This is a genomic window from Gemmobacter megaterium (assembly GCF_900156815.1).
Taxonomy (GTDB): Bacteria; Pseudomonadota; Alphaproteobacteria; order Rhodobacterales; family Rhodobacteraceae; genus Wagnerdoeblera; species Wagnerdoeblera megaterium.
Map to the genome: position 1 here is coordinate 57672 of NZ_FTOT01000005.1, position 224956 is coordinate 282627.

Consider the following 224956-nt stretch of genomic DNA (forward strand, 5'->3'; position numbering starts at 1 on the left):
GGCGGCTCAACACCGTCGATCTGGTCGGCGGGGTATCGCAGGCGGGCAGCTACCCGCTGCCGGACCGCAACTTTTCGGTCTTGTCGTTGATCAGCCAGGGCGGTGGCGTCAGCGATGCCCTGCAAAATCCCATCGTGAAACTGGTACGCGGCGGGCGCTCTTACGGAATTTCGGTGTCGCGGCTGTTCGCGCAGCCCGCGCTGGATGTATCGCTGATCGGCGGTGACAAGGTCATCGTCGAAGATGATCCCCGCTATTTCCTGGCTCTTGGCGCCGCTGGCAAGCAAAGCACCATGCCGTTCCCGCAGGACGAGGTTTCCGCCCTGGATGCGGTCAGCATGATCGGCGGCCTGTCCGCCAACCGCGCCAATCCAAGAGGCGTTCTGATTCTGCGGGAATATGCAGGAAATCAGGTGCGGCTGGATGGCCGGGGGCCCGACCGGACGCGCGTTGTGTTCACTGTGGATCTGACCACCGCCGACGGCCTGTTCTCTGCACGCAATTTCCGTATCGCCAATGGCGATCTGGTTCTTGCCACCGAATCGCCCGTCACCAGCACCCGCACGGTGTTTGGGCTTGTCGGGCAAATCTTCGGCCTGTCAGACCAGCTCAATAGCAACTGACGGCGGTCTCACGGCCAGTCGGGGCCGATACAGGCCAGCCATGACGGAAAAGGGCCGCAGCACCAGCTGCGGCCCTTTCTGCATGTCTCGCCTGAAAAATCAGGCCGCGCGCCCCACCAGAACCTCGTCGACTTTCTTCTGGGCCCCCGCCTCGTCCACACCGGACACGGCAGCGACTTCACGGGTCAAACGCTCCAGCGCGGCTTCGTACAACTGACGCTCGGAATAGCTTTGCTCACGCTGATCATCCGCGCGGTGCAGGTCGCGCACCACTTCGGCAATCGCCATCAGATCGCCAGAGTTGATCTTTTGCTCATACTCCTGCGCCCGGCGCGACCACATGGCCCGCTTGACCCTGGCCTTGCCCTTGAGCGTTTCCAGCGCCTTCATCACCACATCGGGCGACGACAGCGAACGCATACCGATCTCGGTTGCGCGATTGGTCGGAACACGCAAGGTCATCTTGTCCTTTTCGAACGAGATGACGAACAGTTCCAGCGACATGCCCGCGATCACCTGTTCCTCGATCGACAGGATCTTGCCGACGCCATGCGCCGGATAGACCACGAAATCGTTGGGGCGGAACTCGGGCTTCTTCGTCTTGGTCATTCAGATGCTTCCTCGCAAGAGCTCTGTCTTCGACGAAAGACCACCTGCCCCAAGGTTTTCCTTGGGCGCACAGGTGGACAATCATCGGAAAACCGCCTTGACTGAGCAGTGCCAAGACGGACGGCAGGCTTTCAGATTCCTTGTTACAGGATCATAACACGAATCAGATGCGATTCCAACTGCGGCAGCGCAGCACAACCGGAAAGCGGGCGCAGAGCTGCGAGCAGCCCCTTGCCAGCCTTAATTCCCTTCGCCCGGAGCCTCGGAGAAATACTTGGAAAGCTTGTCTTTCTCACCATCGCGTTCGGTCGCGTCGGGCAGCGGTTCCTTGCGTACCGTCAACACGGGCCACAGTTCGGCATATTTGCGGTTCATCTCGACCCAGGATTCCATTGCCGGCTCTGTATCGGGCCGAATCGCATCGGCCGGGCATTCCGGCTCGCATACCCCGCAATCAATGCACTCGTCGGGGTGGATCACCAGCATGTTCTCGCCCTCGTAGAAACAGTCGACCGGGCAGACCTCCACGCAGTCGGTGTATTTGCAGGCGATGCAGTTGTCGGTCACGACATAGGTCATGGGCGGCCTCAGGCGTCAGGTTCGGCAGACAGGTAGGACAGAGCGCCGGATCATGCAAGCCGCTGTGGCGCGGAATCCGCTGCATCCAGATCATCATACAGCATCTGCGCCTCTGCCGCAGGCCCGCGGCGCACGCTGGTTCCACAAACCCGCACGACGCGGATCCGCGTCCCTTGGGCAAAGGTCAGAACATCGCCGGGCCGGACAAGGGTGGCGGACTTTGATACCGGCTGGCCGTTGATACGGATCCGCCCGTCTGCGACCTGCGCCGCCGACAGGCTGCGGCTTTTGAAGAACCGCGCCTGCCAGAGCCATTTGTCCAGACGCATTCCGCCCGGAGCCGTCACCCGCGCCTCAGACCTTGCCTTTGAGCGCAAGAAGCGCCGCAAACGGATTGTCCGGGTCTATCTTCTGCTCGCGCGGCGGGCGGGCTTCGTAGTTGCGCGGACCATCGTTGCGTTTGTGATCCGGCTTGCCGCCCTTGCGGTCGCCGCGCGGGCCGTCGGACTTGCCCTGTGGCTTGCCGCCCTTGTTGCGCTCGCCCCGCTCGCCCTCCTTGCGCTCGGGGCGCGGGCCGCGGTCGGCCTGCGGTCGGTCGCCGCCCTGTCCCTGCCCCTGACGTGGCGGGCGCTGCCCCTGCCCCTCACGGCGCGGACCACGGTCGCCACGCGGCATCCCGCCGCGCGGGCGCGGCGCCCAGGTGAACAGATAGTAGTGCTCGGTCTCGACCTCGACCGGCGCTTCGGCCGGCGGCTCCGCCTCGGCAGAGGCGTCGGGCGCGGCAGGCGTCGTCTGGGCCGGCATGTCGTCTGCACCCGCAACATCGGGTGCAGCGGCAGCAGGATCGGTCTCCGGGGTGACGTTGGCCGCCACATCGGCGGCCGGGACTTCGGTCACCGGCTTGGCCTTGGGGCGTTCGGCCTTTTCGCCTTTGTAGCCCAGGCCGCCCATCAGATCGGCGAACTGATCCAGCGTCATGCCGGTGATCGACAACATGTCCGGCGTCGCCTCGAACCCGGCACGGCTGTCCTTGGCGCGCAACAGATCGGCCAGGCGTTCCAGCATGTCGATACGGATGGCACGGTTCCCAGCCGGGCGATAGCCCGCCAAGGTATAGTGCAAGGCAGGCACTTCGGCGATATGCGGAATGGTCACCAGCCCCGGCGGCGGGCTTTCGGGAAACTCTTGCAACCCATCCCAGAGCGACCACAGCACAAGCCGCAGGCGCGTTGGCGCCGGCTTCAGCAACAGCGGCAGGAAAATGGTGTACTGGCCGAACCGCACCCCATGCTTGCGCAGGGCCGAGCGCGATTCCTGATCCAGAGCCTTCACCTCGTCGGCCACAGGCTCGCGCGACAAGACCCCCATCGCCTCGACCAGACGGAAGGCGAAACCGCGTGCAAGGCCAACCATGGCCTCGTCGCGTTGCAGCGTCATCAGCGGCTCGAACAGCGCGGCAACCTTGCGGTCGATGAAGTGCTGAAGACGGCGGCGCACCTTTTCGGCGACATCCGCCCCTGCTTCCTCATCGACGAACACCTCGACCTGCGGGCGCAGCGCCTCGGGCCCCTTGATCAGCTTGCCGACAGCGGTATTTCCCCACATCAGCCCGCCCTGTTCGGTATAGTCGAACTCGGTGTCGGGCGAGTTGTAGAAGCGATCCGAGCGCAGGGAAAACTCGGGCCGCAGCGCCTCATAGGCCGCTTGCCGCAGGGTCTTTGCCTCGTCCGGGCTGCCGGTTCCGTCCTGACGGAAACGGAATCCTTCCAAACGGCCGACGAATTCGCCTTCGACCGTCACTTCGCCCTTGTCGTTCACCTCGGCCACGAGGCTCTCCTTCTGCTTGAGCCGGCGCATGAGCACGCTGGTGCGCCGGTCCACGAAACGCTGGGTCAGGCGCGCGTGCAACGCATCCGACAGGCGGTCTTCTACAGCGCGCGTGTGCTCACGCCAATGGGATTCGTCGGTCAACCACCCCTTGCGCTGCGCGATGTAGGTCCAGGTGCGGATAAAGGCCAGGCGGCGCGAGATGGCATCTATATCGCCATCCGTGCGGTCGATCCGGTCGATATTGCGCTTCATCCAGTCATCCGGCACGGGGCCCGACTTGAGAAAATCGAATATCCGCGCCAACAAACCGGCATGTTCCTGCGCCGAAATGCCACGGAAATCAGGGATTCGGCACACATCCCACAACAGGCGCACCCGCTGGGGTGTCGTGACGACATCGCGGATCTCGGGCATTTCCGCCAAGGTCTTGAGCGCCACCAGGTCGTCGGCGTCGCGCGCGCGGGTCAGCCATTCATTGCCGGTATGTTGCTCCAGGCTGGCAACGAGTCGCGCGGTGGTTCCGAACTCCAGCGTGGAATTGCGCCAATGCAGCTTGCGAACAGGAAGGAATCGATGCGACTCGATGGCCTCGATCGTCTCTTCGTCCAGGGGCCGCGCTTCTCCCGTCACGCCAAAGGTTCCGGGGCTGGTGTGCCGGCCTGCGCGACCCGCGATCTGTGCCAGTTCCCACGGAAACAGCGCGCGCATCCGGCGCCCGTCGAATTTGGCCGTGGCGGAAAAGGCCACATGGTTGATGTCCAGGTTCAGTCCCATCCCGATGGCATCGGTCGCCACCAGGTAATCGACATCTCCGTTCTGATACAGCTCGACCTGCGCATTGCGCGTCCGGGGTGACAGCGCGCCCATCACCACCGCGCATCCGCCTTTGGTCCGCCGGATCAACTCGGCGATGGCATAGACATTTTCAACCGAGAACCCGACGATCGCAGAGCGTTCCGGCATTCTGCTGATCTTTTTCGAACCTGCCCACGTCAGTTGCGACAAACGGGGGCGCGACACGAAGGTTACACCCGGCACAAGCGCCGCAATCGCCGGGCGCATGGTGTCGGAGCCCAGCAGCATCGTTTCCTTCAACCCGCGCGCATTCAGCAACCGCTCGGTGAAGACATGCCCCCGGTCAGGATCGGCACAAAGCTGCACCTCGTCCAGCGCCACGAAATCGGCGCCGATTTCATGGGGCATCGCCTCGGTGGTGCAGACCCAATAGGCCGTGCGCTCTGGAACGATCCGCTCCTCGCCAGTCACCAACGCCACAACCGACGGCCCACGCGCCTTGACGATCCGGTCGTACACCTCTCGCGCCAGCAAACGCAGGGGCAGTCCGATAACCCCCGTGCGATGCGCCAGCATCCGCTCGATGGCGTAATGCGTCTTGCCGGTGTTCGTCGGCCCCAGGACCGCCGTCACCCTCGCGTTCTCGCGCATCAGCGCCCCTTCAGATGTGCTGGCCGGACAGGTCGCGTTCCAGCCGCTCTGCCGCTTCCCTTACCTTTTCGAGATGCGGATGTATAGCAAGCGCCGCCTGATAGGCGGCCAGCGCGGCCTTCTTGTTGCCGGTTTCGGCCAGTATCGTGCCAACACCGGCCAACGCCCCGAAATGATTGGGATTCAACGCCAGAACACGGGACAGCGCGTCCATTGCCGGGCCATGATGACCGGCACGGAACAGCGCCGTCGCCTGCGCATTCCATCCTTCGGCGAAATCGGGGGCGTGATCGGTCAGTGCCGTCAGATGGTCGAGGGCTGCTTGCGCATCATCCTCGCGCAGCGCATCGCGGCCACGCTGCAACAGAAGATCCATCGCCGGAGAGCCGGACCTGGACCATTCCGTCACGACCTGACGCTCGACCCGGCGCCAGCCCGCGTTTTCCGGCTGCGCCAGTTGCGCCAGCAGCTCGGCCAGCCGATCAGGCTCCTGTGCCGCCACAGAAGTTGCCGTTAACGTCAAGATTGCCGCCACGGCACTGTTGAGAATGTCACGAACCCGGACCATCATGGCCCAACTGTAACGCCATCCGCGGCAAACGCAAAAGGGCCGCGCGGTCCAATCAAGGAAATGTGCAAGATGAGCGATGTAATCGAGACCATTGTGGCGGAACTGTCCAGCAAGGACACATCCGGCTTCAGCGGCACGGCGAAATTCGTCATCACGGGCGAGGGCTCGGTCATGATGGATGCCGAAGGTGTTCGTGCGGGCGACGACGAGGCGGATGTCACGCTGAGCGCCGATCTGGACGTCTTTCGCGCCATTTTCGAAGGCGACATGAACCCGACCATGGCCTTCATGTCTGGCAAGCTGAAAATCGACGGGTCGATGGGCAAGGCCATGGCGCTGGCCTCGGTTTTGTCGTGATCCCGGCACCCTGCCTGGAGGATGGCCATGGCGGCGGACAGGCGCTGTGGCTGACCTGCGCAGACGGGGTGCGGATTCGGGTTGTGCTCTGGGCCAATGTGGGCGCGCGCGGCACCGTGCTCATTCTGCCGGGGCGCACCGAACATGCCGAAAAATACGGACCGACCGCAGCCCGGCTTGCCGCGGCGGGATATGCCGCTGCTGCAATCGACTGGCGGGGGCAAGGATTGGCGGATCGCCTGCTGCCGGACCCGCGCAAGGGGCATGTCGGGCGGTTCGCCGACTATCAACTGGATCTGTCGGCGTTTCGCAGGGCCGTAAAGGCGGCAGGGTTGCCCGCACCGCTGTTTCTTCTGGCGCATTCGATGGGCGGCTGCATCGGCCTGCGCGGCCTTGTCCAAGGGCTGGAGGTCGCCGCCGCGGCCTTTTCCGCACCCATGTGGGGCCTGAAGGTGCCCGGCGGCCAGGCGCGGCTGTTGACCGCGGCGTTCACCGGCCTGTCGCGCGCCGGATTGCGCGGCCGCTACGCGCCGCCACCGGCCTCTGGCGCGACCTGCTATCTGGAAACCGGCGCCTTTGCCGACAATACTCTGACCACCGATCGTGGGGAATGGGACTGGATGCAGGGCCAGTTGCGGGCCAACCCCGAACTGGTGATCGCCGGGCCGACCATCGGCTGGCTGGCCGAAGCCCTGGCGGAAATCGCGGCGCTGTCCCGACTGCCATCGCCTGCAGTGCCCTGCATCGCGGCAGTCGGCGGGCATGAACGGATTGTCGATCCGGCTGCCATCGTGGCGCGCATGTCCCGCTGGCCCGGTGGCGACCTGATGGAGATTCCAGGCGCCGAACACGAAATCCTGATGGAAACCGAACACCTGCGCGCGCGTTTCCTGTCAGGGGTCGTCGCAATGTTCGACGCGCAACAGGTCTGACAGCCGCGACCCTGCGTCACAAGCAATTCTGACGTGACGTTACGTTTACGTAAACGTAAGCTTCTCTTGTAGAATTGCCCCGACAACCCACGTGATTCCAGGTCGGGGACCAGAGGATCAGGCGATGCCGAACCAGAAAACGCAGCAAGACCTACTGACCATCCGCGAGATGTGCGAGGCATTCGATGTCACGCCGCGCACTTTGCGGTTCTATGAATCCAAAGAGCTTTTGTTCCCGCTGCGCGATGGCCAGAAACGGCTGTTTACCCGCCGGGATCGCGGCCGCCTGAAGCTGATCCTGCGCGGCAAGCGATTCGGCTTTGCGCTGGAAGAGATCCGGCAGTTGCTCGACCTCTATGATCGGGGCGACCAGCAGGAACAGCAGTTGACACGCACCTATCAGATCGCACGCGAGCGGCTGGCCCAGATGGAACAGCAGCGCGACGAGTTGAATGAGGCGATCGCAGAGTTGAAAAACCAGCTTGAATGGGGGGCCGACGTGATTGCCTCGTTCCGCCGCCCCGCCGCTGAATAACCGCAAGACACACGACCGGCGCCCGCGCGCCAGAGGGAGAGAGACATGCCCACCTATACCGCCCCCGCCAAGGACATGCAGTTCGTTCTGCACGACCTGCTGAAAATCTCCGTGTCTGATGTGCCCGGCTATGCAGATCTTGATCGCGGCTTTACCGGCGCCATCCTTGATGAGGCCGGCAAGCTGGCGAACGAAGTTCTGGCACCGCTGAACGCCATCGGTGACCAGCAGGGATGCGTGTTGGAAAACGGCGTGGTGCGCACCCCCGATGGGTTCAAGGCCGCGTTCGAGCAACTGAAAGAGGGCGGATGGAACGGCCTTGACCTGCCCGAGGACTATGGCGGCCAGAACCTGCCCTATGTCATGGGCACCGCGGTGGGAGAGATGATGGTGTCGGCCAATATGGCCTTCAACATGTATCAGGGCCTGACCCACGGCGCGATCAGTGCGATCCTGGCCGCTGGCACAGACGAACAAAAGGCCAAATGGTTGCCCAAGATGGTCAGCATGGACTGGACCGGCACCATGAACCTGACCGAGCCCCATGCAGGCACCGATCTGGGCATGATCCGCACCAAGGCCGAACCGCAGGACGACGGCAGCTACAGGATCAGCGGACAGAAGATCTTTATTTCCGCCGGTGAACACGACATGGCCGAGAACATCGTCCATCTTGTGCTGGCCAAGGCGCCGGGCGGCGGCGAAGGCACCAAGGGGATTTCGTTGTTCATCGTGCCCAAGTTCCTGGTGAACGAGGATGGCAGCCTTGGCGCACGCAATGGCGTGACCTGCGGCAAGATCGAGGAAAAGATGGGCATTCACGGCAATGCCACCTGCGTGATGAACTATGACGAGGCGACGGGCTGGCTCTTGGGCGACTTGCACAAGGGCATGAAGCACATGTTCGTCATGATGAACGAGGCACGGGTCGGCGTGGGCCTGCAAGGCTATGCCCAGGCCGAAGCCGCCTATCAGAACGCCGTCGCCTATGCCAAGGACCGCCTGCAAGGCCGCGCCGTAACGGGTGCGGAAAACCCGGCTGGCCCCGCCGATCCGCTGATCGTGCACCCGGACATCCGCCGCAACCTGATGGACCAGAAAAGCTTTGTCGAAGGGGCGCGGGCCTTTACCTTCTGGGGCGCGATGCTGATCGACCGCGCGCATCGTCTGGGCGACAAGGAGGCCGAAGGGCTGATCTCGCTGATGACGCCGGTGATCAAGGGCTTTCAGACCGACAAGGGGTTTGACATGGCGGTGCAGGCCCAGCAAATCTATGGCGGGCATGGCTATATCGAGGAATGGGGCATGTCCCAGTTCGCCCGCGACGCCCGGATCGCCATGATCTACGAGGGCGCCAACGGCGTGCAGGCGCTGGATCTGGTGGGCCGCAAACTGGCCTCGGACGGCGGCAAACATGTCATGGCCTTCTTTGAAATGGTCAAGGCCGAGTGCAAGGCGCATGAGGGCGATGACCGCATGAAGGGGTTTGTCGAGCCGCTGAAAGCCGCGTCAAAGCAGCTTCAGCAAGCGGGCATGTTCTTCATGCAGAGCGGGATGAAAAATCCAAACGCGGCGCTCTCTGGCTCGTATGACTTCATGCACCTGATGGGCCATGTCTGCCTGGGTCTGATGTGGACGCGGATGGCCAAGGCAGCGTTCGAGGCGCTGGAGGCCGGGGCATCGGACGCCGCGTTCTACGAGACCAAGATCGCCACGGGGCGCTACTATATGGCACGCCACCTGCCCGCCTGTGCCATGCATCTGGCCCGCATCGAAAGCGGTGCCGAAACGGTGATGGCACTGGAGGAAGAGGCGTTCTGATCTGGTGCAACGCGACAGGCGGGGGCAGACTGACGCCAGCCCCCGCCTGACCCGAGGAAAAGATGCCGAAACGCTTTCGCCTGACACGCCGCTTTCCCGTCGCCATGACCGAAGACGGCTATCGCCGCCTGAAGCGCTTTGCCCAGGAGGCCGGGCTGGACGAGGGCGAGGCGCTGTCGTTCCTGTTCGAGCATTTCGACAGCGTGACCCACAAGGACAACCTGACCCACCGACTGCGGTTGTTCAATTCGGAACTGGACGACCGCAAGCGATAGGAACAGCCTGCCGACGCATCGCCCTCCTGCCCGTCATCGAAAGGACCGCCCCATGACTGCGACGCTCTACTGTTTTGGCGAATCCGGCAACGCCTACAAGGCCGCCCTGACCATGCAACTTGCAGGATATACCTGGGAACCGCGCTATGTCGATTTCTTCAACGGCGAAACCCGCAAGCCAGAGTTTCGCGCGATCAACGAGATGGGTGAGGTGCCCGTTCTGGTAGAGGGCGACCTGACGCTCAGCCAATCGGGCATGATCCAGTTCCATGTGGCGGAGGTGACCGGAAAGCTGCTGGGCCGCGATGCACGCGAGTCGGCAGAGATCCTGCGCTGGGTTCTGTGGGACAATCACAAGCTGTCCGGTCAGGCCGGAATGACCCGGTTCCTGATGAACTTTCTGCCCGAGGACAAGCGTCCGCAGCCGGTGATCACCTTCATGCAAGGGCGGTTGAAGGCGGCCTATGATACGCTGAACCGGCATCTGGACGGCCGGTCCTGGATGGTCGGCGATCGCCCCACGATCGCCGACTGTGCCTGTGCCGGCTATCTGTATTATCCCGAGCCCTTCGGCTTTGACCGCAAGGACTGGCCCCACATCGACGCCTGGCTGACACGGCTGTCGCAAGAGCCGGGCTGGAAACACCCATACGACCTGATGCCCGGCAATCCGTCCGACCGGATCGGGGCGTGATTCAAGGAGGAACCATGGAAGACGCATATATCTATGACGCCGCCCGCACGGTGCGCGGCAAGGGCCGCCCCGACGGCGCCCTGCACGAGGTGACCGCCGCGCGTCTGTCCGCGGTGATCCTGAATGCGATCAAGGACCGCAACAACCTGGACACCACCGCCATCGAGGATCTGATCTGGGGCAATGTCACCCAGGTTGGCGAACAAGGCGCATGTCTGGCCCGCACCGCCGTTCTGGCATCGGACTTTGCCGAAAGCGTGCCGGGTGTGTCGATCAACCGCTTTTGCGCCAGCGGGCTAGAGGCCGTGAACATGGCCGCCAACCAGATCCGCGGCGGCGCCGGTATGGCCTATGTCGCCGGGGGGGTGGAATGCATGAGCCGCGTCCCGATGGGCAGCGACGGCGGCGCCATCGCGGTGGACCCCAAGATCGCCATCGACAACTATTTTGTCCCACAGGGCATTTCGGCCGACATCATCGCCACGGAATACGGCTTTACCCGTGATGCCGCCGATGCGCTGGCGGTCGAGAGCCAGAAGCGCGCCGCCGCCGCCTGGGCCGCTGGCCGGTTCCAAAAATCGGTCGTTCCGGTCACCGACATCAACGGGCTGACCATTCTGGACCATGACGAATACATGCGCCCAGGCACCGACATGCAAAGCCTTGGCAGCCTCAAGCCCAGCTTCAAGGACTGGGGCGAGGTGATGCCCGGCTTCGACAAGATCGCGCTGATGAAATACCCGCATCTGCAAAAGATCAACCACATCCACCATGCCGGCAATTCCAGCGGCATCGTCGATGGCGCGGCGGCTATCCTGATCGGCAACAAGGCCTTTGGCGAGAAATACGGGCTGAAGCCCCGCGCCCGCATCAAGGCCACGGCCAAGATCGGCACCGATCCGACCATCATGCTGACCGGCCCCGTCCCCGTCACCCAGAAAATCCTCAAGGACAGCGGCATGTCGATCAGCGACATCGACCTGTTCGAGGTGAACGAAGCCTTTGCCGCCGTCGTCATGCGGTTCATGCAGGCATTCGAGGTCGATCCTGCGGTCGTCAACGTCAATGGCGGCTCCATCGCCATGGGGCATCCGCTGGGGGCCACCGGAGCCATGATCATCGGCACCCTGCTGGACGAGCTGGAGCGCACGGGCAAAGGCACCGGCCTTGCCACGCTGTGCATCGGCTCTGGCATGGGTGCGGCCACCATCATCGAACGGGTGTGAGGACAGAATGACCGACTTTACCTATGCCGTTGATGCGGACGGCGTCGCCACCATCACCTGGGACGTGCCCGGAAAATCCATGAACGTCATGTCGATGACCGGCTTCATGGAACTGGACGGCATGATCGACCGCGCACTCGCGGACAGCGCCGTCAAGGGCGTGATCATCACCAGCGGCAAGAAGGACTTCGCCGGCGGGATGGATCTGAACATTCTGGCAAAGATGAAATCCGAGGCGGGCGACACCCCGGCCAAGGGCGTCTTTGACGGAATCATGTCCATGCACCACGGCCTGCGCAAGATCGAGCGGGCGGGCATGGACCCCAAGACCCTCAAGGGCGGCAAGCCCATCGTGGCCGCCCTGCCCGGCACCGCGCTGGGGATCGGGCTGGAACTTCCGCTGGCCTGCCACCGGATCATCGCCGCCGACAATCCCAAGGCCAAGATCGGCCTGCCGGAAATCAAGGTCGGCATCTTTCCGGGCGGTGGCGGCACCACCCGCGTGGTGCGCAAGCTGGGCGCCATGATGGCCGCGCCGGTCATCCTGGAAGGCAAGATGTTCGACCCGAAAAAGGCCAAGGCCAACGGGCTGATCGACGAGGTTGTCCCGGCGGACGAATTGCTGAGCCGCGCCAAGGACTGGGTTCTGTCGGCCAAGGATGCCGATATTGTCAAACCCTGGGACCAGAAGGGATACAAGCTGCCCGGCGGGGCGCCCTATAGCCCGCAGGGGTTCCAGACCTTTCTGGGCGCAGCAGCCATGGTACACGGGCAGACCTTCGGCGCCTTCCCGGCGGCCAAGGCGCTGCTCTCGGCAGTGTACGAAGGCGCGATGGTGCCCTTTGACACCGCGCTGAAGATCGAGGCACGCTGGTTCACCCATGTGATCATGAATCCGTCCTCCAGCGCCATGATCCGCAGCCTGTTCATCAACAAAGAGGCGCTGGAAAAGGGCGCGAACCGGCCCAAGGTCGCCGATGAAGCGGTCAAGAAGGTCGGCGTTCTGGGCGCGGGCATGATGGGCGCGGGCATTGCCTATGTCAGCGCCATGGCGGGAATCGAGGTCGTGCTGATCGACGCGGCCCAGGAGGCGGCGGATCGCGGCAAGGCCTATTCCACCGGCCTGCTGGACAAGGCGATCGGCCGCAAGCAATCGACCGAGGAGAAAAAGGCCGAAGTGCTGGGCCGCATCACCGCGACCACCGATTATGCCGCGCTGGCAGGCTGTGACCTGATCGTCGAGGCGGTGTTCGAGGATCCCAAGGTCAAGGCCGAGGTGACCGCCAAGGCCGAAGCCGTGATCCCCGAGGATGCCATCTTTGCCACCAACACCTCGACCCTGCCGATTTCCAGCCTGGCCACGGCCAGCAAACGGCCAGAGCAGTTCATCGGCATCCACTTCTTCAGCCCGGTGGACAAGATGCTGCTGGTCGAGATCATCAAGGGTGCCCAGACGGGCGAACGGGCGGTGGCCAAGGCGCTGGACTATGTGCGCCAGATCCGCAAGACGCCCATCGTGGTGAACGATGCGCGGTTCTTCTACGCCAACCGCTGCATCATCCCCTATATCAACGAGGGGATGCGTCTCGCCGCCGAAGGTGTGCCACTGCCGATGATCGACCATGCCGCGCGGCTGCTGGGCTTCCCGGTGGGGCCGCTGCAACTGGTCGATGAGACCTCGCTGGATCTGGGCGCCAAGATCGCCAAGGCCACCAAGGCCGCCATGGGCAATGATTACCCCGATGACGCCGTGGACGAAGTGGTGTTCTGGATGGTCGATCAGGGTCGCCTTGGCCGCAAATCCAAGTCCGGGTTCTTCAACTATGACGAGGCGGGCAAGCGGCAGGACTATTGGCCCGGTTTCAATGACCGCTACCCGGTCAAGGACGGCGCCGACCTGGATACAGTGCAGAACCGTCTGATGATGGCCCAGGTGCTGGAAGCCGTGCGCGCCTTGGAGGATGGCGTTCTGACCGACATCCGCGAGGGCGATGTGGGCGCGATTCTGGGCTGGGGCTTCGCGCCCTGGTCGGGTGGCCCCTTCGGCTGGCTGGACATCATCGGCGCGGCGAAGGCCGTCGAGATCTGTGAAACGCTGGAAGCCGCCCATGGCGCGCGGTTCACGGCTCCGCAGATGCTGCGCGATATGGCCGCACGGGGCGAAACCTTCTACGGCGACAACGCCCGCAAGGCCGCCTGAGACCCATCCGGCGCGGCCCCCCGCAGGGCCGCGCCGACATCCTCTGCGATCAGGCAGGCGACAAACTCACGCGCCGACGCCAAAGACAGCGGCGCATATCCCGCGCGCGCGGCACCTCTGTCCCCTGCCGCGCCAAAGCCCGGAAGTCCGGTTGCATTGTCCGCCGGGCAATACAGCAGCATGTGCCCGGCCACATAGACCACCTCGTCCACCGGCAGGATCAGGAGCCGCACAGTTTCCTGATGCATCGGCGGCGCGGGCGCGATTCCGCGCCACCCCTCCAGAGCGGCCGCAGGGATCAGGGCAAACGGATCGCCGAACATGTCTTCGGCAAGATCGCTTTCCAGCAACACCGGCTGCCCCGGCAACAGCCGTAGCGGGCCGCGGTTTCCCAGCGCATCGTCTGGCACCACCAGCGGCCAATGGGCCCTGGGCCAGCCAGACCACCCTGCCTCGACAATGGCCGACTGCACCGCGATCACCGTTTGCGGCCCGCCATCAAAGGTCAGCACCCGATCACCGGGAGAGATCTGTTCGACCCTGCGCCAACCTTCGGCGGTTGCGATCAGGGTGCCGTCCAACATGCCTTCGGTGACAAAGGCAAGATCTTTGTCACCGGATGACCAGCCAAGGCTGCCAAGACCATGTCCACGCAATGACCGCACGTCTGATGTTTCCCAGACCATTCCATCAGGGCGAACGCTTGCACGTCAAAATGGCGGAAATACGGCTCTGCTCACCCTTGTGGTGGCAGGGTCGTCTTCAGGCTTGGCCGTTCCGAGACACGCGCATGGAAAGCCGCCAAGGCCGGACGCTCCGCGCGCCAGGTCCGGTCGGCGTGCCGCAGGTCAAGGTAGTCCAGCGCACAGATGATCGAAGCCTGCCCGATATCGAACGGCCCTGCCAGATGCGCAATCCAGCGCGTTTCCAGCGCGTCGAGCGACCGGGCAACCTTGGACCACTGGCCTTCCACCCAGTCCGGCACGCGCTTGTCTTCGGGGCGCACCTTGCTTTCGTAGACCATCAGCACAGCGGCATCCATCATGCCGTCTGCCGTCGCCTCCAGTGTCAGCGCATCCCACAAGGCGGGGCCTGTCGGATACATCTTGCCGCCGGCCAGTTCATCCAGATAGCGACAGATCACGCGGCTGTCATAAATCGCCGGCCCATCCTCGCGTTCCAGCGCGGGCACCTTGCCAAGCGGATTTTGCGCCAGCGGCATCGTGCCCGGCTCGATCGGCGTTCCCGAGGCGCCGGTCAGCTCGACCTTTGGCAACAGGGCGGTTTCGTGCAGGACAATCATCACCTTGCGGACAAAGGGCGATGTCGGGGAATGGAATAGTCGCATACGAGGCTCCGTCTCAGGATCGGCGTGGACGCGCATCCGCACACGCACGCACAGTCTTGCATACTGGTTGATCCATGCAAAGCACCACCGCCCCGCGACGGTCGGGCGGGGGCTTGGCGCCCCCGCTGCCGCTCAGCCGTATTTCGCCACCGGCGTACCCGCCAGGGCGGCCATGTTCAGCAGGCCCCGCGCCGTGATGGTGGGGGTCACGATATGCGCACGGTTGCCCATGCCCATCAGAATGGGGCCGACCTCCAGGCCATTCGCCCGCGTCTTGAGGATGTTGCGCACCCCGCTGGCCGCATCGGTCGAACCGAACACCAGCACGTTCGCAACCCCGTCGAACCGCGAATGGGGGAAAATCCGGTCGCGTAGGTCCGGCTCCAGCGCCAGATCCACGGTCATCTCGCCTTCATAGGCGAAATCGGGCTCGCGCGCATCCAGCAGTTCCAGCGCCGCCCGCATCCGCTGCCCGGAGGATGTGTCAAGATTGCCAAACTGCGAACTGGAACACAGCGCGATCTTTGGCACGATGCCAAAGCGGCGCACATGCCGGGCGGCGCCGATCACCGTTTCGGCCAGTTGCTCGGGCGTCGGCTCTGCGTTGACCTGGGTATCCGCGATGAACAGCGGTCCTTCGGTCTGGATGATCAGGCTCAACGCACCGACAGGATGCAGCCCCCCGCGGGCAAGCACCTGCCGGATATAGTTCAGGTGCCACCGATATTGGCCCACGGTGCCGCAGATCAGGCTGTCTGCCTCGCCCCGATGCACCATGATGGCACCAATGGCCGTAGAGTTGGTGCGCAGCACCGCTTTGGCCACGTCCGGGGTCACGCCCTGTCGTTCCATCAAGCCGTGATAGGTTTCCCAGTAGTCCCGGTAGCGGCTGTCGGATTCGGGGTTCACGATCTCGAAATCGCGGTCAGGACGCATCGGCAGACCCGCGCGTTCACAGCGCATGGCCACCACCTCGGGGCGGCCGATCAAGATCGGCACTTCGGTGGTTTCCTCCATGATCGCATGGGCCGCGCGCAGCACGCGCTCATCTTCGCCTTCGGCAAAGACAAGCCGCCGCGCGGCGGTACGCGCCGCTTCGAACACCGGGCGCATCAGCAACGCGGATTTGAAGACCGATCCGTCCAGCTTCTGCTTGTAGGCATCCAGATCGGCCAGCGGCCGGGTGGCCACGCCAGAGTCCATCGCGGCATTGGCCACCGCGGTGGCCACAACCCCCATCAACCGGGGGTCAAAGGGCTTGGGGATCAGATAGTCGGGGCCAAAGGTCAGCTGTTCGCCCCGATAGGCAGCGGCAGCCTCGGCGCTGGTCGTCACCCGCGCCAGTTGGGCGATGCCTTCGATACAGGCCAACTGCATCGCGTCGTTGATCTCGCTGGCCCCCACATCCAGCGCACCTCGGAAGATGAAGGGAAAACACAGGACGTTGTTCACCTGGTTCGGATAATCCGACCGGCCCGTTGCGATGATCGCATCGGGGGCAACCTTGCGCACCTCGTCAGGCATGATCTCCGGGGTCGGATTGGCCAGTGCAAAGATGATCGGCTTGGGTGCCATGCGCGATACCATCTCTGCGGTCAGCACGCCCGGCCCCGACAGGCCAAGGAACACATCGGCGCCGTCGATCACTTCGGTCAGGGTGCGCTTGTCGCTGACCTGGGTAAAGGCCGCCTTTTGCGGGTTCATGTCGATCTCGCGGCCCTGATGAACCAGACCATGGATATCGCACAGCCAGACGTTCTCGCGCCGCACCCCCAGCTTCAGCAGCATGTTCAGGCAGGCGATGCCCGCCGCCCCGCCGCCGGTCGAAACGATGCGGATATCCTCGAACCGCTTGCCCGCGATCTTGAGCGCATTCGTGGCCGCCGCGCCCACCACAATCGCCGTGCCATGCTGATCATCGTGAAAGACCGGAATGTTCATCCGCTCGCGGCAGATTTTTTCCACGATGAAACAGTCGGGGGCCTTGATGTCCTCCAGATTGATCGCGCCAAAGCTGGGTTCCAGCGCACAAACAATATCGGCCAGCTTGTAGGGGTCGGCCTCGTTCACCTCGATATCGAAGCAGTCGATATTGGCGAACTTCTTGAACAGAACCGCCTTGCCCTCCATCACGGGCTTCGAGGCAAGCGCGCCGATGTTGCCCAGCCCCAGCACCGCTGTGCCGTTCGTCACCACGGCAACCAGATTGCCCCGTGCGGTATATCTTGCGGCATTGGCCGGGTCTGCCTTGATCTCCAGACAGGCCTCGGCGACACCCGGCGAATAGGCGCGCGCCAGATCCCGGCCATTGGCCAACGGCTTGGTTGCACGGATCTCCAGTTTTCCGGGCCGGGGAAATTCATGGTAATCCAGCGCCTGCTGCCGGGCACTTTCCTGTCGAGCCTCGTCCATCATACCCCTCCCGATTATTGTTTAACGTTAAACTAAATCCGCTCCGCTATGTATAAGGCGGAACCGAAGGTGGATTCAAGAAAAACGCGCGGCCTAGGGTTTCCAGCGGTCCAGCGCCGCCTCATCCTCGTGGCGGGCCGCGACCCAGTCCGCACCATCCGCGCGCATTTCCTTTTTCCAGAACGGCGCACGGGATTTCAGATAGTCCATCAGAAATTCAGCCGCCGCAAAGGCATCGGCACGGTGTCGCGCGGCGGTCGCCACCATCATGATGGTCTCGCCCGCATACAGTGGCCCGTGGCGGTGGATGACAAGCGCGTCAGCAAGCCCCCAACGCCGGACAGACTCGTCCCGGATCGCAGCCAGCGCACGCTCTGTCATACCGGGGTAGTGCTCGATCTCCATGGCGACAAGGCCGCCCGGTATGTCGCGCACGAGGCCAGTAAACGTGACGACCGCACCGGCCCCCGCCACCTGTTCGGCAAAACCTGTTGCCTCTGCACCGAAATCAAAGGGCTCTGCCTGAACCCGAATCGTCATCTCAGCCCCCTGTCATGGGCGGAAAGAACGCCACCTCTCGCACATCCGCCAAGGGCGCCTCAAAGGACGAAAGCTCTTGGTCCAGCGCGACCCGCAGCGACGAAAGGTCGGCAAATGCCGCTGCATAGCGGTCTTCGCGCACGGCCAGCTCTGCCACCAGGTCTGCAACCGTTGCGGCAGATGTTTCGATCCGTTCCCTCGGCACGCCGATACGCTCGCGCACCCAGGCGAAGTACAGCACATCCAGCCGCATCACGGCGTATCCTTGAGAAACGGCGCCGCCTTGCGCAGATAGTCCCAGCCGGTCACCGCCGTCAGCCCTGCCGCTGCCCAGATCAGCGCCAGCCCGATCCAGTTTGCCACCGCCGCATGGGAGATGTTGACCGGCACGTCACCTTCGCCCGCCCGCGGCGGACGCCCCGCCTCCAGATAGGCAAGGCCGGTGCCAAGGAACAGCACGGCGATGGCGATCATCTGGGCAGTGGTCTTCCACTTGGCCAGCCGCGTGACTTTCAGGTGGTGCGACTTGTCACCCAGAAACTCGCGCAGCCCCGAGACGAACACCTCGCGGAACAGGATCACGGTGGCGGGCAGAATCAACCATGGATTCATGCCAGAATAGCCCGTGATCACCATGATGGCGATCACCACCATGGCCTTGTCGGCAATCGGATCCAGCATCGCCCCATAGCGGCTTTCCTGTTTCCACAGGCGCGCCAGATACCCATCGAAAAAGTCGGTGATCGCTGCGGTCACAAACAGCGCCAGGGCCAGCCAATCGGCCCAGGGGCGATTGAAATACAGGAACATGACCGCCACGCCGGGCGCGGCGAGCAGGCGCATGGTCGTCAGTATGTTCGGAACCGTCCACCTCATGCGAAAGGCATAGCCCAAGCCGACGGTCTCGGAAAGGGGGCGCAGCGCGTGCGCCCCAGCAATGTCAACGCAGGACGTGCACCCCGCACTGCGCATGACGCACGACCCGCGCCGCAGTCGACCCCAGGAAGTAATCCTGCAAGCCCGGACGGTGCGAGGCGATGACAACGCAGTCGTGCCCGGCCTCTTCGGCCACGTCCAGAATCGTCTGGGCAGCATGGCCGACCTTGACCAGAACACCGACTCCGTCCTGCCCGGCGAATTCGGCGGCCAGTTGGGCTTCGGTCTCGGCCACATTGCGGTCTTGCTGGTCCTGCGGCAGGTATTGCGAGATATAGGACGGGATCGCCTCGATCACGGTCAGAACGGTGATCGTGCCACCCGGTGCCAGCAGCGCGCGCGCCGCCTTCATCGAGTTGCCGATGACTGCGCCATGATCGGGCGCAACGGGGACAAGGATGTTTTTGTACATGACGATCTCCTGTTCAAGCGGGTAGAACCTGCCCGATATGCCGTCATCACACCTTGATCTGGATCATCCCTTCTGCGCAAGGGCCCCGGCAATCTCGGCGGTCAGCGCCGCAGCCTCGCGCGCGGCGGCCGTTGCCCCGGAAAGCTCTTGCGCCGAAAGGCCCAGCCCCATGGCCTCGGCAAATGCGACGCGATAGCCAAGCTGCGCCGTGGCAATACCGGCGTGCAGCTCGGCCGTTGCCGCAGCGATTTCCGCACTCAGGCGCGTGCGGTTCTTCACACGGTTCAGCACGATGGCAACCCGCCGTTTTTCCCGCGCGCACAGGTCCAGCACACCTTCGGTCGCCCACAGATCCAGATGGCTGGCCGCTACGGGCACAATCACCAGATCCGCCGCCCGCAGCGCGGGACGCAGATCGCTGTCCACCTTGGGGGGCGTATCGACGATGACCACATCCGCCATGCGCCGCAGCTTGTCAGTCTCGTAGCCAACGCCCCAGGCCGACGCGGTCGACATTTCCATCCCCGTGTCCACGCCCAGACGGTCGCGCCGGGTCATGAACCAGCGGCCCAGGCTGCCCTGCGGATCCGTATCGAGCAGCGCCACATGCGCCCCCAAGCGGCGGAACCCCACCGCCAGCGTTGCTGCAAGCGTCGTCTTGCCGCTGCCGCCCTTCTGCTGCGCAACGGTGATGACGCCGCCGAACGGTTCCATGAAGCCTCCCCCTTGGGTCGGGCGGATTCGCCCGCACCCATGCTGCACCGCAGCATGTCACAATGCAACCGGAATCCCAGGACCAGTGCGACAGCCCGGTCAGATCCGAAGCTGTTCCGTGCCGATAAGCGCCGCCTGCGTGCGGTTCCTGGCCCCCAACTTGGTGCAGATCGCCCGCATATGCGTCTTGACCGTCACTTCACCAATATCCAGTTCGCGGGCGATTTCCTTGTTTGACAAGCCTTGGCACAGGAATCGCAGCACCCGCGCCTCTTGCGGCGACAACTGCGCCAACCGGGGTGGCAGGGCGACTGGCACGTCGGAATACAGGTTCACCGGCAGATATTTGCGACCAGAGGCCACCTGCCGCATCGCCTCTGCCAGCGCACGGGCAGGCAAGGTTTTGGGAACATAGCCCCGCGCACCGCTTTGCATGGCGCCTTCGACGAAACTGCGCTGAACCGAGCCCGACATCACCACCACGGCACCACCGGCATTGGCGGCAACAACCTTGGCAACACCTGCAAGCCCCTGCATTCCCGGCATGACGACATCCAACAGAACAACGTCGAACACGCCATGCGTGGCAATACGCTCCAGCGTTTCGGACAGGCTGCCCGCCGTCGCCACCTGAAAGTCCGGCTCGCGCCCAAGGAAATGCACCAGCGTCTCGCGCAGGAGCAGATGGTCGTCCGCGACAAGCACTGAAAACATCGCCATGCGGTGGTCCCCGCCAAAAGCTTCGGGCGCATGATAGCGATCCAAAGCCATCGCGCAATCACCGGATCGGGTCATGCCCCGCGCAGGCGGCCCAGCAGCAGCCGTGTCGATCCGTCCTTGCCGCTGTCATCCGCGCCGGGGGTCAGCAGTGGCTCCAGCTTCAGCGCCAGTTCCTTGCCCAGTTCAACCCCCCATTGGTCAAAGCTGTTGATGCCCAGCACAACCCCTTCGACAAACACCCGGTGTTCATACAGCGCCAATATCATGCCAAGCATGAATGGCGTCAGTTGGTGATAGGCCATCGTGACAGAGGGCCGGTTGCCCGCAAAGACCCGATGCCGGGCATGGCGCTCCAGGTCCTCCCCGACCAGCCCCCGCGCTGCCATCAAGGCGCGCGCCCGCTCCAGCGACCGCCCCCTCATCAGGGCCTCGGACTGCGCAAGACAGTTGGAAATCAGCAACTTGTGATGGTGGGCCAGTGCCGGCTCGTGCCCGCGTGCAGCAATCAGGAATTCGCACGGAATCGGCCGGGTGCCTTGGTGGATCATCTGGTAAAAGGCGTGCTGCCCGTTGGTCCCCGGTTCGCCCCAGACCACAGGCCCGGAGTCACGCGGCAGATCGGTGCCATCCATCGCCACGCGCTTGCCATTCGATTCCATCTCCAGTTGCTGAAGATAGGCGGGCAGCCGCGAAAGACGTTGGTCATAGGGCAGCACGGCGCGGGTTGCATGGCCGCAGATCTGCGCGTGCCACACCCCGACCATGGCCAGCAGGACAGGCAGGTTGTCTTCCAGCGGTGCGGTGCGGAAATGACGGTCCATCATCGCGGCCCCGTCCAGAAAGGCGCCGAAATCCTCTGGCCCGACCGCCAGCATCAGCGACAGGCCGACCGGACCCCAGACCGAATAGCGACCCCCGATAAAGTCGCCAAACCCGAACACCCGCTCGGGCGGGATGCCCCACTCTGCCGCACGATCACCGGCCGAGGACACAGCCACCATCTGGGCCGCCGCATCGACGCCCGCCGCCTGCATCCAGTCCCGCACGGTCGCGGCATTGGTCATGGTCTCTATCGTCGTAAAGGTCTTGGACGCGATGATCACCAGCGTCGTCGCCGGGTTCAGCCCCTGCAACGTATCGGCCACATGGGCGCCATCGACATTCGAGATGAAATGGGTGCGCGGGCCATCGTGATAGGGGCGCAGTGCCAGGGTTGCCATGACCGGGCCAAGATCAGAGCCGCCGATGCCGATATTGATCACATCGGTAAACGCCCCGCCCATACCGGCGAATTGGCCTGCGCGAACCCTGCTGGCGAATTCGGCCATGCGGGCACGGGTCTGCTGCGCGTCCCGCACCCATTCCAGGGGCAAGGCAGGATCAGCTTGCCCGCGCAGCATGGTATGCAGCACCGCGCGCCCTTCGGTTTCGTTGATCGGCTGGCCTGCGAACATCGCATCGCGCCGATCCTCGACAGACGCGGCCCGCGCCAGCCCCATCAGCAAGGCAAAGCCCTGATCGTCAAGGTTGGTCTTGGAATAATCCAGCAACAGAAAGCCATCGTCGCCATCGGCGCAGCTCAGACAGGCCGAAAACCGCGCCGCGCGATCCGGGTCGTCGAACAGCGACAGAATGCTGCGATCCCGGACCCGCGCATGATGGTCCTCCAGCAGTTTCCATTTCGCTTCGATCGACATCAAATCACTCCGCCCAATGAACTGTCGCGTTATCCAGCACCGCGCGCACTGGCGCAAGCTCCGGCGGCAAGCCCTGCGCACGTTCCAGCGCCGCGCGCTTGTCGGCGCCCAGAATGACAAGATGCAGGTTCATCGCCCCTTTCAAGACCCCTGCGCTCAGGGTGACACGGGGCTCGGGCGCCGCCGGGGCGGTCATGTCGATCACCGGCGGGGCGTCGGATGCAAGCGCCAGCTCAAGATGATCGGCTTCGGGAAACAGGCTGGCCGTATGCATGTCGGCGCCCATCCCCAGAACGGCAGTGGTCAACGGCAACAGCGCGGAAACGTCTGCCCCCAGTCGCGCGGCCGCTGCCGCAGGGTCCAGCGACGGCACATAAAGCGGCAACAGACGCGCGCCCGCGGCCGCGCCTTGCAGCAAACGGGACCGGATCAGGCGCGCATTGGATCTGGGGTCGGTTTCGGGAACCCATCGCTCGTCTGTGGGCAGAACCGTGACCTGCATCCAGTCGAGATCGACGTCGGACAGCAGGTCCAGCAACGGCCCCGGCGTGCTGCCGCCCGGCAAGGCAATGGTCGCCGTCCCCGCACCACGCAGGGCCTGGCCCAGTTCGCCGGCGATCTGGCTGGCCAATGCCAGAAACAGGGCCTCGGCATCGGGATATTCCCGGAATTCCATCAGCGGATCTCCCTCCAGCGGCGCCCGTCACGGTGCATCAGCATCAACGCCTCTTCGGGACCAGAAGTTCCCGGTTCGTAATCATGGGGTTTCTGGCCATCCCACAGATCTATGACCGGATCGGTCCAGGCCCAGGCCGCCTCCACTTCGTCGCCACGCATGAACAGGGTCTGGTTGCCGCGGATCACATCCATGATCAGGCGTTCATAGGCATCGGGCATATCGGCCCCCTCTGCCCCCAGCGCCTCGGCAAAGGACATGTCCAGCGGCACCTGCACAAGACGCATCCCGCCCGGACCCGGCTCTTTGATCATCACCTTGAGGTTCATCCCCTCGTCCGGTTGCAACCGGATCACCAGCACATTCTCGCGCCAGCCCTGTGCATCGTCAAAGATCGAATGCGGCGGCTCCTTGAAGGTGACAGCAATCTCGGACACACGCGCCCGCAACCGCTTGCCGGTGCGCAGGTAAAAGGGCGTCCCCTTCCAGCGCCAGTTGGAGATATGCGCCTGCAAGGCCACGAAACTTTCGGACTGGCTCTCGGGATTCTCGACATCTTCCAGATATCCCGGCTGACCGGCACCCGGCAGGTACTGGCCACGCACGATATTCTCGGCACGCACAGGATCCAGCGCCCGGATCACCTTGAGCTTTTCATCCCGCACCGCGTCCGGGTCGAAATGATAAGGCGGCTCCATCGCAATCAGGCACAGAAGCTGCATCATGTGGTTCTGAACCATATCGCGCATCGCGCCGGATTTGTCATAATAGGACGCCCGGCCAGCCACACCCACGGTTTCGGCCACCGTGATCTGCACATGATCGACATACTGCGCATTCCAAAGCGGCTCGAACAGAATGTTGGCAAAGCGCACCGCCATCAGGTTCTGCACGGTCTCTTTGCCAAGGTAATGGTCGATCCGGTAGATCTGCGCCTCTTGGAAATGCCGGGCAAGGGTGGCGTTCAGCGCGCGCGCCGTCTCCAGATCCGAGCCGAAGGGCTTTTCCACCACGACACGGCTGGCATCATCCGCGATGGCATGTTGTTTCAGACGTTCGGCCAGCGACCCGAACAATGCGGGGGCCACAGAGAAATAGAAGGCGCGCACCACACCATCGCGCATCAGCGCCGCAAGCTCGCGCCAACCCGTCTGGCCCTCGGCATCAACCGCCACATACTCCAGCCGCGCCAGAAATGCCGCCTCTGCCGCGGCATCGCGCTTGTCATCGGCCACGAATTCGTCAATTGCCTGCGCGGCGAACGCGCGGAACGCGCCGGGCGTCATCGCACTGCGTGCCGCGCCGATCAGACGGCTGCCCTCGGGGATCTGCCCCGCCAGCCAGCGCCGATACAGCCCCGGCAAAATCTTGCGCCGGGCCAGATCGCCCGTTGCCCCGAAAACGACCAGATCGAACGGCTCGACCGGAATAACGCGCGAGACCATGGACCCTCCGCCGGCGCTTGCATCATGGCAGGCGGCACAGGCCACGCTGCAATCGACCCCACCTTAGCACCGTGTCACGACAGCAGAAAGAAAGCGTTCAGCCATCGTCAAGCGCCTCCCACCGGACCCGCGAAAAGCCGGGCTCTGCCGCCAGCCTGTGCACCGCCTGTTCCAGCGTCGCGTCCGTCACCCCTTCGCCTGTGACGGTTGCGGCCAGCGTCACCTGCTGCCCGGCGGTGTCGCGGCTCATCTCGATTTCGCTCAGATGCAGCCCACCCAAGGACAAGGTGCGCAACATCAGACTGCGCGCCCCGCCTTCCATCGGTTCGGGAACAGAGACGGCAACCCGGTATGCCCGCCCCAACGGGACACGCGCCTGAATCCGCCGCTTCATCCATTGCACCAAGGGGCGCAGACCAAAGTTGACGAACACCACCATGCCCGTCGCCACCAGCGCAAAGGGCCAGTGCCCGCCCCCTGCAAGAAGCCCGACCGCCGCCGAACACCACAGCGTGGCCGCCGTGGTCAGCCCGTGCACGTTGAACCCGTCACGAAAGATGATACCGGCGCCCAGAAATCCGATGCCGCTGACCACCTGCGCCGCGATCCGGCTGGGGCTCATATCGCCCTCGACCAGCAATGACAGCACCATATAGGCCGCAGCCCCCAAGGCCACCAGGGCATTGGTCCGCAACCCGGCCTTGCGTTGACGGATCTGGCGCTCGGCACCGATCAGCGCCCCACAGCCAAGCGCAATGCCCATATTCATGGATGCAACGACCAAACTTACTGCCAACAGCACCTCCTCGGGCCAAGGTTGCCAGATCATCCGGCCCGCGCGCCGAATGCCAGAGTTGTAAGGTGCACGATACAGCACAAATTTCAACGTAAGTCATTGAGTCGTATGGACCAGGACGAATCGCCCCGCAAACCGGGGCACGGTAGGGTGGCAACAGGACATCGACGAGGCCCGGACCAGCCGTCTCCCTCGCAGTCGGGGCGCACGAATTCGACCCGTTGCAGCGGCGGTGCCACGCCCTTTGGCACAGAGACCCGGATCAGCGCAAAGGCACCCGTCCCCCCCAGGCCTGCGCCGCCCTGCCGGATCATCACAGGCTGCGCAAACCGTTGCCGGACGGGGGTTGCGCAGGCGGTCAGGGCTGCGGCAAGATCGCCGCAGAACCACGCGGGGGCGACAGGCCGCCGTGACAGGCCGGGGGGCAGCAGAGCGGTGCAAGGTGAGTTCGGGTCTGGCAGGAACCATATCGGGCGCCGTTTCGTACTGGCGGGGCTGCTAGCAGGGGCAGTCGTGCCGGCCTGGGCCAATGCCCCCAGCCACGCACCGCGCCCCAGACCGCGCCCCGGCGTCCCGGCAAGCCCAGCTGCCAGCGCGGCCGGGGTGCGCCCCACCGCCCCTGCCGCTGATGTCCTGATAGACAAGGCCCGGCTGGGGGGGCGTGTCAGCTATGCCGTGCTGGACGGTCGCAGCGGCGCGTTGCTGGAGGGGCATGGCGAGTCGCTCGCACAGCCCCCCGCTTCGGTCGCCAAGGCCATCACCGCACTTTACGCGCTCGCGCGTCTGGGCCAGGAGTTCCGCTTTGTCACCCGCGTGGTCGCAACCGGGCCGGTGCAGGGGGGCGTGGTGCAGGGCGACCTGATCCTGCTGGGCGCCGGCGACCCGACGCTGGACACCGATCAGCTGGGGGATCTTGCGGCCAGCCTTAAGGCAAAGGGAATACGCGGCGTGCGCGGGCGCTTTCTGGTCAATGCCACAGCCCTGCCCGGCATCGACCAGATTGACCCGGACCAACCCGCACATGTGGGCTATAATCCCGCGATCTCGGGGCTCAACCTGAACTTCAATCGCGTGCATTTCGAATGGAAGCGCGGCAAGTCCGGCTGGCAGATCGGCATGGATGCCCGCGGGCAGCGTTTTGCCCCCGCTGTGCGCATGGCGCGCGCCCGGATTGTCGAACGGAACGCCCCGCTGTTCACCTATGACCTCACCGACGGGCAGGAGCGTTGGACCGTCGCCTCGTCCAGCCTCGGCAAGGGGGGCAGCCGGTGGTTGCCGGTGCGTCAACCCGAACGCTATGCTGGCGAAGTGTTCCAGACCCTGTGCGCGGCCCAGGGCATTGCCCTGCCCGATCCGCACCGCGTCGGCGGCGTCTCTGGCGGCACTGTGCTGGCCCATGTTGCCAGTCCGCCCTTGCCCGAAATGCTGCGCGGCATGTTGCGCCACTCTACCAACATTACCGCCGAGGCGATCGGCCTCGCCGCATCAGGGGCCGGAAGCCTGCGCGCCTCTGGCAGGGCCATGTCCGACTGGCTGCAAGCGACGCACGGGGTGGAGGCCAGCTTTGTCGATCATTCGGGGCTGGGGGGAAATTCGCGCATCTCTGCGGCAGGAATGGCCGCTGCGCTTGTGCGCGTGCCGGGCCTTGCCAGTCTGATGCGCCCCTTTCCCACCGGCACCAAGGGCAAGGGGCCGCAGGCCCTGGCCAAGACAGGCACGTTGAATTTCGTCTCGGGGCTGGCAGGCTATGTGTCCGGTGGGCGCCCGCTGGTCTTTGCCATTTTCGCCGCCGACACCGCCCGGCGCGAGCGGCTGAGCGGCGCAGAGCGCGAACGCCCCGCAGGCGGACCGGAATGGACACGCCGCGCCCGCACCCTGCAAGGACAGTTGATCGACCGCTGGGTGACGCTGTATCCGGGCTGATCCGCCCTATTTTTGCCACATTCTGCCCGATAGTGTTGTGCGATCCGGCAACAAGACCGGCCTTGGCATCGAGCAGAAACGGCCAGACACATGGCGACGATCAACACCGGACTGGGTGGCCCCCAAGACGTGGGTGAGGGCAGTTTTCGTGGCTCGCCACTGACTGCGGGCAACTATGATGACGGATCCGTGCGTGTCGACATTACTTCGGTCTTCGGGCCCGAGGGTATCAACTATTTCGGCACCAATTATACCTCGCTGTACATCAACACCAACGGGCTGATCACCTTCGACGGGCCGGTCACAAGCTATACGCCGTCGAACATCGCAGATCTGGGCTATCCGGCAATCGCGCCCTATTGGACCGATATCAACGTGACCTCGGGCACGGCGACCGGAACGAACAACATCTATTGGGATCTCGATCCGTCCACAGGCCGCGTGACCATCACCTGGCTGGGGGTGCGCGCTTATCAGAACCCCAGCAGCCAGGGCACCAACACCTTTCAGGTGGTCTTGCAGCACACGAGCGACGGCAATTTCGAACTGGAATTCATCTATCAACAGATCCAGTGGACCAACGGATACACCGGCGTCGCACAGGTTGGCATGACCGATGGCGGGGCAAATGACTATGTGCTGCCGGGGTCGGGGAATTCCGCCGCGCTGATGCAGTATCCCAACAACGATTTCGCCACCAACGATCCCGACGGGGTGTATTCGATCCGTTTCAACAACGGCACGCCGGTGTGTTTTGCGGCGGGAACGCGGATTGCCACGCCAGCGGGCTGGCGCCTGGTCGAAGACCTGCGGGCAGGCGATCTGGTCGATACGCTTGATGACGGCCCTTGCCGTGTCCTGTGGTGCGGAGGGGCTGCCGCGCTGGCCGTTGGGCCGGCCCAGCCGGTGCGGATTCGCGCCGGTGCGCTGGGAAACGCGCGCGACCTGCTGGTGTCGCGCCAGCATCTGCTGCTGATGGATGGCCCCGACGTGGAGTTGCTGTTCGGTGAGTCGCAGGTGCTTGCCGCCGCAAAGGATCTGCTGAATGGCGCCGACATCGTGCCAGAGATCGGCGCCCGGCTGATCTGCTATCATCACATCCTGCTGGACCGGCACCATGTGCTCAATGCCGAAGGCGCCCAGGCCGAAAGCCTGCACCCCGGCCCGGTCAGTCTGGCGGCGCTGGGGCATACGCTGTCGGCCAGCCTTGCAATGGCGCTGCCGCCGCACCGCCTGACCGCCCTTGCCGTGCAACCCGCCGCCCGCCGGGTTCTGAAGGCGCACGAGGCCGCTGTGCTGGCCGCCATGCGCCTACGCCCTGCGGGGCGCACCGCCCTGGCCGCCTGAACCGGCACAGCGACCCGCCTTGTCCTGATCGGGCAGGTGTGCGGACACACTTGCAGCTTCGCGCATATGAGCCTAGCACTTGCGCATGACCGTGTTAGCCGCCCCCCCCGCCCCCGACGACCGGCTTGCCCGGCGCAATGTCTTCGTTCTGGTCGCTGCGCAGGCGATCCTTGGCGCGCAGATGCCGATGATCTTTACCATCGCAGGGCTTGCCGGCCAGTCGCTGGCGTCAAACCCGTGTTGGGCGACGCTGCCGATTTCCGCCACCGTGCTGGGTTCCATGCTGTCGGCGACGCCGCTTTCCGCATTGATGCAGCGGCACGGGCGGCGGGCCGGATTCGTTGCCGGCGCGGTCGGCGGAATGGTCGGTGCGGCAATCGGGGCGTTTGCGCTGTATATCGGCAACTTCCCGTTGTTCGTGCTCGGCGCCCTGTTCACCGGCATGTATATGAGCGCGCAGGGCTTTTATCGCTTTGCTGCAGCCGATACCGCATCCGAGGATTTCCGGCCAAAGGCGATTTCCTGGGTGATGGCGGGCGGTCTGCTGTCCGCGATCATTGGCCCGCAGTTGGTCAAGATCACGGCCGATGCCTTTGTGTTTCCATTCCTTGGCACCTATCTGGCGGTCATCGCGCTGAACGCGGTCGGCATGTTCCTGTTTGCCGGATTGCGCATTCCTACCCCGCAGCCCCCGTCGGCCGACACGCCACGGGGCCGCACCCGGATGGAATTGCTGCGCACCCCGGTGATCGCCGTCGCGGTGATCTGTGCCACCGTATCCTATGCGCTGATGAACCTCGTGATGACCTCGTCGCCGCTGGCGGTAGTGGGCTGCGGGTTCGAGACCGGCGATGCGGCAAATGTCGTCACTGCGCACGTGCTGGCGATGTATGCCCCGTCGTTCATCACCGGCCACATCATCGCCAGATTCGGCGCCGACAAGGTGGTTGCCATGGGTCTGGCAATTCTGGCCGGTGCAGGCGCAGTAGCCCTGACCGGGGTCGAGCTGGAGAAATTCTTCATCGCCCTGATCCTGCTTGGCGTTGGCTGGAACTTCGGCTTCATCGGGGCCACCACCATGCTTGCCTCCTCCTACGCTCCGCATGAACGTGGGCGGATGCAGGGGCTGAACGACCTGATCGTGTTCGGCGGCGTGACGCTGGCCTCGCTGTCGTCGGGCGGCCTGATGAACTGCTCGGGCGGCTCGGTCCAGTCGGGGTGGGAGGCGGTGAACATCGCCATGGTGCCATTCCTGGTCCTGTCGGGCGGCGCGCTGATCTGGCTGATGGCGCGGCCCAAGGCCGCGTGACGCCCCTGGCGCCGCGCCTTGCGCCGCAGGCAACGGCGGCGGCGCGGGGCAATGCGCAGGGCCGACGCAGGACCGGGCACGGGCGGCCCCGTCCTGCACCACAAGGCGCGGCTTTCCCTTTTGTCAGAACAGGTTGAGCCGCCTGGGCACGCATTCGCCAGCCAGAGCGAAAAATACCTCTGCCCCCTCTTGCCATGCCACGAGGGTTCGGCTAAGTCCCCATCCACGGAGTGCGGGCGTAGCTCAGGGGTAGAGCATAACCTTGCCAAGGTTAGGGTCGGGCGTTCGAATCGCCTCGCCCGCTCCAAATACGAAACGGGCGCCTTCGGGCGCCCGTTCGCATTTCAGCGCCTTTGCAACAATTCCGCAAAGAACCCCCTTGCGCCCTGCGGTGGCTTCGGCTAATTCCCCATCCACGGAGTGCGGGCGTAGCTCAGGGGTAGAGCATAACCTTGCCAAGGTTAGGGTCGGGCGTTCGAATCGCCTCGCCCGCTCCAAATACGAAACGGGCGCCTTCGGGCGCCCGTTCGCGTATCTGGTGGCCTCATCTGCCGTCTGGTCCAGCCCTGGTGCCGCGGGGTGGCCTGCGCAGCCTGCCGACCGCGCAGTGCCGTCCCTGACTGGACCGCTAATCCTTGGGCCGCTCCCGGCTGCGATCCTTGTCGCCTTCCCGGCCATGTTTGCGGGATCGCTCCAGCCGGTCGGCAAAGGCGTGACGCTGCTCTGGCGTCATGGCAAGGATATGCTCGCGGATCAGATGCTCTCCCAGGACCATCCGATCGGTTGCGCGGGCGTTCATTCGGGCCGTGATCGCATCCAGCGCCGCAGCCTCAAAGGGATCCGCCCGCAGCGCGGTCAGCAATGCGTCACGGTCGGCGCGATCCGCACGCCAGTCTGCACGAAAGTCGCGGCCCGTCGCGGCGAAAGCCTCGCGCAGGGCCTTGTAATCCGAACGTTCCAACCCTCCGGCCCAGGGGCCAAAACCGATGCTGCGCGGCGGCGCAGGCAAATCTCCGCCCGCATGGCGCAAGGCGACACCCGCCACGACGCCAACGATCAGAAGGTTCAGCGTCAACGATGCGATCAAAAGCCAACGCAGGCGACGCGACCGGGGCGGGCTGGGGGTTTTCGGGGCAGGTTCGGTCATGGTTCAGCCTTCGGGCACAGTTTCAGGGGCCACCAGATCGGCCCATTGTTCGATATCGGCAGGATAGAGTTCGACGGCCTCGGCCGAAGACAGCGACAAGGCCACCCCCAGATCCACCGGCTGGACAAAGCCGATCCAGATCCCGGCCAGACCCGCCGCCGCCAGACCGGCCACCGCGCCGCGCCCGCCCAGCATCTCCAGCAGCGCCACGACCCAGCCACGGCGCTGCGGGGCCGGCGCCACCGCGCGGGGCGGCATCGCGGGCCGGTGCGCGGCCGCATCGGCCAGAACGCGACGCATCAGCGCATCGGGCACCGGGGGTTCTGCCGCGCGGGCAGCGGCGAACAGGGCAGTCAGCCCGGCATCATCGGCCTCGGAACGGACAGGATCAGTCGTCATGGTCATACCCCAGGGTTTCGCGCTGCCCCGACAGCCGGGCAGCAAGAGCGCGTTTGCCACGCGCAGTCAGGCTTTCGACGGCCTCGACACCGATCCCCATGATCTCGGCAATCTGGGGATTCGACAGACCTTCCAGATGGCGCAGCACCACCGCCTGCCGCTGGCGTTCAGGCAGCGCCGCCAGCGCGGTTTCCAATGCCGCAGCGCGATCGGCCTCGACCATCGCGCTGTAGACCGAAGGTGCCGCGTCCTCTGGCTCTGGCACCGCATCCAGCGCCACGCCACGACGGCGGCGCAGGCGGTCGGTGCACAGATTGGCCACCACCCGCCACAACCAGGTGGATACCTGTGCCTCGCCGGTGCGCCACTCCGGCGCAATGCGCCATAGCCGCAGCATTGCCTCTTGCGCCACATCTTCGGCCTCGTCGCCATCGCCCAGCATCCGGCGCCCATAGGCCAGCATCCGTGGCAGGAATCGCCGCGCCAGTTCCCGCGCGGCCTGGCTGTCGCCATTGGCATACAACCGCAGCAGCGCCTCTTCCGGGGCCTCCGCCAGCGACGAATCGAGGGCCATCATGCGCGCTCCGGGCGGCGGACGACCGACAGGGACAGGGGTTCGGGCATCGTAGGGCACGGTCTACCGGCTGGTTCGGGGACAGGCTAGGCGAGGTGCCGGGCACAGGCAAGCCGCCCCTGCCCGGCACCATGGACGTCAGTCCTGCGGCGCAGGCGACCGGGCGCCCGGCCCCTCGCCGCGCGGGCCCTTGCCCTGCCGTCCTTCGCCATGCGGTCCCTTGCCGCGCGGCCCATCGGCACGCATCTTCTGCATCCGCTCTGCCGCCCGGTCATACTCGGCCTTGCTGATGGCGCCGTCATCGTCGCGGTCCACGCGATCGAACATCCGCTCGATGCCCTGCGACCCGGCCATGCGCCCCGCCAGAGCCTCGGCCGCCGAGATCCGACCGTCCTTGTCGGCATCCAGTGCGGTGAACATCCGTTCCGCCATGGCCTCGGCACGCTGGCGGGCCTGTTCCCCGGCGCGGGTCTTCATTTCGTCCAGCGTGATGAAACCGTCGCTGTCGGGATCCATCGCCTGGATACGCTCCAGCCGCTTTGCCTCGATTTCCTCGCGGGTGATCTTTCCATCGCCATCCACATCCAGATCCTCGAAGGCAGGCATCATCATGCGCGGGCCATTGCCCTGCCCCTGCGCGCGGTCACCATGCGGCCACGCCTGCGCAGCACCTGCGGCCAACGCCAGCGCCAGCACCGAAGCCACGGTCAAAGTTGTCTTGCGGGTCATCGTTGTCTCCTAGCTCATCGGGCATCGGCCCTTTGATGCAGGTTTCACGGGCGACTTGCCTGCTTCCGTCGCATTTCCGGCACGAAACCTGCACATCACGGGCTTGTGTTCCCCGACCGCGACCGGCAAGGCTGCTTGCGGCCCCTTGTCGCAACTGGCCGCACCCCCTTTCTTTAGATGAATCGGGAAGGCATATTCCGGGTTTCAGCCCTTCGGAGCGCATCGACCATGACTTCCACCGCACAGGCCGCCCCCATGGAGATTCTCGACGATGACCGCCCGATGCGGCCGGCGATGCTGCGGGGCTGGCGTCGGCGCTGCCCGGCCTGCGGATCCGGGCCGATGCTCCAGGGCTATCTGAAGGTGCGCGACCATTGCCCGGTCTGTGACGAGGCCTTGCACCACCACCGGGCGGACGACGGCCCCGCCTATCTGACCATCGTGGTGGTCGGAAAACTTCTGACGCCACTGATCTTCTGGGTGTTCACCGCCTTCCGTCCCGAGCCTCTCGTCATGGCAGTGGCATTTTCCATCGCCGCAGTGGCACTTTCGCTCTACCTTCTCCCACGGCTCAAGGGCATGTTGGTGGCGATTCAGTGGTCGCGGCGGATGCATGGGTTCGGACCTTCCGCCGACTGACCGGCGCTTGGGAGGAACCGTATGTCAGACGAAAATCAGCCGATCCGCGACGCGGCCACGGTGATCTTGGCCCGAGAAGGGCGCGAAGGCCCCGAGGTGCTGATGGGACAGCGCGGGGCCAAGGCCGCCTTCATGCCGAACAAATTCGTATTTCCCGGCGGCGGCGTTGACGATGCCGACCGGGATGTTCCGCTCGCCTCGCCTCTGGCCGCGAATTGCGCCCGGCGGCTCGAGGCATTTCCCCAATCCGGCGCCCTGCCCGGCCTCACCGCGCAAACGCTCGCCGTGACCGCGATCCGGGAGTTGTGGGAAGAGACCGGCCTGCCCCTTGCCAAACCCGCCCCCTGGCCCGGCCAACCGGCGGACGACTGGGTGGAACTGGCCGATCGCGGGTTGATGCCGGATCCCGGCCCACTGCGCTATGTGTTCCGCGCGATCACACCGCCCGGACGCACCCGGCGGTTTGACGCCCGGTTCTTTCTGGCGGATGTGACGGGCGTTGTCGGCGATCCCGATGATTTTTCCTTTGCGCAGGACGAACTTGCCCATCTGCAATGGGTTCCGCTGCGCCGCGCCCGCGGCTTCGACCTGCCGTTCATCACCGAAGTTGTCATCGCCGAGGTGGCCCGCCAGATGGAACAGGGCGGCAATGTCGAAAGCGTGCCGTTCTTTGACAACTCCGGCCCCGTGCCGATGTTTCGTCGCATCGACTGATCTTTTTAGCGCCGCAAGACGCGGCGCCCCGGTCACCACCCGGCGCATTCCTGCGGGACGGTCCGGGAGGGCAGACAACCCTCCCCGCCCCAGCCTCGCGCGCATTCAGGCGAGTTCGTCCAGCCAGGCCGGCAGACCGCCGATGTCCCGCAGCACCGCGTCGGCGTGGTCCTGCAACTCGGGCGCCAGGGCAATGCCTGTCAGCACCCCTACCTTACGCATCCGCGCGCGTTCCCCAGCCAGCAGATCGTGCAGGCTGTCCCCGACCATGACCACCCGCTCGGGGTCAAGCGCCACCGCCTCGCAGAACGCCAGCAGCTGGCCAGGCCCCGGCTTTGCACCATAGCCGGAATCACAGCCCGCGACGAAATCGAACAGATCGGCAATATCCGACCGATGCAGATGCGCGCGGGCCGGAGCCTCGGCATCGTTGGTGACCAGCCCCAGCCGGAGCCCCCGGTCGCGCAAGCCGGTCAGCAGCGGGCGCAATGGCACGGCCTCGGCCAATGGCACCTCGGCCGCAAGCAGGTTCATGCGTGCCACCAGGCCGTCCTGCCGCGCCCCCGGCAAATGCGGAACCAACAGCGAGGCAATCTCTGGCGGCGTGCCGGCAATCACCGGGCTGTCCCAGGCGAACTCGCGTGTCGCAAGGTCAAATCCGATTGCTGCGCCCAGACTCTCGGCTCGCTGCATGTCCCCGTTCGCCAGGTCGATCAGCAGGCGTTCGGCCCACGCGGCCCAGGTCGCGCGGAAATCGAACAGCGTTCCGTCCTTGTCAAAGATGATGCCGCCGATCATGCCGTTCCCCCTTTGGCTGCGCGGCTACCCTGCCCGTCGCCGCAGGGTATCGCAAGGGGTCAGGTCCAGTGAGGATGCTGACCACCGGGCAGGGCCGCGCGCGCCTCGGCAACTTCGGCCGGATGCAGCCCCGCCGCCTCGGCAAAGCCGATCACCCAGCGATCTTCCTGCAACAGGAAATCCAGGACTGCCCCCAGGAATGCCGGTTCCGCAGCCTGCGCCCGCACACCTGCCATGTCGGCCCCTGTCGCGGCCAGGAATGCCCCGATCAGATCATCCTCTGCCGCCAGATGCGCCAGCGCCTGCAATCCGACCATTTCCGCCCTGTCTTGCCTCATATGCCCCTCGATCGCCCGGTGTCCCGCGTGCTGCCCCAAGGGAAACCGGGGCGGGCAGAGGCGGCGAAACCATTTATTAACCATTGAGGAGGAAGCTGCTCCAAACAGGAAGAACGCGCAACCCTTCCCCGGATGAGAGGAGTCATCGTGCCATGACGAGCAGGATTCTGATCGTCGATGATGTTCCGACCAACAGGATCATCCTGAAGGTCAAGCTGACTGCCGCCTGCTACGAGGCAACCATGGCCGCAAGCGGGCCAGAGGCGCTGGCCCTGGCCCGACGGTCGCCGCCGGATCTGATCTTGCTGGATTATGCCATGCCCGACATGGACGGGATCGCTGTCTGTGCAGCCTTGCGGGCCGATCCGGCAACATGCCGGATTCCGGTGATCATGTTCACCAATACGGCGGATGAAGCCGCGCGGATCTCTGCGCTGCGCGCTGGCGCGGATGATTTTCTTATCAAGCCGATTGACGACAAGGTTCTCATGGCACGGATCCGCAACCTGATGCGCGCGCGTGATACCACCGGCTTTTCCGCCACGACGGACGCGATCGAGGGGCTGGGCTTCGCCGAACCCGTCGGCGGGTTCGATGAACCCGGACATATCGCGCTGCTGGCTGCCCGGCCGGAAACCGCCCTGCGCTGGCGCAAGGTGCTGGCGCCGCACCTGAACGACCGCTTGAGCGTCATCACACGCGCGGCCGCGCTGGAAGGCGCCGTTCCGGCACCCGACCTGTATATCCTTGGTGCCGAACTCGATCCCGGTATCAGCGGAATGCAGATGATGTCCGATCTGCGGTCGCGGCCTGACAGTTGCCATGCCGCCATTTGCCTGGTGTTGCCGAACGACGCCCATGCCGAGGCCGCAACAGCGCTGGATCTGGGCGCCGATGACGTGCTGCGCGACGATTTTGACGGCGCCGAGGTGGCGGTCCGCGCCCAGGCCCTGATCGCGCGCAAGCGCGAGGCGGATCGGCGGCGCGCGCGGCTTGCCGAAAGCCTGCGCCTGTCGATGACGGATCCGCTGACCGGCCTGCACAATCGCCGCTATGCGCTTCCGGTGCTGGGGCGGATGCTGGCGGGTGCGGTACAGGCCAGAACCAGTTGCGCGGTGATGGTCCTGGATCTTGATCGGTTCAAATTGGTGAACGACCGTCACGGTCATGCCGCAGGCGACACGGTTCTGGTCGAAGTGGCACGGCGCCTGTCCGCCGGCCTGCGCCCCGGCGACCTGATCGCCCGCCTGGGTGGCGAGGAATTTCTGATCGCCATGCCGGGGATTTCTGACCACGAAGCCTTTGAGGCGGCCGAGCGCCTGCGCCGCGCGGTCTCTGCCCGACAGATCCTCCTGCCCTCGGGGGGCGCGCTGTCCATGACCGTCTCGATCGGCCTTGCGCTGTCTGCGACGGGCTATGAAACTCCTGACCGGCTGATCGCGCGGGCCGATGGTGCCTTGCTGGCCGCCAAGGCAGAGGGGCGCAATCAGGTTACGATGGGGGGACGGACAGCCGCCTGATCAAACACTTTGTTAACGGCTGCGGCCTAGACTTGCCGGATCACTGCAAGGACAGGGGCCATGCACGGGCTGATGAACCGCGCGATCCAGGGATTTCTGCGCGATACATATGGTGAGGATCTTTGGGCCCGCATCCTGGGAAGCGTACGCCTGCATCCCGACGGCTTCGAGGCGATGCTGCACTATGACGACGCGGTAACGGAAACCGTTCTGTCGGCTGCCGCTGACCAACTGGGGCGGGCGCGGGATACCATCCTGGAGGATATCGGAACATGGCTGGTATCATCCCGTACCGGCCAACCCTTGCGCCGGCTCTTGCGATTTGGCGGGGTCAGCTTCACCGATTTCCTGCACTCGCTGGAGGATCTGCCAGGGCGCGGGCGCCTTGCCTTGCCCGATCTTGGCCTGCCGGCCTTGACGCTGCATGAACCGCAACCGGGTGTCTATGACCTGACCTGCCAGGGTCTGCCCGGCTTCAGCCATGTGTTGATCGGTGTCTTGCGGGCGATGGCCGATGACTATGGCGCGCTGGTCCTGCTGGACCATTGCGGGGGCGACCACGATGGCGAAACGCTGCGCATCCAGTTGCTCGCAGCCGATTTCACCGAAGGCCGCCGCTTTGACCTTGCCGGAGAGGGCTGAGCCATGGCCGATGCGGCGGTCGAACCTGTCGTCTCCATCGGCGCCGGTGCCCTTGGCCGGGGGATGCCGATGCATCTGTGCCTCGATCCGTCCGGCCTCATCACATCGGCGGGTCCAACACTGGCCAAGATTGCCCCCATGCCCCTGGTCGGCCTCGGCTTTTTCACCAGGTTCGATCTGAAACGGCCCATCGGCATCGCCGACATCGCGGGGTTGCGCGGCTCTGGCCAGCGGCTTCATCTGACATTGCGCGGCGCAGCCGACACCGGCCTGCGCGGTCTGGCGCTGGCCTTGCCCGATGGCGGCGTCTTGCTGAACCTGTCCTTTGGCATCGACCTGCCGGATGCCGTGCGCCAACACCGGCTGAGCGATGCCGATTTCGCCCCCACCGATCTGGCCGTCGAACTTCTGTACCTGATCGAGGTGAAAACCCTCGTCATGGCAGAGTTGCACGATCTTAACCGGCGGTTGCAAGGCGCCAAATCGGTGGCGGAGGAGCAGGCCCAGACAGACACGCTGACCGGCCTGCGCAATCGCCGCGCCATGGACAATCGCCTGGCGGAACTGATCGACGCCGGGGCTCCGTTCGGCCTGATGCATCTGGATCTGGACTGGTTCAAGCAGGTAAACGACACGTTCGGCCACGCAGCAGGGGATCATGTGCTGCAACATGTCGCCCGCGTCCTGACCGGAGAGACCCGTCTGCACGATATCGTGGCCCGCGTCGGGGGGGATGAGTTCGTCATCATCCTGCCGGGGCTGATTGATGCCGCCCGGATGCATGGAATCGCACATCGCATCATCGACCGGCTGAACGAACCGATCCCGTTTGGCGACAAGGTCTGTTCAATCTCGGCCAGTGTGGGAATGGCGATTTCCTCTGCCTATGCACGCCCGCGACCGGACCGGATGCTGTCAGACGCAGATCAGGCGCTCTATGCCTCGAAGCATGCAGGCCGCGGCCGAGCGACGGTACATTCCCCTGACGGCTGACATATTTTCGAAGATTTTCATTGACAGCTTGGCGATTCCTCACAAAACTGAACCGTAAAGTAAAGTTTTAGCTGCATCACCACCCTCCCGCTACCTTCCGGCGCGGATCGGATGCGGCCAGCCGAAAGGAACCGCAATGCTTCAGGAAGTGGTCGAGGGCAAATGGCTGGCCGCGTTCCGGCGCGTACTGGCGCTGAACGGAATCGCCCAGGGCACCCGCGTGGCCATCATTGCCGAAACCCAGTCCCGGCCGGTGCTGATGCAGTTGGCAGGGCTGGCCTGCTTTGATCTTGGGGCCGAATATCACACCATCCTGCTGCCAACCCCGCCGCAATCGGCGCCGGTCCCGGTGAAATCCACCGGCACCTGTGTGGCCATCCAGAACCGGCGCGCCGTGGTCGAGGCGCTGAAGCGGGTCGAGGTTGTCGTCGATGTCACCGTCGAAGGGCTGATCCACGCCGAAGAATGGCCCGAAATCGAAGAGGCCGGCGCGCGCCTGCTGGTCATCTGCAACGAACACCCCGAGATTCTGGAGCGTACCGAACCCCGCGCCGAGCTTGGCCCCAAGGTGGCCCTGGGGATCGAGATGCTGCGCGCCGCCTCGGAAATGCGCGTCACAAGCCGTGCCGGCACCGACCTGCTGATCGACATCCGCGATGCGCCCTGTGGCGGAACCCCCGGTTTCACCACCAAACCCGGCGGCGTCGCGCATTGGCCCGGTGGCCTGTGCCTGTGTTTCCCCGGCCCCGGCACCATCAACGGCCGTATCGTGATGGACGTGGGCGACATGAACCTGACGTTCAAGACCTATCTGGCCAGCCCCATCGACATCACCGTCAAGGACGATTTCGTGACCGACATCCGGGGCGATGGCCTGGATGCCGAGCTGTTCCGCGACTATCTGGCGGCCTGGGGCGATCGCAACGCCTATGGGCTCAGCCATGTCGGCTGGGGGATGAACCCGGCGGCGCACTGGGTGTCCGGCGCGCTCTATGACAAGCGCGACATGCAGGCGACCGAGTTCCGCGCCTGGGCCGGCAACTTCCTGTGGTCGACGGGTGCCAACCAATATGCCGACCGTTTCACCCTTGGCCATTTCGATCTGCCGATGCGCCGCTGCACCATCACGCTCGACGGGGACACCGTCGTCAAGGATGGCGTGCTGCAAGGCGATCTTGCCCTCTGACCCCCCGGAGCCCAGAATGAGCATTTTCCCGCTGCCCACCAGCGACATCGCCGACTACTACGACCTGGCCCGCATCCGCCCCGAGGTGGTAGAAACGCTGCGTCTGGTCAACCGGCTGGGGCAGGAACGGTTTGCCCCCCGCGCCGAGGCGGTGGACATCGACGCCAGCTTTCCGGTCGAAAACTACCGCGATCTGGCCGATCACGGGCTGCTGACGCTGACCGTGCCGCAGGAGTTTGGCGGCATGGGGTTCAGTCTTGGCGAATATGCCATGGTCGGGGCGGAAATCGCCAAGCATTGCGGGGCAACCGCGCTGACCTTCAACATGCACCAGTCGTCGATGATGTGGTCGCGGTTCATGTATGACATGCCGAACCTGACCGATCAGGAAAAGGCCGCCTTTGCCCCCCTGCGCGAACGCCAGTTCCGCCGCGCCGTCAAGGAACAGGGCATCTATTCCCAGCCCATTTCCGAAGGCGGCGCCAACTGGACGTCGAAACCCGCCCAAACCTACTGCGTCAAGGTCGAGGGCGGCTGGCGGATCACGGGGTTCAAGAAATTCGCTTCGCTGGCCGGGTATTGCGACTATTATTCCATCGTCTGCACCGAGCATTTCGAAGGCGTGGAACCGCGCCACGAAGACACGCTGATCTTTGTGGTCCACAAGGACAGCCCCGGCCTGAGCGTCAAGGGCGACTGGAACCCGCTGGGGATGCGCGGCACCAACAGCCGCGACCTGATCCTCAAGGACGTGTTCGTCACCGAGGACGACATGCTGATGCCCAAGGGCATCTTCATCAAGACCATGCCGCATTGGCCGCACCTGATGGCCACGCTGTCGCCGACCTATATGGGCGTGGCGCAGGGCGCCTATGATTTCACCGTGGCCTATCTGCAAGGGCGCATTTCCGGCCTGCCCCCCATCGACCGGCGCATCTATGGCACCAAACGCCATGCCGTCGGGCAGATGTATGTCAAGCTGGCCCAGATGCGCGCGCTCTGGACCAATGCCTTTGCCGAGGCACAGGGCTATCCCAGCAAGGCGCAGGTGATGCGCATGTACGCTGCGCAATATGCCGTGATGGAGGGGGTACAGGACATCACCGCCCTGGCCATCCGCACCTGTGGCGGCCAGTCGATGCTGAAATCCCTGCCGCTGGAACGGATGTATCGCGACAGCCGCTGCGGGGCGCTGATGCTGCCCTATACCTCTGAAATCATGGAGGATTATCTAGCGCTGCTGTCAGTCTATGACATGGCCGAGATCGACAATGTGAAAACCGACACCGACTCGGCCCGCAATTCGCTGTGGCGCGGGGAAACCGGCACCGCCGGGGGCCTGCGCTGATGCCGCGCGACCGCGTGCAGGTCCGGGGCCATCTGGCCGCCGACCCTGCGGCGGTCTGGGCGCTGGCTGGTGATTTTCTGGGGGCCTGGCACCCCGCCATCGACCGGATCGAGGCCGAAACCGGGCCGCATGTCATCCGCCGCTTTACCGTCAAGGGCGAGGATACCGTCTACCGCGAACGGCTGACCTATCGGTCCGACAGCGACCGCGTTCTGGCCTATACCGCGCTTGCAGGAATCGAGGGGGCCGACCGCTATGTCGCCCGCCTGTCGGTGGCCCCAGCCGAGGCAGGCGGCGCCTCGGTTCTGTGGACCGCCGACATCACCGCCCGCGCCGACCGTCTGGCCGCGATCTGTGCCGGGACCGAGGCGGTGTTCCGCGCCGGGTTGCAGGCTCTGGCCACCGCCCGGCCCAAAGCGCCCCCCGCCCCGGCCTCCAAGCCGGGGCCTGCCCCCATCGAGACCCGGCTGCTGGATGGCACCCCCCGGCTGGCCCTGTCCTGCGCGGGCGATGGCCCGCTGGTGCTGTTCCTGCATGGCATAGGTGGCGGGCGCGTGAACTGGCATCGACAGTTGGCGGCGCTGGCCCCCCATGCCCGCGCCGTGGCGATGGATCTGCGCGGCTATGGCGACAGCACCCTGGGCTTTGGCCCCTCGACCATCGACGGCTATATCGAGGACATCCTGCGCGTGGCCGATCATTTCGGCGCGGATCGCCTTGTTCTGGTTGGCCTGTCCTATGGCGCCTGGATCGCCACCTCCTTTGCCATGCGCCATTCCGACCGGCTGGCCGGGCTGGTGGTGTCAGGCGGCTGCACCGGCATGTCCGAGGCTGGCCCCGAGGAACGCGAGGCATTCCGCCTGTCGCGCGAAGTGCCGCTGAACGCCGGTCAGCGCCCCGCCGATTTCGCCCCCGCCGTTGTCAAGGTGCTGGCCGGGCCGGACGCCAGCCCCGAAATCCATGCCGAGTTGCGTGCCTCCATGGCCGCAATCCCTGCGGAAACCTATCGCGATGCGCTGCATTGCTTTACGAATCCGCTGGAAAAATTTGACTTTTCGAACATTTCTTGCCCCATACTCGCCATGACCGGGGCACATGACCGGCTGGCCCCGCCCGCCGAGATCCGCGCTGTTGCAGGTCGTATGCTGGACGCCGCGCCCACCCCCGATATCCGGTTCGAGGTGATCGCGGGCGCCGGACATCTGTGCAATATCGAAAACCCCGCCGCCTACAACCGCCACCTGTCCGCCTTTGTCCGCAGGGTATCGGCATGAGCGACGCCCGCGCCCGCAACCGCGCCATCAAGGAGCGCCGCATCCTGCAAGCGGCGTTCCGGGTGTTCTCGCTGGCGGGCTATGCCGGCGCCTCGATGGATGCGATTGCCGAAGCCGCGCGGGTGTCGAAACCGACGCTCTACCAGTATTTCGGCGCAAAAGAGGCATTGTTCGCCGCCATGATGGACAGCGCCCGCGACATCATGCTGGAACCCTTTGCCGATCAGTCCGGCGACATGGTGGTGCAACTGCACCGCTTTGCCTGGGCCTATGCCGATGTGGTGATGCGCCCGGACCTGCTGGGCCTTGCCCGGTTGGTGATCGGCGAGGCCGCGCGCTTCCCCGAAATCGGTGCCGCCTATCAGACCGCCGGCCCCGACCGCCTGCTGGCCGGGATGATCGACTGGCTCGGGGAACAGCGCAGCGCCGGGCGGCTGGTCTTTGACGATGCCGAACTCGCAGCGCAGGATCTCTGGGCGCTGATCCTGTCCGCGCCCCGGACCCAGGCCTTGCATCGCCCCGATGCGGTGCCGGATCGCGCGCAAATCCGGCGCTATCTGGAAAACGGCCTGCGGGTCTTCCTGCGCGCCTATGCCACCGACCCGCAAGCCGAACTGGCGGCGCTTGCGCGGCTGACCAACGATCCGCCAGACACAGGGACACCATGAAACTTCAGGATCTGCTGGACCAGAACGGCTGTAAATTCGCCACCGTAGCCATGGTCGACACCAACGGCGCCTTGCGCGGCCAGATGGTCTCGCGCCGCTCGCTCGAAGGCATCTTGCGCAACGGCATGGGCATGGCGCCGGTGACGCTGACGCTGGACCCGACGGATCAGGTGCTGACCGTGCCCGGCATCACGGATGACAGCGCCGATTTCCATGACGATCCCCTGATCGTCGATCCCGCCACGGTGCGCCGCATCCCCTGGGCCAGACCGGGGCATGACCTGCTGTTCCTGTCCACCTATGGCGGCGCCACCTCTGCCATCTGCCCCCGCTCGCTGCTGCGCCGGGTTCTGGACCGGGCCGCCGACGCCGGATTTCACCCGAAATACGGGCTGGAGCTGGAATATACCCTGTTCGACGAAACCCCCGAAAGCGCACGCGCCAAGGGCTATCGCGGGCTGAAAACCGCCACCCTGCATCCCAGCCATGACCTCGTGCTGTACCAGACCGTGCAATCCGGCTGGTACGAAGCTGTGGCCGATCTGGCCGAACCGCTGCGTATCGACATTGCCAAGATGCACGAGGAAATCGGCGGCGGCTTCATGGAGGCCTGCATCGACGCAGGCGCAGGTCTGGAACCTGCCGATCAACTCGTGATGCTGAAAACCTTCCTGCGCGCCCTTGCCCTGCGCCAGGGCCGCAGCGTCACCTATATGCCAAGATGGAGCGAAGAGGCCGACAGCCAGTCCATCCATCTTCATATGTCGCTCAAGGATGCCAGCGGCGCCCCGGTGTTCCACGACCCTGCCGCCAACCATGGCATGTCGCGCCGCTTTCGCCACTTCCTGGGCGGATTGCAGAAATACCTCGGAGACATGACGCTGGTGTTCCTGCCCACGGTCAACGCCTATCGCCGCTTTGCTCCGGGCACCTTCGCGCCACCCGGCCTGACCTGGGGCTATGAAAACCGCACGACGGCCCTGCGGGTCGTCGGGCATGATGCGGGCTCCCTCCGGGTGGAAAATCGCCTGCCCGGTTCCGACACCAACCCTTATCTGACCGTCGCGGCCACGCTGGCCGCCGGGATCGCCGGAATTCTGGAAGAAATCGAACCTGCATCCGAAGTTCAGGGCAATGGCTACACCCAGACGCCGACCCACGACTTTCACCGCTCCATGCCAGAGGCGATCACAGCCCTGCGTGGCTCGGACTTTGCCCGCGACTGGCTGGGAGAGCCGTTCGTGACCACCTTCGCGGCCAGTCGTGAAAGCCAGCTTAACCAGTTCCGCGCCAAGGTTCCCGATGTGGAACTGATGCGCTACTTCGACCTTGGCTGAACCGGGCGCCCTTTCATCTTGCCCCAAATACCCTGGGGAGCGCGAGGGGCAGCGCCCCTCGCCAGACCGACGGAGCCGATCCATGACCACCCCCGATCTGCGCACCCAATTCCTCGAAGGCATGAGCCGCGCCGCAGCCTCGGTCCATGTGATCACCACCGACGGCCCCGGCGGACGGGCGGGGCTCACCGCGTCGGCAGTCACATCGGTGTCTGTCGATACGCCGAAACCATCGCTTCTGGTCTGCCTGAACCGCTCCAGCCGCTCGGCCGTGGCGATCCTGGAAAACGGCGTGTTCTGCGTGAACCTGCTCGGGGCCGAGCAAACCGCCCTGGCAGAGGCCTTTGCCGGTCGCACCGAAGGCGACAGGTTCGGCACCGGCGCCTGGATCACCGGCCCGACCGGATCTCCGGTGCTGGCCGATGCGCTTGTGGCCTGGGATTGCCGGATCACCCGGTCCGAACTGGTCGGCAGCCACCATGTTCTGATTGGCGAGGCCGAACAGATCTGGCTGAACGCACCGCGCCTGCCCCTGATCTACGCCAATCGCCAATGGCTGGGCGCACCCGGCGCCTAGCCCGCGTGGGTGCTGGGCATGTCCAGCGCCGAAAACCCGTAGTGCCGCAGCCAGCGCAGGTCCGATTCAAAGAACGCGCGCAGGTCGGGAATGCCGTATTTCAGCATCGCCATGCGGTCGATCCCCATGCCGAAGGCAAAGCCCTGCCACTGGCTCGGGTCCACCCCCGCCGCAGTCAGCACCTTGGGATGGACCATGCCCGATCCCAGCACCTCCAGCCAGCCGTCGCCCTCGCCCACCTTCAGGGTGCCGCCGACCCAGCTGCACTGGATGTCCACCTCTGCCGAAGGTTCGGTAAAGGGGAAGTGGCTGGCGCGGAACCGGGTTTTCACCTTGGTGCCGAAATAGGCGCTGAAGAATTCTTCCAGCACCCATTTCAGATTGGCCATCGAAATGTCGCGGTCGATGGCCAGACCTTCGATCTGGTGGAACATCGGCGTATGGGTCTGGTCCATGTCCATGCGGTAGACGCGGCCCGGCGCAATCACCCGGATGGGTGCGCCCTGCGCCTGCATGGCGCGGATCTGCACCGGGCTGGTATGGGTCCGCAGCACATGGGGCGGGCGGTTGTCGCCGGCCGCGCGGTGCATGAAGAACGTATCGTGTTCCTGCCGCGCCGGATGTTCGGGGGCGATGTTCAGCGCGTCAAAGTTGAACCAGTCCGTCTCGATCTGCGGGCCTTCGGCCACGGCGAATCCCATATCGGCAAAGATCGCCGTGCATTCCTCGGTCACCTGGCTGACCGGATGGATGGTGCCCATGCGGCGCGGGCGCGCGGGCAGCGTCACGTCCAGCCATTCGGCGCGCAGCCGCTCTTCCAGCGCCGCATCGCCCAGCGAGGCCTTGCGCGCGCGCAGCGCCACGTCCAGCTCGTCCTTCAACTCGTTCAGCGCCTTGCCGATGGTCTGCCGCTCTTCGGGGCTCATCTTGCCCAGTTCGCGCATCAGCAAGGCAACCTCGCCCTTCTTGCCAAGGGCGGCCAGCCGAAGATCTTCCAGCGCGGCCTCGTCCGAGGCTGCAAGGATGCCGTCCAGATAACGGGCGCGCAGGCTGTCAAGCGGGATCATCGGAACCTCTTTGGCGAAGGACGCCCCCTGCTAGCCGCCGCGCCGCGGTTTGTCCAGAACCGCGCGGCCGTTCAGGCGCGGCGCAGGCTGGTGGTGACATAGTTCACCGACAGATCCCGGTCCGACAGCGACCATGACCAGCCCAGCGGGTTGAACACCATGCCCTTGCGGTCAACCGGATCCAGCCCCGCCCGGCGCAGCAGATCATAAAGCTCGTCGGGCGTGATGAACTTCGACCATTCATGCGTGCCGCGCGGCAACCAGCGCATGATCTGCTCGGCACCGACGATCGCCATCATGTAGCTTTTCAGATTGCGGTTCAGCGTGGAACACACCATCAGCCCGCCGGGTTTCAGCAGGTCATGGCAGGCGGTCAGATAGCCCAGCGGATCGGCCACATGTTCCACCACTTCCATGTTCAGCACCACATCGAACCGTTCGCCTGCGGCGGCCAGCGCCTCGGCCGTGGTATGGCGGTACTCTATGGGCAGGCCCGACTGTTCGGCATGAATGCGCGCCACGGGAATGTTGCGTTCCGCCGCATCCGCCCCCACCACATCGGCGCCCAGCCGCGCCATCGGTTCAGCCAACAGCCCCCCGCCGCAGCCGATGTCCAGAAGCCGCAACCCGGCAAGGGGGCGGTCGGCCCGCAGGTCACGCCCGAATTCGGCGGCGATCTGGGTGCAGATGTAATCCAGCCGGCAGGGATTGAGCATATGCAGCGGCTTGAACTTGCCCGAAGGATCCCACCATTCGGCGGCCATCGCCTCGAACTTGGCGACTTCGGCGGGATCGACGGTATTGACGGTGCTCATGCGTTCCTCCTTGCGGCGGCGGCTGCGACGGGGCAGGCTGCCCCTGCTATACAGGGCCGGGAATGGACAGAACAGACGGACACAGGCGCGCAGCCGATTACCTGTACCCGCCGATCGAACCCTTCGACCGGCGCATGATCGACATGGGCGACGGTCACAGGGTATATGTCGAGCAATGTGGCAACCCGCAAGGGCGGCCCGCTCTGGTCGTGCATGGCGGCCCCGGTGGCGGATGCAGCCCGGTCATGCGGCGATTCTTCGATCCGCAGACCTACCGGATCGTGCTGTTCGACCAGCGCGGCTGCGGTCGGTCGCGGCCCATGGCGGCGGTGGCGGCCAACACCACGTGGCACCTTGTGGCCGACATCGAGGCCATCCGCACCACGCTGGGCATCGACCGCTGGATCCTGTTCGGCGGCAGTTGGGGCGCCACGCTGTCGCTGATCTATGCGATCACCCATCCGGGGCATGTGGATCACCTTATCCTGCGCGGCGTGTTCCTGATGACTCGCGCCGAACTCGACTGGTTCTACGGCGGCGGCGCGGGGCGATTCTTTCCCGAGGAATGGCGCCGGTTTTCCGAGGCGATCCCCGAGGCAGAGCGCGACAACCTGATCGCCGCCTATCATCGCCGCCTGTTTTCGGGCGACATGGTCAACGAGGTCAGGTTCGGGCGTCTGTGGGCAGGTTGGGAAAACGCGCTGGCCTCTATCGGCGCCGAAAGCACGGGCATGGAGGCGCCGCCCGACTATGCCCGCGCCTTCGCGCGGCTGGAATGCCATTATTTCCACAATGACGGGTTTCTGGACCAGGACGGCTGGATCATGGCCAACCGCCACCGGATCGAACATCTGCCCGCCACCATTGTGCAAGGGCGCTATGACATGATCTGCCCGCCCGCATCTGCCCATGCACTGGCGCAGGGATGGGCTGCGGCACGGTTGCACATGGTGCCGCTGGCAGGGCACGCCCTGTCGGAACCCGGAATCGCCGCCGAACTTGTGCGCGCAACCTTTGCCTTGCGCTGAACCACCGGGAGGAACCATGTATACCAAGGGCACTGTGCACTACGATCCTTTGCCGCTGCCCGACAGGGTGCGCCTGTCCGACGATCAGGCGCTTGCGGCCGCGCAGACCTTTCGCGCCGATCTGGCCCGGCGCCATTCGGTCCGCGATTTTGCCCCTGATCCGGTGCCGCAGGCCGTGCTGACCGAGTGTATCGCCGCGGCCGGGCTGGCGCCTTCGGGGGCCAACCACCAGCCATGGCACTTCTGCCTGATCGGGGATCCGGCGATGAAGGCCCGCATCCGCGACGCCGCCGAGGAGGAGGAGCGCAGCTTTTACGCCGGGGGGGCGGGCGACGAATGGCTCGCCGCGCTGGAACCCATCGGGACCGGCGTGTCCAAGCCCCATCTGACGACGGCGCCGTGGCTGATCGTGATCTTTGCCCAGCGCTATGGCGTGACCGACGATGGCACCCGCTACAAGAATTACTACGTACCCGAGAGTGTCGGAATCGCGACCGGCTTTCTGATTGCCGCGCTGCACCGTGCCGGGCTGGTGTGTCTGACCCATACACCGAACCCGATGAAGTTCCTCAATACCCTGTGCGGGCGGCCAGAGTCGGAAAAGCCGGTGATGATCCTGCCCGTGGGCCACCCGGCGCCCGACGCAACCGTTCCCGCCGTCGCCAAGCGCAAGAAACCGCTGGACCAGATCCTGACAGCCTTCCCCTGAGGCAGCGGCCATTGGCGGCCAATATGTCAGGTGCGGATCGTATCGCCGGGGTGCAGGACCGGCGAAAGCTCCAACACCTCGCCGCCGATCACGCCACCGGGGCGCTTGCCCGCGATGATCTCGGCCGCAAGTCGCCCGATTTCACGGCGACAACTGTCCACCGTGGCCAGACGGCGCGGCAGTCCCTGCAACAGCTCGACCCCATTGAACCCCGCCAGGCCCAGCTTTCCCGGTACGTCGATACCGTTTTCCAGGCACCACAGCAGCCCCCCTGCCCCGATCATATCATTGGAATAATACAGGAAATCCAGGTGGGGGGATCGGCGCAGGATCGCTTCGGTCATCTCGCGCCCTTTCAGCAGGGCCGATCCGCCAGCATAGAATTCGCGGTCCTCCAGCACCAGGCCAGCCTCGGCCAGCGCCGCCTCGAACCCTTCCATCCGTTTGCGGGCGCGGTGATCGTCGGGCATCTTGGTGCCCAGAAACCCGATGCGACGATAGCCTGCGGCAAGGATCGCCGCAGCCGTCTGCCGCCCGGCCTTGCGATGCGAGATGCCGACGGCGCTATCCACCGGGGGGCCATCGGTATCCATGATTTCAACCACCGGAACCCCCGCCGCATCCAGCATGGCGCGGGCGCCGCCGGAATGTTCCAGACCCGCGATCACAATGCCGGACGGACGCCACGAGAGCATCTCGTACAGGACCGACTCTTCGCGCTCGGGCGAATAATGCGTCACGCCGACTACGGGTTGCAGGCCCGTGTCCTCCAGCACTTCCGATATGCCGGCCAGCACTTCGGGGAACACCATGTTCGACAATGACGGGATGATCACGCCGACAAGGTTGACCCTCTGGCTGGCCAGCGCGCCCGCGATCTTGTTGGGCACATACCCGATGTCGCGCGCGGCGGTCAGCACCTTTTCCCGCGTCGCCTCGGACACATCGCCCCGATTGCGCAGCACGCGGCTGACCGTCATCTCGGAGACGCCCGACAACTCCGAGACGTCACGCAGCGTCAGGGCACGGCGCGGCGGCGCCTTGGGCCCCGGCTTGGCCGGCGGTCTGGTCATCGCGTCCTCCTCGGGCAATTTTCTCAGTGTTAGCGCCAATGACCTCGGGCGGCCAAGCCCCAACACATGTTGCATCGGCCGGATTTTGCGGGCATCACCACATTGCGTGGCTCCGTAGCTCAGGGGATAGAGCGGCCGCCTCCTAAGCGGCAGGTCGATGGTTCGAATCCATCCGGGGTCACCACTATTCCTTTAGTGCGGCACCAATGGAACGCAACCCTGCGTCGGCAACAGCAGTCGGTCAACCATGCGGCCTGGAATGTGGTCCTGCCTCATCCCGCGCAGCGTCGCGCCGGTTCACGAGACTGCGCCTTGTGCCCCAACCGGGCAAGGCGGCAAATCGTTGATCGGCGGGAACCGTATCGACAGATTGTCGTTGACCCTGCGGCTCGCGCTTCCGCAGCCTCGGGACCAGGATGCAGGACGCCATGACGCCGATTTCGACAGGACATTTCGATCTGGCGCAGGCGCGCGTGGCGCTGATTGCCAACGGCAAGGCGGGGCGGCAAGATACCCGCGACCGGATCGACTACATCCGCGCGCGCCTGTCCCCGATCGTGCGCGATCTTACTGTAGTGCCGGTCCGCAAGGGCAAAGACCTTGCACGGGTCGCGCATGAGGCGGTGGCGGCGGGGAACACTGCAATCCTGGCTCTGGGGGGCGACGGCACGCAAAGCGCAGTGGCCGGCGCCCTCGCAGGCAGCGCGGCGGTCATGGGTGTTCTGCCCGGCGGCACGTTCAACTACTTTGCCCGCGAACTGGGCACCGAGACACTGGATGCCGCGCTGGATGCGGTTGCCGCAGGCATTGTCCGTACGCGGGATCTGGGCCGCATCAATGACCGCATTTTCATCAACAACGCCAGTTTCGGGCTGTACCCGCAGATCCTGGCCCGGCGCGAGGATATATATCGCAGATGGGGTCGCAGCCGGATTGCCGCCTATTGGTCGGTGCTGGTCGCGGTGCGCAATGTCTCTGATCCGATGCACCTTTCGGTGACGCTGGATCAACGGCAGGTCGAGATACAAACGCCATTGGCCTTTGTCGCCCGCAGCGCCTATCAACTCGACAGCCTTGCGCTGGACGGCGCCGAGGCCGTGCGCAACGGGCAGTTTGCGCTGTTCGTCGCCAAGGGCCGGACCCGCAGGGCCCTGATCGGGGCGGCGCTGCGGCTGGCGTTGGGTCAGTCGGTGCGCGGCGAGGATTTCGAACTTCTGGTGGCGCAGGACATGCGGATCGAAAGCCGGACGGCCCGCAAACTGGTTGCGCTTGACGGCGAGAAAGAGCGTATGGCCGCCCCGTTCCACCTGAGCGTGCTGCGCGATGCGCTGAGGGTCTTTGCCCCGGCCGATCCGGCCACGGCTGGTCCTGCGGCATGACACGGATCGTTCATCTGACGGATTTGCATTTCGGCATGGAGCGCCCCGAACTGGTCGCGCCTCTGGCACAGGCCATCACAGCGACCGCGCCGGATATCGTGGTGGTCACCGGCGATCTGTCCCATCGCGCGCGTGCGCCGCAGTTCAGGGCCGCAATGACATTCCTTCAGGGGCTGGGGGTGCCGGTGCTTGCCACACCCGGCAACCACGACATTCCGCTGTTCAATGTGGTCGCACGGATGCTGGGCCCGTTCCGGGGCTGGCGCCGCAATGTCGGCGCCGATCTTGCGCCCGGTGCAACGCTGGACCGGGTGCGCATCCTGTCGGCCAATACCGCCGACCCGTTCCGCTGGCGACGGGGGATCCTGCGGCAGGACGATCTGCGCCGGATTGCGGCCAGTCTGGAACCCGGCGACGGCCGGATCAACATTCTGGCCTGCCACCACCCGCTGGTGGAACCGCCGGGGTTCGAGCGGGGCGAAACGCGCGGTGGCACCGCAGCCTTGCCCTCGTTGATCCGGTCCGGCGTGCATGTGGTCCTGTCGGGCCATCTGCACCATTGGACCATCGGCCTTGGCATCGCGCAGGACCGGCCCCAGCCGCTGATGCTCGTACAGACCGGCACGGCGCTGTGCGGGCGCGCGGGTGAAACGGACCATGGGTTCTGCGTGCTGGACCTGGCGGGACCGGACCTGGCCATCACCGCGTGGCTCGCGGATGCGACGACCGGGCATTTCGTGGCACAGGCGCCCAGGCGGTTTCACCGCGACAATGGCGCCTGGCATCTGGGCGGATGACAACCGGCGGACTTGAAATCCGGCTTAATTCGAAACATATAAAGTTACTTGAAATGGTTCTTCGCCTGCAACCCGTGCACCGGAGCTGCTGGCCGGGTGCCGTTGTGGTCGGATTAAGGAGCAGATCATGCAGGATGTGATCATCGTCGGAGGCGGATATGCCGGTATGGCCGCCGCATTGCAGTTGGTACGGGCGCGCAGGCGGGTGCTGGTGATCGACGCCGGTCAACGGCGCAACCGTTTCGCCAGCCATTCCTATGGGTTTCTGGGACAGGACGGCGCGGATCCCGCAAGGATCGCTGCCACTGCGCGGGACCAGTTGCAAACCTATCCGACGCTGACATGGGTCGAGGGTCAGGTGATTGACGCAGGCGGCGACAAGGACGCGTTCCATGTCACCCTGGACTCCGGCGACCGCCATCCTGGCAGGCGGCTGGTGTTCGCCACCGGGCTGGCCGACCAGTTGCCCCCGATTGCCGGACTGGCCGAGCGTTGGGGTCAGACGGTGTTTCACTGTCCGTATTGCCATGGCTATGAACTGAACCAGGGACAGATCGGCGTGATTGCCACCGGACCAATGTCCCTGCATCAGGCGCAGTTGCTGCCCGAATGGGGCCAGGTGACGCTGTTCACCAACGGCGTTCTGACCTTGGAGGGGGCTGACCGGGCAGATCTGGCGCAGCGTGGCGTGACCATCGAGGAAACGCCGCTGGCGCAGATCGAAGGGCAGGCCACAGTCGCACTGGCCGATGGGCGGCGCCAGGACTTCGCCGGCCTGTTTACCGCCGCGCGCAGCGTTCCGGCCAGCCCGGTGGCAGAGCAGATGGGCTGTGCCCTGATGGAAACGCCGATGGGAGTACAGATCCAGACCTCCCAGCGCAAAGAGACAAGCATTCCGGGCGCCTATGCCTGTGGCGATGTCGCGCGCGCGCCGCATTCGCTGTCTCTGGCCGTGGCGGATGGCGCCTGGGCGGGCGCGCAGTTGCACCATTCGCTGGTCTGGCCTCAGGGCTGAAGGCACGCGCGATGCTGCGAGGCTATGGCAGGCCCAACGCAATTCTATGGCCCAGCCCCATGGCCGGGGCGGGTGACTGGCCCTACACTTGGCCCAGCCCGCCCCAGCACAGGCCGCAGCCATGGACATTCCTGCCGATCATATCGTCGAAAGCGTGCATCGCGCCGCGCAGTTCGTGTCCTGCTTTCACCCTTCGGATCATGTGCGCCACCTGGCATCTGCGTGGCGCCGCGAACAAAGCCCCGCCGCCCGCGCGGCCATCGGACAGATCCTGATCAACAGCCGCATGGCCGCCTATGGCCGTCGCCCGATCTGTCAGGACACCGGCATGATCGTGGTGTTCCTGCGGCTGGGCATGGACAGCCGCATCCGCTCGACCCTGCCCATCGAGGCGTTGGTGAACGAGGGCGTCCGCCGCGCCTGGGCCGACGAGCGCAACCCGCTGCGCGCCTCGATGGTGGCCGATGCGCTGTTCGACCGGCGCAACACCCGCGACAACACCCCGGCGACCACGCATGTCGAACTGATGCCGGGACCGGGGCTGGAGATTACCCTGTCGGCCAAAGGCGGCGGGTCAGAAAACAAGGCACGGTTCACCGTGCTGAACCCGGCCGCCTCGGTCGAGGATTGGGTCGTCCAGACCATGGAGGGGCTGGGCGCGGGCTGGTGCCCGCCAGGTCTGATCGGGCTGGGCATCGGGGGCGGGGCGGAAATGGCGATGCTGCTGGCCAAGCAGGCGCTGAACGCCCCTATCGACATGCTGGATCTGCTGGCCCGCGGCCCCCGCGACCGGATGGAGGAGTTCCGCATCAATCTTTACACCCGCATCAACGCGCTGGGGATCGGGGCACAGGGGCTGGGCGGCATGACCTCGGTTCTTGACGTCAAGGTGGCCACAACGGCCAGCCATGCGGCCTCCAAGCCGGTGGCCCTGATGCCGCAATGCGCTGCCAACCGGCATGTGCATTTTCGGCTGGACGGCAGCGGTCCGGCCGATTTCGCCCCCCCGCCACTGTCGGACTGGCCCGATCTGGGGCCAGAGGCCGCAGCCACCGGGCGGCGCGTACAGATCGACGGGCTGACCCGCGCCCAAGCCGCCCAGTGGCAGGCCGGGGAAACGCTGCTGCTGTCCGGGCGCATTCTGACCGGCCGTGATGCCGCCCACAAGCGATTGGCCGAAATGCAGGCGCGGGGCGAAACCTTCCCCGTCGATTTCGCCGGGCGGCTGATCTATTACGTCGGCCCTGTCGATCCCGTCGCGGGCGAGGCGGTCGGCCCCGCAGGCCCCACCACCTCCACCCGGATGGATGCCTTTACCCCGATGATGCTGGACACCGGACTTGTGGGCATGATCGGCAAGGCCGAACGCGGCCCTGCAACGGTTCAGGCCATCGCACAGCATGGCGCCGTCTATCTGGCGGCGACCGGGGGGGCCGCCTATCTGATCGCACGCTCGATCCGCGCGGCGCGCGTGGTCGCCTTTGCCGATCTGGGGATGGAGGCGATCTATGAGATGGATGTCGAGGATCTGCCCGTGACCGTCGCCGTCGATGCGCGCGGGACCGCGATTCACCGGACCGGACCGGCAGAATGGCGGCAGCGGATCGGCCTTGCCTAGCAAGGCGCGATCAGCGGCGCACCCACACTTGGCGAAACCCAAAGCCCGCTCCCACCCCGCAAGGCGCCTGTTGCCCGGCCAACGCGCCACGCCCTGCGATCTTGCGCACAGGGGGCGCCGACCGCGCCCTACCCCGCCGTGGCCTGCATCGTCATTCCGCCAGTCCGGTCCAGCACCCACAACTGCGCGCCTGTCCCCTCTGCCGCCCCGTTCACGCGGAACACCGCGCCATCGAACAGCGGCGAGGTGCCACGAAAGCGGAACCGCCGCGGCAGACGGTTGCCATTCATCTGCATGGCCATCCGCAGCAGATAGGTGGCCTGCAACGGGCCGTGCACGATCAGGCCGGGGTAATTCTCCTCGGTCCGGCAATACTCGCGGTCATAGTGGATGCGGTGGCCGTTGAAGGTGACAGCGGAATAGCGCGCCAGCAGCACCGCCGTCGCCTCGACCTCCAGCCGCTGATCGGCATCGGCGCGGGGCGGCGCGGGTGGCGTGCCGCCGGTCGGCGCATCGACCCCGCGATACACGATGTCATGGCGTTCCGTCAGCACCAACCCGCGCGGCCCATGATAAGCGTGATGCACCGCGACAAAGCACAGCGTGCCGGTGCGCCCGGATTTCGCGGTCACATCGCCCACCCGCGACACCCGGCGGATCGCATCGCCCACGCGGAACTCTCCGGTGAACTCCAACTCTCCGCCTGCCCACATCCGGCGCGGCAGGGGGACGGGCGGCAGGAAATCGCCCCGCGCCGGATGGCCATCAGGACCAAGGCGATGCATGGGGGCAATCTCGGGCGACAGGCACCACTGGATGCCGGCGGGTGCCGGATCGCCCGGCGCCAGCGTCGGGTCTTCGTCCAGCACGGCCGCCAGCGAATTGGCCAGCCGGGGCGAGATTTCATCATGGCTTTCGCGGGTTGCCCCGATCCAGCCACGCAGATGGTCGATGTCCAGATCCATCCCGCCCCCCTAGAACGACCGTGGCAGGCCAAGGATATGTTCGGCCACATAGGACAGGATCAGGTTCGTCGAGATCGGAGCCACCTGATACAGCCGCGTTTCGCGGAACTTGCGTTCGACGTCATATTCACAGGCAAAGCCGAAACCGCCGTGGAACTGGATGCAGGCGTTCGCCGCCTCCCAGCTTGCCTTGGCGGCAAGGTATTTCGACATGTTCGCCTCGGCCCCGCAGGGCAGCCCCGCGTCGAACTTGCGGCACGCCTCATAGCGCATCAGATTGGCGGCGGCGATTTCCACATAGGCCTCGGCAATCGGGAACTGCACACCCTGATTCTGGCCGATGGGTCGGCCAAAGACCATGCGGTTCTTGGTATAGTCGACCACCTTGTCAGTGAACCAGAACCCGTCGCCGATACATTCCGCCGCGATCAGCACCCGTTCGGCATTGAGCCCGGTCAGGATGTACTTGAACCCCTGCCCTTCCTCGCCGATCAGATTTTCCGCCGGAATTTCCAGATCGTCAAAGAACAACTCGTTGGTTTCGTGGTTCACCATGTTCAGAATGGGCCGCACGGTCATGCCCTTGGCCATGGCCGCCTTGATGTCGACAAGAAAGATCGACAGCCCCTCGGATTTCTTTTTCACCTGATCCAGCGGTGTGGTGCGGGCCAGCAGGATCATCAGGTCGGAATGCTGCACCCGGCTGATCCAGACCTTCTGCCCGTTGATCACATAGCGGTCGCCCTTGCGCACCGCCGTTGTCTTGAGGCTTGTGGTATCGGTGCCCGTCGTCGGCTCTGTCACGCCCATGGATTGCAGGCGCAACTCGCCGGTGGCCAGCTTGGGCAGATAGCGGCGGCGCTGTTCTTCGGACCCATGCCGGACCAGCGTGTTCATATTGTACATCTGGCCATGGCAGGCGCCCGAATTACCGCCAGCGCGGTTGATCTCCTCCATGATCACCGAGGCTTCGGCCAGACCAAGGCCGGAACCGCCATATTCCTCGGGGATCAGCGCCGCCATCCATCCGGCGCGGGTCAGCGCCTCGACAAACGCTTCGGGGTAGCCGCGCGCCTCGTCGATCTTGCGGTGATATTCGGGCGGAAACTCGGCGCACAGCGCGCGGACACCTTCGCGGATGTCGGTGAATTGGTCGTGGAACGGGTCTATATCGGTCACGAGAGCGGTCTTTCTAAAGATAGCCGCGCAGGTCGGCGGCTCTGGTCAGGCCGCGCAGCCGCGCCAGCAGCGCATCGGTGCCATGGTTCAGAACCGGCCCGGCAAGGGCGCGGAACTTGGCCTCGGCGGCGTCGGGGGTGGGGAAGGTGTCAGGCTCTCCTGACGGGTCGGGAATGCGCAGGGCATGGTCACGCCCCGCCGCCCGCAGGTTCAGCGTGGCCCCGAACGGATGGCGCAGCCCCTCAAGGCTTTCGTCGCGCCTGACCTCGACCCGGTCGGCCAGTGCATCGGCGCGCGGATCGCCCAGCAGGTCGTAGTCATCCCAGCCGAACCTGCCCCGGATCAGCGCCACCGCCGCAGCAAAGGGCATCGAGAACTGGCCATCGACAATGCTGCGCGCCCTGCGCTTGGCGGGCAACGGGTCGCCCACCAGAGTGATGCCGTTGCGGTGCAGGCCCACGGTGATTGCCTGCACCTCTTCGGGGGCAAAGCCATGTTCGGCCTGCAAGGCCAACAGCCCGTCTACCGCCGCATGGGTGTAGCGGCAGGCCGGATAGGGTTTGACACCAATGCGCAGCGTTTCCCACACCTGCCCAAGGCCCGCCACCGCAAGTGCCGGATCGGCGCCATCGCTGTAGCCCCCCAGAAAGCCATGCTTGCCGTCGATCGCATCGGCCGCACCGACAAACCCCTCAGAGGCCAATGTCGCGGCCATCAGCCCCTTCATCGCGGCCTCACCGACCTGATACCGCTTGTTCCAGGCACCATTGACCAGAAACTGCAACGACCCCGACGCCTGGCTGGCCGCCACGCCAAAGGCCGAGGCCATACGATCCGCATCCAGCCCCAGCAACCGACCTGCCGCCGCCGCCGCGCCAAAGGTGCCCGCCGTCGCCGTCGGATGAAACCCGCGCGCGTAATGTGCCGCCGGATCCAGCGCCATGCCCAGACGGCAACACACCTCGAACCCCACGACCACCGCTGCCAGCAGATCGGCCCCCGAGGCCCCCGTCATCTCGGCGGCGGCCAGTGCCGCAGGCACCACCGGCGCGCTGGGATGGAGCGAGCTGTCGGAATGCGTGTCGTCGAAGTCCAGCGAGTGGCCGAACGTGCCGTTCAGCAGCGCGGCCGCCGCCGGGCCATAGCGGCGATTGAGGCCAAAGACCGTGCAGGGCCCATCGCCCTCCATCCCCAGCAGGCCCAGCATCGCCAGCACCGACGGCGTCGAATCCGCCTCTTGTGCCGCGCGCACCGCAGACCCGGCAAGGTCGGTCAACAGCGCAAGCGCGCGCGCCGTCACATCGGGGGGAATGGCATCGCCCGGCAAATCGGCGGCAAAGCGTGCCAGAACTGCGGTTGTGGTCATGCGTCCTCCTGCCCCGCACGTTGCCGGATTTGCCGGGCGCGGGCGATCACCGGGGCATCCACCATGGCCCCCTCCACCGTCAAGGCGGCATCGCCCGAGGCCGCAGCCGCCAGAACACGCCCGGCCCAGTCCAGTTCCGCCGCTGTCGGGGCAAACCCTGCGCGCGCCGGGGCAACCTGCGCCGGATGGATCAACAGCTTGCCGCCAAAGCCCATCTCGACCGCATGGGCACAATCGGTGGCCATCGCCTGCGCGTCCCGAATGGCCGTTGTCACACCGTCGATCGGCGCGGGCCGCCCTGCCAGCCGCGAGGCCAGAACAAGGCGCGCACGCGCCATCAACAGCGACTCGCGCGTGTGGCCCATGGCCAGATCGGCCGCATAATCTATGGACCCGAATGCAAGGCGCATGGCCGCCTCTGCCAGCGCCTCGGCCCTGTGAAGGCCAAGGGCGGATTCCACCAATGCGATGACCGGCTTGCCTGTCACCTCTGCAACGCGCAGCACATCCTGCGGCGCCTCGGCCTTGGGCAGCAGGATCGCGCACAGCGGCAGGTCGCGCATCGCGGCCAGATCGTCCCTGTGCCAGTCCGTGCCTGCGGCATTGATGCGGACCAACAGAGGCACATGCGGCGGCATGGCCGCTATCGCATCGGCCAGCCCGGCCCGCGCACCGGCCTTGGACTGTGGGGCGACCGCATCCTCAAGATCGAGGATCACCGCATCAGGGCCAGCCGCCTGCGCCTTGCCGAACCGTTCGGGCCGGTCTCCGGGCACGAACAGCGGCAGCATGATCGTGGCAATATCCTGTGACATCCGATCCGGTCCGATCTGTTTGGGCCACAATGAAAGCCGCAGGGCGATAATGGAAATATATCTTTGTTGCCGTAGCTATACCCATAGGCGATAGCCCGGCCCTGGATCGCGGCCATAGAATTGCGGTATGGCGCCCCCAGAAACCTGTTATTTGAAGTGATGCCCCCTTTGGGCAATCCTCGCCGGCAAGCGAACCAAAGGAAGGCGGCCAATGCGATCGAAGGATCTGGAGGGCATTCTGGTGGTGTCCGTCGAACAGGCGGTCGCCGCGCCCTATCTCTCGTCCCGCTTGGCCGAAGCCGGGGCCAGGGTGATCAAGATCGAGCGGCCCGAAGGCGACTTCGCCCGCGGCTATGACCGGCTGGTCCATGGTGAAAGCGCCTATTTCGTATGGTTGAACCGGGGCAAGGAATCCGTCTGCCTGGACCTGCGCGAGGCCGCTGCCCGCGATGTGCTGCACGCCATGATCGCCAGGGCCGATGTGTTCATCCAGAACCTTGCCCCCGGTGCCATCGACCGGCTGGGCTTTGCCCCCGCTGACTTGCGGGCGGCCCATCCCCGGCTGATCACGGTGTCGATTTCCGGCTATGGCGACGAGGGGCCGTTTCGGCATCTCAAGGCCTATGACCTTCTGGTGCAGGCGGAAACCGGGTTGTCGTCCATCACCGGAACCCCCGAAGGCATGGCGCGCGTAGGCGTGTCGGTCTGCGACATCTCGGCCGGGATGACAGCGCATCAGGCAGTGCTGCAAGCGTTGTTCGCCCGCGAACGGACCGGCGAGGGGCGGCACATCGCGGTGTCGCTGTTCCACGCGCTGGCCGACTGGATGAACGTGCCCTATCTGCAATATGTGTATGGCGGCAAGGCCGCCCCGCGCAGTGGCCTGCTGCACCCGACCATCGCCCCCTACGGCGCCTATACCTGCGGTGATGGCAAGGCGGTGCTGTTTTCCATCCAGAGCGAACGGGAATGGCACCAGTTCTGCACGCAGGTCCTGTCGCAACCCGATCTGCCGGCCGACGCGCGGTTCCGCGACAACACCGCCCGTGTCGCCAACCGACCGGAGCTGGACAGGATCATCGCCGCAGCGTTTCAGACCCAGACGCGCGAAGTGATGGCCGACCGGCTGGAGGCGGCCCGGATCGCCTATGGCCGGGTCTCCTCGCTGGAGGATCTGGCGCGGCACCCCCAGATCCGACTGGTCGAGGTGGCAACGCCCAGCGGCCCCGTCACCATGCTGGCGCCGGGTGTGCTGGTGGATGGCGCGCAGGCAGAGCTGGGCCCCGTGCCGGATCTTGGCGCGCATACGGCCGCCGTGATGGCAGAGTTCGCCCCCCGGACATGACCTCCACCGCGCCCGCCTGCGCCCGCATGGTGGCGACCGAGACCAATACCCTGCTTGCCGCGACGTTTGACCCGGCCGGGGCGCGGCGCCTGCTGGATGTCGGCTGCGGCTATGGCGAAACCACCGCGCATTTGGCCGGGATCGGCTTCGATGTTCTGGGCATCGACCCCTCGCCTGCCGCGATCTCGCAGGCCCGGCTGCGCCATCCGGGCCTGCGCTTTGCCGTGGCATCTGCCGAGGATCTGCCCGACGACCTGGGCAGGTTCGACGGCGCGCTGTGCGTGAACGCGCTGCACCACGTCGCCCCGCAGGCGATGCAGCCCGCGCTGCGGCGCGTTCTGGCGCGGCTGGATCCGCCTGCGCCGCTTCTGGTGATCGAACCGCTGCCCGAAGGCAGCTTTTTCCATGCAATGCTGCCGGTCGAGGATGAGACGCATATCCGCGATCTTGCCGCCCGCGCCATTGCCGGCCTGGTGGATGATGGCGATGCCCGGCTGGTCGATCTGCTGCGCTGGGACAGGATCAGCCTGTTTTCAGGGCTGGATGCCTTTCTGGATCGCCTCGTGGCGGTGGACCCCGACCGCGCCGCGACGCTGGACCGCAATCGTCCCGCCATCGAAGCGGCCTGGTCGCGCCATGCCCAGCCAACGGAGCACGGTTTCCGGCTGGTGCAGCCGATTGTTGGCTGGCATCTTGCCCCGCCAGGTTGAAGCCTGCTTGCAACGACACCCTGCAACGGCAAACATGCCGCCAGGTCTGCGCCGGGAGGGGCCATGGACGTTCGCCAGATGCGCTATTTCGTTGCCATTGTCGAACAGGGCTCGTTCTCGCGCGCTGCCGCGCATCTGCATGTGGCCCAGCCTGCCCTGTCGCTGCATGTCCGCAACATGGAGCAGGATCTGGGAACGGCGCTGCTGTTCCGCAGCCCCAAGGGCGTTGTACCGACCGAGGCAGGCGCCATCCTGCTGCGCCATGCCCGCGTGATCCTGGATCAGTTCACCATCGCCGAAGAGGAAATCCGCGGCCACGAAAGCGAACCGGCAGGCGAGGTGCGCCTTGGCCTGCCCGGCACCATTTCCGAAATCCTTTCGGTGCCGCTGATCACCGCCGTGCACCAGCGATACCCGAAAATCCGCCTGCGCATCGCCGAAGCGATGAGTGGGTTCGTACTGGAATGGATGCGCGCGGCGCGCATTGATCTGGCCGTCGTCTACCGCGAGATCTCGGACGAAGGCTTGGCGACAACCCATCTGCTTGACGAGGAGCTGGTGTTCTTTGGCCCCACCGGCGCGGGTGCCATGGCCGACCTGCCCGATCCCGGCGAATGCCTGCCGCTGGAACGGATCGCCTCGATCCCCCTGGTTGTCCCCGGCGAGGCGCACGGCCTGCGCGAATTGCTCGATCAGCAAGCGCGGAATTCGGGCATCCCCCTGACCATCGGCATGGAGGTGGACGCCTATTCCAACATCAAGGAACTGGTCGCAGGCGGATTTGGCCATTCCATCCTGCCCCTGAATGCCATCCGCCGCGAGACCGCAGCCGGGCGCCTGCGCTATTGGCATCTTTCCGCGCCGATGATCCGCCGTCCTGTCCACCTGGCCTCGTCCGTGGAACGCCCCATGACCAATGCGACCAAGGCGGTGCTGATGCTTGTGCAAGAGGTGCTGCGCGATCTGGTGCATAACGACGGCTGGCTGGGCGCAACCCTGCATCTGCCCGACCAGCCCCCGCCCAAGGAGCGGCGCTGATATAAGGAATTCGACCCGCGCGGCGCCCGGCCATATCGCGCCGCTATGGGGGCGAGCGTATTTCTGAATTTGCCATTCCGACACCCCGGTCCGCACTATGCCCCATCAGCGGTGATGCCGCCGGGACAAGGGCGATCCGCCAGTCGCGCCATCGGTGCGGCCTGTCCCGTGGCCCCTGCCGCATCCGCAATCGCAAAGGGACGTCCATATGAGCCTTGATTATCCCCGCAGCGCCCCAGTGCTGGGCGCACAGGGGTGCTTCATCAACAACCGCTGGGAACCCGCCGCCTCGGGGCGCGCGATCCCGGTGGTCGCCCCGGCCGAAGGCGTGGTGTTCGCCGAAATCGCCGCCGGGGGGGCCGAGGATGTGGCCCGCGCCGTCGCCGCCGCCCGTGCCGCGTTCGAGACTGGCCCATGGTCGCGCCTGACCGCCACCGAACGCGGGCGCCTGCTGACACGGCTGGGGGCGCTGATCCTTGAAAACTTCGACGAACTCGCCGCGCTGGAGGCGCGCGATTGCGGCAAGCCGATGAAAACCGCCCGCGCCGATATCGAGGCTGCGGCGCGGTATTTCGAATTCTACGGCGGCGCCGCCGACAAGGTGCATGGCGAACAGATCCCGTTCCTGAACGGCTATTACGTCACCGGCGAGCGCGAGCCGCTGGGGGTGACGGGGCATATCATCCCGTGGAACTATCCCGCCCAGATGATCGGGCGCACGCTTGGGCCCGCGCTGGCCATGGGCAATGCCACTGTGCTGAAACCCGCCGAAGATGCCTGCCTGACGCCCCTGCGCATTGCCGAACTGGCGGCAGAGGCCGGGTTCCCGCCGGGTGCGATCAACGTGATCCCCGGTCTGGGGGCCGAGGCGGGGGCGGCGCTGTCCGAACATCCGGGCATCGACTTCCTGGCCTTTACCGGCTCGCCCCAGGTGGGCGTGATGGTCCAGCAGGCAGCGGCGTGCAACCATATCGGCTGTGTGCTGGAACTGGGCGGCAAAAGCCCGCAGATCGTGTTCGACGATGCCGATCTGGATGCGGCGGTGCCGGTGATCGTGGCCGCGATCATCCAGAACGCTGGCCAGACCTGTTCGGCAGGCGCGCGCCTTCTGGTGCAGCGTTCGGCCTGGGACCGGGTGATCCCGCGCGTTGCCGAACGCTTTGCCGCGTTGCGGGCCGGCCTGCCCGAGACCAACCCCGATCTTGGCCCGATCATCAGTGAACGCCAGCAGCGCCGCGTGCTGTCCTTTCTCGATCAGGCGGCCGCCGATGGCGTGCCGGTCATCGCCCAGGGCGCGCGCGCGGCGGATGCCCCCGAAGGCGGATTCTACGTTCCCCCGACAGTGTTCGGCCCGGTGCCGCGCGACAATGCGCTGGCCTGCGACGAGGTGTTCGGCCCCGTGCTGGCCGCCATTCCGTTCGAGGACGAGGCCGATGCGATCCAGTTGGCCAATGCCACCGACTATGGCCTTGTCGCCGGGGTCTGGACCACCAACACCAGCCGCGCGGTCCGCGTGGCGCGCAAGGTGCGGGCCGGACAGGTCTATATCAACGCCTATGGCGCGGGCGGGGGCATCGAGCTTCCCTTCGGCGGCGTCAAGAAATCCGGCCATGGCCGGGAAAAGGGCTTCGAGGCGCTGTACGAATTCTCGGCGCTGAAAACCATCGTCATCAAACACGACTGAGGCAGACCATGACCACAACCAAGGGCCGCATGGACGGCAAGATCGCCATCGTGACCGGCGCAGGCGGCGGCTTTGGCGAAGGTATCGCCAAGCTGTTCGCGGCAGAGGGCGCGCGCGTCGGCGTGCTGGATCTGCGCGCCGATGCCGCCGAACGGGTGGCCGCCGAAATCGGCGCCAATGCCGTGGCGCTGGCCGCCGATGTCACCTCGCGCCCCCAGATGGAGGCGGCGGTGGCCAAGGTGTCCGAGACCTTTGGCGCGCCGAATGTGCTGGTGAACAACGCGGGCTGGACCCACCGCAACAAACCCATGCTGGAGGTGACAGAGGACGAATTCGACCGCGTCTATGCGATCAACGTCAAGTCGATCTACATCGCCAGCCAGATCATCGTGCCCATCATGCGCGGGCTTGGCGGCGGGGCGATCGTCAACATCGGGTCGGTGGCAGGCATCCGGCCCCGGCCGGGTCTGACCTGGTACAACTCCACCAAGGGCGCGGTGAACATCATGTCGCAATCCATGGCGGTCGAACTGGCGCCCGACAACATCCGCGTCAACGCCATCTGCCCGGTGATGGGCGAAACCGGGTTGCTGGAGGCGTTCATGGGCGTGCCCGATACACCTGAAAACCGCGCCCGCTTTGTCGCCACCATCCCCATGGGCCGGATGTCGCGGCCCGAGGATATCGCGCGCGCCACGCTCTATCTGGCGTCGGATGATGCCGAATTCATCACCGGGGTCTTGTTCCCGGTCGATGGCGGACGCACCATCTGACCCGGACCCGCAAGGGAGGAGGAGACCCCATGAAGACCCGCGCCGCCATCCTGAAACATTCGCCGGTTTCGGCCCCCTTTGCCGAAACCCGCCCCCTGTCGATCGAGGAGGTGGACCTGGACCCGCCCGGCCCCGAAGAGGTGCTGGTCAGGATCGGCGCGGCGGGGCTGTGCCATTCCGATCTGTCGGTGATCAACGGCAACCGGCCGCGTCCCACGCCGATGGTGCTGGGCCACGAAGCGGCGGGCGAGGTGGTCGAGGTCGGCGCCGCGATCCGCGACCTGAAGCCGGGGGACCGGGTGGTCATGACCTTTCAGCCCAGTTGCGGCCAGTGCCTGCCCTGCGCCGAAGGCCGCGCCGCCCTGTGCATTCCGGGGGCCGAGGCGAATGGCAAGGGCGTGCTGATGTCGGGCGAAATCCGGCTGCACGACCATGACCATCACCACGAGATCTATCATCATTGCGGGGTGTCGGGCTTTGCCGAATATGCCGTGATCTCGCGCCATTCGCTGGTGAAGGTCGAGGCCGACGACATCCCGTTCTCGCATCTGGCGCTGTTCGGCTGCGCCGTACAGACCGGGGTGGGGGCGGTCCTGAACACCTGCCGCGTGCAACCGGGGCAAAGCGTGGCCATCGTGGGCCTGGGCGGCGTGGGACTGGCGGCCTTGCTGGGCGCCGTGGCTGCCGGCGCGACAGAGATTGTGGCGGTGGATCTGTCCGAGGACAAGCTGGCCCATGCCCGCGATCTGGGGGCGACCCGCACCTACAATGCCGCAGAACCCGGCGTAATCGACAGGATCCGGGCCGAAACCGGCGGCGGGGTGGATCATGCGGTGGAACTGGCCGGGGCGGTGCCGGCCTTTGAACTGGCCTACAAGATCACCCGCCGCGGTGGCCAGACGGTGACGGCGGGCCTTGCCTCGCCCACATCCGAATTCCGCATTCCGGCGGTGAACATCGTGGCGGATGAACGCACGGTCAAGGGCAGCTACATGGGTTCGTGCGTGCCGAAACGGGACATTCCCCGCTTCATCAACCTGTTCCGCGCGGGCAAATTGCCGGTGGACAGGCTGCTGACAGGTACGCTGACGCTGGACCAGATCAACGAAGGCTTCGACAGGCTGGACCGGGGCGAGGCGATCCGGCAGGTGATCACCTTCGATCACGGCTAAGCCCCGAGCATCCTGCGCCACTCCCCAACTGGCCGCGCCCGTCCTGGGCGCGGTTTTTCTATGGCGCATCGGTCAATTCCATATCTTTTCCGTATGGCTGGCCTCTTAATTCTGTCTTTGCCTTATCGTGTGCAATTCCTGAACCTGACTGCGGCCCGCAAGGGTCCGACACGGGAGGAAAAGCAATGAAAATGGTACGGATCTTTCGCTCCGTCCTGGGCGCGGGCGCGCTTGCAGGGCTAGCCGCAGGTGCGGCGCTGGCAGACAAACCGGCCGATCTGAAGATCGGCATCACCACGTACAGCTCCGGTCCGGCGTCGGTGTTCGGCGTTCCGGCCCGACAAGGCGCCGAAATGATGGCCGAGGCGCTGAACGCGCGCGGCGGCATTCTGGGCGTGCCGGTCTCGCTCTATTTCATCGACGAAGGCGCAGGCATGGAAACGCTGCGCACGGAATACCGCCGCCTCGTCGATGATGTGAATGTCGATGTCATGTTCGCCTCCATCTCGTCGGGGGTTTGCAACAATATCGCGCCCTTTGCCGAGGATCTGGAGATCCTGAACTTCATGTGGGACTGCGGCACCCAGCGCATCTTCGAAGAAGACGATTACGACTGGGTCTATCGCACCCAGGCCAATGCCACGCCGGAGATTCTGGCGACATTCCTGTACCTGCTCAAGCAGAAGCCCGATTTCAAGACCATCGCGGTGGTCAACCAGGACTATGCCTGGGGCCGCGAAAGCTGGGCCATCTTCAAGACCGCGCTGGAAACGCTGAAACCCGATGTCGAGGTGGTGGCCGAACTGTTCCCCGCCTTTGGCGCACCGGATTTCTCGACCGAGATTTCGCGTCTTCAGGGTCTGAAGCCCGATGTGATCCTGTCCACCTCCTGGGGCGGCGATCTGGATACCTTCGTGCGTCAGGCCAATCAGCGCGGGCTGTTCGAGGATTCGCTGTTCGTGCTGCCGCTGGCGGAATCGTCGCTGGAACGTCTGGGCGCCGACCTGCCCGAAGGCGTGATCGTCGGCGGCCGTGGCGACCATTACTTCATGCATCCCGAATACAAGGATGATGCTGATTTCAAAGGCTTCATGGAAGCGTTCAAGGCCAAGAACGGCACCTGGCCGATCTATCCGGTGTTCCACATGTCGCAGGCTTTTGCTGCGCTCGAGGCGGCCTATGTGCGCGCCGCGGAAACCACCGGCAGCGACTTCCCAGAGCGCGAGGACGTGCGCGCGGCAATGGACGGGCTGGAGTTCAAGGGGCTCGGCCGTCCGGTGAAAATCCGCGAGGACAATCAGGGGCTGGAATCGCAGATGCTGGGCGTGACACGCAGTTCGCCGGACCACCCGTTCAAGGTGATCGGTGACATCGTGATCTTTGACCCGGAGCCGATCACCGCGCCCGTGGGTCAGGAAACCCTGTCCTGGATCAAGACGCTGGATGCAGGCTTTCTGGCCATCGAAGGCAAATCCTTCGACTGATCCACCGCGCCGGACCGGCACCGCCGGGCAAGGGCACGCCCCCTGCCCGGCCACTGCAGCGCCTCGGGCCTGCACCCAGACCCCGCCTGCGGGCGGCTTTCACTTCGGGTTCACATGACGACGACACTCGCGCTCATCGCCCTGCTCGACGGGATTTCCTATGCCTCGCTGCTGTTTCTGGTGGCGGTCGGCCTGACACTGATCTTCGGTGTGCTTGGCGTGCTGAATGTCGCGCACGGCAGCCTCTATGCCATCGGCGCCTATATGGCCGCCACCCTGGGCGGCTGGCTGACGGCCCAGGGGTACAATCCCTGGCTGACCTTCCCCGCCTTGATGGCCGCCGCGATCCTGACCGGGGTTGTGGTCGGCGGGCTGATGGAACGCTTTCTGCTGCGCCAGATCTATGAAAAAGACCCCACGCTGCAACTGTTGATCACCTTTGCCGTGTTCATGGTGCTGGAGAATGTGCAGCGCATGGTCTGGGGCGTGCAGCCCTATTTCATGTCCGAACCCTTGCGGGCGCTTGGCAATATCGAACTGCTGGGCATCCGCTACACCGCCTATCAGATCGTGTTCCTTCCGGTCATGGCGATCCTGACCATGGTGGGGCTGCGCTATTTCCTGCGCCACACCCTGGCCGGGGCCAAGATCGTGGCCGTGACCGAGGACCGCGAGGCCGCGACCTCCATCGGCATCGACGCGCGCAAGGTTTATTTCGTCACCTTCGTCATCGGCGCCTGCCTTGCGGCCATGGGCGGGGCGCTGGCAACCCCAACCACATCCGTGCTGCCCGGCATGGGGGCGAACATGATCGTGCTCAGCTTTGCCGTCGCCGCCACCGCCGGACTTGGCAATATCGAAGGCGCGCTGCTGGCCGCACTGCTGATCGGCGTGGCGCGGTCGTTCGCCGTCTACATCATGCCCGAAACAGAGGTTCTGATGCCCTATCTCATCATGGTGCTGATCCTGCTGTGGCGGCCGATGGGTCTGTTCGGCGCGGTTCAGGCAAGGAAGATCTGACATGCAACGACTGATCCTTGCCGCGTTGCTGATCGCGCTGTTCACCCTGCCGTTCACCTTTGCCAGCTCTGTCACGATCGCAACGCTGATCTTTGCCAAGGCGCTGGCCGTGCTGGGTATCTTTGTCCTGCTGCAAGCGGGCCAGGTCTCTTTCGGCCATGGCATGTTCTTTGCCGCCGGCGCCTATGCCGCGGCCTATTTCGGCGTCGTATGGCGGGCGCCCGACCTGCTGGTGCTGACGGTGGCCGTCATCGCCATCAGCGGTGTCTCGGGGTTGATCATCGGGCTTTTCGTTTCGCGGTATCGCCTGATCTTCTTCTCGATGTTGAACCTTGCGTTTTCCATGGTGCTTTTCGCGCTGCTGGAAAAGCTGTTCCACTACACCGGCGGCACCGACGGAATGCGCATCCGCCGCCCCTCGCTCATGGGATATACGTTCAGCCGGTCGGATTTCGACATGGCCATGTTCTACTATGCGCTGATCCTGATGGTGCTGTGCACCGGATTGGTCTGGCTGTACCTGCGTTCCCCGCTGGGACAGGCGTTGAAGGCGGTCAAGGTGAACGAAACCCGGCTGGAATATATCGGCCTGTCGGCCAACCACACGCTGCTGGTTGCCTATGTGTTCTCGGCCGTTCTTGCGGGGCTGGGCGGGCTGGCCTTCGGTCTGGTGCAGGGGCTGGCGACGCCGGACCTGACGTTCTGGACCCGTTCGGGCGAATTCGTCTTCATCGCGGTGCTGGGCGGGATCGGATCGGTGTTCGGGGTTTTCGCGGGGACGGCGGTCTACGAGATCGTGCGCTTCTACGCCGCGGCCTTGCTGGATGACAGCTGGCAGCTCATCCTGGGCATCACGCTGATCGCGGTGATCCTGACGGTGCCTTCGGGGCTGATCGGCCTGCCCGCCCGCCTGCGCGCCGCATTCGGCGGTGCCCGGACCAATGGAAAGGACAAGGCATGACCGCGCCACTTCTGTCTGCCCGTGGCATCCAGATCCGCTTTGGCGGCGTGATTGCGGCCGATGGCATCGACCTGGATATCTTTGACCGGGAAAACCTTGCGATCATCGGCCCCAACGGGGCGGGCAAGACGACCTTTCTCAACATCACCACCGGCTATCTCAAGCCGCAGGGGGGGTCGGTCACGCTGAACGGCCGGGAAATTCTGGGCACGCCCCCCCGGCGCATCACCCGCATGGGCGTGGCGCGGGCGTTCCAGATTCCGCAGTTGTTCACCGAACATACCGTGCTGGAAAACATGCTGCTGTCGGCCGCCGTGCGCGAGCGTATCTGGAACCCGCTGCGCCCACTGTCGCGCATCCGGCAACGGGCCGAGATGCTGGACCTGCTGGACCTGGTCGGTTGCGCGGACATCGCCGATCGCCTCGCCTCGGAACTGCCAGAGGGGCAACGCAAGCTGGTGGATATCGCCATCGCGCTGGCACAGCGGCCAAAGCTGCTGCTGATGGACGAACCCACTTCGGGCGTGGCAACCGCCGACAAGTTCGGCATCATGGAAATCCTGATCAAGGCACTGCGCGAGGCCCAGGTCGCCTCTGTCTTTGTCGAACACGACATGGAAATGGTCTCGCGCTATGCCAGCCGTGTCGCCGTATGGTCGCAGGGCAAGATCCAGATGACCGGAACCCCGGATGTCGTGATGAAGGATCCCGACGTCATCCGCACCGTGATCGGAGGCTGAAATGCTGGAACTGCAATCTGTCCATGTCTCGATCAGCGGCATTTCCATCCTGCGCGACATCAGCTTTCGTGCAGGACAATCGGAAACCATCGCCTTGGTGGGGCACAACGGGGCGGGCAAGACGACAACCCTGCGCACCATCATGGGATTCACCCAGACGCGCGGCAGCGTAACATTCGAGGGGCGCGACCTGATCAAGGTCGCCCCCCATGATCGCCCCGGTCTTGGCATCGGCTATGCCCCCGAGGATCGGCGCCTGTTTTCCGGCTTTACCGTCGAGGAAAACATTCTGCTGCCGGCCCGCATCGCAGGCTTGTCGCCCTCAGAGACGGCCAAGCGCCGTGATCGGGCCTACAGCGTGCTGCCAGAACTGAAAACGCTGGCCCCTCGCCCGGCAGGGTCGGTCTCGGGCGGTCAGGGCAAGATGGTTGCGTTGGGGCGTGCGCTGATGTCGGCGACGCGCCTGCTGTTGCTGGACGAGCCGTTTCAGGGCCTGGCCCCGGTGCTGGCCAACACCTATGCCGCCGCCTTGCGCCGCCTGCACGAACTGGCGCCAGAGATCTCGGTGATCATCACCGAGTCAAACCCCGAGCTGCTTGAACGGTTTGCCAACCGTGTGATCACAATGGAACGCGGCGCCATCGCCTCGGACCGGATCGTGCAACAGGGCGCAGCGCAAACGCCCGCCTGACACAGGCAGCCCCGGCAGGACACACCCCGAAGGCGCCATGCCTGCGGGGGGTGTCCTGTAACGCCCGATTCAAGCATAATATATTGATATTACTTGCAAAACAAATCGGTATTTGTGCGATGGCAAGGCCGGTTCCATCCTTTCGCAGGGCCCCGTCGCGGGGCCTTAACGGGAGGAACCACGATGAAAGAAAAACTGTCGCTCAGCCGCAGGGGCTTTCTGCGGACCGGCAGCCTGTTCGCTGCCGCGCCGCTTGCCGCCCCCTTCGTGTCCGCCGGTCTGATCCCGGCGGCGGCCCAGGCCCAGACCGTAACGCCCGCCCTCAGCCAGCCCAGTTGGTACCGCTTTGCCATCGGGGAGTATGAGGCCACCATCCTGTCGGATGGCTTGCTGGATCTGGGCTCCGCAGCCGACCAGTTCCCCAAGGCCGATCCAGCCGAAGTCCAGAAGATCATGGACGAAGAATTCCTGCCCATGGCGCCGATGATGCTGGAACAGAACTGTCTGATCCTGAAAACCGCCGACCGGCTGGTGCTGTTTGACAGCGGCATGGGATCGACCAAGCTGTTCGGTGACGATTCCGGCAAGCTGCTGGCCAACATCAAGGCGGCGGGGTTCGATCCGGCAACGATCACCGATATCGTGCTGACCCACGCCCATTGCGACCATTGCTGGGGGATCATGGCCGATGACGGAACGCCGAACTTCCCCAATGCCGACATCCACATCTCGCAAGCCGATTTCGACTTCTGGACCGACGAGGGCAAGCTGACGGCAGGCGGCTTTGTGCAGACCTTTGTCGAAGGGGCACGCAAGAACCTGCTCCCCCGGCGCGAACGGGTGTTCTTCTTTGACGATGGCAAGGAAGTCCTGCCCGGCATTCAGGCCGTGTCCACACCTGGCCACACCATCGGGCATACGTCCTTTGTGATCACATCGGGCGGGCAGAACTTCCTGAACGTGGGCGATGTGGTGCATCACTATGCGTTGCTGTTCAAGAACCCGCAGTGGGAATTCGCCTTTGACAGCGATCCGGCTCAGGCAGCCAAGACCCGCGTCAAACTGTACGAGATGGCCGTTTCCGAACGCTTGCCGATGATCGGCTATCACTTCCCCTTTCCCGGCATCGGCAACATCCGGCGCGATGGCACTGCCTTCCGCTATGTTCCGGCGCATTACCATCACGGATAGGCAACGCCCGGCGCCTGCGGGCGCCGGGCTATGGCATGGCAGATCGAAAAAGGCGCCCCACGGGGCGCCTGTCATGTCAGCGGCTGGGCCGGGATCAGCGGCGCTTGCGGACGGCGGCTTCTGCGCGGACCGGGATCAGCGCGTCATGCTGGCGCAGGCCGCCCTGCGGCGGGTCGTCGCGTTCCGCCATCGCCATCACGGCAATGCCGAACTGCACCCCTGCAAAGATCGTGCCGGAGAACATGAAGATCATCACCCCCGCCAGCCAGCCCATCTGCGACCCCAGGATCAGATGGCGCAATCCCGCCACATCCAACCCGAGCAGTACGCCAAGGAACACCGCCGACAGCCCAAAGCCGATGGCCACGTTGACGATATACAGGCGAACGAGCTTCGGCATGATGATTCTCCGTGCTGCACTTGCATCAAGGTAGCGCAGAATCGCGTCGCGTCCAGTGCCAGCTTGACGCAGGCGCCAAACCGGCGCCGCACCGCGCGGCGCCCTGGCTACTGGCCGAATGCCTCGGGCTTGGCCTCGCGCGCCATATGATCCAGCACGGCGTTCACGAACTTTGGCTCCTTGCGGTCGGGAAAGAACGCCTTGGCCACATCGACGAATTCGGTGATCACCACTTTGGGCGGTGTGCCGGGCGACAGCAATTCCGCCCCCGCCGCACGGAACAGCGCCCGCAGCACCGGGTCGATGCGGTCGATGGGCCAGGCCGCAACCAGCGCGCGATCCGTCATCTGGTCGATTCTGGCCTGCCAGTTCACCGCACCATCCAGCAGCAGCCGGAAGTGACCCGAGTCGGCATCGGAAAATTCCACGCCGTCAACCACCATGCCGAAGCGGTGGGATTCGAATTCGCGCGCCACCCGTTCCATGGTCTGGCCGGATTGCTCCATCTGATACAGAGCCTGGACCGCATAAAGCCGCGCGGCCGATTTCTGCTGGCGCTTTTCAGCGGTGGCGGCCTTGCGTTTTTCTTCGGGCGTCATGCGCGGAATGCTCCTTCGTCGGCGCGAAAACCGATGCCCTTGGTCGCGCCAGACCATCTGCGGGCCAGCGCGATCAGGTGCAGCGCAGCCATGGCGGCCCCGCCGCCCTTGTTCTGATCCGCCGGATCGGCACGCACGGCAGCCTGCTGATGGGTCTCCACCGTCAGGATACCGTTTCCGATGCAGGCCCCTTGCAGGCCCAGCAGCGTGATGGCGCGCGAACTGTCGTTGCACACCGTATCGTAATGCGTCGTCTCGCCGCGGATCACGCACCCAAGCGCGACATAGCCGTCATAGTTGGACAACCGCTCCGCCATGGCGATGGCCGAGGGAATTTCCAGCGCGCCGGGGACTTCGACCAGATCGCAGGTTGCGCCCACCTGCTCCGCCGCGCCACGTGCGCCCGCGATCAGGTTGTCGGCGATGTCCTTGTAATACGGCGCCACCACGATCAGCAGCTTGACCGGCTTGTCAAAGACCGGCGCCGGCAGGGTGTAATGCGAGGATCCGGCCATGGCTTACTCCTTGGGAATGGGGCGGGTGCCGGTGATTTCAAGATCGTAGGCCTCAAGGCCCACCACCTTGGGCTTGGCCGAGTTCGTCACCAGTTCGATCCGCCGCAGGCCAAGCGCCGACAGGATCTGCGCCCCCAGCCCATACTGGCGCAGCGTCTGCGGCGAATGTTCGCCCTCCATCACCAGTTTCATCGTGGTATCGCGCAGCAGCACCACAACGCCCCGGCCTTCCGTCGCAATCAGGCGCATCGAGGCCTGCATCTCGCCTGAGCGGCCAGGATTGATGCCCAGCACATCCTCCAGCGGATCAAGCGCATGGATCCGCACCAGCACCGGCGCGTCGGTGGTCAGGTCGCCCTTGGTCAGCACGATATGTTCGGCGCCCTGCGTCTCGTCGGCAAAGACCCGCATCAGCCAGTCGCCGCCATAGGCCGAGGTCACACGCTTGACCGCTTTTTCATTCACCAGATTGTCATGGCGGCGGCGATAGGCGATCAGGTCCGAAATCGTCCCCACCTTGAGCCCGTGCCGCTGGGCAAAGGCGATCAGGTCGGGCAGCCGCGCCATGGTGCCGTCATCATTCATGATCTCGCAGATCACGCCCGACGGATTCAGCCCGGCCAGACGGCTGATATCCACCGCCGCCTCGGTATGGCCGGCACGCACCAGCACGCCACCATCGCGGGCGCGCAGCGGGAACACATGGCCCGGCGTCGCAATATCGGCCGCGCCCTTGGTCGGGTCGATGGCCACCGAAATGGTGCGCGCCCGGTCATGGGCAGAGATCCCGGTTGTCACCCCTTCGCGCGCCTCGATCGACAGCGTGAAGGCCGTTTCGTGACGCGACGAGTTCTTGGGGCTCATCAGCGGCAGGCCCAGTTGCTCGATCCGCCGCGCCGGCATGGCCAGGCAGATCAGCCCGCGCCCATGCGTCGCCATGAAGTTGATCGCGGCAGGCGTGCACATCTGCGCGGGGATCACCAGATCGCCTTCGTTCTCGCGGTCTTCGTGATCGACCAGAATGAACATGCGCCCGTTGCGCGCATCCTCGATGATGTCCTCGATGGGCGAAATGGCAGCGCCCCAGTCGCGCTCCACCGGCCCCGGATTGTCGTAGCTTTCGGCCATGGGCAGCCCCCCTGATCGCATTCTCTCTGGCAGATAGCGCAGGCGGCGCCGGGTGGCCAGTGCCTATCGGCTTGACCTTGCTGCACAGTGGGGTCACCTCTCATGCACCGAAGCGAAAGGCGCCCCGCAATGACCAGCGCAGAGATGACCCGCGACAACCTGCGCGGCGGGCTGCTGATGGTGGCGGCCATGGCTGCCTTTGCTGTCGAGGACATGATGGTCAAGATCGTTGCCGGAACGATTCCGGCCGGGCAGATCATTCTGGCGATCGGCCTGGGGTCTACGCTGGTCCTGACCGTCATCGCGTTGCGCCAGCGTCATCCGCTGATCACCCCTGCGGTGCTGCATCCGCTGGTGATCCTGCGCAACCTGGCAGAGATGTCCGGCACCGCCGGGTTCATCACGGCACTGACCTTGATGCCGCTGGGGACGGCATCGGCGTTGCACCAGACCATGCCACTGGCCATGACGCTGGGGGCCGCGGTCTTTCTGGGCGAAAAGGTCGGCTGGCGGCGCTGGATGGCGGTTGCCCTAGGGTTCGCCGGTGTGCTGGTGATCCTGCGCCCCACCGGCGACGGCCTGTCCGCCACCGCTGCGGCAGCCTCGATGACGGCGGTGTTCAGCCTGGCGGTGCGCGATCTGGCCACGCGCAAGGTGGTGGGCGCGGTCTCGTCGCTGTCGCTTGCGCTGTGGGGGTCGGCCTCGTTCATTCCCACCGGCCTGATCCTGATGACGGTCTCGGGCGCAACCTGGGTCATGCCGCTGGGGGTGGACTGGCTGCTGCTGGCCGGAGTCGCGGGCATGGGGGTGACGGGATACTGGCTGATGGTGGTGGCCACACGGGTGGGCGAGGTTTCGGCCATCATGCCCTATCGCTATTCGCGTCTGGTGTTTGCCATGATCCTTGGCTTTCTCGCCTTCCGCGAGACGCCCGATGCCCTGATGCTGGTGGGAAGCGCCATGATCGTGGGCTCGGGGCTCTATACCTTCCTGCGCGAGCGCTACCATGCTTTCCATAAGTGACGCGGCGGGGTAAAGGGGCGGCAAGTTCACCCGAAGGGATTGCCCCATGACCACGATCATCGACATCCACGCCCGCGAGATCCTCGACAGCCGCGGCAATCCCACCATCGAGGTGGACGTGACGCTGGAAGACGGCGAGACGGGCCGCGCCGCCGTGCCCTCGGGGGCCTCGACCGGCGCGCATGAGGCGGTGGAAAAACGCGACGGCGACACGTCGCGCTATCTGGGCAAGGGCGTGCAAGAGGCCGTCGCCGCCGTCAACGGCGAAATCGCCGAGGCGCTGGTGGGCTTCGATGCCATTGAACAGATCGCCATCGACCGGGCGCTGATCGAAATGGACGGCACCGCCAACAAGTCGCGTCTGGGCGCCAATGCCATTCTGGGCGTGTCGCTGGCCACCGCCAAAGCTGCGGCCATGGCCACCGGCCAGCCGCTGTTCCGCTATGTCGGCGGCACCGGCGCCCGGCTGCTGCCGGTGCCGATGATGAACATCATCAACGGCGGCCAGCACGCCGACAATCCGATCGACATTCAGGAATTCATGATCATGCCCGTCTCGGCCACCAGCATCCGCGATGCGGTGCGGATGGGGGCAGAGGTGTTCCATGTGCTGAAAAAGGAACTGAAGTCGGCAGGCCACAACACCAATGTCGGTGACGAGGGCGGCTTTGCCCCGAACCTCGGTTCGGCGCGCGAGGCGCTGAACTTCATCCTGCGCTCGGTCGAAATCGCCGGGTACACGCCGGGCGAGGACATCATGCTGGCGCTGGACTGTGCCTCGACCGAATATTTCCGCGATGGCCGCTATGCGATGACCGGCGAAGGGCTGAACCTGACCGCCGAACAGAACGTCGATTTCCTTGCCAGCCTGTGCGCCGACTATCCGATCCTGTCGATCGAGGATGGCTGCGCCGAGGATGACTGGGACGGCTGGCAGATGCTGACCGACCGGCTGGGCGGTGCCGTCCAGCTGGTGGGCGACGATCTGTTCGTCACCAACCCCGAGCGTCTGGCCGAAGGGATCGAGCGGGGCTGCGCCAACAGCCTGCTGGTCAAGGTCAACCAGATCGGCACCCTGACCGAAACGCTGGATGCCGTGCGCATGGCCGACCGGGCAGGCTATACCTCGGTCATGTCGCATCGCTCGGGCGAAACCGAGGACAGCACCATTGCCGATCTGGCGGTCGCCACCAACTGCGGCCAGATCAAGACCGGCTCGCTGGCCCGTTCGGACCGGCTGGCAAAATACAACCAGTTGATCCGCATCGAGGAAATGCTGGGCGATATTGCCGAATATGCCGGAATGAGCATCCTGCGGACCTGAGACCGCCTGTATCGGCGGTGGGGGAGGGGCACCGGCAGGGCCCGAACGGGACTGTCTGCCCCTTTGCCCCAAGGATATTTCGCCAAAGCGATGCCGCATTAAAGATCTGTTAATCACGACCCACGCATGGTTTTGCCATGCGTGGGTTTGTCATTTTCGTCCTGATGATCTTCGGCGCCGTGGCAGGCCGGGCCGGGCCATGGCCGCGTGAGGTGGACCGTACCTTCATCGCCCTGGCGATGACCGGGCAGACCGCCAGCCTGTGGGCCGAACGCGGCCTTGGCCGGGGCCGATGGCTGGCGCTGGACGGCTGGTACAACGCCGGTTCGGCGGAATGGCTGGTGGGCGTGACCTATCACAGGGCGATGCGCGACCGGGCGGGCTGGGCCATGGCCTGGTCCGCCGGAGTGACGGTCGGAATGCCCCAGACCGACATCACCCTTGAGGTGCCGGTGATCCGCTATCCCTCGACATGGCAAGCCGTGGTGAAACTCCGCCCGATCCTCTCTGCCCGGTTGGGGATGAGCCTGGGGCGGCCGCTGGTGCGGCCCTGGCCCGGATGGGTTGCGCTGGATCTGCGGGTGGATGCCAACACGCTGGACCAGAGGGTCAAGGCAGATGCAACAGTCGGCTATCGCCCGCGCCCGCGATGGGCGGTGATCGGGCAGATGCAGACCGAACTTGCCAAGGGAACGCGGCCACAGCTCCACCTTGCCTCGTCGGTCGTCTGGAAGGCCAGCGACAAGGTCAGCCTGGAGCTTGGCCTGCGCCACGGGCTGCATGATCGCAAGACGCAGATCAAACTGGGCAACTGGGTTGAGTTCTAGGGCGGCCAGGCGCGCGGCGCTCCGATGGCCCGTCCCGGCCTGCGTGCAGCGGCACGAGGGCCGGTATCCGCAGGCCGGACCCTGGGAACGGGCCTCCTATCGCCTGTCGGACCCGCGCGTTTCGCCGGGGGGGTCGCCCGGCGCCCCGGCGATGCCGGACAGAATGGCGCATTGCGGCCCGGCATCGCCCGGACAGGCCGCCACCATGGTTGCAAGTGCGGCGCGCATCGCCTCGAGCTGGGCGATGCGGTCGTCGATACCATCCAGGTGATGCTGGGCGATGCGCTTTACATCGGCGCTGGCCCGATGCGGATCCGCGCGGAGCGACAGCAGGGCGCGGCAATCCTCGATCGTGAACCCCAGCGCGCGTGCACGCGCCAGAAAATCCAGCCGGTCCAGATCGGCGGGGGCAAAGCGGCGATAGCCATTGGCCAGCCGCCGGGGCGTGATCAGGCCGATCTCCTCGTAATACCGGATCGTCTTGGCGGGCAGGCCGGTGAGGGTGGAAGCTTCCTTGATGTTCATGCGTTCTCCCCGATCCGATGACCCGCCCGGCGCAGGCGGAGCGCGTTGGTCAGCACGAATACCGATGACAGCGCCATCGCACCTGCGGCCAGCATGGGCGACAGCATAAGCCCGAAGGCCGGGTAGAACACCCCCGCCGCCACCGGGATCAGCGCGGCATTATAGGCAAAGGCCCAGAACAGGTTCTGCCGGATGTTGCGCAGCGTGGCGCGGGCCAGGGTGATCGCCGTGGCAACCGCCCGCGGATCGCCCGAGGTCAGGATCACATCTGCGGCCTCGATGGCCACATCGGTGCCCTGCCCCATGGCCAACCCGACCTCTGCCGCCGCCAGAACCGGTGCGTCGTTGATCCCGTCCCCGACAAAGGCCACCTGCCCCAGACCTGCAAGGGCCTGCACCTTGCCTTCGGGCAGAACACCGGCCACGACCGTGCCGATGCCGATCTCTGCCGCCACGGCCCGCGCGGTGGCAGGGGCATCGCCCGAGACCATGGCAACCGTCAGCCCCATCGCCCGGAGCGCCGCGACACCCGGCGCAGCACCCGGCTTGACCGGATCCGCCACCGCCAGCAGGGCAGCGGGCCGACCGCCGATCGCCGCGAACAGAACGGTGCGCCCTCGGCCGGAAAGTTCGGCCTCTCCGGCTGCCAGAGCGCCGATATCGATGCCATTGGCCTGCATGATACGGGCATTGCCCAGCACCACATGCAGCCCGTCGACTGTGCCGACAACGCCCTGCCCCGGAACCGCCTGCACATCGGTCGCCACGGTCCCTGCGGCACCGCGCGCCTCGGCGCCCCGGCGGATCGCCAGCGCGACGGGATGTTCCGACTGCGCCTCGACCGCTGCGGCCAGCGACAGGACGTGGTCTTCGGCCATGCCATCGGCCAGCAGGATATCGGTCAGTTCGGGGCGCCCTTCGGTCAGGGTTCCGGTCTTGTCGAAGGCAACGCCCGTGACAGCGGACAGGCGTTGCAAGGCTTCGCCCTTGCGGAACAGCACCCCCAGTTCGGCGGCCCGTCCGGTGCCGACCAGGATAGAGGTGGGCGTGGCCAATCCCATGGCGCAGGGGCAAGCCACGATCAGCACCGACACCCCCGCCACCAGCGCCTGCGTGACCGGGGCACCCAATATCAGCCACCCCACCACGGCCAGCACGGCAATGCCCATGACCACCGGCACAAAGACCGCCGTCACCCGGTCGACCAGCGCCTGGATCGGCAGCTTGCCTGCCTGGGCTTCGCCCACCATGCGCACGATCTGTTGCAACCGCGTATCGGCGCCCACCCGCGTCACCTGCACCCGCAATGCGCCGGTGCCGTTCACGGTGCCCCCGGTCACTTCGGCACCTTCGGCCTTGGCAACCGGCACGGGTTCGCCCGTGATCATGCTCTCGTCAATATAGGACGTGCCCGAGACGACCACACCATCCGCCGCAAGCCGCTCGCCGGGCCGCAGGCGCAGGATGTCGCCGGGGCGCAGGGCATGGGCACTGCGTTCGACATCCCCCTCGGGGGTTTCCACCAGCGCGCTGTCGGGTTGCAAGTCGACCAGCCGGCGAATGGCGGCGCCGGTGCGCCCGCGCGCCCGCGCCTCCAGCCAGCGGCCCATCAGGATCAGCGTCACGATCACCGCCGCCGCCTCGAAATAGACGGCGCGGGCATTCGCGGGCAATACATCAGGCACCAGCAGCGCCACCATCGAATAGGCCCAGGCCGCCAGGGTGCCCACCGCGACCAGCGCATTCATGTCGGGCGACAGCCGGAACAGCGACGGCAAGCCGCGCGTCAGGAACACCCGCCCCGGCCCCAGCAGCACCGCCGTGGTCAGCACGGCCTGAACCGTCCAGCTTGGCCCCTGCCCGATGGTATGCAGCACCCAGTGATGAAACGCGGGGATCAGATGCCCCCCCATCTCCAGCACGAACACAGGAACGGTCAGCACCAGCGCCCAGAGCAACCGGCGTTTCATCGTCGTTTCCTCGGCCAGTTGCCGGTCAACACCTGCATCGGTCAGCGGCTCTGCCGGATAGCCTGCCTTGCCCAGGGCGGCCAGCATCGCAGGCACCATCCCCGGCCCGGCAACATGGTGCACTGTCACAGAGGTATCCGCCAGATTAGCCGTGGCGCTCTGGACACCCGGCAATGCGGTCAGCGCACGTTCGACCCGCGTGACGCAAGAGGCGCAGCTCATCCCGTCCAGCGCCAGCCGCGTCACCGCCTGTCGCAGGCCATAGCCTGCCCGTTTCAGCGCCGCATCGGCGGCCTCAAGATCCGCCGCTCCGGCAAACCCGATGCGGGCGGTGTTCTGCGCCAGATTGACCTCGGCCCCGGCAATTCCCGGCTGAGCGCGCAGCACACGTTCGGCGCGGCCCACACAGGCCGCGCAATACAGTCCTTCGATCTCGACAGTTGTGGTGGTGGGCATGGTGGATGTCCTTTCCCACCACCAGATGGACCTTCCAGCCATGGGAAGGTCAAGGGGCGGCGACAATTATTCCCAAGGCCAGCGCCTCGGCCAGTTGCTGCGCTGCGCCAAGGATGTCGCCGGTCTGGCCGCCGATCCGTGCGCGCGCCCATCGCCCCAAGGCCAGCAGCATCCCGGCCAGCGCGATCAGCACCACAGGCAGGGCCCGGACATCGGGCAGACTGACCAGCGCCAGCGCCCCCCCGACCCCCACTGCCAGCGCCGCCGCAGCGGCGGATGGCCGGCCGATCAGGCGCGACAGACCGTCCAGGCGTGCAGGCGGCAGGGCCGCCATCAGCACCGCCATGCAGGCCCTGCTTAGTGCCGCGATGCCGATCACAGCCAGCGGGGCGACCGGCAGCAGCACAACCAGCGCCGACCAGCGGGCCAAGATGACCAGCATCAGCGCCAGGGCACCAAAGGTGCCGATGCGGCTGTCGCGCATAATCTCCAGCCGCCGGGCAGGATCACGGCCGCCCATCAGGCCGTCAAAGGTATCGGCCAGGCCATCCTCGTGCAGCGCGCCGGTGGCGGCGGCCTGGACGGCCAGCGCCAACGCGGCGGCCCAGCCCGGCGGCAGCCCGGCCCACAGCGCCCCCCAGCCGGCGGCGGCTGCCAGTGCCCCGACCAGCGCGCCCGCGACGGGCCAGGCCCAGCACCCTGCCGCGCCGCGCCCCGGCCCGCCCAGCGGCAACCGTGTCAGAAGCCCGAAGGCGCCGCGGATATCGCCCCACCACACCCGTACAAAGCTGTCTTGCGCCATCTGGCCCCTTTCGCGTCTGGCGCAGCCCGGCGCCCGGCGTTAGCCATGGCACGGGACCGAACAACGGGACAAGAGCATGACCTTTGCCACCCTCGCCGATTTTGCCGCCACTCTGGGCAGCTTGCCCGAACCCGACGCCCAGGCCAGCGACCTGGCGCGGGCGCGCGACGCGCAGTTGACCAAACCGCCCGGCGCGCTGGGGCGGCTGGAGGATCTGGCGATATGGTACGCAGGCTGGCGCGGCCAGCCACGCCCCCGGCTGGACCGCCCGCAGGTGGTGATCTTTGCCGGAAACCATGGGGTTGTGGCGCAGGGGGTGTCCGCCTTTCCGCCGGAAGTGACCGTGCAGATGGTGGCGAACTTTCAATCGGGCGGCGCGGCCATCAACCAGTTGGCCCGGTGTTTCGGCGCGACCCTGTCGGTCGTCGCGTTGGATCTGGACCGGCCCACGGCAGATTTCACGCTGGCGCCCGCGATGACCGAAGCGGATTGCGCCGCCGCCTTGTCCGCCGGGTGGCAGGCGGTGGATCCGCAGGCCGATCTGCTGGTGGTCGGTGAAATGGGCATCGGCAACACCACCTCGGCCGCGGCGCTGGCCTGCGCGCTGATGGGCGGGGCGCCTGCCGACTGGGTCGGGCGCGGCACCGGCCTGGACGATGCCGGGGTGGCGCGCAAGGCCCGCGTGGTGGCCGCCGGGCTGGGCCGCCACCATGTCGCCGCCCGACCGTTCGAGGCGCTGCGCTGTCTGGGCGGGCGCGAACTCGCCGCGATGACCGGCGCGATCGCGCGGGCCCGCACCTTGCGGATTCCGGTTCTGCTTGACGGGTTCATCTGTACGGCGGCGGCGGCGGTGCTGCATTGCGCCCGCCCCGGCGCGCTTGACCATTGCCTGGCGGGCCATGTGTCGCAAGAGCCAGGCCATGCTCGCCTGCTGGAGCGTCTGGGCAAGGCCCCGCTGCTGTCACTGGGCCTGCGCCTTGGCGAAGGCTCTGGCGCCGCGCTGGCCATCGGTATCGTGCAAGGGGCCGTGGCCTGCCATTCCGGCATGGCCACCTTTGCCGAAGCCGGGGTTGCCGGGGCCTGACCCGCCGCCGCCCCTCAGGGCAGGATCCGCCAGGGATGGGCAAAGATCTCGAACCCATCCCCCCGCACCAATGCGGCCAGCGTGATCCCGGCGCCGTCGGCCAGCCGAACCGCATGGGCCGTCGGGGCCGATACCGCAATCAGCACCGGACATCCGGCCACGGCGCATTTCTGTACCAGCTCCACCGAAATCCGGCTGGTCATCACCACAGCCCCCTGCGCGGGATCAAGGCCGTGGCGCAACAGGGCCCCGATCAGCTTGTCCAGCGCATTGTGGCGCCCCACATCCTCGCGCACCAGGACGATCCCACGATCCGGCACCAGGAACCCGGCGGCATGGGTGGCGCGGGTTTCATCCTGCAAGGGTTGCCGCGCGCGCAGCGCCTCGGGCGCGCGCTGCACCTGCGCGACCGTCAGGCGCAGGTCCGATGCGACCGGGGGCAGCGGCCGCAGCGCCTGCGCCAGACTGTCGATACCGCACAGCCCGCACCCCACCGGCCCCGCCATGACCCGGCGCCGTTCGGCCAAGCCCTCTGCCCGTTCGGCAGGAAGCCACAGCCGCGCCTCGATGCCGGTATCCTGCCGGACCTCCTCGAACTCCAGCACATCCTCTGCGGATCGCACGATACCTTCGGTCAGGGCAAAACCATGGGCGAAATCGGCAATATCCGCCGGGGTCGCCATCATCACCGCCTGGGTGGTGCCATTGCAGACAATCGCCACCGGCGCCTCTTCGGGCAGCGCGCGCAGCATGTCGGCCCCTCCCGCGGCACCATGGCGCACGGCAGCAAGGCAGAGGGTCGGGGTCCAATCCATGGCCTAATGTGCCGCAGCCATGGCATGGACCGCAAGCGCGATCAGGGGCCGTCCAGCGCCTCGATGTCAACGCTGTGGCTGCCGGTCTGACTGCCATCCAGCCGCAACATGCCCGTCACCGGGGCGACATCGTCATAGTCACGGCCAAAGCCCACGTCGATGTGGTCGCCCCGCACAAGGCAGGCATTGGTCGGGTCGAAATCCACCCAACCCGCCTTTTCCCCGGCCCAGGCGCGCACCCAGGCGTGCATGGCATCGGCGCCCACCAGCCGGGGCTGGCCCGCAGGCGGCAGCGTGCGCAGATAGCCCGCGACATAGGCCGCCGGAATGCCCAGGCTGCGCAGGCCCCCCACCATGATCTGCGCGAAATCCTGACAGACCCCGCGCCGTTGCGCAAAGGCCTGGTCCGGCGGGGTGTCCACGAGGGTTGCCTTGGCATCGAAGGTCATCGTGCGATGCAGCGCCTGCCCCAGACGCACGATCGCCTGTTGCACCGTCGGCGCACCCCTGACCGCAGAGGCCGCGAAGCGGGCCACGGCAGGCATCGCCGGAATCCGGCGCGACGGAGCCAGAAAGTGATGCGGCGAGGCATGGGCCACATCGCGGCAGGCCGCAATCTCGGCGACCAGCGCGGCGGGCGGCGGCGACATATCCAGTTCGGGGTCCGGCACCTCGCGCTCCACCCGCGCCTCCAGCACCAGGTCAAATGTGGTCAGGCCCGGTGGCATCGCCACCTCGATCACCCTGGTCCCGAAAAAATCGGTGAACTCCACCCGCTCGGCGGGGGCGGGCGACAGCATCACCCGGACAAGATGCAGGCGTTGCAGCCCCGGCACGTCGGCGGGCAGAATGCGGAAAAGTTGCCGCCCCGCCCCGGTCGGGCGATCAAACTCGTAGTGGATCGCAAGGCGCAAGGCATACAGCGTCACCGCAGATACGCCCCTGTCACAAGATCGGACAACTGCGCGATGCGGCTCCGCAACGTCTCCAGCGCCTCGGTGGTCAGGGTTTCGGGGGTTTCGGTGGCCACTTCGGCCTGACAGCGCAGCATCGCACGGCCCAGATCCGACAACTGGCCATGATCGGCCGCGCCCGGCAGCATCTGCACCTGTGCCATCATGCCGTCCAGTTGATGACGGATCGAGCGGGGGTTCATCGGATCGAGCGCCAGCAGGTCGATCACGGTTTCCCGGCGTGTGCCCATGGTAAAGCGCCGCCGATGGGTCAGCACACTGTCGCCCAGTTCCACACACAGATCCAGCGCGCCGTGGGGCGCCGCCTCGTCGGCCAGGGCTGCCAACAGCCCTGTCATGGCCATGGCCCGTTCATGCTGGCGCCCGATGGTCAGAAAGCGCCAGCCCAGAAAGCGGTACATGTTCTCGTTCACCAGCCCCGAGAATCCTGCCAGCTTGCGCAGCAATGCCGACAGCGCCCGCGCCGCATCGTCGCCTGGCGCCACACGATGGGCCATGCGGCGGGCGGTCTTGTCCAGATCGGCCAGCGCCGACCAGCCATCGGGGGAGAAACGGTCGCGGATCTGGCCTGCGCTGGAAATCGCGGCGGCCAGCGTGTCGATCAGGCCCTGGGGGATCCCCTCCTGGGGATCGACGCCATAGCTTTCGGCAATCGGATCCAGCGCCGCCAAGAGGGGCGCCGCCGCCCGCCCGCTTTCGGCCAGCCGGACATTGCGGGCGCGCAGCAGCCGGACGACGCCTTCCACCCGTTCGACATACCGCCCCAGCCAGAACAGATTGTCCGCCGCGCGCGACGGCAGCGCCCCCGGCGCCAACCGCCGATAGGGCCCTGACGGCCTGGCCACCATGGAAATCGCGGGCACATCCTGCCCGCTGACAATCCACAGATCCGCCGCAGCCCCGCCACGCTGCATCGCCAGCGCCATCGGATCGGCCGCCGCGCCGATGCGGGCAAAGCCGCCCTGCATCACCTGCCAGCCCGTGGCGGTGCGCGCCAGAAACACCCGCAGGCTCATGGGGCGGGGGGCGATCCGGCCATCCAGCAAGGCGGGCGTGGTCGACAGCGTCACCGCCTCTTGCGCAACCAGCGCGGCACCGCCGGTTTCCAGCCGCCGCGCCAGATCGTCGCGCGGCAGGTCGGCGGCCAGTTCGGTTTCGCCTTGCCGGTCATAGGGCAGGCCGGTGCCAAGCGCCGGGGACAGCACCATGCGCGCAGGGTCTGCCAGCACCGCCGCCCGTTCCGCCGCCGAACCGCACCACCAGGTGGCAATGTTCGGCATGGCCAGCGGCGCGCCCACCAGATGCGGCGCCAGCGTGGGCAGAAACGCCATCAGCGCCCGCGTTTCCAACACGCCGGAGCCCAGCGAATTCACCATCGTCACCCCGCCCTGCCGCAGCGCCGACACCATCCCCGGCGTGCCGATGCGCGATGCGGGGTCCAGTTCCAGCGGATCGGCAAACCCCGCATCCAGCCGCCGCCACAGCACATCCAGCGGCCGCAGCCCCGAAACCGTGCGCAGCATCAACTGCCCGTTCTCGACCGCCAGATCCTCGCCCTGCACAAGCGCAAAGCCCAGATAGCGCGCCAGCCAGGCCTGTTCGTAATAGGTTTCGTTCAACGGGCCGGGCGTCAGGATGGCCACATTCGCATCGCGGTCGGCACGCATCGCCAGCAAGGTATCGCGGAAGTCGCGGAAGAACCCGGCAAGACGGTGAATGTTCTGGCCTTCGAACACGTCGGAAAAGGCGCGGCTGGTCGCCACGCGGTTTTCCAGCGCATAGCCCGCGCCGGATGGCGCCTGCGTGCGGTCGGCCAGGACCCACCAGCCCCCATCGGGGCCACGCCCGAGTTCAAAGGCGACAAAATGCAGGTAATGTCCCGACCGGGGTGGCACCCCGACCATGGGCCGCAACCATTCGGGGTTCTGCGTGATCAGGGCCGGTGGCAGATGCCCTTGGGCGACCATGCGGTTGGGGCCATAAAGATCGGCCATCAACGCCTCTAGCAGATCGGCCCGCTGGATCAGCGCGGCGGACAGCCGCGCCCAGTCGCCTTCGTCGATCAGCACGGGAAAATGCGCCAGTGGCCAGGGCCGCTCGACCGACTGCCCCGCGCCATACTGGCGATAGAACACCCCGGAATCGCGCAGATACTGATCGGCGCGGCCCAATGCACGGGCCAGTTCCTCGTCGTCGAGGCGTTGCAACTGGCTGATCAGCGGTCGCCAAAGCGGACGGAGCGTGCCATCCGCCGACACCAGCTCATCGGGCACGCCGGGCAAGGGGCGATAGGCCGCCAGCCCGCGATCACGGCTGACGGGGGCGCCACCCCCAGACCTGTCCTGCGCCGTCCTGTCCATATGCCGGACTAGATGCCGATCGGCCGCCGCAGGTCAAGCGTCATCGGGAATTCGGGATGGCGCCGTTCCACCCCGACCGGATGCCAGCCGGGGCTGTGGCCCATCGGCTCGAACCGCGCCAGCCGTCGCGCCTCGGCCTCGTTGCCGTTGACAGGGAAGGTGTCGTAGTTGCGCCCTCCCGGATGCGCGACATGGTAGACACACCCCCCAAGCGCCCGACCGGACCAGCGGTCGTGGATGTCGAAGGTCAGCGGGGTCTGGGCGGCAAGCGTCGGGTGCATCGCGCTTGCAGGTTCCCACGCCTTGTAGCGCACCCCGGCCACGGAAACGCCGTTCGCCACCTGCGCCAGCGGCACCTCGCGCCCGTTGCAGGCAACGGTATAGCGGCCGGGGTTCGCAGTCCGCAGGCGGACCTGCAACCGTTCGGTGGAACTGTCGGTATAGCGCACCGTGCCACCGATGGCGCCCGTTTCGCCCAACACATGCCAGGGTTCCAACGCCTGACGCAGTTCCAGTTGCGCCCCGTCATATTCCACCTCGCCGCAAAAGGGGAACCGGAACTCGGCCTGGGCGACGAACCATTCTTCTTTCAGATCGAACCCGTGCTGGCGCAGATCGGCCAGGACATCGCGGAAATCCTCCCACACATAATGCGGCAGCATGAAGCGGTCATGCAGCGCCGTGCCCCAGCGCACCAGATCCCCCTGCGCCGGCACCGCCCAGAACCGCGCGATCAGCGCGCGCAACAGCAGTTGCTGCGCAAGGCTCATGCGGGCATCCGGCGGCATCTCGAAGCCGCGGAACTCCACCAGCCCCAGCCGCCCCGTCGGGCCGTCCGGGGAATACAGCTTGTCGATGCAGATTTCCGCCCGATGGGTGTTGCCCGTGACATCCGTCAACAGGTTGCGCAACAGCCGGTCGGTGAGCCAGGGCAGCGGCGCCTCGCCCCGCCCCGGAGCCGGGATCTGCGACAGGGCTATCTCCAGCTCGTACAACGAATCGTGCCGCGCCTCGTCCATACGGGGGGCCTGACTGGTCGGCCCGATGAACAGTCCCGAGAACAGATAGGACAGCGACGGGTGCCGGTTCCAGTGCAGGATCAGCGATTTCAGCAGGTCGGGGCGGCGCAGGAACGGGCTGTCCATCGTGGTGGCGCCCCCAACGACCACATGGTTGCCGCCGCCGGTCCCGGTATGCCGGCCGTCGATCATGAATTTCTCGGCGCCCAGCCGGGTTTGGCGGGCCTCGTGATAGACGCCTTGCGTGATCGAGACGCATTCGTCCCAGGACCGCGCAGGATGGATGTTCACCTCGATCACACCGGGATCCGGTGCCACACGGATCACGTTCATGCGCGGATCCTGCGGGGGTTGATAGCCCTCGATATGCACCTTCAGCCCCAGCCGGGTCGCCGCGGCTTCTGCAACGCGCAGCAGATCCAGATAGTCCTCCAGCGTGGTCACGGGCGGCATGAACACGCACAACCGCCCGTCGCGCGGTTCGACCGCCAGCGCGGTTCGCACCGAACCCTCCAGCTCTGACGGCACCTGGGGCACGAACCCCGACATGGCAGGCGACGGCACGAACGAGGCCATTGCCTGCGTCTTGCGCTGAGGGTCGATCGTCGGCGTCTCGGGCAGATCCGGCCGCTCGACCGTCGGGTCCATCGGATTGACATAGGGATATTGCGAGGGGTTTAGCCAAGGCAGGCTGCCCAGTGGCAGGCGATACCCTGCCGGGCTGTCACCGGGCACCAGGAACATCCGCCCGCGGCGCAGCCGCCAGCGTTCGGAATACCATTTCCGCCGCCCGTCGCGCCCCATCCAGGGCTGGACCGGCAGAACGAAGCTGACCGGATGGGTAAGGCCGCGATCAAAGACCGTGGCAATGCGGTGGCGTTCCTCGGGGTCGTCGAGCCGGGAGTTCTCTGGCGTCACATTCTCGGGCAGTTTCGCCTCTTTCACCAGCCACTCGGCCGGATCCTCGTAGGCGGGCAGGATGTTCTCTTCGGGAATTTCCAGTTCCGCAGCCATCTCGCGCAGCAATTCCTGCGCATCCAGGGCGCTGACGCCCTGATCCACGCCTTCGGCCGCGATCAGATCGGGGTTGCTCCAGACCGGCGCGCCATCTGCCCGCCAGTACAGGCTGAACGTCCAGCGCGGCAGGGTTTCGCCGGGGTACCACTTGCCCTGTCCGTAATGCAGGAAACCACCCGGTGCGAACCTGTCGCGCAGACGGCGGATCAGCACATCGGCGCGGTCGCGCTTGGTCGGGCCGACGGCGGCGGTGTTCCATTCGTCGCTTTCGAAATCGTCGATGGAGACAAAGGTCGGCTCGCCGCCCATGGTCAGCCGCACATCCCCGATCCGCAACGCCTCGTCTACCTTTTGGCCAAGCGCGTTCAGCTGCTGCCACGACTCGTCGCTGAACGGTTTGGTGATGCGCGGATGTTCGGCCACCCGCATCACCTTCATGTCAAAGTCAAAGTCAACCTTGGGCGTGCCCGCCGCGGAAAAGCCGCCCACGATGGGCGCCGCGTTGCGGTAATGCGGGGTGGCGGCCAGCGGGATATGGCTTTCGCCCGCCATCAGGCCACTGGTCGGATCCAGCCCGATCCAGCCCGCGCCCGGCAGATAGACCTCGACCCAGGCGTGAAGGTCGGTGAAATCCACCTCGGTCCCGCTTGGGCCGTCCAGCGCCTTCAGGTCGGGTTTCAACTGGATCAGATAGCCCGACACGAAACGCGCGGCAAACCCCAGATGCCGCAGGATATTCACCAGCAGCCAACTGGAATCCCGACACGACCCGGACCCCAGCGCCAGCGTTTCGTCCGGGGTCTGCACGCCCGGTTCCATGCGGATCAGATAGGTGATGTGATTGGACAGATCCCGGTTCAGGCCGACAACAAAATCCACCGTCCGCGTCCTGATACGCGGAATCCTGGCAAGATAGGCATCGAAGTCCGGCCCCAGCGGCTCTGCCTTGCGGTAGATCGACAGATCGTCCTGCACATCCAGCGGATAGTCGAAGGGCCATTCCTCCGCCGCCTCTTCGACAAAGAAGTCGAAGGGATTGTAGACCGACATGTCCGCCACCAGATCGACCTCGATCTTCAGCTCTGTCACCGGATCGGGAAAGACAAAGCGCGCCAGCCAGTTGCCATAGGGATCCTGCTGGTGGTTCACGAAGTGCCCGCCGGGACTGACCTTCAGCGAATGGCTGATCACCCGCGTGCGGCTGTGCGGCGCTGGCCGAAGCCGGATGACCTGTGGCCCGAGCATCACCGGGCGATCATAGGTGTAATGCGTCAGGTGATGGATGGCGGCCTTGATCGACATGGCTCTCTTTCGGGGCTTCGGTCTTGTTTCATCCTTGGATAGCAGCCCTGCCGGGGGTCACAGATGCCACAAGGCGGCACGATTGCCTGCCGCCCATCATCCGCCCGCCGAACAAGCAATCAAGCCCAAAACGCCCGGCGATGTAGCAATCTGCAAACACCCGCCTGCCCTGTCGGCAGATGCCGGCCACAGACCGGCGGGCAATGCGGCCGCGAAACCCCCGCGCGGCCCCGATCCGGCGATCCTCGCAGCGCAGAGGACAATCCCGCCAAGGCCACGTTCCCCCCTTGATCTGCCCCGCAGGCCCCTGTATCTGACAGGGGCGCTCGCGGGTATGGTGTAGTGGTAGCGCCTCAGCCTTCCAAGCTGATGGGGCGGGTTCGATTCCCGCTACCCGCTCCAATCCTCAAGACATTTGCGGCGGCGGCTCTGTTCAGGGCTGCGCGGCTATGGGGATGGTCGAGATCGCCACCTTGGCCGAGCCTTCGACCAACTCATTCGCATGGCTGAGGTAGATCAGGGTGTGCCGCGCCTCGTCATAAATCCGCGTCACCCGCAGGCTCTTGAACACCAGCGACCGGCTTTCGGAAAACACCCGCTCGCCGTTGCGGCCGCGGTCGATGTCGCCCAGCACGATCGGGCCGGTCTGGCGGCAGGAGATGGCCGCGTTCGACGGATCCTCGAACCAGTTGCCCTGCTTCAACCTGTCGATCAGCGAACGGTCGAAATAGGCGATATGGCAGGTGACGCCCTGCACCTTAGGGTCGTCGATGGCCTCGATCACTACATCATTGCCGATCCAGTCCACCCCGACGCGCCCCACTTCCTGGGCTGCGGCCGGACCGGCAAGGGCAAGACACATCACAAATGACAGACGACGCATGGCAAACTCCGCAGCAAAGGCCCGAAGGCGATTCGTGACCGGAGTATCGCAGACTGGCGCCGGGGAAGGCATGGCCCCAAAGGCAGTGTGCCAGGGGCGGTATCGCCGCACGGGCGATGGCGCGGCGACAATCGCGCCACGAAAAAGGCCGCCCCCTGTAACCAGACGGAGGCGGCCAGACCCTATCAGGCGTTCACGCTGTCTTTCAGCGCCTTGGCGACCGCAATCTTGACCTGCTTGTCAGCGGCCTTGGTCACCATCTCGCCGGTGGCGGGGTTGCGCACCTGACGCTCGGGGCGTTCTTTGCAGGCGATCTTGCCGATCCCCGGCAGGGTCACGGTGCCGCCGGCGGCGACTTCGCGCGCCACGACATCGGCCATGGCATCCAGTGCGGCGGTCGCGGTCTTGCGGTCGGCGCCCATGGCTTCGGCGACAGCGGCGACGAGCTGGGTCTTGGTCATCGGTTTGGACATTGGCTGCATCCTTGGTTCGGTCCCGGTTGGTCCAGGATTTCGTGATTGCCCCGAGTGTCGGGCCACCGATGCGCTACACAGGTTTTCGCGGATCAGTTCAAGCCCGAAAGGCATGGAATGCGCGCTTTCGCGCCGATTTTCCTGCAATCACAGGAATGCCGTCTCGTCGAAACTGCGCAGCTTGCGGCTGTGGATCCGTTCCAGCGGCATCTCGCGCAGCCGTTCCATCGCGCGCATCCCGATTTCCAGATGCCGCCCGACCTGGGTGCGGTAGAACTCTGTCGCCATGCCGGGCAACTTCAATTCACCGTGCAGCGGCTTGTCCGAGACGCACAGCAGCGTGCCATAGGGCACCCGGAACCGGTAGCCATTGGCGGCAATCGTGGCGCTTTCCATGTCCAGCGCGATGGCGCGGGATTTCGACAGCCGGGCCACCGGCCCCGACTGGTCGCGCAACTCCCAGTTGCGGTTGTCGATGGTGGCCACCGTGCCGGTGCGCATGATGCGCTTGAGCTCGTAACCATCAAGCCGCGTCACCTCGGCCACCGCCTCTTGCAGCGCGATCTGGATCTCGGCCAGCGCCGGGATCGGCACCCAGACCGGCAGATCGGCATCCAGCACATGATCTTCGCGCAGATAGGCATGGGCTAGCACGAAATCGCCCAGTTGCTGGGTGTTGCGCAGCCCGGCGCAATGCCCCACCATCAGCCAGGCATGGGGGCGCAGCACCGCGATATGGTCGGTCGCCGTCTTGGCATTCGACGGCCCCACCCCGATATTGACCAGCGTGATCCCCTGCCCGTCAGCCCGCTTGAGGTGATAGGCTGGCATCTGCGGCAGCTTGGACAGCCCCGGCATCTCGCCGTCCGGCGTGGTGATCACCTGATTGCCCGGACCGACAAAGGCGGTATAGCCGCCTTCCGGTGATGCAAGCGCCGCGCGGGCGCGGGCCTCGAATTCCTCGACATAGAACTGGTAGTTGGTGAACAGCACGTGGTTCTGGAAATGGCCGGCATCGGTCGCGGTGTAATGCGACAGACGGGCAAGCGAATAATCCACCCGCTGCGCGGTAAAGGCCGCGAGGGGGCGCGATCCATCGGGGTGGTGCAGCCGGTCGCCATTGACGATGTCATCATTCGTGGTCGCCAGATCCGGCACATCGAACACATCGCGCAACGAGAACTCCAGCACACCTTCCTGCGGCACCGTCACCGTTCCGGCATGGGCCACCGCGAAATGCAGCGGGATCGGCGTTTCCGACACGCCGATCTGGACAGGAACGCCATGGTTGCGCAGCAGCAGGTCAAGCTGCTGGGTCAGGTAATTGTCGAACAGATCCGGCCGCGTGACCGTGGTGGCATAGACCCCCGGCTCGGCCACATGGCCAAAGGCCAGCCGGCTGTCGATCCGGTCGAAACTGGTGACGGTGAACCGGATCTCGGGGTAATAGGCCCGCACGCGCCCGGCAGGCCGGCCCTTGAGGCTGGCCGCGAATTGTTCGAGCAAAAAGCCCGTCGCCTCGGCATACAGCGCCTTCAGCCGCGCCACTGCGGCGCGCGCATCCATGAAATTCTCGGCAGTCTGGGCGGGAGGGGTCTGAAGATCGGTCACGATACAAGCCTTCGAAACTGGTCGCCCAAGATGCACCGTCAGGGCGCCTTGCGGCAACCCCCCATCGCATGGCCCTGCAACACCACCACGACACCGCCGCGCCCGCCCCGATCCGGGTATCCTTGGGGATGCATGGCCCGGAACGGGTCAGGGGGGGCGGACGCACGCCCCCCCTGACCCCTTGCCGCGCTCACACCGGGTTGTCGGCCCGCACCGTCACCCAGACCGTGCCCGTCACCGCCACCGGCCAGCGCACCAGCACGTTCTGCTTTGAACTGCCCTGTTCGGTCTGCACCCAAGGCATGTCATAGCGTTGCGTAGCGCCTTGCAACACCGGCCCGCCGGGCACAACGCCGGTCACGACACGCGCATGGCCGCCAAAGGCAAGGTTGGTCCCGGCCTCTACCGTCCAGGCGCTGGCGGCACTGTTCTGGTCGTGGCGCACCGTGACCGGGTTGTAGCATCCCGCAGTCACACCATTGAAGTTGTTGCCGTGCACCGTGACATTGCGAAACCGCGTGTAGTTCAGATCTGCCCAGGTGGTGTCCACCTTTTCCGCCCGGTCGATATTGCCGCTCATGGTGCGGAAGGTGTTGCCGGTGATCGAGACGCCTTGCAGGTAATGCCCCGATCCGCGCGGCGTCACCACGATCCAGGCAAAGCTGCTCATGGCCCCGATGGTGGTAAAGATGTTGCCGGTGATGGTGATCCCGCCAAAGCTGAACTGGTTGTTCCAGTCCGGGTCGGGTTCGCGTTCGTTGGTGAGCTCGAGAAAGCTGTTGTCGACATAGTTGCCGGTGAACAGGGTCTTGACGTTGATCCCCGTCATCACGACCCCGGCGGTGCGCACGCCGGGTTGCGCCCCGTCGCCCTGGAACCAGTGGTTGCCCACGAACATGTGGCCCGACCCATGGATCACCACGAAATGCCGGAACCGCACTGCGCGGTTGTCGCGGATCTTCACGTCATTGGCGTTCACGTTGATGCCCACGCTGCTGCGGTCCTGCACCGCCACCGGCATTTCACTGGACAGGAAATTGCACTCGTCCACCATCAGCCCCTGGCATCCGGTGCCGATCGAGGTGATGGCACGATCCTTGGGCCGGTCGAACGAACATCCGTGAATCCGCGTCGTGATGCCCGAGGGCGGCAGCATGATCGCGCTGGCCGTGCTGTTGCAGAGGAATTCCACATTGGTCATCTCGAAACGGTCGAGCCGGCCGAACCCCGAGAAATCCAGCAAATAGCGGAACCGGGTGAAGGTATAGGTGCGCGTTCCGCCCTGTGCACCTGGGGGCAGGCTCAGTTCGACCGTTCCGGCGGCCACATTCTTGGACCGCACATAGGTCTCGCGCGCAACGCCGGTGCCCGTGACCAGTGCACCCACTTCGATATTGGCCACATTCGCCACCCCCGACAGCTGATAGGGGCTGGAGGTCGCATAGGTCGCCTGCGACGTGACAACACCCGGCGCCCAGGCCGGGCCCGCCACCGCCACAAGCTGTCCGTTGTCCAGCACGCGGCGCTGCACGAAAGAGGCGCCTGCGACCCCGGCATTCTCGGCCACCGGAATCGGCTCGGTCACGTTCACTGACCGCCCGTTGAGATCAAAGGACACATGATCGCTGAAATGGAACAGCGCCTGAAGCCCGCGCTTCAGCCCCTCGGTTTCGCTGCCAAAGGCTGCCGCATAGCTTTCAAGGTCGAAGTTGCGGGTCAGCGCCAGCCGGTTGGCGGCAGGCATCACAATGGTCCCTTCAAACATCACCGGGGCGGAAAAGGTGAAATTGCCGTTCAGCCGGTACACGCCCGCCGAAATCAGCACCGACTGCCCCGCCGCCACGGCCACCGCATCGGCGGCGGCAAAGGCAGACAGATCGTTCGTCGTCCCGTCGCCCAGCGCGCCATGATCGCGCACATCGACCCAGGGCATCAGCTTGCGATGGAAGACATCCGTCACATCCTCGACGACAAAATCGTCGATGCGTACCACGCCCCCGTTGGCACCCGTCAGATCTATGCCGACATGCGCCGCAACCGGCGCCGTGCCCCAGACCAGATCGACCCCCTGACGGGCGCCGGATCCGATGATCGCGCGCAGGGTCAGCACCTCGCCATAGCTGCTGAACGCCACGCTGTCCGTCACCCACGGCAGGCCCGGCACGACGGATCCGCCCGCGTTGATGGGCAGGCAGGACACACGAGCGCCGGGCAGCGCACCCGACACGACCTTGAGCCGCACGGTAAGTTGCAGATACATTCCCGGCTGAAACGGCGTCTGCACCATATAGCGCAGGCGCTGGGTATTCGCGGTCTTGATCAGCTCCAGGCAACCGCCGAAATCCTGATCCGCCGCGACAAAGGCCGCGTTCGCGGCACCGTCATAGCTGGTGGAACCGGGCGTTCCATCGCCCGAAGACCAGAGCGAAAGCCCGGCAGAAAAAGGGGTGGGCCGCAGTACCAGCCCGTCGGTGATCGCCTTGTTCATCGCGTGAAACCTCGTGTCCTGCATCGCCCCGCACATGCAGACCAACCGGCCGACGCGATGACCATGGGCAGGGCCGTGCGCCGTTTTCCTCGGGTGGAAAAAACGCCGGACGGCTGCCCTGACCTGCACAGGGCTATCACGATGAAGGTTTCCGCGCGGTAAATGCCCCGCGCGCCCGGTGGCTCAGGCGCCAGCGCCTTGCGGTGGCAACAGGCGCACGGCGTTGATCTGCCAGCCCTCGTCAGAGGGACTCATCTCATAGTCGAGAAAGTGCACCCGGCCCTCGGCATCGCGGATCATCACCCGTTGCACCATCATGCCCCCGGTCTCGCGCAGGGGCAGCCAACGGATGTCAGCCGGACGATACACCATCGGATAGCCCTGGCGCACCATGGCGCCGAACTGCTCTGGCGTGCCGAACAATCGCTTGATGCCGGGCGCGGCATAGCTGAAGGCCATCGGGAAATCATCCGCCTGCAAAGCCGTGATCTGATTGCCGATAACGGCGCGAATCCCCGCGCCCGGTGCCGTGTCCTGCGCGATTGCCGATCCGGCCCAGAATACCAGTGCCGCCGTCCATGCCAGTCGCATTGTGCCGCCTCCTGATGATGTGTCCGGACTACGCGGCGCAGCGCCCTGCGGATCACACCCGCCCATGCAGCGGGGCGCCGGATGCGCCGCATCTCCTTTCACCGCTTGCACCAGGGTCGGGTCTCGGGCATCACTGCGTGGCCAAGACGGAAACTGCCATGACCCGCATCTGCCATATCGAGATCGACGACCGCGGCCTTGCGCCGCCGACCCCGGCCATCGAGCAGGAGCGGCGCGTTGCGATTTTCGACCTGCTGGAAGACAACAGCTTTGCCCTGCCCGCCCGTGAGGGGCGCGATCAGCCACCCGGACCATTCCGGCTTGGGCTGGCGATCCGCGAAGGGCGGCTTGTGTTCGACATTGCCACGGAAACGGGCGACAAGATCGGGGAATTCCATCTGTCGCTTGGCCCGTTCCGGCAGGTCGTCAAAGACTATTTCCAGATCTGCGAAAGCTATTTCGACGCGGTGAAGCGCCTGCCGCCCAGCCAGATCGAGGCCATCGACATGGCGCGCCGCGGGATCCACAACGAAGGCGCGCGCACCTTGCAGGAACGGCTGGATGGCAAGGCCGAGGTCGATATCGACACCGCCCGCCGCCTGTTCACCCTGATCTGCGTGCTGCACTGGGGGTGAGCTTGGCCGAAGGGTTTCCGCAGGCGGTACTCTTCTGCTGCGATCACAACGCGGTGAGGTCGCCCATGGCCGAGGGGTTGATGAAACACCTGCATGGGCAGCGCGCCTATGTTCAATCGGCAGGTGTGCGCAACGACATGGAGATCGACGGTTTCTCCGTCGCTGTCTGCCGCGAGCTGGAAATAGAGCTGTCGCGCCATCGGTCGCGCAGTTTCGAGGAAATGCAGGATTGGGGCGACGATTTAGGCCAGTTCGACCTGATCGTCGCCCTGTCCCCCGCAAGCCAGAGGCTGGCGCTGGATCTGACGCGGCATTCCCATGTCGAGGTGGTCTACTGGCCGATCATGGATCCGACCGCGATCGGCAGCACGCGCGATGCAAAGCTGGCCGCCTATCGTCAGGCGCGCGACCAGATCCGTGACCGGATCATCGAGCGATTCGGCACTGGCGAACGCAGCGCGGGCTGATCCGCGCCGGGCGCGCCGCCGCACCACGGGACAGGGTTCACAACCGGCCCCGATCTGCACGCCGGGGATGATGACATCTGCATGAAATATCCATGCCGCCCCCTGTTGACACCCTTCGCACGGGGCGATACATCGGCGCCATACCAACCGTGCCCAGATGGCGGAATTGGTAGACGCGCACGGTTCAGGTCCGTGTGCCGCAAGGTGTGGAGGTTCGAGTCCTCTTCTGGGCACCAATTCTTGCCGAAAAGCCGCGCATCCTCAACGGGTTGCGCGGCTTTCGTCTGTCTGGGGCCGCGCCCTTGCCCTGCGCGCGCCAGGGTGGCAACGCCCCCTGCACCGCAAGCCGCCCCGTGGGTTCGCCAGGCCGAGAACCCGACACCGTGTTGCAGCACCGCCGCCCCCTTCGGCCCCTGCGGGATGCCGGGCCGCAGGCGCGCGGCGTCACCGGCTGTTCCGGCATTGTCGCCGCATCGGCCCTGTTGACACCCCCCACACGGGGCGATACATCGACGCCATACAAACCGTGCCCAGATGGCGGAATTGGTAGACGCGCACGGTTCAGGTCCGTGTGCCGCAAGGTGTGGAGGTTCGAGTCCTCTTCTGGGCACCAATTCGCCGCAAAAGGCGCGCATCCTCAACAGGTTGCGCGCCTTTTGGTTTTCAGCCCAGCGGATTGGCAGGCGTGATCGCTCATTCGCAGGGTCACTGGCGCCTGCTGAATGATCCACCGGCACGGCAGGCGCGTATCCATCGGGAACCCAGCACACGAGGCGCATATGACCCAGACCCTGATCCTGTATTTGGTGACTGTCGTCGTGTTCCTTGGTCTGGACGTGATCGGCATCAACCTGTTGATACGCCCCGTATTCGACCGACATGTCGGGCATCTGCTGGCGTCTCCGCTGCGGCTTGGCCCGGCGGCGGTGTTCTACATGGCCTATGTCGCCGGTCTTCTCTGGTTTGTGTCCTGCCCCGCTCTGAAGGACAGCGCGCCGCTGCAAGCCCTGGTCGGCGGCATGATCCTTGGGTTCCTGTGCTACGGCACCTATGAAATGACCAACTACGCCACGCTGGCCGACTGGTCGCCGCAACAGGTTGTCGTTGACCTGATCTGGGGCGCCCTGCTGACCGGGGTCTCTGCCTGGGCAGGTGTTGCAGCGGTCAGCGGAAAGCTCGCCTGACCCATCATCCGATCCGGCGTGTCAGCCGCAACGACAGCCCATAGGGCAACAGCCGCAGCAGTTTCACCACCAGGGTGAATCGCTTGGGAAAGTGAATTTCGAATGCACGCCCCTTCAACCCGCGCACCACATGGGCGGCGGCTTCCTCGGGCGTGATGATCGCGGGCATCGTGAAGGTGTTCTTTTCCGTCAAGCGCGAGCGGACAAAGCCGGGGCAGATCAGCCGGACATTCACCCGTGGCGCCAGTTCCGCCGCAAGGCTTTCCGCCAGATTGTTCACCGCAGCCTTGGTGGCCGAATAGGGCTGGCCGCCCGGCAGGCCGATATACCCCGCAACAGACCCGAACAGCGCAAGCTGACCGCCATCGCGCAACAATGGCGGGCACAGGCGGGCCACCTCCAACGTTCCCAGCAGATTGACACGCACCATCTGCGCGGCGCGCTCCGGCACCATCTCGGCGACGTTCGAGGGATCATACAGCGCTGCGGTGCACAGGATCGCATCCAGCTTTGGCTGGGTGGCAAGCTGTTCAACCGCCGTGGCCAAGGTCTCGGGAACAGCCAGATCCAGCGGCATCACCTGCGCCCCGCCACACTCTGCCGCCAAGCCATGCAAGGCATCCGCATCGCGGGCGGACAGGATCAGCACCGCCCCTTCGGCGGCAAAGGCGCGGGCAAGCGCGGCACCTATCCCTGCACTCGCCCCGATGATCCAGACCCGCTTGCCCGCGAATGACATGTCAGATTCGGAACAGCGGCTGCAACAGACGCGGCATCATGGCATGGAATCGCAACGGTGCATCCGTCGCCGCCAGACAGATGCAGGGCAGACCCGCATCGGCAATCGGCTGATGGTCCACATCGTCATGGGCGCATTCCACGTCACCGCGCCCGAAGCGCCCGGCACTGTCCGAAAAGCTGCCCTGCAACACCAGGGTCATCTCCAGGCCCCGATGGCCATGTTCCGGCACGGCCCGCCCTGGCGGAATATACAGCAGGCGCAATGAGCCTTCGGCATCCGCCGACAGGATCTGCTGCCGGATCCCCCCGCCCAGCATCCGCCATTTCGGCGGATTTCCGTCCAGCGCCTGCATGACCGGCGCCGGAAAGATGCCAGAGGCCCGCACCGGCGCAGGGGGTGGGGGCAGGCTGTCCAGCGCCGCCATCAGCCTGTCGCGCGCCGAGACGGAAAGATCCGCCGTGCCACAGCGATCCAGCAAGGCGCCGCCCAGCATTTCCTCGGCCTCGACCTGGGCGCGGCACGCATCGCAGATCGACACATGGGCCGCCACGACAACGGAAAACGCATGAGGCAGGTTGCCGGTGGCATAGGCACGCAGCAGATCGTCGGGGATGTGATGGGAAATCGGTGTCATGGTTTGAGACCCTGAAGTTCATGCCGCAGCCGATCCAGGCCCAACCGGATGCGCGACTTGATCGTTCCAAGCGGCAATCCGGTCAACTGGCTGATCTGGCTGTGGGGCATGTCTTCCATATAAGCGTGTTCGATGGCGCGGCATTGTTCGGGCGACAGCTTGGCAATGGCTTCGCGCAGCAGGCGTGCCTCTTGCGACAGGGCAAGCATCTGCGCGGCATCGGGGGCGGTGTCGAGTTGTTCCTCCAGCACATCGGGTGCCGGGGGCGGGCGGCGGCGCACGACGTCGATCTGGCGGTTCCGCGCGATGCGGTAGATCCAGGCCGAGGCTTCGGCGCGATGCGGATCGAACTGCGACGCCTTGTGCCACACGGTCAGCATGACCTCTTGCACGATATCCTCTGCCGTACCGTCCCGCATTCCGTTGCGCAGCAGCATCGCCTTGAGCCTTGGCCCGAAATGGTCGAACAGCCGGCCGAATGCGACCCGGTCGCGCCGGTCGCGCACCGCGATCAGCGCCTGTGTCATGTCGGATCCTGAACTGGTCTGCACGCCGATACCCTTTGATGCCATAGCGATCTGATCCCGAACCGCAGGCTCCTGCAAGTCCTGACCGCCGCTGGGGTCGTGGCGACCCGACATGTCATCTTCAAGTGTCATGCCGGGGATACGCGGCACATGCCCCCCCGGATCACATGGCTACAGAAAATACCTGACCTTGCGCAACCGAATGATCCGACGCGCCATTTCCGCCGTATCCCGGACCATAACCATTCGCCGGAGCGTCATCCATGCCTTTCGATCTGACCCGCGGTGCCCCTCAGCGCATTGCCATCATCGGCGGCGGCATATCCGGCATGTCCGCCGCCTGGCTGCTGAGCACGCATCATCACGTCACGATCTACGAGGCGGAATCGCGCCTGGGCGGCCATGCCCGCACTGTCGTCGCCGGGCGCAACGGCGATCAGCCGGTGGATACCGGATTCATCGTGTTCAACTACGCCAACTACCCCCACCTGACCGCATTGTTCCGCGATCTGGATGTGCCGGTGGAAAAAAGCGACATGAGCTTTGGCGTCTCGCTGGACGGAGGGCGGCTGGAATATGCCCTGCGCTCCGGCGATGCGCTGTTCGGCCAGCGCACCAACCTGCTCTCACCCGGCTTTCACGGCATGATCCGCGACATCCTGCGCTTCAATTCAGGCGCCAGAACCGCCGCGACGGCAGAACCCGGCCTGACCATCGCCGGGTTGCTGGACCGGCTGAAGCTGGGCCGGCGGTTCCGCGACCACTACCTGTTCCCGATCTGCGGCGCGATATGGTCCACCCCTGCCAGCGGCATCGGGGCGTTTCCCGCCGATGCGCTGATCCGGTTCATGGACAATCATGCCCTGATGTCCCCCAACGGGCAGCATCAATGGTGGACGGTAACGGGCGGCAGTGTCAGCTATGTATCGCGGCTGGAAACCGCGTTGCGCCAGCGCCGGGTTGCGGTGCGCACCGGAACGCCGGTTCTTTCGGTCCGGCGCGGCGACACGGGCGTCACCCTGCGCGGGGCCGGATTCGAGCCGGAAACCTATGATCAGGTCGTGTTCGCCAGTCATGCCGACCAGTCGCTTGCCATGCTGGCCGATGCCACGACGGCCGAGCGCATGGCACTGGGCGCCGTAAGCTTTCAGTCCAACCGGACCGTGCTGCATTGCGATCCTGCCGTCATGCCGCAGCGTCGGCGCTGCTGGAGTTCATGGGTGTATCGCAGCGATGTGCCTGGGGCCGAAGGGCCGGGGGTTGGCGTCAGCTACTGGATGAACCGCTTGCAGAACATCCCCGACACCGACCCGATGTTCGTCTCGCTGAACCCGGAAATCCCCATTCGGGACGAGGCCATCTATGATGAAGTGACCTTCCGCCACCCTGTCTTCGATCACGCCGCGCTGGAAGCCCAGTCGCAGATCGCGACGATGCAGGGGCAGAACCGCACCTGGTTTGCGGGGGCATGGCTGCGCAACGGGTTTCACGAAGACGGATTTGCCAGCGCCATGCGGATTGCCCGCCGCCTGATGCCGGAACGGGTGTAGCGCATGACCCTGACAGACCGATTGGTATGCGGAGAGGTGCTGCACATGGCAGCCAACGTCACCCATGCCCGCCGCGGCCGTTTGCGCCACGCCTTCCGCTATGGCGTGGATTACCTGCTTCTGGCACCCGATCATGCGCAGGGGCCAAGGCTGTTTTCGCGCGACCGCTTCAATCTGCTGTCCTGCCACAGCCGCGACCATGGCGGATTGCGCGGATCAGGCCAGGGATCGGCATGGGCATGGGCGCAGCTTGCCCAGGCCGGGTTGAAGCGCCGCCCTGACATGGCCATGGCGCTGCTGACCCAGCCGCGCCTGCTGGGGCGCTGGTTCACGCCGGTCAGCTTCTGGATGGTGCTGCAAGGCGACCGGATGGTCGCCGCCATAGCCGAGGTCAACAACACCTTTGGCCAGCGCCATTCCTACCTGTGCCATCTGCCCGGTTTCGTCGCCATCGGGCCGTCCGACACCATCACCGCCGCCAAGGCGTTCCACGTTTCCCCCTTTCAGGATGTCTCGGGCGACTATCGCTTCAACTTTGCCGTGGCGCCAGACCGGCTGGCCATCCGCATCTCCCAGATCGACGGGCCCAACGGGCTTGATGCGGCAATGTCCGGGGCGCTTGTGCCGCTGACCAACCGGCGCGCGCTCTGGTCCTGCCTGCGGCGCCCCGGTGGCAGCCTGCGGGTACTGGCCTTGATCTACTGGAATGCGCTACGCTTGAAACTCAAGGGCGCAGCCTACCGCCCCTTGCCTGCCCCACCCGATCAGGAGATCAGCTGATGGGCTTTGCCTCTCGATATATCCGGCGCCGGTTCCTTGCCGCCATGGAAGGCGTGCGCCACGGCCGCTTGCGGCTTGTCACGCCTGACGGCACCGTTCACCATTTCGGTGATGGCGGCGACGAGATTGACCTGATCCTGCACGACTGGTCGGTGATTCCCGCGATTGCGGCGCGCGGCGACGTCGGGCTGGGGGAAACCTGGGTCGAAGGGCTGTGGACAACCAACTCGCTCGAAGGGCTGCTGACCCTGGCCTTGCGCAACGTCGATCATCTGGCCGACTGGTCAGAGCCGCGCGGGCTGTCGCGGCTGAAGATGTTGCTGAGCGACCGGGTGGTGCGGCTGAATTCGTTGCGCGGCTCCTCGCGCAACATTCGTGCGCATTATGATGTGGGGAACGAATTCTACCAGCTTTGGCTGGACCCCGGCATGACCTATTCCTCGGCGCTTTTCGACGATCAGGCGCGGGATCTGGACCGCGCGCAGGCGCGCAAGAATGATCGCATCCTGTCACGGCTGGGGCCGGGAGAGTCGATTCTTGAAATCGGTTGCGGCTGGGGCGGCTTTGCCGAAGCGGCGGCGGATCGGGGGCGTCACGTCACGGGCCTGACATTGTCGCCTGCGCAAAAAGGCTATGCCGACGCCCGGCTGGACGGTCGCGCCGAGATCCGGTTGCAGGATTACCGCCAGGCGCAGGGCCGTTTCGACAACATCGTGTCGATCGAGATGATCGAAGCAGTGGGCGAACGCTACTGGCCGACCTATTTCGGAACCATCAAGGCCCGTCTGGCCGAAGGCGGGCGCGCGGTGTTGCAGGCCATCACCGTGCCGGATGCCGAATTCTCGCTGTATCGCAAACGGTCGGATTTCATCCGCCAGCACACCTTCCCCGGCGGAATGCTGCCCTGCAACGCCGTCATCGCCCGCGAGGCGGCGCGGGCCGGGCTGGTGGTCCGCGATACGTTTGCCTTCGGCCCGGACTATGCCCGCACCTGTCGCATCTGGGCCGGGCGGATGCTGGCCGAACGCCCCCGGATCCTGCGGTTCGGATATGACGACCGTTTCCTGCGCAGCTGGCAATTCTACCTCGAGGGCTGCGCGGCGACCTTCTCGACCGCGCGGACGGATGTCGTGCAGGTGGAATTGGCCCATGCCGGCGAGGCGGCATGACGGCGCCCGGCCTGCTGTGGCTGTCACGCGCGTTTCGCTTCGGTGACAATCCCGCCCTGCTGGCCGCGCTGAAGGAGGGGCCGCTGCTGGCCGTGTTCGTGCTGGACGCCGCGACCCGCGCCCTTGGCTGCGCACCACGCTGGCGGCTGGAGCGGGCGCTGCGGGCATTCGACGCAGACCTGCGCCGCCGCTCGGGCCAAGGCGTGCTGGTGCTGGAGGGAGAGGCGCAGGACGTGCTGCCCGATCTGGTGCGGCAGACCGGGGCGGCCCGCGTCCATCAGGCTTACTGGCCCGAACCCGCGATGCAGGCAGCGCAGGGGCGCGTGCGCAAGGTGCTGGGGGATCGGCTGGTCCTGCACCCTGGCCATCTGTTGACCCACCCCGGCCGGTTGCGCACGGGACAGGGCGGGGTCTACCGCGTCTACAGCCCCTTTGCACGCGCCCTGCGCGCGCTTGGCCCCGACCGCCCCGTAGCCCCGGCGCCTGAACGTATCACCGGATATTCCGCCGGGCCACGCGGCCTCGATCTCACCACCCTCAACCTTGCGCCGGACATGTATCGTGGCCGGGCTGTGCTGGAGACCTTTGCCCTGCCTGCGGGTGAAGCCGCGGCCCTCGAACGGCTGGACCGCTTTCTGGATCAGGCTGGCCCCTATGGCGCCGAGCGCGACCGTCCCGATCTGGACGCCACATCCGGGCTGTCAGAGCATCTGGCACTGGGAGAGATCAGCCCGCGAACCGTCTGGGCCATAAGCAGCCTGCGCGCCGAGGCCGATCCGCCCCAGGCTGCCGGTATCACAAAATTCCTGTCCGAAGTGATCTGGCGCGAATTTGCCTGGCATCTGCTGATCGACTTTCCCCACATGGCCCAAACCCCCTGGCGGCCGGAATGGGCCGAATTTCCTTGGCAGGGGAAAAGCGCCGCCCTGACCCGATGGCAAAGGGCGGAAACGGGCATCGCGCTGGTCGATGCAGGCTTGCGCGAAATGCGCGTCACGGGCCGGATGCACAACCGGGTGCGCATGGTGGTGGCCAGTTGGCTGACAAAACACCTGCTGACCGATTGGCGGTCGGGCCTTGCGCATTTCGATGACAGCCTGACGGATTGGGATCCGGCCGCCAATGCGATGAACTGGCAATGGGTGGCAGGCTGCGGCCCCGACGCCGCCCCCTATTTCCGCATCTTCAACCCGGAACGTCAGGCCGAACAGTTCGACCCCAGGGCGCGCTATCGCAACCGCTGGCTGGCGGGCTGGCCTGGCCCGCCATCGGCCGAGGCCAGCGCCTATCTGGACAGCGCGCCGCCGGGCTGGTCCATTTCTCCGCACTGGCGCGGGGATGGCGCCGACCGCGCCATGGCCGAGGGGCGCAATCGCGCGCTGGCCGCGTTCGGCGCCTTTCGCGCCGATCAGTGACGGCCGCCACACATGGATCAGGCAACGCCAGATGCTGGCGGCAGGCGGGCCGCCTCAGCCCCGCAGCGCCGCCCCCGCCTCCGGGGGCCAGGGGCGCTGACGGTCGGCGTCGATCCAGGCAGTCAGCCAGCCGGGCAGCGCCGGGCTGTCACGGGTGACGCCCATCTTTTCCAGAAGCCGCGCGGGGGGCACGATCCCGTTGGCCGATGTGGTGGCCAGCCGCGGCACCGCCTGGGTCGTGCATTCGTCTCCGTTCCACATCGTTTGGTCGACATAGACGAACCGTTCATCCCAGCCGAGAACCCGCGTGACCATCGTCACCGTGTCGAACAACCGGATGCGCCGCCTGTACCGCACCGAGGTTCCCGCAACGGTCATGCCCCAGCCACCGGCGCGCAAGGCATCGCTCATGCCGCAGGCATGGGCAAAGGGCACGCGGCCAAGATCGAACAGGGTCAGCGTGCGCCCATTGTTCAATTCGCACCATGGGTCCAGATCCCAGGGCAGGCAGGTATGGCGGCTGACCCAGGGCGCCAGCGGGTCGGGGCTCGGGCGGCGACGGGCCAGATACAATTCCAGCCCCATGCGAAGATACGGATACATGCGGTTCCCCTGACAATGCCCCCGATTGCCAGCCGTGGCCGCGGGGGTCAAGCAGCCCGCACGCAACGCCGCCATGCAGATCCGGCCTTGGCGTGCGCGCCCTGCCCTGACACGTCCGGCCGTTCGGCCGCTGGATGTGACCCGAAACCGCGCCGAATCCCCCCGGTTTTGCTTGACACCCCCGACCCTCCTCCGACAGGTAAGGGCAGGCGCGGTCTGTCTCTTGCAGGCCGCGTTGGCGTATATGACGACCCGAGCCAGAAGGAACCTGAATGTCCCTCGCCCTGATCGCCGCCCTGCCGTTTCTTGGCGCCCTGCTACCGGGGCTTATGATCCGATCCGGGCGCAATGCCTGTGCCATCGCTGCCGCTTCGGCCAGCGCGCTGGCGCTATTGGGGCTGTTGCTTCACGCGCCCGCTGTCATGCGCGGCGAGGTGATCCAGGCCCGGTTCGAGTGGTTGCCGGGGCTGGGCCTGAACGCGAATTTCTTTCTGGACGGGCTGGGGATGCTGTTCGCCGGGCTGATCCTGGGCATCGGCCTGCTGATCATCCTGTACGCGCGGTTCTACCTGTCGAAATCCGACCCGATGGGACAGTTCTACACCTATCTGATGCTGTTCCAGGGCGCGATGGTCGGCATCGTTTTGTCGGACAACATCCTGCTGCTGCTGATTTTCTGGGAACTGACCTCGCTGTCGTCCTTCCTGCTGATCGGCTACTGGAAGCATCTGCCCGAAGGGCGGCAAGGCGCGCGCATGGCGCTGACCGTGACCGGCGCGGGCGGGTTGGCGATGATCGCCGGAATGCTGATCCTGGGCCAGATTGTCGGCAGCTATGACCTGAGCGTCATTCTGACCCAAAAGGACGCAATCCAGTCCAGCGACTGGTATCTGCCCGCCCTTGTCCTGATCCTGCTGGGCGCCTTTACCAAATCGGCGCAATTCCCGTTCCACTTCTGGTTGCCACATGCGATGGCCGCGCCGACCCCGGTATCGGCCTATCTGCATTCTGCCACCATGGTGAAGGCCGGGCTGTTCCTGATGGCGCGCATGTGGCCGGTTCTGGCGGGAACCGAGGCATGGTTCTACATCGTGGCCAGCGTGGGCCTGATCACGATGGTCATCGGCGCCAAGATCGCCATCTTCAAGGACGATCTCAAGGCGCTGCTGGCCTTTTCCACCGTGTCGCATCTTGGCCTGATCACCATGCTTCTGGGCTTTGGCACCAAAGAGGCGGCGATGGTTGCGGTGTTCCACATCATCAACCACGCCACGTTCAAGGCCGCGCTGTTCATGTCGGCCGGCATTGTCGACCACGAGGCCCATACCCGCGACATCAAGCGGTTGGGCGGCCTGCGCCACCTGATGCCGATCACCTTCGTGATCGTCACCATCGCCTCGCTGTCGATGGCCGGCATCCCGCCGCTCAACGGTTTCCTGTCCAAGGAAATGATGCTGGAAGAGGTCTCGCATACCGTCTGGGGCGGTATGCCGTGGCTGTTCCCGGTGCTGGCGACCATTGGCGCGATGTTCTCGGTTGCCTATTCGCTGCGGCTGATCTGGCATGTGTTCCTTGGCCCTGTGCGCGACGACTACCCGCACAAACCGCATGATCCCGGCTTTGGCATGTGGGCGGCGCCTGCCCTGCTGGCCGTGCTGGTGGTGCTGATCGGCCTGATGCCGATGCTGATGGTCGGCGATCTGGTGCAGGTCGTGGCCGGTGCGGTGACAGGGGGCTATGTGCCGGTCAAGATCTCGCACTGGCACGGGTTTGTGCCTGCCTTGTGGATGTCGGTCATTGCGGTCATCGCGGGGGCCCTGATCCTGCGCAGCCACCCCCGGCTTGACGCGATGTGGCGTGCCACACCGCGCCCCGAGGCCAAGCCGATGTTCGAGGCGGTCGTCAATGGCGCTGCACGACTGGCCGATGCCCTGACCAACCGCCTCCACGATGGCGCCCTGTCGCGCTATCTGGCGATCTTTACCGTCGCGGTGCTGGGCGCGGGCTGGTTGGCCTGGAGCGTGGGCGGCCACGTTCCCGGCGGGCGGCAGTTGCTTCCGGTGCCGGGTGTGGCGTTGGTCGGCTGGCTGATGCTGGTGGTCTGTTCGGTCCTGGTGGCGGTGCTGCACCGTCAGCGGTTGCTGTCGCTGGTGGTGATCGGGGTGGTCGGCCTGATGATCTCTGTCGGCTTCATCTTCCTCTCGGCGCCGGATCTGGCCCTGACCCAGATCTCGGTCGAGGTGGTGACGATCGTGCTGATGCTGCTGGCGCTGAACTTCCTGCCCAAGACCACGCCGATGGAAAGCACCAGCCTGCGGCGCGGGCGCGATCTGCTGATCGCGGCCGGTGCAGGCCTGGGCGCGGGTGCGCTGGCACTGGCCTTGATGATGCGTGATTTCGCCTTTCCCAGCATCTCGGACTACCATCTTGCCAACAGCTATTCCGGCGGCGGCGGGACAAATGTCGTCAACGTGATCCTGGTGGATTTCCGTGGCTACGATACGTTTGGCGAAATCATCGTGCTGGGCATCGCGGGGCTGCTGATCTACGCGCTGACAGAGGCAATCTTCCGTGGCCCGGCCAACCGGCGCCTGCTGGACTGGCCCAAGGGCGAACGCGAATCCGGGGATCGCCATCCGATGATGATGGTTGTGGCGGGCCGCGTTGCGCTGCCGCTGTCGATCATGGTGGGGATCTACATCTTCCTGCGCGGCCACAACGAACCCGGAGGCGGGTTCATCGCCGGGCTGATCGTGTCCATTGCGCTGGTCACACAGTTCATGGCCTCCGGCTTTGCCTGGACACAGGCACGCCAGCGCGTGGACTATCATGCGTTCATCGGCCTGGGCGTGGTGATCGCCGGGGCCACCGGGATCGGCGCCTGGTTTGCCGGGCGTCCCTTCCTGACGTCGGCCTTCGGCTATTTCCAGATCCCGCCGATGGAAAAGTTCGAACTTGCCACCGCGATGGCCTTTGACCTTGGCGTCTTCCTGACGGTCATCGGCGCCGTGATGCTGGCGCTGGCCAGCCTGTCGCGCATCGCCATCCGCGCAGGCGAGACCGTGAACATAGAGCCGATGGACACCGATCCATCGCAAACCGGGGAGGGGCGCTGAAATGGAAATCCTTGTTGCCAGCGCCATCGGCCTGATGACGGCCTCGGGGGTCTATCTGGTGCTGCGCCTGCGGGCCTGGCCAGTGATCCTGGGGCTGACGATGCTGACCTATGCGGTCAATGTGTTCCTGTTCACCTCCGGGCGTCTGGTGGTGGACATGCCGGCGATTCTGTCGGCCGATGCTGGCGGCTACGCCGACCCGCTGCCGCAAGCCCTGGTGCTGACTGCCATCGTGATCTCTTTCGGGATGACGGCGGTGGCCGTGATGATGGCGCTTGGCGCCTTTCTGGAGGCCGGTGACGACCGGGTTGAAATGACCGACCAGGAGGACCGCAAGTGAACCACTGGATCATCATTCCGGTCATTCTGCCAGCGATGGTGGCGCCGCTGATCGTGCTGGGAATGCGCAACGATCTGACATTGCAGCGGATCGCGTCGATCGCGGCCACGGTTGCCTTGCTTGCCGTATCGGCGCTGCTGCTGGTGCAGGCCAGCACCTCGGGGCCGCAAGTCTATCTGCTCGGCAACTGGGCGGCGCCTTTTGGCATCGTTCTGGTGCTGGACCGGCTGTCGGCCCTGATGGTGGCCTTGACGGCGCTACTGGCCCTTGGGGTGGTGCTTTATGCCGTCGGGTCGGGCTGGGATGGCCGGGGCAAGAATTTTCATGCCCTGTTCCAGTTCCAGCTCATGGGGATCTGTGGCGCCTTTCTGACCGGCGATGCGTTCAACCTGTTCGTATTCTTCGAGATTCTGCTGATTGCCAGCTATGGCCTGATGATCCATGCCGGAGGACGCGACCGGCTGCGCGCCGGGGTGCAATATGTGGTGTTCAACCTGGCAGGTTCGACGCTGTTCCTGTTCGCGCTGGGGGCGATCTATGCCATTACCGGCACGCTCAACATGGCCGATCTGGCCGTCAAGGTGGCCGACCTGCCCGAAGGGCACGACGCCCTGTTGCGGGTCGCCGGTGTGCTGCTGCTGATCGTCTTCGCGGTCAAGGGCGCGCTGGTTCCGTTCCAGTTCTGGTTGCCTGGCACCTATGCGCTGGCCCCCGGCCCCGTCGCCGCCCTGTTCGCGGTGATGACCAAGGTGGGCGCCTATGCGATCCTGCGCTTCTACACGCTGATCTTCGGCCCCGAGGTCGAGGCGACCGGCACTTTCTACGCCAACCTTCTGGTGCCGCTGGCACTGGTCACACTGGTGGTCGGCATGGTGGGCGTGCTGGGCGCGCGGTCGCTGGCCCGGCTCGCGGCCTTTGCGGCCATCGGCTCGATGGGAACGCTGTTCCTGGCCATGTCGGACTTCACCCCGCTGTCTACTGCGGCGACGCTGTACTATCTGATCCATTCGACGATTGCTGCGGCCCTGATGTTCCTGGTCGCCGATATGGTGCTGGAACGGCGCGGGAACACCCTTCTGGTGCCACGCCCCCCCATCGCGCGGCATGGGCTGATCGCCGCGCTGTTCTTTGCCTCGGCGATTGCCATGGCGGGAATGCCGCCGCTGTCGGGGTTCCTGGGCAAGCTGCTGATCCTGGATGCGCTGGGGGACCGGGCCGATATGGCCATCACCTGGAGCGCCATCCTGATCACCTCTCTGATCGCCATCGTCGGGATGAGCCGCGCAGGCAGCATTGTGTTCTGGAAGGCGCACGCGATCTCTGGCGATCCGGCCGAGGTGCGCCCCATGCCCTTGGCCTTCACGGCCACCTTCGGGATGCTGGGCGTGCTGGTTGCCATGACCGTGCTTGCAGGGCCCCTGATGGGCTGGCTCCAGGAAACCGCCGATCAGGTGCATGATACGGGCGCCTATATAGATGCCGTGCTTGGCCTTGGCGCGACGGAGGACAACTGATGCTGCGCAAGCTGTTCCCACATCCCTGGCTGACGCTCACGCTGGTTCTGGTCTGGGTCGCGCTGGCCAATACGATCAGCCTGGGCGGCATCGTCATGGGGCTGATCCTTGGCATCGTCATTCCCGCGATCACCGCGGCCTACTGGCCCGACAGCCCCCGCATCCGCGCACCGCTGAAGATTGTCGAATTCGTGCTGATCGTGCTGTGGGATATCGTGAAATCCAACTTCATCGTGGCGCGGATCGTGCTTTTCATGCCCCGCGACAAGCTGCGCCCCGCATGGATCGTGGTGCCGCTGGACCTACGCCAGCCCGAAGCGATCACCGTTCTGGCAGGCACGATCACCATGACGCCTGGCACCGTCAGCGCCGATGTATCCGCCGATGGCAGGTCGCTGCTGGTGCACTGTCTCCATGCCCCGGATTCCGCCGGCGTGGTGGCAGACATAAAGGCGCGGTACGAATCGCGGTTGAAGGAGATTTTCGCATGATCGGCTATGCGCTGCTGTTCGCCTTCGGCTGCTTTGGCCTGGGCCTGCTGATGAACCTGTATCGTGCCGCGATCGGCCCCACCGTGCCTGACCGGGTGCTGGCGCTGGACACCATGGTCATCAATGTCATCGCCCTGATGATCCTGTATGGCATCTGGCAGGGCACGGCGATGTATTTCGAGGCATCCCTGCTGTTTGCCATGACCGGCTTCATCTCGACCGTGGCCTATGCGCGCTTCATGTTGCGGGGGAACATCATCGAATGACCGATACCATGATGCTGCTGATGGAAATCCTTGTCTCGGGACTGCTGGTTCTGGCCGGAGTGTTCGGTCTGGTCGGATCGCTGGGGCTGCTCAAGCTGCCCGATCTGATGACGCGCCTGCACGCCCCGACCAAGGCGACGACGCTGGGTGTTGGCGGGGCCCTGATCGCGTCGATGCTGTATTTCGGGGTGTTCATGGACCAGTTCAGCTTTCACGAGCTGATGATCACGCTGTTCCTGTTCCTGACCGCGCCGATCTCGGCCAACCTGATCGCCAAGGCCCATGTCCTGCGCGAAGAACAGCCCGAAAAACTGCCGCCAACGGGGGCCGCCTGTGGCTGGGCCACCTTTGACGAAACCGCCGACCCCAGCCGACCGCCCGAGGCATAGCGGGGAATGGGTCGGCCCGTTTCAGGGCCGCCCTTTCCGTCTCAGCCGCTCAGGCCGGTCTTGCGCACATAGGGCAGGACAATCTCCAGATCGGGGAAACGGGCCTTGGCCTCGTCCGTTGGCACCGACAGCGCGACAATCACCTTGTCCCCCGGCGTCCAGTTCGCAGGTGTCGCAAACGGCGCGCCATCCGTGGCCCGCACCGCATCCAGCGCCCGCAGGATCTCCTGGAAATTGCGGCCAACGGACATGGGATAGATCAGCATCACACGAACCTTCTTGTCCGGCCCGATGATGAAGGTGGACCGCACCGTGGCCGTATCGGCCGGGGTGCGTCCATCGGGCAGCACCGCGCCTGCGGGCATCATGTCATATGCTTTGGCGATTTCCAGCGTGTCGTCGGCAAAGATCGGAAAGGTGACCGGCTTGCCCGAATAGGCCTCGATATCCGCCTTCCATTTCAGATGGTGCTCCACCGGGTCAATGGACACACCGGCAACCTTGGTGTTGCGTTTCGCAAACTCCTCCGCGAGCTCCGAGACAGCGCCGAATTCCGTGGTGCAGACCGGGGTGAAATCCTTGGGATGGCTGAACAGCACCGCATAGCTGTCGCCGATCCAGTCATGGAAGGTCAGGGTGCCCTCGGTTGACGGGGCGGTGAAGTTCGGGGCGATATCGTTGATACGAACGGACATGACAGTTCCTTCGGTGGCCGCGTTTCACTGCTCAGATAGGCCCTTTTTGCTGCAACTGCATCCCCTGGCATGAACTTTGGAAACCTGTTCCACCGGCGCACACGGGCGGTTGCGGTTCGTCCTGCAAACTGTCAGGTTCGCGGCACGACAGACCACCGGAGGGTCACGACATGATCGAAAAACGCGAGTTCTATATCAACGGTGCCTGGGTTTCCCCGGCCACGGCCAAGGATCACCCGGTCATCGACCCCTCGACCGAAGATGTCTGCGCGACCATCTCGCTGGGGTCCGAGGCCGATACGAATGCCGCCGTCGCAGCCGCCAAGGCCGCGTTTCCCGCCTGGGCCGCGACCCCGCCGGCCGAACGGCTGGCCCTGGTGCAGCGCCTGCTGGACATCTACGAGGCCCGCAACGAGGACATGGCCCAGGCCATCAGCCTGGAAATGGGTGCGCCCATCGACATGGCCCGCACCTCCCAGGCCCCCTCGGGCAGCTTTCACATCCGCAACTTCATCACCGCCTTTCCCAAGCTGGACTGGATCCGACCGCTGGGCCCTCATGCGCCCAACGCCCGGATCGCCATGGAACCGATCGGCGTGGTCGGCCTGATCACGCCATGGAACTGGCCGATGAACCAGGTCACGCTCAAGGCCGTGCCGGCGATGCTCGCGGGATGCACCATGGTGCTGAAACCCTCCGAAGAGGCGCCGCTGTCCTCGCTGCTGTTTGCCGAATTCGTGCATCAGGCCGGCTTCCCGGCCGGGGTCTTCAACCTGGTGAACGGCGATGGCGCCGGTGTCGGCAGCCAGTTGTCGAAACATCCCGATGTCCAGATGATCTCGTTCACCGGCTCGACCCGCGCAGGCAGGGCCATCAGCATCGCTGCGGCAGAGACGCTGAAACGTGTGACGCTGGAACTGGGCGGCAAGGGCGCGAACCTGGTCTTTGCCGATGCCGACGACAAGGCGGTGGAACGCGGCGTGCGCCACATGTTCAACAACTCCGGCCAATCCTGCAACGCCCCCAGCCGGATGCTGGTGGAACGCAGCGCCTATGACCGCGCGGTCGACATCGCCCGTGAAGTGGCCGAAAAAACCGCCGTCGCCCCCGCCTCGCAATCCGGCAAGCACATCGGCCCGGTCGTCAACAAACGGCAATGGGACCAGATCCAGGGCTACATCCAGAAGGGGATCGAGGAAGGCGCCCGTCTGGTCGCCGGCGGCCTCGGCCTGCCCGAAGGCGTGAACAAGGGCTATTTCGTCCGCCCGACCGTCTTTGCCGACGTCAAACCCGGCATGACCATCGAAAAGGAAGAAATCTTCGGCCCCGTGCTGGCCATGATCCCCTTCGACACCGAGGAAGAGGCGATCCGCATCGCCAATGACACGCCCTATGGCCTGACCAACTATCTGCAAAGCAGCGATGGCCAGCGGCGCAACCGGCTGGCCCGCCAGTTGCATTCCGGCATGGTCGAGATGAACGGCGAAAGCCGCGGCGCGGGCGCCCCCTTCGGCGGCGTAGGCATGTCAGGCCGCGCACGCGAAGGCGGCATCTGGGGCCTGGAGGAGTTCCTCGAGGTCAAGTCGATCTCGGGCTGGGACGGCACGCAAGACTGACGACAGGGGCGCCACGGCAGGCGCCCCTTTCATCTTGCCTCAAATACCCTGGGGGGTCCGGGGGGCCAGCCCCCGGCCCGCCGTCAGCCCTGGTCGCTCCCGGTCGTCTTTCGTGCCGGAGGAACATCCCCGCGCCCTTCTGCCCGGTCCCGATGCAAGGCCGCACGGCCCACAAGCATCAGCGTGACAGGCGTCGTCACCATGACCAGAACACCGATCACAAGTTCATGCGCGACCGGCCGCCCTTCGACCCAGCTGAACAGGATCATCGACGCCAGCAGGATTGCCGCCGCGCCCCAGCTTGTGCCAAGCGTCGGCGCATGGAGCCGGTCATAGAAACTGCGCAACTGCACCAGCCCCAATGTGCCCAGCAGGGTCAGCGTGGCGCCGATCACCAGAAACACCGCGACAGGGCCGGCAATCCACAGCGGCAGGTCGATCAGATGCTTCATTCGATCACCTCGCCCCGGATCAGGAATTTCGCCAGCGCCACCGTCGCGACAAACCCCATGACGCCGATCACCATTGCCGCTTCGTAAAAGAACGGCGTCCCCACGCGTATGCCCGTGACCACGAACAGCAGCATCACCGTGACATAGAGCGTATCCAGCCCCAGAACACGATCCTGCGCCCGTGGCCCGCGGAGGGTGCGCAGGGTGGCAAGGCAGGCCGCCACGGCAAGGACGAACTGGGCATACAGGATCGCCCAGGTGATCAGGCTATGGGTCAGGGTCATGCGAACACCTCCAGAAGCAACGCTTCATAGCGGTTGCAGATCAGATCGCGCCAGGCCGCGTCGTCGATCAGGTCAAAGACATGCAGCAGCAGAATGCCGCTGTCGCTGTCGTATTCCAGCCAGGCCGTGCCGGGCGTCGCCGTCACGATCATCGCCAGCAGGCCCAGCGGAAACGGGTCGCGCAGGCGCAACGGAATCTCGACAAAGCCGGATTTCCGCTCGCCATGGCGGCCGCGCGTCAGGATCAGCATCGCCACCGCGATGTTCGAGCGGATGATGTCGATGCCGACAATTCCCATCAGCCGCACGAAGGGCCACACACGGCGGATACGCGGCGCTTCGGGCTCCAGCGCCCCAAGCGCCCAGCCGGCCACCAACGAAATGGCGCCGCCCAGCAGCAGATGGCCCAGCGAGAACCGCGTCATCAACAGCCAGACCAGCACCAGCGCCAGCGAAAGAACCGGATGCGGGACAAGACGTCTCATCGGCTGGCCCCTCCCGGTGGGACGCGGGGCGCCGCAAGCACCCCTTGCACATAGACATCGCGGTCATGCAGCGCGCGGGCGGTCGCGTTGGTATACCGCAGGGTATCCTGCGCCCTGACCGTGACCAGCAGCATCATGGCCACCAGCACCAGGACCGGCGCCACCTCCAGCGCCAGAACGCGCGGCGGCACACCGTCCGATGCCCAGAAGGTCTGGATGCCGATCCGCACCAGCCCGATCATCGTGGCCAGCCCTGCCAGGACCAACAGCACCACAAACCCCCAGGCGACCGCCACAGGCAAGGCCCCCGCCGCAAGGATGCTGGCCAGGATGGCCAGTTTTCCGACAAAGCCCGACATCGGCGGCATCCCCGCCAGCACCAGCAGGCACACCCCAAAGCTCAGCCCGAGCACTGTCAGGGTGCCAGGAATGGCCAGGCCGACCTCTGGCCCGTCTTCCTCCTCGACGGGATCAAGGCCATAGGCGTCGGCGGTCAATGCCAGCATGGCGGCAATGCCGCCCTCTTCGCGGCTCATCGGTTCGATCAGCAGGAACAGGGCACTGGTCGCAAGCGTGGAGCTGATCAGATAGTAGAGCGCACCCGACAACAGCCCTGCCCCGGCCCCCGCAAGGGCAAAGCCGGTCACGGCAAGCAAGGTGCCCGACGATATCAGGATGAGATGGGCCGCCATGCGCCCCAGCCCCTGCGATGCCAGAACGCCCAGCAGGCCATAGGCGATCGTTGCCATCCCGCCGCCCACCAGCACCCATGCGCCAAAGCCGGCAGAGGCGCCTGCCTCGTCTCCGAACAGCAACATCGACAGGCGCAGAATGGCATAGACCCCCACCTTGGTCATGATGGCGAACAGCGCCGCAACCGGGGCCGAGGCGGCCATATAGGCGGTCGGCAACCAGAACGACAGCGGCCAGACCCCCGCCTTGACCAGAAACGCCAGCCCCAGCACGCCGATGGCGGCATGGACCAGGGGGCGGTCGGCCCCCGACAGGCCGGGCATCATGTTCGCCAGATGCGCCATGTTCAATGTGCCGGTCACGCCATAGATCATCGCAACGCCGATCAGGAACAACAGCGCCGCCGCCAGGTTGATGGCGATATAATGCAACCCCGCCCGCACCCGGAACTGCCCCGACCCATGCAGCAGCAACCCATAGGATGCCGCCAGCATCACCTCGAAGAACACAAAGAGATTGAACAGGTCGCCGGTCAGGAACGCGCCATTCACCCCCATCAGCAGAAACTGGAACATCGACTGGAAATGCTGTCCCTGCCGATGCCAGCCCGCGCCGGAATACAGCAGCGCCGGAACCGCCAACAGCGACGCCAGCAACACCATGAGCGCCGACAGCCGGTCCAGCACCAGAACGATGCCAAAAGGCACCGCCCAGTTGCCCAGCAGATAGAACCCGATCTCGGTCCCGCCGGACGGGCCGCTGCCCTTGACGCGGTTCAGCAGTTCCACCGCAACGACCACCAGCGCAACGGCAGAGAGCAATCCGATCACCAGCTTGGCCCGCCGCCGCCGGTCGTCATAAAGCAGCATCAGCGCGCCGGCAAAGAACGGGATCAGCACAGGCGCAAGGATCAGGTGGTCAGACAGCGCCATCATTGATCACGCTCCTTCCCGTCGACATGGTCGGTGCCGGTCAACCCGCGCGAGGCCAGCATCACCACCAGAAACAGCGCCGTGGTGGCAAAGCTGATCACGATGGCCGTCAGCACCAGCGCCTGCGGCACCGGATCGGCATAGGCGACCGGGTTGACAAAGCCGCCCTTGGGCATGATCGGCGGGGCCCCCACCGTCAGGCGGCCCATGGAAAAGATGAACAGATTGACCGCATAGGACAGCAGGCACAGGCCGACGATCACCTGGAATGTCCGCGGTCGTAGCAGCAGCCAGACCCCGGAGGCGGCCATGATCCCGATGGCAAGCGACAGCACAAGTTCCATCACAGGGCCTCCTTCTTGTCGGCCTCGGCCTCCTGCTCGCGCTGGCGGGCAGACCGCAAGGACTGGTGTGCGATGGCGATCAGCATCAGGACCGTCGCCCCCACAACCAGGGCAAAGACACCCAGATCAAAGATCAGCGCGGTTGCCGCAGGCACCTTGCCGATCAGCGGCACATCGACATATTGTGCATGTGCGGTCAGGAACGGATACCCCACCAGCCACGCCCCGACCCCCGTCGCCCCGGCGATCAACAGGCCGATACCCATCCAGCGGATCGGCAAAATGACGATGCGAGCCTCGATCCAGCGCACATTCGACGCGATATATTGCAGCAACAGCGCAATCGCCAGCGTCACCCCGGACGAGAAGCCACCCCCCGGCAGATCGTGCCCGCGAAAGAACAGATAGGCCGAGATCACGATCAGGACCGGGAACATCCATCGCATGATGGCCGACGGGACCAGCATGTAATCCTTCAGCGCGACCGTCACTTCGCCCTTTTGCTGATCTGGCACGCCAGAGCTTTCCGCAGCCGGGCGGAAACGGCGCAGCAGGGCATAGACCGTCAGGCCGACGATGGCCAGGACGGTGATTTCGCCAAAGGTGTCAAAGGCGCGAAAATCCACCAGGATCACGTTGACCGTATTCGTCCCGCCGCCTTCGTAATAGGCGTTGCGCAAGAACCAGTCGCCGACATTGGGGATCAGCGGGCGGGTCATCACGACATAGGACAGCGCCGCCAACCCCGCCCCGGACACCAGCGCAATGACCAGATCGCGGCCGCGACGGATTTTGGCGGGTAGCAATTTGTCCGCCGCAATCTCCTCGCGCCGCCGGGGCAACCAGCGCAGCCCCAACAACAGCAGGACCGTGGTCACGATCTCTACCAGCAACTGGGTGACGGCCAGATCGGGCGCGGAAAACCAGGCAAAGGTCAGGCAGGTGACAAGCCCGGCCCCACCCAGCAGGACAAGCGCCGCAAAGCGATGATATTTCGCCTGCCAGGCCGCCCCGATGGCGCAGGCCGCGCCCACGCCCCACATCAGCAGAAAGGCGGGGTTCAATGCTGTGGTGCGGGCCAGCGGCTTTTGCACCGGGCTCAGCGCGCCCCACAGCGTCACACCCAGGCAGACCACCGCGAGCAGAACCAGCAGGCGCAGTTGCGGTTGCAGACGCTCGGTCCCGAAAAACCCGTGCAGTCGCCGCGGCAGCTTCCACGTCAGTTCCAGTAGCAGCTTTTCATAGATGCGCTGTGCCCGGACGCGCCAGATGACCGGCGGCCCTTCGGGGCCAGCAGAAATGCGGCGCGCAAAGACGATGTAGATCAACGTCCCCACGGCCATCGCGATCAGGCTCATGTACAGGGGCCAGTTCAACCCGTGCCAGATGGCGATGTCCTGATGTGGCAGATCGGCGCCGACGACCGCACGCGCGGCATCGTTGAGCACGGGCCCCAGCGTAAGCCCGGGAAATATCCCCACCGCCAGGCAGACGAACACCAGCAACTCAACCGGCCGCCGCATCCAGGGTGAGGGTTCGTGCGCCTGTTTGGGCAGGTCGCTGGCGGGTGGGCCAAAGAACACCGTGGCGATGAAACGCACCGAATAGGCCACCGAAAAGATGCTGGCCGCCGTGGCGATATAGGGGAGTGAATTGTCCAGCCACGTCCCGTTGTGCCAATCCACCGCTTCGGCAAAGAACATTTCCTTGGACAGAAACCCGTTCAGCAGCGGCACGCCCGCCATGGCGGCCGAGGCGACGATGGCCAGCGTGCCGGTAAACGGCATCGCACGGAACAGCCCCGACAGCTTGCGCATGTCGCGCGTTCCGGTCTCGTGGTCGATGATGCCCGCCGCCATGAACAGGCTGGCCTTGAACACCGCGTGATTGGCAATGTGAAAGATCGCCGCCACGATGGCCCCGGTGCTGCCGATGCCGGCCAGCGCGGTGATCAACCCCAGATGGCTGATGGTGGAATAGGCCAGAAGACCCTTGAGATCGTGCCGGAACAGCGCGATCACCGCCCCGATCAGCAGCGTCGCCATGCCGGTGCCCGTGACGGCAAAGAACCAGAGCTCGGTGCCACCCAGGGTGGGCGAAAAACGCACCAACAGGAACACCCCTGCCTTTACCATGGTGGCCGAATGCAGAAAGGCCGACACCGGGGTCGGCGCCGCCATCGCCCCCGGCAACCAGAAATGGAACGGAAACTGGGCCGATTTCGTGAATGCCCCGATCAGGAACAGCACCAGCACCAGCGGGTAGAGCGGATGCGCCCGGATCACGTCGCCAGAGGCCAGAACGCGATCCAGATCATAGGCTCCAACGATCTGGCCCAGGACCAGCATCGCCACCAGCAGGCACAGCCCCCCCACCGCCGTCACGATCAGCGCCATCCTGGCGCCGTCGCGGGCGGCCTGGCTTTGGTTCCAGTAGCCGATCAGCAGGAAGGACGTGATCGAGGTCAGTTCCCAGAACACCACCAGCATCAGGATGTTGCCAGACAGCAGCAGCCCCACCATCGCCCCGGTGAACGCCAGAAGAAAGGAATAGAACCGCGGCACCGGATCGGTTCTGGACAGGTAGTACCGCGCATAGATCACCACCAGCACACCGATGGACAGCACAAGCGTCACAAAGAACCAGGCGAACCCGTCCACCCGGAACGGCAGGTTCAGCCGCAGCGACGGCACCCATTGCACAAACACCCGCAGCACGCGCCCCTCTGACACCGGGGCGTGCAGCATCGCCAGAATCACCAGTCCCCCCGCCAGCACCAGCCCCGAGACCCAGGCCGCCGCGTTATGGGCATTGACCGGCAGCGTCGCCGCCGCAAGTGCGCCAAGAAAGGGCAACAGCACGAGAATCAGGATCAGGTTCTGTTCAATCATCGGGCTGTCGCCTGCCTCCTTGCTATGAGTCCGGTCATCGCCCCCGCAATGGCGCACAGCCCGCACCGAAGACCGCACGGGGCGGGGTTCGGGCAGGCAGCAGCTTTTCGGGAAGTCCGCTTGATTTCATAAAAATGTCCATAGCCGGAAATTTGCAAGTGCCTGCACACAGATACACGACAGTTTGCGCATTTTCATGTCTGGTTTTTCCGCCATCTTGGCATTGTCCCCGATCCGCCACAGGATGGGAGGGTACAAGGCGCACAACCGACAGGAGACCGGAATGCGGATCGAGCCCTTTGGCGTCGAGATCTGGATGAACGAATGGGAGACCAGATGCGCCCACAACCTGGCCGAAACCTGCGTCGAAAGCCTGACCGTGGCCGGTTTGCTGGAGATCTGTGGCCAGAACGCCAACGACCTGTCGGCCCTGATGCCGATCCGGCTGGGCTACGGCGCGATTCCGGGGTCGGAACGGCTGCGCGCCGCAATCGCGGCCACGCACGAGCGGCAAACCCCCGAGAATATCGTGGTCACGCATGGCACGATCGGCGCGAACATGCTGGTGCACCGCGCGCTGGTCGAACGCGGGGACCGGGTTATCTCGATCGTGCCCACCTATCAGCAACATCATTCCATTCCGGCCAGCATCGGCGCCGATGTCCGGCTGTTGCACCTGCGGCCCGAACATGGCTGGTTGCCCGATCTGGATGCGCTGCGTGAACTGGCCACGCCCGGCACCCAGTTGATCGCCCTGACCAACCCCAACAACCCGACCGGCGCCCTGATCCCCCGCGAGATGCTGGAACAGATTGCCGCAATCGCGCGCCAGGCAGGTGCATGGGTGCTGTGCGACGAAGTCTATCGCGGGCTGGATCAGGAGGGCAGCGGGACCACCACCTCGATGGCCGATCTCTATGAAAAAGGCATCAGCACCTGCGGCATGTCCAAAGCCTACGCTTTGGCCGGGCTGCGGCTGGGCTGGGTGGTTGCGCCGCCCGAGGTGATCGAGGCGGTGATGATCCAGCGCGACTATGACACGATCAGCGTCGGCGTACTGGACGACCATCTCGCCACGCTGGCGCTGGAGAACCGCGACCGCATCCTGTCACGGTCGCGCCGGATCACCCGTGGCAATCTGGACATCCTGTCCGACTGGATCCGCCGCGAACCGCGCCTTGGCTTTGTCCGGCCGCGCTCTGGCACAACCGCGCTGGTCAAGGTGGACAGCCCGCTGGACTCTCGGGCCTTCTGCATCGCCCTGCTGAAGGAGACGGGCGTCATGTTCACCCCCGGCTCGGCCATGGGGATGGAGGGGTATGTGCGGATCGGCTTTGCCAATGCGCCACAGGCCCTTCAACAAGGCCTGCCGCTGGTCTCACGCTTTCTGTCCGGCATGGGGGCGTAGCGCCGCCGCCCGGTGCTCAGTCGTCGGGGCGTTCGCTGCGGATGGCCCCGGTCGCCGGATCAATATCCAGTTCAACCCGCGCCCCGGCGGCTGTGCGCGCCTCGACCTCGATACGGTCCCGCTTCACCTCGATCTCGCTCGTCACATAGCCACGGGATTCCAGATCGGCGATGATCTGTGACAGCTTCGGCGCCGTCTGGGCGCCTGCGGGACCGGCCAGCACGGCAAGGGCTATCACCACAGGTTTTACCAAGGTCACGATTTCCTCCAAGATTGCGGCCAGTGCGGCCAATGCGCCCCCGCATAGCACAACCGTCGCCGCGACGCTGGCCACCGCCAGTCAAAATCCTGTCAGACCCCTTATCCCGACACAAAGAATCAGTCTTTACAGTCGAGCCTTTTTGTCGGAATTTGCGGCATCCGCCAACCCGACGAGTCCGGGCCAGCCAGAATGACACGATCAGGATCCGTTTCAGTCAGGAGGGATGCTCCGGTGCCCGGCGATACCCACCCTTTCCACCTGCGGGGGACAGCAAGATGAATGCCCCCGCCGAACCGCAAACCTTCGCGCAAAGCGCCATTCCCGTCCACGAGGCCCAGACCCTGACCCAAGGGGGACAGGTGGCGCATATCCGGCTGAACGATCAGCTTTACGCCCTGCGGATCACGCGCGCGGGCAAACTGATCCTGACCAAATGATCCGGCAGGATCCGCCATGCGCCGTCTTGTCCGCGCGAAACCGGACTGCCCGCGTCCGCGCTGCCATCCTGTGAGAACGCCATGATCATCTGCCATTGCCAATCCATCTCTGATCAGGACATTCGCGCTGCGGTGGACTGGATGCGCGCCGCAGATGCCGACACGATCATCACCCCCGGCAAGGTCTATCACGCGCTGGGAAAACGCGCCGATTGCGGGGGATGTATGCCGCTGTTTCTGGACACCATGCGGCAGTGCGACAGCTTTGGCGTCGCCACGGCAGCGGAACGGCCGCCGATTCTGCGCCCCGCACGGCTGCGTCTGGCGCAAGCGCGCTAGCGGCACCGCCTATTTTAGAATTATTCTAAAAATCTTCTCTGCCCCCATGGACAGGCGACAAGACGCACCCTAACTTGATCTTCAACGTAGTCGGCAACCCCGCCAGCACCGAAGGAGACTGCCATGAAGGGCGACGCAAAGGTCATTGAATATCTCAACGCAGCATTGCGGTCGGAACTTACCGCGGTCAGCCAGTACTGGCTGCACTTCCGCCTGCAAGAGGACTGGGGCCTCGGTCGCCTTGCGGCGAAATCGCGCGCGGAATCGATCGAGGAGATGCAGCACGCCGACAAGCTGATTGCACGGATCATCTTCCTCGAAGGGCATCCGAACCTGCAAAAGCTCGACCCGCTGCGTATCGGCCAGACCGTCAAGGAAACGCTGGAGGCGGATCTGGCAGGCGAGCATGACGCCCGCGCCCTTTATATCGAAGCCCGCGAACATTGCGACAAGGCTGGCGATTACGTCAGCCGCGCCCTGTTCGATGCGCTTATCGCAGACGAGGAAGGGCACATCGACTTTCTGGAAACCCAGATTTCGCTGTACGAGAAACTGGGCGAAGAACGCTATGCGATGCTGAACGCCTTGCCCGCAAACGAAGCCGAATAAACCGACCGGCCAGCGGCGGGGCGGCGGCGCGAAACGCCGCCCCTGTCCTGCTTGCCCCCGGCGTTCTGCACCTGCGTCTGGCGCGCGCCATTCGCGCCGGGCATCGCAGGCCCCGCCGCCAGATTGATGCGTGGCGGCGAATTTTCCCCCTTGCAACTTCCACCGGCGCGACCCACCTGCCTAGGGCGGACCGGGCCCCTCTGACGACATGGTGTCGTGATGTCGGACCGCCGGGCATTTGCGCGGGGGTTCTCGCAGACTGTCCGATGCGATAGGACTGCCCATGCCCGCGACACCACATCCGTATTCCGGCCAGGCGCACAAGACCGGCGCGACCCGCCATGCCTGATCGCAACATGCGGCGGCTGAATCGGCAGATTCGCGCCCTGTCCGGCGATGTGCCTGCCTTGCGCCCCATCCTTTCAAACCTTCAGCGCCGCCCTTGGGCGTTGGTGCGCCTGCCCCTCGGTCTTGCGTTGGTGGCAGGCGGGCTGGCCTCTTTTCTGCCGGTGCTGGGGATCTGGATGCTGCCCTTGGGACTTGTCCTTGTAGCAATCGACCTGCCCCTGCTGCGACCTGTGGTCAGCGCCCTGCTGATACGGTCGCGCAGGCGTGTATCGTTGTGGCGGCGTCGCTGGGCAAACCGGCACCGCCGCCACCTCTGACCATTCGAGGAGAGCAAGACTTGGACTATCTCTTTGTCGCCATCGGCCTCGTCGGCCTGTTCCTGGGAGGTGATGCGCTGGTGCGTGGCGCTGTCGGTGTTGCGCAGCGCCTTGCCATGCCGCCCCTACTGATCGGTCTTACGGTTGTTGGCTTTGGCACGTCGATGCCGGAGCTTCTTGTCTCGGTGCAGGCGGCGCTTGGCGGGGTGCCGGCATTGGCCATTGGCAACATCGTTGGCTCGAACCTCGGGAATATCCTGCTGATCACCGGCATTTCCGCGCTGATCTGGCCGATCCGCGTATCGGGCGGGACGCTCGGACGCGACACTGCCTTTATGGTGGCCGCCACCCTGGCGCTGGTGCCCCTGTTCTGGATGGGCTGGATCGGCCGGCCGGCCGGGGCGGCGCTTGTGATCGGACTGATCATCTATCTGGTCATCTCTTACCGGACATCGCAAGATACCGACACCGTCGAAGAAGACGCCGGCGGCACCTTGTGGAAATCGCTGGTCTGGCTGGCGTTCGGTTTTGCCGTCCTGCTGGTCGGTGCAAGATTGCTGGTGGACGGATCGGTCAATATCGCGCGCAGCTTTGGCGTGTCCGAGGCGTTCATTGGCCTTACCATCGTGGCCATCGGCACGTCGTTGCCTGAACTGGCCACCTCGCTGGCCGCCGCGATCAAGAAGCATTCCGAAATTGCCATCGGCAATATCGTCGGCTCGAACATCTTCAACCTGCTCGGCATTCTGGGCGCAACCGCCGTGGTCGCCCCGATCCCGGTGGAGACGCGCTTTCTGACCTTTGACCTGCCGGTGCTGATCGCCGCCACGCTGGTCTTGACCGGCCTGCTCCTGTGGCGCCCGCTGATCGGGCGCTGGATCGGCGCGGCCCTTCTGGCAAGCTATGCCGTCTATATCGTCATGGCGCAGTAACCCGGAGCCGACGCATCCTCGCGCTGATCGGCCTGCCGATCCGGGGGGGCAAATGCCCCCCTTTCCTGATCCGCACCGGAGAGAGCGAACGCGCCTTCTGCACCGTTCCGCGCCATGCAACCCCCGCAGATATCTGGATCGGCGCAACGGGCGCACGACGTCTGACAGGGCTGCGCCGGCCGCCAGCATATGCCGACAAGAAAAAGGGCGCCCCGCGGGGCGCCCTTTCCATAATGCCTGGGATGGCTGGATCAGAAATCCATGCCGCCCATGCCGCCGCCCGGCATTGCCGGAGCAGCCGATTTCGGCTCGGGCTTGTCGGCGATCATCGCTTCGGTGGTGATCAGCAGCGAGGCGACCGAAGCCGCGTTTTCCAGCGCGGTACGGGTCACTTTGGCCGGGTCGATCACACCGAAAGCGAACATGTCGCCATATTCTTCGGTCTGAGCGTTGAAGCCGAACGACAGGCTGTCCGATTCACGGATCTTGCCAGCCACGACCGAACCGTCCACGCCCGAGTTTTCAGCGATCTGACGGACCGGAGCTTCCAGCGCGCGGCGGACGATGGCGATGCCGACATCCTGATCCGAGTTCGCGCCTTTCAGGCCTTCCAGCGCCTTGCCAGCCTGGACCAGCGCCACGCCGCCACCGACGATCACGCCTTCCTGCACGGCCGCACGGGTCGCGTTCAGGGCGTCATCCACGCGGTCCTTGCGCTCTTTCACTTCGACTTCGGTCATGCCGCCGACGCGGATGACAGCCACACCGCCAGCCAGTTTGGCCACACGCTCTTGCAGCTTTTCACGGTCGTAGTCCGAGGTGGTTTCCTCGATCTGGGCGCGGATCTGGGCCACGCGGGCTTCGATCTCTGCCTTGTCGCCAGCGCCGTCAACGATGGTGGTGTCGTCCTTGCGGATCGAGACCTTCTTCGCCTTGCCCAGCATGTCGAGCGTGACGTTTTCCAGCTTCATGCCCAGATCGTCCGAGATGACCTGGCCGCCGGTCAGGATGGCGAGATCCTGCAACATGGCCTTGCGGCGATCGCCAAAGCCCGGCGCCTTGACGGCAGCGATCTTCAGACCGCCACGCAGCTTGTTGACGACCAGCGTGGCCAGAGCCTCGCCTTCGACGTCTTCAGCCACGATCACCAGCGGGCGCTGCGACTGGATCACGGCTTCCAGCAGCGGGACCATCGGCTGCAGCGACGACAGCTTCTTTTCGTGCAGCAGGATGAAGGCGTCTTCCATGTCCGCGATCATCTTGTCGGCGTTGGTCACGAAGTAGGGCGACAGGTAGCCGCGGTCGAACTGCATGCCTTCGACGACTTCGACCTCGGTCTCCATCCCCTTGTTTTCTTCGACGGTGATGACACCCTCGTTGCCGACCTTCTGCATCGCATCAGCGATGAAGCGGCCGATCTGGGCTTCGCCGTTGGCCGAGATGGTGCCGACCTGGGCGACTTCGTCCGAGTCCTTCACCGGGCGCGACGCGGCCTTGATGGCCTCGACAACCTTGGTGGTGGCAAGGTCGATACCGCGCTTGAGGTCCATCGGGTTCAGGCCAGCGGCCACCGATTTCAGACCTTCGCGCACGATGGCCTGGGCCAGAACGGTCGCGGTGGTGGTGCCGTCACCGGCCTCGTCATTGGTGCGGGCGGCGACTTCTTTCACCAGCTGCGCACCCATGTTCTCGAACTTGTCGGACAGTTCGATTTCCTTGGCAACCGACACACCGTCCTTGGTGATGCGCGGGGCACCGAACGATTTCTCGATCACCACGTTGCGGCCTTTCGGGCCCAGCGTCACCTTCACCGCATCGGCGAGGATGTTGACGCCCTTGAGCATACGGTCGCGGGCATCGGTATCGAAGCGGACTTCCTTGGCAGCCATGCTGCTATCTCCTCAAATCTTGGTTGACTGGATGGGCGACGTCAGACTCAGGAAATGATCCCGAGGATGTCGCTTTCCTTCATGATCAGCAGTTCTTCGCCGTTCACGGTCACTTCGGTGCCCGACCATTTGCCGAACAGCACACGGTCGCCAGCCTTGACCGCCATTGCGATCAGTTCGCCCGAATCCTTGCGGGCGCCTTCGCCGACCGCAACGATTTCACCCTCGGCGGGTTTTTCCTTGGCGGTATCGGGGATGATCAGGCCGCCTTTGGTCTTTTCGTCGCTCTGGACGCGTTTGACCAGCACACGGTCATGCAGCGGTTTGAATGCCATCTGTGAACACTCCCTTGAGTTCAGCGTGATGCGTCGTTAGCACTCAGGTCCCCCGAGTGCCAATGCGGTGGATCTAGGAGAGTCTCGGGGGTCTGTCAACACCGGCGACACAGAGAATTCGGGTTGGTTCGCCACCCGGCCCGTGCCATCGTCCGCGCGCCGGAGGACACCGCCATGCGCACTGCCATTCACCTGTTCATTCTGATCCTGCACATGGTGGCGGCACCCACATGGGCCGCCGCCATGTGCAACGGGCAGGATCTGATCGCGGCCCTGCCTGACGACGAACGCGCGCGGATCGAGGTGAAAGCAGATGCACGCCCGTTCGCGCGCGGCAACCTGTGGCATGCCACACGCGACGGGCAGAGCATTGCCATCGTCGGCACCTATCACCTGCCGGATCCGCGTCACGAGGCGCTGCTGTCCAGGGTCCGCCCGCTGCTGGACCAGTCCCGCCTCCTGCTGGTAGAGGCCGGCCCGGACGAGGAAGCCCGCCTCAAGGCCGAATTCGCCAGCCGCCCGGATTTCATGTTTGCCACCGCAGGGCCGACGCTTGCCGAACAACTGTCAGAGGCCGACTGGCAACTCATCGCTGCCGAAATGCGCCTGCGCGGCATTCCGACCGTCATCGCATCGCGGCTGCGGCCCTGGTATGTTGCGATGATGCTAGGCATTCCCCCTTGTGCGATAGAGACCGCGCGCCGGGGCGAAAAGGGGCTGGACCACCGGCTGATCGCCCTTGCCCAGGCACGCGCGCTTCCCATCCGGGCGCTGGAGCCCCATGATACGCTGTTCCGCATTTTCGGCGACCTCCCCCGCGAGGGCGAGCTTGACATGATGCGCGCGGCCCTTGCCATGGCCGACAGCCCCGAAGACATGACCGTCACCCTGGCCAATGCCTATTTCGCCGGACGGTCCCAACTGTTGTGGGAATTCTCGCTGGACCGGGCCCTGGCCGAACCGGGCGTTGACCAGACCGAACTGCGCCGCCAGTTCTCGCTGATGGAAGACGCGCTGATGATCCGGCGGAACCGCGCCTGGCTGCCGGTTCTGCTGGAGGCGGCACAGGACGGGCCTGTCCTGGCGGCATTCGGCGCGCTGCACCTGCCTGGCACCGACGGCATTCTTGCGCTGCTCGAAGCCGAGGGCTTCACGCTCACCCCCCTGCCCTGACCTTGACCGCGCTCTGATCCGGGTATCCCACGGGGGGAGGCGCGGGCGTGTGCGCCCAGCCCACGCCCGCCGCCACGCGATCAGAGCCGCGCCAGCCGCTCTGTCACCAAGGCATAGAACCCGTCCGCATCCACATCGCCCAAAAACAGCGCATTCGCTGCGCGATCGGTCACCCGCCACCAGTCCGCCACCGTCATGCCGCTGGTGAATCGCCCCCCGGTCTCGATCTCGACATTGATCTCGCGGCCGGTGAACAGATCCGGGCGCAGGATCCAGGCGATGGTGCAAGGATCATGCAACGGGGCACCCTCACTGCCATATTTCGCCATGTCGAACCGCTCGAAAAAGTCGGTCCATCCGGCGACCGCCTCGCCCACCGGGGTTCCCAAGGCGCGGAATGCCGCGATGCGGGGCGGCGTGGTCAGCGCCTTGTGGGTCACATCCAGCGGCACGACCACCAGCGGAACGCCCGCGCCAAAGACCAGCGCCGCCGCTTCGGGATCGACAAAGATGTTGAACTCGGCGGCCGGGGTGATGTTGCCCACCTCAAAATAGGCCCCGCCCATCAACACGACGCGCTTGATGCGCGCCGCAATGTCGGGCGCCCGTTCCAGCGCCGTGCCTATGTTGGTCAGGGGGCCGATGGGCACCAGCGTCACACTGCCGGGCGGTTCGGTGCGCAACGTTTCGATCAGGAAATCCACCGCATGGCCGGGGTGCAGCGGCATGACCGGATCGGGCAGATCGGCGCCATCCAGCCCGGTCTTGCCGTGCACATGCTCTGCCGTCACCAGCGGGCGGCGCATCGGGCGATCACAGCCTGCAACAACGCGCAGATCCGGCCGCCCCGCCAGTTCGCACACCATCCGCGCATTGCGTGTGGTCAATGCAAGCGGGACGTTTCCCGCCACGCAGGTGATCCCGAGAACCTCGATTTCCGGGCTGGCCAGGGCCAGCAGGATCGCAACGGCATCATCCTGCCCCGGATCCGTGTCTATGATGATGCGCTCACGCAATGTTGGCCTCCTTTGGGTCACGAAGCCGCGACCTAATCACGCTTTCCGCACTACTGCCACATTCTGCCCTTGTCATCGCCACGTGATCGTTGCACCCGCAGAAAGAGTTGCAAATCCCTCTATCCCCAAGAGTCCCATGGCCCTGAACGCATACGAACAGCTTTTCCTGGAACTGGTGAACCGTGCGCGGCTGGATCCGCAGGCAGAGGCGACGCGGCAAGGCGTCGATCTGAACGCGGGCCTCGCGGCAGGAACCATCAACACCTCCGCGAAACAGGCGCTTGCCCCGAATGCGCTTCTGAACAACGCCGCCACCGGCCATTCGCAATGGATGCTGGAGGCCAATCGCTTCAGCCACACCGGCGAGGGCGGCAGCAGCAGTCAGGACCGGATCAAGGATGCAGGCTACAACCTGACCGGCCTATGGCGCACCGGAGAGAATCTCGCGCTCGACGGCAACACCGCTGCGATCGACCCTGCGGCGACCATCCTGGCGCTGCACGAGCAGTTGTTCGCCAGCGCCGACCACCGCCCCAACCTGATGGACGGGCGCTTTCGCGAAACCGGCGTCGGCAACGAGTTGGGCATCTTCACCCAGGACGGCGTGGATTTCAACGCATCGGTCATCACGCAGTTGTTCGCCACCTCTGGCAGCCAGGCCTTCATCACCGGCGTGATCTATGACGATCTGGACGGCGATCTGTTCTATGACATAGGCGAAGGGCGCGGGGGCGCCACCATTTCCGCAGGCGGCAATACCGCCACGGCCTCGGATGCTGGCGGCTATGCCCTCGGTGTCGATCCCGGCAAGGCCGTTGCAGTCAGCTTTCGCTGGAACGGCATTCTGCGCAGTCTGACCGCAGATGCCACCGACGGCAATGTCAAGCTGGACCTGCTGGCCAGCGGCCTGCTGATGACATCCGGCAGCGTGGTTCTGGGCAACGGCTTTACCGATGCCATGGTTCTGGGGGTCAAGGGGCTGGCGCTGACCGGCAATGGCAGTGGCAACCGGCTTACCGGCAACATCGGCAACGACACGCTGGACGGCGGCGGCGGCAGGTCTACCCTGGTCGGTGGCCTCGGGGATGACACGTATATCCTGCGCAGCGCCCAGGATGTTCTGGTCGAAACCGCCAATGGCGGAACCGACACCGTGCGCAGCCATATCGACTGGACGCTCGCCGACCACTTCGAGAATCTCGAACTGCTTGGCTCTGCCACAACCGGCACCGGCAATGCGGCAAACAACATCCTCACCGGCAACGCGCTGAACAACACCTTGTCCGGTGGTGGCGGCAACGACACGCTGCATGGCGAAGACGGCGATGACCTGCTGGTGGGCGGGGCCGGGAATGACCGGCTGTACGGCGGTGATGGCAATGACACGCTGCGCGGCCATGCCGACAAGGACCGCCTGTATGGCGGCGACGGCGACGACAAGCTTTATGGTGGCGTCGGCAAGGACCGGCTGTATGGCGATGCAGGAAACGATACCCTGTATGGCGAAAAGGGCTTTGACCGGCTGTTTGGTGGCAACGGGGCGGATCTGCTGTATGGCCATGCCGGAAACGACACGCTGAACGGCGGCAACGGCGACGACGTGCTGTATGGCGGCAAGGGCGACGATGTTCTGTTCGGTGGCGCGCGCGACGACAAGCTGTTTGGTGGTGCCGGCAATGACACGCTGGAAGGCGGCGCCGGTTCCGACACGCTGAAAGGCGGCGACGGCGCGGATGTGTTCGTCTTTGGCCTTGGGGCAGAGCGGGACCGCATCACCGATTTCAGCCTGGCCGAAGGGGATCGCCTTCAGATCGACCGGGCGCTCTGGGACGGGGATCTGAACGTGCGGCAGGTGCTGAACCTGTATTCCGAGGTCAAGGGCGGCAACCTGCTGCTGACCTTCGGAACGGATGTTCTGCGCATTGACGGACTTACCGACCCCCATGCGCTGATCGGCAACATCGACCTGTTCTGAGCCGTTGCCCAGGCAGCTACGCGGCGGCGAACTCCTCGACCGCGTAGCCTTGCAGGAACAGCAGCGCCGTCAGATCGCCGTGGTTCACGCGAATCTCGCATTGCGCCGCGACACTGGGTTTGGCGTGCAGCGCCACGCCCAGCCCGGCCCGGTGCAACATACCCAGATCGTTCGCCCCGTCGCCAACCGCCAGCACATCCGTCGCGGCAAGCCCCAGCCGGGCCGAGATCTCCTCCAGCGCATCGACCTTGGCCTGGCGCCCCAGAATCGGTTCCGCGACCGCGCCAGTCAGATGACCATCGCTGGCCAGCAGGGTATTGGCGCGGTGTTCGTCAAAGCCCAGATGCGCCGAGACCGCCTGTGTAAAGGCCGTGAACCCGCCCGAAACAAGGGCCGCATGGCCCCCGTTGACATGCATCGTCGCAATGAGCTCGCGCCCGCCCTGCGTATAGGTGATCCGCTCTTGCAGCACGCGGCCGATGACCGCCTCGGGCAACCCGCGCAACAGCGCGACACGCTCTTTCAACGCCGCCTCGAAATCCAGCTCGCCATTCATGGCTCGGGCAGTGATGGCCGCAACATGCGCGCCAACCCCGGCCAGATCGGCAAGTTCGTCGATACACTCCTGCCCGATCATGGTGCTGTCCATATCCGCAAGCAGCATCCGCTTGCGCCGGTTCTCCGCAGGCACCAGGTTCAGATCGACGCCCATGCCTTGCAGATCTTGCCACACCTGGCGGAAGTTCTCTGGCGCCGCGATCACCGGGAATTCCAGCGCCTGCCCCAGCGCCAGCCAGCGCGGCGCCCCGCCACCCCAGGCTGTGCGCAGCGATTCGGCCAGAACCGGATCCAGCCTATCGGGTTTCGAGATCAGGACGGCATACAGCATGGCAAGGCTCCGGGCGGCGATCAGACGCCATATTCCACGACCTGCCCCAAAGGCCAAGCCATCGCGGCGCTTCGCGCAGGCAGAGCCACGAAATATCTTGCGCGACATCAGAACCGGGCGTAAGCACGGCAGCGGGACACCCTTCCCCAACGAAGGGCATATATCTGGAAGGATACCAGACATGGAACTGACCGCCCCGGCCGCGCGCCCGGCAAATCCGCGCTTTTCTTCGGGCCCCTGCACGAAGATCCCCGGCTTCTCCCTTGACATGTTGGCCGATGCCCCCTTGGGACGTTCGCACCGGGCGGCTGTTGGCAAGGCCAAGCTGAAAGAGGCGATCGACCTTACCCGTGAAATTCTTGGCGTGCCTGCGGACTATCGCATCGGCATCGTGCCTGCCTCGGACACTGGCGCCGTCGAAATGGCGCTGTGGTCGCTGTTGGGCGCCCGGCCCGTCGAAATGCTGGCCTGGGAATCCTTTGGCGAAGGCTGGGTCACAGACGTGGTGAAACAGCTCAAGCTGGATGCGACCGTGAAAAAGGCCCCCTATGGCGAGATCGTCGATCTGGCCACCGTCGATTTTGACAAGGACGTGGTCTTTACCTGGAACGGCACCACCTCGGGCGTGCGCCTTCCGAATGGCGATGCGATCCCGGCCACCCGCGCGGGCCTGACCATCTGTGACGCCACCTCGGCGGCTTTCGCAATGGACCTGCCCTGGGACAAGCTGGATGTGACCACCTTCTCCTGGCAAAAGGTGCTGGGCGGCGAAGGCGGCCATGGCGTGCTGATCCTGAGCCCTCGCGCCGTCGAACGGCTGGAAAGCTACACCCCCGCCTGGCCGCTGCCCAAGATTTTCCGCCTGACGTCCAAGGGCAAAATCTCCGAAGGCATCTTCGTCGGCGAGACGATCAACACCCCCTCGATGCTGTGCGTCGAGGATTACCTGGTCGCACTGAAATGGGCCCAGTCCATCGGCGGCCTGTCGGGCCTGATCGCGCGCAGCGAGGCGAATGCCAAGGCCATCGCCGACTTCATCGCCGACAAGGACTGGATCGCCAATCTGGCCGTGGATCCCGCGACGGCCTCCTGCACCTCGGTCTGTCTGAAATTCACTGATCCGCGCATCTCGGATGGCGCAACCTTTGCCAAAAATGTTGCAAAACGTCTGGAGAAGGAAGGCGTGGCCCTGGATGCAGGCGCTTACCGCGACGCCCCTCCCGGCCTGCGGATCTGGTGCGGTGCCACGGTGGAGACCACGGATATCCGGGCGCTGATGCCCTGGATCGCCTATGCCTTCAACGCCGAGATCGCGGCGCAGGCGAACGCCGCCTGACACCCCGCGCCCCGGAGCTGATCCGGGGCCCCTGCCCTGCTGACAGCGGATGCGCGGCGTTGCGCATCTTCCTCTCACATCCGTTTCAAGGAGCCCGCCATGGCCCCCCGCGTTCTCGTTTCCGACGAACTTTCCGAAACCGCCGTCCAGATCTTCCGCGACCGTGGGGTCGAGGTCGACTACATGCCGAAACTTGGCAAGGACAAGGAAAAGCTGGCCGAGATCATCGGCAACTACGATGGCCTTGCCATCCGCTCGGCCACCAAGGTCACGGAAAAGCTGCTGGCCAATGCGACCAACCTCAAGGTGGTCGGCCGCGCCGGGATCGGCGTCGATAACGTTGATATCCCGGCTGCGTCGAAAAAAGGCGTGATCGTGATGAACACGCCTTTCGGCAACTCGGTCACGACGGCCGAACATGCCATCGCCATGATGTTCGCTATTGCTCGTCAATTGCCCGAAGCCTCGGCCTCGACCCATGCCGGCAAGTGGGAAAAGTCCAAGTTCATGGGGGTGGAGCTGTTCAACAAGACCCTCGGCGTGATCGGTGCAGGCAACATTGGCGGCATCGTCTGCGACCGCGCGGTCGGCCTGCGGATGAAGGTCATCGCCTATGATCCCTTCCTGTCGGAAGAGCGCGCCAAGCAACTGGGCGTCACCAAGGTTGAACTGGATGACCTGCTGGCAAAGGCCGACTTCATCACCCTGCATGTCCCGCTGACCGACAAGACCCGCAACATCCTGTCGGGTGAGAACCTTGCCAAAACCAAGAAGGGCGTGCGCATCATCAACTGCGCCCGCGGCGGCCTGATCGACGAAGCGGCGCTGAAGGATGCGCTGGACAGCGGCCATGTCGCAGGCGCCGCGCTGGATGTGTTCGAGGTGGAACCGGCCACGGAAAACCCGCTGTTCAACCATCCGAATGTCGTCGTCACCCCGCACCTCGGCGCCTCGACCACCGAAGCGCAGGAAAACGTCGCCCTGCAGGTGGCCGAGCAGATGTCGGACTACCTGCTGACCGGCGCCGTGCAGAACGCGCTGAACATGCCCAATGTCACCGCCGAACAGGCCGCCATCATGGGCCCCTGGATCAAGCTGGCGGGTCATCTGGGCAGCTTCATCGGCCAGATGACCGACGAGCCGATCAAGGCCATCAACATCCTGTATGATGGCCGCGTGGCGGACATGAACATCGCCGCCCTGAACCAATCGGTCATCGCCGGCGTGCTGAAGGCCGCCAACCCGGATGTGAACCTCGTCTCGGCCCCCATCGTCGCCAAGGACAAGGGGATCCAGATCTCGACCACGCGGCAGGACAAGTCGGGCGCCTTCGATGCCTATGTCAAGGTCACGATGGTGACGGACAAGCGCGAACGCTCGGTTGCCGGCACCTGCTTCTCGGATGGCAAGCCGCGCTTCATCCAGATCAAGGGCATCAACATCGACGCAGAGGTGGGCGAACATATGCTCTATACCACCAATGACGATGTGCCGGGCATCATCGGCCTGCTGGGGATCACGCTGGGCGACAATGGCGTCAACATCGCCAACTTTACGCTGGGCCGGTCGTCTGTCGGGCATGACGCCATCGCCCTGTTGTACCTGGATCAGCAGATCGACCCCAAGGTGGTGGACAAGCTGACCTCGACCGGCAAGTTCAACCAGGTTCGCCCCCTGCATTTCGAAGGCGCCTGAGCTGCGGGCGGGCAGCGCCCGCTTGATCTGATCACGACATCCTGCGGGGGTCCGGGGGCGCAAGGCCCTTGGTCCCCCGGTTCCGCAAGAAAGGTCTGTTCCCATGCGCGCCTATGCGATCGGCGACATTCACGGCCACCTCGACCTCTTGCAGATTGCACATGACCGCATCGCGGCGGATCGTGTGGCAACCGGCGACACGACGGCCCCGGTGATCCATATCGGCGATCTGGTGGATCGTGGCCCCGCCAGCCCCGGCGTGATCGACCACCTGATGCATGGCATTGCGCAAGGCGCGCCCTGGGTCGTGCTCAAGGGCAACCACGACCGCATGTTCAGCCTGTGGATGCAAAGCCCGCCCGCCAGGGATCATCGGCTGCGCCCGGAATACGGCTGGCTTCATCCGCGCATCGGCGGGGCGGACACGCTGATCGCCTATGGCGTGCGCGCCGCGCTCGACCGGCCCGAGGCGCCGGTACATGCCGAGGCCCAGGACCGGATTCCCCCGGCGCATCTGGATTTTCTGGCAAATCTGCCCGCACTGCACCGACATGGCGATCTGCTGTTTGCCCATGCCGGCATCCGGCCCGGCGTGGCCCTGGCGGACCAGACAGAGGATGACCTGGTCTGGATCCGTCACGATTTTCTGGACGATCCGCGCGATCATGGGCCATTGGTGGTCCATGGCCATACGGCTGTGGAGCGCGCCACCCATTACGGCAACCGGGTCAACATCGATTCCAGCGCCGCCTATGGCGGGCCGGTGACAGCCGTGGTGTTCGAGGGGCGCGATGCCTGGGTTCTGGGCCCCTATGGGCGCGAGCCGCTGCTGCCCTGAGGAGTGGCGGGGGACACAGCCCCCCCCCCCCCCGCACCACCGTTCCCAGGATATTCGGGTCAGGGCGAAACACCGCGGCCTGACCCACCGGCTGTCACATGCAGGCGCCGAACAGGGCGCGGGTATTGTCGCGCGTCATCTCGACCGGGTTGCCACCGCAGGACGGATCCTCCAGCGCCATGTCGGTCAGCATGTCCAGATCCTCTGCCCTTACACCAAGCGCGGTCAAGGTTTCCGGAATGCCCAGCCTTGCGCGCAGATCCATCACAGCCGCGCGGAAACCATCGAATCCGCCTGCGATGCCCAGATAGGCAGCCGCCGCCTTGATCCGGTCTTCGATGGCGGCACGGTTGAAATCCAGCACCATGGGCATGACGACCGCATTGGTCGTCCCATGGTGGGTATTGTAGACCGCGCCAATCGGATGCGACAGCGAATGGATCGCGCCCAGCCCCTTCTGGAACGCCACCGCGCCCATGGCCGCCGCGCTCATCATATGCCCCCGCGCCATCAGGTCGTTGGGGTCGTCATAGACCTTGGGCAGGTTCTCGAACACCAGCCGCATCCCCTCCAGCGCGATGCCCTGGCTCATCGGGTGGTAATGCGGCGAGCAATAGGCTTCGAGGCAATGGGCCAACGCATCCATGCCCGTGCCTGCGGTGATGAAGCGCGGCATCCCCACCGTCAGGGCCGGGTCGCACAGGGTGACTGCGGGCATCAGCCTGGGGTGGAAGATGATCTTTTTCTTGTGCGTGGCCGAATTGGTCAGCACGCCCGCACGCCCCACCTCGGATCCGGTGCCGGCCGTGGTGGGCACGGCGATGATCGGGGCAATGACTTCGGCATCGGCGCGGGTGTACCAGTCGTCGACATCCTCCAGATCCCAGACCGAAAGATCGGCGCGCTGGCCTGCCATCAACGCGATCATCTTGCCCAGATCCAGCGCCGAGCCACCGCCAAAGCAGATGACGCCATCATGGCCACCTGCATTGTAGACGGCGACGCCCGCCTGCATGTTCGCCTCGGTCGGGTTGGCATCGACCTCGGAAAACACCGCGCGGCCAAGTCCGGCCGCCGCCAGAACGTCCAGCGCCTGAGCGGTGATCGGCAGGCTGGCCAGCGCCTTGTCGGTGACCAGCAGCGGCTTGCTCAGCCCTGCCGATTTCGCGTGATCCGCCAGTTCCGCGATGCGGCCGACGCCGAATTTGATGGCGGTCGGATAAGACCAGTTGCGGTTTGGAACGCCGTGCGACATGTCACACCTTCTTGAGATGGTAGGATTTCGGCCGGGTCACCGCATGGAAACCCAGATAGGACAACGAGGCGCCGCGCCCGGTGTCTTTGCACCCGGTCCAGCACAGCGCAGGGTCGAGGTAATCGGCCCGGTTCATGAAGATGGTCCCGGTCTCGATCTGCGCCCCGATCTCGGCGGCGGTGTCGTAGTCGTTGGTCCAGATGCTGGCAGTCAGGCCATAGGGGCTGTCGTTCATCAGGGCAATCGCCTCGGCATCGTCCTTGACGGGCATGATGCCGACGACGGGGCCAAAGGATTCGTCCCGCATCACTGCCATGGAATGATCGACATTCACCAGGATCTGCGGGGCCAGATAGGCGCCGCCATCATCGGCCGGAAAATTCGCCGGGTCGATCAGCGGTTTCGCCCCGGCCGCCACAGCCGCCGCGATCTGGTCGCGCACCACGCGGGCGAAGCGGACATTGGCCATCGGGCCAAGTGTGGTGTCCGGATCCAGCGGGCTGCCGAGTTTCAGCGTATTGACCCATTTGACCGCCTTTGCGACGAAGTCGTCGAACAGGCTTTCGTGGACATAAATCCGCTCGATCCCGCAGCAGCACTGGCCCGAGTTGAACATCGCCCCGTCCATCAACGTATCGACCGCCGCATCGACATTGGCATCGGCGCGCACATAGCCCGGATCCTTGCCGCCCAGCTCCAGCCCCAAGGGGGTAAAGGTGCCCGCCGCCGCGCGTTCAATCGCCTGGCCACCGCCGACGGATCCGGTGAAATTCACGAAATCGAACGCCCGCGCGCCGATCAGCCGCTCGGTCGTCGCATGATCCAGCACGACATTCTGGAACACATCCGACGGAATGCCCGCCGCATGGAACCCTTCGGCCAGACGTTCACCGACCAGCAGGGTCTGGCTGGCATGTTTCAGCACGACGGTATTTCCGGCGATCAGGGCCGGAACGATGGTGTTGATCGCAGTCAGGAACGGGTAGTTCCAGGGGGCGATCACGAACACCACCCCCAGCGCCTCGCGCGCAATGTAGCGGCGGAACGAGTCGCTGTCCTCGATCACCCTGGGCGCCAGAGTTTCGGCCGCGATCCCGGCCATATAGTCGGTGCGCGCGTTCACCCCGCCGAATTCCCCCCCGCCAAAGCGGATCGGGCGGCCCATCTGCTGGGCCAGCTCGCGGGCGATGTCATCCTTTTGCGCGGTCATATGGGCGACTGCCGCCTTGACCAGCGCGATACGGTCGTCCAGCGGCCGCGCGGCCCAGCCTTTTTGCGCGGCGCGGGCCGCGGCCGCGGCCGCATCCGCGGCTTCGGGCGCCAGCGGCATCCGCTCGGCATAGACCCGGCCATCGACCGGGGAAATCAGTTGTATCGGTTTCATCGTGTCACCTGTCATGCGGGGCTGTCCCCCCCGCAGTTCCCCACCCAGGGCCCTGTTGGCCCTACGCGCGTTCCAAAAGCCGTTGCAGCTCGAAATCCGTCACCACCCGGTCGGTTTCCTCGATCTCCCATTCCGCGTTGCGCACGTAATGGTCAACCACATCGTCGCCCAGCGCGGCACGCAGCATGGCCGACCCCCTGAGTGCCACCGCCGCATCGCGCAGGGTTTTCGGGATCTCGCGGATCCCGCCCTTGGTATAGGCATCGCCGGTCATTTCCGGCTCCAGCTCCATCTTGCCCTCGATCCCCGCCAGACCGGCGGCCAACAGCGCCGCACAGGCCAGATAGGGGTTCACATCGGAACCGGGAATGCGGCATTCCACCCGCACGCCCTTGGAATGCACGCCGCAGATGCGGAACCCGGCGGTGCGGTTGTCAGCGGACCAGACCGCCTTGGTCGGCGCGAACATGCCCACGCAAAACCGCTTGTAGCTGTTGACATAGGGGGCAAGGAACACCGTCAGTTCCTGCGCATGGGCCAGTTGCCCGGCAAGGTAGTGTTTCATCAGCGCCGACATGCCATGCGCGTCGTCATGGTCATGGAACGCGGGCTTGCCATCGGTCGTCCACAGGCTCTGATGTACATGGCTGGACGACCCGGCCTTGCGGTGGTCGTATTTGGCCATGAAGGTGACGGACTTGCCCTTGCTCCACGCGATCTCTTTCACGCCCTGCTTGACGATGACATGGTTGTCTGCGGTATCCAGCGCATCGGAATAGCGATAGTTCACCTCGGCCTGGCCCGCATCGGCCTCGCCCTTGGTGTTCTCCACCGGGATCCCTGCGGCATAAAGACCGTTGCGCACGGCGCGCATGACATCTTCCTCCTTGGAGGTCTGGAAGATGTGGTAATCCTCGTTATAGGCGCTGATCGGTTTCAGATCACGCAATCCGCCGTCGCGCAGGTTGTCGTAGCTGTTTTCGAACAGGTAGAATTCCAGCTCGGTCGCCATCATCGGCTCCAGCCCCATGGCGCGGGCGCGGGCAACCTGACGTTTCAGGATCGCACGGGGCGACACGGCCACTTCTGCATGCGTGTCATGCTCCAGCAGATCGGCCAGACACAGCACTGAGCCCGGAAGCCAGGGCAACGGGCGCAAGGTGGCCAGATCGGGCTTCATGACGTAATCGCCATATCCCTTTTCCCAACTGCTGGTCTTGTAGCCGGGAACGGTCGTCATTTCCATGTCCACGGCCAGCAGATAGTTGCAGCAATGCGTTTCCTCGAAACCGCCATCCAGAAAGAACTGGGCGTGGAACCGCTTGCCCATCAGGCGGCCTTGCATATCGGGGGCGGCCACCAGAACGGTATCCACCTCCCCCCGCGCCACCGCCTCTTTCAGCGCCTCGAAACTCATGTTGCCTGGCATGTCCGCCCTCTCCCGCACCCTGTGGGTGTGCCGTCACGATCTGTTCGATACCCTTTGGAACCGGGGGGCCGCGCCCCCCGGCGCCCGCGTCAGCCGTAGCGGTAGGGCCGCCCGGCCTTGTCCATCACGGCGTTGTAAGTCTTGAAGATCTCCACAACCTTCGCCTTGGTCTCCGACTCGGCGGCGATCTCGTCCCAGAACAGGCGGGCTTTTTCCTCGACCGTGGCCCATTCCGCATCGGGAATCGACGTCAGTTCCAGTTTCGGCCCGTTCACGCGCAGATCGGCCTCGCCGCCCCAGTACCACCACTGGCGGTAATAATGCGACTGTTCGAAACAGACCTTCATCAAGGTCTTCAGCCGCTCGGGCACTGCGTCCCATTTGGCCTGATTGGCGAAGAAATGCCCGATCCACGCGCCCGAGATGTTGTTGGTCAGGAAGTACTTGGTCACATCGGCCCAGCCGACGGTGTAATCCTCGGTGATGCCCGACCAGGCGATGCCGTCCAACTCGCCGGTCTGAAGCGCGACCTGGATATCCTCCCACGGCAGTTGCACCGGAACCACGCCGAACTGCGCCAGGAACCGGCCTGCGGTCGGGAAGGTGAATACGCGCTTGCCTTCCAGATCCTTGAGGCTGCGGATCGGATCCTTGGTGGCGAAATGGCACGGATCCCAGGCGCCGGCCGAAATGTGCTGGACACCGACCTTGGCGTATTCCTCTTCCCAGATCTGTTTCAAGCCATATTGGTTGAACAGCACCGGCACATCCAGGCTATAGCGGCTGGCAAAGGGGAAATAGCCGCCAAACACCGTCACTTCGGTGGGCGAGGCCATCGAATCGTCGTCCGACTGCACGGCGTCGATGGTGCCGGACTGCATGGCCCGGAACAGCTCGGACGTGGGCACGATCTGATCGGCGTAATACAGCTCGATCTGCATCTGGCCATCGGCAATCTCGTTGAACATGTCGATGGCGGGTTTCACCACATGTTCGCCCAAGGCGGCCCCCGCATAGGTCTGCATCCGCCAGCGGATCGGCGCGCCTTGCGCATGTACGGCCGGCGCGGCCAGTGCCGCAGCGCCGCCAAGTGCGCCGGTGGTCAGAAACTTGCGTCTCGTCGTCGTCATGTCGTCACCTCCTGGGTTGGGATTCGGGTGGTTGATCCACCCTGTTCGGGTCATCTTGCATATACCAGATGCGGCAGCCAAAGCGCGATCTGCGGGAACATCATCACGATCACCAGCGTCAGCAGCATCAGCAGCACGATCGGCGTGATAGAGCGGTAGATGTCGGCCAGGGTCACATGGTCGGGCGCCATGGCGCGCATCAGGAACAGGTTATAGCCGAACGGCGGCGTGATATAGGCGATCTGGCAGGTGATCGTGTACAGGATGCCATACCATATCAGCGCATCGCCCGGCGCCATGCCCAGATCCAGCTTGGCCACCAGCGGCACATACAGCGGCGCGACGATGACCAGCATGGCGGTATCGTCCAGAAACATCCCCATGATCAGGAACGAAAGCTGCATCAGGATCAGAATGGTCCATGGCGACAGGCCCATGTCGCGCAGGAACAGCCCCTCGATGGCCCGCACCGCCCCCAGCCCGTCGAACACCGCGCCAAAGGCCAGCGCCGCAAGGATGATCCACATGAACATGCACGAGACGGCAAGGGTCTGAACCATGCAGGTGTCGAACACCTTGCGCGTCAGTCGTCCCCGGACCAGCGCCGCCAGCGTGGCCACCACCGCCCCGACGACCGACGCCTCCACCAGGCTGGTCCAGCCATAGACGAACGGCCCCATCATCGCGGCAAAGATGCCTACGGGCAGCAGTCCGGCGCTCAGCAGGCGCAGCTTTTCGGCAGCGGGGACCGTCCGGTCTTCGGCAGGCAACGCAGGACCAAGCGCCGGATTGATGCGGCAGCGAACCACGACATACAGGATGAACAGCCCCGCCATCATCAGGCCCGGCACCACGCCGGCCAGCCACAGATGCCCAACCGGCTGCCGCGCGATCATGGAATACAGCACCAGCACCACCGAGGGCGGCACCAGAATCCCCAGGCTCGACCCACCCTGGATGATGCCCGTCACCATCCGCTTGTCATACCCACGCTTCAGCAGTTCGGGCAAGGCGATGGTTGCCCCGATGGCCAGACCCGCGACCGAAAGCCCGTTCATCGCGGAAATCAGCACCATCAACAGGATCGTGCCGATGGCCAGCCCGCCCGGCACAGGGCCGAACCAGACATGAAACATGCGGTACAGGTCATCGGCCATGCGGCTTTCCGACATGACATATCCCATCCAGACGAACATCGGCAGGGTCAGCATGGGATACCAGTTCATCAGCTTGATGGCGCTGGTGAACGGCAGGGCAGATCCGCCACCGCCCCACAAGGCCAGCGCCGCCACCGAGGCGACAAAGCCGATCACCGCGAACACCCGCTGCCCGGTCAGCAGCAGGATCATCATCCCGCCGAACATCAGAAGCGCGATCATCTCGTAGGGCATCAGATCTTTTCCCCACGCAGAAGCGCAATGTCACGGATCAGGAACGCCACCGATTGCAGGATCATCAGAAAGACGCCGGTGCAGATGATGATCTTGATCGGGGCCATGTAGGGCCGCCACACCGTGCGCGACCGCTCGCCGATCTCCAGCGCATAGAGCGTGCTGTCGATCCCGCCATACAGCACCACCGACAGAAAGAAGATCATCGCCAGCACCGTCACCGCATCCACCATGGCACGGCGGCGCAGGCTCCAGCGGGAATACAGCAGGTCCATCCGCACATTGGCGCCCAGTTGCAGCGCATAGGCCCCGCCCAGCACGAAATAGCCCACCATGGTGAACTGCGCCATTTCCTGCGTCCACAACGAGGGGCGAAAGAACGCCTTGGCGATGATGGACCACAGCAGCACACCACCCAGCACGAACAACAGATACATCGCAAGCCGCCCGATGCGGTAGTTCAACGCCTCGACCCAGCGGACATACAGGATCAGCACCCGCGGCATCAGGCCCCTCCCTCTGTCGCCGCCAGCGCGCGCGCCAGCACCGGGGCAAGCAGATCGGCCATCGCGGCCTCGGCCTCGGGCGTGGCGATCAGATCATTGCGGATTTCCAGCATCACATGCGGCAAGCCATATGGCACCGCGTGCAATCGCAGCAGATGTGTCACCCCGTCGGCGGCGGAATAAGGAGCGTTCAGTTCCGACTGCAACGAGGTCATGGCCCAGGCTGCCGCCAGAACCTCGCGCGCAAGGCGGTCATCGCCGGGGCGGGTATCATCGTGGATCACGCCCAGTTCGACGGCACGTGGCTGGCCATGCCAGACCGGCGTGAACGAATGCACCGTCACCAGCACCGGCTGCAATCCCAGGGCGATACGCCGGGCGATCAGCGCGGCCAGACCGGCGTGAAACGGCGTATACACCGCATCCGCCCGTGCTGCGCGGTCTTCGGGTGTGATCGCGGCATTGCCGGGAATATCGTAGCTTTCGGACCGCGCAGGCATGGCACCGGGACGATCCGGCGCGCGGTTCAGGTCGTGAACCAAACGGCTGACCGGCGCGTGGACCAGCGCCGCCCCCAACCGCGCGGCCAATCCGCGGGCCAGCCCCAGCGCACCGGGATCCCAGGCGATATGTGCGACCTGCGCTGCGGCATCCAGCCCCAAATTGCCCCAACGCGCAGGAAGGGTATGCGAGGCGTGTTCGCATACCAGAACATACCGCGAAGGCGCATCGGCACCTTCGATCCGGGCAGCAAATGCCTGTTGGTCTGTCATGGGCCGAGTCATCCCTGTCTTTGCCCCAAGGCTGGCCAGTGCCCGGCGCTCTGTCAAGAATCTTTCTTTGTCGGAAATCTCTGTTACAAACCTTCCAAAGCCAGTTCGAGGCATGTGATGCGATTTTCGGCAGACGAGCCCCCACCCCCCATCGAAGACCAACTGCGCCGCGCGATGGACGGGTTCACCCCCACCGAACGCAAGCTGGCCCGGCATGTGCTGGACCATTACCCGGTGGCCGCCCTGGGCTCGATCACCGCGCTGGCCAAGGCGGCCGACGTCTCGACCCCCACCGTGGTGCGGCTGGTGCAGAAGCTGGGGTTCAAGGGCTATCCCGATTTCCAGAACTGCCTGCGCACCGAAGTCGAGGGGATGCTCGCCTCGCCGCTCGTCAAGCACGACAAATGGGCCGGCAATGCGCCCGATGCGCATATCCTGAACCGATTTGCCGATCAGGTGGTGGCCAACCTTCAGGCTACGCTCGCCGGGCTGGACCCGGCCGAATTCGACGCCATTGCCGCCCTGCTGGCGGATCCGGAGCGGCGGATCTATGCCTTGGGCGGGCGCATCACCCATGCCATGGCAGAATATTTTGTCACGCTGATGCGGGTCGTGCGCCCGGATGTCACCCTGTTGTCGGCCATGGCGAACACCTGGCCCCCGGCACTGCTGGACATGGCGCCGGGGGATGTGCTGCTGATCTTCGACATACGGCGCTATGAAAACTCTGTCCTGCAAGTGGCCGAGCTTGCGGTGGAACAGGGGGCAGAGGTCGTGCTGATCACGGATCGCTGGCTGTCCCCCGCAGCCCGCCTTGCGCGCCACCGTCTGGTGTGCCACGTCGAGGCGCCCAGCGCATGGGACAGCACCGTGCCCCTTCTGGTGCTGGTCGAAACGCTTTTGGCAGCGGTGCAGGATTTGCGCTGGCAGGATACCGAAAGCCGGCTGAAGCGCATGGAAGACCTGTATGAAAAGGTGCGATTCTTTCGCAAGTTCCGCTGAGGGCGCGCGCCCACGCGGCCCCCGGTGCCACAGTGCGACCGGATGATGCCTTGCGCATTCCTGCCCGACCGGATGCGCGAGGATACCACCTTGCGGCTGACGCGCAGGCGTGAAACCCTGCCCCGGACCATAGGCGCGCAACGGACCGATGCTGGATATCCTTCTGAAAACCCTGCCCTTCTTTGCCTTGATCGGCGTGGGGTTCGCTGCCGGGCAGATGCGGGTCTTTACGGCCGAGGGCACGGCCTGGCTGACAAAGTTTGTGTTCTATTTTGCGCTCTCGGCCATGCTGGTCAAACTGTGCGCCAACCTGTCGCTGGCCGATCTGTTCGACCTGCAATTCGCCAGCGCCTATCTGCTGGGATGTGCGGTGGTCTATGGGCTGGCGCTGGCGGTAGCCTTTGCGCGCCGCGTGCCGCTGGCCGAAGCCGCCGTCGAGGCGCAATGCGCCGTCATCGGCAATACCGGGTTTCTGGGCGTGCCCATGCTGGTCATGTTGCTGGGACCGCAGGCCACCGGGCCGGTCCTGCTGGTGCTGTGCCTGGACATGATCGTGTTCAACACGCTGATCACGCTGATCATCACCGGCGCACGCGAAGGGCGGATGCAGGCATCAACCTTCAAGGCGCTGGGGCTGGGGCTGGCAAAGAACCCGATCATCGTCTCGATGGCGCTGGGATTGGCATGGGGCGCCACCGAATGGCCCGTGCCGGGGCCGGTGAACGATTTCGTGGCGCTGCTGGGGGCCGCCGCCACCCCCGGTGCATTGTTCGCCATCGGCGCCTCGCTGGCGGGTCGGCGGGCCGAGCGGCTGGGCGTTGCGGCCTGGCTGTCCTTTGCCAAGCTGGTGCTGCATCCGCTGGCTGTGGCGATCTGCGCCTTCTGGATTTTCGATGTCGATCCGGTCGCCGCAGGGGTGATGGTTGCCGCCGCCGCCTTGCCCGTGGCGGGGAACACCTACATTCTGGCCGCACATTACGGAGTGGCGCCGCAGCGCGTGTCCGCCTCGATCCTGATTTCGACGGCGGTCAGCATCCTGACCGTCACTGCGGTGATCGCCTGGGTGACAGGCGGATAGAGCAAGGGGAAAGCCATGCGGACAATCAGCGAAAACCGGTGCTTTGGCGGGGTGCAGGGCGTCTATGCCCACAAGTCCGATGCAACGGATTGCGAAATGACCTTTGGCCTGTTCCTGCCGGCCGAGGCGGAGGAAGAACAGGTTCCGGTGCTGTGGTATCTGTCGGGCCTGACCTGCACCCATGAAAATGCCATGACCAAGGCCGGGGCGCAGAAATGGGCCGCCGAGGCCGGGATTGCCCTTGTCTTTCCCGACACCTCGCCGCGTGGCGACGGCGTGGCCGACGATCCGGCCTATGATCTGGGCAAGGGCGCGGGTTTCTACGTCAATGCGACCGAGGCCCCCTGGGCACCGCATTACCGCATGTGGGACTACATCACCGACGATCTGCCGCGCGTGCTGTTTTCCGCCTTTCCGCTGGCCGAAGACGCCCAAAGCATCACCGGCCATTCGATGGGCGGCCATGGCGCGCTGACCATTGCGATGAGTTTTCCGGGCCGGTTCCGCTCTGTCTCGGCCTTTGCGCCGATCGCGCATCCGACCGCCAGCGACTGGGGCCGCAAGCAACTGGGCGCCTATCTGGGGCCGGATGCGGCGAAATGGGCGCCCCATGATGCAACACTGCTGATGCGCAAGCGCGGGTTCGACGGGCCGGTTCTGGTGGATCAGGGCGGATCGGACCAGTTTCTTGACCTGCTCAAGCCCGAGGCACTGGCCGAGGCCATGGCCGCCAGCCGGCAGAACGGCACGTTCCGGATCCAGAAGGGCTATGACCACAGCTATTTCTTTGTTTCGACCTTCATGGAAAGCCATGTCGCATTCCATGCCGACGCGCTTTTGGCCTGAGCCGGGCAAGGGGGAGGCTGCCTGCCCCCCCGTCGCAGGATGTTTTGATCAGAGCAAAAGGACAAGCGCGTGGCAAGGATGACAATCTGGGTCGATGCCGATGCCTGCCCGGTGAAGGCCGAGGTAGAGCGGGTGGCCACCCGGTACCGGCGCCGTGTCGTCATGGTCTCGAACGGCGGGATCCGGCCAAGCGCCAATCCGCTGGTCGAGATGGTCTATGTCGCCGCCGGGCCGGACGAGGCCGACAAGCGTATTGCCGATGGCGTGGTACCCGGTGATGTCGTCGTGACCACCGACATGCCGCTTGCGGCCAAGGTGGTGGCGGCAGGCGCGCGGGCGATCCGGCCGGATGGCAGCCTGCTGACAGAGCGCAACATCGGCGAGGCACTGGCGATGCGCGACCTGATGAGCGACCTGCGCGCCGCCGACCCGTTCCGGCAAGGCGGCGGGCGGGCGTTTTCCGCCGCCGACCGTTCGCGGTTTCTGGACGTGCTGGACAGGCTGGCGCGCGACTGAGGGACGTGACACTGTGGGCCGTGCGCGGAGGGGTGGCATGAGCGTCGTGACTGTTGGGCCTGTGCCACTGGTGGGCATATTGCTGGCACTGGGCGGCAGCCTGGTGTTTTCAATCAATGATATGGCGATCAAGTTCCTGTCGGGCGGCTACCCGCTGCATCAGGTCGTGCTGGTGCGGGCAATCATCGGGCTGGTATTCCTGACGGTGCTGATCAGCCTGACCGGACGCAACTGGCGCCAGTTGCGAACACGGCGCCCGCGAACGCATCTGCTGCGCGTGATGGTGGTGGTGACCTCGAACGCGACCTATTTCCTGGGGCTGGCGGCGCTGCCGCTGGCCGATGCGGTGGCCATGGCCTTTGTCGCGCCGGTGTTCATCACGCTGCTGTCCATCGTCATGCTGCGCGAAAAGGTGGGACCGCACCGCTGGGCGGCCGTGGCCGCCGGGCTGATCGGCACCTTCATCATGATGCGTCCCGGACAGGACGGGATTCAGCCTGCCGCGATCCTGATCCTGATCTCGGCGCTGTGCTATGCGCTGGGTCAGTTGATGGCGCGCGGTATGCGCGAGACGGAAAGCGCCATCGCGCTGAGCTTTTACATCCAGGTTGGGTTTCTGGTGACATCCGCCGGGATGGGCCTTTGGGCCGGTGACGGGCACATGGCCGGATCGGCCGACCCGTCGCTGACCTTCCTGCTGCGGGCATGGGTGATGCCGCCGGTATCGGACTGGCCGATCTTTCTGGCCACAGGTCTGGCCGTTGCCGTGGGCAGCCTGATGATTGCCCAGGCCTATCGCACGCTGGAGGCGGCGGTTGTGGCCCCCTTTGAATATGCGGCCGTCCCGATGGCCCTGCTTTGGGGCGTGCTTGTGTTCGGCACCTTCCCCGATACGCAGGGCCTGATCGGCATGGCGCTGATCGTCGGGGCCGGTCTATACACATTGTGGCGCGAAACGATCAGGAGACAGGCGGCGTGAAACCAGACGTGATGGTGTTCGACATCGGCCGGGTGCTGATCGGCTGGGATCCGGAAGGGTTCTTTGACTGTCAGATCGGCCGCACCGCGCGGGAACGCCTGTTCGCCGAGGTCGATCTGCATGGCATGAACCTGCGGATTGACGAAGGCCACGGCTTTGCGACCCCGGTGGCAGAGCTTGCCGCCCGTCACCCGGAATGGGCCGCCGAGATCCGGCTGTGGCATGACCGCTGGTCCGACATGGTGCCGGGCGCGATCCCCCGCTCTGTCGCGTTGATGCGCGCGTTGAAGCGGCGCGGCGTTCCGGTGCTGGCGCTGACCAATTTCGGGCGGGAAACGCTGGTGATCGCACAGGCGCGGTTCGCGTTTCTCAACGAATTCGACCGGATGTTCGTTTCGGCCGAGCTGGGGCTGCTCAAGCCCGACCCTGCGATCTATGCCGCGCTGGAAACCGGCAGCGGCTATGCGCCGGAACGGTTGTTCTTTACCGATGACCGACCCGAAAATTGTGCCGCCGCCGCCGCCCGTGGCTGGCACACCCATCTGTTCGAAGAGCCCGAAGGGTTGGAAGCCGCGCTTCTGGCCCATGGGCTGCTGACCGAGGAGAGCTTGCCATGACCCCGACCATCGTCCCGCGCGAGGCCGAAGCCCATATGGACTGGATCGGCCTGACAGAGGCGTTCAAGGCTGGCCACCGGCTGGCACGGGCCGAAATCGCCGACCTGTTCCTGTACCGTGCCAAGGATACGCTGCTGGATCGCGCGGCCTGGATCGACGGGCTGGGATCTGCAGTCAAGGTGGCGACCGTCACCCCCGGCAATCCGGCCCGTGGGCTGCCCATGGTGAACGGTGTGGTCAACCTGTTCGACGACGTCACCGGGCTGTTGGAGGCGCTGGTCGATTTTCACCTTGTCACCAAGTGGAAAACCGCTGGCGACAGCCTGCTCGCGGCGCGACTGCTGGCGCGGCCCGATGCGCGCAACTTTCTGATCGTGGGGGCGGGCACCGTCGGGCGTTCAATGATCGAGGCCTATTCCGCCGCCTTTCCCGATGCGCGTTTCACCGTCTGGAACCGTTCGGCCGAGGGGGCCGGACGCATGGCCGCCGAAGTCGCCGGGCTGGCCGTGGCGCACGATCTGGAGGCGGCAGTCGGCGCCGCAGATGTGATCGTGACCTGCACCATGAGCAGCCAGCCTCTGATCAAGGGCGACTGGCTGCGCCCCGGCCAGCACCTGGATCTGATCGGGGCCTACCGCCCCGACATGCGCGAGGTGGATGACGCGGCCATGGCGCGGGCCCGTGTCTATGTCGACAGCCGGGCCACGACAGTTCACCATATTGGCGAGATCATGGCGCCGCTGGCCTCTGGCGCGCTGACCGAAGATGCCATTCAGGGCGATTACTACGACATCGCCGCAGGCGCCTGGGAACGCCGCTCGGAAGGCGACATCACCATCTGCAAGAACGGTGGGGGCGCGCATCTCGATCTGATGACAAGCCGCTTCGCGCTGGATCGCTGGCGCGCAGCCCAGGGCTGAACGGGCGCGCGACTTTGCGCCGATAGCGGATCACCACGACAGGCCACACGCAAGCGTGCCTGCACATGGCCGTGGCACCGTGATAGGCTGCCGGAACGTCACTGCCGGAGACTGCCATGGCCACCCCCAAAGCGATCATCGCGCACCGTTTCGGCTTTGGCCCCAGGGACGGCAAGCTGCCGCTCTACCCCCCGGCCAGCCGGCTGGACAAACCCGACCGGATGCTGAAGACCTTTGCCGCGCAAGGGTCGGCCGATGCGTTTGCCTGGCTGGTAGAGATCCGCAAGATCTCTGACGCCGCTGCGGGGGGCGATAACGCGGCCCGCAAGCAGCGCCAGGCCGCGCTTGCCGAAGCCAGCAGGCGCGCACTGGTGAACGCCCGGCTGGAACTGGCCCGCGCCGTCCAGTCCGACGACAGCTACCGCGAACGGCTGGTACGGTTCTGGGCAGATCACTTCACCGTTGTCGCACGGCGCACCTTGCAGCGCCCGTTGATGACACCCTTTGCCGATGATGTGGCCCGCGGTCATCTGGCGGGTTCCTTTGCCGGAATGCTGCGCGCCGCGACCACCCATCCGGTGATGCTGGGATATCTGGACCAGACAGGATCGGTCGGCCCGCAATCGCAGTTCGGCCAGCGCCGCAAGCGGGGCCTGAACGAGAATCTGGCACGCGAATTGCTGGAACTGCACACCTTGGGCATCGAGGGCGGCTACACCCAAACCGATGTGCGTCAGGCGGCCCTGTTGCTGACCGGGCTGAGCGCGAATGACACGGACGGCACCGTCTATCTGCCAAACCGCGCCGAACCGGGGGCCGAGACGATCCTGGGCAAAAGCTATGGCGGCAACCGCAAGGCCAGGATCGACGACATTTACCAGTTTCTGGACGATCTGGCGGTGCATCCTGCAACGGCCCGGCACATGGCGTGGAAACTGGCGGTGCATTTTGTCTCTGACACCCCGGATCCGGCGCTGGTTGCAGATCTGGCCGCGATCTGGCGGCGGACGGATGGAAACCTGCTGGCGGTCTCGACGGCACTTACCGAACATCCCGCCGCCCAGAAACCGGATCAGGAAAAGGCCCGCCAGCCCTTTGACTACATCGTGGCGGCGCTCCGGGCTCTGGGCACAAGCGGGGCGCAGATCATGGACTGGAAAGACCCGGTCCTGCGGCGCACCGCCCTGCGGCCCATGACCGCCATGGGCCAGACCTGGCAACAGCCCAATGGCCCCGATGGCTGGGAAGAGGCGTTTGACCGCTGGATCACGCCACAGGCGCTTGCCACCCGGATCGACTGGGCCATGCAGATGCCAAGGCGTCTCAGGGACAAGCTGCCCGACGCGCGGAAGTTCGTCGATCTGGCCTTGGGCGATCTGGCGGATGACCAGTTGATCCGGCTGGTCGGCCGCGCGGAAACCAATGTCGAAGGTGTGGGGCTGGTGTTGGCCTCGCCGCAGTTCAACCGCCGCTGAGGAGTGCACGATGACACAACATCTGAATCGACGCGGCTTTCTGCGTGGCGGGCTGGCACTGGGATGTTCGGCGGCCGCCTTTCCGCTGATCAGCCATGCCACTTTTGCTGCGGCGCCCTTCGATCATCGGCTGATCGTGGTGATCCTGCGCGGCGCGATGGACGGGCTGGATGTGATCCGCCCGGTGGGTGACCGCAACTTTCGCCAACTGCGACCGGAACTTGGCCAGGGCGAAGGCCCGGCACTGGACAATTTCTGGCAGTTGCATCCCGGCCTGTCCGGGCTGATGCCCTTGTGGCAGGCGGGCGAACTGGGGTTCGTTCAGGCCGTGTCGACCCCCTACCGCGACCAGCGCAGTCATTTCGATGGGCAGGACATGCTCGAGGCAGGCACGGCCATGGATTCGCCCCCCGAATTCCGCCGGGATGGATGGATGAACCGCCTGCTGGCTGGATTGCCCGGCGCACGCAGTGAAACCGCCTTTGCCGTCGGGCGCGAAGCGTTGCCGATCCTGTCCGGACCCGCCCCGGCCCAACGCTGGGCCCCGGAAACCGAGATGCGCGTCAGCCCGCAGGCCCGGCGCCTGCTGGAACAGTTGTACGAGGCCGACCCGCCGTTTCACTCGGCCGCCGGAACGGCGTTGGAACTGACCGAGATGTTGAACGATCTGGAGCCCATGGACCCCGCCGGCGAGAGCGAGGCGATGATGGCACCGCCGCCGATGATGGGCCTGCCGGAACCGGAAAAAGCCAATGCCGAGGTCAGCGCCTTTGCCGCATTTGCCGCCGCGCGGTTGCGCGAAGATACCAGGATCGTCGCCTTGTCCCTGGCGGGATGGGACACCCATGCCGGACAGGACAATGCGATACGCCGCCCGCTCGCCCGGCTGGAACAGTTGATTCTGGAGCTGAAGGCAGGTCTGGGCCCGGTCTGGAACAAGACCGCATTCATCGCCATGACCGAATTTGGCCGCACCGTGCGCCAGAATGGCACCAAAGGCACCGACCACGGCACCGGCGGCGCCATGATCACCGCCGGGGGGGCAATCCGGGGCGGGCGGGTGCTGGGCCAGTGGCCGGGGCTTGGCGATTCCGATCTTTATGCCGGGCGCGACCTGACCCCGACGGGCGATGTTCGGGCGGTCGCGGCCTGGGTGATCCACGGACTGATGGGGATCGACAAGGGCGCCTTGCAGAACGGGGTGTTTCCCGGCCTGGACATGGGGACCAATCCCGGCATCGTCTGATGCCGCACGCCGCGGCCTTGCCCCCAGGATGTCCGGATCAGAACGCGGCACAGACGGCAGCAAAAAGGGGGGCAACATGCCCCCCTTTTGTCAGCGGCGGGGCGAGTGGCACCCCTTGCACGCCGTATCTCAGAGGCTGGCGTCCAGCGCGGCGACAATCGCATCGCCCATCTGGCTGGTCGAGACCGGCGTCCCGCCCGCAGGGCCCATCAGATCTGCGGTACGCACGCCATCCGCCAGCACCTTTTCCACCGCCGATTCAACGCGGGTCGCCTCGTCGCCCATGTCGAAGCTGTAGCGCAGCGCCATGGCAAAGGACAGGATGCAGGCGATCGGATTGGCCTTGCCTTGCCCCGCGATATCCGGGGCCGAGCCATGCACAGGCTCGTACAGCGCCTTGGGCCGGCCGTTGGCCATCGGCGCCCCCAGCGAAGCCGATGGCAGCATCCCCAGCGAGCCGGTCAGCATCGCCGCAAGATCCGACAGCAGGTCGCCGAACAGGTTGTCGGTCACGATCACGTCGAACTGCTTGGGCCAGCGGGTCAGCTGCATGGCGCCTGCATCGGCATACATGTGCGACAGCTCGACATCGGCATATTCCTTGTCGTGGATTTCCTGCACGACCTGGCGCCACAGGATGCCGGATTCCATGACATTGGCCTTTTCCATCGAACAGACCTTGTTGCCCCGCTTGCGGGCCAGTTCAAAGGCCGAACGCGCGACGCGGGCAATTTCCGATTCGGTATACCGCTGGGTGTTGATGCCCACACGCTCGTTGCCTTCGGTGAAAATGCCGCGCGGCTCGCCGAAATAGACCCCCGAGGTCAGTTCGCGCACGATCATGATGTCCAGACCGGCGATCACATCCTGTTTCAGCGAGGAGAAATCGGCCAGGGCATCAAAGCACTGCGCGGGGCGCAGGTTGGAGTAAAGGTCCATTTCCTTGCGCAGGCGCAAAAGGCCACGTTCGGGCTTTACGCTGAAATCGAGAGTGTCGTATTTCGGGCCGCCGACGGCGCCCAGCAGCACGGCATCAACCGCCTGGGCCTTGGCCATCGTATCGTCGTGCAACGGCGTTCCATGCGCGTCATAGGCGCAGCCGCCCACCAGATCCTCGGACACGTCGAACGTGACGCCCCGCTTGTCGCCCATCCAGGCGATGATCTTCTTCACTTCGGCCATCACTTCGGGGCCGATGCCGTCACCGGCAAGGATGAGGAGCGAAGGGTTTGCCACGGCGGTTCTCCTGCAAAGGCGGTCGCAGCGGGCGTAACGAATGGGGTGCGGCGGGTCAAGGTGGCGCAGGGTCAACCGTGACCGTCATCCAGACCATCCGATGCCGGGCCGCCTCGGGATGCAGGCCACTGGCGGTGACATGCAGATCGGCCGAGGGCTGGATCAGGCTCAGCGGCGCGGGCCCCGATGCCAGCATGGCCGAGGCGCCCGGCGCCGGTGGATGCAGCGCGGGATGCACGGCCAGGGCGCGCAACGCCGACGGGTCACCCTGCCCCGGCGCCAGATTGGGCAGGCCGATCAGGACGAACGGGGCCGAAGGCGGGGCCATCGGCAGACGACCCTCCAGCAGATGCAGCCAGAATGCGGTTTCGTCATGGTTGCGATCCGGATTGCGGGCGCCGAACAGCGGCGGCGTTGCAGCCCAGGCCAGAAGGTGCAGCGCACCGCCGTCGGGCAAAAGAACCGGCACAATCCAATGCGCCGAGGACGACAGCCGGTGCGAGGCCCGCGCGGCCACCGGCACCGTGCCCAGCCGGGCATCCGGCATATCGGCCCAAAGGAAATGGGAAAAATCCCGCACCTCGCCCAGCGGCCACCGCGACAGCACCGCCATGGCCCCATCGCCCGAAAACCGGCCATAGCCATGCGCGTCATCCGGATCGCCGCGGCGCCCGTTGCCGTCCAGATCGAGGCCCGAGGGCAGCCCGCGATTCTGCGCCGGGGCAAGGCGATAAGGGTATTCCAGCCCATCCTGCGCCAGTCTGCTGGCCAGCGCATTCAGCGCAATGCCATTCAGATCGTGATCAACGCGGGTCAGCAACACAACGTCGGGGCGGATGTTGAGCAGCCCCTGTACGACAGCCTCGACCTCTGGATCCTTGCCCGACAGGATGTCACGCAGCAAAAGACCGGGGCCGTCGCGTGAAAGATCGGCATTCCAGGTGGCAAATCGCAGATCCGCCGCCCCGGCAACCGCCGCCCAAAAAACGAGCCCCAGCCAGATGGTCAGGCATGGGCCAGCACGGCGCCCTTTTCCTCGGCCTCGACGGCGGCCGCGCGGCGTTGCACTCGGATCATGTCGGCCAGACGCCCCATGGCAATGCCGCGCATGAACAGGCTGGCAGGAAGAAAGGACCATGCGGCCATTGTCCAGATCAACACTTGCGGATTCGACAGCGTGACCGGCGCGATCCCGCTGGTGGCGGCCTTGACCACCGCCGGAACCAAGAATGGCAGCAAAAACCCTAATGCGATGTTAACGCGGGCATCCCGTTCAAGCCGATAGATCACGTCGCCGCCTGCCGTCGGATCGAAGGTCGGCAGGTTGACCCAGACATTGAAGCTGGAGCCACGCGCGGGCCAGTTGCCCGAGCGCAGGCACAGCACGAATATGGTCAGCATCGCCAGCGACACCAGATAGCTCAGCCCGGCGGCGGTCCGCACCAGCACAAGCTGTGCGGTGCCAACATCTTCGGACACCGCCAGCAGCACAAGGCGCACGGGGCTGAAGGGAAAATCGATGGCGCGGCCGATCATTCCGCCAAGAATCTCCAGGATCAGCGACACCTTCGTCGGCTCTGTCTGCCCTTTCGCGATCAGCGACAGGACCAGAACCGTCAGAAAGATTGCAAGAAACCGGATCCGGTTGAAGGGAGGGGCATCCCGGAATTCGATCAGGCTGGGATAGGTTGCGGCATATTCCACCAGGGTCAGCACGCCAAGGAACAGGGCAACAAGCGCCACCATCTGTTTGGTGTCCGCCGCCACCTCGGGCAACAGAAGTGACGGGATCGCCACCATCAGCATGACAAGTACCGCGCGCACAACCGCGCCGGTCAGCCGGAAAACCGTGCTCAAGCCGCCCTCACTGCGGCGGGCGTTCAAGAAACCCGCTCTTTGTCTCGTTGCCTGTGTCCGCACTTTGTGGCGGATTGCCTCAATCTTGCCCAAGTTTTGCCTCATTTGATCTGGCTCCGCAACCATGGAGCCACCAAAGCAGGCCAATGCGGCGAAAATCAGAAAATTTGTCGCCAAACTGCATCAATCTGCAAATGAAACGGGCCGCCCGGCATGGGCGGCCCGAGACTGCGACAGGGCGATGTGCTCAGACCCAGGGCCGGGCCTTGGACATCTTGTCTTCGAACGTATCAATGGACGCCACCTTTTCCAGGCTCAGCCCGATGTCATCCAGACCGTTCAGCAGACAATGCTTCTTGAAGGGATCGACGTCGAAAGCAAAGGACTGGCCGTCGGACGAGGTCACGGTCTGTGCTTCCAGATCGACGGTCATCCGGGCATTGGCGCCCTTCTTCGCATCCTCCATCAGCACATCCACAGCCTCTTGCGGCAGGACAATGGGCAGGATGCCGTTCTTGAAGCAGTTGTTGTAGAAGATATCGGCAAAGCTGGTGGAAATGACGGCACGGATGCCAAAGTCCAGCAACGCCCAAGGCGCATGTTCGCGCGACGAGCCGCAGCCGAAATTGTCACCGGCCACGATGATCTGCGACTCGCGATAGGCCGGCTGGTTCAGCACGAAATCGGGAATTTCCTTGCCGTCCAGGGTATAGCGCATCTCGTCGAACAGATTGACGCCAAGTCCGGTCCTCTTGATCGTCTTGAGGAACTGCTTGGGAATGATCATGTCGGTGTCGATGTTGACCAGCGGCATGGGCGCCGCAATGCCGGTCACGGTGGTGAACTTGTCCATCTCGGGACTCCTGTTGAGGTCCGGGGGGCGCCTGGGGCGCCCGCGCCGTCAGACCGTTTCCGCCATCAGCTCGCGCACATCCGTCAGCCGCCCGGTGACGGCCGCCGCCGCCGCCATGACCGGCGACATCAGATGCGTGCGCCCACCCCGGCCCATACGGCCTTCGAAGTTGCGGTTGCTGGTCGCCGCACAGCGTTCGCCCGGCGCCAGTTGGTCCGGGTTCATGCCCAGACACATCGAGCAGCCTGCCAGACGCCATTCAAAGCCGGCATCCATGAAGATCTGCGCCAGACCTTCCTGTTCCGCCTGCGCCCGCACAAGGCCCGAACCCGGCACCACCATGCCTCGCACGCCCGGCGCCAGTTTCCTGCCCTTGAGCACCGCAGCCGCCGCGCGCAGATCCTCGATCCGGCCATTGGTGCACGACCCGATGAACACGGCGTCAATAGCAACATCCGTCAGCTTCTCGCCCGGCGTCAGGCCCATGTACTCCAGGCTGCGCTGTGCGGCCCCAACCTTGCCGCCGGTGAAATCAGCGGCCGCCGGAACCCTCGCCGTGATCGGAAGCACATCCTCCGGGCTGGTGCCCCAGGTGACAACGGGCGCGATATCTTCGGCCCGGATCGTGATCACCTTGTCGTAATGCGCGCCTTCATCGGTGAACAGCGTCTTCCAATAGGCCAGCGCCGCATCCCAGGCCTCGCCCTTGGGCGCATGGGGGCGCCCTTTGACATAGGCAAAGGTCTTTTCATCCGGCGCGATCAGGCCCGCACGCGCACCGCCTTCGATGGCCATGTTGCAAACGGTCATGCGGCCTTCCATCGACAGGTCGCGGATCGCCTCGCCGCAATATTCGATGACATAGCCGGTACCGCCCGCAGTGCCGGTGGCACCGATGACCGACAGGGTGATGTCCTTGGCCGTGACATAGGGCGGCAGCTTGCCCGTGATCTCGACCTTCATGTTCTTGGATTTCTTCTGGATCAGCGTCTGGGTGGCCAGAACATGCTCGACCTCGGAGGTGCCGATGCCATGCGCCAGCGAACCAAAGGCACCATGCGTCGCGGTATGCGAATCGCCGCAGACCACGGTCATGCCCGGCAAGGTCCAGCCCTGTTCCGGCCCGACGATATGCACGATCCCCTGACGCACATCCGACACCGGATAATAGTGGATGCCGAAATCGCGGGCGTTCTTGTCCAGCGCATCAACCTGGATGCGGGATTCCTCGTTGTCGATATGCGTGTCGCGGCCCTCGGTGGTGGGCACGTTGTGATCCGGCACCGCAATGGTCTTTTCCGGCGCCCGCACCTTGCGGCCCGCCATGCGCAGCCCCTCAAATGCCTGCGGGCTGGTCACTTCGTGAACCAGATGCCGGTCGATATACAGCAGGCAGGTGCCGTCTTCGGCGGTATCGACGACGTGGTCGTCCCAGATCTTGTCATAAAGCGTACGCGGAGCGGTCATGGCTCATCTCTCGATATGGCTGTGGTAGGGGGCGCAGCAGGGCGCGCGCGAAAGTTGACGGCTGTCAACCGATCAGCGAAGTCGGGCCAGAACGGACCGGTTCTCGCGGCAGAAACGCTGCGGCAGGCGCGCGTGATCCGTGATGTCGAAATAGACGAACCCTTGCATAGCCCATCAGATACGCCGCATTCGGGTGAATTGCAATTGCCTCGCGCGGCTCATCGACGCACACAGGTTGCCTGTCCGGGGCCAATCCTGTAAGCGCCAGCCTTCGCCCCGGTCGGGTCAAATTGTTGAGTCGCCCGGAACGCGATGCTAGTGTAATCTGATGCCCGGTGCCGGGGCCATGCGGCACGCTGCTGGGAGGGTGAACCCCTGTCTCATTCCGATCCTGCCACCGGCTTGCCGGTCGGCCCCCGATCCGGGCGCACAACGCCCGCCGATTTCACATCCGAAGACGTTCTGGACGCGGTCCTCGCCTCTGTCGATGACGACAAGGCCGAAGACATCGTGCAGATCGATCTGCGCGGACGCTCCGACGTGGCGGATTACATGGTGATCTGCTCGGGCCGCTCCAGCCGTCAGGTCGCGGCCATCGCCGAAAAACTGTCAGAGCGGCTGAAAACCCAGCTTGGCATCGTGGCCAAGATGGAAGGCAAGGAAACCGCCGACTGGGTGCTGATCGATTCGGGCGATGTCATCGTCCACGTCTTCCGCCCCGAAGTGCGCGAATTCTACCAGCTGGAAAAGATGTGGCTGCCATCCGGGGTGGCGCGCGGCCCCGAGGCATAATGCGCATCCATATCTGCGCGGTGGGCCGGATGCGCTCCGGCCCCGAGCGCGATCTGATGACCGATTACCTCGACCGCTTCACCCGGACAGGGCGCCCGCTGGCACTGGGCCCGGCACATGTGCAAGAGGTCGAGGACAAGCGCGGCGGCGGCATGGCCGCCGAGGCGCCGTTGCTGGCGCGCGCCATACCCCATGGTGCGCTGATGGTCGCCATGGACGAACGCGGGGCCGACCACAGCAGCCCGGAATTTGCGGCCCTGCTGGCACGCTGGCGCGATGCCGGGCATCAGGATCTGGCCTTTGTCATCGGTGGCGCCGATGGCATCGACCGCAGCCTGCGCGCCCAGGCAGGCCATGCGATCAGCCTGGGCCGCATGGTCTGGCCGCATATGCTGGTGCGGGTGATGCTGGCCGAACAACTCTACCGTGCCAGCACCATCCTGTCGGGCGGCCCCTACCACCGCAGTTGAGGCGCGCCTTTTCATCTTGCCCCAAATACCCCCCCGCCGGAGGCGTCCGCCCCCGGCCAGAGGCGCAGGGTCAGCCGTGATGGGCGGCCACGGTTTTCAGAACCGAAAATCCGTACAGCGCCTCAAAGCCCTTTTCGCGGCCATGCCCCGATTTTCCGACACCGCCAAAGGGCAGTTCCACCCCGCCCGCCGCGCCATAATTGTTCAGGAACACCTGCCCTGCCCGCAGCCGCTTGGCCATCCGCATCTGGCGACCGCCATTCTCGGTCCAGACCCCGGCGACCAGCCCATATTGCGTGCCATTGGCAATCGCCACCGCGTGATCGTCGTCGTCAAAGGAAATCACCACCTGCGCGGGGCCAAAGATCTCGTCCTGCGCCAGCCTGTGGTGCGCCGCCACATCCGCCATCAGCGTTGGCGCCACATAGAATCCGCCCTTGGGTGCATCTTCCACCACCTGCCCGCGCGCAGCGATCGTCAGATCGCCCGACAAGGCCAGCATTCCTTCGATGATTTCCTTTTGCCGGGCGGAAATCACCGGCCCCACATCCAGATCGGCCAGCGCCGGGCCGACCTTCAATCCGGCATAGCGCGCGGCCATGCGTTCCACCACCTCGGCATATTTCGAGCGGTGCACGAGGATACGGGACGAGGCCGAACAGGTCTGACCGGCATTCTGGATCCCGGCATTCACCAGAAAGGGCAGCGCCTTGTCCAGATCGGCATCCTCGAACACCAGCTGCGGCGACTTGCCGCCCAGTTCCAGCGTCACGGGCACCACATTGCGCGCCGCCGCCGACTGGATCAGCTGCCCAACCCCGACGGATCCGGTAAAGCTGATATGATGGATCCCCGAATGCGCGGACAGGGCCGCCCCGGCCTCTTCCCCCAGACCGGGCACGATGTTCAGCGCGCCTTCCGGCATCCCGGCCTCTTGCGCGATGCGGCCAAAGGCCAGCGCGGTCAGACAGGCCTCTTCCGCCGGTTTCAGCACGCAGGCATTGCCCATGGCCAAGGCCGCCCCCACCGAGCGGCCAAGGATCTGCATCGGGTAGTTCCACGGGATGATATGCCCCGTCACCCCATGCGGTTCGCGCAGGGTGTAAACGGTGTAACCGTCGAGGAACGGAATCGTCTCGCCGTGGAACTTGTCGCAGGCGCCGGCATAGAATTCCATGTAGCGCGCCATGGCGATGGCATCGGCCTTGGCCTGCTTGAGCGGCTTGCCCACATCGCGAGCCTCGATCTGGGCCAGTTCGTCGGCACGGGCCAGGATCATCTGGCCGATCCGCGCCAGCAGGCGGCCGCGTTCAAAGGCGGGCATCCGGCCCCATGCGCCGTGCAGGGCGGCCTCGGCGGCGGCCACCGCCTCGTCGATGTCGCTGGTTAACCCGCGCGGAATTTCGCCCCAGGTCTCGCCGGTCGAGGGATCTTCAAGGCCCAGCGTATCGGCCGTGCGGCGCCATTGGCCGTTGATCAGGATTTCGCGGCTGTCAAACCAGAGTGTCATTTTCTGTCATCCATTCGGACGGGATCACGGGCGTCGCCGCGATCAGTTGGCGGGTATAGGCGTGCTGGGGGGCCGAGAACACGGTTTCGGTCTGGCCCTGTTCCACGATCTGCCCCGATTGCATCACCATCACCCGGTCGGTGATAGCGCGCACCACATGCAGATCGTGGCTGATGAACAGATAGGACAGGCCATGGCTGGCCTGCAATGCGGCCAGCAGATCCAGGATCTGCGCCCGCACCCGCACATCCAGCGCCGACACCGCCTCGTCCAGCACGATCAGCCGGGGCCGCACGATCAGCGCGCGGGCAATGGCAATGCGTTGGCGCTGGCCGCCGGAAAATTCGTGGATGTATTTCTGCGCGTCTTCGGGTTTCAGGCCCACTTCGGTCAGCGCGCGGGCCACGCGGTCACGTTGTTCCGCCGACGGGGTCGGCACCAGATGGAAGGGTTCGGCGACAAGCCGCCCCACCGTCCAGCGCGGGTTGAAGCTGCCATAGGGATCCTGGAACACCACCTGCATACGCGCCCGCAGCGATGGCGTCATGGCCCCGGCGCGAATCTCGTCGCCATCCAGCCGGATGGTGCCGCCTTGGGTATCCTCCAGCCCCAGAATGGCGCGGGTCAGGGTGGATTTCCCGCAGCCGGATTCGCCCACCAAGCCAAGCGATTCCCCTTGCCGCAGGGTAAAGGATACCCCCTTTACCGCCTCCAGCCGCGGGGCCGGGCCGGTCAGGGACTTGCGCGGCAGGGCATAGCTGCGGCGCACATCCTGCACTTGCAGCAGCGGGGTTTCCGTCACCTCGGCCGTACGCGCGGGGTGATGGGCGGATGCAGCGAACAGGCGGCGCGTATAGTCGTGGCTGCGGGCGCGGAACAGTGCCTCTGTCGGACCTTGCTCGACGATGCGACCGCTTTGCATGACGGCGACATGATCGGCGATTCCGGCGACCACCGCCAGATCATGGGTGATCAGCATCAGCCCCATGCCTTCCTCGGCCACCAGCCCCTTGAGCAGATCCAGGATCTGCGCCTGGGTCGTCACATCCAGCGCGGTGGTCGGCTCGTCCGCCACCAAGAGCTTGGGGCGCAGGGCAATGGCCATGGCGATGCACACGCGCTGACGCTGGCCGCCCGACAGTTCGTGCGGGAACCGGGTCAGCGGAAAGCGGTCGCCGGCCAGCCCCACGCGGTCCAGCTTTTCGCGCGCGACCTTCAGCGCCTCGGCCCGGCTGGCAGCACCGTGGATCACCAAGGCCTCGGCGACCTGATCGCCAATGGTCTGCACCGGGTTGAGGGCGGTCATCGGCTCCTGAAAGATCATGCCGATATCACGGCCCCGGATCGCGCACATCTGCGCCTCGGTCTGCGCCAGCAGATCCGTGCCGCCCAGCAGGATACGCCCCGTGGGCCGCGCGCCATCGGGCAACAGGCGCATGGCGGAAAAGGCAGTCAACGACTTGCCCGAGCCACTTTCGCCCACCAACCCGAACACCTGCCCCGGCTGCATGTCAAACGACACGCCATGCAGGATTTCCGTGCCGTGAATGGCCAGCTTCAGATCTTGGACGGACAGCAGGGTCATCTTGCGCGCCTCAGCCGGGGGTCAAGCAGGTCGCGCAACCCGTCGCCCATAAGGTTCAGGCCCAGCACGGTCAGCACGATGGCAAGGCCCGGCAGAATGGCCATATGCGGGGCCATGGTGATCATCGTCTGCGCCTCTGCCAGCATCCGGCCCCAGGACGGAATGGGCGGCTGCGCCCCCAGGCCGACATAGGACAGGCCCGCCTCGGCCAGAATGCCAAGGCTGAACTGGATGGTGCCTTGCACGATCAGCAGATTGGCGATGTTGGGCAGGATGTGTTCCAGGCTGATCCGCGCCCGCCCCTTGCCCGCCACTTCCGCCGCGCGGATGTAATCCAGCGTCCACAGGCTCAGCGCGCCGCCACGGGTGACACGGGCAAAGACCGGGATGTTGAAGATGCCGATGGCGATGATGGCATTGGTGGCCGACGGGCCGAACACCGCCGTGATCAGGATGGCAATGACCAACGAGGGAAAGGCGAATACAAGGTCATTGCCGCGCATCACCACCTCGTCCACCAGCGACCCGCGCCGCGCGGCTGCCAGCAGGCCCAAGGGCACGCCGAACCCCATGCCGATGCCCACGGCCAAAATCGCCACCGCGATCGAGGTGCGCGCCCCGACCATCAGCATCGACAGCATATCCCGGCCGAAATGGTCCGTGCCAAGCGCAAAGCCCGGCGTGCCGATGGGTTTCAGCTTGGACGCCACCGCCAGTTGTTCCACCGGCACCGGCACCCAGACCAGCGACACCAGCGCGGCCAGCGCAAAGACGCCTGCCAGCACGGCGCCAAGGATCAGCATCAGGCGGCCCTTCATGCGCGGCTCCGCAGACGAGGATCGACCAGCGCATAGGCCAGATCGACAAGGAAATTCACCAGGATCACCGCCCCCACCAGCAGCATGACCACCGATTCCACCACGATCAGATCCCGCTGGGTGATGCCCTGAAAGATCAGCCGCCCCAGACCCGGCAGGAAGAACACGTTCTCGATGATGATCGCACCTGCCAGCAAAAAGCTGAATTGCAGCCCCAGGATGGTCAGCACAGGGATCAGCGCATTGCGAAAGGCATGGCGCAGCACCGCCTGCGCGCGATTCAGCCCCTTGGCCCGCGCGGTTCGGATGTAATCCTGGCTCAGCGTTTCCAGCACCGAAGACCGCATGACCCGCGCAAGGATCGACGCCTGCGGCAGCGCCAGCGCGACGGCAGGCAGCGTCAGGGCGCGGATATTCACCCATATCCCCTTGTCCCAGCCCGGAAACCCGCCAGAGGGGAACCAGCGCAGCTTGACGGCAAAGATCAGCACCAGGATCATTGCGAACCAGAAGTTCGGCACGGCCACGCCAAGCTGGGTGGTGGCCATCACCCCCAGATCGGTGGGTTTGCCCTGCCGCGCGGCGGCGATCAGGCCCACGGGAATCGCGATCACCGTGGACAGGACCAGCGCATAGAGCGTCAGGGGCAGCGACACCTGCACCCGCGCCGCAACCAGTTCCGCAACGGGCACGCGATAGGTATAGGAGGTGCCGAAATCCCCCCGCAGCATTCCGCCAAGCCAGGAGACATAGCGCTCGATCACCGTGCCGTTCAGGCCCAGTTGCTCGCGCAGCGCCGCCACCGTGTCGGGTGCGACATTCATGCCCAGCATATAGCTTGCCGGATCGCCGGGAATCACCTCGATCACCGCAAAGATGGCCACGCTTGCCACAAGCAGGCTCAGCACCAGCGACACAAGGCGTGAGAGTGTATAGCGCAGCATCCGGGCATCCTTTCGCGGCGCAAGCTACCGGCGGGGCGCGGCGGGGTCCAGATCTGATCGGCGAAAGTGCGCCGGGGCGACCGACGCGACCGCAGCGGGGGCTTGTCGGATGCAAAAGTCACGCTATGCGTTGACATGGCAGCAGATTCCGCAGGAGGCGGGCATGGCGCGTTGGTCGGGACGAACATTTGTGGCAGCCGCGCTTGTGCTGTCGCTCCTGGCCGCCTGTAGCCCTGCGCAGCGGCGCGATGGCGCCCCGACCACGATAGGCATGTCAAGCTCGGGGCTGAATGCAGGCGAGACGCCAGAACTGCGCCGCTTGATCGAGAAATACGCCCGCGAGCACAAGGTGCCGGTCTCGCTCGTGCACCGCGTGGTCCATCGGGAAAGCCGTTATAACCCCGGCGCGCGGAACGGCCCCTATTTCGGGCTGATGCAAATGCTGCCGCAAACCGCGCGAACCATGGGCTATCGCGGCGAACCGGCGGGGCTGCTGGATGCCGAAACAAACCTGAAATACGGGGTCAAATATCTGCGCGGCGCCTGGATGGTCGCGGATGGCAGCGCCGACCGCGCCGTCATGTGGTACGCCAAGGGATATTACTACGAAGCCAAGCGCCGCGGATTGCTGTACGAGACCGGGCTGCGCAACTGAACGTTGCCGTCTGACGCCCGTTCGTTGGGCGCTGCGCCTGCGAGAATGGCAAGGCGCCTGCGATCCCTGCCCTGTGATCGCCCCATTCCCATCACGGGATTGCCTGGATCGGGTGCTTCATGGCATTCGATATGGGGGACGGCGGCATGACGGATACCGGGTTGGACAGCAAGCGGGCAAGACCAGAGATGCCCAAGCGCACCCACCGCGCATTGCTGCTGATCGCGCTGTTCGTGGCAGAACTTGTGCTTCTCGCACTGGCCTACCAGTTTCTGGCAACCATCGACTGTTCCGCAACCGATGCGGAAACGACATGCCGTGGCCTGCGCAGCCTTGTGGCGCGGGCACTTGCGGTCTTTGCTGTGGCCGTCGTGCTGCTTTGGGCGCGCCCCGGCCTTGCCTCGCGGTTCGAGCGGCTGGCACGGCGACATCCGGCGCCAGGACAATGGACCGCGCTGCATCTGGGCGGGGTTGCCCTGCTGCTGGTCCCGCTGTTCGTGGCGGCCGGGGCGGACATGGCCCCGATGTTCGGCAGGCTGCTGCCCTTCTGGCTGGCCGGGTCTGCCGCCGCCGCAGTGGGCGCGATCCTATGGCTGGCCCCCCTGCCTGTCTGGCGCAAGGCTGCGGGCAAGGATGCGCCGGTGGTCGTCGGCGCATTTGCCGGGGCGCTTGTGCTGCCTGACCTGGCCGATCTGGTCTTGCCGCTGTGGTGGCACTGGCCACAGTTGACCGCGATGACCTTTCATGCGGTCGCCGGGCTGCTGGAACTCATTGGCGCGCCTGTCTATGAAGACGCCGCCGGTTACATTCTTGGCGCCGGGGATTTCTATGTTCACATCGCGCATCAATGTTCTGGCGTCGAGGGGCTGGCGCTCGTGACCGGATTCACGCTGCTCTATGCCGCGCTGTTCCGCGACCAGATCCGGGTGCCGCACTATTGGCTGGTGATCCTGCCACTGGGGTTGCTGCTCAGTTGGGCATTGAACGTGCTGCGGATCGCGGTGCTGATCGTGATCGGCGATCTGGTTTCGCCGGATCTGGCGGTGAACGGGTTCCATTCCTATGCGGGCTGGCTGTTCTTTATCCTGCTGGCACTGGGGCTGATGTGGTTTGTCCATTCCACGCCATGGCTGCACCGCACCCCGGCAGAGCGACCGGCCCCGCCCCCGTTGCGGCAGGACTGGGATGCCGCGCGTATCCTGCCCTTTGTGGCATTCATGCTGGTATCCACCGTCGCCGCGGCATTCTTTTTCCATCCAGAGTTGGGCTATCCACTCAAGGCTGCGGTGATGGCCGGGGCACTGGCATGGTTTCTGCCTGCCTATCGCGGCCGGGACTGGCGCCCGACCGCACCCGCGCTGATGGTGGGGGTGGCTGTCGGGGCGTTCTGGATCGTCGCCGCGCCCGAAGACAACATGGATGCCTTTGTGGTGTCACAGCTTCTGACCGGGCTGAGCGAAACCGCCCTGATCCTCTGGATCGTCTGCCGCGTCGTGGGCACTATCGCCTTTGTCCCGCTGATCGAGGAGCTGTTCTTCCGCGGCTACATCCTTGCGCGGCTGGACCGGGGCGGGATGGGCTGGCGCATCGTGGCACTGGCGGTGTCCAGCGCGCTGTTCGGCCTGATGCATGGCAGGTGGTGGGAAGCGGCGCTGGCGGGGCTGGTCTTTGGCATTCTGGCCCTGTGGCGAGGGCGCCTGGCCGATGCGGTCTGGGCCCATGTCGCCGCGAATGCCGTGGTCGCGGCCCTTGCGCTGTGGCGCGGGGACTGGGCACTGATCTGATCAGACGACAACGCCGCAGACCCATGGCCCGCGGCGTTGTCTGTCATGGTTGCAACGCTCAGGCGCGGCGGCGATTGCGTTCCCAGGCAAAGGCCAGCGCCGCAGCGATGGCCGCCACGGCCAGCAATGCAGTCGATCCATCAATCTCGGGGACGGCCGCCGGGTTCGTCGGCGTCGTGGTCGAGCCACCGCGGCCACCACCCCACAGCCAAGTCAGCCAAGACTGTGCCATGGCCGGGGCTGCGGACAGCGCCAGAACTGCGGCGGCAGCGATTGCAGAGTTAAGAGACTTCATACGGCAACTCCTGCGATTTCAATCATCTTGCCTTTGAAAAGCCAGAATTGCCCCTTGAAAACAAGCATAATTTTCCTTCCGCCACAGTACGGCCCCAATTTGGCGCCTGCTTGGCAACCAATCCGCCGAAGGTTGCAGCATTGTTTCCGGAAACCGCCTGATGCCCGACTTGGCAAGGTTCGTGGGTCGCCCAGGTTTTCAGCACACGGTTTGGTGAACCAGATGTGATTCGCCGGGCGCGCCGCCTCACAGTGCCATGGCGCGCAGTGCAAGGAACAACCCGGCCGCCAACAAGGCGGTGGCCGGCACGGTCACAACCCAGGCGGCAGCCACCGTCAACACATGCGAGCGCCGGACCAGTTTGCGCCGGACCCGTTCTTCGGGGGGCAGCAGGCTGCCCCGCAACTGGCCCATCCTGCGGGCGCGACGCTCCATATACCATTCCCGATAGAAGCCAACGCCAAAGACCGCCCCGACCGCGATATGCGTTGACGACACCGGCAGCCCCAAGCCGCTGGCGACAATCACGGTGATCGCCGCCGACAGGGCGACACAGAACGCCCGCATCGGATTGAGCTTGGTGATCTCGGACCCCACAAGCCGGATCAGGCGCGGGCCGAACAACAGCAGGCCGAACGAGATCCCTGCGGCGCCGATCATCATCACCCACAAAGGAATGGTAACGGGGCCGCTCACCGTGCCATCGCCCAGGGCATGGACAATGGCGGCCAGCGGGCCGACCGCATTGGCTACATCATTCGCCCCATGGGCAAAGGACAGCAAGGCGGCCGACACGACCAACGGCAGGCCGAACAGCTTTTTCAAAGATTTCTTGCGGTTGTCCAACCCCTCGGACTGGCGCCGGATCAGCGGCACCGCCAGTGCCCAGCCGATCAACCCGACAACCAGCCCAAGCAGCATCGCCCCTTCAAGGCTGATCTTGACGATGCGGGACAACCCCTTGAGCGCGAGATAGGCGCTGAACGCCCCCGCCATCAGCCCGACCAACACCGGCACCCAGACGCGGGCGGCCGCGATCTTGTCTTCGGCATAGATCACGCGGGGCTTGATAAGGGCCAGAAGCATCGCCGCCACGATGCCCCCCAGCACCGGCGAAATCACCCAGCTTGCGGCGATCCGGCCCATCATGGGCCAGTTCACCGCGGCAAGCCCTGCGGCGACGATGCCCGCCCCCATGACACCGCCAACGATGGAATGGGTCGTCGAAACCGGCGCCCCGATCCAGGTCGCCAGATTCAGCCACAGCGCCGACGCCAGTAACGCCGACATCATGGCCCAGACAAAGGCTTGCCCATCGCCCAGCGCCTCGGGCGCGACAATCCCGCCAGAGACGGTCGACACCACATCGCCCCCGGCAATCAGGGCACCGGCGGTCTCGAACACCGCTGCGATCAGCAGGGCGCCGCCCATTGTCAGCGCATTGGCGCCCACCGCCGGACCCATGTTGTTCGCCACATCGTTCGCCCCGATGTTCAGCGCCATATAGGCCCCGAACACCGCTGCCGCGATCACCAGCAGCCGGTCGGGCGATCCGCCGGTGAACACTGCCGCCGCAATGGCCACGACCACCACAAAGGCCAGCGCGACACCGGGGGCGACCAGGGGGCGGGCCACATATTGCGTGCCCAGTTCCAGCCGGCCGATACGCCCCAGATCCTTGTCGAGTGTCTTCCACCGATTGATCGGAGCATCGGGAGGTAGGTCCGCCATGTTGCCGCCTGTCATGAAACCGTTACATTCGCGCCGGTGCCCTAGCCGGTTTGGCCCTGCGCAGCAATGAAAAAGGGCGTTGTCTCAGCCAAGGGCACGCCGGATGAGATCGCCGATTTCATCGACATCGGCACGGGCCGCGGCCTTGGCAACGGGCAACATCTTGCGCTTGCGCTTGCCCGCCTCGGGGTAGTCTTCGGCCAGGGTGGTATCGTCCATGCGGAAAACCACCAGATCACAGGGCAGATCCAGCCCCGTTTTCAACCGCTTGTTCGCCGGGATCCGCGCGATTTCATCGGGAAGGACAGTGCCGCGCGCGCCCGCCTCTTCCCACGCTTCCTGCGCAGCAGCGTCCACAAGGGTCCGCCCCGGCATCGGCCAGCCCTTGGGCAGGATCCAGCGCCCGGAGTCCAGGCTTTTGACCAGCACAACCTCTGTCCCCTCTGGTCCCTGACGGGTGCATAGCATGGCCACCTGCAAGGCGGCGCTGGGGCGCAGGAACATGGACTTGAGCGCGTCGATCAGCGCCACCAGTCCGGCCCCCCGTCGATCACGGAACGCGCAAGTGTGACGGCGCGGGCAATATGGCGGCGGTGGACCGGGTGATCGGGCGGCAGGCGCGGGGCAGCCCAGCCGACGCTTGCGCAGCAGCGTGCAAGCGTGGCGACCGGAATCAGGTCGCGGTCCAGCGGGCGGCGGGCGGCATAGCCATCGACCAATGCGGCGGCCAGATCGGGCAGGTGCGGTTCGGACAGGGTTTGCGACAACATGGTCCCCAGATCGTAGACCCTGAATCCCCAGCCTGCATCGTCAAAGTCGATCAACTCCGGCCCATCTGGCGCCATCAACACGTTTTCGCGCAACACATCGGCGTGAACGAGGCCAAAGTCCCCGCCGCGTGCCTGATGGTGGCCCAAGGCGCTGCGCACATGGGCGCGGGCGGCCAGCAGGACATCGCGTTCAACAGGCTCAAGCGCAGGATGTTCCCAGAACCGGCCCCAGAACGGATCCGGGCCGGTCAAACCGTCGATGTCCCAGCGGGGGCGTTCGAACCAGTCGGGCAAGGTCAGCGCATCGGTCGCATCGTGGAACCGCGCGACCAGATCCCCGACAGCGCGAAAGCGGTCTGCCTGTTCGGTGCGGCTGCCGGTCAGGGGCACGGTCGCCTTGCCGAACTCCGGCCCGTCAACCCAGGCGATGACAGAGGCCATGCGCCCGCTCGACACCGCCTTGAGCATGTCGCCATCCTGTGCGGCAAGGGCACGGGGCACCGGGGCGCCTGCCTCGGCCATGGCGGCGCACCACCACAGCTCTGACCGGATGGCGGCTTCGGTCTGATACCCGACGCGGTGCAGGCGCAGGGCGGCGCGGCCAAAGGGGAACTGCGCCTCGTAGACCGCATTTTCGCGGTCGTTGATCAGGCGCAGATGACTGGCCCCGCCCCAATGGGCGGCCGCCTCGATGGCCTCGGCGCTCATCGAAGCACCGGGGTTTCGGCCAGCACCTGCGCCAATGTGTCCACCAGAAGATCGGCGTTTTCGCGGCTGAACGGCATCGGCGGGCGCATTTTCAGCGTATTGCGGTGTTTGCCGATGTTGTTCAGCAGCACGCCGCGCGCCACCATCCCCTCGATCAGGTCGGCAACAAAAGTGGTGGCCGGGTCGCCGTCCTCCAGCAGGAATTCGACGCCAAAGAACATGCCGATGCCGCGCACCTGGGCGATCAGGGGGTGCGACAGGCCCTTGAGCCGTTCCACCACATAGGCGCCGGTCTGCTGCGCATTGGCCTGCAAACCTTCCTGCTCGATCACGTCGAGCACGGCCATGGCAGCGGCAGCCGACACCGGATTGCCGCCAAACGTGTTGAAATAGCCAAAGGCATCGCGGAAGGCGGCCATGACATCGGCGCGGGCAAAGACGGCGGCAACGGGGTGGCCATTGCCCATTGGCTTGCCCATCGTCACCACATCGGGGGCAAAGCCCAGCCGGTCATGGCCCCAGAAATGGCTGCCCGAACGGCCAAAGCCGGGCTGCACCTCGTCCGCGATCATCAGCCCCCCGGCGGCGCGGATGGCCGCCATGGTCGGGTCAAGGAATCCTGGCGCCAGATCGGGCAGGCCCTCGTTCGCGAACAGCGGACACAGCAGCATGGCGGAAAAGCCGAACCCCTCGGCCTCCAGCTCGGCAATCGCCTTGCGGACATTGGCGGCAAAAGCCTCGGCCTGGCCTTCCACCGTGCCACCGACGGGGCGTAGGCTGTCGGGCGCAGGCACCAGACGGATGTTGCGGGCATAACCCCCGATCGGCGGCTTGCGGGTGGACAGTTGCGACACCAGCGCCGTATTGCCGTGATAGGTGTTGTCGGTGGCGATGATCCCGGTCTTGCCCGTCACCGCCTGCGCCATGCGCAGTGCGATGTCATTCGCCTCGGACCCGGTGCAGGTCATGATCGCCTGCGTGGTGCCATGGTTGAAGGTCGCGCCCAGCCGTTCGATATAGTCCAGCACCAGATCGTGCAGATACCGTGTATGGGTGTTCAGCGTGGCGGCCTGACGGCTGATCGCCTCAACCACCTTTGGGTGACAATGCCCAACATGGGGGACGTTGTTGTAGCAATCCAGATACCGCTTGCCAGCCACATCCCACAGCCAGACGCCTTCGCCCCGCACCAGATGCACCGGCTCGCGGTAGAAGGTGGGCACGTTCGGCCCCATCAGCCGGGCGCGGCGTTCGATCAGGGTTTCGCTCATTCGTCCGTATCCTCTACCTTGCTGCGGGTGGCCTTGACTGACCCGCGCGCCTGTTTCGCCGCCACCCGCCGCCGCTGGCTGGCCAGTGTGGGGCGCGTGGCGATCCGCCGTTTCGGCGCCACCAGCGCCGCGCGGATCAGTTCTGCCAGCCGCTCGCGCGCCATTTCGCGGTTGCGGGCCTGGCTGCGGGTTTCCTCGGCCCGGATGACGATGGCGCCATCCAATGTCCAGCGCCGCCCCGCCAGCCGTTTCAGCCGCGCCTTGACCGCAGAGGTCAGATGTGGCGAGCGTTCCGCCTCGAACCGCAGTTCCACGGCCGTCTCGACCTTGTTGACGTTCTGCCCCCCTGGCCCCTGCGAGCGCGAAAAGGTTTCGACCAGTTCCCAGTCGGCAATCTGGATATGTTCGGTCACACGCAGCATGGCAGATACATAACACGTTCATCTTTTATGTGAAGCCCGTTTCGCAGGGCCCTGCTGGCCTTGTCCGGTTCGATGGGCCATATGCGGGGCGGACATTCCCGCCGCCAAGAGAGGACGCATCTCATGCTGATTCCCGCCTGGGTCGATGGCGCCACTGTGGCGATGGACAAGCTGGAGGTCCACCGCCGCGGGGTGCGGCATCCGGCTGTTTCTGTGTTCGTGCTGGACCACATGGGGCGCGTGCTGATCCAGCGTCGGGCACTGGCCAAGTATCATACGCCGGGCCTGTGGGCCAACACCTGCTGCACACATCCCCATTGGGGCGAGGCGGCGCAGATCTGCGCGATACGCCGGCTGCACGAAGAACTGGGCATCGGCGGATTGACCCTGCGGCCCGTCGGCACCGTGGAATACCGCGCCGATGTCGGCAATGGCCTGACCGAACACGAGGTGGTGTCGATCTTTGCCGGACTCGCGCCAGAGTCGCTGCCCGTCGCGCCGGACCCGGCAGAGGTGGCCGAAACCCGCTGGATCGCGCCCGACGATCTGCTGGACGAGATTGCCGCCGCGCCAGAGCGGTTCACGCCTTGGCTGCGCATCTACATGACCGATCATCGCGCCCTGATCTTTGGGCCGCGCCGCTGATCACAGGCCACCGCCGCAGGGCTCAAAGCTGGATCCAGGCCGTTTTCAGGTCGGAATACTTGTCCAGCGCGTGCAGCGACTTGTCATGACCGTTGCCAGATTGCTTGACGCCCCCCAACGGCACCGTGCCATCGGCGCCGCCATAGGTGTTCACATGCACCACCCCGGCGCGCAGGGCCCGCACCATGCGATGGGCGCGCGACAGGTTCGCCGTCCAGACCCCGGCAGCCAGACCGTATTCGGTGGCATTCGCCAGATGCACGGCCTCGGCTTCGGTATCGAACGGGGTCACGGCCAGAACGGGGCCAAACACCTCTTGCCGGAACAGGCGGTGGCCGGGGGCGACCTGGGTAACGATGGTGGGCTGCATGTACCAGCCCCCGGTTTCGCGCAGCGCCTGCCCGCCGCCCAGCACAAGTTCCGCCCCCTCGGCCTGCGCATCGGCAACAAAACCCAGATTGCCCGCCAGTTGGCGTTCCGAATTCACCGCGCCGATCTGGGTGCCCAGATCCAGAGGGTTGCCCAAGGCCATTTTCTGCGTCGCATCGCACAGCGCCGCGACGAAGGAGTCATGCACGGACCGCTCGACCAACAGGCGCGACCCTGCCACACAGACCTGCCCCGCATTGCGGAATATCGCCGTGGCCGCAGCCTTGGCCGCCGCCGCCAGATCGGGCGCATCGGCAAAGACGATGTTGGGCGACTTGCCCCCCAGTTCCAGATAACAGCGTTTCAGATTGGACCGCGCGGAATATTCCAGCAGGCGCCGCCCGGTGGACCCCGAGCCGGTAAAGACCAGAACATCCACATCCATCGACAGCGCCAGCGCCTCGCCGGTGAGATGGCCGGGGCCGGTCACAACGTTGAGCACACCCGGCGGCACACCCGCTTCCAGCGCCAGTTCAGCCAATCGCAGCAAGCTGAGCGAGGCGGTTTCCGCCGGTTTCAGCACCACCGAATTGCCCATGGCCAGCGCGGGTGCCAGTTTCCATGCCCCGATCATCAGCGGAAAGTTCCACGGGACTATGGCCCCCACAACGCCCACAGGCTCGCGGTGGATCAGGCCCAGCACATCGCGAGGCGTCGGGGCGATTTCGCCATACACCTTGTCCAGCGCCTCGGCATAATAGCGGAAGGTGCCCGCGGCACTGCCGGGTTCGGCCTTGAGCGCCATCGAGATCTCGGTGCCATTGTCGCGCACACCCAGAACGGCCAGTTCCAACGCATGGCGCTGAATCAGATCGGCCAGCCGGTGCAGCACCGCCTTGCGCGCGGCGGGCGGTTGACCGGACCAGCGGCCATCCTCGAATGCCGCGCGGGCAGAGGCGGTGGCGCGGGCGACATCCTCGGCCGACGCGCTGGCGAGGGTGGTCAGTTGCGTGCCGTCGATGGGCGAGAGCACTGGCAACGGCTCGGCAGCGCCTGACACCCATGCCCCGTCGATCAACAGGCGCATGGCCGGCACCGGGGCAGTGGCAAGGCGATCAATCTCGGACTGGCTGGGCACGAGGGTGGTCCTTTGAAAATGCAGAACCGGGGCGGTCGCACCGCCCCGGCAGATGGGCAGGTCTTAGAACTTGGCCTTGCCCAGATCGGCAAAGCGCGCGGGATCCCGGCGCGAGAGCTTCAGCGCCAGCAGATATCCGACAAGCCCGAGAACGGGGATCAGGCCGGGAATCGCCACGGCAAGCACACCCGAGGCGCCGGTCAGGGCGCCAAAATCCATGAAGATCTTGACGAACAACCCGGCCATGACCAACCCCGACAGGATCGGAAGGATGGTCGTGGACACCATGCCCTCGCCCATTGCGTCGCGTTTGAAAAAGGCAACGATGGCAAAGGACGACAGGGCCATCAGCCCCAGAATTCCCAGCGTTCCCATCTGCGTCAGCCAGACGAACAGCTCTAGCACCGGATCACGTTCCAGAACCACGAACACCGTCACCACGACCAGGGCCAGCACCGTCTGAGCGACAGATCCCATGTGCGGCGACAGGTGCAGCGCATGGGTGGTGCCCATCCGGTCGGGCAGAATGCCCTCGCGCCCTGCCACGAACTTGTAGCGCGCCACCGCATTGTGAAACGCAAGCACGGCGGCAAAGATCGACGTGACGAACAGGACCGCCATGATCAGCGTCGGGAACTCGCCAAGATACCGGCCAGACAGATCGAACAGGAAACTGTCGGGCCCGTTCGCCTCCAACGTCGGCAAGAGGTTGTCGACCCCGACCCCCATGATCATCAACCAGGATGTGACGATGTAGAAACACCCGATGGCCAGAACGGAGATATAGGTCGCCTGCGGGACCGTCTTGGCGGGGTTGCGGGCCTCTTCGGAATAGATCGTCGTCGCTTCGAACCCGATGAAGGCGGCAAAACAGAACAGGATGCCGATGGAGGGCGTGCCCGATGTCAGGTTCTCCCAGCTGAACGGCGCCAGGCTCAGCCCTTCTGCCCCGCCAGACGTCAGGATCGCGGCATCCAGCAACAGCACGATGGCAAATTCCGCCAGAACCAGAACCATCAGCACCTTTGCCGACAGATCCACCTGACGATAGCCCATGATGCCAACCAGCACGATGGCCGCATAGGCCCAGACCCACCAGGGCAGTTCCAGCCCGAAGCTGGCGCCAGTGCCCGATGCAACGGCCCCGAACAGGCCGATCAGCCCGATCTGCATTCCGTTATAGGCCAGAATGGCAATCATCGCGGCCGCGCCCCCCATGCGACCACCAAGGCCCTGCGCGGTAAAGGCATAGAACGCCCCCGCGTTCTTGACGTGGCGCGACATGGCGACATAGCCGACCGAGAACGCCAGCAGGATCAGCGTGACAACCACAAAACTGGCCGCGATACCGGCACCGTTACCGAACAGCATAGAGGGCGGGACGCCGCCCCCCGATCCGGTCAGCGGCGCGGCCGCCGAAACGACGAGGAAGGTGACTGCCCCCACGCCAAGCGAATTCTTCTTGAGTTGGTTGATCGGCGCATCAGCCATGCCCGACCTCCGATCTGCGGGGATATGCCATCCGATTGTCCTTCCTGTCCGTGGGAACGCAGACGTAGACCGCCTGTCATATGGTTCTATATATGAACCGATGGTTCAAAATAGTTTGACAGGCTCTGCGACAATCTGTCAACTGAAATGACGCCCTGCCGGGGCGCCTCCTTTTGGTTGCTGACTTTGTGAGCGTTTGATGAGCACTGTTTCCAAGGCGCTTGACCTTCTTGACCTGTTCGGTCGCACCTGCCCCCAGATCGGCCTGTCCGAGGCCGCCCGGCTTTCGGGCCTGAACAAGGCCACCTGCCACCGCCTGCTGACGGACCTGGCCAACGCCGGATTGCTGGAGCAGGTCGGCACGTCGCGCGAATACAGGCTCGGGCCCGCCGTGCTGCACCTGGCCGCACTGCGCGAGGCGAGCGTGCCCGCGCTGACCGCCGCCCGCCCTGTACTGGAACGGCTGGCCGACAGCACGGGCGAAACCGCGCATGTGTCGCTGATGATCGGGGGGCGGCTGAAATCGGTGGATCATGCCTATTCCTCGCGCCACACGATGCGCGTGATGATGTCGGATACCGACGACCTGCCATTCCACGCCACCGCCTCGGGGCTGGCAGTGCTGGCCGCCCTGCCTGCGGATCAGCGCGCCGGGCTTCTGGCAGGGACGCTGGCGCGGCTGACCGCACGGACCGAAACCGATCCCGCACGGATCGCGCAACGCGCCTCCGAGGTGCGCAGGCTCGGCTACGCGGAAAGCATCGGGGGGTTTCAGGCCGATGTGCATTCGCTGGCCGTTCCCCTGTTCGGCCCACAGGAACGTTGCGCGGGCGCGCTGGCCATCGCGGCGCCAGCGGCCCGCATGACGCCCGCCACCGGCCGACTGATCCGGGCAGAGCTGATCCGCGCGGGCCAGTCGATCACCACGCAATGGGGCGGCGTGCCGCCCGACGATTTTTCCGCAAGCTGGCGCCGCGCCGCCTGACGAAAGGGACCACCATGAAAGACGCAAATTTTCTCAAGGCCAACAATGCCCGCAGCCTGTGGCACCCGATGACCGCACCTGCGGACAGCCTGGAGAACCCGCCGGTCATCGTCACATCGGCCCAGGGCACGCGGATCCGTGATATCGACGGGCACGAGGTTGTCGATGGGGTCGGCGGGCTTTGGAACGTCAACCTGGGCTATTCCTGCCAACCCGTCAAAGAGGCCATCGCGGCCCAACTGGACCGGCTGCCATATTATTCGATCTTTCGCGGCACATCGAATGACTGCGTGATCGAACTGGCCGAGGATCTGCGTGCATTCTTTGCGCCGGACGGGCTGACGCGGGCGTTCTTTACATCCGGCGGGTCCGACAGTGTGGAAACCGCGCTGCGGCTGGCGCGGCAGTACCACAAGATTCGCGGGCAAGCGGGCAGGGTAAAGTACCTTTCGCTGAAAAAGGGCTATCATGGCACGCATTTCGGTGGGGCCAGCGTCAACGGGAATGCGAATTTCCGTACCGCCTATGAGCCGCTGCTGCCGGGCTGCCATCACATTCCGGCCCCCTACACCTACCGCAACCCGTTCAACGAATCCGATCCTGCCCGCCTGTCCCATCTGTGCCTTGCGGCGCTGGAAGACGAGATCGCGTTTCAGGGCGCGGGCACCATTGCGGCCTTCATCATGGAGCCGATCCTGGGCGCAGGCGGCGTGATACCGCCGCATCCCGACTTCATGCCGGGGGTCGAGGCGATTTGTCGCAAACACGGGATTCTGCTGATCGCGGACGAGGTGATCACCGCCTTCGGCCGCACCGGGGCCTGGTCGGGAAGCCGTCTTTGGGGCGTGAAACCCGATTTCATGTGCACGGCCAAGGCAATCACCAATGGCTACTTCCCCTTTGGCGCGGTGATGATCTCGGAAGGTGTCGCCGACGTGTTCGAAACCGACGCCACAGGCCGCGCCGCCATCGGGCATGGGTATACCTATTCCGGCCACCCGGTCGGCGCTGCCGCCGCCCTTGCCTGCCTGCGGGAGACGCAACGGCTGAATGTGGTGGAAAACGCGGCGGCACGTGGCACCCAGTTGTTCGACGGTCTGAAAGCGCTGCAAACGAGATACGACCTGATCGGCGATGTGCGCGGCGGCCATGGCCTGATGCTGGCGGTCGAACTGGTGGCAGACCGGGCAAGCAGGACACCGGCCGACAAATCGGTCATGGCCCGGCTGCAGAGCGTCGCCTATGCCGCTGGTGCCATGGTGCGTGTGTCAGGCGCCAACATCATCCTGTCGCCGCCGCTGGTGCTGACGGATGCGGATGCGGATGTGATCATCGCGGCCCTGGATGCAGGTCTGGCCAGCCTGTCGGCGTGAGCTGTGGCACGCGGGGAAAGGGGGGGGCTGTCTGCCCCCCTCTGACCCGTTCCGGGTCATTCACCCCCCGAGGGTATTTTTCGCAAGATGAATGAGCGCGGATGGGCAGTGCCGCGTATTGGCGGTAGATCGTTGTCGCTGCCGAAAGGAAATCCGATGCCCGATGTCCCCCCTGCCCGCCGCGCGCCTGTCGCCCTTGTCACAGGGGCCGCCCGCCGCCTTGGCGCCGAAATGGTCCGGCGCCTTGGCCGCGAAGGATTCCGCGTGGCGCTGCATTGCAACACATCGCGCGCCGAAGCCGAGGCGATTGCCGCCGAGGTGCGCCGCGACGGCGGAGCCTGCGAGGTGATCGCAGGCGATCTGGCCGAGAAGGCGCAGGTGCACCGGATCTGGGACGAGACATTGGACCGTTTCGGGCCGGTGTCGCTGCTGGTCAACAATGCCTCGGCATTTCGCAACGACGACATCTTCGGTGTAGAGGACAGCGTCTTCGACACGCATGTCGCCGTGAATCTCAAGGCTCCGGTCTGGTTGATCGAGCGACTGGCCGCGCAGCGCGATCTGCCCGACGGCGCGCTGGTGGTGAACATGCTCGACAACAAGTGTTTTGCGCCGAACCCGGATTTCTTCACCTACACCTTGTCGAAAAGCGCCCTGCACACCGCGACCACCCTGTGCGCGATGCGGTTTTCCGGCAGGCCGAGGGTCTGCGGCATTGCACCGTCCATCACCCTGATCTCTGGCAAGCAGACCGAGGAGAACTTTCAGAAATCCGCGCGCATCAACCCGTTGCGGCGGCGGGTCGCACCCTCGGACATTTGCGACGCGTTGATGGCGCTGTGGCAGTCGCCCGGCCTGAACGGCGAGGTTCTGGTCCTGGACGGCGGTCAGACATTGTGGCGTCTTGATCGGGATGTGGCATTTCTGGTGAAGGACGGGCAGACCGATGGCTGAGTTTCTGATCGAAGTCCACGAGCAGGAGGTCGACATCATCATCGGCCTGCACGATTTCGAAAAGGCCGCCCCCCAGCGCGTCGTGATCACGGCGCAGGTCCTCACGACGGATGTGTCCGGCCGGGCCGACAATTATGTCGACTATGACGCCATCGTGCATCACATTCGCGGCTACCAGGGCGGTCGCGTGGAGACGCAGGAGGATCTGGTTCTGGCCATCCATGGCTTTGTGATGGCCCTGCCCAATGTGCGCGCCGCCCGGATATGTTCGCGCAAACCCGACATCTTCAGCGATTGCGCCTGGGTTGGCCTTTGCTACCCGGCCCGCCCGCTTGCGGGCTGACCTGCATGTCGTTCTGACCAGAATACCTCTGCCGGGGGCTGCGGCCCGCGCCGCAGCGGCGGCGCGGCCTACCCCAGCGCCGCCAGCACCAGGCCAGCCGCACCGCCGGTCAGTGTCAGGGCCGCGCCAAGCAACACCCACCAGACAGGATGCCAGGGCCGGGCACCGGGCCGGACTGTCTCTGCCTGCCGGATCAACGCCCCTTCGACCATCGCAGGCAGGCGGGGTCCAAAGCGTGCCAGCACGCGCGCCGTGCGACCCAGATCGCGGATCAGCGCACGCGGCCCAACGTTCCGGGTGATGTAGGATTCCACGACCGGCCGCGCGACCTTCCAGATGTTGATATGCGGATCCAGCGTACGGGCCACGCCTTCGACCACGACCATCGTCCGTTGCAGCAGGATCAGCTCGGTCCGGGTTTCCATCCCGAACCGTTCCGTCACCTCGAACAGATAGGACAGCAGCCGCGCCATCGAGATCCGCGTTGCATCCATGCCGAAGATCGGCTCACCCACCACGCGCAGGGCGCGGGCGAATTCGTCGATATCGCGGTCGGCCGGCACATAGCCCGCCTCGAAATGCACTTCGGCCACGCGGCGGTAATCGCGGCGGATGAAGCCGATCAGGATTTCGGCATAGACGCGGCGGGTGTATTCATCCAGCCGCCCCATGATGCCGAAATCGTAGAACACCAGATCGCCATTGGCCGCCACCTTCAGGTTGCCCTGATGCATGTCGCCATGGAAGAAGCCGTCGCGCAGCGCATGGGACAGGAACAGCGACATCACCCGGCTGGCCAGTGCCACACGATCATGCCCGGCGCCATCTATGGAAACAAGATCGGCCAGACCCAGCCCTTCGGCCCAGCCCATGGTCATCACCCGGCGCCCTGACAGGCCCCAGTCGGGCCGGGGCACCGACATGCCCGCGTCCGCCTCTGTGTTCGCGGCAAATTCGGCAGCCGACGCAGCTTCGAGCCGCAAGTCCAGCTCTCCGTTCACGACGCTTTCGAAATGGGCCACCACATCTGACGGGCGCAGGCGCCGCGAGAACGGCACGATGGCCTCTATCAGCCCGGCGGCGAGGTGGAAGGCGTCGATATCCTTGCGGAACGCCTTGTCGATGCCGGGGCGCAGCACCTTGACCGCGACCTCTTGCCCGGTTTCGGCCAGGCGCGCCCGGTGAACCTGCGCGATGGAGGCGGCGGCGACGGGTTCCGAGAATTCGGAAAAGGTCGCATCGACATCAACGCCCAGCTCCTCTGCCACCATCCGCTTGGCTACCCTGGTGTCGAAGGGGGGCAGGCGATCTTGCAGCATGGTCAGTTGCTCGGACAGTTCCGCGCCCACAATATCCGGGCGGGTCGAGAGGATCTGTCCGAACTTGATATAGGCCGGGCCAAGCGCGGTGATGGCCCTTGTGGCTGGCGGCAGGCTCGCGTCGCCCTTGAGCCCCAGCCATTTGAACGGCCAGCCCAGCACGCGGGCGGCCACCCGCAATCGGGGCGGGGCGTCCATCGCCTCGAGCACCACGCCGATGGCGCCTGTACGCTCCATGGTGGCCAGGGTGCGGATCAGCCGCCAGATGTTGTGGGGGCCGCGCATCAGATCTTCCAGCCAGAGTGCAGGGCGGCAATGCCCATCGTCAGGTTGCGGTACTTCACCTGATCGAATCCGGCGTCGCGGATCATGCTGGCAAAGCTCTCCTGGTCGGGGAACTGGCGGATCGATTCAACCAGATACTGATAGCTGTCACGGTCCCCTGTCACGGCCTGCCCCATCGCCGGAATGACGTTGAAGGAGTAGCGGTCATAGGCCCATTGCATCAACTCGTTCGGAATCTGACTGAATTCCAGAACCATGAGCCGACCGCCGGGGCGCAGGACGCGAAACGCCTCGCGCAAGGCTTCGGTGATGCGCACGACATTCCGGATGCCGAAGCTGATCGTATAGGTGTCAAAGCTGTTGTCGGCAAAAGGCAGCGCCATGGCATCGCCAACCACCCAGTCCAGCCGGTCGGCCATTGCGCCGGCCTCGGCCCGGTGGCGGCCTTCGACCAGCATGGATTCGGTCATGTCGCAGACCACGGCCGTTGCTGCCGGGGCGCGCTCCAGAAACCGGAAGGCCACATCGCCGGTCCCGCCTGCCACATCCAGCAGGCGCTGACCGGGCCGCGGGGCCAGCCAGTCCATCATCGCATCTTTCCAGATGCGATGGATGCCCATCGACATCAGATCGTTCATCACGTCGTATTTCGAGGCGACCGAGGTGAAGACCTCATGCACCATCCCGGCCTTTTCCGATTCCGGCACATCGCGGAAGCCGAAATGCGTTGTCGCGTCGTTCTCGCCGGTCATGCCGCGCCCTCGCCCGAAAATTGCCATGACCGGGATATAGCGTTCGAGGGTCAAAGGGGAAACCGGCAAATGGCCACAGGAGCCGCCATGGCGTTCAACGACCCGCTTGTGATCGCGTTGCTGTTGCTCGGTGCCCCGGCGGTGATGGTCAATCTGGCTGTGTGGCTGTTCGGCGGCTTTGAGGCGGCTGACGACATGCCGTCGGAGGGCGGCCTGCCCCCGCCAAGACGACGGCACGGGGCGGCGGAAACGCGCTTGCGTACCGCTGGCGGGTTGCGGGCAGTGCTGGCGGTGATGATCGCGGGGGTCACGCTGGCCATGCTGCGCCTGAACGGCAACGGCCTGCCAGGCTGGCCGGAACTGGCGCTGCTGGCCGTTCTGGGCTGGAATGCGGCGGCCCTTTGGCTTTGGGAGGTCCGCTTCGATTCCGTGGGGCTTTCGGTTCCGGTCCTGATCTTCTGGCGGCGAGCGCGGCTGTGGCGGCAACTGGTCGCGGTGACGGAGGACAACCTTTTTGCGCGGCGCTTTCACTTTGCCGATGGCACGGTGATCCGGGTGCCGAAACATGTTGTGGGTAGCCACGAACTCCGGCACATGGCAGATCACTGGATCACCCCTGATCAGGCCATTCCCCATGCCCGAACTTCCCGAGGTTGAAACAGTCCGGCGCGGCCTGCTGCCCGTGATGGAAGGGGCGACCATCGCCTCTGCCGACATCCGCCGCCCCGATCTGCGCTGGCCGCTGCCCGAACGCATGGCTGAACGCCTGACCGGGCAGCGGGTGAACACATTGCGCCGTCGGTCCAAGTACATCCTGGCCGATCTTTCGGGCGGCGAAACCCTGCTGATCCATCTGGGCATGTCCGGGCGGATGCTGATCTCTCGGCCCGGACAACAGGCCCAGGGGCTGGGTGAGTTTGTCCATGACCATGGCGCGATCGGCAAACATGACCATATCGTCATGGACATGGACAGCGGGGCCCGCATCACCTTCAACGATGCGCGGCGCTTTGGCATGATGGATCTGCTGGTCACAGCGACGGCCGAGGCACACCCGCTGCTTGCCGGGCTTGGCCCGGAGCCCTTTGGCAACAGCTTTTCCGAAAGCTGGCTCGCGGCACGTCTGGCCGGACGCCGCACCCCGATCAAGGCCGCGTTGCTGGATCAGTCGAACATCGCGGGTCTGGGCAATATCTATGTCTGTGAGGTGTTGTTCCGCGCCCGCATTCACCCAGCCACGCTGGCCCGCGATCTGGGAACCGCGCAGGTGGCGGCATTGGTGCCCCTGATCCGCGATGTGCTGGCCGAGGCGATCGAGGCCGGCGGATCCTCGTTGCGCGATTACCGGCAGGCGGATGGCGAGCTTGGATATTTCCAGCATACGTTCCGGGTCTATGGTCGCGAAGGGCAACCCTGTGTCGCGGCGGGCTGTTCCGGCACCATTTCCAGGCTGGTTCAGTTGGGTCGTTCCTCGTTCTTCTGCCCTGTCTGCCAGAGATGACTTGATCCCCGGCCCGGTCCTGCTAGGACTCGCGGCCAAGAAAATGACTGGGGAACATGCCATGGCCTACGAGACGATCATCGTCGAAATCGAGGATTACGTCGCCGTTGTGCGGCTGAACCGGCCCGACGCGCTGAACGCGCTGAACGCCAAGCTGTTGGGGGAACTTGCCGACGCATTGGGCACGCTGGATGCCAATGACAAGGTGCGCTGCATCGTGCTGACCGGGTCGGAAAAGGCCTTTGCCGCCGGCGCCGACATCAAGGAAATGTCCGAGAAATCCTTTGTCGAAATGTACATGCAGGATTTCTTCACGCCCGAGACCGAGGCGCTGCTGCGCGTGCGCAAACCTGTCGTTGCGGCAGTGGCAGGCTATGCCTTGGGCGGCGGATGCGAACTGGCCATGATGTGCGATTTCATCATCTGTGCCGAGAATGCAAAATTCGGCCAGCCCGAAATCAACCTTGGCGTCGTGGCGGGGATCGGCGGCACGCAGCGTCTGACCCGGTTTGTCGGCAAGTCCAAGGCGATGGACATGCACCTGACCGGCCGGTTCATGGACGCCGCAGAGGCGGAACGCTCCGGCCTTGTCAGCCGTGTGGTGCCGCTGAAGGATCTGATGAAGGAAACTATGGCCGCCGCCCGCAAGATCGCCGAGAAATCGCAGATCGCGGTCATGGTCGTGAAGGAATCGGTCAACCGCAGCTATGAAACCACGCTGCGCGAAGGCATCCTGTTCGAACGCCGGGTGTTCCATTCGCTGTTCGCCACCGAGGATCAGAAAGAGGGCATGGCCGCCTTCATGGAAAAGCGCACCGCGCAGTTCCGCGACAAGTAGGCTTTGCACGGGGGCACCAGCGGTGCCCCCTTTCCATTGCCGCCGCGATGGTGTATGCGCCGACCTTACATGCGCGTGGGCCCGCTTAGGCAAGAATCGATCCGGTCATCTGTGGACCGGGCCTCGGGTCTTTTGCGCAACCGTAACGCAACAGACCTGAAAGATCGAAAAGCCCATGGCCAATACGCCCCAGTCCGAAAAACGCGCTCGTCAGTCCGAAGCCCGCTATGCCGTCAACAAGGCACGCCGTTCGCGCATCCGCACCTACCTGCGCAAGGTTGAAGAAGCGATCGCCTCGGGCAATGCCGACGCGGCAAAGGCTGCCCTGCTGGCCGTGCAACCGGAACTGGCCCGTGGCGTGACCAAAGGCGTCCTGCACAAGAACACCGCTTCGCGCAAAATGTCGCGCCTGGCATCGCGCGTGAAGGCGCTGGGAACGGCTTCGGCCTGATTTCGGCAAGATTGCAATGACTTGCGGCGGGCGCCCCCAGCGGGCGCCCGTTCGCATTTGTCACAGCACTGTGGCAGTCCTGCAAAGGCTGCGGGATTCGGATCCGGCAAAGCGAGAGTCAACAGCGAAGTTCGGTTGCAGCCGCTGCCCCCTGATTGATAGCTTGTCCAAGCGATTCACATCGTCTCCTGGGGGGGGACATGACAGTCGCAAGGGGACATGGCGTTGTGCCAACCCTTTGCCCTTGTTTGAAAATGCGCAATTTCGGCGCGCCGCGTTGCGCCTGCATTGGCAGGCGTGCCGTGGCGCATGTCGTATGTTGCTGCGTTTTACCCCCAGTCGTGGCATGTGACCGTCTTTTCTGGTGCCGGGCGCGGTTGCCCTGATGCGACAACGACAACGACAATGTTCGGAACGGGACAGATGACCGAAGAAACTTGGGGGCAGGTGCGTGAAGAACTTATCAAACGGGTGGGTCGCAACAACTATCTGACCTGGATCGAGCCTCTGCGCTTTGCGGCCCTGTCCGAAGGGGTTGCCCGGTTTACCGTTCCGACGAATTTTCATGGCGACTGGGTGGCCCGCAACTTTGGCGAGCATATCCGGCGCGAACTGATGAACTCCGGCACACAGGTCGCGCGGGTGGAATTCGCCGTGGCACGTCACCCTGCCCGACCGGCCCAGGTTGCCGCTGACCCGGTCCCTGCCGCTGTCAGCGAAACGCCTGCCGCCAGCCCCACGACCTCCCGCCCCGCCGCAGTTGCCACGCCGCGCCCGGCGGACGATGCCGAACTGGCCAGCGCCCCGCTGGACGCCCGATTCACATTTGATACCTTCGTGGTCGGCAAGCCCAACCAACTCGCCCATGCCGCCGCACGGCGTGTGGCCGAGGGCGGGCCGGTCAGCTTCAACCCGCTGTTCCTTTATGGCGGCGTCGGCCTTGGCAAGACCCACCTCATGCACGCCATCGCGCATGAAATCAGCGCGCGCACCCCTGACGCGCGTGTGCTGTACCTGTCGGCCGAGCAGTTCATGTACCGCTTTGTCCAGGCCCTGCGGGACAAGCAGATCATGTCGTTCAAGGAGCTGTTCCGCTCGGTCGATGTGCTGATGGTCGATGACGTGCAGTTTATCGCAGGCAAGGAATCGACCCAGGAGGAGTTCTTTCACACCTTCAACGCATTGGTAGACCAGAACCGGCAGATCGTCATTTCCGCCGACCGCGCACCCGGCGAGATCAAGGGGCTGGAGGAACGAATCGCCAGCCGCCTGCAATGCGGCCTGATCGTGGACCTGCACCCTACCGACTATGAATTGCGGCTGGGAATCCTGCAACAGAAGGCCGAATTCTATCGGGGCCAGTATCCGGGGCTGAAGATCGCGACCGGGGTGCTGGAATTCCTCGCGCACCGCATCACCTCGAACGTCCGGGTGCTGGAAGGCGCGCTGACGCGGCTGTTCGCCTTTGCCTCGCTTGTCGGTCGGGAAATCACGCTGGAACTGGCGCAGGATTGCCTCGCAGACATATTGCGCGCCTCGGACCGGAAGGTCTCGATCGAGGAGATCCAGCGCAAGGTTGCAGAACACTATAACATCCGCCTGTCGGACATGATCGGGCCCAAACGTCTGCGGGCTGTCGCGCGGCCGCGTCAGGTTGCGATGTATCTGTCCAAGCAGCTTACCTCGCGCAGTCTGCCGGAAATCGGGCGCCGCTTTGGCGGGCGCGACCATACGACCATCATGCATGGCGTAAAAAAGATCGAAGAACTCATGGCCATCGACAGCCAGTTGTCGGACGATCTGGTCATGCTGCGCCGGCTGCTGGAGGGCTGATCCAGCCGCTGCGGCGCAGAAAAACGCCGTTACCCTGTCGCGGAAGGTGACATTGGCGGCGCCCGCGCCTATAACGCGCCCGAAATTGCAACCTTTGCGAAGGCGCTTCCATGACAACGCTCGTTCTCGGCCACAAATCCCCTGACACCGATTCCACCGGCTCGCCCATCATCTGGGCCTGGTACCTTTCGGAGGTGGCGGGCACCCCGGCAAAGCCGGTCTTGCTGGGCGAGCCGAATACCGAGGCGGCCTTTGTGCTCAAGCACTGGGATCTGTCGAAGCCCGAAATCATCTCGGATGTAGGCGCCGGCGACAAGGTGGTGATCGTCGATACGAACAACCCGGCCGAGCTTCCGCCCTCGATCAACGAGGCTGCGATCCAGGGCATCATCGACCACCATATGCTGGTGGGCGGGCTGAAGACGAAAAGCCCCATCGACATCACCATCCGCCCGCTGGCCTGCACGGCAACGATCATGCACGACCTGATCGGCGACAAGCTGGCGTCGGCCCCGCGCGGGATCAAGGGGGCGATGCTGTCGTGCATCCTGTCCGACACGCTGGAATTCCGCAGCCCCACCACCACGCCCCATGACCGCGCCGTGGCCGAAAAGCTGGCCGCCGATCTGGGCGTGAACCTGGGCGACCTGGCCACCGCGATGTTCGAGGCGAAATCCGATGTCTCGGCCTTCTCGGATGCCGAACTGCTGCGGATGGACAGCAAGGAATACAACGTCGCCGGCAAGGAACTGCGCGTTTCGGTGCTGGAAACCACCGCGCCCAAACTCGTGCTCGACCGCAAGGACAGCCTGATGGCCAGCATGGTGGATGTGGCCAAGGAAGACGGCGCCGATCAGGTGCTGCTGTTCGTCGTGGACATCCTGAAGGAAGAGGCCACGCTGCTGGTGCCGAACGATCTGGTCAAACAGATGGCCGAAGCCTCGTTCGGTTGCGCGGTGAGTGGTGATACCGTGGTGTTGCCCGGCATCATGAGCCGCAAGAAACAGATCATCCCGGCGCTCAAGCTGTGATCGGCGCGGGGGGGCTTTGTGCCCCCCCATCGTTTCCGGTCACGACCGGCGGCACCCCTGTTGCAGGATCGTTGATCAGAGCGGCGGGGATCAGCAATTCGGGACGTTGACAGCCAGCCCGCCCAGCGACGTTTCCTTGTACTTTTCGTGCATGTCCTGGCCAGTCTGGCGCATCGTCTCGATGCAGGCATCAAGGCTGACCAGATGCTCGCCATCGCCGCGCAGCGCCAACGAGGCGGCAGAGACGGCCTTGATCGCGCCCAGCCCATTCCGCTCGATGCAGGGCACCTGCACCAATCCCTTGACCGGATCGCAGGTCATGCCAAGGTGGTGCTCCAATGCAATTTCGGCAGCATTCTCCACCTGTTCCGGTGTGCCGCCCAGCACGGCGCACAATCCGGCGGCGGCCATGGCGGCGGCACTGCCCACCTCGGCCTGACAGCCGCATTCGGCGCCGCTGATCGAGGCATTGTGCTTGCACAGCCCGCCGATGGCGGCGGCGGTCAGCAGAAACTCCCCCACCCGGTCGCGCGAGGCGCCCGGAACGTGATCCAGCCAATAGCGGATGACAGCCGGCACCACGCCCGCCGCCCCGTTCGTCGGCGCGGTGACGACCTGCCCGCCAGCGGCGTTTTCCTCGTTCACCGCCATGGCATAGACGCCCATCCAGTCGTTGATGACATGCGGCGCCGTCAGGTTGCGGCCACGTTCCGCCAGCAGGGCCTGATGGATGCCTCGGGCGCGGCGGCGCACCTTGAGACCGCCGGGCAGGATACCTTCGCCTTGCAGGCCGCGATCTATGCAGGCGTCCATCACATGCCACAGATGGGCAAGGCCAGCATCCAGTTCACGGGCCGGGCGGGTGGCGCATTCATTGGCCCGTTTCATCGCCGCAATCGACAACCCTGACTTGCGGGCCATCGCCAGCATCCCGGCCCCGGTGTCGAATGGCCAGGGCACCGAAGCAAGGGGGCGGGCCTGCGGGGACTTAGCCATCTCCGCCGCGCTGAGGACAAAGCCGCCGCCAATCGAATAGTAGGTTTCCTCAAAGATCACATCGCCCTGGGCATCCACCGCCCGCAGGATCATGCCGTTGGCATGTCCGGGCAATGCAGGGCCATAGTCGAAGACCAGATCCGTTGCGGGATCAAAGGCCAGATCGCCAAGCCCGGCCACCGACACTGTGCGCGTGGCACGGATTGCGGCCAGCGCCGCTTCGGCCAGGTCGTGATCATAGCTATCCGGGCGGAACCCGGCCAAGCCGAGGATTGTGGCACGGTCGGTCGCATGGCCCACGCCGGTAAACGCCAGCGAGCCATGCAGCGAGGCCCGCAGCCCATGGGCACGGAACGGCAAGCCGCGCAGCCGGTCGAGAAACCGGGCGCCCGCCACCATCGGGCCCATGGTATGCGAGGAGGACGGCCCGATGCCGACCTTGAAAATATCGAATACGGACAGGAACATCGCGCCCTCCTGCTGTCGCGGGCCACTCTGGCCCGGAACCGCGTCGATGCCTAGAGCCAAAGCGCCCTGATGGCATCCGCCTGCATCCGCGTTGCACTGCCTTGGCCCCCGACGCAGACGACGCAGAGACCGGCCCCCCGCCCTGCCCCACGGGCAGCTACCAGCGCCCGCCCAGGAAGGTGCCCAGAACCTCGTTGATGATCCGCTCTGCCAGATCGGGTTCGCGGCCCTGGGGCGGGGCCGGTTCACCCGGCGGCACCGCCCCCCCGGACGAGGCTGGTGCGCCCCCTGCCTGGGGTGGCAAACGGGCCTCGGGCACCTTTTTCGGCAGCGGGCGGGCGGGCAGCCCATCGTGCACACGTACCATGACCTCTTTCCAGATTTCCGCAGGAAGCCCGCCCCCGGTCACGCCGGTCAGCGGTGTGTTGTCATCATATCCCATCCAGACACCGGCCACATAATCGGCGGTGTATCCCACGAACCAGGCGTCGCGCGCGGCCTGGGTGGTGCCGGTTTTGCCCGCGGCTTCGCGGCCGGGCAGTCTGGCGCGGGTTCCGGTGCCCGAGTCGATCACCTGCATCATCATCCAGGTCAGATAACGAGCCGCATCCTCGCGTATCACCCGCTCTTCGATGCCGCCCGTCTGGGTGATCAGCGGCGCCTTGTCGCCTCTCAGCCGCAGGTCAATCAGCCCATAGGGCTTCACGGCGGACCCGCCGTTGAGGATGCCGGCATAGGCACCCGTCATCTCGACCAGAGTGGCCTCTGACACACCAAGCGCAAGCGCGGGCCCCTTGGCCAGATCCGAGACGATGCCGAAATGTTCGGCCACCTGGCGCACGGCATCACGCCCGACCGCCTCGGAAACGCGCACGGCGGGAATATTGCGCGAATCTTTCAGGGCGTCGGCCAGGGTCATTATCCCCTTGAAATCGCGCGTGTAGTTTTGCGGTGTCCAGGCGCCGGATCCCGGAATACGCAAGGTCAGAGGGCTGTCCTCGACATAATCGGCCGGAGACCATCCCATATCCAGCGCCGCCGCGTAGACAAAGGGCTTGAAGGCCGAGCCGGTCTGTCGGCGTGCCTGGGATGCGCGATTGAACGACCCCGGTGCACCGATATCGCGCCCGCCCACCATGGCACGCACCGCGCCATCGGACGACATGACAACGACCGCCGCCTGCGCCTTGGAACCCGCCTTGAGCCGGGCATCGAACACGGCCGCAACCGCACTCTCCGCCGCCTTTTGCAGATGCTGGTCCAGCGTGGTGTGGATGACGACATCTTCGGTCGTATCGCGCGCCAGAAAACTGGGCGCGCTGTCCACCACCCAATCGGCGAAATAGCCACCTGCGCGCTGTGTGGCCTCGGGGGACAGGGTGGCCGGGTTGCGCAGCGCCTCGTCGGCCTCGGCCTTGGTCAGATAGCCCTGATCCTGCATCAGGCCGATGATCACGCCTGCCCGGTCCTGGGCGCGTTTGAGATTGTTGGTTGGCGCGTAATAGGACGGGGCCACCAGCAACCCGGCCAGCATCGCGGCTTCGGCCGGTACAAGCTGGCGCGAGGACTTGCCGAAATAGCGCTGTGCCGCAGCCTCGAACCCACGGGCACCCGCCCCAAGATAGGCGCGGTTCAGATAGATCGTCAGGATATCCTGCTTGGAATACGTCCATTCCAGCGCAAAGGCGTAGGGCACTTCCTTGAGCTTGCGCACCAACGAGCCCTTGCGGCAGTCGGCTTCGTACTCCGCTTCGGTTTTCCACCGCTGGGGGTCATATTCCACGCCAAGGCACAGCAGCTTTGCCACCTGTTGGGTGATGGTCGATCCGCCATTGCCCTGAAATGCGCCGCGTCCTTCGGACAGGTTGATGCGGATCGCACCGGCAATGCCACGCGGGGACAAACCGAAATGCCCGTAAAACCGCTTGTCTTCGGTTGCCACCACCGCGTTGCGCAGATGTTTCGACACATCCGCCGCCGAGGTCTGGCCGCCAAAGGTCTCGCCGCGCCAGGCGAATACGTTGCCCTCGTGGTCAAGCAGCGTGACCGATCCACGCTGGCGGCCGTCCAGCAACGCCGACAATTCCGGCATCTGGGCATGAAAGAACCAGGTCGCGCCAAACAGCACCACGGCGACCACCGCCGTGACACGCCAGACAGCCCCCCAGAGCATCCGCCCGATGAACCGGAATATCCCAAGGATAAAGCCCGAAATACCACCACGCCGCGGCGGACGCGGGGCCCTTTTTCGGGGTGTCGCCGGTCGCGCAGACGGTTTGCGCGCAGTTCCGCCCCGCCGCACTGCCACCAATGGTGACTTGCCTGAACCTTTTGTCGCCATAGGTGCCTGTCCGCCCTTTTCCGGGCCATTGCCATGTTGGGTCCACATTAAACCGGATTGCCGCACATGCGAAGGGGGAAGGCCCACCGATTCGCGTCAGCTTTCGGATTAAAAATTAATCACTGCCCGTCATTTGTGCAAAACTTGTGCATTTTGATCCGTTTTGCGCGGGGCTCCGCCTGCGCTCTGCGTTGTGCCGCACCCGATCCCTGGCGTGTTGTAGCGCGGTAGGCCCCCTGCGGGCCGCCTGCCAGAGGAAGGGTGACGACGTGAAACTCATCATAGCAGCGATCAAGCCGTTCAAGCTCGAGGAGGTGCGCGAGGCGCTCACCGCCATCGGCGTGCGCGGCATGATGGTGACCGAGATCAAGGGCTTCGGCACGCAGTCGGGCCACACCGAAATCTACCGCGGCGCGGAATACGCGGTGAACTTTGTCCCCAAGGTCAAGCTGGAACTGGTCGTCAGCGATGCCATGGCGGATCAGGTGGTGGACACGATCCGCACCACGGCAACCACCGGCAAGATCGGCGACGGCAAGATCTTCGTCCTCGACGTCGAGGGCGCGGTGCGCGTGCGCACCGGCGAAACCGATGACAACGCGCTCTGACCTGCGACTTGTGAAGGGAAAGCAGAACCAATGTTCAACCGTCTGAAGTTCGCTGGCATCTCGGCCCTTGGGGTGTCGATGATGGCCGGCCTGCCCGCCTGGGCGCAGGAGGCGGCCGAAACCGCCGCCGCCGCTGTCCCGACCGATATGGTCTTCATCATGAACTCGCTGATCATGATCATCGGCGGGATCCTGGTGTTCTGGATGGCTGCCGGATTTGCCATGCTGGAAGCTGGCCTGGTGCGGTCCAAGAACGCCACCATGCAGCTGATGAAGAACATCACCGTCTTTTCGGTCGCCTGCATCATGTATTACGTGATCGGCTATTCGGTCATGTATCCGGGCGATGGCTGGATGATCCAGGGCATCCTGGGCGCGCTTGGCACCGCCCAACTGGAGGCCGTGGGCGTCGAAGTTGCGGGGCTGGATGACTACAGCTATGCCTCGACCTCGTCGGATTTCTTCTTCCAGGTCATGTTCTGCGCCACCACCGCCTCGATCGTGTCGGGCGCGCTGGCCGAACGCATCAAGCTGATCCCCTTCCTCGTCTTCACGCTGGTCCTGACCGCGTTGATCTATCCGATCCAGGCGTCCTGGAAATGGGGCGGCGGCTTTCTGGACGAGATGGGCTTTCTTGATTTCGCGGGCTCGACCGTGGTGCACTCGGTCGGCGGCTGGGCCGCTCTGGTCGGTGCGCTCATCCTCGGGCCGCGTCTGGGCAAGTACAAGGACGGTCGCACGATCGCAATGCCGGGCAACAACCTGGCGCTGGCCACGCTGGGCACGTTCATCCTGTGGATGGGCTGGTTCGGCTTCAACGGCGCCTCGCAACTGGCCTTCTCGTCGGTCGGAGACGCTTCGGACGTCGGCCGCGTGATGGCGAATACCAACGCCGCTGCCGCAGGTGGCGCCGTGGTAGCCCTGATCCTGACGATGGTGCTTTACAAGAAGGCCGATCTGACCATGGTGCTGAACGGCGCGCTGGCGGGCCTTGTGTCGATCACTGCCGAACCACTGACCCCCGGACTGGGCGCCGCCACGCTGATCGGCGCTGTGGGCGGGGCAATCGTGGTCTTTGCGGTGCCGTTCCTTGACAAGCTCAAGATCGACGATGTCGTCGGCGCGGTTCCGGTCCACCTGTTCGCCGGCATCTGGGGCACCATCGCCGTGGTGTTCACCAATGCCGATGCCTCGCTCTGGGTGCAGATCCAGTCGATCGTGATCGTGGGCCTGTTCACCGTGATTGCATCGCTGGTGGTCTGGTTCATCGTCAAGGCAGTGTTCGGCCTGCGGGTGTCGGCCGAGGACGAGATGCTGGGTCTCGACAAGGCGGAGCTGGGGATGGAAGCCTACCCGGAATTCGTCAAGAGCTGATCACGTGCCGCCACGGCACTTGCGAAATGGGCGTCCGGCCGTTATGGCCGGGCGTCCTGCGTTTAGGTCAAGGCTGGTTTCCGCGCGCAATATGCCTGAAAACGCCTTTAATGCTTGAAATTCACCTGCCGCCGGGGGTATGGCCCCGCAAGGCGCCCCGTGCTGTCCGTCCGCATTATATGAAGAAAGCCGAGAACCCATGGCCTTGACCAATACCGCACCGATTCCCGAACTTTATGTCTCTGCAGAATCCGCCCAGAAGCTGAAGTTCGAAGCCGGCAACCTGCTGTCCTGGGATCTGACGCCGCGCCAGATTTGCGATCTGGAGTTGCTGATGAACGGCGGCTTCAACCCGCTGAAGGGGTTCCTGACCGAAGCCGATTATGACGGCGTGGTCGAGAATATGCGTCTGGCCGATGGCACGCTGTGGCCGATGCCAATCACCCTGGACGTCAGCGAGAAATTCGCCGAGGGGCTGGAGCCGGGCACCGACATCGCGCTGCGCGATCAGGAAGGGGTGATCCTGGCTATCATGTCGGTCAGCGACAAATGGGTGCCGAACAAGGCCAAAGAGGCCGAAAAGGTCTTTGGTGCCGACGATCTGGCCCACCCGGCGGTGAATTACCTGCACAACATCGCGGGTCCGGTCTATCTGGGTGGCCCGGTCACCGGCATCCAGCAGCCGGTGCATTACGATTTCAAGGCCCGCCGCGACACGCCGAACGAACTGCGCGCCTATTTCCGCAAGATGGGCTGGCGCAAGATCGTGGCGTTCCAGACCCGCAACCCGCTGCACCGTGCCCACCAGGAACTGACCTTCCGCGCCGCGCGCGAGGCAGAGGCGAACCTGGTGATCCACCCGGTCGTCGGCATGACCAAACCGGGCGACGTCGACCATTTCACCCGCGTGCGCTGCTACGAGGCGGTTCTGGACAAGTATCCGGCGGCAACGACCCACATGTCGCTGCTGAACCTTGCCATGCGGATGGCTGGCCCGCGCGAGGCCGTGTGGCATGGGATGATCCGCCGCAACCACGGCTTCACGCATTTCATCGTCGGCCGTGACCACGCCGGCCCCGGCAAGAACAGCCAGGGCAAGGATTTCTACGGCCCCTATGATGCGCAGGATCTGTTCAAGAAGCACCAGGACGAAATCGGCGTGACCATGGTCGATTTCAAGCACATGGTCTATGTGCAGGAAAAGGCGCAGTACTACCCGGCAAACGAAGTGCCCGAAGGCTGCACCGTGCTGGACATCTCGGGCACCGAACTGCGCCGCCGCCTGCGCGAAGGGCTGGAGATCCCGGAATGGTTCTCCTTCCCGGAAGTCGTGCGCGAACTGCGCCGCACCTCGCCCCCGCGGGCCAAACAGGGCTTTACCGTATTCTTCACCGGGCTGTCGGGATCGGGCAAGTCGACCATTGCCAACGCGCTGATGGTCAAGCTGATGGAGATGGGCGGGCGCCCGACCACGCTGCTGGATGGTGACGTGGTGCGCAAGCATCTGTCGTCGGAACTCGGCTTCTCGAAAGAGCACCGCGACATCAACATCAAGCGCATCGGCTATGTGGCGTCGGAAATCACCAAGAACGGCGGCATCGCCATCTGTGCACCGATCGCCCCCTATACCGCCACCCGCCGCGCCGTGCGCGAAATGATCGAAGCCTATGGCGCCTTCATCGAGGTGCATGTGGCGACCAGCGTGGAAGAATGCGAAAAGCGTGACCGCAAGGGCCTGTACAAACTGGCGCGCGAAGGGAAGATCAAGGAGTTCACCGGGATCTCTGACCCCTATGAAGCGCCCGAGGCGCCCGAACTGCGCGTGGATACCGAAGGGCTGGACGTGGATTATTGCGCCCAGCAGGTCATCCTTAAGCTGGAATCCATGGGCCTGATCAAGGCGTGATCCCTCCACGGGTCTGAAGGAAAGGCGCCCCTGTTGCCGGGGGCGCCTTTTGCGCTCTGTACCGATCATGGAGGCCGGGCGGCGGGGGTTTCACACCCCCGCACCCCCGTGGGGTATTTCGGGCAAGATGAACAGGCGACCCTACGGTTGCGACGAATTCCCTTTCGCATCCGCAGCGCATAAGGTGCCCGCATGACCGCCCTGCCCGCCATGACCTTTTCCGACGATCAGGCCGAAGCCCATGACCGGGTTTCAGCCCTGTTGCAGGTCGCCGGCGTGGATCTGGACAATGGCCTTGTGCTGCCAGGCGATGGTCCGGGCGGCGGGGCGCTGGCCGTCACCGGCAAGGCAGGGTCGGGCAAGACGATGCTGCTGGCCACACTGGTCAAGGCATTGACCGAAGCGGGGCTGGAACTGGTGTCGGGCGACTATGAGGGTCGCCGCAAGAAGGACAGCCGGACATTGGCGGTGCTGGCCCCGACCAACAAGGCGGCAAGCGTTCTGCGGTCGCGCGGGGTACCCGCGACCACCATCCACCGCATCCTCTACACGCCGATCTATGCGCCGGAATATGAAAAGCTGGCCGATTGGCTGGCTGGAACCGGCGAGCGGCCGGTGATGGAGGAATTGACCGACCTCGCCCTGGATCGGGCGCGGGCCTATTACGAGACGGTGAAATCCATTCCCGGCGCACTGGCTGCCGCCGGGCTGCGGGGCAGCGATTTCATCAAGGGCTGGAAGCGGCGGGAAGAGCCGCTGGACATCGGCTTTGTCGATGAAAGCTCGATGCTGGATGAACGTCAGTTCGAGGATCTGAAAGAGATTTTCCCCACGCTGGTGCTGTTTGGCGACCCGGCGCAGTTGGCGCCCGTGGGCCTGTCGGGGGAAATGGTGTTCGACCGGCTGAAGCCAGAGCGGCGCATCCATCTGAACCGCATCCACCGCCAGCAGGATGGGAATCCGATCCTTGACCTGGCCCATGCGCTTGGCGATCCCGATCTGGGGTTCGAGGAGTTCGAGCGCATGGTCGAACGCGCGGCCGCGCAGGATGACCGCGTGCATCTGGCGCAGCGCGTGGACAGTGATCTGATGGCGCGCTCTCCGGTGCTGGTCTGGCGCAATGCCACGCGAATCCGGCTGATCACTGCCTTTCGCGCGGCCCATGGGGCGCCGGATACCGAACTGCTGCCCGGCGAGCCGTTGATCTGCGACGGGATCGAGCTGCCGCTGAAGCATCGCAAGAAGCGGATCGACCTGGAGGCACGGGGGCTGATCAAGGGGGCGCAGGCGATCTATCTGGGCCCCGGCAAGCGGCTGGGGTTTGCCCGGCTGCATATCTTTGGCGCCGAAGAGCCGCAGATCTCGGCCGCCTCGATCATCAAGATCGAAAAGCCGGACGAGGAAGAGCCGTTCATCCCTGCCGCGGCGGTCATGGGCGCGGCCTTTCTGCATGGCGCCGCCGTGACAATCCACAAGGCGCAAGGGTCACAGTGGCCCGAGGTGCAGGTCTTTGCCCCCGATCTGTGGGCGGCAGCGGCGGCGGGCCGGTCCGAGGCGGGTATCGCCTTGTGGAAGCGGCTGGCCTATGTGGCGATCACGCGGGCAGAGACCCGGTTGCACTGGGTGGTCAGAAACCGGCTGGCACGGCCGCAGCAGCCGCTGTCGGTAGACGATCTCAAGGGCGCGGCCGCCCCCTTTGCGCTGGAGCCCACGACCCAGGATCAGCCCCGCGATTGACCTGCCGCACCGATTGATTCAGCATGTCGCAGAGGCGTTCCGGGCAGACAAGGTTCAAGATATGGAATTCAGCATCAACATCACCCGACCCGAGGGCGACCCCAAGGCCGGGCCGATCACCGTGGGGTGGTTTCTGCATTCCGACAAGGGCGCCGTGATGTATTATCCGCCCGAGCGGGTCAGCTTTCGCCAGACCAACCGGACCCATGCCAAATCCGCCGCGCGCTGTCCGGGCGTGATCCAGTTGGAAAGCCGCTATTTCATGGTGCGCTGCCCGTTCGATCTGCACATCGGCTTTGGCCGCGATGACAAGGGCGTGCCGCATCTGATCAACCGGGCTGGCGCCACGGGGGGGATCCGGTCCAACAAGCTGGGTCAGGTGCTGACACTCGTGTCCGAAGTAGAATGGCGCTATCCCGACCGGCCAACGGTGCAACTGTCGCTGCCCTACTGCTTTGTCGCCGAGGAGATGTGCTACATCACCCAGCTCGACGCCTTTGCGCATTACCGCCCGGTGCCGCTGCCCGGAACGATCTTTGGCGGGCGGTTCCCGATCCACGCCTGGGTGCGGCCGCTGATGTGGGCGTTCGAGTGGCATGACACCAGCAAGGATCTGGTGATCAAGCGCGGCGACCCGCTGTTCTATTGCCAGTTCGAAGGCGATGGCCCCGACCGCCCCGTTCAGGTGGTGGAGGTCGAACGCACGGACGACATTGAAAGCTGGGTGGAACAGATGTCCGGCGTGGTGAATTACGTCAACCAGACCTTTGCGCTCTTCAAGGCGGCAGAGGCGATGCGGCCCAAGGACTTGCTGAAGGTGAAGAAGTAGGGCGGGATTCGCCCTACGACCACCATCGCCACGGTATGGATCAGGTTCGCTTCATGTCGCGCAGGACAATGCGGCCTGCCCAGCTGAAGATCAGCACCAGCGGACCCGCGATTGCTCCGATCAGCCAGCCGAAAACCGGGATAGCCGTGCCCAGCAGGGCCACCCCCATGTTGCCCAACAGCATCCCGACCATCAGCGCGCCGATCATCGCACAGGCCAGAGCCGCCAGCAGGAATTTCACCAGCTTCGGAACCGCGAGGTCATGGATCCGCTCAAGGACGGCACGGGGCACGGCAAGGGTCTTTCTCAGGGCTGTCTTGAACATTGTCGGGGTCTCCTCGAATTCACGTCTTCTCAACACCTGCAACCTCGCCGTGGCCAGAACGGGGCAGCTTCATGTCTCGATCGCCCTCTGTCGTTTTGTCGCTGAAAAACTTCCCGCTCTCCACCGCCCCAACCTGTTGCATTTTCGCCGCGACCGCTTACCTGAACCTTGAGGCCGACGGGCCCCGTGCCGGATGTCCGGGCGGGCGGGGGCGGCGCTTAGCGAAAGGGAGTACCCGATGAACCTGGAAAAGTTCACGGAACGGTCGCGCGGATTTCTGCAAGCCGCGCAGGCGATTGCGATGCGGGAAGGCCATCAGCGGCTGGCCCCCGAACATCTGCTCAAGGCGCTGATGGATGACGACCAGGGCCTGGCCGCCAATCTGATCCGCCGTGCTGGTGGCGCGCCCGAACGGGTGGCTGAATCGGTCGATCTGGCGGTCGGCAAACTGCCCAAGGTCTCGGGTGCGTCGGGCGAGGTTTATACCGAACAATCGCTGGTGCGCATCCTGACCGAGGCGGAGACGCTGGCGAAAAAGGCTGGCGACAGCTTTGTCCCGGTGGAGCGTATCCTGATGGCGCTGGCCATGGTGCCCGGCAAGGCCAAGGATGCGCTGGATGCCGGGGCTGTAACGGCGCAAAAGCTGAATGCCGCGATCAATGACATCCGCAAGGGCCGCACCGCCGACAGTGCCTCGGCCGAACAGGGTTATGATGCGCTGAAGAAATATGCGCGCGACCTGACCGAGGCGGCCGCCGAAGGCAAGATCGACCCGATCATCGGCCGGGACGAGGAAATCCGCCGTGCCATGCAGGTGCTGAGCCGCCGGACCAAGAACAACCCGGTGCTGATCGGTGAGCCCGGCGTGGGGAAAACCGCCATCGCCGAAGGGCTGGCCCTGCGCATCGTCAACGGCGATGTGCCTGAATCCCTGCGCAACAAGAAGCTGCTGGCGCTGGACATGGGCGCGCTGATCGCCGGTGCAAAGTACCGCGGCGAATTCGAGGAACGGCTGAAAGCCATCCTGTCCGAAGTCACCGCCGCCGCGGGCGAAATCGTGCTGTTCATCGACGAAATGCACACGCTGGTTGGCGCGGGCAAGGCCGATGGCGCGATGGATGCCGCCAACCTGCTGAAGCCCGCCCTGGCGCGGGGTGAACTGCACTGCATCGGCGCCACCACGCTGGACGAATACCGCAAGCATGTGGAAAAGGACGCCGCCCTGGCCCGCCGGTTCCAGCCGGTCATGGTCAGCGAACCCACGGTCGAGGATACCATCAGCATCCTGCGCGGGATCAAGGAAAAATACGAACTGCACCACGGCGTGAAGATTGCAGACTCGGCGCTGGTCGCTGCGGCAACGCTGTCGCACCGCTATATCACCGACCGCTTCCTGCCCGACAAGGCCATCGACCTGGTGGACGAGGCGGCCAGCCGCCTGCGGATGGAAGTGGACAGCAAGCCCGAAGAACTGGACGCGCTGGACCGCGAAATCCTGCAAAAGACCATCGAGGCCGAGGCGCTGAAGCGCGAGGATGATGCCGCCAGCAAGGACCGGCTGGAAAAGCTCGACAAGGAACTGTCCGACCTGCAACAGAAATCGGCGGAACTGACCGCCCAGTGGCAGGCCGAACGCGACCGGCTGGAAGGCACGCGCGATCTCAAGGAACAACTCGACAAGGCCCGCGCCGAACTCGACATTGCCAAGCGGGACGGCAACTTTGCCAAGGCGGGCGAGTTGCAGTACGGCCGCATCCCGGAACTGGAGCGCAAGCTGACCGAGGCCGACAGCCACGAGAATGCCAAGCTGGTGTCCGATGCGGTGCGCCCCGAACAGATCGCCGAGGTGATCGAGCGCTGGACCGGCATTCCCACCAGCAAGATGCTGGAAGGCGAACGCGAGAAACTCCTCAAGATGGAGGAGGAACTGGGCAAGCGCGTGATCGGCCAGCGCGAGGCGGTCGTGGCCGTGTCGAACGCCGTGCGCCGCGCACGGGCGGGGCTGAACGACGAAGGGCGCCCGCTGGGCAGCTTCCTGTTCCTTGGCCCGACGGGCGTCGGCAAGACAGAGCTGACCAAGGCGGTGGCCGAATATCTCTTTGACGATGACAGCGCGATGGTGCGCATCGACATGTCGGAATTCATGGAGAAACATTCGGTCGCCCGGCTGATCGGTGCCCCCCCCGGCTATGTCGGCTATGACGAAGGCGGGGTGCTGACCGAGGCGGTGCGGCGGCGGCCTTATCAGGTCGTGCTGTTCGACGAGGTGGAAAAGGCCCATCCCGACGTGTTCAACGTGCTGTTGCAGGTGCTCGACGATGGCGTGCTGACCGATGGTCAGGGCCGGACCGTGGACTTCAAGCAGACGCTGATCGTGCTGACCTCGAACCTCGGGTCGCAGGCGCTGAGCCAGTTGCCCGAGGGAACGGACAGCCGGGCCGCACGTGCCGAGGTGATGGAAGCGGTGCGAGCCCATTTCCGTCCCGAGTTCCTGAACCGCCTGGACGAGACGATCATCTTTGACCGCCTGACCCGCGCGAACATGGATGGCATCGTCGATATTCAGTTGCGGCGGCTGCAAAAGCGGCTGGACGGGCGCAAGATCGAGCTGGACCTGGATCAGGCGGCCAAGGATTGGCTGGCCGATGCGGGCTATGATCCGGTGTTCGGCGCACGCCCGCTCAAACGGGTGATCCAGCGCCATGTCCAGGACCGGCTGGCAGAACTGCTGCTGTCCGGCGAGGTGCTGGACGGCGCCACGGTGCAGATCACTGCGGGGCCTGAAGGGCTGACCATCGACGGCCAGGTCTCAACCCGCCCGCCCGAACCGCCGCGTGACGGGATACGCCTGCACTAACGACCAAAGCGGGGGCCAAGGCCCCCGCTTTCCCATCACCCACGGCGCAGCGCGCTGCGGAAATCCGCCATGCGAAACGCGCCGATCAGCAGGCCGATGGCGAAATAGCTGAAAATCCCGATCCCGCACAGCACCGCAAGCGCGACATAGCGCCAACCGGCCATGCCCAGCCCCGGCCCCAGCACCACCTGCGCGCCCCACAAGACCGCCCCCATGGCAAGCGCGGCCAGAATGATGCGCCAGACCCGGCCGCGCAGCCGGTCATCGGCACGGGCTTCGGGCCCCATGCCGCGCGTGCCCAGCCAAAGCTGGAACAGCATGAACCAGCCCGAAACCGTGGTCGCCAGCGCAGCCGCGGAAAAGCCGATCAGCGGCATCAGCCCGACGGCAAGCCCCACATTCACCAGCATCGACACGACCGCATAGCGGAACGGGCGGCGCGTATCCTCGCGGGCGTAGTACAATGGCTGCAAGGTCTTTTGCAGCACAAAGGCAGGCAGGCCCAGGCCATAGATCGCCAGGGCCAGGGCGGTATTGGCCACATCATCCGCGCCAAAGGCCCCCCGCCCGAACAAGACGTCGATCAGCGGCAGGGCGATCATCACCAGCGCAACCGCCGCAGGCAAGGTCAGCGCCAGCGCGAACTCGGTCGCGCGGTTCAAAGAACCGCGCCCGCCCTCGGCATCCCCGGCACGCAAACGGCGCGACAGGTCCGGCAGCAGAACCGTGCCCACCGCAATGCCCACAACCCCAAGCGGCAACTGATACAGCCGGTCGGCATAGGACAGCCAGGCAACCGCACCATCGGTAAAGCTGGCCACCTGCCGCCCCACCAGCAGGTTGATCTGCACCACCCCGCCAGCAAGCACTGCGGGGGCCGCAATGACCGCCAGCCGCTTCAACTCCGGTGTCAGCCGTGGCACGCCCGGCATCAGGACAAAGCCCGCCCGCGCCGCGAAGATCCAGGTAAAGGCAAGCTGCGCCACACCCGAGACCGGCACAGTCCAGGCCAGGGTCAGCCCCATGTCCCACCCGGCCCGCTCTGCCAGCAGCATCGCCCCGATGAACATCAGGTTCATCAGCACTGGCACGAATGACGCCTCGGTGAACCGGCCAAAGGCGTTCAGCACACCAGAGAGCAAGGCAACGAGGCTGATGAACAGGATATAGACAAAGCCGATCCGCCCATACAGCACGGCCAGATCAAAACGCTCATCCCCGGCAAAACCCGCGGCCATGGCCCAGACGAGCCAAGGCATGGCCAGCGTGCCCAGAATGGAAAATACCGTCAGCAAACCGACCATGCCGCTGAACGCATCGCGGGCAAAGCCGTGCGCATCCTCGCCCGCCTCCAGCTTTTTGGCGAACATCGGCACAAAGGCCATGTTGAACGCGCCTTCGGCGAAGAAGCGGCGGAACATGTTGGGCAGCGAAAAGGCGATGAAGAACGCCTGCGCCACCGGCCCTGCCCCCAGATAGGCCGCAATCAGCACATCGCGCGCGAACCCCGCGCCACGCGACACCAGCGTCCAGGCGCCCACCACAACAGCCGAACGGATCAATCGGATCGGTCTCATCCCTGTTTCGCCCGCTCCGCGCCTTCGGCAATGGCCTGTCGCAGCTTTTTCTCCAGCGATTCCTGCCGGGTCTTCTGATGCAGTTTCAGCCCGAACGCATCCTTGACGTAAAAGCTGTCCACAACCTGCGCCCCAAAGGTCGCGATCACGGCGCTGGCAATGTAGATATTGTTGGCCGCGAGCGTCCGGGTCAGATCATACAACAGGCCGGGACGGTCACGGGTATCGACCTCGACGATGGTATAGATATCGGACCCTTCGTTGTCGAAGGTGATCGTGGTCGGAAACCGGAACGCGCGTTCCCGTTTTTTTACCTTGTCGCGGTCCTTCAGCGCCTCGCGCGCCACGACTTCCCCTTTGAGCGTCCGTTCGATCATCGAACGCAGGCGCGGCAGGCGACTGACCTCGTAGGGATGGCCATCGGTGTCCTGAATCCAGAACACCGCCGTGGCATAGCCGTCCTTTGACGTATAGGTCCGCGCATCGACGACATTCGCGCCGACCAGCGCAAGCGCGCCTGCAAGACGGCTGAATATGCCGGGGTGATCTTCCAGCACAAAGGCGGCGCGGGTGGCATCATGGCCCTCTTCGGGGTGCAGGTCTATGCGCACCTCGTCTGTCCCGATCCCGCGCAGAAGGCGTGCGAACACGACATGCGTTTCGGTCGGCAGGCCCTGCCAGTAGGGGCCATAGTGGCGGTCGGTCTCGGCCTTCAACTCGCCGCGCGTCCAGTCGGACAGCGCCTCGCGCAGGGCGCGCTTGGCCTCGTTCTCGCGCATCGACCGGCTGACCGCCTCCAGCCCGTTTTCCAGCGCATCGGCAGTCGCCCGGTGCAACTGGCGTAGCAACGTGGCCTTCCAGTTGTTCCAGGTGTTCGGCCCTACACCGCGAATATCGCAGACCGTCAGCACGGTCAGCAGATCCAGCCGTTTGCGGCTGGCGACCATGCGGGCAAAGCTGCGCACCGTGCGCGGATCGGCAATGTCACGCTTTTGCGCGGTGTCCGACATCAGCAGGTGATAGCGCACCAGCCATTCGACCGTTTCGCAATCCTCGGCATTCAGCCCCAGGCGGGGCGCCACACGGCGCGCGATCTGGGCACCCAGAATTGCGTGATCCTCGGGCCGTCCCTTGCCGATATCATGCAACAGCAAGGCGACATACAGCACCTTGCGATTCACACCCGCCTTGAGGATGCCGGACGACAGCGGGTGTTCCTCGACCAGTTCGCCCCGTTCGATGCGGTCCAGAATGCTGATGCACTGGATGATATGTTCGTCCACCGTATAGTGGTGATAGACGTTGAACTGCATCATCGCCACGATGGGCTCGAATTCGGGGATAAAGGCAGACAGGACGCCAAGCTCGTTCATCCGGCGCAGCGCGCGCTCCGGGTTGCCGTGCCGGAGCATCAGGTCCAGAAAGATGTGCTGCGCCTCCGGGGTCTGGCGCATCTCGTCGTCAATCAGGTGCAGGTTCGCCGTCACCAGCCGCATCGCATCGGGATGAATCAACAGGCCCGTGCGCAGCCCCTCGTCGAACAGGCGCAACAGGTTGAGCTTGTCGGCCACGAAATCGACAGGATCATTCACCGTCAGACGGCCGTGCAGCACCTTGTAGCCTGTGCGCACCTTGCGACGACGCTTCAGAATCCCTTCCAGCAGCGGCGCCTTCTTGACGTGGCGAGCCTCCAGTGCGGTCAGGAAGATGCGGGTCAACTCGCCAACGCGGGTGGCGTGGCGGAAATAATCCTGCATGAAATGCTCGACCGCCCGCCGGCCCAGCCCGTCTTCGTATCCCATGCGCTCGGCAACCTCGACCTGCATGTCGAAGGTCAGCTGATCCATCGCCCGCCCCGCGATGTAATGCAGGTGGCAACGGACCGACCACAAGAAAGTCTCGGCGGCGCGAAAACGGTAATATTCCTCGGGCGAGAACAGGCCATGCTGCACCAGCCCCGCCGCACTTTCCGACCCGTGCAGATACTTGCCGATCCAGTACAGCGTCTGAAGGTCGCGCAGGCCGCCCTTGCCCTCCTTGACGTTGGGTTCCAGCATATAGCGCTGGCCCCCCTGCTTGCGGTGGCGCTCGGTCCTTTCGGCCAGCTTGGCCTCGATGAACTGCGGTGCGCTGGTGGCAAACAGATCGCGGTGCAATAGCAGGTGCAGTTCTTCGGCCAGCCCCCGGTCGCCGGTGATGAACCGCTTTTCCAGCAAGGCGGTGCGGATTGTCATGTCCTCTTGCGCCAGCCGCAGGCAGTCCTTGATCGTCCGGCTGGCATGGCCAACCTTCAACCGCAGATCCCACAGCATGTAGAGCATGGATTCGATCACGCTTTCGGCCCAGGGCGTGATCTTCCAGGGGGTCAGGAACAGCAGGTCGACATCGGACTGCGGCGCCATTTCGGCCCGGCCATAGCCGCCAACCGCCAACACCGACAGCCGCTCTGCCATGGTCGGCACCGGCACCGGATGCAACTGGGTGGTCGCCATTTCGAAGGCGACCCCGACCAGAAGATCCGTCAACAGTGACTGCGCCCCGACCAGCCCCCGCGCTGCACGGGGGGCAGCGCCAAATGCCTCGGCCAGGCGCGCATTGCCCTGCGCCTGCGCCTGCGCCAGATGGCGCACGACAAGCCCGCGCAGCGCCGGGGCATCCACCGTTGGCGCGGCCCCTGCCAGATCTGCAAGAATGGCGGCCCTCAGGGCCGCCACGTCGATCAGTTCTTCGGACGCACAGGGATTGCGGTTGTCGTCGGACAGAATAAGCGGGGGCCGGGGTTCAGAACCCGGAACCGCCGAAGCTTCTTTGGGCAGGATCAATCACGACCACCTGTCTGTTGCGAATCTCGGCCACCGCCAGCGCCCGTTCATTGGTCCCGTCGGACTTCAGCCGGAACACGCCGCCGACCCCGGCAAACCCGGCCGATTGCGTCAGCGACGCCGTGGTCAGCGCATCGCTGCGTCCCGACCGGATCAGCGCACCGACAGCCGCGATGCCATCATAGGCCAGCCCGGCAATCGGGTGCGGCGCAGACCCATAGGCCGCCTGATAGCGCGCCTGGAATGCCTGGTACAATGCCGGATCGGGCAGTGCGAACCAGCCGCCCTGAACGCCCGGCAAGGCAAGCGTGGCCTGCGGAATGTCCCAGCGGGTCAGGCCCAGATAGCGCGCCTGATCCGGTGAAAGCCCCTGATCCCGCAGCATCTGCGTCATCAACGGCAGCGAACCGGCGGTATCAGCGGTAAAGAACAGCGCATCGGCGCCTGTGGCCCGTGCATTCGCAACGATCTGCGGCGCGGCCTGGATGACCTCGTTCTGACCAAAGGCATAGCCCATGGTCGAGACCAGCGTCGAGCCGGTACCGGACACCGCACGCGCGATCGCGGCACGCCCGGCTTCGCCCGCCGGGGTCCGCTCATGCACGATCATCACACGCCTCTGGCCCTGCGCGGCGGCATAGCGCACCAGCCGGCTGGCAGTATTGTCGAAGGTCGGGCCAAGGACGAAAACATTTGCCCCGGCAATGTCGGTATTGTTCGAGAAGCTGAGAACATTGACGCCTTGTGCCGCGACCGCAACGCCTGTGGCATTCGCTTCCTGCGCGAAAACGGGCCCAAGAATCACCCGCGCACCATCGGCAACGGCGCGTTGCGCAATGGCCCCGGCTTCGGCAGCCTGCCCAGAGGTCTGATAGACCCGCAAGTCGATGGCGACGCCACCAAGATCCGCAATTGCAAGCCGGGCCGCATTCTCCAGGGACTGCGCCAGCAACTGGTCGGTCTGCTGTCCCGAAGCCCCCGGAACCATCAATGCGACAGGAACCGGGGCGCTGGTATCAATCGCCGGGCCGGTGGAGGTCATGCCGACAGGGTCGCAAGCCGCCAGGGCCAGCGCGGTCAGGGCAAGGCCAAATCTGCCCAACGACTTGCGGGCACGATGCAAAACAGCGATCATTCATACTCCCCCGAAGTGATGCGGTCGGTACCCGGACCCTAGGCGCTTCCGGCTGCGAAGTAAACTTGCCACGACCGGAAGGACAAGATGAGCGACGACATTCCGCCGACCAGAGCCGGTGCCCGCAAACCCGAGCCGGGACTGCACATGATCGCAACGCCGATCGGGGCTGCCCGCGATATCACCCTGCGCGCGCTGGATATTCTGGCCTCGGCCGATGTTCTGGCCGCCGAGGACACCCGCACCCTGCGCCATCTGATGGAGATCCATGGCATCCCGGTCGCGGGGCGGGTGATGATCCCCTATCACGATCACAACGGCGATGCGGCCCGCCCGCGCATCCTTGCGGCGCTGGCAGAGGGTAAATCGGTCGCCTATGCCTCCGAGGCAGGCACGCCCCTTGTCGCGGACCCCGGAATGAAGCTGGCCAGAGCCGTCATGGACGCAGGCCACCGCGTGCTGGCGGCGCCCGGCCCCTCCGCTGTCCTGGCGGCGCTGACCGTTGCCGGCCTGCCGACGGACCGCTTTCTGTTCGCCGGCTTTCCGCCGACAGGCGCGGGCGCCCGCCGGAGCTGGATGGCAGAACTTTCCACCATCCCGGCGACCCTCGTGATCTATGAAAGCCCGAAACGCGTTAGCAGAACATTAGGGGAATTGCGCAATAGTCTGGGCACGACACGGGAAGCCGCCCTGTGCCGCGAACTCACGAAGCGATTCGAGGAGGTGACGCGCGGCACACTGGAAGAACTTGCCGAGCGTTTCGCAGATCAGGAGCTGAAGGGGGAAATCGTGCTTGTGATCGACCGTGGGGTCGTGGCGACCCCATCGCAGGACGATGTTGAACAAGCGCTGCGCAATGCCTTGGCCTTGCCGGGGGCACGGGTCAAGGATGTGGCGGCCGAAGTCGCCCTGCGTTTTGGCCTCGCCCGGCGTGACCTGTACCAGATGGCCCTGAAGCTGGCCGAACGGGAGTGACTGGAATGAGCGGACTGGTCGGATATCTTTCAGGCGTGGCAGCCGAAGGCTCCGTTGAACGCCACTATGCAGCATCGGGGCGCCGGATTGCAGCACGGCGCTGGCGCGGCCAGTGGGGTGAGATCGACCTGATCGCAAGAGAGGGCGAGACCGTTATATTCATCGAGGTGAAGAAATCCAGCACCCACGCCCGCGCGGCGGAACGCCTGCGCCCTCGTCAGGTGGCGCGAATCTGGGCGGCTGCGTCCGAGTTTCTTGACGGCGAGCCGCGCGGCTCACTGACCGATGTCCGGTTTGATGTCGCCCTGGTCGATTCACTGGGCCGGATCGAAATCCGCGAGAATGCGTATGCTGCCTGAGCCTGCCTTGCATCACGCCCTGCGCTGGACCATCTAGGTGCAGGCGCATTGCGGAGGGAACGATGAAGGTAGCCTTGCAGATGGATCCGATCGGATCGGTCAACATCGACGCGGACAGCACGTTCCGCATCGGACTGGAGGCGCAGGAGCGGGGGCATTCCCTGTTCTACTACACGCCCGACAGGCTGGCGTTTTCCGAAGGTCGCGTTACCGCGCGGGGCTGGCCGATCGAATTGCGCCGCGTCAAGGGCGACCATGTGACATTCGGCCCCGAAACAGAGGTTGATCTCGGCGACTTCGACGTGGTCTGGCTGCGCCAGGATCCGCCGTTCGACATGGGCTATATCACCACGACGCACATTCTGGAGATGATCCACCCCAAGACGCTCGTGGTGAATGATCCGTTCTGGGTGCGCAACAGCCCCGAAAAACTTCTGGTGCTGCAATTCCCGGATCTGACCCCGCCGACCACCATCGCACGTGATCTTGCGACCATTCGTGGCTTCAAGCAGAAGCATGGCGACATCATCCTGAAGCCGCTTTATGGCAATGGCGGCGCCGGGGTTTTCCGTCTGGACGAGAACGACCGCAATCTTTCATCGCTGTACGAGCTTTTCACGGGGATGAGCCGCGAGCCGATGATCGTGCAGAAATTCCTGCCCGCAGTCTCCAAGGGCGACAAGCGGGTGATACTTGTCGATGGCGAGGCGGTGGGCGCAATCAACCGGGTTCCTCAGGCAGGCGAGACACGGTCGAACATGCATGTCGGCGGCCGCCCGGAGCCGGTCGGCCTGACCGATCGGGATCGTGAAATCTGCGCGCGTATCGGCCCGTTGTTGCGCGACAAGGGGCAGGTTTTTGTCGGCATCGACGTGATCGGCGACTGGCTGACCGAGATCAACGTCACCTCGCCCACCGGCATCCAGGAACTGGAGCGGTTCGACGGCACGAACACCGCCGCCCTGATCTGGCAGGCGATCGAGCGCAGACGGGCCGCCCAGCGGTGAGCTTGCGGTTGGAGCTGCTTCGGCTCGGGCTGCGCTGGGGGGCGAAGCGGCGGATGTCCCGCGTCGCAACGCCCGTGCAGGCCCGCCAGCAGTTCCGGCACCTGGCCCGGCACCTGCCGGAACCGCCGCATCTATTGCGGCTGCACATCGGCGGCATGGACCGGATCACCGCTGGCCCGGTTGACGAGCGGGCGGTGATCCTGTGGTGTCATGGCGGCGCCTATATCGTCGGGGGGCCCGGCACCCATGCGACGATGCTGGGCCGCCTGTCGCGCCTGTCGCGGCTTGCAGTGCTGGCGCCAGACTATCGCAAGGCGCCGGAACATCCTGCGCCGGCGGCCTTCGAGGATGTACGGGCGGCCCATGGGCAACTGGTCGCTCAGGGTTGGCCGCCGTCGCGGATCGTGTTGGGCGGAGACAGCGCCGGTGGCGGATTGGCGTTGGCGTTGCTGGCCGATCTTTGCGCGCGCGGCCTGCGTCCGGCGTGTTGTATCGTCTTTTCCCCCTGGGCGGATATGACATTGTCGGGGGATAGTCTGCACCGCAACGGCGCGGCAGATCCGTTGCTGCCTGTACATCGGATCGAGGAGGCGCGCCGTCACGTTCTGGGGGATCTGCGCCCTGACGACCCGCGCATTTCGCCGCTTCATGCGGTCTTCGACGCGCCGCCCCCTGTGCTGATCCAGGTCGGCAGCGACGAGATTCTGCTGGATGATGCCCGGCGCATGGCGGAGCATCTGCACAAGGCGGGCGCCATGGTCACGCTGGAGGAATGGGCGCGCGCGCCTCACGTCTGGCAGATGTTCGATGGCTGGCTGCCCGAGGCGCGGCGCGCGCTCTGGACTGCGGCGCGGTTTGCGGCCGATCACGCAGGTGTTTCGATTGCCAGCCGGTAGCCGACCGCCTCTGCCACATGTGGCAGGCGGACATCCGCAGAGGCGTCCAGATCCGCAATGGTGCGTGCCACCCGCAGGACACGGTGATACCCGCGCGCCGACAGTCTGAACCGTTCGGCCACCCGCACCAGCAGGGCCTTGCCTTCGGCATCCGGGGCCGCGACCTGTTCCAGCAACGCGCCTTCGGCATCCGCATTGCCCCGCACACCGGGATGCGCCTCGTAGCGATGCATCTGACGCAGACGCGCCGCCGCCACCCGCGCCGCAACCATGGCCGAGGTATCGCCCGACGCGGGCAGTTCCAGATCCGAAAAGGCAACCGGCGGCACCTCCAGCCGCAGGTCGAACCGATCTATCAGCGGGCCGGAAATCCGGCCGAGATAGTCCTCGCCGCAGCCCGGCGCACGCGAACAGGCGCGGGCGGCGTCGGCCAGGTGGCCGCAGCGGCAGGGGTTCGCCGCAGCCACCAGCAGAAACCGGCAGGGGTAGCGCACATGGGCATTCGCGCGTGCCACCATCACATCACCGGATTCGATCGGTTGGCGCAGCGTTTCCAGAACCGGGCGCGGAAACTCTGGCAATTCGTCCAGAAACAGCACCCCGTTGTGCGCAAGAGACACTTCGCCGGGCTTTGCGCCCCGCCCGCCACCGATGATGGCGGCCATCGACGCGGTATGATGCGGTTCGCGGAACGGTCGCGTCCGGCTGATCCCCCCTTCCGACAGCAAGCCCGCCAAGGAGTGGATCATCGAGGTTTCAAGCGCCTCCATCGGGGTCAGCGGCGGCAGGATACCCGGCAACCGCGCCGCGAGCATGGATTTTCCCGACCCCGGCGATCCCACCATCATCAGATGATGCCGACCCGCCGCTGCGATTTCCAGCGCACGTTTGGCGCGTTCCTGCCCCTTCACGTCACGCAGGTCGCGCGCGCTGGCCGGGATCGCCACCTCGCCTGCCGTGGCAACGGGCAAGACGATCTGGCCGGTGAAATGGCGCAACACCTCGGCCAGCGTGTCGGCGCCAAGGACATGCGCCGCCGTGACCCAGGCCGCCTCGGCTCCGCAGGCGCGGGGGCAGATCATGGTCTTGTCTGCCGCCGCCGCAGCGAGCGCCGCGGGCAACGCCCCCAGCACCGGCACCAACCGCCCGTCCAACGCCAGCTCCCCCAGCGCCACGGTGCCCTCGGCCGCCTCTTTCGGCACGATGTCGAGTTCGGCCAACAGCGCCAGTGCGATGGCCAGGTCGAAATGCGACCCCTCTTTCGGCAGATCCGCAGGCGACAGGTTGATGGTTACCCGTTTCGACGGCAAGGCAATGGCCATGGCATTCAGCGCAGCCTTGACCCGTTCGCGCGCTTCGGACACCGCCTTGTCGGGCAGGCCAACCACCCCGAACGACGGCATTCCCGGCACGACGGCACATTGCACCTCGACCAGGCGGGCCTCGACCCCCTCGAAGGCCACGGTGAAGGTCTTGGCCACCATTCCCTGCTCCACACCCAATGGTTAACGGGTAAGGCGGAATGGTTGACGAAAGGTTAACCCCTTCTGTCGCAATACATTCACACGGGCTTTGCCGAACTGCCACACACGCGCCCTAGCGTCCGCCAACATGCGCCCGACCCATCCGGTCAGGCGGTCCGGCATTCGCGATGGAGCACGACATGACAAGACATCTGATTGGAGCACTGCTGGCAACCGCCGCGCTGAGCGGTCCCGCCCTGGCCCAGACAGAGGTGCAGTGGTGGCACGCCATGGGCGGCGAACTGGGCGCCAAGCTGGAACAGATCGCTGCCAGCTTCAACGAGACGCAGGCCGACTACAAGATCGTCCCGGTCTACAAGGGCAGCTACCCCGAGACCCTGACAGCCGCCATCGCCGCGTTCCGCGCCAAGGAACAGCCTGCCATCGTGCAGGTGTTCGAGGTGGGCACCGGCACCATGATGGCCGCCAAGGGCGCGGTCTATCCGGTGTACAAGCTGATGGCCGATCAGGGCAAATCCTTCGACACCTCGGAATATCTGGGGCCGGTCGTCGGGTATTATTCGGACCCCGAAGGCAACGTTCTGTCGCTGCCGTTCAATTCCTCAACCCCGATCATGTACTACAACAAGGACGTGTTCGCCAAAGCCGGACTTGACCCGGAAATCGCGCCGAAAACCTGGGCAGAGGTGGAAGCCTTCTCGCAAAAGATCGTCGACTCGGGCGCGGCGAAATGCGGCTTTACCTCGGGCTGGATCAGCTGGGTTCAACTGGAAAACCTGTCGGCCATCCACGATGCCGCCTATGGCACCAGGGAAAACGGTTTTGCCGGTCTGGACACCGAATTCACCTTCAACGGCGACGTTCAGGTCAAGCATTGGGACAACCTGAAGAAATGGGCCGATGCGGGCCTGTTCCAGTATGGCGGCCCGGTGGGCGGCAATGACGCCCCGCCGAAATTCTACACGCAGGAATGCGCGATCTACATGAACTCCTCGGCAAGCCGCGCCGGCGTGATCAACAACGCCAAGGATTTTCAGGTCGGCTTTGCACCGCTGCCCTATTATGACGACATGATCGCCGAGCCGAAAAACTCGATCATCGGTGGCGCGACGCTGTGGGTGCTGAACGGTCGCAAGGACGCGGAATACAAGGGCGTCGCGGCGTTCTTTGACTACCTGTCCTCGGCCGAAGTGCAGGCCGACTGGCACCAGGCGACCGGCTATCTGCCGATCACCAACGCTACCTACGATCTGGGCATGACGCAAGGCTATTATGCCGCGAACCCAGGGTCGGACGTGGCGATCCAGCAGATCACCCGTGGCACGCCCAGCGTGAATTCCAAGGGCCTGCGCTTTGGCAACCTGACCCAAGTGCGCGACGTGATCGACAGCGAGTTCGAGGCGCTTCTGGGTGGCCAGAAAACCGCCAAGGCCGCGTTGGACAGCGCCGTGACCCGTGGCAACGCGATCCTGCGCGACTTCGAAGCCGCCAACAAGTAACCCGATCCTTCCCATCCGGGGCACGCGCCAGCCGCGCGTGCCCCGGCTGCATTGCCGGATGCCCCATGCAGACCAAACGCACGATCTTTCCGAACAAGGGCCTGCCCTGGCTGCTGATCGGCCCGCAACTGATTGTCACGGCGATCTTTTTCCTGTGGCCATCCGCGCAAGCGATCTGGACATCCTTCCGGCGCGAGGATCCGTTCGGGCTGAACACCACCTTCGTCGGGCTGGCGAATTATACCCGCCTGTTCGACAGCGGCGAATGGGTGGCGGCGGCAGGCCGTACGGCCGTCTTTGCCGTTTCGGTCACTGCGCTCTCGATGATCTCGGCACTGGTTCTGGCGCTGGCCGCCAATCGGGTGCTGCGCGGATCACGGTTCTACACCACGCTGCTGGTCTGGCCCTATGCGGTCGCGCCGGTGGTTGCGGGGGTGCTGTGGTGGTTTCTGTTCAATCCCACCATCGGCCTGTTGCCCTACATGCTGTCCGGCTTTGGCATCAGTTGGAATCATCGGGTGAACGGCGGTCAGGCGATGACACTGATCGTGATCGCCGCCGCGTGGAAGCACGTATCTTACAACTTTCTGTTCTTTCTGGCCGCGCTGCAATCGGTGCCGAAATCGCTGATCGAGGCCGCAGCCATCGACGGCGCCGGGCCGTTCCAGCGGATGCGTGACATCGTGCTGCCCCTGATCTCGCCCACGACCTTCTTCTTGCTGATCGTCAACATCAACTATGCCATGTTCGACACGTTCGCCATCATCGACGCCACCACATCGGGCGGGCCGGCGGGGGCCACCAACATTCTGGTCTACAAGGTGTATGCCGACGGGTTTCTGGGGCTGAACCTTGGATCGTCCTCGGCACAGTCGGTCGTGCTGATGCTGATCGTGGTCGCGCTGACCTTTGTCCAGTTCCGCTATGTCGAACGCAAGGTGCAATACTGATGATCGAGAACCGCCGCTGGCTGGACATCCTGACCCATGCTGTCCTGATCCTGGGGGTGGCCATCGTCGCCTTTCCGGTCTGGGTCGCCCTTGTGGCCTCTACCCATCCGGCAGGCAGCTTTGCCACCGGGCATATGCCGCTGCTGCCAGGCGGGCACGGCTGGGACAATTACAGCACGGTCCTTGGCTCGGGGATGCGCGGGGCCGGATCCGAGCCATTGTGGCGGATGCTGATCAATTCCACGATCATGGCAGTGCTGATCACGGCGGGAAAGATCGCCATCTCGCTGACATCGGCTTATGCGATCGTGTGGTTCCGCTTTCCGCTGCGGGTGGTGTGTTTCTGGCTGATCTTCATCACCCTGATGCTGCCGGTCGAGGTGCGCATCCTGCCGACCTTCAAGGTGGTTGCGGATTTCGGGCTGCTGAACAGCTGGGTTGGCCTGACGCTGCCGCTGATCGCCTCGGCCACCGCCACCTTCCTGTTCCGCCAGTTCTTCATGACGCTGCCGGACGAACTGGTCGAGGCGGCGCGGATAGACGGCGCCGGTCCGATGAAGTTCTTCCGCGACATCCTGCTGCCCCTGTCGCGCACCAATATCGCTGCGCTGTCGGTGATCCTGTTCATCTATGGCTGGGTGCAATACCTGTGGCCTACCCTCGTGACCACCGATCCGAAATTCTACACCGTCGTCATGGGCATCAAGCGCATGGTCGCGGTGGCCGAGGCCGACCCGCAGTGGAATTTCGTCATGGCCGCCGTGGTGCTGGCCATGCTGCCGCCGGTTCTGGTGGTGATCTTCATGCAAAGGCTCTTTGTGAAGGGCCTGATCGAGACGGAGAAATAACATGGCCCGCATCCAGATCGGCGCCCTGCGCAAGACTTATCCGGGGGCAAGGGCCGACACGCTGCACGGCATCGACCTGTCCATCGAGGACGGTGAAATGGCCGTGCTGGTCGGCCCCTCGGGCTGCGGCAAGTCCACCCTGCTGCGGATGATCGCAGGGTTGGAAAGCGTGACGGACGGCGAGATCCGCATCGGGGACCGTCTGGTCAACCAACTGGAACCGGCCGAGCGGGATATCGCGATGGTGTTTCAGAACTACGCGCTTTATCCGCACATGACCGTTCGGGGAAATCTGGAATACGGGCTGAAGAACCGCCGCACCCCCCGTGCCGAGATCGACGCCCGCGTGACCGAGGCCGCCCGCGTGCTGGAGATCGAGCCGTTCCTTGACCGCAAGCCACAGGCCCTGTCGGGCGGCCAGCGCCAGCGCGTCGCCATGGGCCGCGCCATCGTGCGCAAACCGCAGGCCTTTCTGTTTGACGAGCCGCTGTCCAATCTGGACGCCCGGCTGCGCGGCCAGATGCGGGTAGAGATCCGGCGGCTGCAACGCCGCTTTGCCACCACCTCGATCTACGTGACCCATGACCAGTTGGAAGCCATGACCATGGCCGACAAGCTGGTCGTGATGAATGCAGGGCGCATCGAACAGGTGGGCAGCCCGATGGACCTGTTCGAAACCCCGCGCAGCCTGTTCGTGGCCGGCTTTATCGGAGCGCCCGGCATGAACCTGCTGCCGGTCGAGGATCTGCGCGCCAGCGGTGCCGATCTGACCGGGTTGCCCGGCACCACCTCTGTCGTCGGCATTCGCCCGGAACATCTGCTGCCGGATGCCACCGGCGCCTGGATGGCCCTGCATGTCACCGTCGATGCGGTGGAACTCGTGGGATCGGAAACGCTGGTGCATCTGGGGGCGGCGGGCCTTTCAGCGCCGCTGGTGCTGCGCCAACCCGGCGCGGCGCGGCTGGCGCCGGGGATGCCGCTGCGGGTCGGCCTGCCGCGTCAGCATCTGCATTGCTTCGACGCCCATGGCTTGCGCATCGCACAGGACAGCACCGACCCGGCCCTGCGCGAGTTGGAGTCACGCCTGGACGCGCTGCGCTGAGCCGGTAGTGGCGAGGCCGCGATGCGGCCCTGCCAGCGGGGTTCAGCCCTGTTGGGCCTTTTTCCAGTCGCGCTTAACCTTTTTGGCCAGCGACCATTTGTGGACCTCTGTCGGGCCATCATAGATGCGAAAGGCGCGGATCTCGCGGAAGACCTGTTCCACGATGGTATCTGCCGTCACTCCCTGGCCGCCCATCATCTGCACGCAGCGATCCGCCACGCGCATCAGCGCCTCGGAAACCGCGACCTTGGCCATCGAGCTTTCGACAGTGCCCAGAACGCCCGTGTCCAGCACATCGGCGCACCAATAGGTCATCAGTTCGGCCTGTTTGAGGTCGATCAGGTTTTCGGCCAGCATGAAGCCGACCCCCTCGTGGTCCACCAGCGGTTTGCCGAACGCCATGCGCCGGTTGGCATAGTCCCCGGCAATCTCGTTGGCCCGCACACAGGCCCCCAGCCAGCGCATACAGTGGCTGAGCCGTGCGGGCGACAGGCGCACCTGCGCATAGCGGAACCCCTCGCCGCTCTGTCCCAGCATCTGGTCGGCCGGTACGCGCAAATTCTCGATCGAGATCACCGCATGGCCGCCAGGCATGGAACTGTCGATGGTGTCCATCACCCGCTCGATCCGTATGGCCGGATCGGGGAGATCCACCAGGAACATGCAGGCCCCTTGGTCGGACTTCGCCATGACGATACCCACACCGGCACCATCAGCGCCGGTGATATAGGTCTTGCGCCCGTTGATCACCCAATGGTTGCCATCGGGGTGGCAGGTGGTCAGCATCATCGACGGGTCGGATCCGGCGCCGTTGTCGGCGGCAGGTTCCGTCATCAGAAAGGCCGACCGCTTTTCGCCCCTGACCATCGGGTCCAGAAAACGCGCCTTCAACTCGGGGCTGCCCACCTTGCCCAGCAGATACATGTTGCCTTCGTCCGGCGCGGCGGTGTTGCAGGCCAGCGGGCCCAGCGGCGACAGCCCCGAGCGGATCAGCACGGCGGCGGTTTCCCGCTGGGTCAGGTGATCGCCATCCGCCAGGATATGCGGTGTCAGGACACCTGCCTTGCGGGCCAGATCCTTCAACTCCATGACCATCTCGTCGGTCGGACCGTGGCTGGTGCGCCGCGGATCCTTTTCAAAGGGCACCACGACATCGCGCACGAAATCCTCGACCCGGTCCGCCAGGTCAAGGGCGCGGGCCGAAATGCCCGCCCGTTCCAGAAGCGCGCTCATTTCGGGGCCATGCGGATGGCGCCGTCCAGGCGGATGACTTCGCCGTTCAGCATCGGGTTTTCGACAATCGCGCCCACAAGCTGCGCATATTCCGCCGGATCGCCCAGGCGCGACGGAAAGGGCACCTGGCGGCCCAGGCTGTCCTGCGCGTCCTGCGGCAGACTGGCCAACAACGGGGTCAGGAACAGTCCCGGCGCGATGGTCATGACCCGGATGCCATAGCGCGCGAACTCCCGTGCGATGGGCAGGGTCATGCCCACGACACCACCCTTGGAAGCCGCATAGGCCGGCTGGCCGATCTGGCCATCAAAGGCCGCAACCGAGGCGGTGTTGACGATCACGCCGCGCTCTTCGCCCACCGGGTCGGCGGTGTGCAGGCTGGCGGCAAATTTCGACAGCACATTGAAGGTGCCAAACAGGTTGACGTTGACGATGTCGGTAAAGTCCTTCAGCGGCAGCGCCTTGCCATCGCGGCCGATCACCTTGCCGGGCGGTCCGATCCCTGCGCAGTTGACCAGGATGCGCGCTTTGCCGTGCAGCCCCTCGGCCTCGGCAATCGCGGCCTCCACCACCGATTCATCGGTGACGTTGACCTTGATGAACGCCCCGCCGATCTCGGCCGCCTTGGCCGCCCCCAGCGTCTCGTTCATGTCAAAGATGGTGACTTTGGCGCCTGCCTTGGCCAGCATCTCGGCCGTTGCGCCACCAAGGCCCGAGGCCCCGCCGGTCACGATTGCGGCCTGTCCTGCGATCTTCATTCTGTCGTCTCCTCCGTGGATGTCGATGTTCGGGGCGGGGGGCACATGCCATTCATCAGCACGGCCACGGTCAGGCGGGCAGTTTCCTCGGCCCCGACCGGCCCGTCAGGGCGAAACCATGTGCCAAGGCCATTCAGCGCCACACCCGCGGTAAAGGCCGCCATGCGCACATCGGGCACGGCCAGCGAGCCGTCTGCCACGCCTTCGGCGATCACCTGGCGCACCAGCAGGTCAATCTCGCGCTTGAGCGCCCGAAAGCCCCGGCGGCTTTCCGGCGACAACAGATGGTCCTGCGTGCGCGACACGCAGATGCCGAAATCATCCAGCATGATCAGCGCATAGGCAGTCAGCATCTGACGCAGGCGGTCGGCGGCGGTGCCGTTCTGGCCTGCGGTGCTGCGGGCGATGGCCGCAATCTCGTCCAGCCCGCGACGGGTGCATTCGTAAAGGATTTCGTCCTTGTTGGCGAAGTAGTGATAGATCGTCGGCTTGGTCACGTTCAGCGCCGCCGCCACATCATCCAACGAAGTCGCGTGGTAACCGCGCTGGTTGAAGAACCGCGCCGCTGTGCGCAGAACCGCATCGCGCTTGGCCGCGCGCTCGCCCTCGCGCATGTCGGAATTCGGCCAGGGCGACGCCGTGGGTCGAACTGATCTGGGCATCTGGAACGGTCCGCGTGTTACCATTGCGTCGGCACTATACTTGCAAGTAACATCGCCGATCACAAGGTTCCAGATCACGCAACCCCGACCATGTTGCCCTGGTCAGGGTTCCCTCACCCCCTCACCCCATGACCAGTTCGATCCCGTCCTCGGCCAGGGTCAGCCCGGCCAGGCCGGGCCCTCGCAGCAGGCCCGCCCGCAGCAAGCCGAACTGCACCTGCGGCGCAGTCAGATCCACCGCAACCTCGGCATCGGTCAGCAACACCCACGGAATACCCTCGCTGCGGATGCGCCGCCCGCTGGCGGACAACACCCACCGCGCTCCGGGCCGCGTCACGACGATCAATCCGCCCAGCGGCAGCGCCACCTCCAGACACATCAATGCCAGAAAGGCCCGCTGGACATCGGGGCGCGCATGATCCCCGGCGGCTTGCCAATCCACGCGCAGACGGCCGCCATGCGTCCAGTCGGCCAGCAGACCGGCAATCTCTGGCTGGCCCAGCCGCTGTTCGGCCCCGGCAATGCCGAAGGCCACGCGCAGGAAACGGATGCGCGCATTGGCGCTGGCCACACTTTCCGCGATCAGGGCGATTTCCGGCCGATCCCCCGCGCCGTCCAGCATAAGCAACTCCACCCCGTTGCCGATGGCGCCCAAGGGGCTGATAAGATCATGGCAGATACGCGCAGCCAACAGTGCGGCAAGGTCGGTCTGGTCGGTCATCACGTCCCCTCGGACACAGGAGCCTCGAACATGCGAAGCCTGAACGACATGCTGGAACCCGGAATGATGGTGCGGCACCCGAACCAACCCGATTGGGGGTTGGGGCAGGTGCAGTCGAACATCTCCGGTCGGGTCACTGTGAATTTCGAGAACGCAGGCAAGGTCGTCCTGATGTCGGACCATGTGGCGCTGGAACTCGTGCACCGTTGAACCGCCTCAGGATAGCATTCCGCGCCAGCCAGGCAACCATTGCGTGTTCGGCGCCGGTTTCAGTTGCAATGTGCCCCTGCGCTGGTAAAACCCGCTGACCTTGCCGGAACCCTTCGGCGCTGCCTGGACCAACCTGCCGCGATGACCCCGATCGAGCCGCATTTCGCCATACGTCTTGCCGGAGACGACCGCGACCTGCGCGCAGCGCAGCGGTTGCGATACGAGGTGTTCGTTCACGAACTGAACGGCAGCGGCCCGATGGTGGACCACGACCAGCGGCTGGAAATCGACGAGTTCGACCCGCATTTCGACCATATGCTCCTGATCGACACCCGGCGCGACGGTGCGGCACTTGACGATGTGGTCGGTGTCTATCGCCTGTTGCCCAGTGATCGGGCCGCCCGGTTGGGCCGTTACTATTCCGAAAGCGAATACGATCTTGCGCCACTGAAGGCGACAGGGCGCAGGCTGCTGGAACTCGGTCGGTCCTGTGTGCACCCGGACTATCGGGGGGGCACGGCAATGTTCCATCTGTGGAACGCGCTGGCCCAGTATGTTCTGGACCGCGACATCGAGATTCTGTTCGGCGTTGCCAGTTTTCACGGCATCGACAGCACGGCGCTGCGACAGCCATTAGCATATCTGTACCACAACCATCTGGCGCCGGTGGACTTGCGGGTCCGCGCCCGTGCGCCGAACCGGTTGGAAATGGACCTGCTGCCGCCGGACCAGATCGACCGGCGGGCGGCCATGTCGGCCACGCCCGCATTGATCAAGGCCTATCTGCGGCTGGGCGGATTTGTCGGCGATGGCGCCTGGATCGACCGCGCATTTAACACGACAGATGTCTGCCTGCTGATGGACACGGCGCGCATGTCAGAGAAACACCGCGACTTCTATGTGCGCAAGCAGGGGGCGCCGGGGTGACAACCTTGTGGTCTGGTGCGGGAGACGATCCCGAACCACCGCGCATCGGTCCCATGGGCTGGTTGCGGGTGGTTGTGCGGGGGCTGCTTCTGGGGGGCGTGACCTATGGCAGCCTTGTCATCCTGCTACTGCTGCGCGTGATCGAACGGCCGCTGTTCGGCCTGCAACGCCCGGTCACACCATGGGTCACGCAATTCGTGTGCCGCGCGGCGTTTCTGATTCTGGGGATCAGGTTTTCCACACGCGGCACCCCGATGGCCGAACGCGGGGCTGTGGTGGCCAACCATGTCAGTTGGCTGGACATCTTCACCCTGAACGCGCCCCAGCGCATCTACTTCGTCTCGAAATCCGAAGTTGCCGGCTGGCCCGGCATCGGTTGGCTGGCACGCGCCACCGGCACCGTATTCATCCAGCGCAAGGGATCCGAGGCGCTGGCGCAGAAGAACCTGTTCGAGGCCAGGCTGCGCGCCGGGCACAAGCTGTTGTTCTTTCCCGAAGGAACATCCACCGACGGGCTGCGGGTATTGCCCTTCAAGTCCACGCTGTTCGCGGCGTTCTTTGCCGATGGTCTGGACCAGATCCTGTCCGTTCAACCCGTCACGCTGGTCTATCGCGGCCCCAAGGGGCAGGATGCACGGTTCTATGGCTGGTGGGGCGACATGGGCTTTGCCCCGCATCTGCTGAAGGTTCTCGCGGCAAGACGGCAAGGATCAATCGAGGTCGTGTTCCACCCTCCGGTCCGGGTTGCGGATTTCCCAAGCCGCAAGGCGCTTGCTGCGCATTGCGAAGCCGCTGTGCGGTCTGCATTCCCCGACTGACCCTCGCGCGATGCACTGGCGGCGCCTTGGCCGTTGATGAAACGGCCAAGGCGGAACTGCGGCCGGATCAGAACTGGTCAAGCAGCCGTCGCAGATAGTCCCGCTCATCTTCGCTACGGCCCAGATCCCCGGAACGGCGGCGCAACTCCTGCAACAGGTCCAGCGCCCGGCGATAGGGATCTTCGCCATCCGCCAGCGGGCCGCCCTCCGTCGGGCCGCGCAGGTTGCGCCCGGAGGGATCCCGACCAAGAGGATCGCGTTGGCCGCGTGGATCCCCTTCGCCGAATTGCTCGCCGGGGCCATCGCCCCCCCGCTCGCGGCGCTCTTCGGCCATCGCCTCGCCGAATTCGCGCATTCCTTCACGCAAGGCTTCCATCGCCTCGGCCTGGCGATCCAGCGCACGGGGGGTATCGCCATCGCGCAGGGCCTGCTCTGCCCCCTCCATGGCGCGCCCGGCACGGTCCAGCGCCTGCCGCCCGGCCTGTCCGCGCTCTGATCCCTCGCCGGGCATCTCGGCCTGACCCAAGGCGCGCAGACGGTTGCGCAGATCGCGCTGCCGATCGGCAAGGCCGCGTTCGCCGCCCTGGCCTTCTCCTCCTTCGGCGCCCTCTCTGCCTTGTCCCTGCCCGCCCCGGCCTTGCTCGCCTTCGCCCTCGCCCTGTTCGCCTTGGCCCTGTTCGCCCTGCGAACCGGGTTGCCGACCCATGTTGCGATCCATGCCCTCTTGCATGTCGCGGAACGCCTCGTCCGACAGGCCCTGCTGTTCGCGCAGGGTATCGGCCAGATCGCGCATCCGCCCCTGCCCATCGCCTTGCCCGCCCTGCCCTTGCGTGACCTGCATGTTTTCCATCAACTGGCGCAGCATCTCCATCAGTTCCTGCGCCTCGGCCATACGGCCCTGTTCCATCAGCTCTTGCAGCTTGTCGAGCAACTGTTGCAGTTGATCGCCCGTCATCTGCATTCCCTGCATGTCGGACATCTGCTGATCCGGGGCGCGGTCGGCCTCTTGGGCCAGTTGGCGCATGTAGTTGTCCAGCGCGTCGCGCAGCTCCTGCATCAGCTCGGCGATTTCCGACTCTGACGCTCCGTTCTTCATCGCCTCGTCCAGCCGGTCCTGGGCGCGCTTCAACCGCTCCAGCGCCGAAGCAAGATCGCCCTGCTCCATCAACAGGGCGATTTCCCACAACTCATCGGACAATTGGTCACGCAATTCGGGCGTCATCGCGCCTTCAAGCTGACGGATCGCCACGCGCAACCGCAAGAACGCGCGCTCGTTGCGGATGAAATTCTCGGGCAGGTGGGTCACAGCGCGCAGGATCTGGGCCGCGCGCACGGCATTTTCGGCAGTCCACAGAATGTCGCGCCGTGCTTCGGCCACCGCCGCGGCCAAGGGATCGAAAAAGCGTTTTCCGGGCAGGATGGTTGCAAGCGGCTCTGCCTCGCCGGACTGACCGGGCGCATCCTCGGCACTCAGCCGGATCTGTACAGGCAGGTTTGCGAACGGGTGCTTGGACAGGTCATCCAGCAAGGTTTCCATGATTTCGGTCCGGCTGCCTGTGAAGGGCAGCGGCAGGTCCAGAACCACCGGTTCGCGCGGCTCTGGCGCCGCGGCAAGCCCATGACGACGGTCAACCTCGGGGAGGTCCAGGGCAATCTGTGCGCGTCCCGCCACCACGCCATAATCATCAGAGGCCGTAAAGGGCAGCTTCATGCGGCCATCCGCCTCGCGTTCCGGCGTGGCGGTGGCGGCGATGGTGGGCGGAAGGTCGCGCAGGACGCCAATGTCCCACCCCCGCCCGTTGGGGCCGGTGATCTCTATCCGGCCATGACGCTCGACGGTGAATTCGGCGCCTTGGGCGGCGGTCTGCTCCAGCGGGGCGCCGGACACGGACTCGTCAACACCCAGCGCACCGGCTTCGCCATAAAAGCGCAGGATCACCCGGCTGCCCTGCGGCAATTCCAGCCCCTCGGCGGTGATGTCGTTCAGATACAGCGCGGGCTTGCCGGTATAGCCCGGTGGGCGGACCCAACCTTCCCAGACAGGGCCGACAGCCAAAGCCTGCGCGCCTTGCGGGCCGACACCGGCAATCCCCGCCAGGCGCCCTGTCGAGCCGAAGCCCAGGGCGACAAGCGCAAGCAACAGCGCGGTATAGCGCAAGGCATAGGGGTCGCGCGCGTTCAACCGCACATCGGGCACGGGTGCCCGCGCCTTTGCCGCCCGGTCGGACATGCGGGCGACATGCGCTTGCCAGACCTCGCCCGAGCCGATGGCCTGGGTATCGGTCAGCGCGGCCAGCGGGCGGCCCGGCAAGGTTGCATCCAGCCGCGCCATGGCCTGAGCACGGCTGGGCAACCTGAGCCCGCGCAGGCCACGCACGGCAAACCCCAGCGCAAGGACAGCCGCCGCAATGCCAAGCCCGTTGAACCACACCTGCGGCAGGCGCTCTGTCAGGCCCAACGCCAGACCCGCATAGACCGCCAGCAGGATCGACCAGACCGGCCAGAACGCCCTGACGATACGCTCGGCCAGCAACCCGGCCCAGGTCAGCCGAATCTGCCAGCGCAAGCGCCACAGCGTAAGGTTCCGCGTCTGATCCGTGCGTTTCATCCGTGCCCTAGTTCCGGGCCGTGGGGATCACAGCCATTCGGGAATGGTATCGCGTGCGAGGATTTCGTCAAATGTCGGACGCCGCCGGATGACCGCAAAGTGATCGCCCTGCACCAGCACTTCGGGGATCAGCGGGCGCGTGTTGTATTCGCAGGCCATCACCGCACCATAGGCCCCGGCAGAGCGGAAGGCGACCAGATCGCCAGCGCCGACCAGCGGCAGTTCACGCGCCTTGGCAAAGGTGTCGCCGGTTTCGCAAACCGGGCCAACCACATCGAAGGGCTGGGTCGGGCTGCCGGCCGGCGGCTCTGTCACAGGGATGATGTCATGATGGGCGTCATACATCGAGGGGCGGACCAGATCGTTCATGGCCGCATCTAGAATGAGAAAATCCCGCCCCTCGCCATTCTTCACATAGACCACGCCCGAGACCATCAGCCCGGCATTGCCGGAAATCAGCCGTCCCGGTTCAATCTCGATCTCGCAGCCCAGATCGCCCAAGGTGCGCTGGATCATCGCACCGTAATCGGTTGGCAGCGGCGGCGCCTCGTTTGACCGCGTATAGGGAATGCCCAATCCGCCGCCCAGATCGAGACGCTGGATATCATGGCCATCGGCGCGCAGCAGCCCGGTCAACTCGCGCACCTTGGCAAAGGCGGCCTCGAACGGGGCAAGTTCGGTCAACTGGCTGCCAATATGCACGTCGATTCCGACGGCCTTCAACCCCGGAAGGCGGGCGATTTCGGCATAAACCTCGCGGGCGCGGGCAATGGGAATGCCGAACTTGTTTTCGCTTTTGCCGGTCGCAATCTTGGCGTGGGTCTTGGCATCCACGTCAGGGTTCACCCGCACCGTGACCGGCGCAACCACGCCCAGCGATACCGCCACCTCGGACAGCACCCGCATTTCAGGCTCGGACTCCAGGTTGAACTGTCGGATCCCGCCGGTCAGTGCCAGCGCCATCTCTTCGCGCGTTTTGCCGACGCCCGAGAACACGATACGCTCGCCCGGCACACCAGCGGCCTTGGCCCGCAGATATTCGCCCCCCGAGACCACGTCCATCCCGGCCCCCAGATCGCCCAGCAGCTTGAGCACCGCGATGTTGGACAGGGACTTGATTGCAAAGCACACCAGATGCGGCATCGGCGACAGCGCCTCGGTGAACAGGCGGTAATGCCGGGTCAGGGTCGCGGCGGAATACACATAGAACGGCGTTCCGACCGATGCCGCGATCTCGGGGATCGCCACATCCTCGGCATGAAGTATGCCGTTGCGGTAAAGGAAATGGTCCATGCGCCTTGCTCCCGTCCTGACGTCGCAACTGTATGGCAGAGGGCAGGTCGGGCAGCAACCGGGCGCGGGCACGCCGACCCCTGCACGGGGTCAGCGCCTGGAGGGCGTTCAGTCGATCGTGGTGCTGACGCCCAGACGCGCTTCGCCCGAGATCGACACGGCAGGTTTCTGCGCGGCCTGGCTTGGCGGTTCCGGCGGGCCGTCGGCGCCACATGCTGCCAACACAAACAGCGAAATCACGGCGGAAAGACGAACCATCATAGGTCTCCGGTCATGGGGAAATCGAAACACGTGCGCCACCCACCCTGCCCGATACCGACGGATGGACGGCCAGACCTCCAGCCCCCAGCGAGAGACCGGCATTCAGACGCGGGTCTGCCACGCAGCCTGCCAACGGCACCAGCAGGAGAAGGACAGACAGACGTGTCACGCAAGGCGTTCCTTCCAGCGGGCGATCTGGGCGCGCACCTGATCGGGTGCCGTCCCGCCGTAGGATTGCCGCGAGCGGACGGAATTATCCACTCCCAATACCGTGAACACATCCCCGGTGATCCCGGCATGAACCGTCTGCATCTCGGCCAGCGACAGATCGGGCAGATCGCAGCCCTTGTCCTCGGCCATCTTGACCAGCGAGCCGGTCACGTGATGGGCATCGCGGAACGGCAGGCCCAGCGTGCGCACCAGCCAGTCGGCCAGATCGGTGGCGGTGGAAAAGCCGCTGGCAGCGGCCACGGCCAGAACCGCGCGGTTGGCGGTCATCTTGTCCACCATGCCCGTCATCGCCGCCAGTGCCAGCATCAGGCTGTCGGCGGCGTCAAAGACCTGTTCCTTGTCCTCTTGCATGTCCTTGGAATAGGTCAGCGCCAGACCCTTCATCACGGTGAACAGCGCGACATTGGCGCCCAGGATACGGCCGATC

General features: G+C 65.1%; 215 protein-coding genes and 6 tRNA genes (2 of these 221 only partly in view). 117 read left to right on the forward strand and 104 right to left on the reverse strand.

All coding sequences use genetic code 11. The features are described 5' to 3' along the window. A protein-coding gene (locus tag BW970_RS12510) for a polysaccharide biosynthesis/export family protein (RefSeq protein WP_229740523.1) crosses the window boundary here: on the forward strand, positions 1-623 show its 3' portion. Its footprint begins 418 nt before the window's first position; the window shows 623 of its 1041 coding nt (coding positions 419-1041); its start codon lies beyond the left edge, outside the window; its stop codon occupies positions 621-623. A 99-nt stretch (positions 624-722) separates the two neighbouring features. Here the strand turns inward: BW970_RS12510 and BW970_RS12515 are convergent, their stop codons facing one another. The 5 genes from BW970_RS12515 to BW970_RS12535 all read right to left on the reverse strand — a co-directional run bounded on the left by BW970_RS12515 (position 723) and on the right by BW970_RS12535 (position 5610). After that, on the reverse strand, positions 723-1232 hold the full coding sequence (locus tag BW970_RS12515) for a CarD family transcriptional regulator (RefSeq protein WP_076531858.1): 510 nt from the start codon (positions 1230-1232) through the stop codon (positions 723-725). A 240-nt stretch (positions 1233-1472) separates the two neighbouring features. Continuing rightward, entirely contained in the window at positions 1473-1811 is a 339-nt protein-coding gene (fdxA, locus tag BW970_RS12520) for a ferredoxin FdxA (protein ID WP_076531860.1), read from the reverse strand. A 50-nt stretch (positions 1812-1861) separates the two neighbouring features. Next, entirely contained in the window at positions 1862-2158 is a 297-nt protein-coding gene (locus tag BW970_RS12525) for an RNA-binding S4 domain-containing protein (RefSeq protein ID WP_076531862.1), read from the reverse strand. Between the two features lie 7 nt (positions 2159-2165). Beyond that, a complete protein-coding gene (locus BW970_RS12530; protein ID WP_076531864.1) occupies positions 2166-5087 on the reverse strand; it encodes a helicase-related protein in 2922 nt (973 codons plus the stop codon). Between the two features lie 10 nt (positions 5088-5097). After that, the gene (locus tag BW970_RS12535) at positions 5098-5610 is read right to left on the reverse strand and encodes a tetratricopeptide repeat protein (protein ID WP_229740522.1); all 513 of its coding nucleotides are present in this window, start codon (positions 5608-5610) and stop codon (positions 5098-5100) included. Positions 5611-5727: 117 nt separating this feature from the next. Between BW970_RS12535 and BW970_RS12540 the strand changes: the two genes are divergently transcribed. The 8 genes from BW970_RS12540 to BW970_RS12575 all read left to right on the forward strand — a co-directional run bounded on the left by BW970_RS12540 (position 5728) and on the right by BW970_RS12575 (position 13698). Next, positions 5728-6015, forward strand: coding sequence for an SCP2 sterol-binding domain-containing protein (locus BW970_RS12540; RefSeq protein ID WP_076532313.1), 288 nt, complete (start codon positions 5728-5730; stop codon positions 6013-6015). Next, positions 6012-6947 (forward strand): alpha/beta fold hydrolase, encoded by a 936-nt coding sequence (locus tag BW970_RS12545; RefSeq protein ID WP_076531866.1) that lies wholly within the window; start codon positions 6012-6014, stop codon positions 6945-6947. The genes BW970_RS12540 and BW970_RS12545 overlap by 4 nt, the downstream gene beginning before the upstream one ends. A gap of 124 nt (positions 6948-7071) precedes the next feature. Then, positions 7072-7482 carry a MerR family transcriptional regulator gene (locus BW970_RS12550; protein ID WP_076531868.1) on the forward strand — a complete coding sequence of 137 codons (411 nt, stop codon included), beginning with the start codon at positions 7072-7074 and terminating at the stop codon, positions 7480-7482. A gap of 45 nt (positions 7483-7527) precedes the next feature. Continuing rightward, on the forward strand, positions 7528-9303 hold the full coding sequence (locus tag BW970_RS12555; protein ID WP_076531870.1) for an acyl-CoA dehydrogenase C-terminal domain-containing protein: 1776 nt from the start codon (positions 7528-7530) through the stop codon (positions 9301-9303). 62 nt (positions 9304-9365) lie between these two features. Next, positions 9366-9578, forward strand: coding sequence for a hypothetical protein (locus tag BW970_RS12560; protein WP_028031516.1), 213 nt, complete (start codon positions 9366-9368; stop codon positions 9576-9578). Between the two features lie 52 nt (positions 9579-9630). Then, the gene (locus tag BW970_RS12565; RefSeq protein WP_076531872.1) at positions 9631-10272 is read left to right on the forward strand and encodes a glutathione S-transferase family protein; all 642 of its coding nucleotides are present in this window, start codon (positions 9631-9633) and stop codon (positions 10270-10272) included. 14 nt (positions 10273-10286) lie between these two features. Next, positions 10287-11498, forward strand: a complete 1212-nt coding sequence (locus BW970_RS12570; protein WP_076531874.1) for an acetyl-CoA C-acetyltransferase — start codon at positions 10287-10289, stop codon at positions 11496-11498. 7 nt (positions 11499-11505) lie between these two features. Next, positions 11506-13698: a 3-hydroxyacyl-CoA dehydrogenase NAD-binding domain-containing protein gene (locus BW970_RS12575; RefSeq protein ID WP_076531876.1), complete on the forward strand. Its 2193-nt coding sequence runs from the start codon at positions 11506-11508 to the stop codon at positions 13696-13698. Here BW970_RS12575 and BW970_RS12580 read toward each other — a convergent pair. From BW970_RS12580 to BW970_RS12640, 13 genes are all read right to left on the reverse strand, one after another. Then, on the reverse strand, positions 13668-14363 hold the full coding sequence (locus BW970_RS12580) for a Hint domain-containing protein (protein WP_159441438.1): 696 nt from the start codon (positions 14361-14363) through the stop codon (positions 13668-13670). The genes BW970_RS12575 and BW970_RS12580 overlap by 31 nt on opposite strands. Positions 14364-14434: 71 nt before the next feature. After that, positions 14435-15046 carry a glutathione S-transferase gene (locus tag BW970_RS12585; RefSeq protein ID WP_076531880.1) on the reverse strand — a complete coding sequence of 204 codons (612 nt, stop codon included), beginning with the start codon at positions 15044-15046 and terminating at the stop codon, positions 14435-14437. Between the two features lie 132 nt (positions 15047-15178). After that, positions 15179-17458, reverse strand: a complete 2280-nt coding sequence (locus BW970_RS12590; RefSeq protein WP_076532315.1) for an NADP-dependent malic enzyme — start codon at positions 17456-17458, stop codon at positions 15179-15181. A gap of 93 nt (positions 17459-17551) precedes the next feature. After that, positions 17552-17998: a molybdenum cofactor biosynthesis protein MoaE gene (locus BW970_RS12595; protein WP_076531882.1), complete on the reverse strand. Its 447-nt coding sequence runs from the start codon at positions 17996-17998 to the stop codon at positions 17552-17554. A 1-nt stretch (position 17999) separates the two neighbouring features. Next, positions 18000-18245, reverse strand: coding sequence for a molybdopterin converting factor subunit 1 (gene moaD / locus BW970_RS12600; protein WP_076532317.1), 246 nt, complete (start codon positions 18243-18245; stop codon positions 18000-18002). Between the two features lie 5 nt (positions 18246-18250). Next, on the reverse strand, positions 18251-18874 hold the full coding sequence (gene pgsA / locus BW970_RS12605) for a CDP-diacylglycerol--glycerol-3-phosphate 3-phosphatidyltransferase (protein ID WP_076532319.1): 624 nt from the start codon (positions 18872-18874) through the stop codon (positions 18251-18253). Between the two features lie 64 nt (positions 18875-18938). Continuing rightward, a complete protein-coding gene (locus tag BW970_RS12610) occupies positions 18939-19346 on the reverse strand; it encodes a universal stress protein (protein WP_076531884.1) in 408 nt (135 codons plus the stop codon). A gap of 63 nt (positions 19347-19409) precedes the next feature. Further along, positions 19410-20060, reverse strand: coding sequence for a ParA family partition ATPase (gene parA, locus BW970_RS12615; protein ID WP_076531886.1), 651 nt, complete (start codon positions 20058-20060; stop codon positions 19410-19412). 99 nt (positions 20061-20159) lie between these two features. Next, the gene (locus tag BW970_RS12620; RefSeq protein WP_159441439.1) at positions 20160-20780 is read right to left on the reverse strand and encodes a response regulator; all 621 of its coding nucleotides are present in this window, start codon (positions 20778-20780) and stop codon (positions 20160-20162) included. A 71-nt stretch (positions 20781-20851) separates the two neighbouring features. Then, positions 20852-22477 (reverse strand): glucose-6-phosphate isomerase, encoded by a 1626-nt coding sequence (gene pgi, locus BW970_RS12625; protein WP_144038947.1) that lies wholly within the window; start codon positions 22475-22477, stop codon positions 20852-20854. Between the two features lie 4 nt (positions 22478-22481). Beyond that, positions 22482-23153 (reverse strand): 6-phosphogluconolactonase, encoded by a 672-nt coding sequence (gene pgl, locus BW970_RS12630; protein WP_076531888.1) that lies wholly within the window; start codon positions 23151-23153, stop codon positions 22482-22484. Next, positions 23153-24598, reverse strand: coding sequence for a glucose-6-phosphate dehydrogenase (gene zwf / locus BW970_RS12635; protein ID WP_076531890.1), 1446 nt, complete (start codon positions 24596-24598; stop codon positions 23153-23155). The genes pgl and zwf overlap by 1 nt, the downstream gene beginning before the upstream one ends. 97 nt (positions 24599-24695) lie before the next feature. Continuing rightward, on the reverse strand, positions 24696-25394 hold the full coding sequence (locus tag BW970_RS12640) for an MgtC/SapB family protein (protein WP_200799293.1): 699 nt from the start codon (positions 25392-25394) through the stop codon (positions 24696-24698). Positions 25395-25862: 468 nt separating this feature from the next. On the opposite strand from BW970_RS12640, the gene dacB reads away from it, so the two are divergent. The 5 genes from dacB to BW970_RS12665 all read left to right on the forward strand — a co-directional run bounded on the left by dacB (position 25863) and on the right by BW970_RS12665 (position 30470). Further along, positions 25863-27317 carry a D-alanyl-D-alanine carboxypeptidase/D-alanyl-D-alanine endopeptidase gene (gene dacB, locus BW970_RS12645; protein WP_076532327.1) on the forward strand — a complete coding sequence of 485 codons (1455 nt, stop codon included), beginning with the start codon at positions 25863-25865 and terminating at the stop codon, positions 27315-27317. 90 nt (positions 27318-27407) lie between these two features. Beyond that, a complete protein-coding gene (locus tag BW970_RS12650) occupies positions 27408-28664 on the forward strand; it encodes a Hint domain-containing protein (RefSeq protein ID WP_076531892.1) in 1257 nt (418 codons plus the stop codon). 85 nt (positions 28665-28749) lie between these two features. Beyond that, positions 28750-29973: an MFS transporter gene (locus BW970_RS12655; protein WP_076531894.1), complete on the forward strand. Its 1224-nt coding sequence runs from the start codon at positions 28750-28752 to the stop codon at positions 29971-29973. 232 nt (positions 29974-30205) lie between these two features. Further along, positions 30206-30280 (forward strand) — tRNA-Gly (locus BW970_RS12660). A 115-nt stretch (positions 30281-30395) separates the two neighbouring features. Next, positions 30396-30470, forward strand: a tRNA-Gly gene (locus tag BW970_RS12665). 131 nt (positions 30471-30601) lie between these two features. On the opposite strand, the gene BW970_RS12670 is transcribed toward BW970_RS12665, so the two are convergent. From BW970_RS12670 to BW970_RS12685, 4 genes are all read right to left on the reverse strand, one after another. Beyond that, positions 30602-31120, reverse strand: coding sequence for a periplasmic heavy metal sensor (locus BW970_RS12670; RefSeq protein WP_076531896.1), 519 nt, complete (start codon positions 31118-31120; stop codon positions 30602-30604). 3 nt (positions 31121-31123) lie between these two features. Then, on the reverse strand, positions 31124-31519 hold the full coding sequence (locus tag BW970_RS12675; protein ID WP_076531898.1) for a hypothetical protein: 396 nt from the start codon (positions 31517-31519) through the stop codon (positions 31124-31126). Then, positions 31509-32096 (reverse strand): RNA polymerase sigma factor, encoded by a 588-nt coding sequence (locus tag BW970_RS12680; protein WP_076531900.1) that lies wholly within the window; start codon positions 32094-32096, stop codon positions 31509-31511. The genes BW970_RS12675 and BW970_RS12680 overlap by 11 nt, the downstream gene beginning before the upstream one ends. Before the next feature lie 135 nt (positions 32097-32231). Continuing rightward, the gene (locus BW970_RS12685; RefSeq protein ID WP_076531902.1) at positions 32232-32822 is read right to left on the reverse strand and encodes an EF-hand domain-containing protein; all 591 of its coding nucleotides are present in this window, start codon (positions 32820-32822) and stop codon (positions 32232-32234) included. Between the two features lie 228 nt (positions 32823-33050). On the opposite strand from BW970_RS12685, the gene BW970_RS12690 reads away from it, so the two are divergent. Then, on the forward strand, positions 33051-33461 hold the full coding sequence (locus tag BW970_RS12690; RefSeq protein WP_076531904.1) for a DUF983 domain-containing protein: 411 nt from the start codon (positions 33051-33053) through the stop codon (positions 33459-33461). Between the two features lie 21 nt (positions 33462-33482). Further along, a complete protein-coding gene (locus tag BW970_RS12695) occupies positions 33483-34175 on the forward strand; it encodes an NUDIX hydrolase (RefSeq protein ID WP_076531906.1) in 693 nt (230 codons plus the stop codon). Between the two features lie 105 nt (positions 34176-34280). On the opposite strand, the gene BW970_RS12700 is transcribed toward BW970_RS12695, so the two are convergent. Both BW970_RS12700 and BW970_RS12705 read right to left on the reverse strand, forming a co-directional pair. Continuing rightward, positions 34281-34973, reverse strand: a complete 693-nt coding sequence (locus tag BW970_RS12700) for an HAD family hydrolase (protein ID WP_076531908.1) — start codon at positions 34971-34973, stop codon at positions 34281-34283. Positions 34974-35032: 59 nt separating this feature from the next. Beyond that, positions 35033-35311 (reverse strand): DUF3572 domain-containing protein, encoded by a 279-nt coding sequence (locus BW970_RS12705; protein ID WP_083701260.1) that lies wholly within the window; start codon positions 35309-35311, stop codon positions 35033-35035. Between the two features lie 152 nt (positions 35312-35463). Here BW970_RS12705 and BW970_RS12710 point away from each other — a divergent pair, with 152 nt between their 5' ends. From BW970_RS12710 to BW970_RS12750, 9 genes are all read left to right on the forward strand, one after another. Then, positions 35464-36831: a diguanylate cyclase gene (locus tag BW970_RS12710; RefSeq protein ID WP_076531910.1), complete on the forward strand. Its 1368-nt coding sequence runs from the start codon at positions 35464-35466 to the stop codon at positions 36829-36831. Between the two features lie 60 nt (positions 36832-36891). Continuing rightward, positions 36892-37473 carry a heme NO-binding domain-containing protein gene (locus BW970_RS12715; RefSeq protein ID WP_076531912.1) on the forward strand — a complete coding sequence of 194 codons (582 nt, stop codon included), beginning with the start codon at positions 36892-36894 and terminating at the stop codon, positions 37471-37473. 3 nt (positions 37474-37476) lie between these two features. Continuing rightward, entirely contained in the window at positions 37477-38466 is a 990-nt protein-coding gene (locus tag BW970_RS12720) for a GGDEF domain-containing protein (RefSeq protein ID WP_076531913.1), read from the forward strand. A gap of 136 nt (positions 38467-38602) precedes the next feature. Next, positions 38603-39652 (forward strand): 2,5-dihydroxypyridine 5,6-dioxygenase NicX family protein, encoded by a 1050-nt coding sequence (locus tag BW970_RS12725; protein ID WP_076531915.1) that lies wholly within the window; start codon positions 38603-38605, stop codon positions 39650-39652. Between the two features lie 16 nt (positions 39653-39668). Further along, on the forward strand, positions 39669-41000 hold the full coding sequence (locus BW970_RS12730; RefSeq protein WP_076531916.1) for an acyl-CoA dehydrogenase family protein: 1332 nt from the start codon (positions 39669-39671) through the stop codon (positions 40998-41000). Beyond that, positions 41000-42274, forward strand: coding sequence for an alpha/beta fold hydrolase (locus tag BW970_RS12735; protein ID WP_076531918.1), 1275 nt, complete (start codon positions 41000-41002; stop codon positions 42272-42274). The genes BW970_RS12730 and BW970_RS12735 overlap by 1 nt, the downstream gene beginning before the upstream one ends. Further along, entirely contained in the window at positions 42271-42942 is a 672-nt protein-coding gene (locus tag BW970_RS12740) for a TetR/AcrR family transcriptional regulator (protein WP_076531919.1), read from the forward strand. Before BW970_RS12735 ends, BW970_RS12740 begins: the two co-directional genes overlap by 4 nt. Then, the gene (locus BW970_RS12745) at positions 42939-44279 is read left to right on the forward strand and encodes a glutamine synthetase family protein (RefSeq protein WP_076531921.1); all 1341 of its coding nucleotides are present in this window, start codon (positions 42939-42941) and stop codon (positions 44277-44279) included. Before BW970_RS12740 ends, BW970_RS12745 begins: the two co-directional genes overlap by 4 nt. An 82-nt stretch (positions 44280-44361) precedes the next feature. Next, a complete protein-coding gene (locus BW970_RS12750) occupies positions 44362-44856 on the forward strand; it encodes a flavin reductase (RefSeq protein WP_076531923.1) in 495 nt (164 codons plus the stop codon). Here BW970_RS12750 and pheS read toward each other — a convergent pair. Beyond that, positions 44853-45923 carry a phenylalanine--tRNA ligase subunit alpha gene (gene pheS / locus BW970_RS12755; RefSeq protein WP_076531924.1) on the reverse strand — a complete coding sequence of 357 codons (1071 nt, stop codon included), beginning with the start codon at positions 45921-45923 and terminating at the stop codon, positions 44853-44855. The two genes, BW970_RS12750 and pheS, sit on opposite strands and share 4 nt — an antisense overlap. A 71-nt stretch (positions 45924-45994) precedes the next feature. Beyond that, positions 45995-46738 carry a bifunctional 2-polyprenyl-6-hydroxyphenol methylase/3-demethylubiquinol 3-O-methyltransferase UbiG gene (ubiG, locus tag BW970_RS12760; RefSeq protein WP_076531926.1) on the reverse strand — a complete coding sequence of 248 codons (744 nt, stop codon included), beginning with the start codon at positions 46736-46738 and terminating at the stop codon, positions 45995-45997. 62 nt (positions 46739-46800) lie between these two features. Between ubiG and pip the strand changes: the two genes are divergently transcribed. Together pip and BW970_RS12770 are read left to right on the forward strand one after the other, a co-directional pair. Next, complete coding sequence (gene pip / locus BW970_RS12765) at positions 46801-47766, forward strand: prolyl aminopeptidase (protein WP_076531927.1); 966 nt, start codon at positions 46801-46803, stop codon at positions 47764-47766. Positions 47767-47782: 16 nt separating this feature from the next. After that, positions 47783-48475, forward strand: coding sequence for a nitroreductase family protein (locus tag BW970_RS12770; RefSeq protein ID WP_076531929.1), 693 nt, complete (start codon positions 47783-47785; stop codon positions 48473-48475). A 26-nt stretch (positions 48476-48501) separates the two neighbouring features. On the opposite strand, the gene BW970_RS12775 is transcribed toward BW970_RS12770, so the two are convergent. Next, positions 48502-49548: a LacI family DNA-binding transcriptional regulator gene (locus tag BW970_RS12775; RefSeq protein WP_076531930.1), complete on the reverse strand. Its 1047-nt coding sequence runs from the start codon at positions 49546-49548 to the stop codon at positions 48502-48504. Between the two features lie 108 nt (positions 49549-49656). Between BW970_RS12775 and BW970_RS12780 the strand changes: the two genes are divergently transcribed. The 5 genes from BW970_RS12780 (at position 49657) to BW970_RS12800 (ending at position 54357) form a co-directional block, all read left to right on the forward strand. Next, positions 49657-49732 (forward strand) — tRNA-Arg (locus BW970_RS12780). Between the two features lie 244 nt (positions 49733-49976). Continuing rightward, on the forward strand, positions 49977-50927 hold the full coding sequence (locus BW970_RS12785; protein WP_076531932.1) for a diacylglycerol/lipid kinase family protein: 951 nt from the start codon (positions 49977-49979) through the stop codon (positions 50925-50927). Continuing rightward, positions 50924-51724: a metallophosphoesterase family protein gene (locus BW970_RS12790; protein WP_076531933.1), complete on the forward strand. Its 801-nt coding sequence runs from the start codon at positions 50924-50926 to the stop codon at positions 51722-51724. The genes BW970_RS12785 and BW970_RS12790 overlap by 4 nt, the downstream gene beginning before the upstream one ends. Positions 51725-51851: 127 nt before the next feature. Beyond that, positions 51852-52739 (forward strand): NAD(P)/FAD-dependent oxidoreductase, encoded by an 888-nt coding sequence (locus tag BW970_RS12795; RefSeq protein WP_076531935.1) that lies wholly within the window; start codon positions 51852-51854, stop codon positions 52737-52739. Between the two features lie 121 nt (positions 52740-52860). Then, on the forward strand, positions 52861-54357 hold the full coding sequence (locus BW970_RS12800) for a fumarate hydratase (protein WP_076531936.1): 1497 nt from the start codon (positions 52861-52863) through the stop codon (positions 54355-54357). A gap of 128 nt (positions 54358-54485) precedes the next feature. Here the strand turns inward: BW970_RS12800 and BW970_RS12805 are convergent, their stop codons facing one another. From BW970_RS12805 to BW970_RS12820, 4 genes are read right to left on the reverse strand one after another with little or no spacing between them, the layout of a single operon-like run. Further along, on the reverse strand, positions 54486-55322 hold the full coding sequence (locus tag BW970_RS12805) for an HTD2 family dehydratase (RefSeq protein ID WP_076531938.1): 837 nt from the start codon (positions 55320-55322) through the stop codon (positions 54486-54488). 9 nt (positions 55323-55331) lie between these two features. Next, a complete protein-coding gene (locus tag BW970_RS12810) occupies positions 55332-56501 on the reverse strand; it encodes an acyl-CoA dehydrogenase family protein (RefSeq protein ID WP_371870136.1) in 1170 nt (389 codons plus the stop codon). A gap of 13 nt (positions 56502-56514) precedes the next feature. After that, positions 56515-57867 (reverse strand): MmgE/PrpD family protein, encoded by a 1353-nt coding sequence (locus BW970_RS12815; RefSeq protein ID WP_076531940.1) that lies wholly within the window; start codon positions 57865-57867, stop codon positions 56515-56517. After that, positions 57864-58682, reverse strand: a complete 819-nt coding sequence (locus tag BW970_RS12820; protein WP_076531942.1) for an HpcH/HpaI aldolase/citrate lyase family protein — start codon at positions 58680-58682, stop codon at positions 57864-57866. Before BW970_RS12820 ends, BW970_RS12815 begins: the two co-directional genes overlap by 4 nt. A 211-nt stretch (positions 58683-58893) precedes the next feature. On the opposite strand from BW970_RS12820, the gene BW970_RS12825 reads away from it, so the two are divergent. The 12 genes from BW970_RS12825 to BW970_RS12880 all read left to right on the forward strand — a co-directional run bounded on the left by BW970_RS12825 (position 58894) and on the right by BW970_RS12880 (position 71491). Beyond that, positions 58894-60027 (forward strand): CaiB/BaiF CoA transferase family protein, encoded by a 1134-nt coding sequence (locus BW970_RS12825; RefSeq protein WP_076531944.1) that lies wholly within the window; start codon positions 58894-58896, stop codon positions 60025-60027. Next, the gene (locus BW970_RS12830) at positions 60024-60737 is read left to right on the forward strand and encodes a class I SAM-dependent methyltransferase (protein WP_083701263.1); all 714 of its coding nucleotides are present in this window, start codon (positions 60024-60026) and stop codon (positions 60735-60737) included. Before BW970_RS12825 ends, BW970_RS12830 begins: the two co-directional genes overlap by 4 nt. Before the next feature lie 63 nt (positions 60738-60800). Continuing rightward, on the forward strand, positions 60801-61775 hold the full coding sequence (locus tag BW970_RS12835; protein ID WP_076531946.1) for a LysR family transcriptional regulator: 975 nt from the start codon (positions 60801-60803) through the stop codon (positions 61773-61775). A 208-nt stretch (positions 61776-61983) separates the two neighbouring features. Beyond that, entirely contained in the window at positions 61984-63459 is a 1476-nt protein-coding gene (locus BW970_RS12840) for an aldehyde dehydrogenase family protein (protein WP_076531948.1), read from the forward strand. Between the two features lie 8 nt (positions 63460-63467). Next, a complete protein-coding gene (locus BW970_RS12845) occupies positions 63468-64232 on the forward strand; it encodes an SDR family oxidoreductase (protein WP_076531950.1) in 765 nt (254 codons plus the stop codon). 29 nt (positions 64233-64261) lie between these two features. Continuing rightward, positions 64262-65404 (forward strand): zinc-dependent alcohol dehydrogenase family protein, encoded by a 1143-nt coding sequence (locus BW970_RS12850; RefSeq protein ID WP_076531952.1) that lies wholly within the window; start codon positions 64262-64264, stop codon positions 65402-65404. A gap of 185 nt (positions 65405-65589) precedes the next feature. After that, positions 65590-66888 (forward strand): ABC transporter substrate-binding protein, encoded by a 1299-nt coding sequence (locus BW970_RS12855; RefSeq protein ID WP_076531954.1) that lies wholly within the window; start codon positions 65590-65592, stop codon positions 66886-66888. Positions 66889-67002: 114 nt separating this feature from the next. Then, complete coding sequence (locus BW970_RS12860) at positions 67003-67908, forward strand: branched-chain amino acid ABC transporter permease (RefSeq protein WP_076531956.1); 906 nt, start codon at positions 67003-67005, stop codon at positions 67906-67908. Between the two features lies 1 nt (position 67909). Continuing rightward, positions 67910-68869 (forward strand): branched-chain amino acid ABC transporter permease, encoded by a 960-nt coding sequence (locus tag BW970_RS12865; protein ID WP_076531958.1) that lies wholly within the window; start codon positions 67910-67912, stop codon positions 68867-68869. Next, entirely contained in the window at positions 68866-69609 is a 744-nt protein-coding gene (locus BW970_RS12870; protein WP_076531960.1) for an ABC transporter ATP-binding protein, read from the forward strand. The genes BW970_RS12865 and BW970_RS12870 overlap by 4 nt, the downstream gene beginning before the upstream one ends. A gap of 1 nt (position 69610) precedes the next feature. Next, positions 69611-70300 (forward strand): ABC transporter ATP-binding protein, encoded by a 690-nt coding sequence (locus BW970_RS12875; RefSeq protein WP_076531962.1) that lies wholly within the window; start codon positions 69611-69613, stop codon positions 70298-70300. 183 nt (positions 70301-70483) lie between these two features. Continuing rightward, positions 70484-71491: an MBL fold metallo-hydrolase gene (locus tag BW970_RS12880; RefSeq protein WP_076531964.1), complete on the forward strand. Its 1008-nt coding sequence runs from the start codon at positions 70484-70486 to the stop codon at positions 71489-71491. Positions 71492-71585: 94 nt separating this feature from the next. On the opposite strand, the gene BW970_RS12885 is transcribed toward BW970_RS12880, so the two are convergent. The 4 genes from BW970_RS12885 to ribB all read right to left on the reverse strand — a co-directional run bounded on the left by BW970_RS12885 (position 71586) and on the right by ribB (position 74133). After that, positions 71586-71891 carry a hypothetical protein gene (locus BW970_RS12885; RefSeq protein WP_076531966.1) on the reverse strand — a complete coding sequence of 102 codons (306 nt, stop codon included), beginning with the start codon at positions 71889-71891 and terminating at the stop codon, positions 71586-71588. Positions 71892-71998: 107 nt separating this feature from the next. Continuing rightward, positions 71999-72490, reverse strand: coding sequence for a transcription antitermination factor NusB (gene nusB / locus BW970_RS12890; protein WP_076531968.1), 492 nt, complete (start codon positions 72488-72490; stop codon positions 71999-72001). Beyond that, a complete protein-coding gene (locus BW970_RS12895) occupies positions 72487-73005 on the reverse strand; it encodes a 6,7-dimethyl-8-ribityllumazine synthase (RefSeq protein ID WP_076531970.1) in 519 nt (172 codons plus the stop codon). The genes nusB and BW970_RS12895 overlap by 4 nt, the downstream gene beginning before the upstream one ends. Before the next feature lie 3 nt (positions 73006-73008). Beyond that, complete coding sequence (gene ribB / locus BW970_RS12900; RefSeq protein WP_076531972.1) at positions 73009-74133, reverse strand: 3,4-dihydroxy-2-butanone-4-phosphate synthase; 1125 nt, start codon at positions 74131-74133, stop codon at positions 73009-73011. 129 nt (positions 74134-74262) lie between these two features. Here ribB and BW970_RS12905 point away from each other — a divergent pair, with 129 nt between their 5' ends. The 3 genes from BW970_RS12905 to BW970_RS12915 all read left to right on the forward strand — a co-directional run bounded on the left by BW970_RS12905 (position 74263) and on the right by BW970_RS12915 (position 77307). Then, positions 74263-75156: a DMT family transporter gene (locus tag BW970_RS12905; RefSeq protein WP_229740521.1), complete on the forward strand. Its 894-nt coding sequence runs from the start codon at positions 74263-74265 to the stop codon at positions 75154-75156. Between the two features lie 46 nt (positions 75157-75202). Beyond that, positions 75203-76480, forward strand: a complete 1278-nt coding sequence (eno, locus tag BW970_RS12910; protein WP_076531974.1) for a phosphopyruvate hydratase — start codon at positions 75203-75205, stop codon at positions 76478-76480. 137 nt (positions 76481-76617) lie between these two features. After that, complete coding sequence (locus BW970_RS12915) at positions 76618-77307, forward strand: hypothetical protein (RefSeq protein ID WP_076531976.1); 690 nt, start codon at positions 76618-76620, stop codon at positions 77305-77307. Between the two features lie 96 nt (positions 77308-77403). Here BW970_RS12915 and BW970_RS12920 read toward each other — a convergent pair whose 3' ends face one another. Genes BW970_RS12920 through BW970_RS12930 form a run of 3 tightly spaced genes read right to left on the reverse strand, consistent with a single transcriptional unit; the run spans position 77404 to position 81060 of the window. Beyond that, the gene (locus BW970_RS12920) at positions 77404-77832 is read right to left on the reverse strand and encodes a MerR family DNA-binding protein (protein WP_076531978.1); all 429 of its coding nucleotides are present in this window, start codon (positions 77830-77832) and stop codon (positions 77404-77406) included. Then, the gene (locus BW970_RS12925) at positions 77829-80258 is read right to left on the reverse strand and encodes a heavy metal translocating P-type ATPase (protein WP_076531980.1); all 2430 of its coding nucleotides are present in this window, start codon (positions 80256-80258) and stop codon (positions 77829-77831) included. Before BW970_RS12925 ends, BW970_RS12920 begins: the two co-directional genes overlap by 4 nt. Before the next feature lie 49 nt (positions 80259-80307). Next, a complete protein-coding gene (locus BW970_RS12930; RefSeq protein ID WP_076531982.1) occupies positions 80308-81060 on the reverse strand; it encodes an adenosylcobinamide-GDP ribazoletransferase in 753 nt (250 codons plus the stop codon). A 76-nt stretch (positions 81061-81136) separates the two neighbouring features. Here BW970_RS12930 and cobT point away from each other — a divergent pair, with 76 nt between their 5' ends. Then, entirely contained in the window at positions 81137-82144 is a 1008-nt protein-coding gene (gene cobT, locus BW970_RS12935; RefSeq protein ID WP_076531984.1) for a nicotinate-nucleotide--dimethylbenzimidazole phosphoribosyltransferase, read from the forward strand. 14 nt (positions 82145-82158) lie between these two features. Here the strand turns inward: cobT and fdhD are convergent, their stop codons facing one another. The 4 genes from fdhD to BW970_RS12955 form a co-directional block, all read right to left on the reverse strand. After that, on the reverse strand, positions 82159-82896 hold the full coding sequence (gene fdhD, locus BW970_RS12940) for a formate dehydrogenase accessory sulfurtransferase FdhD (protein ID WP_076531985.1): 738 nt from the start codon (positions 82894-82896) through the stop codon (positions 82159-82161). Positions 82897-83000: 104 nt separating this feature from the next. Beyond that, positions 83001-83888, reverse strand: a complete 888-nt coding sequence (locus BW970_RS12945; protein ID WP_229740520.1) for a transglutaminase family protein — start codon at positions 83886-83888, stop codon at positions 83001-83003. Continuing rightward, positions 83885-86293 (reverse strand): circularly permuted type 2 ATP-grasp protein, encoded by a 2409-nt coding sequence (locus BW970_RS12950; RefSeq protein ID WP_076531987.1) that lies wholly within the window; start codon positions 86291-86293, stop codon positions 83885-83887. The genes BW970_RS12945 and BW970_RS12950 overlap by 4 nt, the downstream gene beginning before the upstream one ends. Positions 86294-86301: 8 nt before the next feature. Further along, the gene (locus BW970_RS12955) at positions 86302-89631 is read right to left on the reverse strand and encodes a transglutaminase family protein (protein ID WP_076531989.1); all 3330 of its coding nucleotides are present in this window, start codon (positions 89629-89631) and stop codon (positions 86302-86304) included. 328 nt (positions 89632-89959) lie between these two features. Here BW970_RS12955 and BW970_RS12960 point away from each other — a divergent pair. After that, positions 89960-90033: transfer RNA gene (locus tag BW970_RS12960), tRNA-Gly, on the forward strand. A gap of 31 nt (positions 90034-90064) precedes the next feature. On the opposite strand, the gene BW970_RS12965 is transcribed toward BW970_RS12960, so the two are convergent. From BW970_RS12965 to BW970_RS12985, 5 genes are all read right to left on the reverse strand, one after another. Further along, positions 90065-90514: a CreA family protein gene (locus BW970_RS12965; protein ID WP_076531991.1), complete on the reverse strand. Its 450-nt coding sequence runs from the start codon at positions 90512-90514 to the stop codon at positions 90065-90067. Positions 90515-90699: 185 nt separating this feature from the next. Continuing rightward, positions 90700-90987: an HU family DNA-binding protein gene (locus tag BW970_RS12970; RefSeq protein WP_076531993.1), complete on the reverse strand. Its 288-nt coding sequence runs from the start codon at positions 90985-90987 to the stop codon at positions 90700-90702. A 147-nt stretch (positions 90988-91134) separates the two neighbouring features. Beyond that, positions 91135-92598, reverse strand: coding sequence for an AMP nucleosidase (locus tag BW970_RS12975; protein ID WP_076531995.1), 1464 nt, complete (start codon positions 92596-92598; stop codon positions 91135-91137). Between the two features lie 190 nt (positions 92599-92788). Next, on the reverse strand, positions 92789-95110 hold the full coding sequence (locus BW970_RS12980; protein WP_229740519.1) for a right-handed parallel beta-helix repeat-containing protein: 2322 nt from the start codon (positions 95108-95110) through the stop codon (positions 92789-92791). Between the two features lie 159 nt (positions 95111-95269). Next, positions 95270-95677, reverse strand: coding sequence for a DUF4864 domain-containing protein (locus tag BW970_RS12985; protein ID WP_076531999.1), 408 nt, complete (start codon positions 95675-95677; stop codon positions 95270-95272). Positions 95678-95835: 158 nt separating this feature from the next. On the opposite strand from BW970_RS12985, the gene BW970_RS12990 reads away from it, so the two are divergent. The 5 genes from BW970_RS12990 (at position 95836) to BW970_RS13010 (ending at position 97963) form a co-directional block, all read left to right on the forward strand. Beyond that, complete coding sequence (locus BW970_RS12990; RefSeq protein WP_076532001.1) at positions 95836-96312, forward strand: UPF0262 family protein; 477 nt, start codon at positions 95836-95838, stop codon at positions 96310-96312. A 65-nt stretch (positions 96313-96377) separates the two neighbouring features. Further along, positions 96378-96779, forward strand: coding sequence for an arsenate-mycothiol transferase ArsC (locus BW970_RS12995; protein WP_371870135.1), 402 nt, complete (start codon positions 96378-96380; stop codon positions 96777-96779). 151 nt (positions 96780-96930) lie between these two features. Then, positions 96931-97015, forward strand: a tRNA-Leu gene (locus tag BW970_RS13000). A 292-nt stretch (positions 97016-97307) separates the two neighbouring features. After that, positions 97308-97392: transfer RNA gene (locus tag BW970_RS13005), tRNA-Leu, on the forward strand. Between the two features lie 166 nt (positions 97393-97558). Beyond that, on the forward strand, positions 97559-97963 hold the full coding sequence (locus BW970_RS13010) for a DUF2177 family protein (RefSeq protein ID WP_076532005.1): 405 nt from the start codon (positions 97559-97561) through the stop codon (positions 97961-97963). Positions 97964-97967: 4 nt separating this feature from the next. On the opposite strand, the gene BW970_RS13015 is transcribed toward BW970_RS13010, so the two are convergent. From BW970_RS13015 to BW970_RS13025, 3 genes are read right to left on the reverse strand one after another with little or no spacing between them, the layout of a single operon-like run. Next, positions 97968-98702, reverse strand: a complete 735-nt coding sequence (locus BW970_RS13015; RefSeq protein WP_076532007.1) for an SDR family NAD(P)-dependent oxidoreductase — start codon at positions 98700-98702, stop codon at positions 97968-97970. 1 nt (position 98703) lies between these two features. Further along, positions 98704-99339, reverse strand: a complete 636-nt coding sequence (locus BW970_RS13020; protein ID WP_076532009.1) for a ChrR family anti-sigma-E factor — start codon at positions 99337-99339, stop codon at positions 98704-98706. Continuing rightward, entirely contained in the window at positions 99336-100016 is a 681-nt protein-coding gene (locus tag BW970_RS13025; RefSeq protein ID WP_229740518.1) for a sigma-70 family RNA polymerase sigma factor, read from the reverse strand. The genes BW970_RS13020 and BW970_RS13025 overlap by 4 nt, the downstream gene beginning before the upstream one ends. A gap of 113 nt (positions 100017-100129) precedes the next feature. Here BW970_RS13025 and BW970_RS13030 point away from each other — a divergent pair, with 113 nt between their 5' ends. Genes BW970_RS13030 through BW970_RS13045 form a run of 4 tightly spaced genes read left to right on the forward strand, consistent with a single transcriptional unit; the run spans position 100130 to position 104780 of the window. Then, positions 100130-101416, forward strand: a complete 1287-nt coding sequence (locus BW970_RS13030; protein WP_076532013.1) for an NAD(P)/FAD-dependent oxidoreductase — start codon at positions 100130-100132, stop codon at positions 101414-101416. 3 nt (positions 101417-101419) lie between these two features. After that, the gene (locus BW970_RS13035; RefSeq protein ID WP_076532015.1) at positions 101420-102196 is read left to right on the forward strand and encodes a DUF1365 domain-containing protein; all 777 of its coding nucleotides are present in this window, start codon (positions 101420-101422) and stop codon (positions 102194-102196) included. Then, complete coding sequence (locus tag BW970_RS13040; RefSeq protein ID WP_076532017.1) at positions 102196-103365, forward strand: SAM-dependent methyltransferase; 1170 nt, start codon at positions 102196-102198, stop codon at positions 103363-103365. Before BW970_RS13035 ends, BW970_RS13040 begins: the two co-directional genes overlap by 1 nt. Further along, complete coding sequence (locus BW970_RS13045) at positions 103362-104780, forward strand: cryptochrome/photolyase family protein (protein ID WP_076532019.1); 1419 nt, start codon at positions 103362-103364, stop codon at positions 104778-104780. Before BW970_RS13040 ends, BW970_RS13045 begins: the two co-directional genes overlap by 4 nt. 54 nt (positions 104781-104834) lie before the next feature. On the opposite strand, the gene BW970_RS13050 is transcribed toward BW970_RS13045, so the two are convergent. Next, a complete protein-coding gene (locus tag BW970_RS13050; RefSeq protein ID WP_076532021.1) occupies positions 104835-105383 on the reverse strand; it encodes an acyl-CoA thioesterase in 549 nt (182 codons plus the stop codon). Positions 105384-105655: 272 nt separating this feature from the next. On the opposite strand from BW970_RS13050, the gene BW970_RS13055 reads away from it, so the two are divergent. The 6 genes from BW970_RS13055 to BW970_RS13080 are packed head-to-tail and all read left to right on the forward strand — an operon-like array spanning position 105656 to position 111499. Then, positions 105656-108499 (forward strand): monovalent cation/H+ antiporter subunit A, encoded by a 2844-nt coding sequence (locus BW970_RS13055; protein ID WP_076532023.1) that lies wholly within the window; start codon positions 105656-105658, stop codon positions 108497-108499. A 1-nt stretch (position 108500) separates the two neighbouring features. Beyond that, a complete protein-coding gene (locus tag BW970_RS13060) occupies positions 108501-108839 on the forward strand; it encodes a Na+/H+ antiporter subunit C (RefSeq protein ID WP_076532025.1) in 339 nt (112 codons plus the stop codon). Next, positions 108836-110353 (forward strand): monovalent cation/H+ antiporter subunit D, encoded by a 1518-nt coding sequence (locus BW970_RS13065; RefSeq protein ID WP_076532028.1) that lies wholly within the window; start codon positions 108836-108838, stop codon positions 110351-110353. Before BW970_RS13060 ends, BW970_RS13065 begins: the two co-directional genes overlap by 4 nt. Further along, positions 110353-110844: a Na+/H+ antiporter subunit E gene (locus BW970_RS13070; RefSeq protein WP_076532030.1), complete on the forward strand. Its 492-nt coding sequence runs from the start codon at positions 110353-110355 to the stop codon at positions 110842-110844. Before BW970_RS13065 ends, BW970_RS13070 begins: the two co-directional genes overlap by 1 nt. Then, entirely contained in the window at positions 110841-111110 is a 270-nt protein-coding gene (locus BW970_RS13075; protein WP_076532032.1) for a K+/H+ antiporter subunit F, read from the forward strand. The genes BW970_RS13070 and BW970_RS13075 overlap by 4 nt, the downstream gene beginning before the upstream one ends. After that, positions 111107-111499 carry a Na+/H+ antiporter subunit G gene (locus tag BW970_RS13080; protein WP_371870134.1) on the forward strand — a complete coding sequence of 131 codons (393 nt, stop codon included), beginning with the start codon at positions 111107-111109 and terminating at the stop codon, positions 111497-111499. The genes BW970_RS13075 and BW970_RS13080 overlap by 4 nt, the downstream gene beginning before the upstream one ends. A gap of 41 nt (positions 111500-111540) precedes the next feature. Here BW970_RS13080 and BW970_RS13085 read toward each other — a convergent pair whose 3' ends face one another. Then, the gene (locus BW970_RS13085; protein ID WP_076532036.1) at positions 111541-112194 is read right to left on the reverse strand and encodes a peroxiredoxin; all 654 of its coding nucleotides are present in this window, start codon (positions 112192-112194) and stop codon (positions 111541-111543) included. A gap of 170 nt (positions 112195-112364) precedes the next feature. Here BW970_RS13085 and BW970_RS13090 point away from each other — a divergent pair, with 170 nt between their 5' ends. After that, the gene (locus tag BW970_RS13090; RefSeq protein ID WP_076532038.1) at positions 112365-113810 is read left to right on the forward strand and encodes an aldehyde dehydrogenase family protein; all 1446 of its coding nucleotides are present in this window, start codon (positions 112365-112367) and stop codon (positions 113808-113810) included. An 83-nt stretch (positions 113811-113893) separates the two neighbouring features. Here BW970_RS13090 and mnhG read toward each other — a convergent pair whose 3' ends face one another. From mnhG to BW970_RS13120, 6 genes are read right to left on the reverse strand one after another with little or no spacing between them, the layout of a single operon-like run. Then, on the reverse strand, positions 113894-114262 hold the full coding sequence (mnhG, locus tag BW970_RS13095) for a monovalent cation/H(+) antiporter subunit G (protein ID WP_076532040.1): 369 nt from the start codon (positions 114260-114262) through the stop codon (positions 113894-113896). Next, on the reverse strand, positions 114259-114546 hold the full coding sequence (locus tag BW970_RS13100) for a K+/H+ antiporter subunit F (RefSeq protein WP_229740517.1): 288 nt from the start codon (positions 114544-114546) through the stop codon (positions 114259-114261). Before BW970_RS13100 ends, mnhG begins: the two co-directional genes overlap by 4 nt. After that, positions 114543-115031 (reverse strand): Na+/H+ antiporter subunit E, encoded by a 489-nt coding sequence (locus tag BW970_RS13105; RefSeq protein ID WP_076532043.1) that lies wholly within the window; start codon positions 115029-115031, stop codon positions 114543-114545. Before BW970_RS13105 ends, BW970_RS13100 begins: the two co-directional genes overlap by 4 nt. Next, positions 115028-116659, reverse strand: coding sequence for a monovalent cation/H+ antiporter subunit D (locus tag BW970_RS13110; protein WP_076532045.1), 1632 nt, complete (start codon positions 116657-116659; stop codon positions 115028-115030). The genes BW970_RS13105 and BW970_RS13110 overlap by 4 nt, the downstream gene beginning before the upstream one ends. After that, positions 116656-117000: a Na+/H+ antiporter subunit C gene (locus BW970_RS13115; protein WP_076532048.1), complete on the reverse strand. Its 345-nt coding sequence runs from the start codon at positions 116998-117000 to the stop codon at positions 116656-116658. Before BW970_RS13115 ends, BW970_RS13110 begins: the two co-directional genes overlap by 4 nt. Next, positions 117000-119891, reverse strand: a complete 2892-nt coding sequence (locus BW970_RS13120; RefSeq protein ID WP_076532051.1) for a monovalent cation/H+ antiporter subunit A — start codon at positions 119889-119891, stop codon at positions 117000-117002. The genes BW970_RS13115 and BW970_RS13120 overlap by 1 nt, the downstream gene beginning before the upstream one ends. A gap of 283 nt (positions 119892-120174) precedes the next feature. Between BW970_RS13120 and BW970_RS13125 the strand changes: the two genes are divergently transcribed. Beyond that, the gene (locus tag BW970_RS13125) at positions 120175-121299 is read left to right on the forward strand and encodes an aminotransferase (RefSeq protein WP_076532054.1); all 1125 of its coding nucleotides are present in this window, start codon (positions 120175-120177) and stop codon (positions 121297-121299) included. A gap of 16 nt (positions 121300-121315) precedes the next feature. Here BW970_RS13125 and BW970_RS13130 read toward each other — a convergent pair whose 3' ends face one another. After that, positions 121316-121558, reverse strand: a complete 243-nt coding sequence (locus tag BW970_RS13130) for a PepSY domain-containing protein (RefSeq protein ID WP_159441440.1) — start codon at positions 121556-121558, stop codon at positions 121316-121318. Positions 121559-121836: 278 nt separating this feature from the next. Between BW970_RS13130 and hemP the strand changes: the two genes are divergently transcribed. The 5 genes from hemP to BW970_RS13155 all read left to right on the forward strand — a co-directional run bounded on the left by hemP (position 121837) and on the right by BW970_RS13155 (position 124543). Next, the gene (hemP, locus tag BW970_RS13135; RefSeq protein ID WP_076532060.1) at positions 121837-121998 is read left to right on the forward strand and encodes a hemin uptake protein HemP; all 162 of its coding nucleotides are present in this window, start codon (positions 121837-121839) and stop codon (positions 121996-121998) included. Positions 121999-122079: 81 nt separating this feature from the next. Beyond that, positions 122080-122337 (forward strand): (2Fe-2S)-binding protein, encoded by a 258-nt coding sequence (locus tag BW970_RS13140; protein WP_076532062.1) that lies wholly within the window; start codon positions 122080-122082, stop codon positions 122335-122337. Between the two features lie 123 nt (positions 122338-122460). Then, positions 122461-122946, forward strand: coding sequence for a bacterioferritin (gene bfr / locus BW970_RS13145; protein WP_076532064.1), 486 nt, complete (start codon positions 122461-122463; stop codon positions 122944-122946). 356 nt (positions 122947-123302) lie between these two features. Beyond that, on the forward strand, positions 123303-123611 hold the full coding sequence (locus BW970_RS13150) for a tryptophan synthase subunit beta (RefSeq protein WP_229740516.1): 309 nt from the start codon (positions 123303-123305) through the stop codon (positions 123609-123611). Between the two features lie 20 nt (positions 123612-123631). After that, a complete protein-coding gene (locus tag BW970_RS13155) occupies positions 123632-124543 on the forward strand; it encodes a calcium/sodium antiporter (RefSeq protein WP_076532068.1) in 912 nt (303 codons plus the stop codon). 251 nt (positions 124544-124794) lie between these two features. Here the strand turns inward: BW970_RS13155 and groL are convergent, their stop codons facing one another. Both groL and groES read right to left on the reverse strand, forming a co-directional pair. Then, positions 124795-126432 carry a chaperonin GroEL gene (groL, locus tag BW970_RS13160; RefSeq protein ID WP_076532070.1) on the reverse strand — a complete coding sequence of 546 codons (1638 nt, stop codon included), beginning with the start codon at positions 126430-126432 and terminating at the stop codon, positions 124795-124797. A gap of 47 nt (positions 126433-126479) precedes the next feature. Beyond that, positions 126480-126767 (reverse strand): co-chaperone GroES, encoded by a 288-nt coding sequence (gene groES, locus BW970_RS13165; protein WP_076532072.1) that lies wholly within the window; start codon positions 126765-126767, stop codon positions 126480-126482. A 174-nt stretch (positions 126768-126941) separates the two neighbouring features. Between groES and BW970_RS13170 the strand changes: the two genes are divergently transcribed. After that, entirely contained in the window at positions 126942-127940 is a 999-nt protein-coding gene (locus BW970_RS13170) for a TraB/GumN family protein (protein ID WP_083701267.1), read from the forward strand. 80 nt (positions 127941-128020) lie between these two features. On the opposite strand, the gene BW970_RS13175 is transcribed toward BW970_RS13170, so the two are convergent. Beyond that, positions 128021-128956, reverse strand: a complete 936-nt coding sequence (locus tag BW970_RS13175; protein WP_076532074.1) for a nucleoside hydrolase — start codon at positions 128954-128956, stop codon at positions 128021-128023. 136 nt (positions 128957-129092) lie between these two features. Between BW970_RS13175 and BW970_RS21305 the strand changes: the two genes are divergently transcribed. Beyond that, positions 129093-130931: a CAP domain-containing protein gene (locus tag BW970_RS21305; protein ID WP_076532076.1), complete on the forward strand. Its 1839-nt coding sequence runs from the start codon at positions 129093-129095 to the stop codon at positions 130929-130931. Between the two features lie 16 nt (positions 130932-130947). On the opposite strand, the gene serB is transcribed toward BW970_RS21305, so the two are convergent. Continuing rightward, positions 130948-131820, reverse strand: coding sequence for a phosphoserine phosphatase SerB (serB, locus tag BW970_RS13185; protein WP_076532343.1), 873 nt, complete (start codon positions 131818-131820; stop codon positions 130948-130950). A gap of 181 nt (positions 131821-132001) precedes the next feature. On the opposite strand from serB, the gene BW970_RS13190 reads away from it, so the two are divergent. From BW970_RS13190 to BW970_RS13200, 3 genes are all read left to right on the forward strand, one after another. Beyond that, positions 132002-133156: a phosphoserine transaminase gene (locus BW970_RS13190; RefSeq protein ID WP_076532078.1), complete on the forward strand. Its 1155-nt coding sequence runs from the start codon at positions 132002-132004 to the stop codon at positions 133154-133156. Positions 133157-133255: 99 nt separating this feature from the next. Continuing rightward, positions 133256-134851 carry a phosphoglycerate dehydrogenase gene (gene serA / locus BW970_RS13195; RefSeq protein ID WP_076532080.1) on the forward strand — a complete coding sequence of 532 codons (1596 nt, stop codon included), beginning with the start codon at positions 133256-133258 and terminating at the stop codon, positions 134849-134851. A gap of 103 nt (positions 134852-134954) precedes the next feature. Further along, positions 134955-135689, forward strand: a complete 735-nt coding sequence (locus BW970_RS13200; protein WP_076532082.1) for a metallophosphoesterase — start codon at positions 134955-134957, stop codon at positions 135687-135689. Between the two features lie 94 nt (positions 135690-135783). Here BW970_RS13200 and BW970_RS13205 read toward each other — a convergent pair whose 3' ends face one another. From BW970_RS13205 to BW970_RS13235, 7 genes are all read right to left on the reverse strand, one after another. Beyond that, complete coding sequence (locus BW970_RS13205) at positions 135784-136944, reverse strand: iron-containing alcohol dehydrogenase (RefSeq protein ID WP_076532084.1); 1161 nt, start codon at positions 136942-136944, stop codon at positions 135784-135786. A 1-nt stretch (position 136945) separates the two neighbouring features. After that, complete coding sequence (locus BW970_RS13210; protein ID WP_076532085.1) at positions 136946-138328, reverse strand: aldehyde dehydrogenase family protein; 1383 nt, start codon at positions 138326-138328, stop codon at positions 136946-136948. A gap of 61 nt (positions 138329-138389) precedes the next feature. Next, on the reverse strand, positions 138390-139757 hold the full coding sequence (locus BW970_RS13215) for a glutamine synthetase family protein (RefSeq protein ID WP_076532087.1): 1368 nt from the start codon (positions 139755-139757) through the stop codon (positions 138390-138392). Positions 139758-139846: 89 nt separating this feature from the next. Next, positions 139847-140887, reverse strand: coding sequence for a TRAP transporter substrate-binding protein (locus tag BW970_RS13220; protein WP_076532090.1), 1041 nt, complete (start codon positions 140885-140887; stop codon positions 139847-139849). Between the two features lie 50 nt (positions 140888-140937). Further along, positions 140938-142278 carry a TRAP transporter large permease gene (locus BW970_RS13225; protein WP_076532093.1) on the reverse strand — a complete coding sequence of 447 codons (1341 nt, stop codon included), beginning with the start codon at positions 142276-142278 and terminating at the stop codon, positions 140938-140940. Next, positions 142278-142784, reverse strand: coding sequence for a TRAP transporter small permease subunit (locus tag BW970_RS13230; protein WP_076532096.1), 507 nt, complete (start codon positions 142782-142784; stop codon positions 142278-142280). The genes BW970_RS13225 and BW970_RS13230 overlap by 1 nt, the downstream gene beginning before the upstream one ends. Then, a complete protein-coding gene (locus tag BW970_RS13235; protein WP_076532098.1) occupies positions 142784-143557 on the reverse strand; it encodes an N-formylglutamate amidohydrolase in 774 nt (257 codons plus the stop codon). Before BW970_RS13235 ends, BW970_RS13230 begins: the two co-directional genes overlap by 1 nt. A 117-nt stretch (positions 143558-143674) precedes the next feature. Between BW970_RS13235 and BW970_RS13240 the strand changes: the two genes are divergently transcribed. The 9 genes from BW970_RS13240 to BW970_RS13280 all read left to right on the forward strand — a co-directional run bounded on the left by BW970_RS13240 (position 143675) and on the right by BW970_RS13280 (position 152236). Next, a complete protein-coding gene (locus BW970_RS13240) occupies positions 143675-144559 on the forward strand; it encodes a MurR/RpiR family transcriptional regulator (RefSeq protein ID WP_076532101.1) in 885 nt (294 codons plus the stop codon). Between the two features lie 148 nt (positions 144560-144707). Further along, entirely contained in the window at positions 144708-145637 is a 930-nt protein-coding gene (locus tag BW970_RS13245) for an AEC family transporter (protein WP_076532104.1), read from the forward strand. A 15-nt stretch (positions 145638-145652) separates the two neighbouring features. Continuing rightward, positions 145653-146483, forward strand: coding sequence for an S-formylglutathione hydrolase (fghA, locus tag BW970_RS13250; protein ID WP_076532107.1), 831 nt, complete (start codon positions 145653-145655; stop codon positions 146481-146483). Positions 146484-146561: 78 nt separating this feature from the next. Then, complete coding sequence (locus tag BW970_RS13255) at positions 146562-146999, forward strand: YaiI/YqxD family protein (protein WP_076532110.1); 438 nt, start codon at positions 146562-146564, stop codon at positions 146997-146999. Positions 147000-147036: 37 nt separating this feature from the next. Continuing rightward, positions 147037-147978, forward strand: a complete 942-nt coding sequence (locus BW970_RS13260) for a DMT family transporter (protein WP_076532113.1) — start codon at positions 147037-147039, stop codon at positions 147976-147978. An 11-nt stretch (positions 147979-147989) separates the two neighbouring features. Beyond that, the gene (locus BW970_RS13265) at positions 147990-148595 is read left to right on the forward strand and encodes an HAD family hydrolase (protein WP_076532116.1); all 606 of its coding nucleotides are present in this window, start codon (positions 147990-147992) and stop codon (positions 148593-148595) included. Next, entirely contained in the window at positions 148592-149515 is a 924-nt protein-coding gene (locus BW970_RS13270) for an ornithine cyclodeaminase family protein (protein WP_076532119.1), read from the forward strand. Before BW970_RS13265 ends, BW970_RS13270 begins: the two co-directional genes overlap by 4 nt. Positions 149516-149631: 116 nt before the next feature. Next, a complete protein-coding gene (locus BW970_RS13275) occupies positions 149632-150990 on the forward strand; it encodes a DUF1800 domain-containing protein (RefSeq protein ID WP_076532121.1) in 1359 nt (452 codons plus the stop codon). A 10-nt stretch (positions 150991-151000) separates the two neighbouring features. Then, complete coding sequence (locus BW970_RS13280; RefSeq protein WP_076532123.1) at positions 151001-152236, forward strand: DUF1501 domain-containing protein; 1236 nt, start codon at positions 151001-151003, stop codon at positions 152234-152236. A gap of 129 nt (positions 152237-152365) precedes the next feature. Here BW970_RS13280 and leuB read toward each other — a convergent pair whose 3' ends face one another. From leuB to leuC, 5 genes are all read right to left on the reverse strand, one after another. Continuing rightward, positions 152366-153472 (reverse strand): 3-isopropylmalate dehydrogenase, encoded by a 1107-nt coding sequence (leuB, locus tag BW970_RS13285; protein ID WP_076532125.1) that lies wholly within the window; start codon positions 153470-153472, stop codon positions 152366-152368. Positions 153473-153527: 55 nt separating this feature from the next. Continuing rightward, positions 153528-154481, reverse strand: coding sequence for an endonuclease/exonuclease/phosphatase family protein (locus tag BW970_RS13290; RefSeq protein ID WP_407645264.1), 954 nt, complete (start codon positions 154479-154481; stop codon positions 153528-153530). Continuing rightward, complete coding sequence (locus BW970_RS13295) at positions 154478-155329, reverse strand: hypothetical protein (protein ID WP_229740513.1); 852 nt, start codon at positions 155327-155329, stop codon at positions 154478-154480. Before BW970_RS13295 ends, BW970_RS13290 begins: the two co-directional genes overlap by 4 nt. A gap of 247 nt (positions 155330-155576) precedes the next feature. Beyond that, positions 155577-156182 carry a 3-isopropylmalate dehydratase small subunit gene (gene leuD, locus BW970_RS13300; RefSeq protein WP_076532127.1) on the reverse strand — a complete coding sequence of 202 codons (606 nt, stop codon included), beginning with the start codon at positions 156180-156182 and terminating at the stop codon, positions 155577-155579. Between the two features lie 48 nt (positions 156183-156230). Further along, positions 156231-157649, reverse strand: a complete 1419-nt coding sequence (gene leuC / locus BW970_RS13305; RefSeq protein WP_076532129.1) for a 3-isopropylmalate dehydratase large subunit — start codon at positions 157647-157649, stop codon at positions 156231-156233. 462 nt (positions 157650-158111) lie between these two features. Between leuC and rsfS the strand changes: the two genes are divergently transcribed. Continuing rightward, entirely contained in the window at positions 158112-158441 is a 330-nt protein-coding gene (gene rsfS, locus BW970_RS13310) for a ribosome silencing factor (RefSeq protein ID WP_076532349.1), read from the forward strand. After that, a complete protein-coding gene (gene rlmH / locus BW970_RS13315; RefSeq protein WP_076532131.1) occupies positions 158441-158911 on the forward strand; it encodes a 23S rRNA (pseudouridine(1915)-N(3))-methyltransferase RlmH in 471 nt (156 codons plus the stop codon). The genes rsfS and rlmH overlap by 1 nt, the downstream gene beginning before the upstream one ends. A 70-nt stretch (positions 158912-158981) precedes the next feature. On the opposite strand, the gene BW970_RS13320 is transcribed toward rlmH, so the two are convergent. Genes BW970_RS13320 through BW970_RS13335 form a run of 4 tightly spaced genes read right to left on the reverse strand, consistent with a single transcriptional unit; the run spans position 158982 to position 163768 of the window. Beyond that, positions 158982-160421, reverse strand: a complete 1440-nt coding sequence (locus tag BW970_RS13320) for an aldehyde dehydrogenase family protein (RefSeq protein WP_076532134.1) — start codon at positions 160419-160421, stop codon at positions 158982-158984. After that, positions 160405-162006 (reverse strand): ABC transporter ATP-binding protein, encoded by a 1602-nt coding sequence (locus BW970_RS13325; RefSeq protein WP_076532136.1) that lies wholly within the window; start codon positions 162004-162006, stop codon positions 160405-160407. The genes BW970_RS13320 and BW970_RS13325 overlap by 17 nt, the downstream gene beginning before the upstream one ends. Beyond that, positions 162003-162824 (reverse strand): ABC transporter permease, encoded by an 822-nt coding sequence (locus BW970_RS13330; RefSeq protein ID WP_076532137.1) that lies wholly within the window; start codon positions 162822-162824, stop codon positions 162003-162005. Before BW970_RS13330 ends, BW970_RS13325 begins: the two co-directional genes overlap by 4 nt. Further along, positions 162821-163768 (reverse strand): ABC transporter permease, encoded by a 948-nt coding sequence (locus BW970_RS13335; protein WP_076532139.1) that lies wholly within the window; start codon positions 163766-163768, stop codon positions 162821-162823. Before BW970_RS13335 ends, BW970_RS13330 begins: the two co-directional genes overlap by 4 nt. Positions 163769-163931: 163 nt before the next feature. Here BW970_RS13335 and BW970_RS13340 point away from each other — a divergent pair, with 163 nt between their 5' ends. Both BW970_RS13340 and xrtE read left to right on the forward strand, forming a co-directional pair. Then, the gene (locus BW970_RS13340; RefSeq protein WP_083701270.1) at positions 163932-164423 is read left to right on the forward strand and encodes a lytic transglycosylase domain-containing protein; all 492 of its coding nucleotides are present in this window, start codon (positions 163932-163934) and stop codon (positions 164421-164423) included. 119 nt (positions 164424-164542) lie between these two features. Next, a complete protein-coding gene (gene xrtE, locus BW970_RS13345) occupies positions 164543-166207 on the forward strand; it encodes an exosortase E/protease, VPEID-CTERM system (protein ID WP_083701271.1) in 1665 nt (554 codons plus the stop codon). A gap of 58 nt (positions 166208-166265) precedes the next feature. Here the strand turns inward: xrtE and BW970_RS13350 are convergent, their stop codons facing one another. The 6 genes from BW970_RS13350 to arfB all read right to left on the reverse strand — a co-directional run bounded on the left by BW970_RS13350 (position 166266) and on the right by arfB (position 171404). Next, positions 166266-166502, reverse strand: a complete 237-nt coding sequence (locus tag BW970_RS13350; RefSeq protein ID WP_076532142.1) for a VPEID-CTERM sorting domain-containing protein — start codon at positions 166500-166502, stop codon at positions 166266-166268. Positions 166503-166748: 246 nt separating this feature from the next. Beyond that, positions 166749-168233 carry an inorganic phosphate transporter gene (locus BW970_RS13355; protein WP_076532353.1) on the reverse strand — a complete coding sequence of 495 codons (1485 nt, stop codon included), beginning with the start codon at positions 168231-168233 and terminating at the stop codon, positions 166749-166751. An 84-nt stretch (positions 168234-168317) separates the two neighbouring features. After that, positions 168318-168764 (reverse strand): NUDIX hydrolase, encoded by a 447-nt coding sequence (locus BW970_RS13360; RefSeq protein ID WP_083701272.1) that lies wholly within the window; start codon positions 168762-168764, stop codon positions 168318-168320. Then, entirely contained in the window at positions 168755-169711 is a 957-nt protein-coding gene (locus BW970_RS13365; protein ID WP_076532143.1) for a phosphotransferase enzyme family protein, read from the reverse strand. Before BW970_RS13365 ends, BW970_RS13360 begins: the two co-directional genes overlap by 10 nt. Then, the gene (locus BW970_RS13370) at positions 169708-170982 is read right to left on the reverse strand and encodes an aspartate aminotransferase family protein (RefSeq protein ID WP_076532145.1); all 1275 of its coding nucleotides are present in this window, start codon (positions 170980-170982) and stop codon (positions 169708-169710) included. The genes BW970_RS13365 and BW970_RS13370 overlap by 4 nt, the downstream gene beginning before the upstream one ends. Continuing rightward, on the reverse strand, positions 170979-171404 hold the full coding sequence (gene arfB, locus BW970_RS13375) for an alternative ribosome rescue aminoacyl-tRNA hydrolase ArfB (protein ID WP_076532147.1): 426 nt from the start codon (positions 171402-171404) through the stop codon (positions 170979-170981). The genes BW970_RS13370 and arfB overlap by 4 nt, the downstream gene beginning before the upstream one ends. Before the next feature lie 123 nt (positions 171405-171527). On the opposite strand from arfB, the gene idi reads away from it, so the two are divergent. Beyond that, on the forward strand, positions 171528-172049 hold the full coding sequence (gene idi / locus BW970_RS13380) for an isopentenyl-diphosphate Delta-isomerase (RefSeq protein WP_076532149.1): 522 nt from the start codon (positions 171528-171530) through the stop codon (positions 172047-172049). Between the two features lie 22 nt (positions 172050-172071). On the opposite strand, the gene BW970_RS13385 is transcribed toward idi, so the two are convergent. Both BW970_RS13385 and BW970_RS13390 read right to left on the reverse strand, forming a co-directional pair. After that, on the reverse strand, positions 172072-173505 hold the full coding sequence (locus BW970_RS13385) for an aldehyde dehydrogenase family protein (protein ID WP_076532357.1): 1434 nt from the start codon (positions 173503-173505) through the stop codon (positions 172072-172074). A 114-nt stretch (positions 173506-173619) separates the two neighbouring features. Then, a complete protein-coding gene (locus BW970_RS13390; RefSeq protein WP_076532150.1) occupies positions 173620-175047 on the reverse strand; it encodes an APC family permease in 1428 nt (475 codons plus the stop codon). A 199-nt stretch (positions 175048-175246) separates the two neighbouring features. Here BW970_RS13390 and BW970_RS13395 point away from each other — a divergent pair, with 199 nt between their 5' ends. The 4 genes from BW970_RS13395 to BW970_RS13410 all read left to right on the forward strand — a co-directional run bounded on the left by BW970_RS13395 (position 175247) and on the right by BW970_RS13410 (position 178702). Next, positions 175247-176032 carry an IclR family transcriptional regulator gene (locus tag BW970_RS13395; RefSeq protein ID WP_076532152.1) on the forward strand — a complete coding sequence of 262 codons (786 nt, stop codon included), beginning with the start codon at positions 175247-175249 and terminating at the stop codon, positions 176030-176032. A gap of 14 nt (positions 176033-176046) precedes the next feature. Continuing rightward, positions 176047-177405: an aspartate aminotransferase family protein gene (locus BW970_RS13400; RefSeq protein ID WP_076532359.1), complete on the forward strand. Its 1359-nt coding sequence runs from the start codon at positions 176047-176049 to the stop codon at positions 177403-177405. Between the two features lie 156 nt (positions 177406-177561). Further along, positions 177562-178359, forward strand: coding sequence for an SDR family NAD(P)-dependent oxidoreductase (locus BW970_RS13405; protein WP_076532153.1), 798 nt, complete (start codon positions 177562-177564; stop codon positions 178357-178359). Beyond that, entirely contained in the window at positions 178352-178702 is a 351-nt protein-coding gene (locus BW970_RS13410) for a dihydroneopterin aldolase (protein ID WP_076532155.1), read from the forward strand. The genes BW970_RS13405 and BW970_RS13410 overlap by 8 nt, the downstream gene beginning before the upstream one ends. A gap of 68 nt (positions 178703-178770) precedes the next feature. Here the strand turns inward: BW970_RS13410 and ubiB are convergent, their stop codons facing one another. Both ubiB and ubiE read right to left on the reverse strand, forming a co-directional pair. After that, a complete protein-coding gene (gene ubiB, locus BW970_RS13415; RefSeq protein ID WP_076532156.1) occupies positions 178771-180306 on the reverse strand; it encodes a 2-polyprenylphenol 6-hydroxylase in 1536 nt (511 codons plus the stop codon). Continuing rightward, positions 180306-181058 carry a bifunctional demethylmenaquinone methyltransferase/2-methoxy-6-polyprenyl-1,4-benzoquinol methylase UbiE gene (ubiE, locus tag BW970_RS13420; RefSeq protein WP_076532158.1) on the reverse strand — a complete coding sequence of 251 codons (753 nt, stop codon included), beginning with the start codon at positions 181056-181058 and terminating at the stop codon, positions 180306-180308. The genes ubiB and ubiE overlap by 1 nt, the downstream gene beginning before the upstream one ends. Positions 181059-181145: 87 nt before the next feature. On the opposite strand from ubiE, the gene BW970_RS13425 reads away from it, so the two are divergent. The 6 genes from BW970_RS13425 to BW970_RS13450 all read left to right on the forward strand — a co-directional run bounded on the left by BW970_RS13425 (position 181146) and on the right by BW970_RS13450 (position 186712). Further along, on the forward strand, positions 181146-181715 hold the full coding sequence (locus BW970_RS13425; RefSeq protein ID WP_076532160.1) for a hypothetical protein: 570 nt from the start codon (positions 181146-181148) through the stop codon (positions 181713-181715). Continuing rightward, positions 181693-182559 carry a bifunctional DNA-formamidopyrimidine glycosylase/DNA-(apurinic or apyrimidinic site) lyase gene (gene mutM, locus BW970_RS13430; RefSeq protein WP_076532161.1) on the forward strand — a complete coding sequence of 289 codons (867 nt, stop codon included), beginning with the start codon at positions 181693-181695 and terminating at the stop codon, positions 182557-182559. The genes BW970_RS13425 and mutM overlap by 23 nt, the downstream gene beginning before the upstream one ends. A 61-nt stretch (positions 182560-182620) precedes the next feature. Continuing rightward, positions 182621-183397, forward strand: coding sequence for an enoyl-CoA hydratase (locus BW970_RS13435; RefSeq protein WP_076532163.1), 777 nt, complete (start codon positions 182621-182623; stop codon positions 183395-183397). A 175-nt stretch (positions 183398-183572) separates the two neighbouring features. After that, entirely contained in the window at positions 183573-183848 is a 276-nt protein-coding gene (gene rpsT / locus BW970_RS13440) for a 30S ribosomal protein S20 (protein WP_076532165.1), read from the forward strand. Between the two features lie 423 nt (positions 183849-184271). After that, positions 184272-185681 (forward strand): chromosomal replication initiator protein DnaA, encoded by a 1410-nt coding sequence (dnaA, locus tag BW970_RS13445; RefSeq protein WP_076532167.1) that lies wholly within the window; start codon positions 184272-184274, stop codon positions 185679-185681. Between the two features lie 110 nt (positions 185682-185791). Continuing rightward, entirely contained in the window at positions 185792-186712 is a 921-nt protein-coding gene (locus tag BW970_RS13450) for a manganese-dependent inorganic pyrophosphatase (protein ID WP_076532169.1), read from the forward strand. Positions 186713-186802: 90 nt separating this feature from the next. Here the strand turns inward: BW970_RS13450 and BW970_RS13455 are convergent, their stop codons facing one another. Next, complete coding sequence (locus BW970_RS13455) at positions 186803-188176, reverse strand: L-serine ammonia-lyase (RefSeq protein WP_076532171.1); 1374 nt, start codon at positions 188174-188176, stop codon at positions 186803-186805. Between the two features lie 157 nt (positions 188177-188333). Then, positions 188334-190517, reverse strand: a complete 2184-nt coding sequence (locus tag BW970_RS13460) for a transglycosylase domain-containing protein (protein ID WP_076532174.1) — start codon at positions 190515-190517, stop codon at positions 188334-188336. A 269-nt stretch (positions 190518-190786) separates the two neighbouring features. On the opposite strand from BW970_RS13460, the gene BW970_RS13465 reads away from it, so the two are divergent. From BW970_RS13465 to BW970_RS13485, 5 genes are all read left to right on the forward strand, one after another. Then, entirely contained in the window at positions 190787-191125 is a 339-nt protein-coding gene (locus BW970_RS13465; protein WP_076532176.1) for a P-II family nitrogen regulator, read from the forward strand. 81 nt (positions 191126-191206) lie between these two features. Further along, on the forward strand, positions 191207-192499 hold the full coding sequence (amt, locus tag BW970_RS13470; protein ID WP_076532362.1) for an ammonium transporter: 1293 nt from the start codon (positions 191207-191209) through the stop codon (positions 192497-192499). 199 nt (positions 192500-192698) lie between these two features. Further along, on the forward strand, positions 192699-194405 hold the full coding sequence (locus tag BW970_RS13475; protein WP_076532179.1) for a bifunctional sulfate adenylyltransferase/adenylylsulfate kinase: 1707 nt from the start codon (positions 192699-192701) through the stop codon (positions 194403-194405). Between the two features lie 192 nt (positions 194406-194597). Further along, the gene (locus BW970_RS13480; protein WP_076532182.1) at positions 194598-196142 is read left to right on the forward strand and encodes an ATP-dependent DNA helicase; all 1545 of its coding nucleotides are present in this window, start codon (positions 194598-194600) and stop codon (positions 196140-196142) included. Between the two features lie 61 nt (positions 196143-196203). After that, on the forward strand, positions 196204-196971 hold the full coding sequence (locus BW970_RS13485; RefSeq protein WP_076532184.1) for a hypothetical protein: 768 nt from the start codon (positions 196204-196206) through the stop codon (positions 196969-196971). Positions 196972-197011: 40 nt separating this feature from the next. Here BW970_RS13485 and BW970_RS13490 read toward each other — a convergent pair whose 3' ends face one another. After that, positions 197012-197296 (reverse strand): hypothetical protein, encoded by a 285-nt coding sequence (locus BW970_RS13490; protein ID WP_076532186.1) that lies wholly within the window; start codon positions 197294-197296, stop codon positions 197012-197014. A 238-nt stretch (positions 197297-197534) separates the two neighbouring features. On the opposite strand from BW970_RS13490, the gene clpB reads away from it, so the two are divergent. Then, entirely contained in the window at positions 197535-200153 is a 2619-nt protein-coding gene (gene clpB / locus BW970_RS13495) for an ATP-dependent chaperone ClpB (RefSeq protein WP_076532188.1), read from the forward strand. A gap of 35 nt (positions 200154-200188) precedes the next feature. Here the strand turns inward: clpB and murJ are convergent, their stop codons facing one another. From murJ to BW970_RS13510, 3 genes are read right to left on the reverse strand one after another with little or no spacing between them, the layout of a single operon-like run. After that, complete coding sequence (gene murJ, locus BW970_RS13500; protein WP_076532190.1) at positions 200189-201730, reverse strand: murein biosynthesis integral membrane protein MurJ; 1542 nt, start codon at positions 201728-201730, stop codon at positions 200189-200191. Continuing rightward, complete coding sequence (locus tag BW970_RS13505) at positions 201727-204495, reverse strand: [protein-PII] uridylyltransferase (RefSeq protein WP_076532364.1); 2769 nt, start codon at positions 204493-204495, stop codon at positions 201727-201729. The genes murJ and BW970_RS13505 overlap by 4 nt, the downstream gene beginning before the upstream one ends. A 16-nt stretch (positions 204496-204511) precedes the next feature. Then, a complete protein-coding gene (locus BW970_RS13510) occupies positions 204512-205687 on the reverse strand; it encodes a penicillin-binding protein activator (protein ID WP_076532192.1) in 1176 nt (391 codons plus the stop codon). An 87-nt stretch (positions 205688-205774) separates the two neighbouring features. Here BW970_RS13510 and rsmI point away from each other — a divergent pair, with 87 nt between their 5' ends. The 4 genes from rsmI (at position 205775) to BW970_RS13530 (ending at position 208924) form a co-directional block, all read left to right on the forward strand. After that, positions 205775-206662: a 16S rRNA (cytidine(1402)-2'-O)-methyltransferase gene (gene rsmI / locus BW970_RS13515; RefSeq protein WP_076532194.1), complete on the forward strand. Its 888-nt coding sequence runs from the start codon at positions 205775-205777 to the stop codon at positions 206660-206662. A gap of 5 nt (positions 206663-206667) precedes the next feature. Then, positions 206668-207021 carry a YraN family protein gene (locus BW970_RS13520; protein WP_076532196.1) on the forward strand — a complete coding sequence of 118 codons (354 nt, stop codon included), beginning with the start codon at positions 206668-206670 and terminating at the stop codon, positions 207019-207021. A 62-nt stretch (positions 207022-207083) separates the two neighbouring features. Further along, positions 207084-208028: a glutathione synthase gene (gene gshB, locus BW970_RS13525; protein WP_076532198.1), complete on the forward strand. Its 945-nt coding sequence runs from the start codon at positions 207084-207086 to the stop codon at positions 208026-208028. Between the two features lie 53 nt (positions 208029-208081). Then, positions 208082-208924 carry an alpha/beta hydrolase fold domain-containing protein gene (locus BW970_RS13530; protein WP_229740512.1) on the forward strand — a complete coding sequence of 281 codons (843 nt, stop codon included), beginning with the start codon at positions 208082-208084 and terminating at the stop codon, positions 208922-208924. Here BW970_RS13530 and BW970_RS13535 read toward each other — a convergent pair. After that, entirely contained in the window at positions 208894-210408 is a 1515-nt protein-coding gene (locus BW970_RS13535) for a YifB family Mg chelatase-like AAA ATPase (RefSeq protein ID WP_076532202.1), read from the reverse strand. The genes BW970_RS13530 and BW970_RS13535 overlap by 31 nt on opposite strands. A gap of 179 nt (positions 210409-210587) precedes the next feature. On the opposite strand from BW970_RS13535, the gene ugpB reads away from it, so the two are divergent. The 4 genes from ugpB to ugpC all read left to right on the forward strand — a co-directional run bounded on the left by ugpB (position 210588) and on the right by ugpC (position 214807). Then, on the forward strand, positions 210588-211907 hold the full coding sequence (ugpB, locus tag BW970_RS13540; RefSeq protein WP_076532204.1) for a sn-glycerol-3-phosphate ABC transporter substrate-binding protein UgpB: 1320 nt from the start codon (positions 210588-210590) through the stop codon (positions 211905-211907). Positions 211908-211972: 65 nt separating this feature from the next. After that, on the forward strand, positions 211973-212857 hold the full coding sequence (gene ugpA / locus BW970_RS13545) for a sn-glycerol-3-phosphate ABC transporter permease UgpA (RefSeq protein WP_076532206.1): 885 nt from the start codon (positions 211973-211975) through the stop codon (positions 212855-212857). Continuing rightward, a complete protein-coding gene (gene ugpE, locus BW970_RS13550) occupies positions 212857-213705 on the forward strand; it encodes a sn-glycerol-3-phosphate ABC transporter permease UgpE (protein WP_076532208.1) in 849 nt (282 codons plus the stop codon). Before ugpA ends, ugpE begins: the two co-directional genes overlap by 1 nt. Position 213706: 1 nt before the next feature. Next, on the forward strand, positions 213707-214807 hold the full coding sequence (ugpC, locus tag BW970_RS13555; RefSeq protein ID WP_076532210.1) for a sn-glycerol-3-phosphate ABC transporter ATP-binding protein UgpC: 1101 nt from the start codon (positions 213707-213709) through the stop codon (positions 214805-214807). A 42-nt stretch (positions 214808-214849) separates the two neighbouring features. Here the strand turns inward: ugpC and BW970_RS13560 are convergent, their stop codons facing one another. From BW970_RS13560 to BW970_RS13575, 4 genes are all read right to left on the reverse strand, one after another. Continuing rightward, positions 214850-216040: an acyl-CoA dehydrogenase family protein gene (locus BW970_RS13560; protein WP_076532212.1), complete on the reverse strand. Its 1191-nt coding sequence runs from the start codon at positions 216038-216040 to the stop codon at positions 214850-214852. Further along, positions 216037-216798 carry an SDR family NAD(P)-dependent oxidoreductase gene (locus BW970_RS13565; RefSeq protein WP_076532217.1) on the reverse strand — a complete coding sequence of 254 codons (762 nt, stop codon included), beginning with the start codon at positions 216796-216798 and terminating at the stop codon, positions 216037-216039. The genes BW970_RS13560 and BW970_RS13565 overlap by 4 nt, the downstream gene beginning before the upstream one ends. Beyond that, positions 216795-217460 carry a TetR/AcrR family transcriptional regulator gene (locus tag BW970_RS13570; protein ID WP_076532218.1) on the reverse strand — a complete coding sequence of 222 codons (666 nt, stop codon included), beginning with the start codon at positions 217458-217460 and terminating at the stop codon, positions 216795-216797. Before BW970_RS13570 ends, BW970_RS13565 begins: the two co-directional genes overlap by 4 nt. A 121-nt stretch (positions 217461-217581) precedes the next feature. Then, positions 217582-218181 carry a histidine phosphotransferase family protein gene (locus tag BW970_RS13575; protein ID WP_076532220.1) on the reverse strand — a complete coding sequence of 200 codons (600 nt, stop codon included), beginning with the start codon at positions 218179-218181 and terminating at the stop codon, positions 217582-217584. A 30-nt stretch (positions 218182-218211) separates the two neighbouring features. Between BW970_RS13575 and BW970_RS13580 the strand changes: the two genes are divergently transcribed. The 3 genes from BW970_RS13580 (at position 218212) to BW970_RS13590 (ending at position 220136) form a co-directional block, all read left to right on the forward strand. Then, positions 218212-218391 carry a DUF3553 domain-containing protein gene (locus tag BW970_RS13580; protein WP_144038951.1) on the forward strand — a complete coding sequence of 60 codons (180 nt, stop codon included), beginning with the start codon at positions 218212-218214 and terminating at the stop codon, positions 218389-218391. 141 nt (positions 218392-218532) lie between these two features. Beyond that, complete coding sequence (locus tag BW970_RS13585) at positions 218533-219318, forward strand: L-ornithine N(alpha)-acyltransferase (protein WP_076532222.1); 786 nt, start codon at positions 218533-218535, stop codon at positions 219316-219318. A gap of 5 nt (positions 219319-219323) precedes the next feature. Beyond that, a complete protein-coding gene (locus BW970_RS13590) occupies positions 219324-220136 on the forward strand; it encodes a lyso-ornithine lipid O-acyltransferase (protein ID WP_443093464.1) in 813 nt (270 codons plus the stop codon). 67 nt (positions 220137-220203) lie between these two features. Here the strand turns inward: BW970_RS13590 and BW970_RS13595 are convergent, their stop codons facing one another. The 4 genes from BW970_RS13595 to argH all read right to left on the reverse strand — a co-directional run. Beyond that, on the reverse strand, positions 220204-222744 hold the full coding sequence (locus BW970_RS13595) for a DUF4175 domain-containing protein (RefSeq protein WP_076532224.1): 2541 nt from the start codon (positions 222742-222744) through the stop codon (positions 220204-220206). A 27-nt stretch (positions 222745-222771) separates the two neighbouring features. Then, entirely contained in the window at positions 222772-224037 is a 1266-nt protein-coding gene (lysA, locus tag BW970_RS13600; RefSeq protein WP_076532226.1) for a diaminopimelate decarboxylase, read from the reverse strand. Between the two features lie 108 nt (positions 224038-224145). Then, a complete protein-coding gene (locus BW970_RS20935) occupies positions 224146-224295 on the reverse strand; it encodes a hypothetical protein (protein WP_188475564.1) in 150 nt (49 codons plus the stop codon). 168 nt (positions 224296-224463) lie between these two features. Beyond that, positions 224464-224956: the end of an argininosuccinate lyase gene (argH, locus tag BW970_RS13605; RefSeq protein WP_076532228.1), read on the reverse strand. 917 nt of this gene lie beyond the right edge of the window; only the last 493 of its 1410 coding nucleotides appear in the window; its start codon lies off the right edge, out of view — the gene reads right to left on this strand; it ends in the stop codon at positions 224464-224466.

What these genes read in the sequence shown, in the direction of transcription:
- BW970_RS12515 (WP_076531858.1), bottom strand. Translation starts at nt 1,232, where the DNA reads ATGACCAAGACGAAGAAGCCCGAGTTCCGCCCCAACGATTTCGTGGTC.
- fdxA (WP_076531860.1), bottom strand. Translation starts at nt 1,811, where the DNA reads ATGACCTATGTCGTGACCGACAACTGCATCGCCTGCAAATACACCGAC.
- BW970_RS12530 (WP_076531864.1), bottom strand. Translation starts at nt 5,087, where the DNA reads ATGCGCGAGAACGCGAGGGTGACGGCGGTCCTGGGGCCGACGAACACC.
- BW970_RS12540 (WP_076532313.1), top strand. Translation starts at nt 5,728, where the DNA reads ATGAGCGATGTAATCGAGACCATTGTGGCGGAACTGTCCAGCAAGGAC.
- BW970_RS12550 (WP_076531868.1), top strand. Translation starts at nt 7,072, where the DNA reads ATGCCGAACCAGAAAACGCAGCAAGACCTACTGACCATCCGCGAGATG.
- BW970_RS12555 (WP_076531870.1), top strand. Translation starts at nt 7,528, where the DNA reads ATGCCCACCTATACCGCCCCCGCCAAGGACATGCAGTTCGTTCTGCAC.
- BW970_RS12560 (WP_028031516.1), top strand. Translation starts at nt 9,366, where the DNA reads ATGCCGAAACGCTTTCGCCTGACACGCCGCTTTCCCGTCGCCATGACC.
- BW970_RS12565 (WP_076531872.1), top strand. Translation starts at nt 9,631, where the DNA reads ATGACTGCGACGCTCTACTGTTTTGGCGAATCCGGCAACGCCTACAAG.
- BW970_RS12570 (WP_076531874.1), top strand. Translation starts at nt 10,287, where the DNA reads ATGGAAGACGCATATATCTATGACGCCGCCCGCACGGTGCGCGGCAAG.
- BW970_RS12575 (WP_076531876.1), top strand. Translation starts at nt 11,506, where the DNA reads ATGACCGACTTTACCTATGCCGTTGATGCGGACGGCGTCGCCACCATC.
- BW970_RS12585 (WP_076531880.1), bottom strand. Translation starts at nt 15,046, where the DNA reads ATGCGACTATTCCATTCCCCGACATCGCCCTTTGTCCGCAAGGTGATG.
- BW970_RS12590 (WP_076532315.1), bottom strand. Translation starts at nt 17,458, where the DNA reads ATGGACGAGGCTCGACAGGAAAGTGCCCGGCAGCAGGCGCTGGATTAC.
- BW970_RS12595 (WP_076531882.1), bottom strand. Translation starts at nt 17,998, where the DNA reads ATGACGATTCGGGTTCAGGCAGAGCCCTTTGATTTCGGTGCAGAGGCA.
- pgsA (WP_076532319.1), bottom strand. Translation starts at nt 18,874, where the DNA reads ATGAGGTGGACGGTTCCGAACATACTGACGACCATGCGCCTGCTCGCC.
- BW970_RS12610 (WP_076531884.1), bottom strand. Translation starts at nt 19,346, where the DNA reads ATGTACAAAAACATCCTTGTCCCCGTTGCGCCCGATCATGGCGCAGTC.
- parA (WP_076531886.1), bottom strand. Translation starts at nt 20,060, where the DNA reads ATGGAACCGTTCGGCGGCGTCATCACCGTTGCGCAGCAGAAGGGCGGC.
- BW970_RS12620 (WP_159441439.1), bottom strand. Translation starts at nt 20,780, where the DNA reads ATGGCGATGTTTTCAGTGCTTGTCGCGGACGACCATCTGCTCCTGCGC.
- pgi (WP_144038947.1), bottom strand. Translation starts at nt 22,477, where the DNA reads ATGTCGATCGAAGCGAAATGGAAACTGCTGGAGGACCATCATGCGCGG.
- pgl (WP_076531888.1), bottom strand. Translation starts at nt 23,153, where the DNA reads ATGGAATTCCGGGAATATCCCGATGCCGAGGCCCTGTTTCTGGCATTG.
- zwf (WP_076531890.1), bottom strand. Translation starts at nt 24,598, where the DNA reads ATGGTCTCGCGCGTTATTCCGGTCGAGCCGTTCGATCTGGTCGTTTTC.
- BW970_RS12650 (WP_076531892.1), top strand. Translation starts at nt 27,408, where the DNA reads ATGGCGACGATCAACACCGGACTGGGTGGCCCCCAAGACGTGGGTGAG.
- BW970_RS12655 (WP_076531894.1), top strand. Translation starts at nt 28,750, where the DNA reads ATGACCGTGTTAGCCGCCCCCCCCGCCCCCGACGACCGGCTTGCCCGG.
- BW970_RS12670 (WP_076531896.1), bottom strand. Translation starts at nt 31,120, where the DNA reads ATGACCGAACCTGCCCCGAAAACCCCCAGCCCGCCCCGGTCGCGTCGC.
- BW970_RS12675 (WP_076531898.1), bottom strand. Translation starts at nt 31,519, where the DNA reads ATGACGACTGATCCTGTCCGTTCCGAGGCCGATGATGCCGGGCTGACT.
- BW970_RS12680 (WP_076531900.1), bottom strand. Translation starts at nt 32,096, where the DNA reads ATGATGGCCCTCGATTCGTCGCTGGCGGAGGCCCCGGAAGAGGCGCTG.
- BW970_RS12685 (WP_076531902.1), bottom strand. Translation starts at nt 32,822, where the DNA reads ATGACCCGCAAGACAACTTTGACCGTGGCTTCGGTGCTGGCGCTGGCG.
- BW970_RS12690 (WP_076531904.1), top strand. Translation starts at nt 33,051, where the DNA reads ATGACTTCCACCGCACAGGCCGCCCCCATGGAGATTCTCGACGATGAC.
- BW970_RS12695 (WP_076531906.1), top strand. Translation starts at nt 33,483, where the DNA reads ATGTCAGACGAAAATCAGCCGATCCGCGACGCGGCCACGGTGATCTTG.
- BW970_RS12700 (WP_076531908.1), bottom strand. Translation starts at nt 34,973, where the DNA reads ATGATCGGCGGCATCATCTTTGACAAGGACGGAACGCTGTTCGATTTC.
- BW970_RS12705 (WP_083701260.1), bottom strand. Translation starts at nt 35,311, where the DNA reads ATGAGGCAAGACAGGGCGGAAATGGTCGGATTGCAGGCGCTGGCGCAT.
- BW970_RS12710 (WP_076531910.1), top strand. Translation starts at nt 35,464, where the DNA reads ATGACGAGCAGGATTCTGATCGTCGATGATGTTCCGACCAACAGGATC.
- BW970_RS12715 (WP_076531912.1), top strand. Translation starts at nt 36,892, where the DNA reads ATGCACGGGCTGATGAACCGCGCGATCCAGGGATTTCTGCGCGATACA.
- BW970_RS12720 (WP_076531913.1), top strand. Translation starts at nt 37,477, where the DNA reads ATGGCCGATGCGGCGGTCGAACCTGTCGTCTCCATCGGCGCCGGTGCC.
- BW970_RS12725 (WP_076531915.1), top strand. Translation starts at nt 38,603, where the DNA reads ATGCTTCAGGAAGTGGTCGAGGGCAAATGGCTGGCCGCGTTCCGGCGC.
- BW970_RS12730 (WP_076531916.1), top strand. Translation starts at nt 39,669, where the DNA reads ATGAGCATTTTCCCGCTGCCCACCAGCGACATCGCCGACTACTACGAC.
- BW970_RS12735 (WP_076531918.1), top strand. Translation starts at nt 41,000, where the DNA reads ATGCCGCGCGACCGCGTGCAGGTCCGGGGCCATCTGGCCGCCGACCCT.
- BW970_RS12740 (WP_076531919.1), top strand. Translation starts at nt 42,271, where the DNA reads ATGAGCGACGCCCGCGCCCGCAACCGCGCCATCAAGGAGCGCCGCATC.
- BW970_RS12745 (WP_076531921.1), top strand. Translation starts at nt 42,939, where the DNA reads ATGAAACTTCAGGATCTGCTGGACCAGAACGGCTGTAAATTCGCCACC.
- BW970_RS12750 (WP_076531923.1), top strand. Translation starts at nt 44,362, where the DNA reads ATGACCACCCCCGATCTGCGCACCCAATTCCTCGAAGGCATGAGCCGC.
- pheS (WP_076531924.1), bottom strand. Translation starts at nt 45,923, where the DNA reads ATGATCCCGCTTGACAGCCTGCGCGCCCGTTATCTGGACGGCATCCTT.
- ubiG (WP_076531926.1), bottom strand. Translation starts at nt 46,738, where the DNA reads ATGAGCACCGTCAATACCGTCGATCCCGCCGAAGTCGCCAAGTTCGAG.
- pip (WP_076531927.1), top strand. Translation starts at nt 46,801, where the DNA reads ATGGACAGAACAGACGGACACAGGCGCGCAGCCGATTACCTGTACCCG.
- BW970_RS12770 (WP_076531929.1), top strand. Translation starts at nt 47,783, where the DNA reads ATGTATACCAAGGGCACTGTGCACTACGATCCTTTGCCGCTGCCCGAC.
- BW970_RS12775 (WP_076531930.1), bottom strand. Translation starts at nt 49,548, where the DNA reads ATGACCAGACCGCCGGCCAAGCCGGGGCCCAAGGCGCCGCCGCGCCGT.
- BW970_RS12785 (WP_076531932.1), top strand. Translation starts at nt 49,977, where the DNA reads ATGACGCCGATTTCGACAGGACATTTCGATCTGGCGCAGGCGCGCGTG.
- BW970_RS12790 (WP_076531933.1), top strand. Translation starts at nt 50,924, where the DNA reads ATGACACGGATCGTTCATCTGACGGATTTGCATTTCGGCATGGAGCGC.
- BW970_RS12795 (WP_076531935.1), top strand. Translation starts at nt 51,852, where the DNA reads ATGCAGGATGTGATCATCGTCGGAGGCGGATATGCCGGTATGGCCGCC.
- BW970_RS12800 (WP_076531936.1), top strand. Translation starts at nt 52,861, where the DNA reads ATGGACATTCCTGCCGATCATATCGTCGAAAGCGTGCATCGCGCCGCG.
- BW970_RS12805 (WP_076531938.1), bottom strand. Translation starts at nt 55,322, where the DNA reads ATGGATCTGGACATCGACCATCTGCGTGGCTGGATCGGGGCAACCCGC.
- BW970_RS12815 (WP_076531940.1), bottom strand. Translation starts at nt 57,867, where the DNA reads ATGACCACAACCGCAGTTCTGGCACGCTTTGCCGCCGATTTGCCGGGC.
- BW970_RS12820 (WP_076531942.1), bottom strand. Translation starts at nt 58,682, where the DNA reads ATGTCACAGGATATTGCCACGATCATGCTGCCGCTGTTCGTGCCCGGA.
- BW970_RS12825 (WP_076531944.1), top strand. Translation starts at nt 58,894, where the DNA reads ATGCGATCGAAGGATCTGGAGGGCATTCTGGTGGTGTCCGTCGAACAG.
- BW970_RS12830 (WP_083701263.1), top strand. Translation starts at nt 60,024, where the DNA reads ATGACCTCCACCGCGCCCGCCTGCGCCCGCATGGTGGCGACCGAGACC.
- BW970_RS12835 (WP_076531946.1), top strand. Translation starts at nt 60,801, where the DNA reads ATGGACGTTCGCCAGATGCGCTATTTCGTTGCCATTGTCGAACAGGGC.
- BW970_RS12840 (WP_076531948.1), top strand. Translation starts at nt 61,984, where the DNA reads ATGAGCCTTGATTATCCCCGCAGCGCCCCAGTGCTGGGCGCACAGGGG.
- BW970_RS12845 (WP_076531950.1), top strand. Translation starts at nt 63,468, where the DNA reads ATGACCACAACCAAGGGCCGCATGGACGGCAAGATCGCCATCGTGACC.
- BW970_RS12850 (WP_076531952.1), top strand. Translation starts at nt 64,262, where the DNA reads ATGAAGACCCGCGCCGCCATCCTGAAACATTCGCCGGTTTCGGCCCCC.
- BW970_RS12855 (WP_076531954.1), top strand. Translation starts at nt 65,590, where the DNA reads ATGAAAATGGTACGGATCTTTCGCTCCGTCCTGGGCGCGGGCGCGCTT.
- BW970_RS12860 (WP_076531956.1), top strand. Translation starts at nt 67,003, where the DNA reads ATGACGACGACACTCGCGCTCATCGCCCTGCTCGACGGGATTTCCTAT.
- BW970_RS12865 (WP_076531958.1), top strand. Translation starts at nt 67,910, where the DNA reads ATGCAACGACTGATCCTTGCCGCGTTGCTGATCGCGCTGTTCACCCTG.
- BW970_RS12870 (WP_076531960.1), top strand. Translation starts at nt 68,866, where the DNA reads ATGACCGCGCCACTTCTGTCTGCCCGTGGCATCCAGATCCGCTTTGGC.
- BW970_RS12875 (WP_076531962.1), top strand. Translation starts at nt 69,611, where the DNA reads ATGCTGGAACTGCAATCTGTCCATGTCTCGATCAGCGGCATTTCCATC.
- BW970_RS12880 (WP_076531964.1), top strand. Translation starts at nt 70,484, where the DNA reads ATGAAAGAAAAACTGTCGCTCAGCCGCAGGGGCTTTCTGCGGACCGGC.
- BW970_RS12885 (WP_076531966.1), bottom strand. Translation starts at nt 71,891, where the DNA reads ATGCCGAAGCTCGTTCGCCTGTATATCGTCAACGTGGCCATCGGCTTT.
- nusB (WP_076531968.1), bottom strand. Translation starts at nt 72,490, where the DNA reads ATGACGCCCGAAGAAAAACGCAAGGCCGCCACCGCTGAAAAGCGCCAG.
- BW970_RS12895 (WP_076531970.1), bottom strand. Translation starts at nt 73,005, where the DNA reads ATGGCCGGATCCTCGCATTACACCCTGCCGGCGCCGGTCTTTGACAAG.
- ribB (WP_076531972.1), bottom strand. Translation starts at nt 74,133, where the DNA reads ATGGCCGAAAGCTACGACAATCCGGGGCCGGTGGAGCGCGACTGGGGC.
- BW970_RS12905 (WP_229740521.1), top strand. Translation starts at nt 74,263, where the DNA reads ATGACCAGCGCAGAGATGACCCGCGACAACCTGCGCGGCGGGCTGCTG.
- eno (WP_076531974.1), top strand. Translation starts at nt 75,203, where the DNA reads ATGACCACGATCATCGACATCCACGCCCGCGAGATCCTCGACAGCCGC.
- BW970_RS12915 (WP_076531976.1), top strand. Translation starts at nt 76,618, where the DNA reads ATGCGTGGGTTTGTCATTTTCGTCCTGATGATCTTCGGCGCCGTGGCA.
- BW970_RS12920 (WP_076531978.1), bottom strand. Translation starts at nt 77,832, where the DNA reads ATGAACATCAAGGAAGCTTCCACCCTCACCGGCCTGCCCGCCAAGACG.
- BW970_RS12925 (WP_076531980.1), bottom strand. Translation starts at nt 80,258, where the DNA reads ATGCCCACCACCACAACTGTCGAGATCGAAGGACTGTATTGCGCGGCC.
- BW970_RS12930 (WP_076531982.1), bottom strand. Translation starts at nt 81,060, where the DNA reads ATGGCGCAAGACAGCTTTGTACGGGTGTGGTGGGGCGATATCCGCGGC.
- cobT (WP_076531984.1), top strand. Translation starts at nt 81,137, where the DNA reads ATGACCTTTGCCACCCTCGCCGATTTTGCCGCCACTCTGGGCAGCTTG.
- fdhD (WP_076531985.1), bottom strand. Translation starts at nt 82,896, where the DNA reads ATGCTGCGCGCGCTGCCCGAAGAGGCGCCGGTGGCGATTGTCTGCAAT.
- BW970_RS12950 (WP_076531987.1), bottom strand. Translation starts at nt 86,293, where the DNA reads ATGGACAGGACGGCGCAGGACAGGTCTGGGGGTGGCGCCCCCGTCAGC.
- BW970_RS12955 (WP_076531989.1), bottom strand. Translation starts at nt 89,631, where the DNA reads ATGTCGATCAAGGCCGCCATCCATCACCTGACGCATTACACCTATGAT.
- BW970_RS12965 (WP_076531991.1), bottom strand. Translation starts at nt 90,514, where the DNA reads ATGCGTCGTCTGTCATTTGTGATGTGTCTTGCCCTTGCCGGTCCGGCC.
- BW970_RS12970 (WP_076531993.1), bottom strand. Translation starts at nt 90,987, where the DNA reads ATGTCCAAACCGATGACCAAGACCCAGCTCGTCGCCGCTGTCGCCGAA.
- BW970_RS12980 (WP_229740519.1), bottom strand. Translation starts at nt 95,110, where the DNA reads ATGCAGGACACGAGGTTTCACGCGATGAACAAGGCGATCACCGACGGG.
- BW970_RS12985 (WP_076531999.1), bottom strand. Translation starts at nt 95,677, where the DNA reads ATGCGACTGGCATGGACGGCGGCACTGGTATTCTGGGCCGGATCGGCA.
- BW970_RS12990 (WP_076532001.1), top strand. Translation starts at nt 95,836, where the DNA reads ATGACCCGCATCTGCCATATCGAGATCGACGACCGCGGCCTTGCGCCG.
- BW970_RS12995 (WP_371870135.1), top strand. Translation starts at nt 96,378, where the DNA reads ATGGCCGAGGGGTTGATGAAACACCTGCATGGGCAGCGCGCCTATGTT.
- BW970_RS13010 (WP_076532005.1), top strand. Translation starts at nt 97,559, where the DNA reads ATGACCCAGACCCTGATCCTGTATTTGGTGACTGTCGTCGTGTTCCTT.
- BW970_RS13015 (WP_076532007.1), bottom strand. Translation starts at nt 98,702, where the DNA reads ATGTCATTCGCGGGCAAGCGGGTCTGGATCATCGGGGCGAGTGCAGGG.
- BW970_RS13020 (WP_076532009.1), bottom strand. Translation starts at nt 99,339, where the DNA reads ATGACACCGATTTCCCATCACATCCCCGACGATCTGCTGCGTGCCTAT.
- BW970_RS13030 (WP_076532013.1), top strand. Translation starts at nt 100,130, where the DNA reads ATGCCTTTCGATCTGACCCGCGGTGCCCCTCAGCGCATTGCCATCATC.
- BW970_RS13035 (WP_076532015.1), top strand. Translation starts at nt 101,420, where the DNA reads ATGACCCTGACAGACCGATTGGTATGCGGAGAGGTGCTGCACATGGCA.
- BW970_RS13040 (WP_076532017.1), top strand. Translation starts at nt 102,196, where the DNA reads ATGGGCTTTGCCTCTCGATATATCCGGCGCCGGTTCCTTGCCGCCATG.
- BW970_RS13045 (WP_076532019.1), top strand. Translation starts at nt 103,362, where the DNA reads ATGACGGCGCCCGGCCTGCTGTGGCTGTCACGCGCGTTTCGCTTCGGT.
- BW970_RS13050 (WP_076532021.1), bottom strand. Translation starts at nt 105,383, where the DNA reads ATGTATCCGTATCTTCGCATGGGGCTGGAATTGTATCTGGCCCGTCGC.
- BW970_RS13055 (WP_076532023.1), top strand. Translation starts at nt 105,656, where the DNA reads ATGTCCCTCGCCCTGATCGCCGCCCTGCCGTTTCTTGGCGCCCTGCTA.
- BW970_RS13060 (WP_076532025.1), top strand. Translation starts at nt 108,501, where the DNA reads ATGGAAATCCTTGTTGCCAGCGCCATCGGCCTGATGACGGCCTCGGGG.
- BW970_RS13070 (WP_076532030.1), top strand. Translation starts at nt 110,353, where the DNA reads ATGCTGCGCAAGCTGTTCCCACATCCCTGGCTGACGCTCACGCTGGTT.
- BW970_RS13075 (WP_076532032.1), top strand. Translation starts at nt 110,841, where the DNA reads ATGATCGGCTATGCGCTGCTGTTCGCCTTCGGCTGCTTTGGCCTGGGC.
- BW970_RS13080 (WP_371870134.1), top strand. Translation starts at nt 111,107, where the DNA reads ATGACCGATACCATGATGCTGCTGATGGAAATCCTTGTCTCGGGACTG.
- BW970_RS13085 (WP_076532036.1), bottom strand. Translation starts at nt 112,194, where the DNA reads ATGTCCGTTCGTATCAACGATATCGCCCCGAACTTCACCGCCCCGTCA.
- BW970_RS13090 (WP_076532038.1), top strand. Translation starts at nt 112,365, where the DNA reads ATGATCGAAAAACGCGAGTTCTATATCAACGGTGCCTGGGTTTCCCCG.
- mnhG (WP_076532040.1), bottom strand. Translation starts at nt 114,262, where the DNA reads ATGAAGCATCTGATCGACCTGCCGCTGTGGATTGCCGGCCCTGTCGCG.
- BW970_RS13100 (WP_229740517.1), bottom strand. Translation starts at nt 114,546, where the DNA reads ATGACCCTGACCCATAGCCTGATCACCTGGGCGATCCTGTATGCCCAG.
- BW970_RS13105 (WP_076532043.1), bottom strand. Translation starts at nt 115,031, where the DNA reads ATGAGACGTCTTGTCCCGCATCCGGTTCTTTCGCTGGCGCTGGTGCTG.
- BW970_RS13110 (WP_076532045.1), bottom strand. Translation starts at nt 116,659, where the DNA reads ATGATGGCGCTGTCTGACCACCTGATCCTTGCGCCTGTGCTGATCCCG.
- BW970_RS13115 (WP_076532048.1), bottom strand. Translation starts at nt 117,000, where the DNA reads ATGGAACTTGTGCTGTCGCTTGCCATCGGGATCATGGCCGCCTCCGGG.
- BW970_RS13120 (WP_076532051.1), bottom strand. Translation starts at nt 119,891, where the DNA reads ATGATTGAACAGAACCTGATCCTGATTCTCGTGCTGTTGCCCTTTCTT.
- BW970_RS13125 (WP_076532054.1), top strand. Translation starts at nt 120,175, where the DNA reads ATGCGGATCGAGCCCTTTGGCGTCGAGATCTGGATGAACGAATGGGAG.
- hemP (WP_076532060.1), top strand. Translation starts at nt 121,837, where the DNA reads ATGAATGCCCCCGCCGAACCGCAAACCTTCGCGCAAAGCGCCATTCCC.
- BW970_RS13140 (WP_076532062.1), top strand. Translation starts at nt 122,080, where the DNA reads ATGATCATCTGCCATTGCCAATCCATCTCTGATCAGGACATTCGCGCT.
- bfr (WP_076532064.1), top strand. Translation starts at nt 122,461, where the DNA reads ATGAAGGGCGACGCAAAGGTCATTGAATATCTCAACGCAGCATTGCGG.
- BW970_RS13150 (WP_229740516.1), top strand. Translation starts at nt 123,303, where the DNA reads ATGCGGCGGCTGAATCGGCAGATTCGCGCCCTGTCCGGCGATGTGCCT.
- groL (WP_076532070.1), bottom strand. Translation starts at nt 126,432, where the DNA reads ATGGCTGCCAAGGAAGTCCGCTTCGATACCGATGCCCGCGACCGTATG.
- groES (WP_076532072.1), bottom strand. Translation starts at nt 126,767, where the DNA reads ATGGCATTCAAACCGCTGCATGACCGTGTGCTGGTCAAACGCGTCCAG.
- BW970_RS13170 (WP_083701267.1), top strand. Translation starts at nt 126,942, where the DNA reads ATGCGCACTGCCATTCACCTGTTCATTCTGATCCTGCACATGGTGGCG.
- BW970_RS21305 (WP_076532076.1), top strand. Translation starts at nt 129,093, where the DNA reads ATGGCCCTGAACGCATACGAACAGCTTTTCCTGGAACTGGTGAACCGT.
- serB (WP_076532343.1), bottom strand. Translation starts at nt 131,820, where the DNA reads ATGCTGTATGCCGTCCTGATCTCGAAACCCGATAGGCTGGATCCGGTT.
- BW970_RS13190 (WP_076532078.1), top strand. Translation starts at nt 132,002, where the DNA reads ATGGAACTGACCGCCCCGGCCGCGCGCCCGGCAAATCCGCGCTTTTCT.
- serA (WP_076532080.1), top strand. Translation starts at nt 133,256, where the DNA reads ATGGCCCCCCGCGTTCTCGTTTCCGACGAACTTTCCGAAACCGCCGTC.
- BW970_RS13200 (WP_076532082.1), top strand. Translation starts at nt 134,955, where the DNA reads ATGCGCGCCTATGCGATCGGCGACATTCACGGCCACCTCGACCTCTTG.
- BW970_RS13205 (WP_076532084.1), bottom strand. Translation starts at nt 136,944, where the DNA reads ATGTCGCACGGCGTTCCAAACCGCAACTGGTCTTATCCGACCGCCATC.
- BW970_RS13210 (WP_076532085.1), bottom strand. Translation starts at nt 138,328, where the DNA reads ATGAAACCGATACAACTGATTTCCCCGGTCGATGGCCGGGTCTATGCC.
- BW970_RS13215 (WP_076532087.1), bottom strand. Translation starts at nt 139,757, where the DNA reads ATGCCAGGCAACATGAGTTTCGAGGCGCTGAAAGAGGCGGTGGCGCGG.
- BW970_RS13220 (WP_076532090.1), bottom strand. Translation starts at nt 140,887, where the DNA reads ATGACGACGACGAGACGCAAGTTTCTGACCACCGGCGCACTTGGCGGC.
- BW970_RS13225 (WP_076532093.1), bottom strand. Translation starts at nt 142,278, where the DNA reads ATGCCCTACGAGATGATCGCGCTTCTGATGTTCGGCGGGATGATGATC.
- BW970_RS13230 (WP_076532096.1), bottom strand. Translation starts at nt 142,784, where the DNA reads ATGCCGCGGGTGCTGATCCTGTATGTCCGCTGGGTCGAGGCGTTGAAC.
- BW970_RS13235 (WP_076532098.1), bottom strand. Translation starts at nt 143,557, where the DNA reads ATGACAGACCAACAGGCATTTGCTGCCCGGATCGAAGGTGCCGATGCG.
- BW970_RS13240 (WP_076532101.1), top strand. Translation starts at nt 143,675, where the DNA reads ATGCGATTTTCGGCAGACGAGCCCCCACCCCCCATCGAAGACCAACTG.
- BW970_RS13245 (WP_076532104.1), top strand. Translation starts at nt 144,708, where the DNA reads ATGCTGGATATCCTTCTGAAAACCCTGCCCTTCTTTGCCTTGATCGGC.
- fghA (WP_076532107.1), top strand. Translation starts at nt 145,653, where the DNA reads ATGCGGACAATCAGCGAAAACCGGTGCTTTGGCGGGGTGCAGGGCGTC.
- BW970_RS13255 (WP_076532110.1), top strand. Translation starts at nt 146,562, where the DNA reads ATGACAATCTGGGTCGATGCCGATGCCTGCCCGGTGAAGGCCGAGGTA.
- BW970_RS13260 (WP_076532113.1), top strand. Translation starts at nt 147,037, where the DNA reads ATGAGCGTCGTGACTGTTGGGCCTGTGCCACTGGTGGGCATATTGCTG.
- BW970_RS13265 (WP_076532116.1), top strand. Translation starts at nt 147,990, where the DNA reads ATGGTGTTCGACATCGGCCGGGTGCTGATCGGCTGGGATCCGGAAGGG.
- BW970_RS13270 (WP_076532119.1), top strand. Translation starts at nt 148,592, where the DNA reads ATGACCCCGACCATCGTCCCGCGCGAGGCCGAAGCCCATATGGACTGG.
- BW970_RS13275 (WP_076532121.1), top strand. Translation starts at nt 149,632, where the DNA reads ATGGCCACCCCCAAAGCGATCATCGCGCACCGTTTCGGCTTTGGCCCC.
- BW970_RS13280 (WP_076532123.1), top strand. Translation starts at nt 151,001, where the DNA reads ATGACACAACATCTGAATCGACGCGGCTTTCTGCGTGGCGGGCTGGCA.
- leuD (WP_076532127.1), bottom strand. Translation starts at nt 156,182, where the DNA reads ATGGACAAGTTCACCACCGTGACCGGCATTGCGGCGCCCATGCCGCTG.
- leuC (WP_076532129.1), bottom strand. Translation starts at nt 157,649, where the DNA reads ATGACCGCTCCGCGTACGCTTTATGACAAGATCTGGGACGACCACGTC.
- rlmH (WP_076532131.1), top strand. Translation starts at nt 158,441, where the DNA reads ATGCGCATCCATATCTGCGCGGTGGGCCGGATGCGCTCCGGCCCCGAG.
- BW970_RS13320 (WP_076532134.1), bottom strand. Translation starts at nt 160,421, where the DNA reads ATGACACTCTGGTTTGACAGCCGCGAAATCCTGATCAACGGCCAATGG.
- BW970_RS13325 (WP_076532136.1), bottom strand. Translation starts at nt 162,006, where the DNA reads ATGACCCTGCTGTCCGTCCAAGATCTGAAGCTGGCCATTCACGGCACG.
- BW970_RS13330 (WP_076532137.1), bottom strand. Translation starts at nt 162,824, where the DNA reads ATGAAGGGCCGCCTGATGCTGATCCTTGGCGCCGTGCTGGCAGGCGTC.
- BW970_RS13335 (WP_076532139.1), bottom strand. Translation starts at nt 163,768, where the DNA reads ATGCTGCGCTATACACTCTCACGCCTTGTGTCGCTGGTGCTGAGCCTG.
- BW970_RS13340 (WP_083701270.1), top strand. Translation starts at nt 163,932, where the DNA reads ATGGCGCGTTGGTCGGGACGAACATTTGTGGCAGCCGCGCTTGTGCTG.
- xrtE (WP_083701271.1), top strand. Translation starts at nt 164,543, where the DNA reads ATGGCATTCGATATGGGGGACGGCGGCATGACGGATACCGGGTTGGAC.
- BW970_RS13350 (WP_076532142.1), bottom strand. Translation starts at nt 166,502, where the DNA reads ATGAAGTCTCTTAACTCTGCAATCGCTGCCGCCGCAGTTCTGGCGCTG.
- BW970_RS13355 (WP_076532353.1), bottom strand. Translation starts at nt 168,233, where the DNA reads ATGGCGGACCTACCTCCCGATGCTCCGATCAATCGGTGGAAGACACTC.
- BW970_RS13365 (WP_076532143.1), bottom strand. Translation starts at nt 169,711, where the DNA reads ATGAGCGCCGAGGCCATCGAGGCGGCCGCCCATTGGGGCGGGGCCAGT.
- BW970_RS13370 (WP_076532145.1), bottom strand. Translation starts at nt 170,982, where the DNA reads ATGAGCGAAACCCTGATCGAACGCCGCGCCCGGCTGATGGGGCCGAAC.
- arfB (WP_076532147.1), bottom strand. Translation starts at nt 171,404, where the DNA reads ATGCTGCGTGTGACCGAACATATCCAGATTGCCGACTGGGAACTGGTC.
- idi (WP_076532149.1), top strand. Translation starts at nt 171,528, where the DNA reads ATGCTGATTCCCGCCTGGGTCGATGGCGCCACTGTGGCGATGGACAAG.
- BW970_RS13385 (WP_076532357.1), bottom strand. Translation starts at nt 173,505, where the DNA reads ATGCGCCTGTTGATCGACGGGGCATGGGTGTCAGGCGCTGCCGAGCCG.
- BW970_RS13390 (WP_076532150.1), bottom strand. Translation starts at nt 175,047, where the DNA reads ATGGCTGATGCGCCGATCAACCAACTCAAGAAGAATTCGCTTGGCGTG.
- BW970_RS13395 (WP_076532152.1), top strand. Translation starts at nt 175,247, where the DNA reads ATGAGCACTGTTTCCAAGGCGCTTGACCTTCTTGACCTGTTCGGTCGC.
- BW970_RS13400 (WP_076532359.1), top strand. Translation starts at nt 176,047, where the DNA reads ATGAAAGACGCAAATTTTCTCAAGGCCAACAATGCCCGCAGCCTGTGG.
- BW970_RS13405 (WP_076532153.1), top strand. Translation starts at nt 177,562, where the DNA reads ATGCCCGATGTCCCCCCTGCCCGCCGCGCGCCTGTCGCCCTTGTCACA.
- BW970_RS13410 (WP_076532155.1), top strand. Translation starts at nt 178,352, where the DNA reads ATGGCTGAGTTTCTGATCGAAGTCCACGAGCAGGAGGTCGACATCATC.
- ubiB (WP_076532156.1), bottom strand. Translation starts at nt 180,306, where the DNA reads ATGCGCGGCCCCCACAACATCTGGCGGCTGATCCGCACCCTGGCCACC.
- ubiE (WP_076532158.1), bottom strand. Translation starts at nt 181,058, where the DNA reads ATGACCGGCGAGAACGACGCGACAACGCATTTCGGCTTCCGCGATGTG.
- BW970_RS13425 (WP_076532160.1), top strand. Translation starts at nt 181,146, where the DNA reads ATGGCGTTCAACGACCCGCTTGTGATCGCGTTGCTGTTGCTCGGTGCC.
- mutM (WP_076532161.1), top strand. Translation starts at nt 181,693, where the DNA reads ATGCCCGAACTTCCCGAGGTTGAAACAGTCCGGCGCGGCCTGCTGCCC.
- BW970_RS13435 (WP_076532163.1), top strand. Translation starts at nt 182,621, where the DNA reads ATGGCCTACGAGACGATCATCGTCGAAATCGAGGATTACGTCGCCGTT.
- rpsT (WP_076532165.1), top strand. Translation starts at nt 183,573, where the DNA reads ATGGCCAATACGCCCCAGTCCGAAAAACGCGCTCGTCAGTCCGAAGCC.
- dnaA (WP_076532167.1), top strand. Translation starts at nt 184,272, where the DNA reads ATGACCGAAGAAACTTGGGGGCAGGTGCGTGAAGAACTTATCAAACGG.
- BW970_RS13450 (WP_076532169.1), top strand. Translation starts at nt 185,792, where the DNA reads ATGACAACGCTCGTTCTCGGCCACAAATCCCCTGACACCGATTCCACC.
- BW970_RS13455 (WP_076532171.1), bottom strand. Translation starts at nt 188,176, where the DNA reads ATGTTCCTGTCCGTATTCGATATTTTCAAGGTCGGCATCGGGCCGTCC.
- BW970_RS13460 (WP_076532174.1), bottom strand. Translation starts at nt 190,517, where the DNA reads ATGGCGACAAAAGGTTCAGGCAAGTCACCATTGGTGGCAGTGCGGCGG.
- amt (WP_076532362.1), top strand. Translation starts at nt 191,207, where the DNA reads ATGGCCGGCCTGCCCGCCTGGGCGCAGGAGGCGGCCGAAACCGCCGCC.
- BW970_RS13475 (WP_076532179.1), top strand. Translation starts at nt 192,699, where the DNA reads ATGGCCTTGACCAATACCGCACCGATTCCCGAACTTTATGTCTCTGCA.
- BW970_RS13480 (WP_076532182.1), top strand. Translation starts at nt 194,598, where the DNA reads ATGACCGCCCTGCCCGCCATGACCTTTTCCGACGATCAGGCCGAAGCC.
- BW970_RS13485 (WP_076532184.1), top strand. Translation starts at nt 196,204, where the DNA reads ATGGAATTCAGCATCAACATCACCCGACCCGAGGGCGACCCCAAGGCC.
- BW970_RS13490 (WP_076532186.1), bottom strand. Translation starts at nt 197,296, where the DNA reads ATGTTCAAGACAGCCCTGAGAAAGACCCTTGCCGTGCCCCGTGCCGTC.
- clpB (WP_076532188.1), top strand. Translation starts at nt 197,535, where the DNA reads ATGAACCTGGAAAAGTTCACGGAACGGTCGCGCGGATTTCTGCAAGCC.
- murJ (WP_076532190.1), bottom strand. Translation starts at nt 201,730, where the DNA reads ATGAGACCGATCCGATTGATCCGTTCGGCTGTTGTGGTGGGCGCCTGG.
- BW970_RS13510 (WP_076532192.1), bottom strand. Translation starts at nt 205,687, where the DNA reads ATGATCGCTGTTTTGCATCGTGCCCGCAAGTCGTTGGGCAGATTTGGC.
- rsmI (WP_076532194.1), top strand. Translation starts at nt 205,775, where the DNA reads ATGAGCGACGACATTCCGCCGACCAGAGCCGGTGCCCGCAAACCCGAG.
- BW970_RS13520 (WP_076532196.1), top strand. Translation starts at nt 206,668, where the DNA reads ATGAGCGGACTGGTCGGATATCTTTCAGGCGTGGCAGCCGAAGGCTCC.
- gshB (WP_076532198.1), top strand. Translation starts at nt 207,084, where the DNA reads ATGAAGGTAGCCTTGCAGATGGATCCGATCGGATCGGTCAACATCGAC.
- BW970_RS13530 (WP_229740512.1), top strand. Translation starts at nt 208,082, where the DNA reads ATGTCCCGCGTCGCAACGCCCGTGCAGGCCCGCCAGCAGTTCCGGCAC.
- BW970_RS13535 (WP_076532202.1), bottom strand. Translation starts at nt 210,408, where the DNA reads ATGGTGGCCAAGACCTTCACCGTGGCCTTCGAGGGGGTCGAGGCCCGC.
- ugpB (WP_076532204.1), top strand. Translation starts at nt 210,588, where the DNA reads ATGACAAGACATCTGATTGGAGCACTGCTGGCAACCGCCGCGCTGAGC.
- ugpA (WP_076532206.1), top strand. Translation starts at nt 211,973, where the DNA reads ATGCAGACCAAACGCACGATCTTTCCGAACAAGGGCCTGCCCTGGCTG.
- ugpE (WP_076532208.1), top strand. Translation starts at nt 212,857, where the DNA reads ATGATCGAGAACCGCCGCTGGCTGGACATCCTGACCCATGCTGTCCTG.
- ugpC (WP_076532210.1), top strand. Translation starts at nt 213,707, where the DNA reads ATGGCCCGCATCCAGATCGGCGCCCTGCGCAAGACTTATCCGGGGGCA.
- BW970_RS13560 (WP_076532212.1), bottom strand. Translation starts at nt 216,040, where the DNA reads ATGAGCGCGCTTCTGGAACGGGCGGGCATTTCGGCCCGCGCCCTTGAC.
- BW970_RS13565 (WP_076532217.1), bottom strand. Translation starts at nt 216,798, where the DNA reads ATGAAGATCGCAGGACAGGCCGCAATCGTGACCGGCGGGGCCTCGGGC.
- BW970_RS13570 (WP_076532218.1), bottom strand. Translation starts at nt 217,460, where the DNA reads ATGCCCAGATCAGTTCGACCCACGGCGTCGCCCTGGCCGAATTCCGAC.
- BW970_RS13575 (WP_076532220.1), bottom strand. Translation starts at nt 218,181, where the DNA reads ATGACCGACCAGACCGACCTTGCCGCACTGTTGGCTGCGCGTATCTGC.
- BW970_RS13580 (WP_144038951.1), top strand. Translation starts at nt 218,212, where the DNA reads ATGCGAAGCCTGAACGACATGCTGGAACCCGGAATGATGGTGCGGCAC.
- BW970_RS13585 (WP_076532222.1), top strand. Translation starts at nt 218,533, where the DNA reads ATGACCCCGATCGAGCCGCATTTCGCCATACGTCTTGCCGGAGACGAC.
- BW970_RS13595 (WP_076532224.1), bottom strand. Translation starts at nt 222,744, where the DNA reads ATGAAACGCACGGATCAGACGCGGAACCTTACGCTGTGGCGCTTGCGC.
- lysA (WP_076532226.1), bottom strand. Translation starts at nt 224,037, where the DNA reads ATGGACCATTTCCTTTACCGCAACGGCATACTTCATGCCGAGGATGTG.
- BW970_RS20935 (WP_188475564.1), bottom strand. Translation starts at nt 224,295, where the DNA reads ATGGTTCGTCTTTCCGCCGTGATTTCGCTGTTTGTGTTGGCAGCATGT.